The sequence below is a fragment of the Larkinella terrae genome, assembly GCF_009668025.1.
Classification (GTDB): Bacteria; Bacteroidota; Bacteroidia; order Cytophagales; family Spirosomataceae; genus Larkinella; species Larkinella terrae.
Window position 1 is genome coordinate 57672 of sequence record NZ_WJXZ01000012.1, and the last position, 230686, is coordinate 288357.

The 230686-nt window shown below is 51.6% G+C and carries 192 protein-coding genes and 1 tRNA gene (2 of these 193 only partly in view); 98 read left to right on the top strand and 95 right to left on the bottom strand.

The window, feature by feature from the left end:
* Positions 1-1779: the 5' portion of a S9 family peptidase gene (locus tag GJJ30_RS18695; RefSeq protein WP_154176709.1), read on the bottom strand. Its footprint begins 279 nt before the window's first position; 1779 of the gene's 2058 nt are visible here — the first part of the coding sequence; its start codon is at positions 1777-1779; the stop codon falls past the left edge of the window.
* A 263-nt stretch (positions 1780-2042) separates the two neighbouring features.
* Here GJJ30_RS18695 and GJJ30_RS18700 point away from each other — a divergent pair, with 263 nt between their 5' ends.
* The 6 genes from GJJ30_RS18700 (at position 2043) to GJJ30_RS18725 (ending at position 7479) form a co-directional block, all read left to right on the top strand.
* Positions 2043-2612 (top strand): YceI family protein, encoded by a 570-nt coding sequence (locus GJJ30_RS18700; protein ID WP_154176710.1) that lies wholly within the window; start codon positions 2043-2045, stop codon positions 2610-2612.
* A 100-nt stretch (positions 2613-2712) separates the two neighbouring features.
* Positions 2713-3837: a lactonase family protein gene (locus GJJ30_RS18705; RefSeq protein WP_205880584.1), complete on the top strand. Its 1125-nt coding sequence runs from the start codon at positions 2713-2715 to the stop codon at positions 3835-3837.
* Between the two features lie 53 nt (positions 3838-3890).
* A complete protein-coding gene (locus GJJ30_RS18710; RefSeq protein WP_170299229.1) occupies positions 3891-4910 on the top strand; it encodes a GRAS family protein in 1020 nt (339 codons plus the stop codon).
* Between the two features lie 4 nt (positions 4911-4914).
* Positions 4915-5442 (top strand): class I SAM-dependent methyltransferase, encoded by a 528-nt coding sequence (locus GJJ30_RS18715; protein ID WP_154176712.1) that lies wholly within the window; start codon positions 4915-4917, stop codon positions 5440-5442.
* Between the two features lie 181 nt (positions 5443-5623).
* Positions 5624-6052, top strand: a complete 429-nt coding sequence (locus tag GJJ30_RS18720) for a DoxX family protein (RefSeq protein ID WP_154176713.1) — start codon at positions 5624-5626, stop codon at positions 6050-6052.
* A gap of 107 nt (positions 6053-6159) precedes the next feature.
* Positions 6160-7479: an MFS transporter gene (locus GJJ30_RS18725; protein WP_154176714.1), complete on the top strand. Its 1320-nt coding sequence runs from the start codon at positions 6160-6162 to the stop codon at positions 7477-7479.
* Positions 7480-7496: 17 nt separating this feature from the next.
* Here the strand turns inward: GJJ30_RS18725 and GJJ30_RS18730 are convergent, their stop codons facing one another.
* Complete coding sequence (locus GJJ30_RS18730) at positions 7497-10100, bottom strand: AMP-binding protein (RefSeq protein WP_154176715.1); 2604 nt, start codon at positions 10098-10100, stop codon at positions 7497-7499.
* On the bottom strand, positions 10090-10860 hold the full coding sequence (locus GJJ30_RS18735; RefSeq protein WP_154176716.1) for a hypothetical protein: 771 nt from the start codon (positions 10858-10860) through the stop codon (positions 10090-10092). Before GJJ30_RS18735 ends, GJJ30_RS18730 begins: the two co-directional genes overlap by 11 nt.
* A gap of 422 nt (positions 10861-11282) precedes the next feature.
* Here GJJ30_RS18735 and GJJ30_RS18740 point away from each other — a divergent pair, with 422 nt between their 5' ends.
* The 4 genes from GJJ30_RS18740 to GJJ30_RS18755 all read left to right on the top strand — a co-directional run bounded on the left by GJJ30_RS18740 (position 11283) and on the right by GJJ30_RS18755 (position 15807).
* Complete coding sequence (locus GJJ30_RS18740) at positions 11283-11684, top strand: BlaI/MecI/CopY family transcriptional regulator (RefSeq protein ID WP_154176717.1); 402 nt, start codon at positions 11283-11285, stop codon at positions 11682-11684.
* Positions 11685-11724: 40 nt separating this feature from the next.
* Entirely contained in the window at positions 11725-13863 is a 2139-nt protein-coding gene (locus tag GJJ30_RS18745) for a M56 family metallopeptidase (RefSeq protein ID WP_154176718.1), read from the top strand.
* A gap of 163 nt (positions 13864-14026) precedes the next feature.
* On the top strand, positions 14027-14566 hold the full coding sequence (locus GJJ30_RS18750) for an RBBP9/YdeN family alpha/beta hydrolase (RefSeq protein ID WP_154176719.1): 540 nt from the start codon (positions 14027-14029) through the stop codon (positions 14564-14566).
* 59 nt (positions 14567-14625) lie between these two features.
* Complete coding sequence (locus GJJ30_RS18755; protein ID WP_229313238.1) at positions 14626-15807, top strand: glycoside hydrolase family 18 protein; 1182 nt, start codon at positions 14626-14628, stop codon at positions 15805-15807.
* A gap of 115 nt (positions 15808-15922) precedes the next feature.
* Here the strand turns inward: GJJ30_RS18755 and GJJ30_RS18760 are convergent, their stop codons facing one another.
* Positions 15923-16219 carry an antibiotic biosynthesis monooxygenase family protein gene (locus GJJ30_RS18760; protein ID WP_154176720.1) on the bottom strand — a complete coding sequence of 99 codons (297 nt, stop codon included), beginning with the start codon at positions 16217-16219 and terminating at the stop codon, positions 15923-15925.
* A 154-nt stretch (positions 16220-16373) separates the two neighbouring features.
* On the opposite strand from GJJ30_RS18760, the gene GJJ30_RS18765 reads away from it, so the two are divergent.
* On the top strand, positions 16374-17144 hold the full coding sequence (locus tag GJJ30_RS18765) for a glycerophosphodiester phosphodiesterase (protein ID WP_154176721.1): 771 nt from the start codon (positions 16374-16376) through the stop codon (positions 17142-17144).
* Positions 17145-17214: 70 nt separating this feature from the next.
* Here GJJ30_RS18765 and GJJ30_RS18770 read toward each other — a convergent pair whose 3' ends face one another.
* Positions 17215-18381 carry an MFS transporter gene (locus GJJ30_RS18770; protein WP_154176722.1) on the bottom strand — a complete coding sequence of 389 codons (1167 nt, stop codon included), beginning with the start codon at positions 18379-18381 and terminating at the stop codon, positions 17215-17217.
* Between the two features lie 363 nt (positions 18382-18744).
* On the opposite strand from GJJ30_RS18770, the gene GJJ30_RS18775 reads away from it, so the two are divergent.
* Both GJJ30_RS18775 and GJJ30_RS18780 read left to right on the top strand, forming a co-directional pair.
* A complete protein-coding gene (locus GJJ30_RS18775; protein WP_154176723.1) occupies positions 18745-19551 on the top strand; it encodes a helix-turn-helix domain-containing protein in 807 nt (268 codons plus the stop codon).
* A gap of 192 nt (positions 19552-19743) precedes the next feature.
* A complete protein-coding gene (locus GJJ30_RS18780; RefSeq protein ID WP_154176724.1) occupies positions 19744-20538 on the top strand; it encodes a phytanoyl-CoA dioxygenase family protein in 795 nt (264 codons plus the stop codon).
* On the opposite strand, the gene GJJ30_RS18785 is transcribed toward GJJ30_RS18780, so the two are convergent.
* Positions 20526-20732 carry a hypothetical protein gene (locus GJJ30_RS18785; RefSeq protein WP_154176725.1) on the bottom strand — a complete coding sequence of 69 codons (207 nt, stop codon included), beginning with the start codon at positions 20730-20732 and terminating at the stop codon, positions 20526-20528. The genes GJJ30_RS18780 and GJJ30_RS18785 overlap by 13 nt on opposite strands.
* A 174-nt stretch (positions 20733-20906) precedes the next feature.
* On the opposite strand from GJJ30_RS18785, the gene GJJ30_RS18790 reads away from it, so the two are divergent.
* The 7 genes from GJJ30_RS18790 (at position 20907) to GJJ30_RS18820 (ending at position 32444) form a co-directional block, all read left to right on the top strand.
* Complete coding sequence (locus GJJ30_RS18790) at positions 20907-21236, top strand: DUF6660 family protein (RefSeq protein WP_154176726.1); 330 nt, start codon at positions 20907-20909, stop codon at positions 21234-21236.
* A gap of 99 nt (positions 21237-21335) precedes the next feature.
* On the top strand, positions 21336-25745 hold the full coding sequence (locus GJJ30_RS18795) for a CusA/CzcA family heavy metal efflux RND transporter (RefSeq protein ID WP_154176727.1): 4410 nt from the start codon (positions 21336-21338) through the stop codon (positions 25743-25745).
* The gene (locus GJJ30_RS18800) at positions 25742-26980 is read left to right on the top strand and encodes an efflux RND transporter periplasmic adaptor subunit (protein WP_154176728.1); all 1239 of its coding nucleotides are present in this window, start codon (positions 25742-25744) and stop codon (positions 26978-26980) included. The genes GJJ30_RS18795 and GJJ30_RS18800 overlap by 4 nt, the downstream gene beginning before the upstream one ends.
* An 11-nt stretch (positions 26981-26991) precedes the next feature.
* Complete coding sequence (locus tag GJJ30_RS18805) at positions 26992-27612, top strand: hypothetical protein (RefSeq protein ID WP_154176729.1); 621 nt, start codon at positions 26992-26994, stop codon at positions 27610-27612.
* Positions 27613-27617: 5 nt separating this feature from the next.
* Complete coding sequence (locus GJJ30_RS18810) at positions 27618-29618, top strand: heavy metal translocating P-type ATPase (RefSeq protein ID WP_154176730.1); 2001 nt, start codon at positions 27618-27620, stop codon at positions 29616-29618.
* Positions 29619-29938: 320 nt separating this feature from the next.
* Positions 29939-30514 carry a YdeI/OmpD-associated family protein gene (locus tag GJJ30_RS18815; protein WP_154176731.1) on the top strand — a complete coding sequence of 192 codons (576 nt, stop codon included), beginning with the start codon at positions 29939-29941 and terminating at the stop codon, positions 30512-30514.
* A 124-nt stretch (positions 30515-30638) separates the two neighbouring features.
* Positions 30639-32444: a M61 family metallopeptidase gene (locus GJJ30_RS18820; RefSeq protein WP_170299230.1), complete on the top strand. Its 1806-nt coding sequence runs from the start codon at positions 30639-30641 to the stop codon at positions 32442-32444.
* Between the two features lie 232 nt (positions 32445-32676).
* Here GJJ30_RS18820 and GJJ30_RS18825 read toward each other — a convergent pair whose 3' ends face one another.
* Complete coding sequence (locus tag GJJ30_RS18825; protein WP_154176733.1) at positions 32677-33549, bottom strand: alpha/beta hydrolase; 873 nt, start codon at positions 33547-33549, stop codon at positions 32677-32679.
* 118 nt (positions 33550-33667) lie between these two features.
* Complete coding sequence (locus tag GJJ30_RS18830) at positions 33668-35710, bottom strand: OPT family oligopeptide transporter (RefSeq protein WP_154176734.1); 2043 nt, start codon at positions 35708-35710, stop codon at positions 33668-33670.
* A 199-nt stretch (positions 35711-35909) separates the two neighbouring features.
* On the opposite strand from GJJ30_RS18830, the gene GJJ30_RS18835 reads away from it, so the two are divergent.
* Together GJJ30_RS18835 and GJJ30_RS18840 are read left to right on the top strand one after the other, a co-directional pair.
* Positions 35910-35982 (top strand) — tRNA-Gly (locus GJJ30_RS18835).
* 304 nt (positions 35983-36286) lie between these two features.
* The gene (locus GJJ30_RS18840) at positions 36287-36505 is read left to right on the top strand and encodes a hypothetical protein (protein ID WP_154176735.1); all 219 of its coding nucleotides are present in this window, start codon (positions 36287-36289) and stop codon (positions 36503-36505) included.
* A 94-nt stretch (positions 36506-36599) separates the two neighbouring features.
* Here GJJ30_RS18840 and GJJ30_RS18845 read toward each other — a convergent pair whose 3' ends face one another.
* The 15 genes from GJJ30_RS18845 to GJJ30_RS18915 all read right to left on the bottom strand — a co-directional run bounded on the left by GJJ30_RS18845 (position 36600) and on the right by GJJ30_RS18915 (position 55072).
* Positions 36600-38456, bottom strand: a complete 1857-nt coding sequence (locus GJJ30_RS18845) for a DUF262 domain-containing protein (protein ID WP_154176736.1) — start codon at positions 38454-38456, stop codon at positions 36600-36602.
* A gap of 168 nt (positions 38457-38624) precedes the next feature.
* A complete protein-coding gene (locus GJJ30_RS18850; RefSeq protein ID WP_154176737.1) occupies positions 38625-38885 on the bottom strand; it encodes a hypothetical protein in 261 nt (86 codons plus the stop codon).
* A 267-nt stretch (positions 38886-39152) separates the two neighbouring features.
* Positions 39153-39656 carry a hypothetical protein gene (locus GJJ30_RS18855; RefSeq protein ID WP_154176738.1) on the bottom strand — a complete coding sequence of 168 codons (504 nt, stop codon included), beginning with the start codon at positions 39654-39656 and terminating at the stop codon, positions 39153-39155.
* A gap of 244 nt (positions 39657-39900) precedes the next feature.
* Positions 39901-40173, bottom strand: coding sequence for a hypothetical protein (locus GJJ30_RS18860; protein WP_154176739.1), 273 nt, complete (start codon positions 40171-40173; stop codon positions 39901-39903).
* Between the two features lie 2 nt (positions 40174-40175).
* Positions 40176-40460: a hypothetical protein gene (locus GJJ30_RS18865; protein ID WP_154176740.1), complete on the bottom strand. Its 285-nt coding sequence runs from the start codon at positions 40458-40460 to the stop codon at positions 40176-40178.
* A 452-nt stretch (positions 40461-40912) separates the two neighbouring features.
* Entirely contained in the window at positions 40913-43225 is a 2313-nt protein-coding gene (locus GJJ30_RS18870) for an N-6 DNA methylase (protein ID WP_154176741.1), read from the bottom strand.
* A gap of 259 nt (positions 43226-43484) precedes the next feature.
* Positions 43485-44399, bottom strand: a complete 915-nt coding sequence (locus tag GJJ30_RS18875; protein WP_154176742.1) for a BT4734/BF3469 family protein — start codon at positions 44397-44399, stop codon at positions 43485-43487.
* 103 nt (positions 44400-44502) lie between these two features.
* On the bottom strand, positions 44503-45723 hold the full coding sequence (locus GJJ30_RS18880) for an AAA family ATPase (protein ID WP_154176743.1): 1221 nt from the start codon (positions 45721-45723) through the stop codon (positions 44503-44505).
* Positions 45724-45787: 64 nt separating this feature from the next.
* Positions 45788-46219: a VRR-NUC domain-containing protein gene (locus tag GJJ30_RS18885; RefSeq protein ID WP_154176744.1), complete on the bottom strand. Its 432-nt coding sequence runs from the start codon at positions 46217-46219 to the stop codon at positions 45788-45790.
* Positions 46216-46512 (bottom strand): helix-turn-helix domain-containing protein, encoded by a 297-nt coding sequence (locus GJJ30_RS18890; RefSeq protein WP_154176745.1) that lies wholly within the window; start codon positions 46510-46512, stop codon positions 46216-46218. The genes GJJ30_RS18885 and GJJ30_RS18890 overlap by 4 nt, the downstream gene beginning before the upstream one ends.
* Before the next feature lie 81 nt (positions 46513-46593).
* Positions 46594-48714, bottom strand: coding sequence for a hypothetical protein (locus GJJ30_RS18895; RefSeq protein WP_154176746.1), 2121 nt, complete (start codon positions 48712-48714; stop codon positions 46594-46596).
* Positions 48715-48726: 12 nt separating this feature from the next.
* Positions 48727-50073: a site-specific integrase gene (locus tag GJJ30_RS18900; RefSeq protein ID WP_154176747.1), complete on the bottom strand. Its 1347-nt coding sequence runs from the start codon at positions 50071-50073 to the stop codon at positions 48727-48729.
* Between the two features lie 392 nt (positions 50074-50465).
* On the bottom strand, positions 50466-51794 hold the full coding sequence (locus tag GJJ30_RS18905) for a vanadium-dependent haloperoxidase (protein ID WP_154176748.1): 1329 nt from the start codon (positions 51792-51794) through the stop codon (positions 50466-50468).
* Between the two features lie 259 nt (positions 51795-52053).
* Positions 52054-54834, bottom strand: coding sequence for a T9SS type A sorting domain-containing protein (locus GJJ30_RS18910; RefSeq protein WP_154176749.1), 2781 nt, complete (start codon positions 54832-54834; stop codon positions 52054-52056).
* A 73-nt stretch (positions 54835-54907) separates the two neighbouring features.
* On the bottom strand, positions 54908-55072 hold the full coding sequence (locus GJJ30_RS18915; protein WP_154176750.1) for a hypothetical protein: 165 nt from the start codon (positions 55070-55072) through the stop codon (positions 54908-54910).
* A 327-nt stretch (positions 55073-55399) separates the two neighbouring features.
* On the opposite strand from GJJ30_RS18915, the gene map reads away from it, so the two are divergent.
* From map to nadD, 5 genes are all read left to right on the top strand, one after another.
* Complete coding sequence (gene map, locus GJJ30_RS18920) at positions 55400-56161, top strand: type I methionyl aminopeptidase (RefSeq protein ID WP_154176751.1); 762 nt, start codon at positions 55400-55402, stop codon at positions 56159-56161.
* A 556-nt stretch (positions 56162-56717) separates the two neighbouring features.
* A complete protein-coding gene (locus tag GJJ30_RS18925) occupies positions 56718-57332 on the top strand; it encodes a sigma-70 family RNA polymerase sigma factor (protein ID WP_038120200.1) in 615 nt (204 codons plus the stop codon).
* A gap of 84 nt (positions 57333-57416) precedes the next feature.
* A complete protein-coding gene (locus tag GJJ30_RS18930) occupies positions 57417-57716 on the top strand; it encodes a hypothetical protein (RefSeq protein WP_229313241.1) in 300 nt (99 codons plus the stop codon).
* 6 nt (positions 57717-57722) lie between these two features.
* A complete protein-coding gene (gmk, locus tag GJJ30_RS18935; protein WP_154176752.1) occupies positions 57723-58322 on the top strand; it encodes a guanylate kinase in 600 nt (199 codons plus the stop codon).
* A gap of 30 nt (positions 58323-58352) precedes the next feature.
* A complete protein-coding gene (nadD, locus tag GJJ30_RS18940; protein WP_154176753.1) occupies positions 58353-58925 on the top strand; it encodes a nicotinate (nicotinamide) nucleotide adenylyltransferase in 573 nt (190 codons plus the stop codon).
* A 65-nt stretch (positions 58926-58990) separates the two neighbouring features.
* Here nadD and GJJ30_RS18945 read toward each other — a convergent pair whose 3' ends face one another.
* From GJJ30_RS18945 to cysS, 5 genes are all read right to left on the bottom strand, one after another.
* Positions 58991-59554, bottom strand: coding sequence for a Crp/Fnr family transcriptional regulator (locus tag GJJ30_RS18945; RefSeq protein ID WP_154176754.1), 564 nt, complete (start codon positions 59552-59554; stop codon positions 58991-58993).
* 69 nt (positions 59555-59623) lie between these two features.
* Positions 59624-59965 carry a TfoX/Sxy family protein gene (locus tag GJJ30_RS18950; protein ID WP_154176755.1) on the bottom strand — a complete coding sequence of 114 codons (342 nt, stop codon included), beginning with the start codon at positions 59963-59965 and terminating at the stop codon, positions 59624-59626.
* Positions 59966-60111: 146 nt separating this feature from the next.
* The gene (locus GJJ30_RS18955) at positions 60112-60546 is read right to left on the bottom strand and encodes a hypothetical protein (protein WP_229313242.1); all 435 of its coding nucleotides are present in this window, start codon (positions 60544-60546) and stop codon (positions 60112-60114) included.
* Positions 60543-61541, bottom strand: coding sequence for a M28 family peptidase (locus tag GJJ30_RS18960; protein WP_154176756.1), 999 nt, complete (start codon positions 61539-61541; stop codon positions 60543-60545). Before GJJ30_RS18960 ends, GJJ30_RS18955 begins: the two co-directional genes overlap by 4 nt.
* Before the next feature lie 18 nt (positions 61542-61559).
* Complete coding sequence (gene cysS / locus GJJ30_RS18965) at positions 61560-63059, bottom strand: cysteine--tRNA ligase (protein WP_154176757.1); 1500 nt, start codon at positions 63057-63059, stop codon at positions 61560-61562.
* A 214-nt stretch (positions 63060-63273) separates the two neighbouring features.
* On the opposite strand from cysS, the gene GJJ30_RS18970 reads away from it, so the two are divergent.
* Positions 63274-64191, top strand: coding sequence for a PfkB family carbohydrate kinase (locus GJJ30_RS18970; protein WP_154176758.1), 918 nt, complete (start codon positions 63274-63276; stop codon positions 64189-64191).
* 80 nt (positions 64192-64271) lie between these two features.
* On the opposite strand, the gene GJJ30_RS18975 is transcribed toward GJJ30_RS18970, so the two are convergent.
* The 4 genes from GJJ30_RS18975 to GJJ30_RS18990 form a co-directional block, all read right to left on the bottom strand.
* On the bottom strand, positions 64272-65252 hold the full coding sequence (locus GJJ30_RS18975) for a DUF4886 domain-containing protein (protein WP_310588332.1): 981 nt from the start codon (positions 65250-65252) through the stop codon (positions 64272-64274).
* A gap of 97 nt (positions 65253-65349) precedes the next feature.
* Positions 65350-65712 (bottom strand): hypothetical protein, encoded by a 363-nt coding sequence (locus GJJ30_RS18980; RefSeq protein WP_154176759.1) that lies wholly within the window; start codon positions 65710-65712, stop codon positions 65350-65352.
* Positions 65699-66103 carry a Panacea domain-containing protein gene (locus tag GJJ30_RS18985; RefSeq protein WP_205880585.1) on the bottom strand — a complete coding sequence of 135 codons (405 nt, stop codon included), beginning with the start codon at positions 66101-66103 and terminating at the stop codon, positions 65699-65701. Before GJJ30_RS18985 ends, GJJ30_RS18980 begins: the two co-directional genes overlap by 14 nt.
* A 214-nt stretch (positions 66104-66317) precedes the next feature.
* A complete protein-coding gene (locus GJJ30_RS18990) occupies positions 66318-67550 on the bottom strand; it encodes a serine hydrolase domain-containing protein (protein ID WP_154176761.1) in 1233 nt (410 codons plus the stop codon).
* Positions 67551-67742: 192 nt separating this feature from the next.
* On the opposite strand from GJJ30_RS18990, the gene GJJ30_RS18995 reads away from it, so the two are divergent.
* Positions 67743-68555 (top strand): type III pantothenate kinase, encoded by an 813-nt coding sequence (locus GJJ30_RS18995; RefSeq protein WP_154176762.1) that lies wholly within the window; start codon positions 67743-67745, stop codon positions 68553-68555.
* A 97-nt stretch (positions 68556-68652) separates the two neighbouring features.
* Here GJJ30_RS18995 and GJJ30_RS19000 read toward each other — a convergent pair whose 3' ends face one another.
* Both GJJ30_RS19000 and GJJ30_RS19005 read right to left on the bottom strand, forming a co-directional pair.
* The gene (locus GJJ30_RS19000; RefSeq protein WP_154176763.1) at positions 68653-68826 is read right to left on the bottom strand and encodes a type II toxin-antitoxin system antitoxin; all 174 of its coding nucleotides are present in this window, start codon (positions 68824-68826) and stop codon (positions 68653-68655) included.
* Between the two features lie 84 nt (positions 68827-68910).
* Positions 68911-69762, bottom strand: a complete 852-nt coding sequence (locus tag GJJ30_RS19005; RefSeq protein WP_154176764.1) for an SPFH domain-containing protein — start codon at positions 69760-69762, stop codon at positions 68911-68913.
* Between the two features lie 192 nt (positions 69763-69954).
* Between GJJ30_RS19005 and lysS the strand changes: the two genes are divergently transcribed.
* Together lysS and GJJ30_RS19015 are read left to right on the top strand one after the other, a co-directional pair.
* Positions 69955-71685 (top strand): lysine--tRNA ligase, encoded by a 1731-nt coding sequence (gene lysS, locus GJJ30_RS19010; protein WP_154176765.1) that lies wholly within the window; start codon positions 69955-69957, stop codon positions 71683-71685.
* A gap of 12 nt (positions 71686-71697) precedes the next feature.
* Positions 71698-72159, top strand: a complete 462-nt coding sequence (locus GJJ30_RS19015) for a 3-oxoacyl-ACP synthase (protein WP_154176766.1) — start codon at positions 71698-71700, stop codon at positions 72157-72159.
* A gap of 129 nt (positions 72160-72288) precedes the next feature.
* Here the strand turns inward: GJJ30_RS19015 and GJJ30_RS19020 are convergent, their stop codons facing one another.
* On the bottom strand, positions 72289-72495 hold the full coding sequence (locus tag GJJ30_RS19020; protein WP_124875441.1) for a cold-shock protein: 207 nt from the start codon (positions 72493-72495) through the stop codon (positions 72289-72291).
* Positions 72496-72919: 424 nt separating this feature from the next.
* Here GJJ30_RS19020 and GJJ30_RS19025 point away from each other — a divergent pair, with 424 nt between their 5' ends.
* Positions 72920-73141 carry a PspC domain-containing protein gene (locus tag GJJ30_RS19025; RefSeq protein ID WP_154176767.1) on the top strand — a complete coding sequence of 74 codons (222 nt, stop codon included), beginning with the start codon at positions 72920-72922 and terminating at the stop codon, positions 73139-73141.
* Positions 73142-73143: 2 nt separating this feature from the next.
* On the opposite strand, the gene GJJ30_RS19030 is transcribed toward GJJ30_RS19025, so the two are convergent.
* The 3 genes from GJJ30_RS19030 to GJJ30_RS32595 all read right to left on the bottom strand — a co-directional run bounded on the left by GJJ30_RS19030 (position 73144) and on the right by GJJ30_RS32595 (position 76530).
* Positions 73144-74181, bottom strand: a complete 1038-nt coding sequence (locus tag GJJ30_RS19030; protein WP_154176768.1) for a glycosyltransferase family 2 protein — start codon at positions 74179-74181, stop codon at positions 73144-73146.
* 3 nt (positions 74182-74184) lie between these two features.
* A complete protein-coding gene (locus tag GJJ30_RS19035) occupies positions 74185-74520 on the bottom strand; it encodes a YbaB/EbfC family nucleoid-associated protein (RefSeq protein WP_154176769.1) in 336 nt (111 codons plus the stop codon).
* 126 nt (positions 74521-74646) lie between these two features.
* Positions 74647-76530 carry a T9SS type B sorting domain-containing protein gene (locus GJJ30_RS32595; RefSeq protein ID WP_154176770.1) on the bottom strand — a complete coding sequence of 628 codons (1884 nt, stop codon included), beginning with the start codon at positions 76528-76530 and terminating at the stop codon, positions 74647-74649.
* Between the two features lie 324 nt (positions 76531-76854).
* Here GJJ30_RS32595 and GJJ30_RS19045 point away from each other — a divergent pair, with 324 nt between their 5' ends.
* The 7 genes from GJJ30_RS19045 (at position 76855) to GJJ30_RS19075 (ending at position 83378) form a co-directional block, all read left to right on the top strand.
* Positions 76855-78102, top strand: a complete 1248-nt coding sequence (locus GJJ30_RS19045; protein ID WP_154177045.1) for a bifunctional 3,4-dihydroxy-2-butanone-4-phosphate synthase/GTP cyclohydrolase II — start codon at positions 76855-76857, stop codon at positions 78100-78102.
* A 152-nt stretch (positions 78103-78254) separates the two neighbouring features.
* Positions 78255-79109, top strand: coding sequence for a hypothetical protein (locus GJJ30_RS19050; RefSeq protein WP_154176771.1), 855 nt, complete (start codon positions 78255-78257; stop codon positions 79107-79109).
* A 173-nt stretch (positions 79110-79282) separates the two neighbouring features.
* The gene (locus GJJ30_RS19055) at positions 79283-79852 is read left to right on the top strand and encodes an RNA polymerase sigma factor (protein WP_154176772.1); all 570 of its coding nucleotides are present in this window, start codon (positions 79283-79285) and stop codon (positions 79850-79852) included.
* Positions 79824-81512, top strand: a complete 1689-nt coding sequence (locus GJJ30_RS19060) for a porin family protein (RefSeq protein WP_154176773.1) — start codon at positions 79824-79826, stop codon at positions 81510-81512. The genes GJJ30_RS19055 and GJJ30_RS19060 overlap by 29 nt, the downstream gene beginning before the upstream one ends.
* Before the next feature lie 78 nt (positions 81513-81590).
* Positions 81591-82061 (top strand): QcrA and Rieske domain-containing protein, encoded by a 471-nt coding sequence (locus GJJ30_RS19065; protein ID WP_154176774.1) that lies wholly within the window; start codon positions 81591-81593, stop codon positions 82059-82061.
* A 3-nt stretch (positions 82062-82064) separates the two neighbouring features.
* A complete protein-coding gene (locus GJJ30_RS19070) occupies positions 82065-82763 on the top strand; it encodes a hypothetical protein (protein ID WP_154176775.1) in 699 nt (232 codons plus the stop codon).
* Between the two features lie 27 nt (positions 82764-82790).
* Complete coding sequence (locus GJJ30_RS19075) at positions 82791-83378, top strand: YceI family protein (RefSeq protein ID WP_154176776.1); 588 nt, start codon at positions 82791-82793, stop codon at positions 83376-83378.
* A 95-nt stretch (positions 83379-83473) separates the two neighbouring features.
* Here the strand turns inward: GJJ30_RS19075 and GJJ30_RS19080 are convergent, their stop codons facing one another.
* The 3 genes from GJJ30_RS19080 to GJJ30_RS19090 all read right to left on the bottom strand — a co-directional run bounded on the left by GJJ30_RS19080 (position 83474) and on the right by GJJ30_RS19090 (position 85808).
* Positions 83474-84316 (bottom strand): NAD(P)H-binding protein, encoded by an 843-nt coding sequence (locus GJJ30_RS19080; RefSeq protein WP_154176777.1) that lies wholly within the window; start codon positions 84314-84316, stop codon positions 83474-83476.
* 71 nt (positions 84317-84387) lie between these two features.
* Positions 84388-85206, bottom strand: coding sequence for a helix-turn-helix domain-containing protein (locus GJJ30_RS19085; protein WP_154176778.1), 819 nt, complete (start codon positions 85204-85206; stop codon positions 84388-84390).
* Positions 85203-85808: a cytochrome c oxidase subunit 3 gene (locus GJJ30_RS19090; RefSeq protein WP_229313244.1), complete on the bottom strand. Its 606-nt coding sequence runs from the start codon at positions 85806-85808 to the stop codon at positions 85203-85205. The genes GJJ30_RS19085 and GJJ30_RS19090 overlap by 4 nt, the downstream gene beginning before the upstream one ends.
* Before the next feature lie 486 nt (positions 85809-86294).
* Here GJJ30_RS19090 and GJJ30_RS19095 point away from each other — a divergent pair, with 486 nt between their 5' ends.
* Positions 86295-92171, top strand: coding sequence for a putative Ig domain-containing protein (locus GJJ30_RS19095; RefSeq protein WP_170299231.1), 5877 nt, complete (start codon positions 86295-86297; stop codon positions 92169-92171).
* Between the two features lie 77 nt (positions 92172-92248).
* Here the strand turns inward: GJJ30_RS19095 and ispE are convergent, their stop codons facing one another.
* Positions 92249-93055: a 4-(cytidine 5'-diphospho)-2-C-methyl-D-erythritol kinase gene (gene ispE, locus GJJ30_RS19100; protein WP_154176780.1), complete on the bottom strand. Its 807-nt coding sequence runs from the start codon at positions 93053-93055 to the stop codon at positions 92249-92251.
* 317 nt (positions 93056-93372) lie between these two features.
* Here ispE and GJJ30_RS19105 point away from each other — a divergent pair, with 317 nt between their 5' ends.
* Positions 93373-100704: a putative Ig domain-containing protein gene (locus GJJ30_RS19105; RefSeq protein WP_154176781.1), complete on the top strand. Its 7332-nt coding sequence runs from the start codon at positions 93373-93375 to the stop codon at positions 100702-100704.
* 78 nt (positions 100705-100782) lie between these two features.
* Here the strand turns inward: GJJ30_RS19105 and GJJ30_RS19110 are convergent, their stop codons facing one another.
* Positions 100783-103251 carry an OmpA family protein gene (locus GJJ30_RS19110; RefSeq protein WP_154176782.1) on the bottom strand — a complete coding sequence of 823 codons (2469 nt, stop codon included), beginning with the start codon at positions 103249-103251 and terminating at the stop codon, positions 100783-100785.
* Positions 103252-103644: 393 nt separating this feature from the next.
* On the opposite strand from GJJ30_RS19110, the gene GJJ30_RS19115 reads away from it, so the two are divergent.
* A complete protein-coding gene (locus tag GJJ30_RS19115) occupies positions 103645-104709 on the top strand; it encodes an exo-alpha-sialidase (protein ID WP_229313248.1) in 1065 nt (354 codons plus the stop codon).
* Positions 104710-105386: 677 nt separating this feature from the next.
* Here GJJ30_RS19115 and GJJ30_RS19120 read toward each other — a convergent pair.
* Both GJJ30_RS19120 and GJJ30_RS19125 read right to left on the bottom strand, forming a co-directional pair.
* The gene (locus GJJ30_RS19120) at positions 105387-106091 is read right to left on the bottom strand and encodes a hypothetical protein (protein ID WP_154176783.1); all 705 of its coding nucleotides are present in this window, start codon (positions 106089-106091) and stop codon (positions 105387-105389) included.
* An 85-nt stretch (positions 106092-106176) separates the two neighbouring features.
* Complete coding sequence (locus tag GJJ30_RS19125; RefSeq protein ID WP_154176784.1) at positions 106177-108054, bottom strand: vWA domain-containing protein; 1878 nt, start codon at positions 108052-108054, stop codon at positions 106177-106179.
* A 111-nt stretch (positions 108055-108165) separates the two neighbouring features.
* On the opposite strand from GJJ30_RS19125, the gene GJJ30_RS19130 reads away from it, so the two are divergent.
* The 4 genes from GJJ30_RS19130 (at position 108166) to GJJ30_RS19145 (ending at position 112499) form a co-directional block, all read left to right on the top strand.
* On the top strand, positions 108166-108744 hold the full coding sequence (locus GJJ30_RS19130; protein ID WP_154176785.1) for an RNA polymerase sigma factor: 579 nt from the start codon (positions 108166-108168) through the stop codon (positions 108742-108744).
* Positions 108737-109978: an energy transducer TonB gene (locus GJJ30_RS19135; RefSeq protein ID WP_154176786.1), complete on the top strand. Its 1242-nt coding sequence runs from the start codon at positions 108737-108739 to the stop codon at positions 109976-109978. The genes GJJ30_RS19130 and GJJ30_RS19135 overlap by 8 nt, the downstream gene beginning before the upstream one ends.
* A 20-nt stretch (positions 109979-109998) precedes the next feature.
* A complete protein-coding gene (locus tag GJJ30_RS19140) occupies positions 109999-111594 on the top strand; it encodes a MutS-related protein (RefSeq protein ID WP_154176787.1) in 1596 nt (531 codons plus the stop codon).
* A 266-nt stretch (positions 111595-111860) separates the two neighbouring features.
* Positions 111861-112499 (top strand): porin family protein, encoded by a 639-nt coding sequence (locus tag GJJ30_RS19145; protein ID WP_229313249.1) that lies wholly within the window; start codon positions 111861-111863, stop codon positions 112497-112499.
* Positions 112500-112593: 94 nt separating this feature from the next.
* Here GJJ30_RS19145 and GJJ30_RS19150 read toward each other — a convergent pair whose 3' ends face one another.
* From GJJ30_RS19150 to GJJ30_RS19180, 7 genes are all read right to left on the bottom strand, one after another.
* Positions 112594-114090: a M28 family peptidase gene (locus tag GJJ30_RS19150; RefSeq protein ID WP_154176788.1), complete on the bottom strand. Its 1497-nt coding sequence runs from the start codon at positions 114088-114090 to the stop codon at positions 112594-112596.
* Positions 114091-114110: 20 nt separating this feature from the next.
* Complete coding sequence (locus tag GJJ30_RS19155; protein WP_154176789.1) at positions 114111-116273, bottom strand: 3-hydroxyacyl-CoA dehydrogenase NAD-binding domain-containing protein; 2163 nt, start codon at positions 116271-116273, stop codon at positions 114111-114113.
* 9 nt (positions 116274-116282) lie between these two features.
* Positions 116283-117491, bottom strand: coding sequence for an acetyl-CoA C-acetyltransferase (locus GJJ30_RS19160; RefSeq protein WP_154176790.1), 1209 nt, complete (start codon positions 117489-117491; stop codon positions 116283-116285).
* A 152-nt stretch (positions 117492-117643) separates the two neighbouring features.
* Positions 117644-119518: a polysaccharide biosynthesis protein gene (locus GJJ30_RS19165; protein WP_229313251.1), complete on the bottom strand. Its 1875-nt coding sequence runs from the start codon at positions 119516-119518 to the stop codon at positions 117644-117646.
* A gap of 200 nt (positions 119519-119718) precedes the next feature.
* Positions 119719-120630, bottom strand: coding sequence for a TIGR01777 family oxidoreductase (locus tag GJJ30_RS19170; protein WP_154176792.1), 912 nt, complete (start codon positions 120628-120630; stop codon positions 119719-119721).
* A gap of 58 nt (positions 120631-120688) precedes the next feature.
* The gene (locus GJJ30_RS19175) at positions 120689-122842 is read right to left on the bottom strand and encodes a protein-disulfide reductase DsbD family protein (RefSeq protein WP_154176793.1); all 2154 of its coding nucleotides are present in this window, start codon (positions 122840-122842) and stop codon (positions 120689-120691) included.
* 223 nt (positions 122843-123065) lie between these two features.
* Positions 123066-123902, bottom strand: coding sequence for a phytanoyl-CoA dioxygenase family protein (locus tag GJJ30_RS19180; protein WP_154176794.1), 837 nt, complete (start codon positions 123900-123902; stop codon positions 123066-123068).
* A gap of 198 nt (positions 123903-124100) precedes the next feature.
* On the opposite strand from GJJ30_RS19180, the gene GJJ30_RS19185 reads away from it, so the two are divergent.
* From GJJ30_RS19185 to tatC, 3 genes are all read left to right on the top strand, one after another.
* Positions 124101-124916: a helix-turn-helix domain-containing protein gene (locus tag GJJ30_RS19185; RefSeq protein WP_154176795.1), complete on the top strand. Its 816-nt coding sequence runs from the start codon at positions 124101-124103 to the stop codon at positions 124914-124916.
* A 151-nt stretch (positions 124917-125067) separates the two neighbouring features.
* Positions 125068-126360 carry a serine hydroxymethyltransferase gene (glyA, locus tag GJJ30_RS19190; RefSeq protein WP_154176796.1) on the top strand — a complete coding sequence of 431 codons (1293 nt, stop codon included), beginning with the start codon at positions 125068-125070 and terminating at the stop codon, positions 126358-126360.
* Positions 126361-126480: 120 nt separating this feature from the next.
* Positions 126481-127356, top strand: a complete 876-nt coding sequence (gene tatC / locus GJJ30_RS19195) for a twin-arginine translocase subunit TatC (RefSeq protein WP_154176797.1) — start codon at positions 126481-126483, stop codon at positions 127354-127356.
* A gap of 33 nt (positions 127357-127389) precedes the next feature.
* On the opposite strand, the gene GJJ30_RS19200 is transcribed toward tatC, so the two are convergent.
* Entirely contained in the window at positions 127390-127914 is a 525-nt protein-coding gene (locus GJJ30_RS19200; RefSeq protein ID WP_154176798.1) for a hypothetical protein, read from the bottom strand.
* Positions 127915-128706: 792 nt separating this feature from the next.
* On the opposite strand from GJJ30_RS19200, the gene GJJ30_RS19205 reads away from it, so the two are divergent.
* Complete coding sequence (locus GJJ30_RS19205; protein ID WP_154176799.1) at positions 128707-129819, top strand: hypothetical protein; 1113 nt, start codon at positions 128707-128709, stop codon at positions 129817-129819.
* Here GJJ30_RS19205 and GJJ30_RS19210 read toward each other — a convergent pair.
* Entirely contained in the window at positions 129812-130663 is an 852-nt protein-coding gene (locus GJJ30_RS19210; RefSeq protein WP_154176800.1) for a pirin family protein, read from the bottom strand. The two genes, GJJ30_RS19205 and GJJ30_RS19210, sit on opposite strands and share 8 nt — an antisense overlap.
* A 70-nt stretch (positions 130664-130733) precedes the next feature.
* Between GJJ30_RS19210 and GJJ30_RS19215 the strand changes: the two genes are divergently transcribed.
* Entirely contained in the window at positions 130734-132647 is a 1914-nt protein-coding gene (locus GJJ30_RS19215) for an LTA synthase family protein (RefSeq protein ID WP_154176801.1), read from the top strand.
* A gap of 83 nt (positions 132648-132730) precedes the next feature.
* On the opposite strand, the gene murI is transcribed toward GJJ30_RS19215, so the two are convergent.
* From murI to GJJ30_RS19240, 5 genes are read right to left on the bottom strand one after another with little or no spacing between them, the layout of a single operon-like run.
* Positions 132731-133567 (bottom strand): glutamate racemase, encoded by an 837-nt coding sequence (gene murI, locus GJJ30_RS19220; RefSeq protein WP_310588333.1) that lies wholly within the window; start codon positions 133565-133567, stop codon positions 132731-132733.
* Between the two features lies 1 nt (position 133568).
* A complete protein-coding gene (locus GJJ30_RS19225; protein ID WP_154176802.1) occupies positions 133569-133874 on the bottom strand; it encodes a DUF1330 domain-containing protein in 306 nt (101 codons plus the stop codon).
* 45 nt (positions 133875-133919) lie between these two features.
* Positions 133920-134966 (bottom strand): MlaD family protein, encoded by a 1047-nt coding sequence (locus GJJ30_RS19230; RefSeq protein ID WP_154176803.1) that lies wholly within the window; start codon positions 134964-134966, stop codon positions 133920-133922.
* Between the two features lie 51 nt (positions 134967-135017).
* The gene (locus tag GJJ30_RS19235) at positions 135018-135794 is read right to left on the bottom strand and encodes an ABC transporter ATP-binding protein (protein WP_154176804.1); all 777 of its coding nucleotides are present in this window, start codon (positions 135792-135794) and stop codon (positions 135018-135020) included.
* 3 nt (positions 135795-135797) lie between these two features.
* On the bottom strand, positions 135798-136613 hold the full coding sequence (locus GJJ30_RS19240; RefSeq protein ID WP_154176805.1) for an MlaE family ABC transporter permease: 816 nt from the start codon (positions 136611-136613) through the stop codon (positions 135798-135800).
* 202 nt (positions 136614-136815) lie between these two features.
* Between GJJ30_RS19240 and GJJ30_RS19245 the strand changes: the two genes are divergently transcribed.
* Entirely contained in the window at positions 136816-138165 is a 1350-nt protein-coding gene (locus tag GJJ30_RS19245) for a neutral/alkaline non-lysosomal ceramidase N-terminal domain-containing protein (RefSeq protein WP_154176806.1), read from the top strand.
* A gap of 1 nt (position 138166) precedes the next feature.
* Here GJJ30_RS19245 and GJJ30_RS19250 read toward each other — a convergent pair whose 3' ends face one another.
* The 3 genes from GJJ30_RS19250 to GJJ30_RS19260 form a co-directional block, all read right to left on the bottom strand.
* On the bottom strand, positions 138167-139300 hold the full coding sequence (locus tag GJJ30_RS19250; RefSeq protein ID WP_154176807.1) for an MBL fold metallo-hydrolase: 1134 nt from the start codon (positions 139298-139300) through the stop codon (positions 138167-138169).
* An 85-nt stretch (positions 139301-139385) separates the two neighbouring features.
* Positions 139386-139916 carry a DUF6265 family protein gene (locus GJJ30_RS19255; protein ID WP_229313253.1) on the bottom strand — a complete coding sequence of 177 codons (531 nt, stop codon included), beginning with the start codon at positions 139914-139916 and terminating at the stop codon, positions 139386-139388.
* 84 nt (positions 139917-140000) lie between these two features.
* Positions 140001-141023, bottom strand: coding sequence for a LacI family DNA-binding transcriptional regulator (locus tag GJJ30_RS19260; protein ID WP_154176808.1), 1023 nt, complete (start codon positions 141021-141023; stop codon positions 140001-140003).
* Between the two features lie 229 nt (positions 141024-141252).
* Here GJJ30_RS19260 and GJJ30_RS19265 point away from each other — a divergent pair, with 229 nt between their 5' ends.
* The 6 genes from GJJ30_RS19265 (at position 141253) to GJJ30_RS19290 (ending at position 151999) form a co-directional block, all read left to right on the top strand.
* A complete protein-coding gene (locus GJJ30_RS19265) occupies positions 141253-142629 on the top strand; it encodes a Gfo/Idh/MocA family protein (RefSeq protein WP_154176809.1) in 1377 nt (458 codons plus the stop codon).
* 148 nt (positions 142630-142777) lie between these two features.
* A complete protein-coding gene (locus tag GJJ30_RS19270; protein WP_154176810.1) occupies positions 142778-145705 on the top strand; it encodes a SusC/RagA family TonB-linked outer membrane protein in 2928 nt (975 codons plus the stop codon).
* Between the two features lie 12 nt (positions 145706-145717).
* Positions 145718-147169, top strand: a complete 1452-nt coding sequence (locus GJJ30_RS19275) for a RagB/SusD family nutrient uptake outer membrane protein (RefSeq protein WP_154176811.1) — start codon at positions 145718-145720, stop codon at positions 147167-147169.
* A gap of 10 nt (positions 147170-147179) precedes the next feature.
* A complete protein-coding gene (locus GJJ30_RS19280; RefSeq protein ID WP_154176812.1) occupies positions 147180-148475 on the top strand; it encodes a DUF3472 domain-containing protein in 1296 nt (431 codons plus the stop codon).
* A 13-nt stretch (positions 148476-148488) separates the two neighbouring features.
* Positions 148489-149586, top strand: coding sequence for a mevalonate kinase family protein (locus tag GJJ30_RS19285; RefSeq protein WP_154176813.1), 1098 nt, complete (start codon positions 148489-148491; stop codon positions 149584-149586).
* A gap of 100 nt (positions 149587-149686) precedes the next feature.
* Complete coding sequence (locus tag GJJ30_RS19290; RefSeq protein ID WP_154176814.1) at positions 149687-151999, top strand: glycosyl hydrolase family 95 catalytic domain-containing protein; 2313 nt, start codon at positions 149687-149689, stop codon at positions 151997-151999.
* Positions 152000-152090: 91 nt separating this feature from the next.
* Here the strand turns inward: GJJ30_RS19290 and GJJ30_RS19295 are convergent, their stop codons facing one another.
* A complete protein-coding gene (locus GJJ30_RS19295; RefSeq protein ID WP_154176815.1) occupies positions 152091-152399 on the bottom strand; it encodes a hypothetical protein in 309 nt (102 codons plus the stop codon).
* A gap of 117 nt (positions 152400-152516) precedes the next feature.
* Here GJJ30_RS19295 and GJJ30_RS19300 point away from each other — a divergent pair, with 117 nt between their 5' ends.
* Positions 152517-153548 carry an aldo/keto reductase gene (locus tag GJJ30_RS19300; protein ID WP_154176816.1) on the top strand — a complete coding sequence of 344 codons (1032 nt, stop codon included), beginning with the start codon at positions 152517-152519 and terminating at the stop codon, positions 153546-153548.
* A gap of 57 nt (positions 153549-153605) precedes the next feature.
* Here the strand turns inward: GJJ30_RS19300 and GJJ30_RS19305 are convergent, their stop codons facing one another.
* A complete protein-coding gene (locus GJJ30_RS19305) occupies positions 153606-153980 on the bottom strand; it encodes a hypothetical protein (RefSeq protein ID WP_154176817.1) in 375 nt (124 codons plus the stop codon).
* 295 nt (positions 153981-154275) lie between these two features.
* Here GJJ30_RS19305 and GJJ30_RS19310 point away from each other — a divergent pair, with 295 nt between their 5' ends.
* Entirely contained in the window at positions 154276-154899 is a 624-nt protein-coding gene (locus GJJ30_RS19310; RefSeq protein ID WP_154176818.1) for a hypothetical protein, read from the top strand.
* 210 nt (positions 154900-155109) lie between these two features.
* Here GJJ30_RS19310 and GJJ30_RS19315 read toward each other — a convergent pair whose 3' ends face one another.
* Positions 155110-155802, bottom strand: coding sequence for a porin family protein (locus GJJ30_RS19315; protein WP_154176819.1), 693 nt, complete (start codon positions 155800-155802; stop codon positions 155110-155112).
* A 237-nt stretch (positions 155803-156039) separates the two neighbouring features.
* Here GJJ30_RS19315 and GJJ30_RS19320 point away from each other — a divergent pair, with 237 nt between their 5' ends.
* A complete protein-coding gene (locus GJJ30_RS19320) occupies positions 156040-156849 on the top strand; it encodes a lysophospholipid acyltransferase family protein (RefSeq protein ID WP_154176820.1) in 810 nt (269 codons plus the stop codon).
* On the opposite strand, the gene GJJ30_RS19325 is transcribed toward GJJ30_RS19320, so the two are convergent.
* The 4 genes from GJJ30_RS19325 to GJJ30_RS19340 all read right to left on the bottom strand — a co-directional run bounded on the left by GJJ30_RS19325 (position 156850) and on the right by GJJ30_RS19340 (position 160698).
* Positions 156850-158265, bottom strand: a complete 1416-nt coding sequence (locus GJJ30_RS19325; protein WP_154176821.1) for an inorganic phosphate transporter — start codon at positions 158263-158265, stop codon at positions 156850-156852.
* Between the two features lie 193 nt (positions 158266-158458).
* Positions 158459-159514, bottom strand: coding sequence for a dual-specificity RNA methyltransferase RlmN (rlmN, locus tag GJJ30_RS19330; protein ID WP_154176822.1), 1056 nt, complete (start codon positions 159512-159514; stop codon positions 158459-158461).
* Positions 159511-160095 (bottom strand): CvpA family protein, encoded by a 585-nt coding sequence (locus GJJ30_RS19335; RefSeq protein WP_154176823.1) that lies wholly within the window; start codon positions 160093-160095, stop codon positions 159511-159513. Before GJJ30_RS19335 ends, rlmN begins: the two co-directional genes overlap by 4 nt.
* 147 nt (positions 160096-160242) lie before the next feature.
* Positions 160243-160698, bottom strand: a complete 456-nt coding sequence (locus GJJ30_RS19340) for a GatB/YqeY domain-containing protein (RefSeq protein ID WP_154176824.1) — start codon at positions 160696-160698, stop codon at positions 160243-160245.
* A gap of 129 nt (positions 160699-160827) precedes the next feature.
* Here GJJ30_RS19340 and GJJ30_RS19345 point away from each other — a divergent pair, with 129 nt between their 5' ends.
* A complete protein-coding gene (locus tag GJJ30_RS19345) occupies positions 160828-161541 on the top strand; it encodes a pyridoxine 5'-phosphate synthase (protein ID WP_154176825.1) in 714 nt (237 codons plus the stop codon).
* 88 nt (positions 161542-161629) lie between these two features.
* Positions 161630-162016 (top strand): RidA family protein, encoded by a 387-nt coding sequence (locus GJJ30_RS19350; RefSeq protein ID WP_154176826.1) that lies wholly within the window; start codon positions 161630-161632, stop codon positions 162014-162016.
* A gap of 100 nt (positions 162017-162116) precedes the next feature.
* Here the strand turns inward: GJJ30_RS19350 and GJJ30_RS19355 are convergent, their stop codons facing one another.
* Positions 162117-163559, bottom strand: a complete 1443-nt coding sequence (locus GJJ30_RS19355; RefSeq protein ID WP_154176827.1) for a Gfo/Idh/MocA family protein — start codon at positions 163557-163559, stop codon at positions 162117-162119.
* Positions 163560-163609: 50 nt separating this feature from the next.
* Positions 163610-163906, bottom strand: a complete 297-nt coding sequence (locus GJJ30_RS19360; protein ID WP_154176828.1) for an SCP2 sterol-binding domain-containing protein — start codon at positions 163904-163906, stop codon at positions 163610-163612.
* 436 nt (positions 163907-164342) lie between these two features.
* Here GJJ30_RS19360 and GJJ30_RS19365 point away from each other — a divergent pair, with 436 nt between their 5' ends.
* Positions 164343-164885 (top strand): RNA polymerase sigma-70 factor, encoded by a 543-nt coding sequence (locus GJJ30_RS19365; RefSeq protein WP_154176829.1) that lies wholly within the window; start codon positions 164343-164345, stop codon positions 164883-164885.
* A gap of 48 nt (positions 164886-164933) precedes the next feature.
* Entirely contained in the window at positions 164934-165713 is a 780-nt protein-coding gene (locus tag GJJ30_RS19370) for a FecR family protein (RefSeq protein WP_154176830.1), read from the top strand.
* Between the two features lie 70 nt (positions 165714-165783).
* On the opposite strand, the gene GJJ30_RS19375 is transcribed toward GJJ30_RS19370, so the two are convergent.
* The 6 genes from GJJ30_RS19375 to GJJ30_RS19400 all read right to left on the bottom strand — a co-directional run bounded on the left by GJJ30_RS19375 (position 165784) and on the right by GJJ30_RS19400 (position 172594).
* The gene (locus GJJ30_RS19375; RefSeq protein ID WP_154176831.1) at positions 165784-166209 is read right to left on the bottom strand and encodes a T9SS type A sorting domain-containing protein; all 426 of its coding nucleotides are present in this window, start codon (positions 166207-166209) and stop codon (positions 165784-165786) included.
* Positions 166210-166381: 172 nt separating this feature from the next.
* On the bottom strand, positions 166382-167617 hold the full coding sequence (locus GJJ30_RS19380; RefSeq protein WP_154176832.1) for an MFS transporter: 1236 nt from the start codon (positions 167615-167617) through the stop codon (positions 166382-166384).
* A gap of 147 nt (positions 167618-167764) precedes the next feature.
* The gene (locus tag GJJ30_RS19385; protein ID WP_154176833.1) at positions 167765-169030 is read right to left on the bottom strand and encodes an MFS transporter; all 1266 of its coding nucleotides are present in this window, start codon (positions 169028-169030) and stop codon (positions 167765-167767) included.
* Positions 169031-169132: 102 nt separating this feature from the next.
* Positions 169133-170026: a hypothetical protein gene (locus tag GJJ30_RS19390; protein ID WP_205880586.1), complete on the bottom strand. Its 894-nt coding sequence runs from the start codon at positions 170024-170026 to the stop codon at positions 169133-169135.
* Positions 170027-170055: 29 nt separating this feature from the next.
* Positions 170056-172011 (bottom strand): M1 family metallopeptidase, encoded by a 1956-nt coding sequence (locus GJJ30_RS19395; protein WP_154176835.1) that lies wholly within the window; start codon positions 172009-172011, stop codon positions 170056-170058.
* Between the two features lie 46 nt (positions 172012-172057).
* Positions 172058-172594: a DUF2911 domain-containing protein gene (locus GJJ30_RS19400; protein WP_154176836.1), complete on the bottom strand. Its 537-nt coding sequence runs from the start codon at positions 172592-172594 to the stop codon at positions 172058-172060.
* 170 nt (positions 172595-172764) lie between these two features.
* Between GJJ30_RS19400 and GJJ30_RS19405 the strand changes: the two genes are divergently transcribed.
* The 10 genes from GJJ30_RS19405 to GJJ30_RS19450 all read left to right on the top strand — a co-directional run bounded on the left by GJJ30_RS19405 (position 172765) and on the right by GJJ30_RS19450 (position 186296).
* Positions 172765-173949, top strand: coding sequence for a DUF4350 domain-containing protein (locus GJJ30_RS19405; RefSeq protein ID WP_154176837.1), 1185 nt, complete (start codon positions 172765-172767; stop codon positions 173947-173949).
* 15 nt (positions 173950-173964) lie between these two features.
* On the top strand, positions 173965-174939 hold the full coding sequence (locus GJJ30_RS19410; protein WP_154176838.1) for an AAA family ATPase: 975 nt from the start codon (positions 173965-173967) through the stop codon (positions 174937-174939).
* Positions 174936-176276, top strand: coding sequence for a DUF58 domain-containing protein (locus GJJ30_RS19415; protein WP_154176839.1), 1341 nt, complete (start codon positions 174936-174938; stop codon positions 176274-176276). The genes GJJ30_RS19410 and GJJ30_RS19415 overlap by 4 nt, the downstream gene beginning before the upstream one ends.
* A gap of 5 nt (positions 176277-176281) precedes the next feature.
* Positions 176282-177742, top strand: coding sequence for a M20 family peptidase (locus GJJ30_RS19420; RefSeq protein WP_154176840.1), 1461 nt, complete (start codon positions 176282-176284; stop codon positions 177740-177742).
* A 131-nt stretch (positions 177743-177873) separates the two neighbouring features.
* Positions 177874-180687: a T9SS type A sorting domain-containing protein gene (locus GJJ30_RS19425; protein WP_154176841.1), complete on the top strand. Its 2814-nt coding sequence runs from the start codon at positions 177874-177876 to the stop codon at positions 180685-180687.
* 260 nt (positions 180688-180947) lie between these two features.
* Positions 180948-181277 carry a DMT family transporter gene (locus GJJ30_RS19430; protein ID WP_154176842.1) on the top strand — a complete coding sequence of 110 codons (330 nt, stop codon included), beginning with the start codon at positions 180948-180950 and terminating at the stop codon, positions 181275-181277.
* Between the two features lie 143 nt (positions 181278-181420).
* A complete protein-coding gene (locus GJJ30_RS19435; RefSeq protein WP_154176843.1) occupies positions 181421-182158 on the top strand; it encodes a (Fe-S)-binding protein in 738 nt (245 codons plus the stop codon).
* Positions 182158-183552, top strand: a complete 1395-nt coding sequence (locus GJJ30_RS19440; RefSeq protein WP_154176844.1) for a lactate utilization protein B — start codon at positions 182158-182160, stop codon at positions 183550-183552. Before GJJ30_RS19435 ends, GJJ30_RS19440 begins: the two co-directional genes overlap by 1 nt.
* Positions 183553-183584: 32 nt before the next feature.
* Positions 183585-184169, top strand: coding sequence for a LutC/YkgG family protein (locus GJJ30_RS19445; RefSeq protein ID WP_154176845.1), 585 nt, complete (start codon positions 183585-183587; stop codon positions 184167-184169).
* A gap of 231 nt (positions 184170-184400) precedes the next feature.
* Positions 184401-186296 (top strand): aldolase/citrate lyase/malate synthase family protein, encoded by a 1896-nt coding sequence (locus GJJ30_RS19450; protein ID WP_154176846.1) that lies wholly within the window; start codon positions 184401-184403, stop codon positions 186294-186296.
* A gap of 228 nt (positions 186297-186524) precedes the next feature.
* Here the strand turns inward: GJJ30_RS19450 and GJJ30_RS19455 are convergent, their stop codons facing one another.
* On the bottom strand, positions 186525-186737 hold the full coding sequence (locus GJJ30_RS19455; protein ID WP_154176847.1) for a hypothetical protein: 213 nt from the start codon (positions 186735-186737) through the stop codon (positions 186525-186527).
* A 20-nt stretch (positions 186738-186757) separates the two neighbouring features.
* Here GJJ30_RS19455 and GJJ30_RS19460 point away from each other — a divergent pair, with 20 nt between their 5' ends.
* The 8 genes from GJJ30_RS19460 to GJJ30_RS19495 all read left to right on the top strand — a co-directional run bounded on the left by GJJ30_RS19460 (position 186758) and on the right by GJJ30_RS19495 (position 195390).
* Complete coding sequence (locus GJJ30_RS19460) at positions 186758-188614, top strand: serine/threonine-protein kinase (protein ID WP_154176848.1); 1857 nt, start codon at positions 186758-186760, stop codon at positions 188612-188614.
* A 137-nt stretch (positions 188615-188751) separates the two neighbouring features.
* Positions 188752-189447, top strand: coding sequence for an FHA domain-containing protein (locus tag GJJ30_RS19465; RefSeq protein WP_154176849.1), 696 nt, complete (start codon positions 188752-188754; stop codon positions 189445-189447).
* Between the two features lie 125 nt (positions 189448-189572).
* A complete protein-coding gene (locus tag GJJ30_RS19470; protein ID WP_154176850.1) occupies positions 189573-191039 on the top strand; it encodes a hypothetical protein in 1467 nt (488 codons plus the stop codon).
* Between the two features lie 47 nt (positions 191040-191086).
* Positions 191087-191785, top strand: coding sequence for an FHA domain-containing protein (locus tag GJJ30_RS32060; RefSeq protein WP_170299234.1), 699 nt, complete (start codon positions 191087-191089; stop codon positions 191783-191785).
* Between the two features lie 20 nt (positions 191786-191805).
* Positions 191806-193416: a protein phosphatase 2C domain-containing protein gene (locus GJJ30_RS32065; protein ID WP_170299235.1), complete on the top strand. Its 1611-nt coding sequence runs from the start codon at positions 191806-191808 to the stop codon at positions 193414-193416.
* Positions 193413-194165 carry a caspase family protein gene (locus GJJ30_RS19485; protein WP_154176851.1) on the top strand — a complete coding sequence of 251 codons (753 nt, stop codon included), beginning with the start codon at positions 193413-193415 and terminating at the stop codon, positions 194163-194165. Before GJJ30_RS32065 ends, GJJ30_RS19485 begins: the two co-directional genes overlap by 4 nt.
* A 135-nt stretch (positions 194166-194300) precedes the next feature.
* Positions 194301-194888, top strand: a complete 588-nt coding sequence (locus GJJ30_RS19490; RefSeq protein ID WP_154176852.1) for an RNA polymerase sigma factor — start codon at positions 194301-194303, stop codon at positions 194886-194888.
* A gap of 7 nt (positions 194889-194895) precedes the next feature.
* Entirely contained in the window at positions 194896-195390 is a 495-nt protein-coding gene (locus GJJ30_RS19495; RefSeq protein ID WP_154176853.1) for an anti-sigma factor family protein, read from the top strand.
* Positions 195391-195638: 248 nt separating this feature from the next.
* On the opposite strand, the gene GJJ30_RS19500 is transcribed toward GJJ30_RS19495, so the two are convergent.
* The 3 genes from GJJ30_RS19500 to GJJ30_RS19510 all read right to left on the bottom strand — a co-directional run bounded on the left by GJJ30_RS19500 (position 195639) and on the right by GJJ30_RS19510 (position 198725).
* Positions 195639-196019, bottom strand: coding sequence for a DoxX family protein (locus GJJ30_RS19500; RefSeq protein WP_154176854.1), 381 nt, complete (start codon positions 196017-196019; stop codon positions 195639-195641).
* A gap of 361 nt (positions 196020-196380) precedes the next feature.
* Positions 196381-196776 carry a DUF5684 domain-containing protein gene (locus GJJ30_RS19505; RefSeq protein WP_154176855.1) on the bottom strand — a complete coding sequence of 132 codons (396 nt, stop codon included), beginning with the start codon at positions 196774-196776 and terminating at the stop codon, positions 196381-196383.
* A 35-nt stretch (positions 196777-196811) separates the two neighbouring features.
* A complete protein-coding gene (locus GJJ30_RS19510) occupies positions 196812-198725 on the bottom strand; it encodes a serine/threonine-protein kinase (RefSeq protein WP_154176856.1) in 1914 nt (637 codons plus the stop codon).
* A 310-nt stretch (positions 198726-199035) separates the two neighbouring features.
* On the opposite strand from GJJ30_RS19510, the gene GJJ30_RS19515 reads away from it, so the two are divergent.
* Positions 199036-200058 (top strand): alkaline phosphatase D family protein, encoded by a 1023-nt coding sequence (locus tag GJJ30_RS19515; protein ID WP_154176857.1) that lies wholly within the window; start codon positions 199036-199038, stop codon positions 200056-200058.
* A 7-nt stretch (positions 200059-200065) separates the two neighbouring features.
* On the opposite strand, the gene GJJ30_RS19520 is transcribed toward GJJ30_RS19515, so the two are convergent.
* Together GJJ30_RS19520 and GJJ30_RS19525 are read right to left on the bottom strand one after the other, a co-directional pair.
* Positions 200066-200926 carry a DUF2306 domain-containing protein gene (locus GJJ30_RS19520; RefSeq protein WP_154176858.1) on the bottom strand — a complete coding sequence of 287 codons (861 nt, stop codon included), beginning with the start codon at positions 200924-200926 and terminating at the stop codon, positions 200066-200068.
* The gene (locus GJJ30_RS19525) at positions 200923-201303 is read right to left on the bottom strand and encodes a hypothetical protein (RefSeq protein WP_154176859.1); all 381 of its coding nucleotides are present in this window, start codon (positions 201301-201303) and stop codon (positions 200923-200925) included. The genes GJJ30_RS19520 and GJJ30_RS19525 overlap by 4 nt, the downstream gene beginning before the upstream one ends.
* Positions 201304-201349: 46 nt before the next feature.
* On the opposite strand from GJJ30_RS19525, the gene GJJ30_RS19530 reads away from it, so the two are divergent.
* Together GJJ30_RS19530 and GJJ30_RS19535 are read left to right on the top strand one after the other, a co-directional pair.
* The gene (locus GJJ30_RS19530; protein ID WP_154176860.1) at positions 201350-201550 is read left to right on the top strand and encodes a hypothetical protein; all 201 of its coding nucleotides are present in this window, start codon (positions 201350-201352) and stop codon (positions 201548-201550) included.
* A 124-nt stretch (positions 201551-201674) separates the two neighbouring features.
* Positions 201675-202838: a sensor histidine kinase gene (locus GJJ30_RS19535; protein WP_154176861.1), complete on the top strand. Its 1164-nt coding sequence runs from the start codon at positions 201675-201677 to the stop codon at positions 202836-202838.
* Positions 202839-202874: 36 nt separating this feature from the next.
* Here the strand turns inward: GJJ30_RS19535 and GJJ30_RS19540 are convergent, their stop codons facing one another.
* The 6 genes from GJJ30_RS19540 to GJJ30_RS19565 all read right to left on the bottom strand — a co-directional run bounded on the left by GJJ30_RS19540 (position 202875) and on the right by GJJ30_RS19565 (position 208303).
* Complete coding sequence (locus GJJ30_RS19540) at positions 202875-203411, bottom strand: GNAT family N-acetyltransferase (protein WP_154176862.1); 537 nt, start codon at positions 203409-203411, stop codon at positions 202875-202877.
* A gap of 17 nt (positions 203412-203428) precedes the next feature.
* Positions 203429-204178: a class I SAM-dependent methyltransferase gene (locus GJJ30_RS19545; RefSeq protein ID WP_154176863.1), complete on the bottom strand. Its 750-nt coding sequence runs from the start codon at positions 204176-204178 to the stop codon at positions 203429-203431.
* 16 nt (positions 204179-204194) lie between these two features.
* Positions 204195-204632 (bottom strand): SRPBCC domain-containing protein, encoded by a 438-nt coding sequence (locus GJJ30_RS19550; RefSeq protein WP_154176864.1) that lies wholly within the window; start codon positions 204630-204632, stop codon positions 204195-204197.
* Between the two features lie 98 nt (positions 204633-204730).
* A complete protein-coding gene (locus GJJ30_RS19555; RefSeq protein ID WP_154176865.1) occupies positions 204731-206359 on the bottom strand; it encodes an acyl-CoA carboxylase subunit beta in 1629 nt (542 codons plus the stop codon).
* 97 nt (positions 206360-206456) lie between these two features.
* Positions 206457-207443 carry an MlaD family protein gene (locus GJJ30_RS19560; RefSeq protein ID WP_154176866.1) on the bottom strand — a complete coding sequence of 329 codons (987 nt, stop codon included), beginning with the start codon at positions 207441-207443 and terminating at the stop codon, positions 206457-206459.
* A gap of 89 nt (positions 207444-207532) precedes the next feature.
* Positions 207533-208303: an N-acetylmuramoyl-L-alanine amidase family protein gene (locus GJJ30_RS19565; RefSeq protein WP_154177052.1), complete on the bottom strand. Its 771-nt coding sequence runs from the start codon at positions 208301-208303 to the stop codon at positions 207533-207535.
* Positions 208304-208649: 346 nt separating this feature from the next.
* On the opposite strand from GJJ30_RS19565, the gene GJJ30_RS19570 reads away from it, so the two are divergent.
* Positions 208650-211481 carry a putative LPS assembly protein LptD gene (locus GJJ30_RS19570; protein ID WP_310588335.1) on the top strand — a complete coding sequence of 944 codons (2832 nt, stop codon included), beginning with the start codon at positions 208650-208652 and terminating at the stop codon, positions 211479-211481.
* Between the two features lie 89 nt (positions 211482-211570).
* Here GJJ30_RS19570 and GJJ30_RS19575 read toward each other — a convergent pair whose 3' ends face one another.
* Positions 211571-212017, bottom strand: coding sequence for a DUF1573 domain-containing protein (locus GJJ30_RS19575; protein WP_154176867.1), 447 nt, complete (start codon positions 212015-212017; stop codon positions 211571-211573).
* A gap of 285 nt (positions 212018-212302) precedes the next feature.
* Here GJJ30_RS19575 and GJJ30_RS19580 point away from each other — a divergent pair, with 285 nt between their 5' ends.
* The 4 genes from GJJ30_RS19580 to nuoK all read left to right on the top strand — a co-directional run bounded on the left by GJJ30_RS19580 (position 212303) and on the right by nuoK (position 217133).
* Entirely contained in the window at positions 212303-214711 is a 2409-nt protein-coding gene (locus GJJ30_RS19580; protein WP_310588336.1) for an alpha-ketoacid dehydrogenase subunit alpha/beta, read from the top strand.
* Between the two features lie 96 nt (positions 214712-214807).
* Positions 214808-216271, top strand: a complete 1464-nt coding sequence (locus tag GJJ30_RS19585; RefSeq protein WP_154176868.1) for a 4Fe-4S binding protein — start codon at positions 214808-214810, stop codon at positions 216269-216271.
* 24 nt (positions 216272-216295) lie between these two features.
* A complete protein-coding gene (locus GJJ30_RS19590; protein ID WP_310588337.1) occupies positions 216296-216820 on the top strand; it encodes an NADH-quinone oxidoreductase subunit J family protein in 525 nt (174 codons plus the stop codon).
* A gap of 4 nt (positions 216821-216824) precedes the next feature.
* Positions 216825-217133: an NADH-quinone oxidoreductase subunit NuoK gene (gene nuoK, locus GJJ30_RS19595; protein ID WP_154176869.1), complete on the top strand. Its 309-nt coding sequence runs from the start codon at positions 216825-216827 to the stop codon at positions 217131-217133.
* Here nuoK and GJJ30_RS19600 read toward each other — a convergent pair.
* From GJJ30_RS19600 to GJJ30_RS19620, 5 genes are all read right to left on the bottom strand, one after another.
* Complete coding sequence (locus GJJ30_RS19600) at positions 217114-218511, bottom strand: MBL fold metallo-hydrolase (RefSeq protein ID WP_154176870.1); 1398 nt, start codon at positions 218509-218511, stop codon at positions 217114-217116. The genes nuoK and GJJ30_RS19600 overlap by 20 nt on opposite strands.
* A complete protein-coding gene (locus tag GJJ30_RS19605) occupies positions 218508-219341 on the bottom strand; it encodes a sulfite exporter TauE/SafE family protein (protein ID WP_310588338.1) in 834 nt (277 codons plus the stop codon). The genes GJJ30_RS19600 and GJJ30_RS19605 overlap by 4 nt, the downstream gene beginning before the upstream one ends.
* A gap of 151 nt (positions 219342-219492) precedes the next feature.
* Positions 219493-220908: an amino acid permease gene (locus GJJ30_RS19610; protein ID WP_310588339.1), complete on the bottom strand. Its 1416-nt coding sequence runs from the start codon at positions 220906-220908 to the stop codon at positions 219493-219495.
* A gap of 278 nt (positions 220909-221186) precedes the next feature.
* Positions 221187-224183, bottom strand: coding sequence for a protein translocase subunit SecDF (gene secDF / locus GJJ30_RS19615; protein WP_154176872.1), 2997 nt, complete (start codon positions 224181-224183; stop codon positions 221187-221189).
* A 147-nt stretch (positions 224184-224330) separates the two neighbouring features.
* Entirely contained in the window at positions 224331-224705 is a 375-nt protein-coding gene (locus tag GJJ30_RS19620; RefSeq protein ID WP_154176873.1) for a hypothetical protein, read from the bottom strand.
* A 124-nt stretch (positions 224706-224829) separates the two neighbouring features.
* Between GJJ30_RS19620 and nadC the strand changes: the two genes are divergently transcribed.
* The 7 genes from nadC to nadB all read left to right on the top strand — a co-directional run.
* A complete protein-coding gene (gene nadC, locus GJJ30_RS19625; RefSeq protein ID WP_154176874.1) occupies positions 224830-225663 on the top strand; it encodes a carboxylating nicotinate-nucleotide diphosphorylase in 834 nt (277 codons plus the stop codon).
* A gap of 94 nt (positions 225664-225757) precedes the next feature.
* Positions 225758-226681 (top strand): quinolinate synthase NadA, encoded by a 924-nt coding sequence (nadA, locus tag GJJ30_RS19630; RefSeq protein ID WP_498071983.1) that lies wholly within the window; start codon positions 225758-225760, stop codon positions 226679-226681.
* 12 nt (positions 226682-226693) lie between these two features.
* Positions 226694-226918 (top strand): DUF2281 domain-containing protein, encoded by a 225-nt coding sequence (locus GJJ30_RS19635; RefSeq protein WP_154176875.1) that lies wholly within the window; start codon positions 226694-226696, stop codon positions 226916-226918.
* Between the two features lie 41 nt (positions 226919-226959).
* Complete coding sequence (locus GJJ30_RS19640) at positions 226960-227157, top strand: DUF2281 domain-containing protein (protein ID WP_154176876.1); 198 nt, start codon at positions 226960-226962, stop codon at positions 227155-227157.
* A gap of 65 nt (positions 227158-227222) precedes the next feature.
* Positions 227223-228587, top strand: a complete 1365-nt coding sequence (locus GJJ30_RS19645) for an AAA family ATPase (RefSeq protein ID WP_154176877.1) — start codon at positions 227223-227225, stop codon at positions 228585-228587.
* Positions 228584-229339, top strand: a complete 756-nt coding sequence (locus tag GJJ30_RS19650; protein WP_154176878.1) for an HNH endonuclease family protein — start codon at positions 228584-228586, stop codon at positions 229337-229339. Before GJJ30_RS19645 ends, GJJ30_RS19650 begins: the two co-directional genes overlap by 4 nt.
* 7 nt (positions 229340-229346) lie before the next feature.
* Positions 229347-230686, top strand: the 5' portion of a protein-coding gene (nadB, locus tag GJJ30_RS19655) for an L-aspartate oxidase (RefSeq protein ID WP_154176879.1). It continues 250 nt past the right edge of the window; the window shows 1340 of its 1590 coding nt (coding positions 1-1340); the start codon lies at positions 229347-229349; the stop codon falls past the right edge of the window.

A 230686-nucleotide genomic window follows, 5' to 3' on the forward strand; every position in this document is an offset into this window, starting at 1 on the left:
GGCCGGGTTTTCGGCGGGCGTGTCCATGAACCGCTCGGTGTATTCACTGTCGTACAGCGACCAGTCCATGACGCCGAAGTTGGCAATTCCGTGCGTAAAGACGCCCGCTCCGCGCGTCAACGCCAAAGCCGTTACGTAACCGCCGTAACTTCCGCCCGTGATGGCTATTTTCTTCGGATCGGCCAGGCCCTTGTCAATCAGCCACTTCACGGCGGTACTGTAATCGTCGATTTCCCACTTTCCGAGATTCCGGTGCATGAAATTCTGACCGGTTTTGCCAAAATGGCCCGACGCCCGGTGGTCGATGGCAACTTGCAGCAACCCTTCCTGCGCATACCATTGCGAGGGGGCGGCATACGCCCAGCGGTCGTACACCGAACCGGCGTTGGGCCCGCCGTAAATACTGATCAAAACCGGGTAGCGCTTGTTGGGATCGAAATTCGTGGGGTATTTGATCGTTATCGGCAACTGAAAACCGTCGGCCGTCGGCACGCGCACCAATTCCGTTCTGGCAACGCTGAACTTATCAAAATCGGTGCCTTTCGCATCGCCCAGTTCCCGAATCAGCTTGCCGTTGTTGTCGAGCAGCGCCATTTTGGGCGGAGTTTGTAAATTGGAATAGGTCGTGATGAAATAGTTGCCGCCGGGCGAAAACTGCACCTGGTGACTGAACTCCCCGAACGTCAGCCGCTGCAGGCCTTTGCCGTCCAGTTTCACTTTATAGAGGTCCGTCCGGGCCGAATTTTCCTTGCGGGCGGTGAAATAAACCAGTCCGTTTTTGGCGTAAATGTGGGAAACTCCGGTAACCGTATACGCGCCACTGGTAACCGGATTTTTTAGCTTTCCGTCCATCGTATGCAGATACAGGTGCATCCAGCCGGATTCATCGCTCTGGCGGATAAACTGCCTGCCGTCAATCAGGAAATGAACCGTCGTCAGCCAGTCGACCCAGGTTTTCTGGCTTTCGCTGACCAGCTCGGTTTTGCGGCCCGTTGCCGGATCGACCGCAACCAGCTTCAACACATCCTGCCCCCGGTTTTTCCACTGCATCCAGAGCGATTTCGAGTCGGGTGTCCAGAAGGGCATTCCAAAATAGTGGTCGGCATTGGCGTCGTAGTCCGCCCAGACGGTTTTTCCGGTGGCCACTTCCACGATTCCCATTTTCACCAGTGGATTCGGATCACCCGGTTTTGGATACCGCTGGCTTTCCAGATACCCGTGTTGCCCGGTTGCTCCGGCAATCGGAAAAACCGGCACTTTTGCCTCATCGAACCGCATGAAAGCCAGATACTTACTATCGGGCGACCACCAGAACGCTTTGTGCTGTGTACTCCGGCCCAGCACTTCTTCCCAATACACCCAGGCGGCATAGCCGTTATACACCGTTTCGGAACCGTCGGTGGTGAGTTGTTTTTCCTTGCCGGTCGAGTCAGTCAGGTAGAGGTTTTTTCCGTCACGTGTGTAAGCAGCCCATTTTTGATTGGGTGAAAAAGTCAGGTTTTGAGAACCTTTTGCATTTGATGGCATACTGGGTGGAGACATGACTTTTTCCCCGTCTACCTTGTTTTCTTTTTCCTGACCGGTTTTCACGTCGACAATAACCGTTTTCCCGTTTTTCGTGAGCAGATAATGCGTATTGTCGGCCCAGCCTGCGGTCGGCAGGGTTTGCAGAACGGCCGTTTTTTCGTTTTTGAATAATTGAGCAGCGGTGAAGGGTTGTTTTTGGGCGTAAACAAGCCCGGTAAGCAGGCAAAAAAGCAGGCAAATCTTGACTGGCATGAATCAATGCGTCGTTTAGGTTGATGAATTGGGCCGGGATGATTCCGGCAAACAAAAATTACTTTTTTCTCCCAGATAACCAACAGCGAATTGGCTGGACCGAAAACCGGTTTATCGAATTTGCGTCCACCGGTGCGGTTTGTGCGGCACCGGTTTGGGCTCACCAACAAAGAAAATAATTATTTTACATGTAGATACAAGGATTTTTTAGTATTATTAGGCGCTCTAAAACCAAGCTATTTTTAATCAAATCCTGAAATTTTATGAAAAAAGTCACGCTGTTTACGGCATTTCTCTTTGCATCAGTAGCCACCTTTGCTCAAACCTGGAAACTGGATAAAGCCCACGCCAAAGTCGGTTTTACCGTTACGCACTTACTGGTTTCGGAAGTCGATGGTAATTTCAAGACATTCGACGCGACCCTTACCTCCTCAAAACCCGATTTTTCGGACGCCGTGGTTGAACTGACGGCCGACGTAAATAGCATCGACACCGACAACGAACGGCGCGATTCGGATTTGAAAAGCGACAAATTCTTCGATGCGGCCAAATTTCCAACCCTGACGTTTAAAAGCAAAACGTTCCAGAAAGTAGAAGGTAAAAAGTATAAAGTGACCGGCGATCTGACCATGCACGGCGTGACCAAACCCGTTACGCTCGACGTGACGCTCAACGGCCCGATTCAGCACCCGATGAGCAAAAAAGACGTGGCCGGTTTCAAAATTACCGGTGAGATCAAACGCTCTGATTTCGGCATCGGACCCAACATGACCACAGCGGTTGTCAGTGACGAAATTGCCCTCCGCGCCAACGCCGAATTTGGCAAGCAATAAGTCGTTCGCACGAATCCACTTTTACGCAAAGACAAAAAGGACAGGCCACCAACGGCTTGTCCTTTTTGTTAGCTTTGTGACCTGATTATTCCCCTGACTCATGAAAAAACTATTCGTAGTAACCGCACTCCTTTTAAGCTTTATGACCCGCGCGCAATCGCCCAAAGAAGTTCTTTACGTCGGAACGTACTCGACCCGGGGCAGCGAAGGGGTTTACGTCCTGGAATTCGACCGCGCCAACGGTTCGCTAAAACAACTCCAGACGGTTTCCAACGCCAAAAGTCCGTCGTTTCTGGCCATTCATCCCACCGGCAAGTACCTGTATTCGGTCAACGAAGCGGCTGCCAACTCGGGCGGGGTGAGTTCGTACGCCATCGAACCCAAAACCGGTAAGCTGACGATGCTGAACCAGCAGTCGTCGCACGGCCGCGGCCCCTGCCACATCGCCATCGACCAAACCGGTAAACTCGCGTTTGTCTCGAACTACGGCGGGGGAACGTTCACGGTTTTGCCAATCCAGAACGACGGCAAGCTGGGCCTCGCCACCGACACGCTGAAGTACGAAGGCAAAGGCGCCCACGCCCAACGGCAGGAAAAACCGCACATTCACTCGGCCACGGTTTCGCCCAACAACCGGTTTGTGTACGTCTGCGACCTCGGCACCGACAAGGTTTACATTTACGAGTTCGATCAGGCATCGGGCAAGGTAAAACCGGCCGCAACGCCCTACGCCAGCGTTTCGCCGGGTTCGGGACCGCGCCACATCACGATTCACCCCAACGGCAAATACCTCTATCTGGTGGAAGAACTGACCTCGTCGGTGGCTACCTTTGCGCTCAACAGCAAAACCGGTGCCCTGACGCTCCTTGAGGATAACGTGAAAACGCTGCCCGCCGATTTTAGCGGCAACAACACCAGCGCCGACATTCATACCGACCCGAAAGGCAAGTTTCTGTACCAATCGAATCGCGGGTACAATGCGCTGGCGATCCTGTCGATTGCCGCCGACGGAAAACCGACGCTCATCGGGCAGCAGCCGACGGAGGGGAAAACGCCCCGCAATTTCCTGATCGATCCCAAAGGGGAATACGCCTTTGCCGCCAATCAGGATACGGACAACATTGTGGTGTATAAAGTTGACGGCAAAACCGGTAAACTGACGCCGACGGGCCACCAGATCAAAGTGCCTGCGCCGGTTTGCCTGAAGTTATTTACGGTGAAATGACGAAAACGGAACTGAGCCAACTGCTTGATTCTCTGCATAATCAATTTGCTTCTTTGGCTCTATCCGGACTGGAGGAGCAGTTGCAGGCCCATCTTTTGGCAATTGAAACCCAACCGGAATTGTTGCTGGACGCGCTGTTTCTGAAAGCCATTCGCGATCACGTTCAGCCGCAGGCCAACTCGCACGAGCACCTGTATTTGCAGCGGTTTGAGATTCCGCAGATTGTGCTGTTCGATGTGCTGATCAACCGGATGCCGTTTGTGGTGATGAGCCACGCCATCACGAATCGGGCGATGGTAAACGCGTTGAAAACCGCCGAAAAAGCCGTGGTGATGGACGTCGGAATTGGGCGGGGAATTCAGATCGTGCGGCTGTTCGACGAGCTGATCAAAACCGAAAACCGCCTGCAAAAACTGACCATTGTTGGCGTCGAACCGTTTGCCGAAGCCGTTGCTTTTGCCGAAACGCAGATTCGGGACACCGCCGACAAAGCCCCGTTTGCCGTCGAATTCGTTCCGCTGATCTCCCTGGTCGAAGAGCTGGCGCCCGACGCGCTGGCCCGGACACTGCCCACGGAATACGACCGGTTTGTGATCAACAGCTCCCTCACGGTTCATCACCTGCCCACGGCTCCGCAGCGGCAGGCGCTTTTTCAGCAACTCTGGTCATTGCAACCCGATTTATTCCTGCTGACCGAACCGCACTCGGACCATCTGGAACCGGACTGGCGTCAACGGACACTGAATGCTTATAGCCATTACGGCGCAGCATTTGGCGTCATCGACGGTCTGGACATTGACCCCACGGCCAAAAACGGCTTGAAAATGTTTTTCGGGCGCGAAATCGACGACGTTGTCGGCAATCCCGACGATCATCGGTTCGAGAAACACCAGGAAGCCGGGCAGTGGATTCAGTATTTGCACGAAAGCGGTTTTCGACTGATTCCGGAATTCGACATTCCGGTCAATTTGCCCCCCTCGCCTATTCGTTTGCGAACGCAGCCGGGCGGTTTTCTGGCGATGGAACACGAGGGGATAAATGTGCTTTCGATTTTTCAGGCAACCAGCCGCTGACCCCATGCAACTCTCCGAAGCCATTCAATTGATTCGAAACGACCAGATTAGCGCGGCAACGCCCTCGGTTTGGGCAGATTTGGGTTGCGGGTCCGGTTTGTTCACGTTTGCGCTGGCTCATTATTTACCGGCGGGCAGCCGTATTTACGCCCTCGACCAAAACAATCCGCTGAAACCGGAAATCCGGCCCAATGGGGTCGAAGTGGTGCCACGGCAGAAGGATTTTGTTCGGGACGAGCTGGAGCTTCCGGCGCTGGACGGGATTCTGATGGCCAACGCCCTGCATTACGTCGCGGATAAACCCGGTTTTCTCCGTAAGCTCCAGACGTATCTGAAACCGAATGGCCGGTTTTTGATCGTCGAATACGATACCGACAAACCAGTTCCGACCTGGGTGCCGTATCCCATCAGCTTTGCTTCGCTAACCCGATTGGTTACGACAGCCGGTTACAGCACCATTGAAAAGCTGGGCGAACGACCTTCGCGCTACGGCACCGGAAACATGTACGCGGCCTTCATTACGCGCACCTGATCCTCTGCAAAAACCGGGTTGAAAGCATAAAACCAGCCCCTTCTTTCTTCTCTTGTCTCTTCTCTTTCTTCTAAAGAAATATTGTCGTAATTACCCCCTAACGTTGCCGTTTTCACACGCCATCAAAGTCAGAATGAGGTGGTAACTTTGTACTGTTCAACCAATTAAACAACAAAGAGCCATGAAAAAGACGAAAATTTTGTACTGGGTTTTTACGGGTCTGTTTGCGTTCATCATGCTGGGTTCGGCCATTCCGGACGTGCTGGTTATGGACATGGCTGTGGTTGGTTTTAAAGACATGGGGCTGCCCGCTTACCTCGTGCCGTTCGTCGGCTGGGCCAAAGTGTTGGGTGTCGTTGCCATTCTGGTTCCCGGTTTTGCGCGGCTCAAGGAATGGGCCTATGCCGGTTTGTTCATCGACCTGATTGGCGCGACCTACTGCATTGCCAGCTCCGGTATTCCCGTAGCCAACTGGGCGCCCATGCTGATTTTTGTGGGCATCGGAGCCGCTTCCTACGTGTTTTACCACAAAAAGGAAAAAACCGCTTTTTCCGAAAGCACAAAAACCGGTCAGCGAAACCAGAAACCGCTGCAAACGGTTCTTAGCTAAACTGCGTTTCCCAACTGAATTCGATTCCGTGCGGTGGTTGGAATCTGTGCCGACGTGCAGATTCCAACCACCTTTTCAGGCCATTACCCATTAGGAACAACAACTACATGAATAAACGTTTTTACGCCATTCTGGCCAATACGCTGGCCGCTTCCCTGACCAACAACTGCGTCTGGTTCGCGCTGACGTTCTGGTTATACCTCGAAACCAAGTCGGTGGTTGCCACGTCGGTCATGGCCGGAATCTACCTCGGCACGGTGGCCGTTTCCGGGTTTTTTCTGGGATCGCTGGTCGATCATAACCGCAAAAAAACCGCCATGATGGTGTCGAGTCTGGGCTCGCTGGCGGCCTATCTGCTCGCCCTGATCCTGTACAATGCCACTCCGACGACCGTTTTTTCGAATCCGTCGAGCCCGGCGCTCTGGGTGTTTATCCTGCTCGGACTGATGGGTGCCATCGCTGGTAACATCCGCACTATCGCACTTTCGACGCTGGTGACCATTCTGATCGACGAAGACGAGCGGGACAAAGCCAACGGTCTGGTCGGTACGGCCAACGGCGTATCGTTTCTGGTCGCTTCGCTCTTCAGCGGCTTGATCATCGGTTTTCTGGGAATCTCCTGGATGTTAATCATTGCGTTGATTTTGACTGGTTTAGCCATCTTTCATCTCTGGACCATTTCGATTCCTGAACCAAAAGCGATCGATACACATACCGAAACCAACCACCTCGACATTCGGGGTACGCTGAAATCCGTGCAGCAGATTCCCGGTTTGCTGGCGCTCATTTTCTTCAACACGTTCAACAACTTTCTGGGCGGAGTTTTCATGTCACTGATGGATGCCTACGGTTTATCACTGGTTTCGGTGCAGGTCTGGGGATTTCTGTGGGGATTCCTGAGTCTGGGTTTTATCGTGGGCGGCATCGTCGTTGCCCGGAAAGGGCTGGGACCTCAGCCGCTGCGAACGCTTTTTCTGGCCAACATCGTCATGTGGACGGTCTGCATTTTCTTCACCATTCAGGCATCCATCGTGCCACTGGCGGTGGGTATGTTCGTGTATTTATGCCTGATTCCGGTCGAGGAAGCGGCCGAGCAAACCATCATTCAGAAGCTGATTTCGCCCGAGCGGCAGGGCCGCGTGTTCGGTTTTGCCCAAAGCGTCGAGCAGGCGGCTTCGCCCATTACTGCTTTCATCATTGGCCCGATCGCGCAGTTGATCTTTATCCCGTTCATGACCACCGGCGCAGGTGTCCACCTGATCGGGTCGTGGTTTGGAACCGGCAGCGCCCGCGGGCTGGCGCTTTTGTTTACCGTTACCGGACTGGTTGGGCTGGTGATTACACTGCTGGCCATGCGGTCGAAATCGTACGGGATTCTCTCCGAGAAATACCAGACGCTGGCGAAAGCAGAAGCGGTGGTGGAATGAGGCAATTCACCACCTGGTTATAACCCACGTTTTATTCGGACCGGTTTCTGCTCATCGCCGGATTTCGCAGGATTCGAATATAACCGTTCGCAAAGGATCGTTCCGATGATGTGACTATTGGTCGAATTCAAAACCTGGCCGTGGTAAGCTTCCAGAAAGTGTTCTTCAAAACCGGCCGTGGTATACAATTGCCACCGAAAATCCGGTCGAATTTCATACTGAAAATCAACGGTTTGAGTCGCTCTAAAAAGCACGATCGGACAGGAAACCGGAACCGCTACAGTAATTTGTTGCGTATACCGATGCACCGCTGCCAAACAGGATTCCTGCCAACTAATTGATCTGCTGATCATTACGGGCTTTGCCGAGCGGTTTTTGAATCGTTTGCGATACCGAGCCACTATTCGCTGCCATCCGGCTTTCCAGTCAACTCGTTGTTTTGATCGCAGTTCTTCAACAACCTTTCGGCCGATCCGATATGCATCATTACGGAGTGATTCCCGAAACGTAATCCGGCGGTACAAGGGTGTATCCAGCAAAACCAATCGACTCAAAGCGGGCCGTCCCGACTGTTCCAGCGCCCGCGCGACCTGGTACGCAACCAAGCCGCCAAACGAAAAACCGATCAACACACTTTCGGCGGGTTGCGGAATGGCCTGCGCGATCTGTTCAATCAGTTCCGGAAACGCAATGAGGTTTCCTTCGGTGGTATAAGGCTCATAATGAACAAAATACAGATTGTATTGCAGGTTCAGGAGGTTCTCAATCCAGCGATACATCCGGCGTTCGCCCGGTAAAGGCGGGATAAAATAAACTGCTTTGCGGTTGCGTTCGGGTTTATTTAACGGAATACACTGCACCCGGTGCTGGCTGTACCCGGTGATGTAATACGCCAGTGCCTTGGGGGTCGTGTAGGAAAAAACCGCATGAACAGGCATGGTTTTGCCAAGGCGGTTTTCCAGCGCAGCCAGACAACTTTCGGCCGTCAGCGAATCCCCGCCGAGGTCCTGAAAAAAATCGTCGTAATCGGATAAAGTCGTCGTTAAACCCAGTTCCCGTTGCCAGATGGCTTTGATGAGCGCCACCAGATCCGTCGGATTTTCGGCTGAATCCGCCGAATTATCGGCAATTGGGTTTTCCGTCACCGGATGAGCAGCTAAACGCATGCGATCTACTTTCCCGGTTTTCGTCAGTGGCAGTGCATCGAGTAGTATATACCGATCCGGCAGCATGACCAGCGGCAAGCGTTGTGCCAGCGTCTGTTTCAGAACGGCTAATTCAAAATCCGGTTCGACACACAAAAAGGCGGTCAGAAAGCAACGCGCTGCCTGTGAAGTGTCGTAAATAACCGCAGCGTTTTTCACACCCGGCTCGTTTTTTAGTTCGTGTTCCAGTTGGATCAGGCTTACTTTCTGTCCGTTAATCTTGACGACAAAATCCGTTCGCCCGCACCAGAACAAATAACCGTCGGCGTCCAGAAAACCCAGATCTCCCGTTGCGTATTGCACCGTTCCGTCGGGCAATTGTTGGTAGGCCCGCAAGCTGGCATCCCGATTAGTCGGATACGCCGACGGGATAAATCGGGCCTGAACCGTAATTTCACCGACCTGATTCGGAGGTAAAATCTCGCCCGTTTCCGACCGGATCGAAACTGCCCGACCCGATACGGGTTTGCCCACCGAGAAAAGCTGCTCCGAAACCGGCGTATCAATCCGAACCTTATGTTCCGAAATCGTACGGGTTTCCGTTGTTGCATAAGCTACTTGTAATGTGGTATTTATGAAAAACCGCTCCTGAAAACCGGAAACATCCGCTGGCCGGACAGGTTCGGCCCCAATGGACAGAAACCGCAAGCCGGTAAGCTTTTTAAAATCCGCATCCGTTTTTAATAACATCCGAAAGGTACTGACCGACAAACTACTAAAGGTAATGTTTTGCCGTTCCCAGAAGGTTGGTAAACTCAGTACACCTTCCTTCCTCAGGTCATGGAAAACCAGGGTAGCGCCCGTCAGGAAAGCCGGGAAAAGGCAGGCCAGCGACGCACTGAATTCGAGCGAAAACAACAGATCGATTCGGTCGTCCGACGTAATTTCGTTGTCGGTTATCTGGCGGTAGGTGTCGGCTAAAACACTCTGGTGCGAATGAATCACCTGCTTGGGCTGGCCCGTACTGCCCGAAGTAGTAAAAAGACAGAAAGGGTTCTCCGGCAGGACAAGCGGGGGGGAAATCAGCGCGGAACCGTCGGTTTGAAACTGATCCGGAACAAGCGTTGGCAGGGTTGGACGATCTGGCAAAACCACTGGCAAGTCGTTGATCAGGGCCGGGCAAGACCGTGAATCCAGCAAAACCGTCAGGTCATCGGCGGACAAAATCCGAACAGAATGATAATAATTACCAGACAACAAAACTCCCAACAAAGCCGCGACGTGTTCAACGGGATCGTCCAGCAAAACCGGGATGCACTGCAGATGAAAGCCTTGTTCAATCAGCCCGTTTGCGTACTGATTGGCGCGATGGTGTAACGTTTCGTAGGAAATCCGCCGGTTTCCTTCACAAAGGGCAGTTTTGGCTGGGTAAAGCCGAACGACTTCCGTCCACCGGTGTTGGAATTCATCGCTCATACACGCGGTAACATTTGTAGGGCACTAAACCCACTTTCAGCATATTTCGGTAACTGGCTCCATTATCATACGCCCACGAAATAATGCTCCGCACGCCCGGCTGCCCATTCACCCAGTTAAGCCGCGTCAGCAAGGCCGTCGTGTGGTAACCCCGGTTGCGAAAAGCCGGCAGGATGGCTCCGCCCGCCAGAAAAAAATCCATTCCCGAACCGTATAAAACCGCAATACCCACCGGCTCGGTTCGGTTCTTGATTCGAAACAACGAGATTGCTTTACTGTCTAATAATTGCCTGAAATTGTTGGTCACTGGCTCCGCATTCTTCTGCTCCGATTCAAATCCGGCCAGATAATCGGCGGTAAATGCCGCAATGGTTTCCTGCGATACCGGCTCAAGCTGAAAGGTATCCTGAACCGGCTGCGGGCGGCTTTCAAGCGTTGGATCGCGAACCGCCATGATCCGCTCCCTCAATACATACCCATTATCCGCTAAAAACCGGTAGTGCGCTTCTTCCCCGATGGCTTCGTCGATGAGAACTTTGTGATGAGCTATTTGCTGACCGGCGTAGAACGCCTGTGCTTGTCCGACAATTTCCGGTAATTGGTCGGCATTGTGGCACACGCAATAATTAAAATAGCCGACGTCCGTAAAAGAAAGAAGGAGATTACTCGGAGACGATGCGATACTTATTTTTCCGGTATTGGCACCAAGAATAGCGTAGCGACGAAGCCGCTCGATGTCGTATTCAAAAAATAAATCCATGAACAACTCGCCGTGGGTTTGGGGAATACAATATTACCATATTTCGGATTGAGTATCGTTGTGGTTCACAGCCATTCGCCGGTATGGGGCCAACTTTTAAGAAGTGCCGGTTTTTTTTCGCGAAAAAAACCGAAAAATTTTGCTGCTATTTTTCAATCTCAAAACAATCTGCCCGATTCGGTCGTTATAGATGCATAAGTTCGCTCGAAGTAAGGATATAGACGGAAGCGTGAATTATCCTTACCCATCGGGTGAAACCAGAAGCCAGGTGACTTAGGTCGTCTGGCTTTCTTTTTTTAGCCTCCCTCCCACTGATTTTCAGTCCTCTCTTTCCTCCTCCTTGCCAGACAACCGAAAAAATGGAGATTCGAAAAAATTTAGCTAATAATTTGTTCGTACGAAACATTTCCTACCTTTGGATTATGAATGATCCAAAGAATAGAAACAGTTCGACGCCGGAGCCGACGAAAGCCGAGCTGGAAATCCTTCAGGTGCTCTGGCAACACGGTCCTTCGACCGTCCGGTTTGTCAACGAAGAGCTGAATCAGCAGAAGCGGGAAGTGAATTATTCCTCGACCCTGAAGCTCATGCAGATTATGTTCGAGAAAGGGCTGGTTCGGCGCGATGAAAGCCAGATGAAACATATCTACGAACCGGCAGTCGAAGAAAGTGAAACCAAAAGTCTCCTACTCGACCGGTTTGTCGATACGCTTTACAACGGTTCCGCCAGTAATCTCATGCTCCAGTTGCTTGGCAACAAAAAAACGTCGAAGGAAGAACTTGAAGCGATCAAGGAACTGATCAGGAAAATGGATACGCCTTAACAACATAGTATTAATCGAACACTTAAATCAGTAACGCATCATGTCCACTACGGATTCTATTCTGAACGCATTCTGCTGGATGCTGGTCCACTCGCTCTGGCAGGGAATTTTGGCCGCTGCGGTGGCCGGGCTCATTATCGTTTCAACGCCAAAAGCGGGCGTTCGTTTGCGGTACGGGTTGCTGGTTTTAGTCATTGCCCTGTTTGTGCTGGGCTGCGGTTTTACCTTTTTCCGGCAGTTCGACAGCCAGCCTTTGGGCGTTTCTTTCAACTCCCCAACGGCAATTAATTCTATAGTCACGACACCGAAAAACGGAGGGCTTACCGAATTACCGTATAAACCGGAAATGAGTTTTATACAAACCGGAGTAGAATTTCTGAATACCCACATCTTCTGGATTTTCCTCATCTGGGCGGGCTGTTTCGTTTTCAAAAGCACCCGATTCGTCGCTGGTTTGCGGCATTTGCACCGGCTGCGTCATCAGCAAATCCATCAACCTGCCGAACGCTGGCAAACGGAACTGGCGCGGCTGAGCAACTCGCTCGAAATCCGGTCGATTGTCCGGCTACTGGAATCGGAACGGGTGAACGTTCCCGTAACCATTGGGCATTTCAAGACGCTGATTCTGGTTCCGGTTGGTCTGTTGACAGCGCTCTCGCCGGAACAGGCAGAAACCGTTCTGCTGCATGAATTGGCCCATATCCGCCGAAAAGACTACTTCGTAAACTTGATGCAATGCCTGGTCGAAACTGTATTTTTCTTTAACCCGGCCCTGCTCTGGATTTCGGCGCTGATTCGGGAAGAGCGCGAAGCCTGTTGCGACGATCTGGTGATGAATCTGGCCGAAAACCGGAAGAGTTACCTGGAAGTGCTGGTTTTGTTTCAGGAAATTCAGCTGGATTCACTGCCTTTCGCGATGGGATTGACCAACCGGCGGACGCATTTGCTAAATCGGGTGAAACGGATGCTTTCGAAAGAAAACCAGCCGTTAACCAGCCTTGAAAAAGTTCTATTGGTTCTGGCCATTGCCGGGATGACGGCGTTTACGTTCGTGCCGAAACCGGATACAGAAAAAACGAAATCGCCCACTGTGCTCCGCAAACCGGTTCCTCACGACAAACCAGTTGTCCAGCATCCGAAACCCGCGCAGGCTGTGGTAACAAAACCCCGGTCGGTGGTTTCCAAAAAACCGGTTGCCAACGAGTTAAAACCCGTTACGACCCTGGCGAGCGACACGATCAGCTTTGAGGGAATCAGCTTCTCCAGGCTCCGGTTTGATCCTTCCGACGCTGAAAACGTCAGCCACGTGACCATTACGGCCACCGACGGGAACGGCAAAAAATACGCCATTACCAAGCAGGACGGAACCGTTACGGGTTTGGCCATTGATGACCAGCCGGTTGCCGCGAAGGAACTTCCCCGGTATACCGATTTATTCCGGCGGGTCGATCGATTCTTCGAAGAGCGGCTGGAAAAAAAGCGGAACATGATAGCTCAGGGATTGGCCAAGGGCCGGGCAGAATACGACCAAAGTCAGGCCGAAATGAAACGGGCGATGGCGGCTAAACAGGCCAACCGGGAAAAAGGAAAAGACGGGTTTGCAGGCAAGGAAAAACCGGTTTTTTCGGAGAAAAACGAGTTCAGTTTCCCGGAAAAGAAAACTGATTTGTTCGTCGGGAAAGATGAAAACCGATCCGCAGAGAAAAAAGCGGATTGGTTCTCGAAGAAGAACGCCAGTCAATTTCCCGAAAAAAATGACAATGCGTTTTGGAAAAAGCATTCAAACCAGTCCTCCGAAAAAAATACCGGTCAATTTTCGGAAAAAGACAACTTTCGGCAATTGGAACAAGGATCAAATGGGCCGAACCCGCCTGTTAGTTTGAAGCAGAAGCGGGAGTTTGATCAGGCCAGCATTCAGCCGGATGTCGATCGGGTGTACGGTGTCATGGCCGATCTGGTTCAGGAAGGCGTCACGGCTTCTACCACGGCGATAGAGTGGTTCGGCTTGAGTGATTCGGAGCTGATTGTCAACGGCAAAAAACAGTCTGCGGAGTTACACGAAAAGCTCCGGAAAAAGTACGGTGTTCGGCCCAACTCCGGATTATATTACGGCCCCGTTCAGATGTCCGGCTCAGGATTTTTCCTGGATCACCAGGACGTTTCCCGTTTATCCAAATAGAAAATCTCATCCTAATAACATCGTTCCTGTCAGTGGCAGGAACGATGTTATTAGGATAAATGGACGAAAAACCGGTCAGCTAATTGACTCAATTTCAACGGTTGATGGAACTAGTTGGCACCGATTGGACTTACTTTGTAAACCCATCGTCTACTCTCCTTCCATGAATTTCACCTCCAGAGTCCTGATCATTCCCGGTTTGGGAAACTCAGGCGAACAACATTGGCAAAGCAGTTGGGAGCGCCACTATCCTGACTTTAAGCGCGTTCATCAGCAAGATTGGGATGCTCCGGTTTGTGAAGACTGGATTCATCAAATTGATCGGGCGGTGATGGACGGAGCTCCTGCCGAGGTGCTGCTCGTTGGGCATAGTCTGGCCTGTTCGACCATTGCGTATTGGGCGCAGACTTTTAACCGCCCCATCAAAGGCGCTTTGCTGGTGGCGCCGAGCGACACGGAAGCCGAATCGTACCCGCCCGGAACGACCGGTTTTGCGCCCATTCCGCTCTCAAAACTCCCTTTTCCTTCCATTGTGGTCGCCAGTATCAACGATTTTTATGTGACGCTGGAACGCGCCACACTCTTTGCCCAAAGCTGGGGTAGTAAACTGGTCAATATTGGGGCTGCGGGACACATCAATGTCAACTCGGGACATACCGATTGGCCCGAAGGACTTCGGCTGCTCCAGGAATTGGAATCCTGACGGTGGGTTTTCGGAACGTTGGTGTTAATTTCGTCATTGCTGTGTATTTTACGCACTTTTTGGCAATCACATTTACCAACCTGATGATGAAAAAACCGCTTTTTAGTTTACTCCTTGTTTCCATTTTCTGTCAATTGGTATTCGTACCAAAAACGGTTTTGGGTCAATCCCAAGCCAAGAAAAAATACGTTCTGATCGGCTACGTCGGCGGGGGCGGCTGGAAGAAAAGCGACATTGAAGCCCAGAAACTGACGCACATCAACTATGCCTTTGCGGTTCCGGCCGAAAACGGCGAACTGGCCCCGATCCGGGCGAGGGATTCGGTCAATCTGGCAACGCTCAATTCGCTGAAGGCCGTCAATAAGGACCTCCAGATTCTGATTTCGATTGGCGGCTGGGGCGGTTGCCGGTATTTTTCCGACGCGTCGCTGACGGATGCCTCGCGCAGGAAATTTGCGACCAGTGCGGTTTCGCTGCTCAAAAAACACAAACTCGACGGCGTTGATATCGACTGGGAATATCCCGACCAAATTGGCGAAAACAACATCTTCCGGCCGGTCGACAAGCAGAATTTTACGCTGTTGCTCAAGGAGTTGCGGGAGCAGCTGGATGCGCAGGGTAAAAAAGATAAGCGCCCGGCCTCGCGGCATTATTTGCTGACGGCGGCCACCGGGGGCGACACGGCTTTCGTGAACCATACCGAACTGGGCAACGCGCAGAAATACCTCGATTACGTCAACATCATGACGTACGATCTTTATCACGGGAATGATAAAAAAACCGGTCACCACAGCCCGCTGTATCAGTCGGCATTAAGTGATCGGTCGCGCAACAGTTCCGACGATGCCGTGAACGGGCACCTTAAAGCCGGGGTTCCGGCCAGCAAAATTGTGCTCGGCTTGCCCTTTTACGGCCGGGGCTGGACCGCCGTCAATCCGGTGAATAACGGGTTGTTTCAGCCGTCGTCCGGCAAACACATGAGTCCGAATTACTACGATCTGGTGGCCAATTACATCAACAAAAACGGGTATACGCGGTACTGGGACGACAAGGCCAAAGCGCCGTATCTGTGGAATCCCGAAAGCCGTACCTTTATTTCGTACGCCGACAAAGAGTCGATGGTTCACAAAATCGACTACGTCAAATCGAAAGGACTAGCGGGTGCGATGTTCTGGGAATATACGCTTGACTTAAAGGAAGATAAGCTCCTGGATGTGCTGGTGAAAGAGCTGGCGAAATGAGTTTAGTTGTTTCGCAGAGTTAAGCGGAGAAAAAATGAGTTAAGCAGAGTTTTTATATAATTCCTCTGCGTAACTCTAATTTCCTCCGCTTAACTCTGCGAAACTATTGTTTTTCTTAAACCACCTGAACCCCCACTTCATAATAATCGATGGTCGGTGGTCCGGCAAAATATCCTCCCATTCCTTTCAACACACCTTGCAGAAAACCGTTGTTTTCGGCATTGATCCGGGCTTCTTCCGACACCCAGAGCGTTACCATCAGGCATTTATTCGTTTCGGCATTGGTTAAAAACCGGCTATTGATAAAACCGTCCTGTTCTTTGAGCGCCGGGCCCACCGAATCGTGGAAATAGGCGGTAGCTTCACTAATCGATTCCGGTTTCAGGGGCACCTGAATTACGCGTGCGTACATATAATAAAACGTTAAGGATTAAAGCGTTATCAAATGTAGTTTTTAATTTCATTGCCATTGTTATATTTCTGTGAAGAGCGCCCGATTTTTAGCGAATGCTCGCTTCATTGAGGACTTCTCTGTTAATTTTGCGCACTAAATCCGCTTAAACCGTATGAAAACCGTCTTTTTCAATACCGCATTCGTAGTCTTGTTATCCACCTGTTCCGTTGTTCAAAGTATGGGACAAACCAAAGTGATTGCTCACCGGGGCGCCTGGAAAAATAGCGGAGCACCCCAAAATTCGATTGCGTCGCTGCAGCAGGCTATTAAACTGGGCTGCTACGGGAGTGAATTCGACGTACACATGACCGCCGATTCGTCGCTGGTGGTTAACCATGATCACGACTTGCAGGGTGTTCATCTGGAAACCGCTCCGGCCGCCGACATCAAGGCACTGAAACTCGCCAACGGCGAATCGCTGCCGACGCTGGAAAGCTACCTGAAAGAAGGATTGAAGCAAAAGAAAACCCGGCTGATTCTGGAAATCAAGGCGTCGAAAGTCAGTAAGGAGCATTCGCTGGCGCTGGCAACCAAATGCGTGCAGACCGTGAAGGCCATGAAAGGCCGGAAGCTGGTCGACTACATCAGCTTCGATTACGACGTCTGCAAGAAGGTGAAAGAACTCGATCCTTCGGCCAACGTGGCGTATCTGATGGGCGACAAAGCCCCCGAACTGCTGGCGGCCGACGGTTTATACGGACTGGATTACAACCAGGCGATCATGAAGAAAAACGAAAACTGGATTCAGGAAGCCCACCAAAAGAAATTGACCGTCAACGTCTGGACGGTCAATGATCCGGAAATGATGAACTGGCTGCTGGAACGGAAAGCCGACTTCATCACCACCGACGAACCGGAAAAACTGCTGGAGAAAGTGAAGTAGACGATTGACCGCTGACCATTGACGATAGACCATTGTCCGGAACGAGTGGTCAATGGTCAGCCGTCAATGGTCAACTCTTCACTTTCTTCGCCATCAGGGCGACGCACAGGCCCATTCCGGCAATGATGACGAAGGAAATGCGGAGGCTGGTGGCTCCGGCGACAAAACCGATCAGCGGAGGACCGATCAGGAAACCCAGAAAACCGATGGTCGAGACCGCAGCGAGTGCTACGCCAGGCGACATCACCGTCGATTTTCCGGCCGCGCTATACACCAGCGGCACCACCGACGATACGCCAAAACCGACCAGGAAAAACCCGATAATGGCGGTTCCCATATATGGCAAGGCAACGGAAGTCAGCAAACCGGACGCAATCAGAATACCGCTCAGTTGCAGGGTGCGTTTCAATCCGTAACGGGTGACGAACCAGTCGGCAATAAACCGCCCCAGCGCCATCGTACTCATGAACGCCGTGTAACCCGCGCCGACCATCGCCTTATCGGCCAGCACAACTTTCTTGAAGTAAATACCGCTCCAGTCGAACATCGCACCTTCGCAAATCATCGCGCAGAAAGCGATAATCCCCAGAATCAACAACGCTTTATCGGGTTTGGCAAAAATGGGCTGGTCGGCGTTGGTGTTCGCATCTTCCGGCAAAATATACCGGGAAGCCACCGCCAGCGCGGCCAGGGCGAAGAAAAGAACAGCCGCAAAATGCTGATAGGGAACAATACCGGAGCCAATCATAAAAGCGCCGACCATCGCACCCGCAAAACCTGCCAGACTCCAGAGGCCGTGAAACGACGCCATCACCGGCCGGTTATACAGGGCCTCGACCCCAACGGCCTGCGTGTTGATGGCGATATTGGCCATGTTCCCAATCAGCCCAAATACGAACAGACAAGTCATCAGTTGCAGGGTACTTTGCGCAAACCCCAGGCTCAGCAGCGTCAGGGCGTAGAAACCGACGGCCAGTGTGGCCACTTTGCGGCTTCCGATTTTGGTAGTCAGCCAGCCCGCAACCGGCAGTGAAAGCATCAAACCGGCTGGCAGCGCGAGTAAAACACCCCCCAGCTCGGTATCCGACAGCCCCAGCGTCTGCTGAATACTCGGAATCCGCGACGCCCAACTGGCAAATGAGAGTCCCTGGAGGAAAAATAAAGCACCAACCGCGCCCCGACGGATGCTACGTGTCGAGAGCCGGGGTGATAAACGGTGTGAGATGGTAAAATTCATTCTGGAAAAAATTCAAAAATTCAGGTTGTATTCGATTTACTTTTTAATTTTTATCGGGCAAAAATAGTTTAATTTTCAGCACGAAAAGCACTTTCACTCAACCGTAAAATCAAAATCACCCGAATTTAGTTCTTGGATTTAGTCAATTCTGAAAGAGTTCGTATTGATTGTATGGAAAGTACAATAAACGCAAATCAAAACCGGTTGAGCCAGTCCTGAAATAGATGGAATAGCGAAATCCGCCGACTTGGTTTGGGTAGTTTTTCGTCGCCTGACTCGTCAACAGGAATCCCGCCGAATGCAACCTAACCGGTTTTTTACCGATCTTTAGTCTGGTCAACGCTAACTGCCCGACCGAAACCGATGACGGAGATATTTGATAACATTCGAAAACTGTACCGTTTCTACGTTCCCACCAACGAACTGGCGGAATTCATTGAGTTTTTTTCCGAATCGTCGGCCGCAGAAACGTACCGCCAGGTGGCGGATAACCGGTTTTCGGTGAAGATGTTTCCGAGCTGGACGCCCACGTGTTACATCAATCTGGGCGAACCGTATCAGCTTTCCATTGGTGCCAGGCAGTACCTGATTCAAAAAGATACGGACGTGCTTATTCTCCGCAACAGCATTGTGGAGCGGCACAACCTGCCCACCGATTACATCTTCACCATCAAGTTTTTTCCGGGCGGACTGGAAGCGGTTCTGGGGATCAATCAGGTCCGGTTTGTCGATCAGGCTGTTAATCTGGCAACGATTTTACCCATCGACATCCTTCAGCACGTCAAACAACTGGATACTTTCGAGGAACGCGTTGACCTGCTTCAGCGCTATTTTTTAAGCCGATTCCATCAATCGAAAAAAACCGACCACTACCGGCAGTTCGTCGCAACCACCATCGGCACATTCGATGCCAGCGGCATGGTGCTGAATACGGGACAACTCGCTGACCGACTGTTCGCAACGTCGAAAACCATCAATCGGTATTTTCACCGGATTATCGGTATTTCTCCCAAAAACTACCTGCTGACGGTAAGAACCCGCGCGGCCCTTTCCGGTTACGTAGCGGACAAAAACCGCTTCTCGCCTTACGACTTTGGTTATTACGACATGAGCCATTTCTACAAGGATGTCGTCCGGTTTACGGGTAAAAAATTACGCGAATCCCACTAATTCTATTCCACCCGGCCGTTTAGGCCGATGAACGAACGCCCAAACTACTTGCGGGCAATTCGGTTATCTGCTACATTTGTTCGTATGAGAATGGCTCCAATGCTTTAACAATCCCTCCCATTGTCGCTCCGACACATGGCCTTTTTGAAGGCCCAATTTCATATTGCCAATACTTTCCAAAGCCAGATTCTCATGCCAGACAGACTCTCTAAAAACCAGTTGGACGAGTTCATTCACAATGGATTGGTCCGCATCGATCAGGCCTTTTCGCCTGAAATCGCCCTAGCCGCCCGCCAAATTCTCTGGAACGACATGGACGTTGATCCCAACAACCCATCGACCTGGAAAAAACCGGTCATCCGGCTTGGCATGTATGCCCAGGAGCCGTTTGTTCAGGCGGCCAATACGGAAATTCTTCACCGGGCTTTCGACCAGCTGGTGGGTCCGGGCAGGTGGCTTCCCTGCCGAAGTATGGGCACTTTTCCCGTCCGTTTTCCGTCAACTGAAGATCCCGGCGACACCGGATGGCACGTCGATGCCGGTTTCCCCGGCACCGAACCGGCTAATTTTTTCGAATGGCGGGTCAACATTCGGTCAAAAGGCCGGGCGCTGCTGATGCTGTTCCTTTTTTCGGATGTTGGCGAAAAGGACGCTCCAACCCGGCTTCGGCTCGGATCGCACCGGGACGTGGCCCGTTTGTTAAAACCGGCGGGCGAACAGGGCCTGTCGTTTATGGAACTGGCCGGAAAACTGGCGGACTTACCGGCCCGAAACGAACTGACAGCAACCGGTAAAGCCGGTACGGTTTACCTCTGCCACCCTTTTCTGGCCCATGCCGCCCAGCCGCACCACGGTACCGAGCCCCGGTTTTTGGCGCAGCCTCCTTTACTCACCCGCGAGGGTTTACGCATCGAAGGTTCCGCTGAGGAAAACTATTTCCCGGTCGAAGAAGCGATTCGGATCGGATTGGAAAATCACATCTCCTGATCGTCTTCGTTCTCTTCGGTGATTTTTACAAACCGGTTTCCAACAAACAGCGTCGCCAGCGTCATAGCAACTGATAAACCCAGGTAGAGATTTCCTTCCGGGGAATGATGAAACTTAAGCTGGAAAGCCGCAATTGTCAAGGAAAGAGCGAAATATGAAAACAGGGTGAAAAGAATGATTAAAATCAGCTTCATCGTTACTTAGTGCTAGAATCTCTTTCAATAAGAGGTTCAATAAATTAATTTTTTGCACAAACATTAATAAATATACCTATTCTCTCCTGAAAATAAGTGTACTATTTTAACCAACTCGTATCAAAACCGTTTTTTGCCTCCCTGTTGCACGGTTTTTTCGAATAGCTTTGTGGCATGAAGTCGCTGGTTTGCTTATTGATGAGCGTTTATCTGCTGGTGTTGTCCGTTTGGCCCTGCGCCGACGGCTGCCGGTCGCTGCGCGTCGATAAGCAAGCCACGGCGACAATTGCCAGCGATGCACATCAGCACGACGGCGATTCGTCGGGCGCCGATTTGTGTTCGCCTTTCTGCGGCTGCGCCTGTTGCGGCACGGTGCTGGAAGCCAGCCCGGTTTTCCAGTTCGCCTTTGCGGCTTTTTCCTTTTCCTCTCCCCGTTACAAACGATTCGCGCCGGCCTTGCCGTCTGCGCCGGTTTCCTGCTGGCAGCCGCCCCAACTCGGCTAAGGCTGGATACGTGCGCCCAATTGGTTCTGTGCAACTGGGTTGCATTCTTCGCCCTACTTCGGCGGCTCAACTCCTTTTGTATTTTAACTCCGTATCGGCATGCTGGATTCCATCATCCGTTTTTCCATACACAACAAACTGATTATCGGGCTATTAACGATTGTATTGACGATTTGGGGCGGTTATTCGCTCAGCCGTCTGCCGATCGACGCCGTTCCGGATATTACCAATAATCAGGTTCAAATCATCACTCGCTCGCCCGCGCTGGCGGCTCCGGAAGTGGAGCGACTCATTACGTTTCCGATCGAGCAAACGATGGCGACCATTCCCGAAATCGGCGAAATCCGCTCGTTTTCGCGCTTTGGATTATCCGTTGTAACCCTTGTTTTTCAGGAATCGACCGACCTCTACTGGGCGCGTCAGCAAATTAGCGAACGGCTTTCGGCCGCCCGCAGCCAGATTCCGGCCGGAACCGGAGAGCCGGAAATGGCGCCGGTCACCACCGGTCTGGGCGAAATTTACCAGTACGTCATCTACGCCAAACCGGGTTATACCTCCAACTATTCGCCCGCCGAACTGCGTACGCTGCAGGATTGGGTGGTTCGGCGTCAATTATTGGGCACGCCCGGCGTGGCCGACGTCAGTAGTTTCGGCGGTTTGCTGAAGCAGTACGAAATTGCCATCGACCCCGACCGGCTGCGCTCCTATGGCCTCGGTATCAACGACTTATTCACGGCATTGTCGCGCAACAACCAGAATACCGGCGGGGCTTACATCGACAAAAAACCGAACGCTTATTTCATCCGTTCCGAAGGGCTGGTCGGCAACCTGGACGACATTGGCCGGATCGTGATCCGCCGGACGAAAGGCGGAGTGCCCGTCCTGATTCGCGATGTGGCGCAGGTCAACTACGGTTCGGCGAACCGCTACGGGGCTTTAACCCGCAACGGGCAGGGGGAAGCCGTGGGCGCGCTCGTGCTGATGCTCAAAGGCGAAAATGCCAACGAAGTGATCGGACGGGTCAAAAACCGCATGGAGCAGATCAAGAAAACGCTGCCCGAAGGCGTTGATATTCACGCCTTTCTGGACCGGAGCGAGCTGGTGGGCCGGGCCATCAACACCGTCACCCGCAACCTGATCGAAGGGGCTTTGATTGTCATTTTCGTGCTGATTCTGTTTCTGGGCAACTGGCGCGCCGGACTCATCGTGGCTTCGGTCATTCCGCTTTCGATGCTTTTTGCCGTCGGCATGATGCAGGTTTTCGGCGTCTCGGGCAACCTGATGAGCCTGGGTGCCATCGACTTCGGCCTGATTGTCGACGGGGCGGTTATTATCGTTGAAGCGACTTTGCACCACCTGGGCGTCAATCGGCAAGTCCGGCTGACGCAGGCGCAAATGGACGAGGAAATTTACCAGTCCGCCAGCCGGATTCGAACCTCGGCGGCCTTCGGTGAAATCATCATCCTGATCGTTTACTTGCCGATTCTGGCCTTGTCGGGCATTGAAGGCAAGATGTTTGGCCCGATGGCGCAGGTGGTGGGCTTTGCCATTGCCGGGGCGTTTATCCTTTCCATTACTTATGTACCGATGATGTCGGCGCTGGCGCTGAATAAACAGCAGTCGCCCAACCGCACGATTTCCGACCGGATGATGGACTTTTTTCTGCGGCTTTACAACCCGGTCATCCACGGTGTCATGCGGCATAAAACGCTGGTTCTGAGCGTAGCGGTTTTGCTGCTGGCAGGTGCGATCTGGCTTTTCACCACGCTGGGTGGCGAATTCATCCCGACCCTCGACGAAGGTGATTTTGCCGTTGAAACCCGCGTCGTCACCGGTTCGTCGCTGAGTCATACGGTGGACAAAACCACCCAGGCCGAGCGGCTTTTGATGAAACGGTTTCCGGAAGTGAAAGAGGTGGTCAGCAAAATTGGCGCGGGCGAAATTCCGACCGATCCCATGCCCATCGAAGCTGCGGATATCATGATTATTCTCAAACCGCGTTCCGAATGGACATCGGCGTCGAATATGGAAGAGCTGGCCGGGAAAATGGCGGAAGCACTGGAAGCCATTCCGGGCGTGTCGTTCGGTTTTCAGCAACCGATTCAAATGCGGTTTAACGAACTGATTTCGGGCGCGAAACAGGATGTGGCCGTCAAAATTTTCGGCGAAGATCTCGACGAACTGACCCGGCTCGCCAAACGCATCAGTGGTTTGGTTACCAGCGTAAAAGGAGCGACGGATTTATACGTCGAACAGGTGGAAGGCTTGCCGCAAATTGTCGTGAAACTGGATCGGGAAGCCCTCGCGCGCTACGGTTTGGCGGTGGACGACGTCAACCGGACCATCAGCACGGCCTTCGCCGGTGAAAGTGCCGGGCTGGTCTACGAAGGCGAACGGCGGTTCGATCTGGTGGTTCGGCTGGCGGGCGAAAACCGGCGGAGCATCAATGACGTTCAGGCGTTGACTATTTCCACTACCGACGGCCCGGCGATTCCGCTCTCCGAAGTTGCTAAAATTGAACTCATGCCCGGCCCTAACCAGATTCAGCGCGAAGACGCCAAACGCCGGTTGACGATCGGTTTTAACGTGCGCGGCCGCGATGTGGAAAGCGTCGTGACCGAGTTACAACAGAAAATCAACGGGCAGGTTAAATTCCCGACCGGTTATTACGTGACGTACGGTGGTCAGTTCGAGAACCTGATCGAAGCGCAAAACCGCTTGCAGGTGGCGGTTCCGGTGGCTTTAGGGCTGATTTTCCTGCTCTTATTCCTTACGTTTCATTCGATGCGACAGGCGTTGCTAATCTTTTCGGCGATTCCGCTGGCGGCCATCGGCGGGGTTTTGGCGCTCTGGTTTCGGGGAATGCCCTTCAGTATTTCGGCCGCCGTTGGTTTTATTGCGCTGTTTGGCGTAGCGGTTTTGAACGGAATCGTGTTGATCGCCGAATTCAATTACCAGCGAAAGGGCGGCATTTCAGATTTAAAAGAGGCTATTTTCCGGGGAACCCGCACCCGACTACGCCCCGTCCTGATGACGGCAACGGTCGCGTCGCTGGGTTTTTTACCGATGGCGTTGTCCAATACCGCCGGGGCCGAAGTGCAAAAACCGCTGGCGACGGTGGTAATCGGCGGCTTGATTACGGCCACGTTGCTGACCTTGCTTGTGTTACCGGTTTTGTATTTATTGATCGAACAACGTTTCGGAAAAAAGGACCCGGCACTGATGCCTGTCTCCAAAACCGTAGCCGCCGGTTGGTGGCCCGCCATCGGTTTGCTGGCTCTCGGATTAAGCCTTAGTCCGCCTGAAAGCAAGGCTCAGTTACCCATGCAACCGGTTCCACTTTCGCTCGATCAGGCACTGAAACAAACGTTCCAGAATAATCCGCAGGTGCGGGTTTCGGCGCTGAACCTGGATTATCAGCAGGCCCTGCGCGGCACGGCGAGCGATGTCGGCAAAACCGATATCGTGGTAACCGCCGGGCAGTACAACAGCCGTTACGTCGATCAGTCGTTCCAGATTGGGCAGCGGCTCCCCGCGACGGGATTGATCCGCAACCAGAAAGCACTGGCCGATGCCCGAATCAGCGGAGCCGAAGCCGAAAACCGGGTGACGCGTCAGGAACTGGCCCTGCAGGTAAAGGCCGCCTATTACCAGCTAACTTATCTGCAAACGCTTCACCGTGAGCTACTTCGACAGGATAGCCTTTTTACGGCGGTATCGCGGGCGGCTGGCATCCGCCGACGCACGGGCGAAGGCACGCTGCTGGAACAAACGGCCGCCGACGTTGAAGCGCGGCAACTCCGGATGCAACTGACCCAGAACCGGGCCGACCAGCAAATCCAATCCCGGCGACTTCAAACGCTGTTGGGAACCGATCAATTGCCCCGGATTGCGGATTCCGTGCTGATCGCCCGCGCCATGCGGCTGCCCGATTCGGTGGCTTTGAATCAAAATCCGGAACTGGCACTCCTGCGTCAGCAGATCGAAATTGCCCGGCGCGAGACCGACGTCGAGCGGTCGCGGCTCAAACCCGATTATTCGTTCAATGTCGTCAATCAGTCGTTGCGCGGCATCCAGACCATCAACGGAACCGACCGGTTTTATACCGGCATCGATCGGTTTACGTACGGACAAGTCGGCATCTCGATTCCGATTGTGGCCAAACCGCTCCGGGCGCGGGTCCGGGCGGCAGAATTGGGGCAGCAACGAACGGAAGCGCAACTAACTGCCCGTCGGCGCAGCCTGGAAGGTGTTTTCGCCGAACTGCTGCAAACGTACCGCAAAAACCGGGAGACGCTGACGTACTACGAAGAATCGGCCCTGCCGCAGGCAACGCTGATTCGTCAGCAGGCCGATAAAGCATACCGCGCTGGCGAAATCGGTTACATCGAGTTATTCCAGAATCTGCGGACGGCGAGCGGTATTCAAACCGGTTATCTGGCCGCGCTGAACGACCTGAATCAGACCATCATCAACCTCGAATACCTCCTGGGAAGCACTGAACCATGAAACAGATATTGAAAATAAATCCATTTATTGCCCTGCTGGTTGTGATCGGACTGGGATTTTCCGGTTGTAACCAGCAAAAAGACGCGGCCACGGAAGCGAAAACCGAGCCCGCTAAAAAGGATGCCGAACCCGCCGAAGCGCACGAAGAAGGCCTGGTTGAGTTAACCGACGAGCAGTTCAAAACCGCCGGAATCCGGCTGGGCGGGCTGGAACAGCGAACACTTAGCAACCTGATTCGCGTCAACGGTGTTATTGGTATACCGCCCCAGCAACAGGTCTCGGTTTCAACGCCTTACGGCGGCATCCTGACCTCGACACCGTTGTTGCCGGGGCAGGCCGTTAAACAGGGGCAGTTGCTCGCGATGCTCGAAAATCCGGAATTCATTCGCATTCAGCAGGAATACCTGGAAACCGTCAGTCAGCTCGAATTTCAGGAGCAGGAATACGAACGCCAGCGCGAACTCAGCCGCGAAAACGTCGGTTCGCTCAAAACGTTTCAACAGGCGACCTCGCAGGTAAAGTCGCTGCGGGCGCGGGCCGAAGGACTCCGGCAGCAACTGGCGCTTCTGGGTGTGTCGATGAGCGAGCTGGCGGCAGGCAAGATTACGCGAACCGTTGCCGTACGTTCCCCCATTACCGGAACCGTGACGGAAGTGAATGTGAACCGGGGGCGGTTTGTTAACGCCAACGATGTGTTATTTGAATTAATGAATACATCAGGTTTATACGCCGAATTAACCGTTTTTGAGGGTGATATTGCCCGCGTGCAGGTCGGACAGCGGGTCCGCTTGTCGATCATTGGCACCGATGGCAGCTCCGTAAACCGGGAACGGATCGGGCGGATTCGGTACATTAACCGCGAAACCGGGGCCGACCGGACGGTGCGCGTGTATGCCGCTCTGGAAAAACCGGATGCCGAATTACGGCCCGGAACCTTTCTGAAGGCCCTGATCGAAACCCGCAACGAACCGCAACCGGCTTTGCCCGAGGTGGCCGTGATCAAGTCGGGCACGAGTTCGCAGATTTTTGTGTATGAAGGAAAAGAGGAACACGAAGGAACGATCCACCACCAGTTTCGGCCCGTCGCGGTGCGAACCGGCGTCAGCGAAAATGGGTATCAGGCGGTAACATTGCCTTCAACGGTAAAAAATGACGCGCAGGTGGTGATTGCCGGTGCGTACGACCTGCATTCCGTGCTGAATAATTCGGAAGAAGAGGGCGGTCATGTTCATTAACGGAAACGAAAATGCTTTTTAACCTGCTAATTGGTAGTATTCTGCTGGGCGCCGTTCACGCGGCCATTCCGAATCACTGGCTTCCGGTGGCGCTCATCGGCCGCAGCGAAAACTGGTCGATGCGCGAAACGCTGGGCGTGGCGGCCCTGAGCGGTTTTTTCCACACGCTCAGTACAGTGATTCTGGGGGTGCTGATCGGCGCGATCGGCGTCGAATTATCGGAACAACTCGAGAGCCAGACCCGCTGGATTGCGTCGCTGATCCTGATCTTTATGGGGCTGGTTTATTTCGCCGTTCACAACCCGCACAGCGCCCACGAGCACGTTCCGAAAGGGCTGTCGGGCCGCTCGAAACGGGCGATCGTCGGCACGCTGGCACTGGCGATGCTGCTGTCGCCCTGCCTGGAAATCGAGACGTTTTTCTTCACGGCCGGAACGCTCGGCTGGCCCGCCGTGGCCACCCTTAGCGTTGCCTATACCGCAATAACGATTCTGTGCATGGTTGGATTAACCGCTTTATCGTTTCGCGGACTGGCGCGTCTGCAATGGCACTGGCTTGAACACCACGAAAAACAGATCACCGGCGGCATTCTGATTGCGCTCGGCATTCTCAACTTTTTCATTGAACTGTAAACGATATGGCAACCCATCACCATCACTCCCACGACGGGCACGACCATGATCATGACCACGATCACGGTGAGCTGGACCTGGAAGAAACCGATTCGACCGAGGCCGAAAACGGCGGTTCGGGCCGCAACGGCTCAGCATTCGAAGGGCTGCAGGAATACGGACCCGTTGCCATCAGTCTGGTGCTGCTGCTCGGCGGTATTTTGCTGGATCAGTACGCAACGACCTGGTTTCGTGACCCGTGGCGGTTTGTCTGGTATCTCGTCGCGTATTTCCCCGTTGGCTGGCCGGTTTTGCGCCGGGCGGTTCTGAACATGCTGAAAGGCCACGTTTTTACCGAATTTTTCCTGATGGGCGTCGCCACGATTGGCGCGTTTGCGATCCGGGAATACCCCGAAGGCGTCGCCGTGATGGTGTTTTATACCGTTGGGGAACTGTTTCAGGACGCGGCCGTTTTGCGGGCGCGTCGTTCCATTAAGGCATTGCTCGACGTGCGGCCCGATACGGTGACGGTTTTTCGGGAGGGAAAAGCCATTCCGACCAAAGCCGCTCAAGTGAAAGTCGGTGAGGTCATTCAGGTGAAACCGGGTGAAAAAGTGGGACTGGACGGCAAACTGCGGTCCGAAACGGGCTCATTCGAAACGGCGGCCCTGACCGGCGAAAGCGTTCCGCGGACGATCACGAAAGGCGAAGATGTGCTGGCGGGCATGATCAACCGGCAGACGCTGGTGGAAATGGAAGTAACCACGCCGTATCAGGATTCCAAGCTGTCGCGGATTCTGAAACTGGTGCAGGAAGCCACGGGGCGCAAGGCCCAGACGCAGGAATTCATTGCCCGGTTTGCCAAAATCTATACGCCCATCATCTGCGCGCTGGCGCTGGCGATTACGGTGGTTCCGGCTCTTTTTGTTGCGGATTATCAGTTTCGGGACTGGCTCTACCGAGGCCTGGTTTTTCTGGTTATTGGCTGTCCGTGTGCGCTGGTGATTTCGATTCCGCTGGGTTATTTTGGTGGTATCGGCGCGGGTTCCCGGCACGGTATTCTGTTCAAAGGTTCGGTTTTTCTGGACTTGATCACGCAGGTTAAAACCGTGGTGATGGACAAAACCGGTACGCTCACCAAAGGGGTTTTCAAAGTACAGGAAGCAAAACCGCAAGGCATTTCGCTGCAGGAACTGACGCAGTTGACGGCGGCTCTGGAAAGCAAATCCACGCACCCGGTCGCAACGGCGATTCTGGCGTATGCCGGTTCGAATGACAAACCGCTTTCGGTTGAAAACGTGGAAGAAATCCCCGGTCACGGGCTGAAAGGAGTCGTGAACGGACAAACCGTGCTGGCCGGAAATGCCCGACTTTTGCAGAAATTCGGAGTGTCGTTTGACGAAGCACTTGCCGCGATTCCGTTCACGGTGGTGCTGGTGGCTATCGATGGGCAATTTGCGGGGTATTTCACCATTGCCGACGAAGAAAAAGACGATGCCGCCGAAACCATCCAGCAACTGCACGCGCTCGGTCTGAAAACCGTCATGCTATCGGGCGATAAATCGGCGGTAGTGCAGGCGGTTTCCCAAAAATTAGGCGTCGAAGCCGTCGGCGATTTGCTGCCCGAAGACAAAGTGAGTCAGGTGGAACGCTTGAAACAGGAACTGGCTCCGACGCCAAAAGCAAAACTGGCCTTCGTCGGCGACGGCGTAAACGACGCCCCGGTGGTGGCGCTGGCCGACGTCGGCATGGCGATGGGCGGGCTGGGTTCCGACGCGACGATTGAAACTGCGGACGTGGTAATTCAAACCGACCAGCCGCTGAAGATCGTAACGGCCATCAAAATCGGGCGGGCGACGCGGCAGATCGTCTGGCAAAACATCACCCTTTCGCTGGTCGTGAAAGCCATTGTGCTGCTGCTCGGTGCGGGCGGCATTGCCACGATGTGGGAAGCGGTTTTTGCCGACGTGGGCGTAGCCCTGCTGGCGATTCTGAACGCCGTTCGGGTCCAGAATCTGAAATTCTAATATCTCCCCATCTTTTAAGTTGAATTTCCAGTCGCGTAGCGACTTAATGTTTGTAGAAAAAGCAATTGCGTTTGTTTTTGGGTCGCGTAGCGACCGAACTCTATTTGATCGCTACGCGACCGCCCGGCAAAGAAAGAATTCGCGTATCGGGTTTTGCTACAAACATTAAGTCGCTACGCGACTGGAATTTAAACTTAAAAGATGTATGTAAACTTTAGGTGAAGACACTAGCCATTTAGCTAGCTTGCAATAATTTCGTACTAATTTGAGTAGTTAAATCAAACGGACTGAACGGGGGCGCCCGCCAGTCTGTGGTACATATGGCAACATTTTTTGCAACACCGGAAGAGTTTCGGCGCTGGTTCGAGCAAAACCACGAGACGGAAAAGGAATTGATCGTCGGTTTTTACAAAGTGGGGTCGGGCAAACCGAGTATCACCTGGCCGCAGTCGGTTGATGAAGCTTTGTGTTTTGGCTGGATCGACGGCATTCGGAAATCCATCGACGACACCGCCTACCAGATCCGGTTTACGCCCCGCAAAAAGAGCAGCATCTGGAGCGCGGTCAACCTCAAGCGGATCGAAGAACTGATTGAGCAGAATCTCGTCAAACCCGCCGGTTTAGCTATCTATCGGGCGCGGGATTTGAAAAAAACCGGGCTGTATTCGCACGAACAGGAGAGCTGGGACCTCGACGCGGCCCAGGAAGCAGAGTTTAAAGCCAACGCCGATGCCTGGCAATTCTTCCTGAAACAGGCCCCTTCGTACCGCAAAGCCGCGGTGAAACTGGTCGTTAGCGCAAAGCAGGAGGCCACCCGGCGGAAACGCCTGACCGAATTGATTGAACATTCCGCCAACGGACGGAAAATCCCCGCGCTCCGGCGTAATGGTGAGTAATTTCTGCCTTTGAATTGAGCGGAAAGATGCTTAAAATGAACCAACAAACCGATTCTGACAACCGATCAGCCGGTTTCTTGCGGTATTCATGGAAACTTTTGCACTTCTCTTTTCTCCCAATTCTTTGGTCAGCCGTCAACGGCAGAAGCTGCGGTTGCTGGCGGTTTTTCTTTTCACAATTTCATCGGCGTTCGGGCAAAAACCGGGTGGGAAGCTGGCGTATACGGTTTCGATGGAAGACCCAGCCTCGCAGTTGTACCACGTTTCGTTCCGCTGCGAAGGCGGTCGGGGTGATACGCTGACAGTGAAAATGCCGGTCTGGACACCCGGTTACTACCAGTTGATGAATTACGCCAAATCAGTCGAGAATTTTCAGGCCACCGACGACACGGGAAAACCGCTGCAGTGGGAGAAAACCGCCAACAGCCGCTGGAAAATTCACCAGAAGCAGGGCCAGCCCATCCGGCTAATCTACGATGTGCGGGCCACCCGGAATTTTGTCGCGGGCAATTTTCTGGACGAAAACCACGGGTATATTTCTCCGGCGGGGGTGTTCATGCATCCCGAAGGCCAACTCAATCAGCCGGTTACGGTCACGCTAAAACCGCATTCCAGCTGGGGACACCTCATCGCGACGGGCCTGGATTCGGTGGCCGGAAAACCGCATACGTTTGTTGCGCCCAACTACGACATCCTGTACGACAGCCCCATTCTGCTGGGAAATCTGGAGCAGTTGCCGTCGTTCGAAGTCAAGGGAATTCCGCATTATTTTATCGGTTACAAGCTCGGTAATTTTGACCGCCAACAGTTCGTGGCCGATTTGAAAAAGATTGTCGAGGGGTCGGTCGCTGTCATTGGCGACATTCCGTACAAGCATTACACGTTTATCGCGATTGGGCCTGGCGGAGGTGGCATTGAGCATTTGAACTCCACATCGATCAGTTTCAGCGGGGAGCAACTGCATTCGCGGGCGGGCAAAAACCGGCTGTATAATTTTCTGGCGCACGAATATTTCCACCATTACAACGTCAAGCGGATTCGCCCGGTCGAGCTGGGTCCGTTCAATTACGACCAGCAAAACCGTACCCGCATGCTGTGGGTTTCGGAAGGTTTTACGGTCTATTATCCGTACCTTATTCTGAAAAAAGCCGGTTTAATGAGCGAGGAAGAGGTTTTCAGCGCATTGCAGCAAAACATTGCCAGTTACGAAAACAAACCCGGCCACCTGTTCCAGTCGGCGACGCAGGCCAGTTTCGCAACCTGGGAAGACGGCCCGTTTGGCCGGTCGGGCGACGAAGCTTACAAAACCATTTCATATTACAGCAAAGGACCGGTTTTGGGTGCGATGCTCGATTTTAAAATCCGGCACGAAACCCGGAACAAAAAATCGCTCGACGACGTGATGCGGGCCTTGTATCTGACGTATTACCAAAAACTGAAACGCGGTTTTTCGGAAAAAGAATTCTGGGCCGAATGCGAGAAAATCGCCGGAACCAAACTCCCGGAATTGATCGATTATGCCGCGACCACGAAGGAGATCGATTACCCAAAATATTTTGCTTACGCCGGTTTAGCGATCGATGCCGCGCTCAAAGAACTGCCCGGGGCCTTTCTCGGTATTTCGTTCGATATCCAGAACGACTCGCTGGTGGTGATGGAAGCCGAATGGAATTCGCCCGCCTGGAAAGCCGGTCTTCGCAAGGGGACGGTTTTGCTGGCCATCGACGGACAGAAGGCGACGGCTCAGGCACTGGGCGCGATGCGAAAAGACAAAAAACCGGGTGATTCCGTTAATTTGACCGTTTCACAGAATAATCAATCCAAAGACGTCACGGCGGTTTTGGGGAAACAGTCCGAACGGCGTTTTGACATCAAGCGGCTTCCGAAACCCAATCCGCTTCAGGCAGCGATCCTGCAAGCGTGGTTATAAAAGTATAAAGTACAAGCGCCCCAACGGCTATAAAACCGTATACCCCGAAGGGGTTAACCCTGGATAACCCGGATGCAATCCGGGGAGCGGGAGTAATCACAGATCACTACAACCCCAGCGGGGTTGACTCATTTTACCACGGTTCTACGCCCCGGCCCCAGGCCCCCGGATTGCATCCGGGGTTATCCATGGGCAACCCTTTCAGGGTTTCTCGGTCAACTCCCTGCTACTGCTATTCTTTCCAGAGCCACCGGAGGGATTCGGGGAGGATGGAGCCGCCGTGTTTGCCGTTGTGTCCGCCCGTTCCGCCGACGAATTTGTAGTCGTATTTGCTGAATTTCAGGGCGGCATCCATCTGAAGATTGCTCAGCCACCAGTTGCCGTGGGCGTTATCCAGGTCGTTGCTGCCGTCCTGCAAAAACACTTTGATGTCGCGTTTGGGCGCTTTCCGGATGAGCGACGGATAGACGTGGCCACCCTTGATGTTGGTAAAACTGCCAACGTGGCTCAGGACTTTCTGGAAATAGTCGGGGCGCTGCCAGGCCACCGTAAACGCGCAGATACCGCCCGACGAAATACCGCCGATAGCCCGCATTTTTGGCGAATCGGCCAGTTTGTACTTTTTACTGATTTCCGGAATCAGCTCTTCGATCAAAAACCGGGCATATTGATTGGTGAGCGTGTCGTACTCAAAACTCCGGTTGTCGCCCCGCCAGGGATCTTTGGCCAGTTCGGTGCCATGCTGTCCGGGATTGATGAACAACCCGATGGTCACCGGCATGGCTTTCTGGTGGATCAGGTTATCAAAAACCACCGGTACCCGAAAATCGCCATCTTCTTTTACATAGGCATGACCATCCTGAAAAACCATCAACGCAGCCGGATTATTGGGATTATACTGTGCCGGAACGTAGACGTAATACTCCCGAATGGTATTCGGAAAGACATTACTTTTCCAGATGTATTTGGTCACCTGGCCCTTGGGTATGCCCTCTTGCCGCTCCGAATCCGGGCCGTAGGTGACTGTTTCCTGCTGGGCAAAACCGGTCGTAAACACCAGCACGGTCAGGCACAGACCAGCTGCGAATGTTAATAAGCATTTCATAATCAGGAAGGTTTGGCTGTTAATGTCGAATGTAAAAGTAGGCTGACCCGGTACAAACACTTTTACATTTGGCGTTCATCACCGCGCGGGCGGCTCCGTTTACATTTTTCATTCTTTTTTATCCATTGCGTTTCATCGCAACCCGGTACAAAATGGTAGCCAGTGCCAAAAACGCCAGTGCGCCCAGCAACTGGTAGCCTTCGCTGCCCAAAGCGTGCTCCAGTGCCGGTTCCAGCGTCAGTTTGGACAGGAAATTAAAAACCGATTCATTGACGGACAGCAAGGCCACCAGCACCCCGGCCAGTGCCCCTCCGGCCACCAGACCCGTTGAAAATAAGCTCCCCCGACCCAGATCAGCGTCTTCTTCGACGATTCCCTTGCGCTTGAAATTCCAGTCGACCAGCGCTTTAACGCAACCACCGGCGAAGATCGGCAGCGTCGTTGAAAGCGGCAGGTACAGGCCCACGGCAAACGCCAGCGCGCTGACTCCGCAGATTTCGACGACAAACGACATAAACGCTCCCACCAGCACAAACTGCCAGTCGAGGTTGAACGACAGCAAGCCCTTGATGAGCGTGGCCATCAAGGTGCCCTGCGGGGCAGGAAACCGGTCGCTGCCGATAGCGTGGGTGATGCCCTGCGCCACCAGATCCGGCGTGGGTGTATCCAGAATTTTCACCGTGGCGCCCACCGCCAGCGAAGAAACAATGACGCCGATGAACAGGGCCAACTGCTGGTATTTGGGCGTTGCGCCAACGAGGTAACCGGTTTTCAAATCCTGTGATGTACCGCCCGCGTTGGCCGCTGCGATACAGATCATGCCGCCCACGACCAGCACGGCCGGTTCGTAGATTCTCCCCGTAAGTCCGGCGCCGATGAACACCAAAGCCGTTCCCATGATGGTCGCGATGGTCATTCCCGAAACCGGTGATGAACTCGAGCCAATCAGGCCCACAATCCGGCTGGCCACCGTCACGAAGAAAAAGCCGAACACAACTACGAGAATGGCCGTCAGGATTTTTGTCAGAATCGAATCGCCGGGAATTTGGGGTAAAATGACCATCAGAACCGCCAGGGCGATGCTGCCAAAAATCACGACCCGAACGGATAAATCCTGCTCCGTCCGCCGAACCTGCGCTCCTTCAGCGGCAACATCAACTTTTTTGAAGCTATCGCGGAAGGACGAAACGATGGTCGGAATGGTTTTGATGAGCGTCATAAAACCGCCTGCCGTAACGGCGCCCGCGCCAATTTGCCGGATATATGCCCGGTAAATGGCGGCTGCGGTATCGTTAAACCCGTGAGTTGCGGGGTTCCAGCCACCCGGTCCGCCCGCCGTTTGCAGGTTCGACAGGTAGCCGAGTTTAATCAGCTGAAGGGCAATCGTATCGCCCGGCACCAGCGTGGCCAGCAGCGGAATCAATGCCAGCCATGCCAGAATACCGCCCCCGACCAATACCGCCGAAATCCGAAAACCGATGATGTAGCCAACGCCCAGGTACTCCGGTGTAATTTCTCCGGACACCTGCGCCGACGGGAAATAGCGGTTTATTTGATTCGTTGCCCAGGTGGGAGCTTCGGCAATTACGTGCAACACTTTCTGGAAAATGGCGTAAAGCAAAGCTGTTCCCAGACCCAAATAAGCCATTTTAGCAAAATCGCCACCGCGTTCGCCCGCGATCAGCACCGAGCCGCAGGCCGTGCCTTCCGGGTAGGGCAACTTCCCGTGTTCCTCCACGATCAGCGCCCGACGCAGCGGAATCATCATGAGCGTGCCGAGTAATCCGCCCAGAATCGCCAGCGTCAGAATGGTCCAGTAATTGAAAAAATCTTCGCCCACGCCGTCGGTCAGGAACAAAAAACCGGGGAGGGTAAAAACCACGCCGGACGCGATGGACTCGCCCGCCGAGCCGGTGGTTTGGATGATGTTATTTTCGAGAATGGTCGTTTTCAAAAACCGCCGACCGAGGGAGATCGCCAGCACGGCAATCGGAATCGAGGCCGAAACCGACAATCCGGCTTTCAGGGACAAATAAACCGTGGCGGCACCAAACAGCACCCCGAAGAGGGCGCCGGTGATCACGGCTTTGAGCGTAAATTCGGCCGTCGACTGGTGATCAGGAATATAGGGTTTGAACTCGGGCGGAGATTTTGTTTCCATAGAAAGGCTCAGGATTTACGCGAAAGATCAACGGTTTTTGGCTCAATACAAAATACGCGTTGTCGGATGGGGCCTAATAAGCCAATTTACACGGATAATTTTATTTTTCCGTACAAATTGCTTCCAACGGCCGACCGGTTTCCCATTGATCCCGGGGCTTGATTTTCCCGTTCTTTCTTTAAACATTTGCAATCTATCCGCGGGAGTAGCTCAGTTGGTAGAGCGGCAGCTTCCCAAGCTGCAGCCCGTGGGTTCGAACCCCATTTCCCGCTCGTCTTTTACTATCTGTAAATGAAGCACTTAGTTGAAAGACTGGGTGCTTTTTTATTAAAAGATTTAATTTAGGTACAGCGTTAGGTACAACATTATACAGATGCATATATTTTTATTATAAAAAATTACTTCGATTACAAACTTTCATTATTTTTCATGCCAGATCCCGTATTAATGCTTTGCCTAACTATACTCCAAATATTATTAGGTAATATTTTTGTAAAAAATTTGCATAGTTTTGGATTTCACCAACACCTTTACATAAGATTTATTTTTTAATTTATTCGCTTTTGCTATTCAAATATGTCCATAATTTACAACAATAAAGGTAAGCAATTAGCGCCTTGCATTATCTCTAAAGCAATGTATGCTCTCAAACTGAAAGTTAAGAAGCCAAATAACAAAAAAAAATGTAGTAATGAATATTGGATTACTACTGTAGAAACGGTAGGGAAAGCTAATAATAATACTAGGGCAGAAATAGAAGAAGCAATCAAAGAATACGATTCATTGATTAAGTGATGCTGTAAACAAACGTTTATTTGGTTTTCTAATTATTTTATAATAAACAAATTCTTATGGCGATGTAATTTTCTGATCTACCAATGTTCTTTTCCTAATATTTGATATTATTACTCAATTTTTTACGAATTAATATTAATGTTTGAAGACTATTACCTTCATAATACTCTTTAAGTAATTGGAGCGAGCGTTGATGATTTTTCTTAATAGTATCTATATCCCATGATTTGTATTGGATAAAAATATTATTAGTATTCGCTCTACTTTCAATAGCACTTTGGTATCTTGTTTTTTTTGTATCATAACTTGAATTACTTAAAGATGAATTCTTTTTTCTATCTATAAGGACAATATTTCCTAGCCTATGTAGCCACTCTTTATATTCATTTTCATCCACACTCCAGTATTTAGGATCAATTTTTTGGGGCATTAAATGCTCAATGGAAGAAAATGATTTATTGTATGATAGTTGAGTATAAGGACTGCTAACAATCAAATCAAGTTTAAGTAGCACATATCTTGTTTTATTGCTTCTTGTTCCGTTAAAACTTCCCCACTTTTCTACATCTAACATATTGTAAAACAGATTGATATCTACTGCTGTAAAAGCTTTTGCATCTTGGTAACCATAATCGAAAATAGGTTCTTTTAAAAAAGAATCTGCAGCTTGATATTGATTTTGCACCTCTTTTTTAGCATCATCCATCTTCCTTAACATTGTAAAGATCCTGAATTGAGAATTCCGGGAACTAGTTAACCAAATAACAGAAAGTAAATTGTCAAGCTTCAGAATAAAGTCCGCAATCCGATACTCACCAAAACATTCTTTGTAATGCATTAGAGGAGCTATATATGAATTGCCAAATGTAGAAGTTAATATATAATTTAAATTTAAGAAAAATAAACCGTATTCATTTTCTTGGAGGCTCTCTTGAGTAACAGATTTAAAGTGCTCTACATATCTACCAACTAAATCAAATGTTTCTTTACCTTTCTTCAAATAATTTTTGTCATACATAAAATTAAATGCTTTATTTAAGCTTTGGTTATCATCGCTTGAATATTTCATTTTTATATAAACTATTGACCATAAAAAATCATCAAATGATTTATAAGGGCTTGCTATTCCATTCTCATATTTTTCCCAAAGTTTTGCATATTCTCTCCTTTGTCTATCATCATTAATTTCTCTTAGATTTTGGGCTCTTAGGATATCGCTTACTCGAAGTTGAATTCCCCTGCTATTCAACACAGTGAATAAATTATAAGCATCATCTAAGTTATCTGGAGTTGCTAAATATAAAGCCAATACCTTAGTAGACAGAAACGAATAGAAGTTATTAATATATTTCTGCCTTTCTTCGTTACTTTTTAGAGAGCTAAATTTATTCCTCCACCAGGAACGCATATATAAAACCGCTAAGGCCATGTTCCTAGATGATGTACCAGTATCTTTATCTTTAATTATTTTATTAATAGTAACTTCATCTGTTGTTCCATTATCTTCAATCACACATAATTCTAGAAAAGCTTTATCATTACGTATTTCAAACTCTATCCTATTTCTTTCTGGCGTTCCCTCAAAGGGGTCCGCTTTTTGCTTCATCCGTTCTCGAACTTTACTTTTCAAATCTGAATTTTCAGATAGGTCCCTTATAACTCCTTGCAAAATGTAGATACTAATGAATCGCTGTTGTCCATCTAAAATATCTTGACATGTATATTCGACTTCATTGCTTTTAATCTTTTTTGTATTCCAAATCATACAACCTAAGAAGTACTCCTTATCTTTAGATTGCTCCATTGTACTTGTAATATCTTCAAGCAATGCATTAATTTGTTCTTCTCCCCAGACATAAGGCCTTTGGTACTCAGGAATGTTGTAAAAACAGTCTGAAGCATAAATCTCCTTAATATATTTCTTTCCTGTATCTAGTCTGTAAGTTGCCATTTTTACAATAAAAGTGCATAATTACAATTTTTATTGTAAATTTCCCTTAAATGAAAGGATTTAAATATTAAGCAAAAAAAAATAATCAAAAACTGGCACTTAATGCGGTTTATATTTAAATGTATAAATAGAGTTTTTGATCTTAATCTTTGATTTTTTTGGAATTTACTACCGATGATTGCAAGGCAGCATTAACACTGAATTTCTTGCCTTCGCCATAATTTCAGCGTAGGCTAACTTCTTCTCGACTTTTGTTCCATTATTCAGGGTATAACTTGCATGAACCTGTTCATTGCTCCATTCATCCGGCATCCGGTCAACTATTACAATCCCGCTGATTCGTTGCTGATCTTGCTTCAACGCTTGCAAACCGTTAGTATCCCCTCGCAAAAGTTTACGCAATAGGGCGCGTTTATCGAGTCGTTGCATAGCTAGATATCTATGACAATACAGCGACAGCCGTAATAAATAGGGTCATTCACAAAATCTTTGTAGAGTATCGTTTTTACGTCTCCTCCGTGCCGGGGCCGGACCTCTACCAAATCCATTGGTTCCGGGCTTCTCCCATCCGTAATGACCATGAACCAGGCATCGAGCTTTTCTTCTTTGAGTTGTTTTAGAGCCTGTGGACTGGATTTCCCACTCATCAAGTTTGAAAGGAGTGTAATTTTTTCGGCTCTTTTCATATTGCTCTTTTTATTGGATAGCCCAATTATACCGGGAAAGGTTCGGTTCGAAGGAAAGAAGAATCAAGGGGTAAAAATCAAGGGATGCAGCACTTTGATTAAAGTAATGACGCAAATCCGCTACCTTACCGCCTTTCAGATAGCGGTTTGAATAGTTTCGGTAACGGATTTGTATTGAATCTAAGGGTACGGCTTCATACCGTTCATCTTCCATATCAATACTGCCTACGGCACTGAATGAATAATAAGGCTGTTTATTGGTGTCAACCTCATCAAATCGGCGTAGACATTCTTTCAAGGCAATATAGTCGTCTTTTTTACGATCCATAATGCTTTCGGTAGGCATAACCGGAAGGTCTAAAAGCAAAGGGGAACACTGGGGAATTTTGACAAATCCGTACACCTCAAGATAGGGCATTGCTTTTTTCCGTTGCTCGCGGTACATTTCCTGCAAAGCTTCGTTTCTCCCTTGCAAGAACCTTTCTAACGCCTTCAGTTTTTCAGCCCGTTTCATCGTTACTATTCTCGGTATTCTATTCGTCCATCCAGGTAACGGTCGTAGCTTTTGCTGGTCCCATCACTGTAGACAGAAATATGAAATGTTGCTTGGTTTGGATCGTAGAGTATGGGGTCTTTCTCATCATCTAAATTTAAGGTCAGAAAAATAGGCTCCTGGCTTTTTCGAAAGTCGGAAATCTGTTTCGGGGACATTGTACCTTGCAAGGCACTCGATAACAGCTTAATCTTCTCAGTTCGTGTTAGGAAAGACATTGTTGACGTTTGTGGGCATATGCTCTTAATTCCTCATCACTCATTGCTTCAAAATCAGGTAAAGGAGGGGGCATTATTCCCGTTTGCCGAAATACCTTTTGCCTGATTCGTTCATGTTCGGCCTTCAATTCTTCATCCGTCATTTTGGATGGGTCGCGCTCCCGGTTGTCATAAAGGGTATGTAATAGGAGTGTCTTGCCATTTATCAACTCATGCAGAATCTTCACTTTTTGCGAACGGCTAACCTGTGCAACTCTCATTTTTAATTCAATTTAGCCATTGCCTTATCTAGCAGGTCGTCAATCTGCTCATCAGTCAATGTAGACAGGTCAATTTTTTGTTCGCGTTGTTTGGGCAGAACATATTCTATGAATTTCAGGTATGCCATCACGCGGTCTTTGGGCTCTAACGACTCTAAGTCAGCTTGAATCGTATCAAACTGATTGTCGATCAAAGTAGCAATCTTGCTCTTTAAATCAGTGGATGTCCGGTTTGAGCTGCCAGGTTGCCTCCCTCCGGTTTTTTCGCGTCCTTTCTCAAATGGCATAGATATTCTATTTTTTGTCTACTTTAGAATAAGATGGTAAAAGATTATTCATTGAGACATAAAATCTTATGGATCTTTCGTTTAATCAATATACAAAAAAAACTAAAATCTATTCACTTAGGACATTCAATAAAAACTTAACTGATATAAATCAAGGAAAAAGCTTGATAGAGTAATCAATATTTCCAATAATAACAATTCCCCATCTAACATTCAATAATGTGAGACATCCGCTTTATGATGTCTCACATTATTGAATGTTATTTAGTATAACCTGTTTTATATTCTTTCAATTGAAAAAACTCTATCAAAAAACAATCCTAAAACACTTTAAAATGAGCTATACTAGTAATGCCTTTAATAATTATGCCTGCATTGTAATATTGATTTCACAAAGCTAGCTAGGCTTATTCGTAATGATTACGAATAAGATTCAAGACTTAAAGGCTAATCTATTCTTTTTTAAGTTTGCTTAAAATAAATAACTGCTCTCTAAAACTACTTATCCTATCTGCTATTATCATTCCTTCATCTGGAATACGCTTAGATGGACTTGAAATTTCAAGCCTTTCTAAGCGTGATTTAATCGACATACGAGCGTAAAAAAAACGCCACTTTTGTATATTTATTTGAGCCGCAAACCAAAGCATTTCATTTAAAGACATATTGAATTTAGGGACAAGTATTCTCACTGAACTGCCTCCATTTCCTCTTGCCATGAAACGCCAAGGCTGAATGTAAGCTTGCCCAAATGCAGTGACAGTTATCCCTCCATTAGCAAAGACTTGGGATTCTTCATCCTGAACAAGTCTTATTATACTATTTTGAGTATCACCACTAGAGATGTATGGACAGTTTCCTTCAGTATAATTCTTTTCTCCAGAGGACTTCCCATTATAAACTGAGAAAAAGTCACTAACGCGCCTAGTAGTAGATAAAGGAAAGTCAGGGAAATCTTTCCAAGCTTCTGCCGGATCTTCCAATACCTCGTCAGCTAATTCTGGAATGCTCGATATTGCCTGAAATAAAGACAATATCAAATTTTGTTCATGTAACTCAATTTCTCTTTCAGTAAGTTCAGGCTGGGGCAGCCATTGTTGTGGACTAAATTCTTGACCATTTAAAAGACTACTTCCTTTTATAGTAATCACCAATTCTGATGTGAATTGCTGCTTTCTTTTAAATGAATCAAAGCACCTTAATAACTCTGGGATCTGCGACCCTGCAGCTTCAACCCGCTTCCCTTTTAATTTATTGAATCCATCATTCCATATCCTACCCATGAAAACATTTTCATTTTCATCTTGAGGTATATGGGCTTTTGCAATCATTATTGATGAAGGAGCCGCTGTTGGATAAAATAAGTCTTCTGGAAGACTTATTACCCCAAGGAGAGTATGACTCCTAATGAATTTATTACGCCACATAGCGTTATCTTCATCTGCAAATATTCCGGCTGCAACTACAACCGCAAGTATGCCCTCTGGCTCAAGCGAATCCAAAGCAGCATCTATAAAATCTCGCTCTGGTTCTCCTTCTTGCGAGAAGGGAGGGTTTAAGAATGCCCGTGTAAATTGCCCTGCTACATTAGCCTTACTTTCTTCATCTAAACTATTAGCATTCTCTATATGACTTTTACCATCACCTCTAAAAAACATATTAAGTGTGGCCAAAGCCCAAACAGTGGGGTTTGTATCATAACCATACAATGACTGCTTTACTTTTTCAATAGCTTTAGGCCCCCTAGCAGTTGCCATCATTTTATCAAAAGCTGCTACTAAAAAACCTCCTGTCCCGCTTGCAATATCAATAACTCTATCCGTAATGCGTGCGTCTATTAAATCAACACAAAAACGTGTTATATGCCGTGGAGTAAAGACAATACCCAAGGCATTATTATCATATCCATACCTAAGGAAAGCTTCATAGAACATTCCTAAAAAATCTGTATCAGTTTGTAATACAGACCGAACATTCAAGCGTTTTAATATTGATATAATTCTTTGAATTTTAGGAGAAAGTCTTTCATAGTCATTGCCAGTCAAATGTAAAGCATCCTCTAACTTCTGCTTCTTATTGCCTAAATCTACGCTTTCAGTTATAGCATCATGGACTAGGTTATTTATAGACTCAAGCTCATTTCCAGTGGTAACATCTATCTCTCCTTGGTAAAGTGCAGTAACAATTGCTCCAATAACTTTGGGTCTCAATGGAGCCTCTATCTTAGCATGTCTTAATATAACAGATAGCTCAATAGCTGCATCAATAAATTCTGCGCTACTTGGAACAGTTACATTTGTAGTTGAATCATCTGCCTCTAGTGCTAACTCAACTTCTCTTCTTGATGGAATGGAAGTTAGTTGATAACCTCCAGATTTTAAGTAATCCCATCTAGAGTTCTTTTTGTACTTGACTATAATTAGAAAGCCGTTGTCTTCCTCTCCAGCTATCCCAACAGCGATTTTTATAGAATATTTACCAGTTGCATTTATCTGTTCTGCATACTCTATTGCCTCCTCAATAGCTTGGTTAGCTCTTCTAATTTCATTTTTGGCCTCAATAACGATCTTTGGCTCCCCACCCAAACATACCAAAAAGTCTGGGCGGTCTTGACCAAGTCCTATATCTGGAAAATGGCCTGTGATTTCTTGCTCTTCTAGAAAATCTCCTCCCTTTGATAAATGAGCAATGTTCCATCCTCTCCTACTGCTCAGTAATCTTGCAATATATCGTGTTCTGCTTTCTGCTCTTTTTCCTTTAGCCATTATTGGATTGTGTTTTACTGAAACAATTATTAAAAATTATCATTTTTGATTACACAGGGCCCCAGAATGGGGGCTTGCCTCTATTAGTTAAGGTGCAAGATAAGCCTTCACCTAAATCTTTAATATAAAAGTGCAAAAGGCCTGCGAAGTTACCCATGTTCTCTCGGGAAGGAATTCATCACAATTCACTCACGATACCTAAATGGACTGAACTATTTCCCAATTTTATTCAATAATGCAATAATTAAGGACAAAAGGGCTAAGTATAGTGAATAGGTCTTGCCAAACCAAAGCGAATTCCGTCACGAATGGTTTCTTGTGATTTACTAAAGTTCGGCCACTCACTCGCTACAATTTCCAACGCATATATAGCGTTTTGCTCATCGATCATACCCACTGCCACATAGCCGCCCGCAAGAATGGCGGCTTTCAATAGCGTTTCGTGCCGTTGGCCTTCAGTGGCATTTTGTGGGTTACGGACCAAACGGGCTAATAACTCATTTTGATCAATCGGTTTCATTGACCGATCCGGGAACGTTCGGAATGTCGTTTTTGAGACAGGGGTGTAAATCCCTTTCATCACCGTAGCGTTTTCATTTGTGTACGGATCGGCGTCGTAACTGACAAACCGTAAATCGGTCGGGTTGCCTCCTTTAGTAGCATCGAGTACAATTCCAAACCGCTCCCGGAACACCCTTTGCAAATACCGAAAGTGAGCAGCTAATTTTTCGGGGGTTTGGTCTTCCGGCAAACGCACCACAAACCAGAGTCCGCCCCGCACGGAGTAGGCACAAAGTAATACATAAGGTAATCGAGCCAGGTGTATTTTCAGTTCGGCCATATCAACACCGGGGTTATCTTTCCGGTCAATATCCCCCATCAGCATCGGCCATTGCTGTTTAATTTTTTGGGCAAATGTCGTATCACGTCGGCGGTGGTAAAGCAGGGCTACGGGTGTAATAGCGGGTAGCTGTTTCTTTGATTGTTCCTGCCTTGCAAGGTCGGTTTCTGAGCGTATGGCTTCAATAGTATGGCGGTAAAACCGGGTGCTGACAATCCGCCGTAAGGTTGTTTGCTGTGATGGTGTGTTGGCAAAGTGATTGCGCTGTTGATCGTACTCAAAAAAGCTAATCGGCACGTCCAAGAGATTGGGAAGTATCGAGTTCGGTTCCATACTGCTAACTGCTGAAATGGGTGCTAAATTGATTTTGGCAGGATAGAATAATACTGCCAACTGCTAAAGGCCATATAGGGGGTTTGGCAGTTGGCAGTATGGATTATGATAGCGGAGTCAGTTTGAAAAATTGATTCCGACTTTCTTTGTAATCGGTTAGACAGACGGCGCGGCCTTCATCATCAAACATGGGGGGCTGTTCGGTCATGATCGTTTTCAACCGGTCGCGGATGGTTGCGTTTTTGGCCTTAAATTCTGTTTCCAGGGTTGTCCAAACTTCGTTTTTGGGTAGTGGTCCTTCGGACAGTAAACTGATAAGCCGGTCGGCTATGTCCTCGGTATCGGCCTTGTGTTTGCGGTGGTTAATGTGAGCGGCTATCTGGCTGGCATCAGCCAGGATTAAACCCTTCTGTTCCTCACTGTATTGCAGGTAGAGGGGTTCGGGCCTCTTGCCTCTGCGTAACTTCAGATAACGCACCCGGATGAGATCCGTATCGTTGCCGCTGGCATCTTTCTCAAAGCCGATTTGTAGGGCGGTACTGGCTTTATTAGCCGCTTCTGTGCCGGTATGTCCCCTAGCTTTTTCAGTGCCAGGGTTCTGGTGAATAATCAGTAGAAACGTAGCGTCGTAATTATCGCAGAGGTTACCTAAAAAATCAAATAGCCTCATGGATTCTTTGGGGTCGTTAAAGTCGCCAACAGCATCGGTTACAACATCAATCAGGCAAAACAAATGCAGGGTAGTAGGCTCTCGAACGTGATGTATAAACGTTTCAATCGCTTTGAACCGCAATGACCGGTTTTCCCCTTTTATGGAAGTAAAGCGGAATTGTTGCGGTAGTTCGTCTAACCGATAGCCAGCCCGTTGCTTGATTCCCTGAATCGCAAAAGGCAGTTCCTCTTTTTGGTTGCGCTCAGTATCAATATAGCACACACAAAAGCGTTCCAGTGCAGCCCGTTGAAAGTCCAGAAATTGCGGGTCTTTTGTCTCATTCGTGGTTAACATCAAAGCCGCCAGCAATTCGGCCAATCGGGATTTGTGAGACCCAAAAGCCCCCTGAATGATATTGACCGTGCTACGCCCAATAATACCGATTTCATTCCGGCTAATCAAAGGTGTGCTGAATACAACGGGTTTGGTTGCAGCTACTCCCAAAGCATATTCTTTATCCAACAACCGTTGTAAAAGCAGGTCTTTTTCTTCAGGTTGTGACTGTTCTGGTTCCTCTGCGGTAAATGTATAATCAGCGGTTGCGGCCAACTCCTCATCAGTCATGTTGAAAATCGGCGGCTCTTTTGTATCTTTATTCTGTTCTGTAGTCATTTCAGAAAGAGATTGAACAGGGTCGATGCTGGCAGGTATCGACCCTGTTGGTTAGTGGAGGGACTCAAAAAGGCGAGGTTAGAAATTCGGCTTTGAACCAGTCGTAAAACCCCTGAAAGTTATCAGCCACATATACCCACGCTCCGGCTTGCTTAAGCTGAGTAATGGTCTGTTTTTGTACATCAGACAACCGGTCTTTTCCAACTTTGACTTCGACAAAAACAGCGTGGCCCTCGACTACCCCGAACACATCCGGTAATCCGGCCTTTTGTTGGGAACTGACAAACCTTTGCAGGTCGGTGCGGTAGGTTCCCGTACTGGCAAGGCGGGTGCTGAAATATCCAGATAAGTTGAGGTAGTCCACAATGCACCGCGTCAAGCCGTTGGCGTCGCGGTCATTGTATTTGCTAAGTGGTGTGTATTTAGCCGGAAAGCTGGGGTGTTTAGTAGCCTTACGCTGGTCGGCTAAGGCGTTAAGGTTTTGAAGGGCGGTCATATTTCCGGCCCTCCTCTCTCCTTTCGGTTTCCCTGCTCAACCCAGGCGATTAACTCAGTGCGGTTAAAATAAAGCCGGTTTCCGCGTTTCTTGTGAGGAATAGCCCTTTCCGAAACCAGTGTATAGATTCGGGCTTTACTTAGGCGGGTAATTTGTTCAGCTACCTCGATTCCACCGATTTGGTCGGTTATAACATTGTCAGTCGGTTGGTGGTATTTCAGTGCAATACTAACCGCTTCGACCAAAAGTGTTTTGAGTTGAGCCGGTGTGGTCAAAATCATTTCTTCTGCCATGTCCTAATGTTATTTGGTAAAACATGGCAGCAAGTTGGAAAGGTAAATATTGCCGTAATTGCCGTTAGCGCGTAGATGCAATTACGGCAATATCAGAGAAGCAAATTCTATCCTAAAGCGGTCATAAATGGCATTCTTCTCTCCAAATTGACGCCCTTCAGCTCCAAAGTTAAGATTTGGGAAGTAGGCATTAAGGAGCGGAACTAGTTGGCGACGATCTGAAACAATCCGAATCTTATTGCAGTATTCAAGCCTATCAATCCAGGCTACAAGGATTGACTTACTCCCTTTTCTGCCGATCCAATGTACTCCAGCCCCAATTACGGGTTGGCCGATCTTACGCAAGGCATCAACACATACCCCAATCTCTTGTTTGTCAAAGAATAAATCACTGAATGAGCTATACTGATTTGCAGCAATAGTTGATATAGTCTTATTTTCGGCACTTGAATTTATTGGATTGTGGTTATAATGTGGATTGTTAGTTATCCATCTACTAAAAGCATCCATTTCTGTTTTATATAATATTCCTCGATTTATAGCAAGGTCTGCCAATTTTATAACATGATCAAAAAATGGTTGTGCTGATTCTTTAGCTTTTAATTTATTGTAATACTTCTCAAATTGGAACGTAAGAAAAGGCACAATTTGGTTAGTATGGCATGAAGTAATAAAGGTAATAAAGGCTTCGTCTATATCTTTATCGGTCATCGGCACTTTCCTTCTCTCAGTGACATTACCAGCATCATCAGTAATTATTTCATCATTATTTACTTCTAAAGTATATTCTGATGAATTTGGGTGCCTAAATTTTGTGTGCCAAAGGAAAGGATGAAGATATGGGATTGGTTGGCCCTTATGGATATTAAATTGATGAACCAGTGATGTTATACCCCTTTGCATCTTTGCAGGATCATCAAAGCCAGGTACTACAATTTCAGCAACGACTTTTCCACCAATTTTCTCATTCTCTTCCTCTGTCTCATCTTTACTCGGTTTGCAGGAAGGAAAGACGTATTTTTTGAAATAATCCGGGTACTCACATGCCATATCTTCAAAACGGCTGATTATCCCGGCATAATAGCCGTATTGGTTTACGCTCTCATAATTTATTATTCGTGGAGTCCATTTCCTCCAGTAGTTCCAACCTCCTAGCCTTTTTTTAGAATGATAATACTGGAAATGTAAACCGTCTCCAAATTCTTTGGCTTCTGGACCAAATAGTATGCTTGGTGGCACCCGGTACCTACTGTCAAAATACTCGGCACCTTTCTTAAATCCTGTTACATAGCATTCTATGAACTGCGTTCCATTGACAGTCTCGATAGCTTGCGTTTCTGAATTCTTAACTTTTGCATTCTCTGATATTAAGAAAGCGGCCAACGGTCCAAGATAGACCCTTACATGGTTTCCAAAAGAGTTTATAGGAAAATACCCCTCTTCTTTAATCTGATCGGTTAGAAATTGACTGTCATAAGATTTAATAAATTCCTTGTCCAAACAATAACTAGTTTCTTCGTATGCTTTGGCTCGTAATGTTTGAACCCAGTTATGAGTTTGTTGCAACTTTCTTAAATATGTATAATATCTATAAGCTTGGTCTGCTTCAATGATTTTCATTAAACTCCCAAAGCTACTGAACCATTTATCCTGCTCCTTGGGGAACATGAGCACTATGCCACGTCTGCGTTCACGAAATGTCTTTATCTGCAGATTGAAATGAATGAACATTTCATCTAAAACTATACCAGGTTGCTCGTACTGGTTAATGACATTTTCTATTTCTTCTTTTAGAATTTCATCATGATCAATGGTGTTTGCAATCCGTTTGCAGAACTGTGCTTTCCGATGTGTATATGCTTTGTTAGCAGCTTCTGCCTTCTTTTCTGTAAACCAAGTCTTTTCTACATATTCATAAAAAAGCTGATTATTCAACTGCCATTCTTCAGGAGTCTGCGGCATAGTCGAAATAAATAAAGGCCAGTCAGTTAAGCCCGAAGGATGAAAAGGCAAAGAAGATACTGCGCAGTTCTTTACATCTTCATTTTCTATATTTTGGAAAAGGTATGTACATACGCCTGGGGCTGTATTCTCACAGGGGCCAGGATGAAAATTTTCAAGACAGAAAGTTATCCGATCTTCATAATTCTTTATCTGTTCAAACTCTATCTTAAGTTTTTCAACATTCGTCTGTTTTTCCATAGGAAGCTCATATTATAACAAAGCATCATAGGCCGAATCTACAATTTCTGATGCAAACGAATCCAAATAAATAGCGGTAACCGCTTCGGTCTTGTGTCCCATTGCCTGACTGATTACGGCGGTGTGTGTTCCTGAGTTTTTAAGGCTTGTTGCGAAAGAGTGACGAGCAACGTAGGTAGTAAGAGGTGTTTCAATACCTACAGAAGCGGCAATAGCTTTCAAATCGGCGTTTACCTGGCTTAGAATCTTATCAAGCCTATTTTTGGTTTGGGCAGGGGTTTTGTGAGTGGAGGCTTGAAGAATGTCAAAAACGTACTCTTTAGGTGCAGGTGTCGATAGGCGATAATGATTGAGAATTTCTAGTGCAGGGGCCACTAACCGAATGTTAAACTTACCGCCGGTTTTTTGTCTGATATACCGAAGCCTTGTACATCCTTTTTCATCACTATCGAAATTTGACCAACGGAGTTGGGCCAAATCAACAAAGTTGATTCCACCACAATAGAAGGAAAATAGAAATACGTGCTTTGCCCGGCGCAATCGCTCTATTTCTGCCGCGTTTTTGATAGTAGCCCATTTACCAGTATGGCGCGCCATTGGTTCAAAAGCTTCAATACGGCGTATTTCATCGCGCGAAATGGCTCGTTTCTCTGTGGATGTATCAAACTGACCAACACTAAACTTATATTTTTCAGCAACGTTTCGAGCAAATGGATAGTGTTCTGGTTTTGCTACCCCTTCTGCAATGGCTTTATTGATAACAGCTCTTAACGTTCGGAATAAAACGGAAATATAAGTATCACTATTCCCTCTGCTACGCTGCCACTGTTCGAAATCTTTGCACAACTTTACAGTTACCTGACTAAAGGGAACGTCTTCATTTTGAAGAAAAGTAGATAGCTGATTTCGGACGTTTCGGTAAACCCGCGCGTTCCCTAATTGCCTGGCCATAGTGAATGAAACGATCAGTTCATCCATGTACTTCAACAGTGACAAACTTCGCGCCTTTTTCCGTCCCTCAATAGCTTTGCTGGCAACAGTTCGGGTATTATGTTGTTCGTCCGATTCGGCTAGATCATTAGCGGCTTTAGTGTATTTGGTCTCCCATTCGACAAGCTTATCAATAAGTTTATCTCGATAACCATCTGGGAGATTTTTCCGAATGGCTTCTTTATAATTTGAATACTTCTCGTTCCAGTTTTTTGGATGCAGTGTTAAGCCAGTAGCGATGTAGGTACTTTTCCGGTCTTTGGTAATTCTCAGCCAAAACGGATGAGAACCGTCTTTAAGGGTTTTGGTAGTACGGTAAATTACCTTTACAGTTGCTTTACCTTCCTTGTGCGCTGTGGTTCGTGCCATATTGTTTATCTGCTGTTGTACTCGCTTTTTAGGTACAACATTAGGTACAACAAATATAATAAATAATGTTGTACCCACGATAAACGACTATAAGCAATATTTACATAAACTGCTGCATTACAGCATATTTAACAAATAATAACAACCAAAATTAATAAATATCATACAGCTTCCCAAGCTGCAGGTCGCGAGTTCGAGACTCGTCTCCCGCTCTTTTCGTACTCCCTGTAACTGAAGCACTTGACTGAAAAGCTGGGTGCTTTTTTAGGTTTAGATTAATTGGCTGTTGTAACCGGTTTCTAGCGTCCACTAATCAGTAATTTCTGAAGTTTCTTAAAGAGCGTTAATTGACGTTGTTGCCATTACTTTCAGATCCCTGACAAACAACGGTTTCACCGCTTAAAATGGAGTTTTTGCGCCACGTTTTGGGCGACTAGCTTGCCGTCCACTAAACTGGCGTTACAGCTAGGCCGATAATGAATGCCGCCGTATACTCTCGAATCAGCCGCTTCCTGAGCCGCCTGCTCGAAGGATTGGTAAGAGCGGACGCCGTAGCCCCGAAATGTGTAACATGAATCGGTAAAGGCGAAATTGGGACCAAACAATTGAGTGAGCGTTTGGGCAGCCGCTCCCGAGATTAAGGCATGGCCCGAGGGATACTCCGGGTGCGGAGGAGTAACGATCAGCGCGTTCCAGGTGGGTTGGTGAAGCACCGTGCGAATGTAAGTAATCGGACGCAGACCGTTGTACTTGTATTTCCCTTTAAAAATGCAGTACGTAGCCTCTCCGCAGGCCACACCCAACTGGGCAAAGTCCCGGGCGGCTACATCCAGTTTGGCTTTTCGGCTGGTCAGCAACTGGTGCAGAATCGCCATCCAGTGCCCACCCCCAAAGCTGGAACCGTCCGGATCATCGGCCCAAAATAAGGCAATCGCCTTTTGTTCAGGGGTTAAGTGCTGCGATATATCATACACTTCGCGGACTTGTTTGTAATAAGCGGATGCCGGATCTTCCGAATAGACAATGGGAGGAGCTTTATCCGTGCCGGCACCACTTCCGCTAATCATCGGGCGGCATTGCCCCCAGTTGCAAAGAGCCGCCGGAGCGAAGTTAGGTGGTGTGAGAACGTACTTACCCGCGCCCACGGGCAGCGTATAAGGAGTGTTGTTATCATAGCCGTCGGTTTTGGACCACTCCACCACCGCAGCCGCTATCTTTCGGCCAAACTCTGCGGATCGGCTTAACTCCTCTATGGGACGGGTCTTCTGATATAAGGCAAACCGGGCCGCTTCCAGTGAATCGATAGCGGTTTTATTGGCCGGGGATGTCATGGGGTAAAAGGCGCGGTTGAGGGTTGCCATAGCTGCATTTGCACATGTGGGCCAGTGGTAAGTGGCCCCCGGCGATACATCGGGCAAAGCCGGTAAACCGTTCAGTTGAGGGGCAATGGACTGATAACCTGCCATGCCCGGCACAAGGGCTTCATAAAGCGCCACGCCCGTATAAGCCAACCGCCGAATAGCAACCGGAGGAGCAGCCGGAGTGGTCTGCGTGATTCTTAGCTGGAGCGCCAACCAATCGGTAACCACATCAGCGGGGTACGTGGCGGCATCGGGACTGGGCACCCGGCGAGTTTTCGGGTAAGAGACGGCCAAAGGGCTACTGGCTAAGACGCCTAAAGCCACCAGAAAGACGCATGAAAGGCTACGTAGTGATTTCATTAAACGAGCAAATTAACGTTAAAAAAGACCAGAATGCTTTTAAACATGAATTGCAGGCATAAGTTAAGACCCTGACGATCATCTGTATAGACAACCGCCAGGACGCTTATCACTAAGTTTGGAAAAATTTATGGACGAGAGGCAATTTACTGTGTGACTAGTCAACCTTTTTAGGAAACGGCAATTTATCAGGGCCAAAACGGCAATTGCAATCCCGGCTTCACCCGACCCTCTCCCCGACCGATTTCCTGCGCCTTAATTAGCGTTTCAATACCTTCCGCGTGACACTCCGCATACCGCTGGTCGCCCGCAGCAGCAATACGCCCGCCGGTTGTTGTTGCACATCGAAAACCGGTCGTTCAATGGCTTTTGCCTGATCAATCTGCAACTGGTTTACCAATCGCCCGCTGGCGTCGGTCAGTTGAAGGCGTAAAGGTTGTCCTTCTGCTCCCCGAATTTCTACCTTCACCTGCTGAGCGACCGGGTTGCCCAAAACCGTTAGCTGAAGGCCCGAATCCGTTTCCGCCGACAACCGGGTCGGCGAGGGAGACGAACACGTCAGCGATTTTCCCGAATCCTTCAAATCGTAGGTGGAGCCCAGCACCCGGGCTCGAATGGACCGCGACACGCCATCTTTCAAAACCGCCGGTACATCAAAACTGTAGGCATGGGCGCCATTCCCCTTGTTGGCGTCTTTCAGGTCCTGCCGGTAAACGTTGGCGACCGTGCTGCCCCAAACCGTGTTGCCGGTGTAGAATTCAACGGAAACCGGCGTAGTCGGTTTGTTGCGATCCCAGACCCAACCTCGAATGGTGCCGCACTCGACTTTGTCCAGGTAACCGTCGAAACTCCCCGTTACGGCGCTCGTCGATTCTGGTAAAACCGTCAGGGGAAAACTAACACTATTCCGCTCAATGAAATCAGAGGCTTCGTAGGCCAGCACAAACGTTCCGGCCACTTTGGGCGTTCCGAAGATGATCCGATCGAAAGGATCGAATTCCAGACCGGCGGGCAAATTATACAAATCGTAAATTAGGTCTTCGCCTTCCGGGTCCGTAAAGGCCACCAGCGTTGCCGAGAACGGAACATTGACCTGCGCAGCCAGGGGCGCAATCAGGATGGTGGGCGTGGGCGGCACCGGCGGTGTATTCTGATTTTCAGAATCCCGGCCCGGCCGACAAACCAGGGCTTTCGGAGAACCCTTCAGAATGAAACCGCTATTCCGAACGCGGGCCGATAAACTGTGCAGCGCACCATCAATCAGACTTTGCGGAATCGAATAAACGAAGGCATGATTGCCATTTCCCTTCCCGGCGGTGAGCAGATCAGAGCGAAAATCCCCGGCCGTCAGGGTTCCGATCACGTTTGGTCCATCCAGAATCTCAACAGTTACCGGCGTATTGGGTTTGGTGCCGTCCCAGGCCCAGCCCCGGAACGTGGCACAATCGGCCCCGTAAACGTAGCCGTCGAACGTGCTCGCAGACGATGGTTTGACGATTTCCACAGCTGGGGTAATGGTCGCCGTGCAACTACCTCTGGTGCAGGTAATTGAATAAGTCCGGAACCCGATCACTGCCGTCGAAACGGGAATGAAAGGTCCCACGCCCTGCACGTTGTCCGGACTGGTCCAACTGATCTGTCCGGATTCACAGCCATTCACGGTAAGGATCACACCAGGGGTGTTTTGCAAAATGGAGGGCGCGTTCACGTTGGTCGTAAACGACAGGGATGGTGTTGTGCAGGGCGTCTCCCGCAAAGCGATCAACCAGTAATCAAAGTCACCTTTCGGTTCTTCCGTTTTATCCCCACTCACCCCGGAATTGGAATCGCCGAACAGGTAAAAATCGCCATTGGTACCCTGGAAAGCGCTAAATAGTCGATCCTCCCCGGCCCCGCCCAGGGTTTTATCCCATAACCAGGCGCCATCGGCTCCCAATTTCACCACCCAATAATCCCGGTCTCCCCGGCTATTTTCCGACTTGATCGCGTTGCGGTTCGAACGGGACAATCCTCCAACCAGAAAACCGCCATCCGACGTTTTGTTCAGGCTGAGTCCGTAATCATCCTCAGCACCCCCCAGGGTTTTATCCCAGACTTTATTCCCATTTGCATCGACCCGAACGACCCAATAGTCTACAAGACCCCAAGAATTCGCCGATTTTTCAAAACTTTGATTGGAACGCGAAATCCCGGCAATCACCATGCCACCATCCGGTGTAGCGACCCCCGAAACCGCGTTGTCTTCATTATCTCCGCCCAAGGTTTTATCCCAGATCTTGTTCCCATCCGCGTCTATTTTGACCAGCCAGTAATCACCAAAGTCAGGATAGGGCCCGCGCGCATTCTCGGTTTTGTCGCCACCGGCATTGGAATAGGACGCACCAAACAGCACAAATTTCCCGTCGGAAGTCGGAACAAGTCCCGAGACACTCTGAAAGGTCGGTCCACCGTAGCTTTTATCCCAGACTTTATTCCCTTCCAGATCGACCCGGACCACCCAATAGTCGCCTTCTCCCATCAAAGGGGCCGTCCGATCAGGATTTGGGGGCGATTGGGAGGTTCCGGCCAGCAGATAACCTTTATTTTCCGGCAGAACCGCTATCCCGTAGATATCATCCGGATAGATGCCCCCGAAAGTTTTGTCCCACTGTTTCGTGCCATTTGCGTCGATCTTAACGATCCAGAAATCGCCGTAACCCCGGTCATCCTCCGATTTATCATCGCCTTTATTTGAATCGGATGATCCTCCGAGCAAAAAACCGCCATCGGGTGACGCAACGATGGTATTTAAAATATCATAGCCGCTTCCTCCGTAGGTTTTATCCCAGAGTTTATTCCCGTTGGCATCGACTTTCACGACCCAGAAATCCTGCGCCCCCAACCCTTTTGATCCTTTATCGCCACTGATACCCGACGAGGAAGCTCCGCCCAGCAGAAAACCGCCCTCAACTGGCAGAATAATTCTTGCCTGGTCAAAATCGCTTCCACCGATGGTTTTATCGAAAACCTTGGTAACCTGCGCACTCAGGCAGGTACTCACAAGGAGGAATAATACCGGTAGCCACCGGCGATTAAAACGAGTACATAAAGGTTTTTTCATGATTGACTCGGATTTAGATGAATGAAACGGAGACTTTACTATTCACCCGCGCTATTGCTTCAGGATTTTCAAGCTCACGGTTTTGATTCCACTGCTGACCCGGAGGAAAAGGAGTCCGGCCGGTTGTTGCCCCACCGATAACGTTTGTTCGTTTTTGGCGTAGTAAATTTTTCTTCATGGAGTTGTACCCGACGTGGAGAATGTGGATTCCACAGTGCAAACTTAAAGAAGACCTTTCTGGTGGACTATCGCGATTTTCCCAAATACTATAACGATTTTCCCATCTGTTCAAAAAGCAGATTGTCAGCGTCCTAACACCCGTCCTTAAAAGATTGAATGGGAAAAAAGTGATCGATTTTGGGATAATCGTTATCGTATTTCAATCGGAAGGTAAGTAGGTTTACATTCGTCAGCGGTTTTTATCGACCCAGTTTTCCGGACTCATTTGGAACCCAGAGCGATTTTGATACATTAGCTAACAGAATGCAACCAGAACCACAAAGCTATGTCATTGAAATCGGAAGAGGACCTGTCGGGTATGCAGCAGATCAGCGAAATTGTTGGCTCAACCCTTAAGCGCATGCAACAATATGCCCAACCGGGGATGTCGACGCTTGAATTAGATCACTACGGCCGACAGCTGCTGGAACAGCACGGTGCCCGATCGGCACCGAAGCTTGCCTACGGTTTTCCGGGCTGGACCTGTATCAGCATCAATGAAGAAGTCTGCCACGGCATTCCCTCGGCGAAACGGATTCTTCGGGAAGGCGATTTAGTCAATATCGATGTATCCGCCGAACGGAACGGCTATTGGTCAGATAATGGTGGCTCTTTCGTCCTGGGGCGGGATATTCATCAGCATAGCGCTTTGGTCGAGGCCTCGAAGCAAATCCTGGCTAAGGCCATTAGCCGCATCCGGGGGGGTGTACAACTGGCCGAGATTGGGCGCCTGATTGAAACGGAAGCCCGGCGCAGCGGTTACCGGGTCATTAAGAACCTGGCCGGACACGGAATTGGCCGGGGCCTGCACGAAGAACCGCGCGAGATTCTTTGCTACTATGACCGGTCCAACAAAACACGTTTCCGAACGAACTCGGTGGTGGCGATTGAGACGTTTTTATCCACCAAAGCCACGTATGCGCAGGAAAAAGGAGATGGCTGGACCTTGATCGCCCGCGACAGCTTTGCCGTGCAGCATGAACAAACGATTGTCGTTACCGACAAACAACCGATCATTCTGACGGCTGCGAACCAATTATGGGATTAACGTCGCGATTAACGCGTTAATAGAAGGAGTGAACACGGGTGATTGAACGTAACCAAAGGGCTTGACTTCCCTTTTCCGGTTGGCTTGTTACAAAAACCGGTTTTAAATTTTGCTTGTCTCCGGTTTTTCGGGAGCTTATTTGGAGTAAACCGAAAATTTTTAAAAAATAATTTGGGGAAAATAAACTTTACTACGGCTTTTCTACTGAGCCTTGCTCTAGCTGAAAAACCGCTTCCGTCGGCGGCTCTCCGGGCCGTCCAACGATCGTCTTCACTCTCAATTTCCGGCCTTCCATCCACTATTACCAACCATCCATCACCCCCGGCTTGCGTCCTGCCAAATTGTCCTGTTCCTTGCAATATATAGGATCGAAACCGGCTAGGATTGATTTTTGCAGTACAATTAAAACATTGCCGTTGAAATTTTTATTATCCGTACAATATTCTTTTCAAAGTCCTAACTGCCTGATTTTATGAAACATCGCTATTCATACCACATCCGTATGTATTGAACCTGAGAAAAAAATGGATGCCATTTAATTTTCATTTGTAATTTTATGACGACGATGCCCGAAATTATGTCAGATACGCAACTCCAAGGGTATACAGACGAACAAAAGTACCAGGTCTTCAACAAGGAGTTCATGCCGCACATTGACTCCATGTACAACTTTGCCTTTCGCCTGACGATGGACGAAGATGACGCGAACGATCTGGTGCAGGATACCTATTTAAAAGCCTTCCGCTTTATCTCATCTTTCGAACAGGGAACTAACGCGAAAGCGTGGTTGTTCCGCATTCTGAAGAACAGCTTCATCAACGATTATCGCAAGAAAAGTAAAGAACCTGCGAAAGTCGATTACCAGGATGTAGAAACCACCTACAACTCCGATGAAGCAGCAGAAACCGAACACACCACGGATCTGAGGTTCGAAACAGTGCAGGATATGATTGGCGACGAGGTGGCTTCGGCCCTCAACTCGCTGCCGGTCGATTTCCGAACGGTTATTATTCTCTGTGACATCGAAGGATTCACGTATGAGGAAATGGCCAAGATTCTGGACATTCCAATCGGAACGGTTCGCTCACGGTTGCACCGCGCCCGGAATCTTCTGAAAGACAAGCTGAAAGAATACGCAGCTTCGATGGGGTACAACAAAAATGATGAATAACTGAAACTTTTTGGGATAGATACTTGGTTAATAGGTTAGTCTATATATTGTATAACAATTTCTGGAATAAATTAAATTTTTCCAATGTCAGGCACATTGCATTCATCGACTACGGTTGGTATGGAGGGTAGGCAAACGACTACCCCCAAGAAAGAAAGCTGCGATCAACAGGCTAAATGCCTGAAACGGATTCAGTCGATTCTGGACGGGGGAGCCACCGATGAAGAAAAACAGTATTTCAAGGATCATATTGAAGTTTGCCAGCCGTGCATCGATATGTATCACCTTGAAAAGTGTATCAAGGAAGCCCTTCAGGGCAAAGTTGAGAAAAAGTGCTGCCCCGAGAAGATTGCAGCCGCTATTCAGGCAGAAATTACTAAATAAGCGGTTTTGGAAGGCAAACTGATCATTTTTTCGGCTCCCTCCGGTTCAGGTAAAACCACCATTGTCAGGCACTTACTTGCCACTAATTCGAATCTGGGTTTTTCGATTTCCGCCTGTACCCGCGACCGCCGGGGCCGCGCTGAACAAAACGGCAAAGACTACTACTTTCTGACTCCCGAAGATTTTAAGGAAAAAATTGACAACGACGAATTCGTCGAGTGGGAAGAGGTGTATGTCGGTGCGTTCTACGGAACGCTGAAATCGGAGATCGAGCGCGTCTGGCGCAGCGGCAAACACGTGTTGTTCGATGTGGACGTGCAGGGCGGTTTGAAGCTTAAAAAATACTATGGCGACAAAGCGCTGGCGATTTTTGTAAAAGTGCCCGACGAAGAAACGCTCCGGGAACGCCTGCTGGGACGAGGTACCGAAACCGAGGACAGCCTGTCGAAACGGCTGTTTAAAGTCCACTTCGAAATGAGTTTTCAGGACCAGTTCGACGTCATTCTGGTCAACGATGAGCTGGAAAGCACACTAAAAAAGGCCCAGAAACTGACGGATGATTTCCTGCAAAACGACATCATTCCGAAAAAGGCAACCGTCGTATAACCGGGTGGTTAGCGTGAAACCATTCCGCTCATGAAAATTGGCTTGTTTTTTGGCTCCTTCAACCCGGTTCACATTGGGCACCTGATTATTGCCAATACGATGGCCACCACGACCGATCTGGAGCAGGTCTGGTTTGTGGTTTCTCCGCAAAATCCGTTCAAAAAAAACAAAAGCCTGCTGCACGAGTTCGATCGCATCGACCTGGTGGAGCGGGCTATTGCCGATAATTCGAAACTCAAAGCGACCGACATCGAGTTTTCGATGCCCCGCCCCAGTTACACGATCGATACGCTCACCCGGCTTCAGGAAAAGTACCCGCAGCACCAGTTTAAGCTCATCATCGGTGGTGACAATCTGGCCCAGTTTCCCAACTGGAAGAACTACGAAAAAATTCTGGAGTATTTCGGCCTGTACGTCTACCCCCGCCCCGACAGCGAACCCAGTCCACTGGAGCAACACCCCAACGTCCGGTTTGTGCAGGCCCCGTTGCTGGATATATCCGCGACGTTTATCCGCGATTGCCTCAAAAATAACCGCTCGATTCGCTACCTGGTGCCGGATGTGATCGGTGAAATTATTGAGCGAAAGAAGTTTTATCTGTAACCCCGCTGGCAGAAAAGTCTGATTTCGCCGGTTTGTACTCGGCGGTTTTTACTGACACGGGTCTGTCAGCGAATGGTGCTGCGGATTCGGCTGAGATGGCGCGGTGTGACGCCCAGGATCGACGCCAGGTATTGCAGCGGAATCTGCTGTAAAAGGTGGGGTTCGTTTTTGAGCATTTTCGCGTAGCGCTGCTCGGCGGTAAGGGCAATCAGATCGTGGCGGCTGGCGTCAATACCGCAAATCGAATGCTCCAGTAAATTGATGTAAAAATCCTTGAATTTTGGTATTTCGTTGACCAGCCTTTTGAGATTTGGCTTGCTGATCATGCTCATGCTTCCGTCCGTTAAAGCCCGGACATTCTCGAGCGCGGGCGCTTCGCTGACAAAACTTAATACCGACGCAAAAAATGTATTTTCGATGGAAATATAAGTCGTTATTTCTTCGCCATCTTTCAATACGTAATACTGAAACATTCCGCTTTCCACAAAACCGATGTGTCGGCTCGTTTTACCTTCCTCAACAACCCGATCGTTTTTCCTGAATACGTGAAGCTCGAATGCGCTCAGAATTTTGTCCAGATCGTCTCCCGAAAAACCCATTTTTTCAAAGTTTTTTTTCAGCTTTTCCATAAGACGGTTTTCGTAGTAAAGACGTATTTATAGGCAGGTTCTGTGGTTTAAATCGATCGTGTTTCGCGGTTATTTTTTCTTTTTAGACGCTTTAGCGTGTTTATTAAAATCCAGTGACAGGTTAATCCAATAGTCAAAATCCGCCTGGGTTCTCAGTCCCGTATCATCCACCAGAATGTAGCCAATCATCGGCCGATTCGTGAAATCCATCGTTCGGGCTCCGGTTTTTTCGACCAGCGTTTCGTGTTGAGCCGGATCGATCCGACACATGAGTTCGTCCTTGATGATTCCGACGCACATCTTGTCGTTATACATCACCACCAAACCGCCCATCATTTCTTTTTCTTCCACATTGGGCAGCTCGGCAAATCGTTCCCGAATCCGGTTTGCTAACTTTTCATTGTAGGCCATAATCGGAATAAAGTCATAAAACCGTTGATAAGTAAGTGCATAAACTTACTTGAAATGCCTGAATTTAAGACCGGTTTTTGCCTGATTAATTCGTCGGCTTTTGAGCTAAAACCGGTGATGCGGTTTCATTGAAGAAGAAGCAATAACTAAGGTCGCCCGCGCTGAAACGTAATTTCCGTTACCAAACCGATGGCGCTGATGCGCAACGCCACCGAGCGGCTGTCGGTTTTCACTTTGGGGTCCTGGCAGTGAGCGCCGGGTTCGAGGAAATAAATATAGAATTTCTGGTTGCGATCGTCCAGTTGTTCGCTGTCCGGCCGACCCAGTATTTTGGCCACTTCGTTCGCCGACTGACCTTTCAGTTCCTGTCGAACGATCTTAAAATCATCGATCTGTGCCGTCCTGATGCCCTGACAACCACCCCGGTCGCCCCGCCATTTGAGCAAATCCAGGTCGCCAATCCGATCCGGTGGAGGGGAGCAGCTTGAGGCAATGAATAATGAATAATGAACAATAAATAATGAAAGGAAAAACCGGCGGCTCAGTTTTGATCTACGCGCTGTTAATTGTTCATTGTTCATTGTTCATTATATATTGTTTGCAGCAACACCTGGCCGACGGCTTTGAGCGTGCTGCGGTCGATGTTGTCCATGTCGTCGTGGGCGGTGTGCCAGTCTTTGAAGAAACTGCCGGATTCGACTTTCAGGTGAATGATATCGACCATCGGGATTTTCCCGACCCGATTGACCGGCAAATGGTCGTCGGTAATGGCCGGACCCGACTGGCCCGTATCGACGAAATACTGGTTGTAGCCCATGCTACTGGCGGTTTCCCAAATCCGGTTGGTGACGGTTGGGGCATATTGCATCGAGTTGCCTTCCTTGAGAAACGTCGCTCCTTTCGCGCCGACCATGTCCAGCAAAACACCGTAATAGGCCGCATAACCCGGTTTGTGTTTGTTAGCCGCCCAGTATTGCGACCCCAGGCAAAAACCGCCGTATTCGTCTTTCGCCAGTTCGGAATTCCCCCAATCCTCGGCATCGAAGAAAATAAAATCAATGCCAACATCCGGTTTGGTTCCGGCTTTTTGAATCGTACGGGCCATTTCGAGCAAAATTCCAACGCCACTGGCACCGTCGTTAGCACCCAAAACCGGTTTGGTTTTCACCAGGCTATCCTGATCGGAAAACGGGCGCGAATCCCAGTGCGAAGCCAGCACAATACGCTTGGCCGCCTGCGGATTGATGCTGCCGATGATGTTGCGGGCGTTCAGTTTCAGGTTGTCGTAGGTGGTCGCCGTAAAGTTTTGCACCGTCACTTCGCAACCGAATGCCTTCAGCGACGCAATCAGGTAGTCGCCACAACGCCGGTGCGCATCCGTATTGGGTACCCGTGGGCCAAACGCGACCTGCTTTTCAACGTACGAATAAGCCGAATCGGCGTTAAAAGCCGGAGCCGTCACCGTTTTGACTTCGGTGGCCTGGCTTTCCTGCTGATCCTTTTTTTTGCTCTTACAGGCGCTGACGGTAATCACCGCAGCCAGCCAAAAGAGAACGATGGTCCTGTTTAGGCGCATATTCTACCGATAAGTTGACTATTCTTCGTAAGCCCAGTCGATCCGGTGCTTCATATCTTTGATCGCCAGCCCCTGCGCCTTGAAATAGGAACGGACCTGATCGACCTTATTGTACTGCTTCTGCTCTTTATATTCCCGATATAACGTCAGCATGCCGTCTAAAACCGCACTGCTCTCCGTTTTTTCTTCGATCAGCCCCAGAACGCTTTCCATAAACTGGACGAACGAGTCTTTCAACTGATTGAAAACATCCTCTCCCAATGCCGCCGGCTGAAGTTGGTTCAGATACAGCATATTGACGTATTTCAGTAACGCAAATAACTGGGCAATTCCAACGGCCGTGTTCAAATCGTCGTTCAGGGCGCCGTAGAAATCGTCGATGGCTTTCTGAATTTCCTGCTGTTTTTTTTCATCGACCGCAACGTCGTCCGCGGCTGTGTAGGTCAGCATCTTCGCAATCCGCAAACCGTTCGCCAGTCGTTTGTATCCTTTGTGGGCGGCTTTCAGTGCTTCGTTCGAAAAATCGAGCGTGCTCCGGTAATGCGACTGCAACATAAAAAACCGCACCGTCATCGGGCTGTACGGCTGTTCGAGCAGGTGGTGGGTGCCCGCAACCAGTTCCGAAGGCAGAAAGGAATTCCCCAGCGATTTCGACATTTTCTGGCCGTTTACCGTCAGCATGTTGGAGTGCATCCAGTAGCGCGCCGGTTCTTTGCCGTAAATGCTTTGCCCCTGCGCCACCTCGCATTCGTGGTGCGGAAATTTCAAATCCATTCCCCCGCCGTGGATATCAAATTGTTTACCCAAATACTTGGTACTCATGCAGGTACATTCCAGGTGCCAGCCCGGAAAACCGTTGCTCCAGGGCGATGGCCACCGCATGAGGTGATCGGGAGCGGCTTTTTTCCAGAGCGCAAAATCCAGCGGATTTCGTTTTTCGGATTGCCCGTCCAGATCGCGGGTTTCGTTCAGTAAATCTTCCAGAATGCGACCGGACAATTTGCCGTAATTGCCGCCTTCCTGGTTGTATTGCATGATGTCGAAATAAACCGACCCGTTCGATTCGTACGCCAGCCCCTTGTCGATCAACGCCCCAACGGCTTCAATCTGCTCCACCATGTGGCCGGTTGCGGTTGGTTCGATGCTGGGCGACAGCAGGTTAAACATCGCGGTTACGGAGTGAAAATCATTCGTATACCGCTGGACAATCTCCATCGGTTCGATTTTCTCCAGCTTCGCCATCCGCCCGATTTTATCCTCGCCGTCGTCGCCGTCGCCCACGAGGTGGCCCACATCCGTGATGTTGCGGACGTACCGAACTTTATAACCGATGTGCGTCAGATACCGGAACAGGGTGTCGAAGGTCAGAAAGGTGCGAACATTTCCTAAATGCACATAATTATAAACCGTTGGTCCACAAACGTATAAGCCTACATAAGGCGAAATCAGCGGTACAAACAGTTCTTTCCGGCGGGTAAGCGTATTGTATAATTTCAGCGGTTGTGTCGGTGTTGTCATCCTTCAATCGGTCGATCCGCTCCTGCGGTCATTTTCGAGCCACAAATCTACACAATGTTCGTCGGAAGTCAGCGCATTGTGACAAGTGGCAAATGCTGTACTTTTCCTATCTTCGCACCTTCATGTCAACACCGTACCAACGGATTATGTTGGTAAGTTTGTTCATTTTCCTTTAGTTTACCATTTCAATTTACACTGTATTTACCCCATCAGCATGAGTTTGTTAACAGTTGGTTCAGTGGCTTTCGACGCGCTGGAAACTCCTTTTGGTAAAACCGATAAAATCATCGGTGGAGCCGCCACGTACATTACGCTGTCAGCATCGTATTTTACGAATGAAAATAATCTGGTAGCCGTCGTCGGCGACGATTTTCCGCAGGAAATGATCGACATTCTCAAAGATCACGGCGTCGATACAACAGGGCTGGAAATCCGCCCCGGCGAAAAGACGTTTTTCTGGTCGGGCAAATACCACAACGACATGAATTCGCGGGACACGGTGGATGTTCAGCTGAATGTCATGGAGAATTTCAACCCGATTATCCCTGAACAATACAAAAACTGCGAGTTTCTGATGCTGGGCAATACCGCCCCCGCGATCCAGAAAATGGTCATCGAGCGGTTGCCAAACCGTCCGAAACTGATCATGCTCGATACGATGAATTTCTGGATGGACGTCGCCTGGGACGACCTGATGGAAGTGATCAAGCTGGTGGACGTCCTGACAGTCAACGACGAAGAAGCGCGTCAGTTATCCAAACAATATTCGCTCGTGAAAGCCGCAGCCGTCATTCAGTCGATGGGCCCCAAAACCGTTATTATCAAAAAAGGTGAACACGGCGCACTGCTTTTCAACGGCGACAGCATCTTTTTTGCCCCGGCCCTGCCGCTGGAGGAAGTGTTCGACCCCACCGGCGCGGGCGACACGTTTGCGGGCGGTTTTATCGGGTATCTGGCCAGCACCAACGATGTGTCGTTCAACAACATGAAGCGCGGCATCATTTACGGCTCGGCAATGGCCTCTTTCTGCGTCGAGAAATTCGGTGCCGAGCGGCTTTTCAACCTGACAACCGACGAAATCAACGAGCGCGTCGCGAAATTTGTGCAGCTGTCGGCCTTTGAAATCGCCTAAATTTCTGAACCGGGATTCCGCGGATTAAAGGATTAACCAGGATTGCTTCCGCTGTTTTTTAATCCGAAGGATAATTCCCTTTAATCCTTTAATCCGTGGAATCCCGGTTCAGACTGTTTTATCTTCTTCACGGTCGACCAGGCGGTTTTTCTCAGTTGAGCCGCAAAATCGGCGGGAACCGTTTCGGGCACAAATTTTAGATTGACCGGCGATTCCCCGAACAGAAAACCGTACCAGACCAGCGAGCCCAGGTAACATCCGGCGGGGCTGGCGTGGTGGGAATCGAACTCCAGTTTTGCGTTGTTCCAGCGGTAACCCATGTGCAGCGAGTGATCCTGATTGGGCAGATTGGGCGGTTGCGGTTTACTGAAATCAAAACCGGTATCCTTCCGATACCCCCATTTACGATCCGAACTCAGTTGCCAGAACGCGTCGCCGGTTGGAATAATCGGCGCACCAAGCTCACGGGCGATGGTGTGATAAGCCTCCCGCGATTTTTCCCACATTTCCTTTTCACTCTGAGCCAGTTTTCCGGTTGCAACCTGACCAAATCCGTCGGCGTCGGAGCGGTAGGCCCACGTCTGATGAAACACAATTTTGGCCGAAGGCTGCAACTTCCGGATGTAGTCGTACAGTTTCCTGGCGTAAGGCCGGTAGGTTTCGACATCGCCGGAAAGCATGGAATATTGCTGCAGCGTAACCACGTCCCAAACTCCTTCGGACAGGAGCATTTTCAGGGATTTTCCGTTGTACGCTTTCCCCTTCGGATCGTCCGGATTGGCCTCGGCGGCTTCCGCAAGTTCCCAGTGCCGTTGCAGCGAACAACCGCCCAATTCGGCCCGCCCGATGGTCAGCGGATGCCCGCCCTCTTCGCTCAATTCCCGCAGGTACCGGGCCGCGTTGCCGGAAAAACTATTCCCGATGATAAAAAGATGCAGCGGTTTTCCGTTCTTTTTTCCGTCGGCAGAAACCGGGGCTGCGGTTTGCGAAATCGCCAGGTTACCGGTAAAAAGCAACAGAAAAAAAACGAAGACAGCGGAGAATTTAGGAAATCGAAGCACGGGTTTTACAGTTTCAGGGAAGACAAGTCAACGCCAGACAAAGGCCGGAAAGCCGGTTTTATACTAACAGAAACGGAAAGACGCCAGACGCCGGTGCTTATTTTCCCGGGAACAAATACTTCGTTACAATCACGAAAAAAGCTGTTACATTAATCGTCGTGGAACCGATCAGGGCAATCGTAACTGCCTGAGGAATATCAAGTAAGTGCAGTCCTTCGGCAATGATAATGCCCAGGATCACGAACAGCCACATGACCACCATCCAGAAAATCCGCTGGGCAAATTTTTTCCGCTCCTGAATGTCCTGCGTCAGACCCAGCAACCGGGTCCGGCGTTCTTCCTGGTCGTACTGGTCGAATTCGTTCCGCGAAAGACCGCTGTTGCGCGGGTCGGTCGACGACGATTCGATCAGCTTCCGGAAGTTTTCTTTCGCCTTTTCGCTGCCTTCACTCTCCGACATCTCGTCTGATGATTTCGGTGAAATAGTCTTTAATCACTTCATTGTCGATGGGTTCCTGGTCGATGACGCCGTCGCCGTTGCGGCTAACGGATTGAAACCAGGGCGATCCTTCAATGTGCGTCCAGTTGGAGAGCTGAATGGCGTTGTAATCTTTGGCAATGTCCCAGGCAAAATTGATGGAATCCTCCGCCTGCGGGTCAAGCTCATCGTCCCAGTCGCTCTGGGGAAAGGGTGTAGTAATGGGATTATTGCCAAACCGCTTGAAGCGGGCATAGACATCGGGAATCACCGGACCATACGACCAGGCCATGACCTGTTCGGCAATCAGCGGTTTTTCGTGACGAGCCAGGTGCAACCCGTGCGCCATGTAGATGAGCTTCTGCAACTTCATTGGCGTCAACGGTCGCCCCTGGGCGATACCCTTGTTAATAAACTGTCTGGCAACTAGTAATGCCGGGTACATAGTTCGTATCTATTGTTTACTTAATCAGGTTGTCTGGCATTTAGTAACGGTCATTCCGTCTGCGAAACAAGCCTCATCTCCTGAAAATCAATAAGTAAAGATACAACGAACCGGTCGATTTTCCACCCTTTTCCGTCCTGAATCAGTGCGGTTCGGTGTGTTCCAGCTTCCATTCACCGGCTTGCTGCCGACCGGTTTTCATCTGCCGGGTCAGTGTATACGCCCGGGCCAGATAAGTAACAATATCGGTGCCGTCGTCGCTCGGGAAATAGCCCCGCGAATGGTGCAGCGCATTGACCATCAAAACCGCCATCACATTATTGGGAAACCGCATCCAGACCGTTCGTACGCCCTGGTACTGAGCCAGTTTCAGAAACCACCAGCCGTCGTGATACTGGATGGGTCCATCGGGCGTTGTGCCGGCAAACGTACCCAGGCGGTTATTGAATAAGGTGTCTTTCCAGGCCGTAGTCAGCACGCTTTGGTCGGTGGTCGACAAAACCGTGGCATACAGTTTTCCGGCTTCGGAGGTCGTCAGGTGCCAGCCATACGCGCCAACCACGTTGGCGAAACTGCCTGGATTCCAGCCCACTATGCCGGTGTATGGATACGAGTAGGAATAAGTCGGATCGCCCGGCGGCTGGTTGGCAACGACATTCCTGATGCCCACTTTCTCAAAAACATTTTTCTGGACATAGTCCATAAACCGCTGCTGCGTTTGCAGATCGTCGGTGTTGTCGTTACCGGTAAACTGGTAACTCAAAATGCCCGGAATCAATACCCGGAACAAACCAAAATTAGCGTTTTGGTAACAGTAGTTTCCCCGGTTGGCGGTTTTTACGCCCTGCTGAATGAGCTGTTTGAAACCCAGCCAGATATTTTCGGTAAAAGCCCCGTTGACACAATTGTTGCCCAAACCGATGATTCCGCTGCGGTGCGTCATCAGATCCCGGAACGTAATCCGGTCAATATTTTCGCCTTTTGCCCAGTCGGGAGGCAAATACGGCAAAATTTTATCCGTCGTTTTAATGCCTTTCTCGGCGGCCAGATGCAGAAATGCCATCGTCGCAATGGTTTTGCTCATACTGGCAATGTGGATTTTGGTGTCCAGCGTAAAAGCTTTCTCCCCTTCCGGCTCGCTGGCCCGCGACTTCAAACCGCCACTGCCCGACGCCCGCAGCTCGCCATTTTCCAGAATGACAAAACCGTATCCGACTTTTTTGGCTTTCAACGAGTCGTTGAGCGCTTTCCCGAAAAAGTCAAACCAGGTTTGCGGCTGAGCGGGCGCAACGACTTCATCGTTGCTTTTTCGACAATCCGCCAATGCAAGCCCCAGACACAGAATTAAGGCACTATTTCTAAATCGTTGAGTCATTCTGATTTTACCCGAATGAATGTCAATTGAAAAACCGGTCGTCAAAAGTACCCAGCCGCGGGAATCGCCCAACGAAAAGTAGCGATTTTATCCGGGAACGTCCGTCAACCCGTTACGTGATTTTGCCGGGTGACACATTTTCAAAACGGGGTTTCGTACTATCTTTGCACATTCTACTGATAATCATACCTTATGTTCCTCGCCGTCGACGCAGGCAATTCCGATACCGTTTTTGGATTATACGATCAGCAGCAATGGCGGCACGTCTGGCGGACGCGCTCGTTGCTCGAAGAACCGATGGCTTTTCACATTACGGACCGGTCGGTTGGTGATGCGGTTCCGGCCGAACAGGATCGGTACGAACGCTTGCTGCGGTTGTGGTTCCTGGAAGCCGGTATTCCGATCAGTGCAGTTCAAAAAATTGTGATCAGCAGTGTGGTGCCGGAACTGACGCCGACCCTGCGGGCCACACTCACCCGGCTTTTCAGCCAGGAGCCGGTCGTGGTCGGTCCACCCATTTACCATGCCCTGCCGTTGCAGATTCTGCGGCCTTACGCCATTGGTACCGATCTGGTTGCCAACGCGATGGCGGCTCATTTGCGCTATAAACAAAATTGCGTGGTGATCGATTTCGGAACAGCGCTGACCTTCACGACGGTTTCTGCCGGAGGTCAGATGCTCGGCGTTGCCATTGCACCGGGACTCAAAACCGCCGTGCGTTCGCTGTTTTCTACCACCGCCCAACTGCCCGAAGTGCCGCTGGTGATGCCCGATTCGGCCCTGGGAACGAGCACGGCCCACGCCATTCAGGCGGGTGTGGTTTTGGGGTACGAAGGACTGGTTCGATCGCTCATTGAACGCATTCGGACCGAATTGAAAGGAGATTGTATTGCCGTAGCGACGGGCGGTATGGCGACAGCGATTCCGACGCTGAGCGCTGACTTTGTGGAAATAATCCCGAATCTGACGCTGGAAGGAATTCGGGAAATCGGCCTGCGGGTTTAATGTACCGACGGACTGTTAGTCCGTGAGACTTTCAGTGGAAGTTACACCTAAACCGAGAAAGATCTCACGGACTAACAGTCCGTGGGTACATACGCTATTATTCTGTTTTTTCCTCTGGTGTCGCTCCCTTTTTCCGTTTTTTCAACGCTTCGTGGAGGATAAATTCAACCTGCCCGTTCACGCTGCGAAACTCTTCCTGCGCCCAGCGTTCGAGCTCCTTCAGCGTTTCGGGATTGATCCGTAACACAAATGCTTTTTTCTCCGCAGCCATATGCTGATAAACAATGAATAATGAACAATTAACAATGAAATACGGCCGTGGCGGACTTTCATTATTCATTGTTCATTTTTCATTCTAATTATAGAGTGTTCCCGCATTGACGACTGGGCTGACGGATTTTTCTCCGCACAGCACCACCAGTAAGTTGCTGACCATCGCAGCTTTGCGTTCTTCGTCCAGTGTAACCACGTCTTTTTCGGCAAGCCGGGCCAGCGCCATTTCCACCATTCCGACCGCGCCTTCCACGATCAGTTTCCGGGCCGACACCACCGCGCTGGCCTGCTGGCGTTGCAGCATAGCTCCGGCAATTTCGGGCGCATAGGCCAGGTGACTGATCCGGGCTTCGAGGATATCGACACCGGCGCGTTCCAGCCGTTCGTTCAGTTCCTGTTCCAGCAAAACGTTGATCTGACCGGTACTATCGCGCAGTGTTACCGTGGCATCTTCGTCTTCCATGTTATCGTAGGCGCAGGTGCTGGCCAGGTGCCGAACGGCAGCTTCGGACTGAATCTGGACAAACATATGGTAATCGTCGACTTCAAACAAGGCTTTCGCGCTGTCTGCCACCTGCCAGACCACCACGGCGGCAATTTCGATGGGGTTACCGGTTTTGTCGTTCACTTTGAGCGTCTGCCCATTCAGGTTTCGGGCGCGGAGACTAATTTTCCGTTTCCGGTACAGCGGATTCACCCAGCGGAGTCCGGTTTGTTTCATGGTTCCCGTATAATCGCCAAAAAACGTGGTAACAACCGCTTCCTTGGGGTTGATCACGGCCAGTCCGCTCATGATAATAATCGAAATCAGGAAGGAAATAATCCCGAGCGCAACGGCATCGGCAGCAATACCGTAGGCCGCAACGCCAAGCAGAATCAGGGCTATGAGCAGCAATACATAGCCGGAAAGCGAGGTAAGGTTCTTTTCATTCATGGCAATTGTGATATTATTTTGATATCACAATAGTAGCTAAAATTTTGAATTCCTGCCATTAAATTTCGGATGCACGGTGAATTTTCGGGGAAAAAGAGTTGATAATCTGGATAAAGTAATCCGTTCGAATCCGTTCGATCCGTTAAATCCGTGTTTCGATCCACTATATTTGCAACTCTTTTTAAAATCAAGATGATACTGAGCGAACAGGAGATCAACCGGCGCAACAAGCGCGAGGAACTCATGCGGATGGGCATCGATCCCTATCCCGCCGAATTATTCGAGGTCAACGTCACCGCGGCCGACATTCATAAAAATTACGAACGGAACAAAACCGACTATAAAAGTATTTCCATTGCCGGGCGGCTGATGGGCTTCCGGATTATGGGCTCGGCTTCGTTTGCGGAGTTGCAGGACGCCACCGGGCGGATTCAGCTCTATTTCCGGCGCGACGACCTGTGTCCCGGCGAAGACAAGACGCTCTACAATACGGTTTTCAAGAAATTACTGGACATCGGCGACATTATTGGCGTGAAAGGCTACGTGTTTACGACCCAAACCGGCGAAATCTCCATTCACGTTACGGAATTCAAATTGCTGACCAAATCGCTGCACCCGCTACCCGTGGTAAAGGAAGTGGTTGACGAACAGGGCAATAAACACGTTTACGACGCTTTCTCCGATCCGGAACAACGGTATCGCCAGCGCTACGTGGACATGATCGTGAACCCCGAAGTGCGCCATACGTTTGTTCAGCGGACCCGGCTGGTCAACTCGATCCGGACGTTTCTGGCCAATCACGGTTATCTGGAAGTAGAAACGCCGATTCTGCAACCCATTCACGGGGGCGCGGCTGCCCGGCCTTTCCGGACCCACCACAATACGCTCGACATGACGCTCTACCTGCGGATTGCCAACGAGCTGTATCTGAAGCGGTTGATCGTCGGCGGATACGACGGTGTGTTCGAGTTTGCCAAGGATTTCCGCAACGAGGGTATGAGCCGGTTTCATAATCCGGAGTTCACGCAGGTCGAGTTGTACGTGGCTTATAAAGACTACAACTGGATGATGGACCTCATCGAAGAAATGGTCGAGAAGATTGCGATGGATCTGCACGGAACGACCGAACTGCCGGTGGGCGACAAAATCATCAACTTCCAGCGGCCCTGGAAGCGGTTTACGATGTTCGAAGCGATTCAGGAATACACCGGCGTCGATGTGTCGGCGATGGGCGAGGACGAGCTGCGGGCCGTGGCCGAAAACCGGGGCATCAAAACCGACAGCACGATGGGCAAATCGAAGCTCATCGACGAGTTGTTCGGTGAAGCCGTCGAAGCCAACCTGATTCAGCCGACGTTTATTACCGATTATCCGGTCGAAATGTCGCCCCTGACCAAGAAACACCGGAGCAAACCGGGACTGGTGGAGCGCTTTGAGGCCATTTGCAACGGCAAGGAAATTGCCAATGCCTACTCGGAGCTGAACGATCCGCTCGACCAGCGTGCCCGGTTTGAGGAACAACTCGAACTGGCGAAACGGGGCGACGAAGAAGCGATGGCGATGGATGAAGATTTCCTGCGCGCCCTCGAATACGGCATGCCACCCACGGCGGGCGTTGGTTTGGGTATCGACCGGCTGGCGATGATCATGACCAATCAGCCGTCGATTCAGGATGTATTGTTTTTCCCGCAAATGCGGCCCGAAAAGAAATTGGAATTGTCAACCGACGCCGATTACGAGCAGTTGGGCATTCCGGCGGGTTGGATTCCGGCTTTACAGAAAATGGGTTTTCAGCACGTCAGCCAGTTGAACGGTGCCAACGCCAACAAGATTTTCAACGACCTGGGCGGCATGCGGAAAAAACTGAAACTGGACGTGACGATGCCGACGCTCGATCAGGTGAAAAGCTGGACGGGACAGTAACGAAAACCGCCCATGACCGATTACGACCCAATTAAGCAGACTCTTTTCGACCGGTGTCAACAGTACGTTGGGCAACGGATCGAAACGGCCAAAACCGCAATGGAAGCGGCCCAGTCGGCGGCCAACGAGGAATCGAAAAGCAGCGCGGGCGATAAATACGAAACCGGTCGGGCGATGGCTCAAATCGAGCGCGACCGCCACGCCCAGCAACTGGCCGAAGCGCTCAAACTCCAGCAGGAGCTCGGCCGGATCGATGTCACGAAAACGTATTCGATCGTTCAGGCGGGGAGCCTGGTGATGACGAGCCAGGGAAATTATTTCATCGCCATTAGCGCCGGGAAGATAACGGTCGACCAAACCGACTATTTTGCGGTTTCGGCCGCTTCGCCCATTGCGGTTCGCTTGCACCACGCGGCAGCCAACGACGAGGTGATTTTCAATGGAAAACCGGTCCGAATTGTCTCTGTAAGATAAAAGAGGTCAGACAAGAGAGTAAAGACTATTCTTGCGATTTTGTCTCTATTCTCTTGTCTAACTTCTCCCAAAACAACAAAAACCCCGGTCATGCGATCGGGGTTTTTATGTTTTTGAAGAAGTTGTTTCTCAATAGGCTCCTTCCAGTTTTTTCACCTTAACGGCATTAAGGCCTTTTTTCCCTTCGATTACTTCGAAAGAGACCCGGTCTGTTTCCCGAATAGTGGTACCATTCAGGCCAGTAATGTGCACGAAAATGTCACGGTTCGTATCATCTTCGACGATGAACCCGTAGCCTTTGCTCTCGTTGAAAAATTTGACAACACCTGTTTGCATAAAACTTAAAAAATTAAAAATAAAACATTACTGACTGGAGTATTCTTAACAAAAGTCTTCAAACAGGTTCCAGGTTAACACACGAAATGGGCGATACGGATGGAACAAACCGTCTATGCATTGACTTTGTTGAATAACAAAAATAAACTAACTTTTAATAAGACAACGCCTTAGTAAACACAAAGTAACAAAATTTGTTACGAATATGTAAACAATTCCATTCGATTTTTATTGTCTTATTTAGCGACTTTATGATACAAATTAAATTTACCTCTAAATATTAATCTAAACAAAACGTTTTAGGAATTGTTGATCAAAGTCGTTCGGTGTATATTTGGTAATCAAACAAATCCGTCGCTGCGGATTTTCATTCATATACCCGACGTTTTAGGACTGAACTCTGATTATCAGGTACGTTACTACGATGAATAAGCTCAGGTATTTCGTGGAAAGTCAGGCATTTGGTGTTTGCACGCGATTGGGCGAGAAAATGAACATTTCGGCCAGCAGCATTCGGCTGTATTTTATCTATACGTCGTGCCTCACGCTCGGATCGCCCGTTGTTCTTTATCTGATTATGGCCTTCTGGATGGAAATGCGGAAACACCTCCGGCGACACAACCACCCGACCGTCTGGGAATTATAACCTTAGTCCAGCCGGTTTTCAATTTTCGGAAGGCTTTTGAACGTTTTCCGACCTTTCACAAAGTACTGCCAAATAATACTGTGCGGATAAATTTCCCGGTGGGTGATGCGGTTATTTCGCAGGTCGGCCAGCGCATTCCGTTGCGTACGCAGGTAAGGCAGCCAGCTGTAAAATGTAAAATGAGCGTGCAAAATCGCCAGCGTATCCCGCCAGTGGCCGGACGCCAGAAACCGCAGGCCCGATAAACCGTCGAGAATCAGCCGGATCAGAATATTCAGAAATACGTGCCCTTCCGGTAAATTCTTGTAAAGCATCGCCAGACTGTTGCGGTAGTTCAGCAAAGTCTTCCGGGGATTGGATTTGTGGAGCGTGCCTCCACCGACGTGGTAAACCGTCGAATCCGGGCAATACCAGATCTGATAACCGGCATTTTTGGCCCGCCAGCACCAGTCAATTTCTTCCATATGGGCAAAAAACCGGGGATCAAAACCGTCTAACCGATGAAACACTTCCGATCGCACCAGCATACACGCGCCCGTAGCCCAGAATATTTGCCGGGCGTCGTCGTACTGATGAAGATCTTCTTCAGTGGTGTCGAATAACCGGCCCCGGCAAAACGGGTAGCCCAGGTAATCGATGTATCCCCCAGCCGCACCAGCGTATTCAAACAGCCGGGGATGTTTAAACGCGCGAAGTTTAGGCTGACAGGCCGCAACCCGGGGATTGGCTTCCATCAGTTGCAGCAGGGGCGACAACCAGTCCGGGCTCACTTCAACATCCGAATTAAGCAACAGGTAAAACCGGGCATCGATCTGTTTCAGAGCGGCATTGTAACCACCCGCGTAACCGAAATTGACCGGCAACTGAATGAGTCGTATCGCTGGAAATTTCTCCTGCAACAACGCAACCGAATCGTCGGTGGAATGATTATCGGCCACATAAACCGGGCAGCCTGCCGAATGGCGCAGGACGGAAGGTAAAAACTGCTCCAGAAATGCTTTTCCGTTGTAATTCAGAATTACGATGGCAATCGTATCCATGCATCAGCCCATCAGGTTTCCCAGATCGAAACCGGGAATATTTGGCAATAATCCTTCAGTTGCTTTCTGAAGATGAGCCTTGATTTTAGGTTCTACGTTTTCGAGCGCCTTATTGGTGGCCGCAACGACTAAATCCTGCAGCATTTCGCGATCGTCGGGCCGGATTAAATCCTGATCAATCTCCAGTTTGATGATTTGCTTGAGGCCATTAACGGTTACGCGAACCATACCGGCACCCGATTCTCCCGATTCAGTAATGGTATTCAGGTTGGACTGAGCTTCTTTCATACGAGACTGAAACTCTTTCACCTTACCAAACATATCCATCATATTGAACATACTGTGTTGAGTATAGAAGTGAGACAAAAGACAAAAAAAGTAATGATAACTCCATCAGATGGTTCAGGCAAAGGTAGCAAGAATAGCCGACCTGCCGCCTTTCGGCGAATGTCTTTACTCGATTGTCTACCGAATCAGTAACACCTTCCCGATCTTTTCTGTTCTTAAACCGTTTTGATCCTGCGCCACAACCCGGTACGCATAGCTGCCGATCGGGGCCGGTTGCCCATCGATTTTTCCATCCCATCCTTCCCGGTTTTCACCGCGGAATACCACTTCGCCCCACCGGTTGTAGATCGTCAGTTGGATGGAGTCAAAACTGGTGCTGCCTTTTACTTCCAGTACATTGTTATCCCGGTCACCGTTGGGTGTAAACGCATCGGGCACAAAAAGCCGGGGAGCCTGTAAAAGCGTGTAGAAGTTGGAATAACTGACGGCACCGGATTTGGAAACCGCCTTGACCCGGTAGCGATACCGCTTTGTATCCGCGTTATTCACCGGAGGCCGGTAGGAGGTCGTCGTGGCAGGAATGGGCGGAAACTCGTTAACCGTCCCGCTTTCGTCAATTTCTTCAACGATATAATGGTCAATGGCTTCGTCCGCAAAAGGAGAATCGCCCGTCCAGTCGATGGTAGCCGCCGAATTGGAGCTCAGGTAAATCGTGCAGACCATTTTCGAATGCTCCGACGACACCCCACAGGCGTTCTGGTAAACGATTTCGTAACAATACGATTGTTTCTGGGGATCCACGCTCCCATCCTGATGAATATTCCGGTCAATTTCTTCGGCGGTTTGCGCAAAAGAACCGCCCGGCTGATCCCGGCGAAAAACAATCATCTTGTAACTCGGATTCTGGGAAGTTGGAACCGGCGGCAGGCCCCGCAAATCCACCCGACTGTCGCCATTGACCGACACCTGCACCGTTGAAAAAGGCGGAGGGACCGCCGACGAGCGAACCGTAACACACATCCGGTCGGAGACGATTTCGGTGGAACCGGCGAGCGCCGTTACCTGATAGCAATAGTTTTCGTTGCAGTTAAGCCCTTCCTTATCCGTAATGGAATTGTTGCTAAGGCTGGTCAGGGTACGAAACGCAGCATCGTTTCTGGTAACAGTATATTTCTGGAAATTAGTCGGATTGCCCGGCGCCGTCCAGATCACTTCGTTCGACTGGTCCTTCGCCGTCACTTCCAGCCCGATGCTACACACTTCTGTCGATTCAAACTTTTGCCCGCAGGCATCCATCGAAACCGCCATAAAACAGCTCGGATGCGAGGTAATATTCGCAATGACCAACGGACCATTCCCGACGCGGGAGATGGTAGTCGGATTGAACGTACCGGATGCACTTTTCTGGTATAACGTTACCGTCTGTTTGGCTCCGGCCTGAATCTGCAACGTAACGGTCGTACCGCTTGCCGTTAGCCGCGTGATGATCGGTTTTACAAATTCGCTGCTCAGCATTGGCGTCACCTGCTGAAACGAGCCCCCTCCGCAGTTGATTCCCTGGTAATTCCCGCTGACTTTTATTTTGTAGTTGGCATTGTTCAGGTAAGTGTGGCTGATGCCGGCCAGGGCGGTTTTCGGTACGGTCTGGATCGCACTTCCGTCGTTCCAGTCCACCAGAAATTCGTCGTACTGGCTGGCAACCGCGTCGTTGACAATATCCAGAACCACTTTGAGATCAGCACAGCTGTAGGCCCGGAAATTGGGTGGTGTCGCGTCCAGAACCTCAACTTCCTGGCAGGCAACCGAGCCCGTCCCTCCGCTGCTGCCCAACTGGAGGATCCGGTATTTACCCGGTTTTTGAAACGTATAGGAAGTGGCCGCAACGCTGGCATTTGTAGCAATCGGGTCCCCTCCCTTGTATTCGTAAACGTACCGGAATAAATTATCCGGACTTGCAGTCGTATTTTTTACGGTTATCGTCAGTGGCGCACAGCCCTTTAGTGCCGACACACTGAAACCGCCTTTGGTGGCGGCCGAAGGAGGATTTACACACCAATCCACCGTAGTTGTTTGAGCAAACGTGTTAAAATTCAACACAAAACACAGCCCAATCAGGAAAATCCGGGCCCGCTGCCGGACTAACCACACTAAACCGGCTGACCAATTCCTGACTTCGCTCACGAGGGATAAAAGTTTTCGTAACTACAAGTATTGATTTTAGATAAAACGTCCAAAACACAAATTTAGCGTATCGAACGTATCTTTGCGGAACAATGTTCTAAAGGACGTGAGATAAAAGACAAAAGATGAAAGACTTTATTCACAAAGCACCGACCGGTTACTGGTCTTTTATCTCCTGTCTATTGTCTTTTTCTACCCATTATGATGAGCAATAATAATACCAATCCCGGTAGTCTGCTGGATCGCATTGAAGATGCCGTACAGGATATTCGCGACGGGAAAATAATCATCGTCGTTGATGACGAAGACCGGGAAAATGAGGGCGATATGATCTGCGCTGCGGAAAAAATTACGCCCGAAATGGTCAACTTCATGATCAAGGAAGGTCGCGGCCTGATGTGCGCTCCATTGACCGACGCGCGCTGCCAGGAACTGGGGCTGGAAATGATGGTGGGCAACAACACCTCCGTTCATACGACTCCCTTTACGGTTTCGGTCGATTTGCTGGGCAACGGTTGTACAACCGGAATCTCGGCCAGCGATCGGGCCAAAACCATCCGTGCGCTGGTCGATCCGGAAACCAAACCCGAAGATCTGGGTCGTCCGGGGCATATTTTTCCGCTGCGGGCCGTCGATGGTGGCGTCATCCGCCGGGCGGGCCACACCGAAGCCGCTATTGATTTCGCCAGATTGGCGGGATTGCAACCAGCGGGCGTTCTGATCGAAGTGCTGAACGAAGACGGAACGATGGCGCGGTTACCGCAACTGCGCGAAATGGCCGATAAATTCGGCATGAAACTAGTCAGCATTCAGGATCTGATCGGGTACCGGCTGCAGCAGGAAAGTCTGATCAAGCGCGAAATCGGGGTGAACATGCCCACCGGCTACGGTGACTTCGAGCTGATTGCCTACAAGCAGCTCAACACCGACGACACGCATCTGGCCCTGATCAAGGGCACCTGGGAAAAAAACGAACCGGTTTTGGTGCGGGTCCACTCGTCCTGCGTAACCGGCGATATTTTTGGTTCGTGCCGCTGCGACTGCGGAGAACAGCTCCACGCTTCCATGAAAATGGTGGAAGCCGAAGGCAAAGGCGTCGTACTTTATATGTTTCAGGAAGGCCGCGGCATCGGGCTGATGAACAAACTGAAGGCGTATAAATTGCAGGAAATGGGCCGTGATACCGTTGAAGCCAATCTGGAACTCGGGTTGCCTATGGATGCCCGCGACTACGGCGTTGGCGCGCAGATTCTGCGGGATCTGGGAATTACCAAACTCCGGTTGATCACCAATAACCCGAAAAAACGGGCGGGACTGATGGGCTACGGCCTGGAAATCGTCGAAACTGTTCCAATCGACATTCGCCCCAATCCGCATAACGAGGTTTACCTCCGCACCAAACGCGACAAAATGGGTCACGAACTCAGTCACGTGAGCGACCCAACCGTTTGACAATCAGGATTAATTCCCAAGCCCGTTCTGACCGACGGGCTTTTTTTTGCCCTTTTTTAGCAAACACGCAACCCTTTCGCTTCCCCTTTCGTACTGGCAACGAATCGATTCAACAGGTACGCATTTAATTCTAATCTTTTTATCTATTTACTATGAAACCAAGATGGATTGCGGCCCCTGTGGTCGCCCTGTTGATTATTGCCGGTTGTTTAACGTCTTGTGATAAAGATTCGGGAGATCCAGTCGTAACCCCTCCCGATCCTGCCGTTAACGTGAACAGCACCTCATTGGGAAATGTATTGACGGATGAAACCGGCCGGACACTGTATTTCTTTTCCAATGACTACGACAGCACCGGCGCATCGACCTGTACCGGCGGCTGTTTGACCAACTGGCCGGTTTTTTACCGGGCAACCCCCAAACTGGGCACCGGTTTGAACGCGTCTGATTTCGGTACGATTACCCGGGCCGACGGCGCGAAACAGACGACGTATAAAAGCTGGCCGCTGTATTATTTTAAAGATGATGCCGCTGCGGGCGACGTGAAAGGCGAAAACGTGGGTGGCATTTGGTTTGTGGCTAAACCAACGTATTCCATCATGATGGCCAGCGCACAGTTGGTTGGGCACAACGGGAAATCGTACACGTCCGATTACAAGGAAGGAACCGGCAAAACGGTTTATTTCACCGACGGCATGGGCCGCACGCTCTACGGTTTTAAAAACGATAAAAACATGAAAAATAACTATACGAAGGCCGATTTCAGCAACAACGCGGTCTGGCCTTTGTATGAAGAAACGCTGAAGGATGTGCCGTCGACGATCGACAAAACGCTGTTTGGCACGATTACGGTGGCCGGACACCAGCAGTTGACGTATAAAGGCTGGCCTTTGTATTATTTTCAGCAGGACAACGGCAAGCGCGGCCTGAACAAAGGCATCAGCTTTCCGCAACCCGGTGTGTGGCCGATTGTCAATAAAGACACGCCGGTCGCGCCCGCACCCTGATCGGTTAATTGTCTTCAGTGAGTCAGTTCTTAACTTTATTTGTATCTTGTTCTGTCCTGCCAACCTATGATTCATAAAAACAGAACTGCTCACTGAAGACAGTTAGCAAACTTTTACCCGGTTGACGCAACCCATCTCTGCCGAATACCGTATTGACGATTGAAACCCGACGTATGACAGTGCCCTCCCCAGATATCGCCGGACTATTACAGGAATGCCAGAACGGCAATCGCAGAAGCCAGGAGCAGCTTTACCGGCAGTTCTATGGATATGCGATGGGGATTAGTCTGCGCTATTCATACAACCGGGACGAAGCCGTGGAGATCGTGAACGACGGCTTTATGAAAGTTTTTACCCGGTCGAATCTATACCGGCCCGAAGTACCTTTCAAGATGTGGTTGCGTCGGATTATGATCAATACCGCCCTTGATTATTACCGCCAGAACCTGAAACACCGTTACCACGAGGACATCGACCAGGCCGTTCAGATACCGGACGTCGAAGCCAGTGCCCTCGATCAACTGAGCCATGAGGAATTGATGGAAGTCGTGCAATTGCTGACCCCCGCCTACCGAATGGTTTTTAACTTGTACGCAATCGATGGATTTACCCACGAAGAGATCGCCAGCCAGTTGGCTATTTCGGTCGGTACTTCGAAGTCCAATCTGGCGCGTGCCCGTGAACAATTGAAACAATTATTAAAACGTAGATGCCATGGCGAGTTTGCAAGAACTTCCCGATGACGAACTGGACAAGCTCTTCCGGTCGTCAGCCGAGGAGTTTGAACCGCCTTACAATCCTGAAGACTGGAATAGTCTGCGCCAGCGTCTCGACGACGATGACCGGTCGCGGTTTATCTACCGATTTGTCTATTGGGGTTTGCCGCTGTTGCTGCTGTTGCTAACGACGATCTCGCTGGTGGTAGAACCGGTGGTGGTGCGCTCGGCAGCCAAAAAACCGGCAACGCATCCGGAAATGGTATCCGCGGGCAAAACCGGGGCAACCCAGTCCGCTTCCGTTGAGGGCAATGGCCGGTCGGCAGCAGGTTCCGTTTCGGCAGAATCCGGTCGTTCCCGTAGGGCGTCGGAAAAAACCGCCCGGCCATCGGTGGCAACGAACGCCGAAGTCGGCTCAGCAGCGGGGAACAACAGCCGGGAAGCTGAAAAACCGGTTGACAATCGAACCGTTGTCAACTCGAAGTCCGAAACCGGCTCAGGCACCAGGCTTTCAAAACCAGTTGGTTCGCCGGATCTAGTGGTTGAAAACAACGCCATACCTACGAAAATAAGTGCCCGTTCATTGTCAAAAAACCGGGGTAGAAAACCGGTGCGTGGGGAAAATAACCGGTCGGGCGAAGCGGTTTCGACTCTTCCGGTAATCGAAAAAACCGGTTCGGTTCGGTCAGAAACCCGCAAAACGGTCTCCGGAATTTCAAAAACCGGAAAAATCGCTTACCAGGACGATCCGCTGGCGCAACCCCGTTTGTCGGGAAAAACCGGCGATGCCAGTCCGACCGGTTTATCGACTGACCGCCCGGCAAACCCGGTTTCCGGTTCAGAAACGCCAACGAGTTCGAACGCCGGTGCGGGCGAATCAACTGGCGATCAGACCAAAGAAGCACCGGTTTTGTCTTCGGAAACAAGACCCTTCGATTTATTGGGAAATCTGAATTTTATTTCGGCCCGGGCTCCCAAAAAACAACCATTGCCGAGGTTGTCGGAACTGGATCTGGAACCCATGTTGCCGCCGGTCGGGCCGAGAATTGTTCCGCCAACGATCCCCGTCATTGGGTATCCGGCGCTATCGATTCGGTTCATTATGGCACCAGACCTGAATTTTGTGGGAGACAGCCCCAAAGCAGCCACGGATTTCGAGATTGGCGTTGTCGGTGAATACCGGTTTGCCCGGCGGTTTACGATTCAGAGTGGTGTTTTGCGATCGGTCAAAAAATACAATGCGCCGGGAAAATCCTATGCCAAACCACCCCATTGGTACGGCCCGATGTACGAAAGTGTCGATGCAGTTTGTACGGTTCTGGATATTCCGGTCAATCTGCGGTTCGATGTCATGGTGAACCAACGGCGCCGTTGGTTCGTCAGTGCCGGTCTGTCATCCTACATCATGCAAAAAGAACGGTACGAATATAATTACCCGCCGGGCGTTATGCCGAATCCAGGAATGACACAATATTTCAGCTGGTCAGGCAAAACCGGTTTTCACGAATGGAGTCATTTGAATTTCTCGTTTGGATATGAACGCAATTTTAGTTCCGATGGCCCCCTGCGCCGGTTTTCCTGGCAGGTAGAACCCTTCCTCAAATACGCCCGGCGATCTACACTGGGCTACGGTAAAATCCGGTTAACGAGTGCCGGCGTATTTTTCTCGTTGCGCTACCGACTTTGATCAACACTTTTCGCAGGTCAAAAATCGTTAGACGTAAAATAGTGTATATACATTAATAATTAACCTATTCATTAGCTTATGGAGACCAACCAACAAGAACCGATCAAGAGAAGTGAATTCCTGCGGAGTTTGGGATTGAGCAGCGCGGCATTGATGGCTTTTTACTGCATGGGAACGCTTACTTCCTGTTCGAAAGGCGGCACCGACGAGCCAACCCCCACCCCCACCGGCAAAGTCGATTTCACCATTGATCTGAACGCCAGTGAATTTGCCGGTTTGAAAGACGCAACCAAAAAATATGCCTATAAAGATGATGTGCTGATCGCGATGGCGAAAAACGGATCGTACGTGGCTTTCTCGAAAATCTGTACGCACGAAGGCAACCTGGTGACCTACCGGATCGCAAGCGATAACCTGTATTGCCCAACCCACGGTTCCGAGTACGACCTGACGGGGAAAGTAACCGTGCCAGCCACCAACAATCAGGCTAGTCTGAAAAAATATAGTACAACCTTAACCGGTACGAATCTGCGCGTATTTGAAGCCTGACTTATGAAGCATCTCTTGATTGTTTGCCTGCTTACCATTCTCTATTGGCCACTTCAGGCGCAGGATTCGACCCGTGTAAAAGCCGTAGCCCCGGCCGATACCAGCATCAAAGCTTCATCCAACGCCAACGATCTGCTGGCCGAGTTGAGCGACAGTACGGCGGATGCTCAGGAGTTGTTACCGAAGAAAATGGTTTTTACACAACGGGCTTTCTGGGGGCCGAAGGGATTGCTTCGGCTCACCAACATCGCTCCGTTGTCGCCCCAGGGCCGCGAGAAGGAACTGAAAATCCGTCGGACGTTTCTCGTTACCCACCAGATACTGGGATTTGCAACCCTGGCGGGGTTTGTGGTTCAGGGGATTCTGGGCAGCAAGTTATATAACGCCAAAGGCCTGGATTACATCCGCATCAAGGAGCAGCACGAAACCTCGGCGACCATCATCAACTTTACGTACGGAGCCACGGCCTTGATGTCGCTGACGGCTCCGCCCGGTCTGCCTACTGCCCGACGGAAAGGCGGTTTCAGCTCGATCAAGTTGCACCGCGCGCTGGCCGTGCTTCACCTGACCGGCATGGTAGCTACGAATATTCTGGCTCACCAGGTGGGCAAACACCCCGATTTGAAGCCCTACCACCGGGCAGCCGCCTACACAACGTTTGGAGCGTATGCGGCCGCTATCATCGCCATAAAAATCAAGTAAGATTCAATCACTTCACACCCTTTTGCTATGACAGCCTTTTCATATCAACGGCTGACGGCTTGCCTATTGCTCGTCAGCGCCGGATTGGTGGCCTTTCACCACCCGGAATATACGCCCGCGCCCGCCAAACGGAAGCTGATGGCCGACCGGAGCAAATCAACGATTACGTACGCCATGACGCACCCCATGCACAGCTTCGAGGGCGTCAGCCGCGACGTTGCCTGCGTGATCGTCATCGACGATGCCAACAAAATCGAGAGTGTAGCCGCAGCGACCAAAGTATCGAGTTTCGACAGCGATAATTCCAACCGCGATTCGCACGCGCTGGAAAAAATGGAAGCGTTGAAATACCCCAAAGTGACGTTTACCAGCAACGACGTTCAGCAGGACGGCACCAACCTGACGGTAAAAGGCAATCTTACTTTTCACGGCGTCACCAAACCGGTTGTCATTCAGGGAACCCGTCAGGACGACAATGCGCAGGTAACGATCAAAGGCGATTTCGACATTAATTTATCCGATTATAAAGTCGAAAAACCGTCGCTGATGATGGTTCCGGTGGACGAGAAAGTGAAGTTGAAATTGCTGATGGTTTTCAAAAATACCGATTCATGAATACTCCTAAATCCCCTGAAGGAGACTTGGACACAGCCCAATCGGGTTGCAAAAGTCCCCTCCAGGGGATTTAGGGGTTAGCGAAAGTCATAAAGTCACTTACCCCAGACTCCCGTGGCCGCCGTTCGCCGGACATAGTCCGCGAAATCAGCCGGTTTTCGCCCCAGTGCCCGTTCGACACCATCGGCCACACTGGCATTCCGGCCGTCCAGTACTTCAATAAACAAGTACTTTAACAGCGCCACAAATTCGCCGGGAACCCCGTATGCTGCGAGTGTCGACGCATAATCCGCCATTGAGATAGCTTCATAGTGAATCGGTCGGCCGGTTTCGGCAGCGATTTCGTTGACCGCTTCTTCAAACGTGAGCAGGCGCGGACCGGTTAATTCGTACAACTGCCCGTTGTGCGTTTCTTCCGTCAAGGCGGCAGCGGCCACATCCGCAATGTCTTCCACGTCGATGAACGGTTCACCGATCGCGCCAACGGGCAGGGCCACATACCCCGCCAAAACCGGTTCCAGCAGGTAGCTTTCGCTGAAATTTTGACTGAACCAGCTCGCGCGCAGAATGGTCCAGTCGGTTCCGGAATCCATCACGACCCGTTCGCATTCCTCCGCTTCCGGTTCTCCCCGACCCGATAACAGCACCAGTTTCCGAACGCCGGTTTTCACCGCCGTTTCCACAAACGAACGGATGGTTTCGACCGCGCCGGGAACGGCCAGATCCGGCTGAAACGAGATATAAACCGCTTCGATGTCGGTTAATGCGGTTTTCCAGGTAGCGGTATCTTCCCAGTCGAACCGGGGCTCGCCCGACCGCGAACCAATCCGAACCGGCCAGCCACGCTCGCTCAGACGTTGTAAGACCCGGCTACCGGTTTTTCCATTTCCTCCCAAAACCAGCGTTTGCTTAGCCGGTTGTTCAATTGCCTCACTCATCGTTTTTTCCGTTGTTTTTTGGCAAAACTAGCGGAGTGAATACGGGCAAAATAGAACAAAACCGACAGGCGTTACCCGATCAGCTGGGGAAAGTTCTCGACCACTTCGATGGATCGTTTCTGAAACTGATTGGGCGAAAAACCGGCAAATTCTTTGAATGAGCGGATAAAGTGGGACTGATCGGCGTACAGATTGTCGAAGGCAATATCCGACAGCCGGTCGAAATCGTTCGACCGGAATTGGTTCAGCGAAGCCTGAAACCGGCAAATCTTTGCAAACATTTTCGGAGAAATGCCGACCCAGTGATTGAACTTGCGCTCGAAACTTCGCTCGGAAAGGTTAGCGGTTTTTTGCAGTTCTTTCAGGGAAACATTTCCTTTTGACTGGATCAGTTGACTCAGGGCGTACTGAATCAATCCGTCCGCCGTAGCTTCATTTTTTTTTATTTGGGAAACCAGAAACCTTGACAGAAGTTCAATCCGGCCCCCTGTCGACGGAATCGACGAGAGTTGCTCCAGCAGATGAAATCCCTGTTTTTCGGCCAGTTCGTTCAAATCCGTGCAGGTGTTGGTCAGCTCGCTGGCGTTGAATCCGAAAATCGACTTCAGGGCGTTGGGATAGAAACAGATTCCGATCGTATTTAACTGCCCGCTCAGGCACAGTTGAGCCTGGCTCGTGGTTTGGCCGTACACAAAAATACCGGGTAACTGCTTGCGGCTCTGGTCGTAAAACACCCCTTGTTCGGGTTGCTGAAAGAGCAGCCCCGGACACCCGTCGGCCAGGGGTCGGAAGGTTTTGGGGGAGCTATCCCGGCTACTACTTTCCAATACCCAGAAGTAACGGACGTGCTCGCGGAGGTAAGCCGGTGGGGGTATTTGTTCGTAGTTCATAGCCCGTGATGGTAAAGTAAAAACAGAAAAACGTACAGCCAGAGCACATCCACAAAATGCCAGTAAAGCGTAAACAGCTTTATTTTCAGCATATTGGGTGGATTAACGCTGTAAACAAAAGCCTCCACGTATGGAATTCGGCGCATCGCTTCGGCAAAGGCAATGGACAGGAAAACCAATCCAATCACAATGTGCAGCAGGTGCAGGCCGGACAAAATAAACAGAAAACTGCCGGACGGATTGGTTTGCAGGTAAACACCTTTCAGCATCAATTGCCGCCAGCCCAGCACCTGCAAAACGACAAAAAGGGTTCCTAAAAACAGCGTTGTGCCCAGATAAAGCCGGTATTGCGTAAACCGCTCGTGCCGAAAGGCGCTGTTGGCAATGTGTAACGTCAGGCTACTGGCGATAATAACCGCCGTGCTGGCCAGAAATACCGTTGGCAGCGACACGTTGCGCCAGTCAGCACCCACCTTCCGCACCATGTAGGTAACCAGCAGAACGGTAAAGATAAAAACGCTGCTCGCCATACACAGCCAGAGCATGAAACGCTTGGGCTCCCGGCGACGCGTAATGAAGTTGTTCTGGCGACGGGTTTCCATCGGACGGTGAAAGCAGCGGTTTTTGGTTTGTTTGCCAAACGCGAACCGGCTCAAAATGGTTTGCCCAATTCGCTTTCGACAAAGAAATAACGCTATCCGGACCACATAAAGTCCTTAAACTAGCATTAAAAATCAAGTTACTTTGCAGCGATTGAACTACTTACTGTTTCATGAAAACACATCAATTTATATAATAATAGTTCTATTTTCCGGCTAATTTTGGCTTAAAACATAATTATTACGGGTTCATTATGGACTACCGGTTACTAAGTTAGAGTAACTCTGGGTTTTGCGGCCCAATTTTTGTTACCTATCTTTCCAAAAATTAACAATCTTCCGATTATCTGTTGTTTGGCTGAGGTGCTCACTGGTGTTTCATTAACTACTCAACTATCTATGCTCAATTCCTTTACTTCACGAACGTGTGCTGCTTTGATTTTGTCCATTTTTCTGTCTCTGGCAGGATATGGGCAAGTGGGAATCAATATGGAAGACAGGGATTACATTAATTCGGCCAGCCCAGCGCCGAATCCCGCAGTAAATTTCAAGGCTGCTACCAGCATCATGTTCGACAAAGGCGGCAACTTGTACATTGCCTGCCGCTACGGGCAGATTTACCGCATCAAACGGGGGGAAACCAAAGCGACGCTTATCCTGGACATTGGGGAAGAAGTAGCCGGTTATGGTGACCACGGCGTCATGGGAATCACGCTGGACCGCGACCATTTGACCAACGGGCGGTTTTATATCTACTACATCGTAGATATGTATTATTACGACAACTTCGGCAAACCCGGTTATGATCCCAAAAAGTCGACCGACGATGTCGCAACGATTGGACGCCTTACCCGCTACACCGTTAATCCGGCGAACGAGTACAAGGCTGATCTGGCCAGCCGGAAAATCCTGATTGGCGAAACCCTCGAAACCGGTATTCCCATCGTTACGCCTTCGCACGGGGGCGGTGGACTCGCCACCGGGGAGGACGGAAGTATTTTGTTAGGTACGGGTGATGCCGCCAGCTTTATTGAACCCGACATTGGCTGTAACGGTACCATGACCTGGTTCAGACAGGCTATTGACCGGAAAATCCTGAAATCGCTGCCGAACGATCCGTACGGTGGCTGCAATGCCTATGATAAAAATAAAATTACGGAGAACATCGGTGCTTACAAGGCCCAGGTTCTGTTTTCGCACAATGGTAAAGTTCTCCGCGTAAATCCGGAAAATGGTGACGGATATCCTTCCAATCCATTCTACAACGCCGGCATCAGCGCCCGCGAACCGCAAAACCGTATCTATGCCCTGGGCTTCCGGCAGGCTTTCCGGCTGACGGTCCGGCCAAATACCGGTGACTCGAACCCCGCCAACGGAAACCCGGGGGTGTTGTACGTGGGTGATGTCGGTTTTTCGTATTGGGAAGAGCTTAATGTTGTAACGGCACCGGGACAAAATTTCGGCTGGCCGTACTACGAAGGAGTGGATAAAGGCCGGAATGAGTACTGGAAAACGGAAGTTTTCAAACCGGCGAATCCCGTTAAACCCCGCATTCAATACCGGGAAAATAAAAACACGCAGGTCATTCAGGGCGATGCAGTCGTTAGTTCCGACAAACGTCCGCTCGAAGGAAACTGTATTATCGGGGGCGCCTGGCACGAAGGGGGTGGTAACTATCCGAAAGAATTTCAGGATACGTACTACTTTGCTGATTACGGAACGGGCTGGATTGCGGGTGCCAAATTTGGTCACGACCAGAATCCCGAAGCGGGAAGTATTTTTAAAATGGCCACCAAAATGACCGTTACGGAGTATTCCGACCGGATTGTGGGCATGGCTTTTAATCCGTACGACCGCAATATGTACTACATTACGCTGGGCGAAAAATCGTTGGTTCGTCAGCTTGCCTTTACGACTAATCAACCGCCTGCCGCCGTCATTACGAAGGATAAATCATTCGGCAGCAGTCCGTTATCGATCAATTTTTCGGCTAAAGACTCCTATGATCCGGAAGGTGGAGCCCTCACCTATGAATGGAATTTCGGAGATGGAAGTTCGGTAAACCGGACGATGACTCCGCCCTTGAAAACCTTTACAAACGCGGGTACGAAAAGCTACAACGTTTCGCTAAAGGTTACGGATAGTCAGGGAAAAAGCAGCACGACGCAGACCGTGATTTCAATCAACAACACCCCGCCGGTTGTTGAATCGACCACGGTCGATAGCTACAGCCAGATTACGCTGCCGCAAACCATCAACCTGAACGCTACCGCATCGGACGCCCAGACTCCGGCGGAGCAGTTGACTTACAAGTGGACGGTTTATTTATACCACAACGATCACCGGCACGCCATCTCCATTATCAATGGTCGCTCGGGTACAGTCAACCTGTCGGAAGGAACCTGCGATGGAGAAGCGAGTTACTGGTATGGGATGGTTTTGGAAGTTACCGATGCCAGTGGCTTAACCACGACGTACACCAAATATATTTACCTGGCCTGTCCGGGTCAACAGCAAACGATCACCTTTAATCCGATTGGTGACAAAGCACCCAATACGCCACCGTTCCGGCCACCGGTTTCGGCTTCTTCGGGCTTACCGGTTACGTTATTTTCGGTCGATGGGCCCGCGGTTATTGAAAACGGCCAGATCAAATTCACTGGTGGAATAGGTCTGGTTACAATTCGGGCCACCCAGCACGGCAACGGTACGTACAAATATGCCCAGCCGGTCGAACGGTCGTTTATGGTCACTAACAACGCGCCATCGACACCGGATACGGAGGCTCCTTCAGCGCCGACCGGTTTAGCGGCTTCCAACATCACCCAGACGAGTCTGCAACTGAACTGGAATGCTTCGACCGATAATGTGGGCGTGGTCGGCTACGATGTTTACCGGGGTGGCACCAAAATTAATACCAACGTCGTCAACGGTACCAGTTTCGCAGTCACCGGTTTGACGGCCAACACGGCGTACGCATTCGTGGTGGTTGCCCGCGATGCCGCTTCGAATACCTCCGGCAATAGCAACACGGCCAACGTAACAACGCTGGACGCGCCCGCCAATCAGCCGCCGACTCCGCCTTCTGTATCGTCGCTGTCGGCATTTGTAAATACCAGTTTCACCTCAGCGGCACTGGCGGCTTTTACCGATCCGGAAAACACTCCGCTGACGTATCAACTGCTTGGTTTACCCGGCACGTTGTCGTTTAACGCGACAACCCGGGTCATTACGGGTACGCCAACGACCACCGGCACCTACAGCCTGACCTACTCGGCCACCGATCAGCCGGGCCTCAAAAGCAGTGTGACTTTTTCACTGATCGTCAACGAGGCAACAAATCCGGGCAATGTTCCACCGGCCGCTCCGACGGTTTCGCCTTTGTCGGCCGTTATCAACACGGCTTATACGTCGGCCCAGCTTCCGGCCTTCACCGATACTGATCCGCTGACGTATTCGCTGACGGGCTTGCCCAACGGGTTGTCGTTCAACGCGTCTAACCGCGTCATTTCCGGAACGCCGACGCAATCGGGCACCTTCACACTGGTCTATACGGCTAACGATGGAAAAGTCTCCGGGAATGTTAACATTACCCTGACGGTGACGACCGGCGCAGTCGCCCCGGCGGCAAACTATGACGGTTATCTCGTTTTGAGCTGCAACACGATTTCGGGCTGGGCCTGGGAACGCGATCGCGGCAATGCCGTAGTCACAGTCGAACTGTTTGAAGGGTCATCCATTGCCAACGGTACCCTCATCACTACCATTGCAGCGGATGTGTTTCAACAACACCTGAAGGATGCCGGGAAAGGAAACGGGATTCACTGGTTCGACTTCCCCGTTCCGGAAAGCCTCAAAGATGGCCAGAATCACACCATTTGGGGACGCGTCCAGGGATCAGCCTTTGTGCTGAAGTTCTCGACCGGCATGCCGACATTCATCAACTGCCCCGGCAGCGGAACGCCCAATGCGGCTCCGGTCGCTCCGGCGGTTTCGCCCCTGTCGGCCACTATCAATGCCGGTTTCCAGACGACTTCACTGCCGGTCTTTACCGACGCCGAAAACGATCCGCTGACGTACACGCTGACGGGCTTGCCCAACGGCATGTCGTTTAACGCCGGTACCCGTGAAATTTCCGGTACGCCCACAGTCAGTGGCACGTTTACGCTGACTTACTCAGCCACCGACAACAAGCATTCAGCGGTTTCGACCACGCTGGCCCTGACGGTGAACACGGTGAACACACCACCGGCCAATGAAGCTCCGGTCGCTCCGGCGGTTTCGCCCCTGTCGGCCACCATTAACGTCGCCTTTACCGCCAATGCCCTGCCGGTTTTCACCGACGCCGAAAACGATCCGTTGACGTACACGCTGACGGGTCTGCCCAACGGGCTGTCGTTCAATGCATCCAACCGGGTTATCAGTGGGACACCAACGCAGTCGGGCACGTTCACGCTGACGTATTCGGCGACGGACAACAAGCACTCAGCGGTTTCGACCACTTTTGCGCTGACCGTCCACGAAGCCAATAATCCGCCGAGCAATGTTCCACCGGCCGCCCCGACGGTTTCGCCTTTGTCGGCCGTTATCAACACGGCTTATACGTCGGCCCAACTTCCGGCCTTCACCGATACTGATCCGCTGACGTATTCGCTGACGGGCTTGCCCAACGGATTGTCGTTCAACGCATCCACCCGGGTTATTTCCGGAACGCCGACGCAATCAGGCACCTTCACGCTGGTTTACGCGGCCAATGATGGCAAGGTCACCGAAGATGTCAACATCACCCTGACGGTCACGACCGGCGCAGTTGCCCCGGCGGCTAACTTCGACGGCTATCTCGTCCTGAGCTGTGGTTCGATTTCGGGTTGGGCCTGGGAACGCGATCGCGGTAATGCCGTGGTTACCGTCGAGCTGTTTGAAGGCCCTTCGATTGCCAACGGCACCTTCATCACTGCCATTCCCGCCAACATCTTTCAGCAACACCTGAAGGATGCCGGGAAAGGAAACGGGATTCATGGATTTGATTTCCCCGTTCCGGACAATCTCAAAGACGGTCAGAATCACACCATCTGGGGACGCGTGCAGGGATCGGCCTTTGTGCTAAAATATTCAACCGGCGCGCCGACGTTCATCAACTGCCCCGGAAGTGGAACGCCAACGAATGCAGCCCCAGTTGCTCCGGCGGTTTCACCTTTATCGGCCACCATCAATGTTGGCTTCACGGCCAATGCCCTGCCGGTTTTCACCGATGCCGAGAATGATCCGCTGACCTACACCCTGACGGGCTTACCCAACGGGCTGTCGTTCAATGCTTCGAATCGGGTTATCAGTGGCACCCCGACGGCCAGCGGTACGTTTACGCTGACCTATTCGGCGACGGACAACAAGCACTCAGCGGTTTCGACGTCGGTTACGCTGACGGTGAACGCAGGAGGAGGAACACCACCCGCTAATGCGGCCCCGGTTGCTCCGGCGGTTTCGCCCCTGTCGGCCACTATTAACGTCGCATTTACCGCCAGTGCTCTGCCGGTTTTCACCGATGCCGAAAACGATCCGTTGACGTACACCTTAACGGGCTTGCCCAACGGACTGTCGTTCAATGCATCCAACCGCGTCATTTCGGGAACCCCGACGGCCAGTGGCACCTCGACGCTGACGTATTCGGCGACGGACAACAAGCATGCCGCGGTTTCGACCACCTTTACCCTGACCGTGAACACGGCCGGAGGAACCACCGACCCACCGCCAACCGGTGGCAGCGGACCTGGCAACTATGAAGGCTATCTGGACGTCGTTGAGTGTGGCAGCATTCAGGGTTGGATTTGGGATAAAAACCGGCCGAATACCCCCATCACTGTTGAATTTGTGGAGGGAAGTACCGTGGTCGGCACCATAGATGCCAATATTTTCCGTCAGGATCTGAAAAACGCCAACAAAGGCAACGGTATTCACGGCTACGCTTTCACGGTACCGGCTTCTCTGAAGGATGGAAAACCGCACTCAATCAGTGGCCGGGTGCCGGGTGGAAACTTCACCTTGAAGTGGTCGCCCAAGGTACTGACCTGTCCGGCGGGTAGTCGGCAGGGCGTTGGAGAGCGCGTAGAAATCAGCATGGACCTGTCGGTTAGCCCGAACCCCAGCCGGGGACGTGTGGAAATCAGCTACCGGGTGGAAGCCGACCAGTGGGCCGATTTGCAGATCGTGGACATGATGGGCCGGCCGGTTTGGCAGAAGCCCATGATCGGTACGGGCAAAGTCGAACGCGAGACGGTCGATCTGGCTCCGGCAGGCGCTAATTTGTACTTAATTCAGTTGCAAACCGCCAAACAGATTGTTACCAAACGATTGCTGATCAACCGCTAAAACTCGTTAAAACAGAAACCCGCCGGTTCGTTCGGCGGGTTTCTGTTTTATTGGACTTCCGGGATTCGAATCACTCCTTATAATGTCTTTTGCCAGACCTGGTAGTGCTGAAAATGATCGGGTAAATGTACCGCTTGCTCGAAAATACCGTAAATAGTTGACCCCGAACCACTCATACTGGCATAAACCGCCCCCCCTTGGTATAGTTCTTGTTTAATCCTATCGAGTAGAGGATATTTCCTGAACAGTGTATTTTCAAAGTCGTTCCGAATGGTTTTTTGCCAGTCTCCGACCGGAGCCTGCAATGCCGTACGGAGTGATACGGACGGTTTTTGCGGCTGAATGCCGGCGTAAGCTTCTGCCGTTGAAATAGCCAGATTGGGATACACCAGGACGAGGGTGTACCCACTCAGGGACAGGTCAATATCTTCAAAACGATCACCTTTTTCGAAGCAATACCGGGGTCGATTCTGGATAAAAAAAGCACAATCACTCCCTAACTGTCGTGCATACGTTTCTAACTGCTCAATTGACAATGCCAATGCAAATTGTTCATTTAACAAACGGAGTGTAAATGCCGCGTCCGCTGATCCTCCCCCCAGGCCTGCGCCGATCGGGATTTGTTTGTAGAGGTACATCTGGACGGGGGGCAGTTCAAAATCGCGTTTTAAAAGATCATAGGCCCTTAAACAGAGGTTGGTGGTTACATCCCCCGGAATATCGGTACCATCCACCTCGAACCCGGTTTTTGAATCCGGAATGACCTCCAGTAAATCACTAACCGGGATCGGGTAAAAACACGATTCAAGGTTGTGGAAGCCATCGGGCCGCTTTTCGGTGATCTGTAAACCGATGTTAATCTTGGCATTCGGAAAGACTATCATTTAATTCAGATTAGGACCTTTGGATAATTTTTTCAAAACATATGAAAACATCAAATGTTACCAATGCCTTTGAATAGTAGCACTTTAAGTATACCGTTTAGTAAAAAGAGGTTTAAGCTAGGTTGGAAACATTTGGATTTTTCCTATATTTCCAGCGAAGTTTCCTCCCACAATTCAAACTTTTAGGGAATAAATATAGGACACTTAGTCTGGTTAATTCCAGTTTTTTGCCCGAAATGGCTGTTTCCCATCTCTAATTAATTGCCCGGTTTGGGGTCGATCTGCGCAGAATGGTATTTTAAAGTAAACCTAATTTTATGACAAATTTCTGTACTAAACTTAAATTCTTAGCCCTACTCTTTTTCCTGCTAGCGTGCTTTGGTTCGAAGTCCTACAGTCAGTTTAAACCGAACTTTTCCGAAGAAGTATACGCTGGAGACCTCTCGGGAGCCGTTGGATTTACGTTTGATAAAAACGGCGCAATGTATGCCTGGACAATCGATGGCCGGGTTATCCGGGTTGATCCGCAGACGAAAGCAAAATCGCAGCTCCTCGATATTTCGGGTGAAGTAGGCCGCTACGACGACTTTGGGCTGTTGAGTATGGTTCTGGATAATAACTTCCTGACAAACGGCCGGTTTTATCTCTATTACGTTATCAAGTATGCCTCGGTCAAATGGCAGGGCACCTACGCCCGGGTGACCCGTTACGAGGCCAATAAAGACGATGGTTTTAAATCCATCAAAGCGAATAGCCGTCAGATTCTGATTGGTGCGCCAGACCCGAATAATCCAAGTAAAGGGGTTCCGGGAGACTGTATTCCGCTGACATCCAGCTCCCACGCCGGAGGTGGTTTGTCGATGGGTGCTGATAACTCGCTGCTCGTTCCGACCGGCGACGGAGCCGCCCCGGCTTTCGATCAGGGATCTTACTCCGAAACTTACTACAGCCAATCCATCCAGAATGGCTTTATGACGGCGGCCGAGAACATCGGTAGCTACCGCTCTCAGGTCGACTTTTCCCTAAACGGTAAAGTCCTCCGCATCAACCCGGAGAATGGCGACGGTTTGCCCGGCAACCCGGACTACAATCCCAGTGCGCCCCGCTCAATCAAAAGCCGGATTTATGCTTCCGGTCTTCGTCAACCGTTCCGGTCGGGAATCCGGCCCAATACCGGAAGTTCCGATATCAATGCCGGTAACCCGGGTGCGCTGTACATAGGCGACGTTGGGTTTACGGACTGGGAAGAGATCAACGTGATCCGGAAAGGCGCCAACTACGGCTGGCCGTTTCAGGAAGGGATGGTGAATTCCACTCGTCCATATTCCAAAACCGAATACAAACCCGCCGGGGTCACGTTTGCCCGGCCGGCCATCTCCTGGCGTTCAGGACCGGGGCAGGTAAACCGCAACGAAACACTGACGAATATTAATACCACTCCGGCCAATGTTTTGCCAGGTTATTGCGCGATCGGTGGGAACTGGCATCCCGGTGGAGGAAATTACCCGGCCGAATACCAGAATGCCTATTATTTTGCGGATTTCAACGGGGGCTGGATTTCCAGAATAGCGTTCGATAGTGACAACCAGCCGCAGCCCGAAACCCTGACGAAAGTGATGGATGGCGGTAGCTCCTACCAGTACATCACCTGCGTTGCTTTTAACCCCGTCGACAAAAACATGTATTACCTGCGCTACCCCGAACCGGGCGGAGAGCGGGTACGGCGCATGATTTACAACGGCGCATCGGGAGGTAGCCCCCCGGTTGCGGTTATTTTGTCCGACAAAACCAATGGTGCCAGTCCGTTAACCGTGAAATTTACCGGAAATACTTCCTACGACCCGGACGGAAAAGCCCTGACGTACGCCTGGGATTTTGGTGACAATACCTCAAGCACAGCCGCGAACCCGGAACATACGTTCACCACCAACGCCACTTCGACGGTTTATACGGTTAAACTGACGGTGACGGATCCGGACGGAAAAACCAACCAGACGACGAAAGCCATTACCGTCAGTAGTGCCAATAACAATGCGCCGGTGATTGTCAGCACCAGCGTCGATGGGCTGACCCAGATGAACCTGGACGACATCCGGAATATCAATCTGTCGGCGGTTATCAATGACGAAACGCCCGCCAATCAACTCAGTTACAAATGGACGGTTTCGCTCTTTCACAATGACCACCAGCACGACGACTTTATCACGACCAGCCAAACCGCAACGGCTTCACTGCCACCGATCGGCTGCGACGGAACGCTGACGTTCTGGTACGGGGTGAAGCTGGAAGTAACCGATGCCGGTGGTTTGAAGACGGAAACCATCCGGTACATTTATCCCGATTGCCCCGGTACGGCCCAGACCATTACGCTCAACGACATTGCCGACCGGGCGCCGAATTCGGCAGCGTTCACCCCCGAAGCATCGGCCTCATCGGGTAAACCCGTTATCTTTTATGTCATTGAAGGACCGGCGGTTATTGCCGAAGGAAAAGTTTTCCTGACCGGACGCCTGGGCAGAGTAACCATTCGGGCGGCTCAACACGGTGGCGACGGATTTAAACCCGCCCGTCCGGTTGAAAAGTCGTTCAATGTCGTTTCGGATGCGGCCGACAAGCAGCCCCCAACGGCGCCAACGGCTCTCGCCCTCAGCAACATCACGCAAAACTCGATCAAATTAACCTGGACAGCCTCCACGGATAATTCCAGCGTGGCCAGTTATGAGGTTTATCGGAACAATACCAAAATTGCCGATGTCAATTCCGGGACCACTTACACGGCAACGGGTTTGAGCGCGAATACGGAATATTACTTCTTTATTCGGGCCGTTGACCCAACCGGCAACGTTTCGGCCAACAGTAATACCGCAACGGCGACAACCACCGGCGCCCCGCCCGCGAACGTTCCCCCTACCGCTCCGACGGTTTCAGGACTGACGGCAACGGCGAATACGAGTTTTTCAACGACCTTACCGGTTTTCACCGACGCCGATGGCGATGCGCTGACGTACACCTTGACGGGACTTCCCGGTACGTTGCAGTTCAATGCCGGCACGCGCGTGATCAGCGGTACTCCAACGCAGGTTGCTTCCTATAACCTGACTTATTCGGCCAACGATGGGAAGAATCCGGCGGTCAGTATGACGGTTACGTTAAACGTAAGTGCGAATGCTCCGACCAACGTTCCGCCTGCAGCCCCAACGATTTCGACCCTGACGGCGACGGCGAATACCAGTTTTTCAACGACCTTGCCGGTCTTTACCGACGCCGATGGCGATGCCCTGACGTACACCTTAACGGGACTTCCGGGTACGCTGCAGTTCAATGCCGGGACACGCGTGATCAGCGGGACACCGACGCAGGCGACTTCTTACAACCTGACCTATTCGGCCACCGACAACAAGAGTCCGGCGGTAAATCTCACCATCACCTTAACGGTGAATGCCGGCTCGGGCGTGGTGACGGGTAGTTTCGAAGGATACCTGGATCAGGTCAATTGCAACACGATCTCAGGCTGGGTTTTCAATTATGACAGCCCGAATGCACCGTATACCGTTGAATTCCTGGCGGCCCCCGGAGCAACCTCCCCCATCGAATCAGCAACCCCGATCGGTACGGTGGTGGCTAACGTTTTCCGGAACGATTTGCTGGTTGCGGGCAAAGGAAATGGCGTACACGGTTATGTATTTAACGTGCCAAATTCCATCAAAACCGGTCAAACGTACACCATTTGGGCCCGGGTTTTGAACTCGAACTATGTGCTCATCCGGGTTCCGTCAGATCAGTTTAAAACGCTGAACTGTCCGGGCACAGCCAATACTCCGCCAAGCGCTCCCGCAGCTCCTTCGTTGACGGCGACGGTCAATGCCGCGTATAGCGTTACGCTGCCTGCATTCACCGATACTGATCCGTTGACCTACACGCTGACGGGTTTACCCAATGGGCTGTCGTTTAATGCATCGACCCGGGTGATCAGCGGAACGCCAACGGCCACCGGTACTTCAACGCTGGTTTACTCGGCCAACGATGGAACCACGAAAACCGATCTGAACATTACCTTGACCGTTGGATCGGCCGCCAATCCAGCGCCCATCCCGCCCTCAGTATCACCCCTGGCGGCAACGGTTAGTGTAGCCTATAATGTAACGCTGCCTGTATTTACCGATGCCAACCCGTTAATATACACGCTGACGGGCTTGCCCAATGGCTTATCGTTCAATGCCTCGACCCGGGTCATTAGCGGAACGCCAACGCAATCAGGTACATTTACGCTGGTTTACTCGGCGAATGATGGGACGAGCAAAACCGATCTGAATGTCACTCTGACAGTGGCCCCCAGCGGAGCCAATCCCGCACCGGTGGCGCCAACGGCACCCGGTTTAACGGCAACGGTTAATGTCGCGTACAACGTTACGCTGCCCGCATTTACCGACAATGATCCGCTGACTTACACGCTGACGGGGCTGCCCAATGGCCTGTCGTTTAATGCCTCAACGCGCGTCATCAGTGGAACCCCAACTCAGGTGGGAACCTCAACACTGGTTTATTCGGCCAACGATGGGACCACGAAAACCGATCTGAACATCACCCTGTCGGTGGTGACAGGCGGCACGACGGCACCGGCCTCCAATTACGACGGCTATCTGGTCATTAATTGTACCACAATATCGGGCTGGGCCTGGGAGCGTGAGCAGGGCAACGCGGTGGTTACGGTGGAGTTGTTTGAAGGGCCTTCCATTGCCAATGGTACCCTCATTACCACCATTGCCGCCAACGTTTATAAACAACACCTGAAGGATGCCGGGAAAGGAAACGGGATTCACTGGTTCGACTTCCCCGTTCCGGAAAGCCTCAAGGATGGCCAGAATCACACCATCTGGGGACGCGTGCAGGGATCAGCCTTTATCCTGAAATTTACGGACGGCGCGCCCACATTCATCAACTGCCCCGGAAGCGGAACGCCCAATGCGGCTCCGGTTGCTCCGGCGGTTTCGCCCCTGTCGGCCACCATCAACGCCGGTTTCACTACCACTTCGCTGCCGGTCTTTACCGACGCCGAAAACGATCCGCTGACCTACACGCTGACGGGCCTGCCCGGCGGCATGTCGTTCAATGCGTCAACGCGCGAAATTTCGGGAACCCCGACGGCCAGTGGCACATTTACACTGACGTATTCAGCCACCGACAACAAGCATACGCCGGTTTCGACTACGCTGACATTGACGGTAAACACGGTGAACACACCACCGGCCAACGAAGCTCCGGTCGCTCCGGCGGTTTCGCCCCTGTCGGCCACCATCAACGTCGGTTTTCAGACGACTTCCCTGCTGGCGTTCACCGATGCCGAGAACGATCCTTTGACGTACACCTTGACGGGATTGCCCAGCGGCATGTCGTTTAACACCGCTACCCGCGAAATTTCGGGTACGCCCACGGTTAGTGGTAGTTTCACGCTGACCTATTCGGCCACGGACAACAAGCATTCGCCGGTTTCTGTGACGCTGGTCATGACGGTAAGCGGCTCGAGCGAGCCACCAGCCAATGCAGCTCCGGTCGCTCCGGCGGTTTCGCCCCTCTCGGCTACTATCAACGTTGGTTTCCAGACGGCTTCTTTGCCGGTCTTTACCGATGCGGAGAACGATCCGTTGACCTACACGCTGACGGGATTGCCCAATGGGATGTCGTTTAACGCCGGTACCCGTGAAATTTCCGGTATGCCCACCGCTAGTGGGACGTTTACGCTGACGTATTCGGCGACGGATAATAAACATTCACCGGTTTCCACGACACTGACACTGACGGTAAGCGGCTCGAGTGAACCACCGGTCAATACGCCACCCGTAAAACCAACGGCACCCGCTCTGACAGCTACGGTTAATGTAGCCTATAACGTAACGCTGCCCGCATTTACCGACACCGACCCGCTGACTTATACACTGACGGGATTACCGAATGGTCTGTCGTTTAATGCCTCTACCCGCGTCATCAGCGGAACACCGACTCAGCAAGGTACTTCGACGCTGACTTATTCAGCTTCCGATGGACCGAACAAAACCGATCTGAACATCACCCTGACGGTGGTCGCGGGCGGCACGACGGCACCAGCCGCTAACTTTGACGGCTACCTGGTCATTAACTGTACCACGCTATCGGGCTGGGCCTGGGAACGCGACAAGGGCAACTCGGTGGTTACGGTGGAACTGTTTGAAGGACCTTCCATTGCCAACGGAACCTTCATCACCGCCATTGCCGCCAACGTATATCAGCAACACCTGAAGGATGCCGGAAAAGGAAACGGAATTCACTGGTTCGACTTCCCCGTTCCGGAAAGCCTTAAGGATGGTCAGAACCACACCATCTGGGGGCGCGTTCAAGGCTCTGAATTTGTCCTGAAATTTACGGCAGATGCGGCCCGGTTCATCAATTGTACCGGAACCGGAACTCCGCCACCAACGAATGCGGCTCCGGTTGCTCCGGCAGTATCGCCCCTGTCGGCCACCATCAACGTCGGTTTCCAGACTACTTCACTGCCGGTCTTTACCGATGCTGAAAACGATCCGCTGACCTACACGCTGACGGGCCTGCCCAGCGGCATGTCGTTCAATGCGTCAACGCGCGAAATTTCGGGAACCCCGACAGCCAGTGGCGCATTTACACTGACCTATTCGGCGACGGACAACAAGCATACACCGGTTTCGACTTCCGTTACGCTGACGGTGAACACGGGAGGAGGAACACCACCGCCAACGAATGCGGCTCCGGTCGCTCCGGCGGTTTCGCCCCTGTCGGCAACGGTTAACGTCGCTTTTACCGCCAATGCTTTGCCGGTTTTCACCGATGCCGAGAACGATCCGTTGACCTACACGCTGACGGGCCTGCCCAACGGACTGTCGTTCAATGCGGGCACCCGGGTCATCAGCGGAACGCCAACGGCTACCGGTACTTCGACGCTGACCTATTCAGCAACGGACAACAAGCACTCACCGGTTTCAACCACCTTTACGCTGACCGTGAACACGGCCGGAACGTCGAACCCGACAACGGGTAGCAGCGGACCGGGCAATTACGAAGGCTATCTGGATGTGGTTGATTGTAACAATATTCAGGGCTGGATCTGGAATCGGGATAAACCCAACACGGTTGTTGCGCTGGAATTCCTGGACGGAAACACGGTTATTGGCAGCACCGATGCGGGTAATTTCCGCCAGGATTTGAAGGATGCGAACAAAGGAAATGGTGTACACGGCTACGCCTTCGCGGTTCCGGCTTCTCTCAAGGATGGTCAGCCTCACTCAATCAGCGGTCGGGTCCCGAACAGCACTTACATCCTGAAGTGGTCACCTAAAACACTCACCTGCCCCAACGGCGGTCGCGAGGGCGTTGCCAGTGCGGAACTGACGACGGATCTGTCGGTTAGTCCGAACCCGAGCAGTGGCCGGGTGGTGGTCAGCTTCCGGTTACCCGTTCAAAAAACCGCTAAATTGCAGGTGGTGGATGTGCTGGGCCGGGTGATGTGGCAACAGGATGTAGTCGGGACGGGTCAAACCCAACAAGAGAATGTCGATCTGAGCCAAAACGGAACCGGCCTTCACTTCGTACAGTTGAAAACCGCCGATCAGCAATTCATCAAACGGTTGTTGATCAATCGATAAAAGGTAGACTAACAAAACAGAAAAACCGCAGACGCCAAATCTGCGGTTTTTTTATGTATTCAGGATCGGTTTTCAGCCCTATTTAATGGACAACACCTTGAATTCGGTTCGCCGGTTGCGCTGATGTTCGGCTTCCGTACAATCGACGTCGTTGGCACAACCATTTAACAATAACGACTCGCCATAGCCCGCGGCCACCATCCGTTTGCGGCTGATCCCTTTGGAAGCCAGGTAACTCACGACCGAATTGGCCCGCTGCGCCGATAAATACCGGTTGTAAACCGCATCGCCCCGGCTGTCGGTGTGCGACCGAATCTCGACGGTCAACGAGGGGTATTTCTGCATCGTTGCCACCAGTTTATCCAGTTCGTGGGACGCATCCGACCGAATCGTCCATTTGTCCAGGTCGTAATAGATGTTGTCCAGTTGAACAATATCGCCAACCCGCAGCATGTTCAAATCGGCCGAAAGCACCTTTGTCGTTGACTTATGGCCTATTTTTTTAATTCGGCTCGTATTCGTTCCGTACCGTTCTTTCGAGGCACTGAGGGTATAATCACAGCCTTCGGTCAGCTCAAATTCGTACCGGCCGTCGGCACCGGTAATCAGTTGCCGAATGGCGCCGTCGCAGTCATTTTTCAAATTAATGGTTACTCCTTCAATCGGTTTCCGGTCTTTTTCGCTCCTGATCATTCCGCGAACCCGCGCCTTCTGTGAATCGACAATATCCCAGCCATCGTTGGCTAAAGCGGGCACGTATTGCACCGTATCCACAATTTTAGGCGGTTTATTAAGCGAAATTTCCAGCCGCGAAGGCGAATCGTCGGTCAAGGCATTGGTCGAAAAACCAACGGTATTGGTTACATAACCGTCTTTCGAAGCCCGGAAAATAAAGTCATTGTTGGATTCCAGGCACAGCTGCACCAGGCCATCTTTCCGGGTGAGAACGGTGCGGTTTTTCTTCTCTTCGCCCCGGGCCTTGATGTCAATCGATACGCTATCGACCGGCAGTTTCGTCAGCTCGTCGTAAAACCGCAACGTCAGATTCCGGCATCCATACAGCGAACTTTCCCGGACAAACCGGAAAATATCATCGTTTCCTTTCTGCCGGTTGGTACTAAAATAACCGCCTTTCCGGTTGCCGTCGGTAATCAACCCAAAATCATCCTGATCGGAATTGATCGGCGCATCGAGGTGTTCGACCGGTCCGGCCGATTGCCCGTTGACGAGTGGCGCGTAGTAAATATCCAGTCCGCCCAGCCCTTTCCGCCCATCGGACGCAAAATACAGATTGCCCCTTTCATCAATAAACGGAAACAGATCGTTGCCTTTCGTATTGATCTCCTTGCCCAGATTGACCGGTTTGCTCCATTTTCCGTTTTCATTGCGGGACACGTACAGATCCGTTCCGCCGACTCCGCCGGGCATATCGGAGGCAAAAAACAACAACTGATCGTCTTTGCTCAGCGCCGGATGACCAACTGAATAATCGTTGCTGTTGAACGGCAGTTCTTCAATATTGACCCAGGTCCCGTTTTGCTGAATGGCCTTGTAGAGTTTCAGGTTGGTAACGCCCTCCGTACTTTGGCGCACCCGCCGACCATCGTAATTGTTCCGCGTAAAAACCACTGTATAGCCATCGCTGAAAAAGGTAACCGGGCCTTCGTGGTAGCGGCTGTTGAGCGCGCGGCTAAACGGCTGAACGCCCTTCGAAAACCGCAATCCGTCCGAAATAGTAATCCCGCCTGCGTAACCCCCGATGGTACGGGAATCGTTGGCCGACGCCCGACTGTGCTGGGCGCTGGCCGCCCGCCGGTCTTTGCGGCTTCGGGACTGCACCGGTTTGGTTACCGTACCATCCGCCTTGATCAACTGACTGGTTTTCAGTTGTTGGCGATCCGGTACGTAAAACAGATCGAGGTAACTGCCCCCTCCCCCTTTGCCACTGGTTTCGAGTGTCGTACTTTTCTTGCCCGATACAAAAACCAGCCCGTCGCGGTAATACATCGGACTGAATTCGGCGTTCGATGTATTGAGCGAGAGCACTTCCAGCCGATAGCGGGTTGCGGTTTTCTTGCCGATCATTCCGGTTGCCGGGTCCAGAAACGGGCTTGATGCGGCTTCGGCGGTTTTGTCTTTCAGCTTGTTGTATTTCTCGTACATCAACTGCGACTCGCTGTATCTTCCGTTTCCAACCAGTGTCTGGGCGTAATGCAGGTAGCTTTCGATGTGAGGGCCGGTCAGTTCGGTCGTTGACGTCAAATCGCGGTACGTCAGTTCGGCTTTTTTCAGGTCACCGGTCAGTTGATACGAATGAGCCAGGTTTTCCTGAGCTGTAATTCGCTGATCAGCCGTCAGTTTTCCGGCCGGTTCGGTCAGCAATTGGGTATAAATCTCGATCGCCCGGCCGTACGCTTTCAGGGTATACTGGCGGTTTGCTTCCTGCAGAAGCGTATCGGATTGTGCCCAGCAGATGCCCGCAACCCAGAAAATAAGTGCGCAGGTAACCAACTGTCGATGCCAACGTTTCAAAATACAAGTGCCCATAATATAGATGTCCGGGGAAGGATGCGCCACCAGACCGGGTTCAGACGTTAATTCCGTGAAAATAAATCCGGTTACAAACTGTCATCAGCAACAGTGTGTACCTTTCAGATGCGGTCACTTTTAATCAAGAGACGATGTTTTGTTCTTAGATGCCCTAAACATTGTTACCTGATTTTGTACAAAATTTAATTTGTTTGATGAAGCAACTATAAATGCGCAATGTATATTTTTTCTGTGAATACTCTTCTGTCAAAATCGGTGACAAATCTACCGATACACAAATCATGCCAGCCAAATTGAGTCAGAATAAGGACAATAGACTTTAAATTGTTCAATTTAACACTGCACGCACATTTATCCTTACATTCGTTATACACTTTGATAACCTTTGCGATGGTCATTTTCATCAGACGCTGGCTATTTTTCCTCACGCTCCACGGTGGCATCGTTTGTGCGAACGGGCAACCGACAGGCTCCGTCCAGAAACTAGCAACGGGTCATTTACCCGTCGTCGCTGCGGAAGCGAACGGGAAACTACACCTGGTTTTTGGGCAGGACTCAACCATTTATTATACCACCACGACCGGTAAGGCAGCCTCTTTCGGCCAGCCGGTAGCGATAGCGGTTTTGCCAAACCTGGTAGCGGGTGCCAAACGAGGGCCGCAGGTAGCAGTCACCGAAAACTTTGTAGTCGTCACGGCGGTCAATAAGGCCGGGGATTTGTTTGCGTATTCGCTGGATCGGAAGAAAGGACGGTGGTCGCCCGCCGTGCGCATCAACGACGTGCCGCAAATCGCCAAAGAGGGGTTTCAGGGTGTAACCGGTGCGTCGAAAGGCATTTTTCACGCGGCCTGGCTGGATCTTCGCGCTGACAAAAAGAATAAAATTGTCGGCGCAACTTCCCGGGATGGCGGACGCACCTGGTCGGCGAATCAGGTGATCTACCGCTCGCCCGACGGCACGGTTTGCGAATGCTGCCGGGTTTCCATCGTCGCCGACCATAACGACGTCTATGTTCAGTTCCGCAACTGGCTCGACGGTTCCCGAAATTTGTACCTGGCTCACTCGGTCGACGGCGGAAAAACGTATCAATCCGCCCAGAAACTCGGCACCGGAACCTGGAAGTTAAACGCCTGCCCGATGGACGGCGGTGCCGTTGTGATTTCAAAAACCGGTCAGCCCCTCACGGCCTGGCGACGCGAAAACACCCTCTACACCTGCGTACCGGGCGAGCCGGAGCAGGCTGTCTCGGCGGGCCGGAATGTCACACTGGCTCCTGGCCCGAATGGCCCACTGCTAGCCTGGGACGAAGGCGGCACGGTCTGGGTTAAATCCGGAAGCCAATCGCCGGTTTCAATTGGCAAGGGTCAGATGCCCAGCATTGCCGTGGCCGGAAAAACCGCCTGGTGCGTCTGGGAGCTGGACGGGCAGGTCATGGCGGAGCGGGTTACGCTGTAGACCAATCTGCTGAGTAGCCTTTGTTGATTAGAAAAACTTTTAGAAGCGGTTTGATTTCTTTTCAAGTTCTGGAGGAACGTCATCTTTGTAGAGAGCGATTTACCTCATTACCTCAGACGTTCGAGTTCCGTAGGAACAGTATCTTTATTATAAAGCTGCTGACGAATAAGATGCCGCCCCTATGGAACTCTGCTCTTTTGCACCGCACCCTTACTTAACTACAAAGATTTCGTCCCGATTGGACGTAACTGTCTCTTAAAACCTATATACAAGTGAAAGGAAATCAGGGTTTGCACTTGCAATAATACATCCCAATAAAATAAGCCATTTCGCCCGCCAACAGAATAAAAAAGCAGATCGCCATTACCAATATAGCAATCGTCTTCATATCGAACTCTTCAGTAGTTAAGTTGCGTTTGATTCGATCGTATATAGCCATAATAATAGACTCTTATGATTTAACTCCTCAGCCTTACAGCATCGGTAATCGGAGCAGATGAGGAAATACAATGTTTATAAACCATTTAGACGCTTTCCGTCATAAAAAGTAACACTACTTTCTGAATCGAACTAAGCAAAATTCGGCTTCAAAAAAGATTCAGAGTGAAATAAATTCTCAATACAAAAAAGCCGCCGTGCTCCTCAGAGCACGGCGGCTTTTTCATTAAAAAACTGGCTCACTGCAAGGTCGCTACGGCTTTGATCCGGTTGTAATACAAGGTCGTCAGACCTTCAAAACCGGAGTCCGTGCCGACAATTAGCCACAGTTCGCCCGCATCATTGGTTTTCACCGAAATCGGCTGCGGATTGCTGCGCTGGATGAGTTTATACTGCGTCACATCATCACCGGCGCCGATATTACCCAACACCGGCACGGCCGCACTTCCTTCCATCTGATTGCCTTTGTCGATGTTAAACCGGTAATCGTCGCCTTCCTTTACCTTCTTCGGTTCGATGGCCGAAACCCCGGCTTTCAGATACACACTACCGCCCGGCGAACCGCCAATTCCGATGCTGTTAGTCCCGTATTGGGAGGCCAGCTCAACCTCAAACTGAACCTGATAAGTCTGGTTCGGCAATAAACCCGTTACTTTCTTTTTTAAAAACATGAACAGGTCATCGCTCCGGTTGTGGCCCGAAATCATAAACGATTTTTTGGACGAATCCAAGGGAGCCGGTAACGCTTTCAGACCCGACTGGAATTCGATAATGTTTTCCTGAGCCACTGAATAATCGGTTACCTCGGCGCTCCAGCCATCGGTATTGGCCTTAAAATCGGAATTCGTCAATGCTACTGGTCCTTCAGGCGCTACTCCATCATGTTGACAGGCTGCGCTAATGACTACTAACAGAGCCGCAACCGCCCATTTTACTTGCTTCATGGTTGTATTTTTTCGTTAAACTAATCGGAGCATCATAGCCACCGATTAAATGACCCCCGCCATTGAAGCACCGTTGGAAAACCGCTTATTTTTCGTCCGACTTTTTCGCCACCGCCGAGCCATTTGACAGGGAATCAGCCAGTTTTACCAGCCGGATAAATTCACCCCGATAGCCTTCCGGATCACGGCCCAGCGCCTGCTTCGCCAGCGTTATTACCTGTTTGTAGTTCGCATTGCCTTTGAATTCCGAGTCGCGGAGCAACAGGCCGAATTCGGCGACCGAAGCCGAAAACCGTAAATCGGCGGAAGTGTTGTCCCATTTTTGGGTCTGATAATTCACCACGTGCTTCATCAACTGACTGGTTTCGCTATCCGGTTTTTTGTAGCAGATTTTCAGTGTCAATAATTCTGTTTCGTTGCCGGTTGGAATAGCCTGCCGCTGGTATTTCAGCGAGTCGACTTTCTTCAGATAAGCGCTTTCCGAGCCTGCCGGAATGATTTCGTACAAAGCTGTAACCGTGTGCCCTGACCCCATTTCACCAGCATCTTTCTTGTCGTCGTGAAAATCTTCGTTGTTCAGCATCCGGTTTTCGTAGCCAATCAGCCGGTATCCTTTCACCCGCGCCGGGTTAAATTCCAGTTGCAGTTTCACGTCTTTCGCGACCGTAAACAGCGTTCCGCCGAATTCTTTCCCGAACACTTTCTGGGCTTCCTGCAAATTGTCAATGTAGGCGTAATTGCCGTTTCCTTTGTCCGATAATGTCTCAAGTTTGTTGTCTTTATAATTGCCCATTCCGAAACCGAGCACGCTCAGGAAAACGCCCGATTTGCGTTTTTCCTCCACCAGCCGCTGCATGTCGCCGTCGCTCGAGGCTCCCACGTTGAAATCGCCGTCGGTGGCCAGAATGACGCGGTTGTTGCCGTCTTTGCGGAAGTTTTCCTGCGCTACTTTGTACGCCAGCAAAATGCCTTCGCCCCCCGCCGTGGAACCACCGGCCGACAACTGACTGATCGCGTCCTTGATTTTTTGCGGTTCGTTGCCCGGCGTCGAAGGCAACACCAGACCGGCCGCACCCGCGTACACCACAATCGCTACGTGGTCCTGCGGGCGGAGTTGATCCACCAGCAAACCCAGGGCGGTTTTCACGAGCGGTAATTTATTATCGGCTTCCATCGAGCCCGAGACGTCGATCAGAAAAACCAGGTTCGACGCGGGCAGGTTGCCGGTCGGAATGCTTTTGGCCTGTAAACCAATGCGAAGCAATTGCAGACCCGGATTCCAGGGCGATTCCGACAACTCGGTTTTCACGGCAACGGGATCATTTCCGGTTGGCTGCGGATCGTCATATTCAAAGTAATTCACCATTTCCTCGATCCGAACGGCATCTTGCGGGGGTAAATTCCCATTATTCAAAAACCGTCGGATGTTGCCGTAAGCCGCCCGGTCGACATCGACCGAAAAGGTCGTAACCGGTTGTTGTTGCGCATTCTTGAAACCGTTTTCCTCGACTTTGGTATAATCTTCGGTATTCGGCCGGGGCATAGAAATTCGTTGGAAAGTAGGCATCGCTACGGCTCTCCGGCCCGGATACATCGCCCCGACTGTGCCCGACATACTCTGCTTCGACGGCATTCCGTAGCCGACCACAATGGTTTCTTCCAAAGCCCGGGTATCGGCCTTTAGTTTGACATCGACCACGGTTTGGGTCGTCACTTTTACTTCGGCGCTCAGAAAACCGATCGAATTGAAAAGGAGCGTTTGTGGTCCGTCGGGAATCGCAAGGGTGTAGCGCCCGTCGGCGTTCGTGGTGGTGTTGGCCAACGCACCTTTAAATCCAACGTAAACACCCGGCAGCGGCTGGTTGGAACTGGCGTCGGTAACGCGGCCCGTGATGGTGCGATTGGTCCGAATCGTCGATACGAATAAGAGTCCAAGAATCAGAATTGAAAAAATTGTGCGCATGGCTGTATGGAATTGAGGAGTCTTTTTTCTCCTATTGATGCAGCCGTGTTTCGAATTCCATACGGCACCGAAACTTTTTTTTGTAAGTTGCGGGGAAGCCGTTTCAACCGTATGTTTTTTAAGCGATTCCGAAAACCCAAACCCGTTACCGACGCCGAATATATCTCGGAGTATAAAGCTACGGGTGATCTGGAATGGCTCAGTGCGTTGTATGAGCGGTACATGGATCTGGTGTATGCGGTTTGTTTCAAGTACTTGCGCGACGAAGAAGAAAGCAAAGACGCAGTGATGCAGCTGTTCGAACAACTGATTACGGATCTGCGGAAATACGAAATTCAGCATTTTAAAAGCTGGCTCCACTCCACCGCCCGCAATTATTGCCTGATGCAGTTGCGGCAGCGAAAAACCGTCGCGGGCGAATGGAATGACGAGGCCGAGGTGATTGAAATGCCGCTGACGGTCTGGCCGGAAACCGACGGGCTGGATCTGGAAACGAAGCTGAATCAGCTAGACGATTGCCTGAAAAACTTATCGGAGGAACAACGCACCAGTATTTCGCTGTTTTACCTGAACCAGAAAACCTACGCCGACATTGCCGAACTGACGGGCTACGATCTGAAAAACGTCAAAAGTCATCTGCAAAACGGCCGACGCAATTTGAAAATCTGCATGGACAAAAACCGTGAATGACCCGAATCGACATAACGACCACCTGACCACCGAGGACCTGCGCAGGTACAGCGACAAGGCGCTTTCCGCTGCCGAACAGCACCGGGTGGAACGACTGCTGCTGGAAAATCCGCTCTACGCCGAAGCGTTGGAAGGTCTGGAAGCCAGTGGGCAGAAAACCGGCGAGCTGAACCGGGTTTCGGAAGAACTGCGCGAGCGGTTGCAAAACCGGGTTGCCGACAAAAAAGTGAAGCGTTTGCCCATCTGGATTCCGGCGGCCGCGGCTTCGGTCGTGCTGGTATTGAGTATTGGCTGGTACATAAGCCTGCAAAAAAAGTCGGAGCCGGAGGGCATGACTAGTGCGCCCGCACCCCGGATTTCGGCGCAGAAAGATGCGGTTTTGCCCGAAAAACCAGCTGATGATCAGGCCGTTGAAGAAGGATTCCCAACTCCGTCGGCGAAACCTCAACCTCCGCTGCTGGCCCGAAAGACCGAGCCCGTTCCGCCCAACGAAATAACCGCTCCGGCCAATGACAGTCTGATTCTACCCAAAGATAATCTGCTGGCGGATTCACCGGCTCCGGCGGCATCCCGTCCGCAGTCTTTTGCCGCTCCGGGAAGTGCGGTGCGGATAACCGAGCGTGCCGATGTGCCCGTAAGCGGGCAGGTTTTTGATGAAGAAAAACACCCCCTGCCGGGTGTTTTGGTACGAGCCAAAAATAGTAACCAGCAAGCCGTTACCGATCCATCGGGTCGTTTTCAATTGAGTCAGGTTCGAAAAACCGATACGCTGCAACTCGTTTCCATCGGGTATGTCCAACAGGAAATTCTGGCCGGTCATTCACATACCGATTCGATTCAGCTCAAACCCGATACGCAGGCATTATCCGAAGTTATTGTCATGGGGTATGGTGCTCAGGCGAAGAAATCCGCACCGGGCAGTCGGGCAAGAATGGCACCGGCAAAAACCGCATCCACGGAAACTCCCTCCGCCCCAGCTAACTTTAAAACCTACCTGAACGAAAACCGGCGGATGCCCGCTGAAGCGAAAGAGAAAGGGATTTCCGGCACCGTCCGCGTCCGGTTTCTGGTGGCGCCCGATGGCTCGGTCAGTCAGTTTTCCATTGTCAAATCGCTGGGTTACGGCTGCGACGAAGAAGCCATTCGGTTGATTCGCGAGGGCCCGCGCTGGAAACCGATCAGCCGAAATGGCCAGCCCGTTGCGCAGTTTGTCGAACAGGATATTGTGTTTTAAAGCGAGTAAAATCAGAACGAATGTTTCAATCCAACGATAAAGTAAAGGCCGTACTGAAAGCCAGTTATGGCAAACCCAAATCAGAGTCTTTCGATTTTTCCAGGATTGAGCAATTCTTCGCAAACCGCGCCCCTGAAAGCACCGATCACGTTATTTCCGACAAAACCTACCAGGATCTGGATTTTGACGAAGTGTTCATGTTTGCCGACCGGACGATTTCCCGCGTAGGTCAACACTATTTATATGCCCGGCTGCGAACCATTGATTTTAGAGAAGCCAAAACCCGGTTTCTGGAAAAAATAACCACGGCCTTTTCGGACGATGCCAGCCTTCGGGAGGAGGTCGGTGTTTCCCTTTCCAGTCTTTCGCACCAGAACGCCTATTATATCCCTTCCCTCTTTTTAAAACCGCATCAGGAACCGCCCCACTGGTTTTGGGTCATGAAGCTCCTGCCCGTTCTTAGTCTGTTTATTCTCATCCTGCTCCCCTTTTATCCACCCGTTTTTTTGGGGCTACTAGGGGTTTTGATGATCAATTACAGCATTCACTACTGGAATAAGAATAACCTGTTTCAATACATTGCCTCTTTTCCCCAACTGCTTCGATTGAACCAGGTTGCGAAAGAACTGCTCAAACACGAACCGCTCAAACCGGAAACCGACGATCTGAATCGGTCCGTCGCTGTTCTCGACGAAGTGGCCTCCTCGATGTCTTTTTTCAAGCTGGAATCCAGGCTACAAAGTGAAGTGGGCATGGTGCTGGAAGTGATCACGGAGCTTCTGAAGGCTTTATTTCTCATCGAACCTTTGGTGCTTTTTCACGTCCTGAAGCAGTTAAATTCCAAACGGGCGGATATTGACCGGGTTTTTCAGTACGTTGGCCTGATCGACACGGCCATGTCAATTAGCTCCCTGCGGGCGGGTTTAGCCACTTATTGTCAGCCCCAATTCAGTAAAGGTCAAAAGAAACTGATCATGCGCGATGTTTACCATCCGCTCATTCCCAATCCAGTTACCAACTCACTAACGCTGGTCGATAAATCGGTTCTATTGACCGGTTCGAATATGTCGGGAAAAACCACATTTATCCGCACCATCGGGATCAACGTCATCCTTGCCCAGACCCTGAATACCTGTCTGGCAACCGAGTTCACAATGCCCCTTCTGCGCGTTTTTTCAACGATTCGGGTGACGGATGATTTATTGAACGAGAAAAGTTATTATCTGGAAGAAGTTCAGTTGATTAAAGGCATGATTGACGAATCCCGGTCCGAAATTCAAACCCTTTTTTTACTGGATGAACTCTTCAAAGGGACCAATACCGTGGAGCGGATCGCGGCCGGAAAGGCCGTACTTGCTTACCTGAACAAAGGCCCGCACCTGGTTTTTGTCTCGACGCATGACGTGGAACTGACCGGCTACTTAAAAGACACATACGATTTATATCATTTCACCGAAATCGTGGAAGACGACAAAATTGTGTTCGATTACAAACTCAAGCAAGGTGATCTGAAAACCAGAAATGCCATTCGCATCCTCGAATTAAACGGCTATCCACCGGATGTGATTCGGGAGGCCAGCGAATTATCCGAACAAATAAGCCGGGCGAAAAGCTGAAAAACCAGTGCGTTCCGTCTGGAATAGTCGTTCCTATTTTTATCTGTGAGGGCAAAAAAATTGTATTTTAAAAACCCAAACACCTGTCAGGTCTTAAAGACCTGACAGGTGTTTTTCCAATTTGACTGTTTTATAAGGCTTCGCGGTTTTGGTGAAACCGTTATATTTGCGCCTTTTAACGCATTAAAAAACATTTAACGACAATCGCAGTTGTAGTAAATGCTAATCAACCCCACTATACGCAAATGACTCAACTAAATTGCACAATGAAAAGAGGACTAGTTTTTGGAATGATTTTTCTGTTTGCCAGTGCATCCACCCTGCTGGCCCAACAACGCTGGAGTGCCGGACCCCGGATCGGCGTCAATGTTTCGAGTCTTTACGGCAAGAGCAGCTATTATGGCCCAAAAGTCGGTTTAATTGCCGGTGGCTTTGTCAGTTACAGTTCAATCAATCATTTCGGTATTTCAGCGGACGTTCTGTATTCGCAGCGCGGAGGTAAATACGATAATCCCAGCGATCGCAGCAGCCACACGCAATTTCTCAATTACCTGGAAATTCCCGTTGTGGCCCGTTATTACCTGAATTTGAGCGGCAATTTCCGGCCTAATTTTTTCGTTGGCCCTTCTTTGGGCATTCTGATGGCTGCCAAACGGACTCACTCCATCAACCAGGGGCAGTCGTATCCTGATTCCGATACGAAAGACGAATTTGAACCGCTGGATTTGGGCGGAACCGCCGGTTTTCAGGCCAATTTCAAAGTTAAAGACCGCCAGCGTTTCCTGATCGACGCCCGTTACACCCTCGGTCTTACGAACGTCAGAACGAATTCATCGCCCTGGCTCGGTAATTCAACATTCAGCTTCACGCTCGGCTACAGCTTCGGCGTAGGCCGGAATTATTAATCAACATACCGACGGACTTTAGTCCGTGAGATTTAGCTCCTATTAGAAGTTAATTCTATTTCGAGGATCTCACGGACTGAAGTCCGTCGGTACGTTAATTTCCGTATAAGGCTTTCGCGGCTGCTTCGTATTTGTCACCGGCGATCCACTGCGGCCGCGTCGGTTTATTGGCAATCAGCCGGGCGGTATACGAAAACGCCTGACAGAATCGGAGCAAATATCCGTAATCAATCGTATCCGGGTTGTCAGCCGCCTGGTGATAATACTTGAATAAATCGGCGTCAAACTTCCTGAAACCCGCCGAATACGTAGGCGCCGGAATTCCTTTGATCGCAAAATTGACGTTGTCGGAGCGATCGAACAGGTTTTGTTCGGGAGCCGGTTCTGCAAAAACGCCCAGCCCAAAGGCTTTGCTACCGGTTTCGATTTCGGTTTTTGCCCCCGTTCGCTCCAATCCCATGACCGAAACGATGGTCGTATCGCTGTACCCCGCGCCATCGCTGTTCAGGTTAAAAACCGTCTGTTTCAGCGGCACCAGCGGATGTTCGGCATAATACCGGCTGCCCAGCAAACCGAGTTCTTCCCCCGTTAACGCCAGAATCAGCACCGACCGCTTCGGACGCTGGGCTTGTAATGCTTTGGCCGACGCCAACAACGCAACGGTTCCGAAGGCGTTGTCGCGCGCGCCGTTGAAGATGCTGTCACCCGACGTATACGCCTGACCGCCCTGTTTGCCAACACCCACATGATCGAAATGCGCCGACAATAAAACGTACTCATTTTTTAGTTTCGGATCGGTTCCTTCCACCACAGCCGCCACATTGACCGCGTCGATCACCCGCTGGGGCCGTCCCGACGTCTGGATCGAAATCGTCTGGCTGGCATCTTTCAATTTCGCCAACTGGTTTTTCCCGTTATCGACCCAAAGGTGTAAAAGCGTCGGCAATTCGGTAGAAGACGCCAGCGACAGTTGTTCGCCCTGAAAGGCGCGGGTCACCACGGGCCACGGATACGTACCGCTCGTATAGAGTTCGATCAAACCAACTGCACCTTTTTCGGCGGCCAGTTTTCGTTTCTGCTCCGAAGCGGCCAGCAGTCCCCGATTGGTTGTGGCCTCCGGCGAACCGACCTGCGCTACAACAATTTTGCCCCGCACATCACGTCCGTTGTAGCCATCGGCGGCTTCGGTCAGGCCGTATCCCACATAAACCGTCTCGGCTTTCAGGTTCGTTTCCTTCCCTCCGACAACGACAAAATCCTTCCCGAACTGTAGCGAATCAGTCCCAATTCCGACTCGGGCGTAGGCCACCGGTTTCGTTTGCACGAACGGTATTTTCTGGTAGTAATCCGTTTGCCCGGCTACCGGTTTCAGACCCAGCGCCCGGAATTGCTCGGCAATATACCGGGCAGCCACCAAATTGCCGGGTTCACCCGTCCGCCGTCCCTGGAGTTCGTCGGCCGCCAGAAACCGCATTTGCGCTTCAACTTCCGCCCGCGTGAGTTTGGCTTCAGGAACTTTGGGAACGGGTTGCGCACTGGCAACTGCCGACAGGAAAAAACCGCTTAACAAAAAGCCGAATGGTTTTAACATGGTTGTGAAGTGTAAGATTTTCAGTTAGTTGGTTCAAAATGACTCAGGCCCCGTTCGGCCATTTCGCGCAGCCGTGGTGTTGGCCGGAAACGTTCGCCATAGGCGTCGGCCAGCCGGTCGGCTTCCTGCACGAAGTTCGTAATTCCTACATAATCGACAAATGACAAAGCCCCACCCGTGTAGGCCGGAAAACCCCAGGCCAGGATGGAACCGATGTCGGCATCCAGCTGGGTTTGGATAACGCCCTCTTCAAAACAGCGAACGGTTTCGAGCACTTGCCGGTATAAAAGCCGTTTTTTAATTTCTTCCACCGAAGGCTGGTTTTCGGCCAGCGGGAAGAGTTCGCCCAAACCGGGCCAGAGGAATTTCTTTCCGTCCGCCGGATATTCATAAAAACCGGCTTTTGATTTTTTGCCCAACCGGCCCAGTTCAACAAATTTTCCGCCGATCTGAAACGCCGTATCGTCTTCATTCAAGACGCCGTCTTTGATGCTTTGGCCCGAAATCTTGTGGATCAGTTCCAGCGACACTTCGTCGGTAACGGCCAGCGGCCCAACTGGCATCCCGGCCGCTCGCCCAGCGTTTTCGATCAGCACCGGATTCACACCTTCTTTCAACAACTCCATGCTTTCGGCCGTGTACATTGTAAATACCCGCGAGGTGTAAAAACCGCGCGAATCGTTGACGACAATCGGCGTTTTGCGAATTTTTTTGACGAAGTCGAGCGCCAAAGCCAGCGCGTAGTCCGACGTTTGTTTGCCCCGAATCACTTCGACCAACTGCATTTTATCGACCGGGGAAAAGAAGTGCAAGCCGATGAAATTCGCCGGTTTTGCCGCTGCCTGCGCCAGTCCGCTGATTGGCAACGTCGAGGTATTGGACGCAAAAACGCCCTGTTCCGCCAGCATCGGTTCAGCTTCCTGCGTTACCTGCGCTTTCAGTTCCCGGTTTTCAAAAACCGCTTCGATGATCAGGTCGCAGCCCCGCAGGTCTTCGGCATCGGCGGTGGTTTTGATCAGACTCAGCGCGGCTTCGGCCTTTTCCGGTGTTCCCTTTCCGCGCTCAATGGCTTTTTTGAAAACCGTCCGGGAATAGTCTTTCCCTTTTTCAGCCGCTTCGACCGATACGTCTTTCAAAAATACCTCAATTCCGGCGATGGCGGCTGCGTACGCAATGCCCGAGCCCATCATCCCCGCGCCCAGAATACCGACTTTTTTGACGTCCGTCGCCGGAATATCTTTCGGGCGGCTGATCCCTTTATTGGCTTCGTTCAAACCCAGAAACATCGTCTGGATCAAGCCTTTGGCCACCTTCGACGTGGCCACTTTCACAAAATACCGCGCTTCGATCACCAGCGCCCGATCCATACTGACCTGCAACCCTTCGTAAACGCAGGACAGAATTGCCAGCGGAGCCGGGTAATTTCCGTGCGTTTTTTCCATGACCATCGCCGTTCCGGCACCAAAAACCCGCGCTCCCGTGGGGCTTTGCACCCCGCCACCCGGCACCTTGAAATTTTCTTTTCCGACAATTTTGCCCGTTTTCCGGTCGCGCTCGTCCCAGGGCCGCAACGGTTCGGGATTGGCCTCAATCCAGGCAAATGCTTTTTCCAGCAGTTCTTCCCGCGAAACCGCCAGTTCGTCGACCAGCCCCAGCGCCAGGGCTTCTTTCGGGCTGACGCGTTTTCCTTCCAGTAATAACGGCAGAGCGGCTTCCATGCCGAGCATGCGCGGCAACCGCTGGGTTCCGCCCCCGCCGGGTAGCAAACCGAGCGATACTTCGGGCAAACCGATGATCGCTTTCGGATTGTCGAGCGCGATGCGGTGGTGGCAGGCCAGACAGGCTTCGTAACCCCCGCCCAAAGCCGTGCCATTGATGGCGGCCACTGTCGGTTTGCCTGTGGTTTCGATGGCCCGGAAAATGCGGTTCAGCTCGGCCGAAATTTTCAGCATTTCGGCCGGATCTTTATCGTTGTTGCGGAGGATCATTTTCAAATCCGCCCCGGCAATAAACTCGTTTTTCTCCGATGTAACGATGATTCCTTTGACGTCCGCATCGTCGTAAGCCCGTTGCAGCGCAGCCTCAAACGCCGGAATGGAATCGTCGTTGAGGACGTTCATCGGGCTGCTGGTCATGTTCCAGCTCAGAATGGCGACGTTGCGGTTTTTAGTGTAGTTAATCATGTGAATGACTTAGTTAATACGTTCAAAAACCGTGGCAACGCCCATTCCTCCGCCCACGCAGAGCGTTGCCAGACCCACCTGTTTGTCGGTGCGTTCCAGTTCGTCCAGCAATGTGGCCGAAATCATGGCGCCCGTTGCGCCCAGCGGATGGCCCAGCGCAATCGCTCCACCGTTGACATTCAGCCGGTTGTGATCAATACTCAGTTGATTCATGTAAAATAGCGGAACGGCGGCAAAGGCTTCGTTTACTTCGAACAGATCAATATCGCTGAGTTGCATACCGGCTTTTTTCAGCACCTTTTGCGTGGCCGGAACAACGCCGGTAAGCATAATGGTTGGTTCGGTACCGACAACGGCAAAGGCTTTAATGAGGGCGCGGGGTTTCAAACCGGTTTTTTCACCAAATTCTTTCGAACCGATCAACAAGCCAGCGGCTCCATCGACAATCTGGGAGGAATTTCCGGCGTGGTGAATGTGGTTAATTTGTGCCAGATCGGCGTATTTCAGCAGCGCCAGGGCATCGAAACCCATTTTTCCGATGGCTTCGAAAGCGGGTTTCAATTTCGATAAACTTTCGGCAGTAGTGTCCGGTCGAACACCTTCGTCGCGGTCAAGCAATGTGACGCCAAGTTCGTCTTTGATGGGAATGAGCGTTCGGGCAAAGCGGTTTTCCTGCTGCGAAACCGTCGCCCGTCGGTAGGATTCGGCAGCAAAGGCGTCGGCATCGGCCCGACTAAAACCGTATTTGGTGGCAATTAAATCGGCCGAAATTCCCTGCGGCACAATGTTATGACGGGCCACAATCTGCGGATTCATGAACAAAGCGCCCCCGTCTGAACCAATGGGGATGCGCGACATCGACTCCACCCCACCGGCCACCACGGCCTCGAACTGCCCCGAAAGGATGTAAGCGGCCGCCATATTGATGGCTTCGAGTCCGGACGAGCAGAAGCGGTTGAGCTGCACCCCGGCGACGGTTTCGGCGTAACCGGCTTCCAGCACGGCGGTGCGGGCAATGTCGGCGCCCTGTTCGCCAATGGGCGTCACACAGCCCATCAATACGTCGTCGAGAAGTGCCGTATCGAGTTGATTCCGGTTTTTAAGTTCACGCAAAACGCTGGTCAGCAGTTGAATCGGCTGCACATCGTGAAGGGAGCCATCGCTTTTGCCCCGGCCACGTGGCGTTCGGACGGCGTCGTAAATGAAAGCCTGCGTCATAAGGGTTCGTTTATTTTACCAACAACGGTATGCGAACATACGGTCATAGAAAAACAAACTTACCGGTATGGCAAATAGGCCGCAAGTGATTGCATCAAAATTGACCGGCGGAGCGGGTTATTTCTTTCTTACCCGAAGAATTTCAGCCGTACCTACAGCTCAGCGACGGCGGTTTTTTGAGTATCCAGGGAAGAAAAAGCCGAGTTTTTACTGATGTATTCCGGTATGACCAGTTTAATAATGCGCACTAATTTATTCGCATCACCTTCGGCCAACCGGTAGCGCAGTTCTTCAAAAACGGCTTTTATTTCATTTAATTCGGGCGTATTGACGCGGGCAATCATAATCTGGGGATGATATGTCGGCAGAGTCTGTTCGTTATCATTCAATAATTCTTCAAATAGCTTTTCGCCCGGACGCAAACCGGTATAAACCATCTGGATTTCCTTGCCGACGGTATACCCGGAAAGGTGAATCATTTTTCGGGCCAGCTCGGCAATACGAACGGGTTCGCCCATATCAAAAACGAATACTTCTCCGCCTTTACCCATCGTCCCCGCTTCCAGCACCAGCTGGCAGGCTTCGGGAATGGTCATGAAATAGCGAATAATGTCCGGATGCGTTACCGTTACCGGCCCACCGGCCTGAATCTGTTGCCGGAAAACCGTCACAACGGAACCATTGGAACCCAAAACGTTGCCAAACCGCGTCGCCATAAACCGGGTTTTCCGCAATTTAGTATCCGGATGGTTCAGGCTTTGCACGTACATTTCGGCCAGCCGTTTGGTAGCTCCCATCACGTTGGTCGGATTAACGGCTTTGTCGGTCGAAATCATCACAAATTTCCGGACGCCAAATTGAACGGACAGATCGGCCACAATCTGGGTACCCAGCACATTGACCCGGACGGCTTCGTAAGGGTGCTGTTCCATCAACGGAACGTGTTTATAGGCAGCTGCATGAAAGACAAAATCCGGTTTAACTGCCCGAAAAATATGGTGCATCCGGGTTTCATCGGCCACATCACCAATTTTCAGCAGCAGATTTGTGTAGGCAAGAGCGGTTTTATATTCACGGCGCAGATTAAATTCAAGATCGAACAAGGCCGATTCAGCCTGATCCAGCAACACAATCGTGCGCGGTCGGTGGTGCAACAATTGCCGAACAAGTTCACTCCCAATCGAACCGGCAGCGCCCGTCACCAGCACGGTTTGATTACGCAACTGTTCGCCGGTTTCCTGATTAACGAGACGAATGGGATCGCGTTCCAGCAGATCTTCAATCCGGATGTCGCGAATCTGCGAAGACTTCAATTCGCCGTCAATCCACTGCCCAATGGTCGGAATGGTTTTGATACTGACGTGATGCGGCAGAAAAAACTCCGTTATTTCATTTTTCTCATGCTGGTCGGCGGTGTCCATCGCTAAAATCACCTGCGGCAGAACAGCCTGATTTCGGATGTAACGCTCGTACGCTTCCTGTCTCGAAATAACCTTTATGCCCTGAATGACTTTCTGAATTTTATAGGGATTGTCGTCAATAAATGCCAAAATGATATACCGTTGTGCGGAGTCCTGAACCAATGCCTTGCGCGTTAACAGGCCCGTTTTTCCGGCGCCATAAATCAACACCGGCTGACGAATTCCGCCATTTCCGGCCATGAGTGTCCAATAGAAAGCTTTGGCCATAAACCGGCTAACTGATAAAAAAACCAGGCAGCAGAAATAATCAATCAGGAGAATGGAGAGCGGAATATAAAAATAAACCCGCCCCGACAACTGCCAGAGAATCAGCGAACCCAGCGCCGTTAGTATCACGCTTGTCGTAACCGCGTAAACCAATAAAGTTACATCTTCTAAACTCGTGTGCCGGATAATGCCCTGATACGAGCGGAATAGCAGAAAAAACAGCAGTCGAAAACCAACGGTAACACTCAAACAATACAAAAAGTCGGCGCGGTTAATGCCGTTGGTTTCAAAGTTGAATCGCAGAATATAAGCAACTGAGAATGATACGATGCAGATCATTACGTCGATACTCAAGACCAGGTAACTGGACACAAAACGAGTTGCACTCGTTCTCAATAATTGATTAATCATCAGTTCACAAGTTGGTAGGCACGCTATGATTTTCTATCGAAATAATTACCGGTAATTCCATTAGCCATATTTGTTTGTAAAAACAATAATATGAGTAAAATTACGTAAATACTCCGCGACAAAAACAATTACTTTAATAAATTTTTCAACGCTGCTTCCAGTTCCGGAAATGTATATTGAAAAGTCGTTTCTGCACGTATTCGTTTGTTTACCACATAGTTACCTCCTAAAACAACAACAGCCATTTCTCCAAATAACAAGCGAATGGCGAAGCCGGGCACACGGGGTAAAAAATGCGGTTTATCCAGCAGTTCTATTATAAGACGAGTGAATGTCTGATTAGTCACAGGTTTGTCCGCAACTGCGTTATAAATTCCCTGCCAGTTCTCATCAGTAGCCGCCTGAATGTACATCCGGCACAGATCATCGATGTGAATCCAGGACATGTATTGCTGCCCCGAGCCCAGCGGAGCACCCACCCCCAGCCGGATCGGCTGCACAAGTTTGGGCAGCGCACCGCCTTCCATCGTCAACACGATACCGGTGCGGAGTTTGCCTGTCCGAATGCCCAACCCGGCGATTTCATCCACGGAACGCTCCCACGCCCGAACCACCTGCGCCAGAAAATCGCTGCCGCCTTCGCTGGTTTCCGTCAGCGGGCGGTCGCCGGTGTCACCGCCGTAGAAACCGGTCGCGGAAGACGATACAAACGATTGAACATGGTGTTTGCCGGAACGCAGGGCGCTGGCCAGCAGCAGTGTCGATTGGGTACGGCTATCGATGATTTCCTGTTTGCGGGCATCCGTCCAGCGCTCGTCGGCAATGGCGGTTCCGGCCAGGTGAATGATGTGGTCGGCCGTTAGAATGGCCTGCGGATCAATGTGGCCTTTCCCGACATCCCATTGATACACCGTAACGTTGGGAATCTCTTTTTTAGAACGGCTAAGGAGCGAAACGCGAAATCCCTGCTCAAGCAGCAATTGGGTGAGTCGGCGGCCGATGGTGCCGGTGCCGCCGGTAATCAGAATTGTTTTTGCCATGACGGTTGAAGGTGGTCATGGAGTAACCAGCCGTTTCAGAAAATTGTTACCCGGTTTTTTATTTCAAAGCGGTCTGATTGGACACCGGCAAATCGGCGGTTGCATTGGCCGACAGGGCGTACATTTTCTTGCCTTCATCCAGAAAACCGGCAAACTTATTTACGTCCAGATCGTAGTTTTTGGGCTGAACCAGCAACTTTCCGGTAGGATCGACCAGGCAATAATGCGGCTGGGCGTTGTTGTTGTAGCGGACAATCTGCAAATCGGCGTTCTGCGCGCCGATCGTCTTTTTCTGCCTCTTGTCGTAGGTTGAGGTATACCAGTCGGCTTCCGGCAGCTCGGTTTTGTCATCGACGTAGAGCGCCAGGATCACGTAATCGTTTTTCAACCGGCGTAAAACCGGCTCTTCGGACCAAACCCGCGCTTCCATTTCCCGGCAATTCACACAGCCGTGGCCGGTGAAATCAATAAAAACCGGTTTATTCACTTTGGCCGCGTACGCCAATGCCTGTTTGTAATCAAAAAAGCCCTGAAGCCGGTGGGGCAACCGGAACAATTCGCTGTATTTTGGCTTTTCTCCCAATGTATTTTCCTTCTCCGTCGACGAAACACTAACACCCTGAAAACCAAAATCCTGCGTGGTTTCGGGCGGCAAATAACCGGCCAAAGCTTTCAAAGGTGCGCCCCATAAACCGGGGATCATGTAGACAACAAAAGCGAACGTGACAATGGCCAGCAGCAAGCGGGGAATGCTGACGGTTTTCGTTTCACTATCGTGCGGCAATCGTACTTTCCCGAGCAGGTAAAAACCGATCAACGCGAAAATAACGATCCAGAACGCCAGATAAACCTCACGGTCGAGCAGATTCCAGTGATACACCTGGTCGGCAATACTCAGAAATTTCAGCGCCAGCGCCAGTTCCAGAAAACCGAGCACCACTTTCACCGAATTCAGCCAGCCGCCCGATTTGGGCAGGCTTTTGAGCCATTGTGGAAAAGCCGCAAACAGCGTAAACGGAATGGCAAAAGCCGCCGAAAAGGCCGCCATGCCAACAATTGGTTTCAAGACTTCGCCCCCCGCCGATGCAACCAGCAAGCTCCCGACAATGGGCCCGGTGCAGGAAAATGACACCAGCACCAGCGTAAACGCCATGAACAGAATTCCGGCCACACCGCCTTTTTCGGCTTTGGCGTCCATCGAATTCACCAGCGAAGTGGGCAATACAATTTCAAACAAACCGAGAAACGACAAGCCAAAAACGAAGAAAATAGCGAAAAACAGGACGTTGGGCAGCCAGTGGGTACTGACAAAATTGGCGAAAGCCGGGCCGTTAATCCGCGAAACCACTGTTCCGACCAGCACATAAATACCGATGATCGACAAGCCGTACAAAACCGCTTTCCACAATCCGTTATCCTGCTTGGTGAAGTAGCTCACCGTCATCGGAATGATCGGGAAAACGCAGGGCGTCAGCAGGGCGAGCAGGCCCGACAGAAATGCCGCCACCATGAATCCGAGCAAGGATTCGGGCTTTTGGGGCTGATTCGTTTCGAGTTGTGGGATAGCGACTGGTGCCGCTGATGAGACGGTTTCCGAGTCGGTTTTTACGGTATTGACCGACGGCGCAACAGCCACTTTGGTAGTCGTATCTTTGGGAGTAGAAACCGCAGCGGGCTCGCCCGTGGCAACGGCTTCCGACGTGGGAGCAATCGTCGCCGGAGCATCCGCAACGCCGGTGGTTTTGATGGCAACTTTAAATTCCTGCTCCGTGGGGGGCAGGCAAGTCGTTCCCGAGCAGGTCTGGTATTCAATGGAGCCTTCGATCACCGGATTAGGTTTCAGGACCTTAACCTTCTGAACCAGTGCCGCTTTGTTTTCAAAAAACCGCACTTTGCCATTCCAGACTTCTTCAAATTCTTCTTTCGGTGCCAGGGAAATAAACGCGCCAACTTTTTCGAAACTGCCGTTTTCCTTCAATTTCAGCGTAGTAGGAATCGGGCCCAGATCCGGGTCCAGATCCGAAGAATAGACGTGCCAGCTTTTGTCGATCGTAGCATTCATTCGAATTTCCACCACATCACCGACCTTCGCTGCGGTTTTTGATGCCGTAAACGTCCAATGCGTCGGGTCCGGCTGAATTTGCGCGGAAGCCGTGGTCAGCGCTACGAGAAAAACCGTCAGAAAAGAGAAAAAACGACCAACTTGTTTCATATCAATGGCTTACTGATTTGCCCAATCCTACAACACGAATTCTGCAAAAATATCTCCATTCCTTCCACAAATCACGCAAGAACCAAAAAAAACACCCTGCCGGAGTTCCAGCGGGGTGTTCTGCACAACCAACCTATATTTAATTTACTTAATTAGACAAGAGTGTTGAGACAAGAGAATAAAGACAAAATTTTTCTGGTCTTTATTCTCTTGTCTCAACTCTTTACTCTCTGACAAACAAAAGCGGATTCAACGCGCTTTCGGGTTTGGTACCAATCGGATAACTTTCCAGCCAGGTTGTCCAGTCGGCTTCCTGATAGGAGTTTAAGGGTTTAGTAATCGTCTGATTCTGATCCATGTAAATCATCGTCATCACTTTGCGCGGTGTGTCGGAGGTGTTCGGTCCGGCGCGGTGGAACGTCCATCCGGCGTGGTAGCTCACTTCACCCAGCTCGAAAGGTGTGTCGTTGATGTTAAAATTAAGTTTGGATAATTCGTCGGCTAATAACCGCTCGCTTTCGTCGCTGATTTCGATATTCCGGCCAATTTCAACGCCCTGGCTCTGTTCAGCAAACGCCAGCGGCCCCATTTCCATCGGCGTGTCCTGCAGCGGAATCCAGACGGTAACGGTCTTGGGAGACGACAAAGGCCAGTAAAACTGGTCGGCATGCCAGGGTGTAAAACCGCCCGACGGTTCTTTGTAAAGGGCTTGGTCGTGGTACAAACGGACGCCATCGACACCCATCAGATCGGCCGCAATTTTGGCCAGCCGACGCGAAAAAACGAACTCTCTGGCGGTTTCGTCTTCCCGCCAGAGGTTCATAATCTGGAGAAAAGCCCGCTCATACGTCGTTCGGTCCTCCATCGATTTTGTCAACGTATTGAGTTTCAGAACCAGTCCGGTAATGACGTCGCCGTAGTACTGAAGTACTTCGGGGCTCAGCACGTTTTTCAATTTGACGTAACCGTTCTTCCGATAAAAGGCAATCGCTTCCGGGCTGACGGTATACTCCTCATCCAACTGTTGCAGCAAAGAAGGGTTATCGACGGTTACCTGCATAATAATCAACGGGTTTAGGAATAATCAATATCACAAAATTGGTTCAATATTATCTTGTAAAAATTTAATTATTGTCCCAATAAGTGTATAATTTTGACTTTTTGTTCCCCATATTGCTCTTCGAGAGTAAAAATACTGCATGTTGTGAAAGCATTGTTTGAAAAAATTGAACTTGGAGATCACAATTCTCTAAGAGTGATGCACATTGAGTTACCGTTTTTCGATGCTCCCTGGCATTTTCATCCCGAGTACGAATTGACGTATATCGTCAGCAGTCACGGCAAACGGTTTGTCGGCGACCACGTCGAACCCTTCGACGCCGGGGATCTGGTGTTATTAGGCCCCGGATTGCCCCACTTCTGGCGCAACGACGATGAGTACTACCAACCAGACTCGAAGCAGAAAGCCGAGGCCATTGTCGTGCAGTTTGCGCAGTCTCTAGGCGACACCTTTTTACCTCAATTGCCTGAAACACAACCTTTGACAGCATTACTGAACCGCGCCCGCTACGGTTTGCATTTCGGGTGCGACAAAGTGGCCGGGGTAAAAACCGCCCTGGAAGGCCTGCTGCACTGCGACGGTCTGGAACGGCTGCTGCGGTTGCTCTACCTGCTTCAGCAACTGGCCGACGACCCGAATGCGGTCATGCTGGCGAGCGATAATTACGAGCTGAAAGCCAGCGAAGCCGAAACCGAGCGGATGAAGCGGGTGCTGGATTTTATGCTGGCGCATTTCCGGGAAGAAATCCGGGTCGACGACATGGCGTCGGTAGCCGGAATGGCACCGGCAGCTTTTTGCCGGTATTTCCGGAAACGAACCCGCAAATCATTTATCGAATACCTGAACGAGCTGAGAATCAGTCACGCCCGCAAATTGCTGGTGCAGTCGGACCTCAGCATCAGCCAGGTAGGGCTGGAATGCGGTTTTAATAATATCTCGCATTTTCACCGCCAATTTAAACTGCACAACGGCACGACACCGCTGAAATACCAGTCGCTGCAACATAATAAGTAGAAGACAACCAGAATGCTGTTTTTCTCCGTACTTTTGTTGTATCTATGGACCGCACGGGCGGCCCCGTTTAGTCCGGAAGATTCGTCAGTATCATTATTAAAAAATAAATACGGACTTTAGTCCGTAGGTACGTACAAGCTAATCGCTAATTATGTCGACTACAGCCACCTCTATTACCCGTGACACACAGGTATTTGAGCTAATCGCCAAAGAACAACACCGCCAGGAATCTGGTCTGGAACTGATCGCTTCCGAAAACTTCGTTTCCAAACAGGTACTGGAAGCGGCCGGAACCGTATTGACGAACAAATACGCCGAAGGCCTGCCTGGCAAACGGTATTACGGCGGCTGCGAAATCGTTGACGAAATCGAACAGATTGCCATCGACCGCGTGAAAGAATTGTTCGGCGCTTCGTGGGCCAACGTGCAGCCGCATTCGGGTGCGCAAGCCAACACGGCGGTTTTTGTGGCCTGTCTGAAACCGGGTGATACGATTCTGGGTTTTGATCTGTCGCACGGCGGTCACCTGACGCACGGTTCGGCGGTGAATATTTCCGGAAAATATTTTCGGCCGACTTTTTACGGTGTCGAACAGGAAACCGGGGTGATCAATTACGATAAAGTAGAAGAAACCGCCCAGCGCGAACGGCCAAAACTGTTGATCTGTGGCGCTTCGGCCTACAGCCGCGACTGGGATTACGCCCGGCTGCGCGCCATTGCGGACTCGGTAGGTGCCCTGCTGCTGGCCGACATTTCGCACCCGGCGGGTCTGATTGCCAAAGGGTTGCTGAACGATCCGATGGATCATTGCCACATTGTGACCACGACGACGCACAAAACGCTGCGCGGTCCCCGGGGTGGTATGATCATGCTGCGGAATGATTTTGAAAACCCATTTGGCATCAAAACGCCAAAAGGTGAACTGCGGCTGATGTCGTCGCTGCTGGATTCGGGTGTGTTCCCGGGTACGCAGGGCGGTCCGCTGGAACATATTATTGCGGCCAAAGCCGTTGCATTTGGCGAGGCTTTGTCGGACGATTTCGGGGATTACGCCAACCAGATTCAGCGCAACGCCCAGGCGATGGCGGCCGCTTTCGTATCGAAAGGCTACCAGATCATTTCCGGCGGAACCGATAACCACCTGATGCTGATCGACTTGCGCTCAAAAGGTCTTTCGGGTAAACTGGCCGAAAACACGCTGATCAAAGCCGATATTACGATCAACAAAAACATGGTTCCGTTCGACGACAAATCGCCGATGGTAACCTCCGGGATGCGGGTTGGTACGGCGGCCGTCACCACGCGCGGCATGAAAGAATCCGATATGGAACAAATTGTCGTATATATCGACGAAGTTCTGATGAATCACGATAACGAAGCTAAACTTCAGGCAGTGAAAGAAGAGATCAACTCCTGGATGAAAGCGTTTCCACTTTATAGTTAATTGCGATTGAGTGATTGAGTGAATGACGGGGCCGCCCGTGCGGTGAATAGTTTCGCAGGAAGCAAAGAACTGGCGGCCCCGTCAATCACTCAACCACTCAATCACTCATTAAAAATTTAAATGAAGCCCATAGACCAGGAATTTGATAGCGAGAACGAGGTGGAGGAAGGTGAAATGACCTTTCTTGAGCATTTAGAGGAGCTTCGGTGGCACATTGTCCGGGCCATTGGCTCGATTGCCATATTTGCGATACTCGCCTTTATTTTTATCCGGGAAATTTACGATTCCGTTATTCTGGCGCCTTCCAAAACGGATTTCTGGACCTATCGCATGATGTGCGAGCTGTCGAAAAAAACCGGTTTTGCGGATTTGTGCATCGAAAAACTGAATTTTACCCTGCAAAGCCGCGAGATGGCCGGGCAATTTACCACGGCCCTGACGTCATCGCTGATGGTCGGTTTACTGTTTGCGTTTCCTTATGCCTTCTGGGAGCTCTGGCGGTTCATTATGCCGGGTCTGAAAATCTCCGAGCGCCGGGCCGCACGGGGGGCGGTTTTTTACGTCACCACGCTTTTCATGCTGGGTGTGCTTTTCGGGTATTACATCGTTTCTCCGCTGGCCATCAACTTCCTGGCAAACTACCAGCTTGATCCGAGCATTGTGAACGAATTCGATATTACGTCGTATATCTCCACGCTGGCTACGCTGACGCTCGGTTGTGCCCTGACGTTTCAGATGCCGATTGTGGCGTTTGTGCTTTCAAAAGTGGGCATTCTGACGCCCAAATTCATGCGCGAATACCGCCGTCATGCGCTGGTCGTCATTCTGGTGGTAGCAGCCGTGATCACTCCTTCGCCGGATGTGTACAGCCAGATTCTGGTGGCTATTCCGCTGGTTTTGCTCTATGAAGTCAGTATCTGGGTTTCCGGCTACGTTCAGCGGCAGCGGCTGAAAGAGGAACAGGCGTTGATGAAAACCGACGGTTACGAAGACTAATAAACGGGGGCATTCAGTTGCCCCTTTTTTATTTTAAAACTTGCCGGTAATCCCCATTCGGAGGATGGCAATGCCCCAGCCTAGTTCGGCAAAACCGCCGATATGCTTGCTGAAATGGTAAAAACCACCGATATGCACCCCCGGAAAAAAACCGCGGGCGTGGAGCTTTGCATACGGATTCTGGTCGAGCCGTTCCCGGCGGATGATCGTTCGCGTTCCCACCGATAGACCCGCATACGGATCTAATTTCGTCGTTCCGACGCCCAGCGCACTCGCCAGGTGGTAGGAACCCCGGATACCATAATTGACAAACTGGGCTTTCCAGCGGTGATCGCCGGACTTGGTGCCAAACAGAGCGTAATCGAAATAACCGCCCGCGCTGATTTTATCGGTAAAACCCAGTTCAAAAGACGCTCCGTTGCACAATCCGCCGACGGCGTAGGTTTGCACACCGAGCCCCATATTGAGCATCACGTTAATTTTCCGGTCGATCTGCGCAAAGCCGGAGGTGGCTGTCGTGAGGAGGCATAAGACCGAATAGAGTATTTTTTTCTTCACAACTTCTTGGTCGTTACTCGCTTATTGTTGTTTACTGTTCGAAAGAGAGGCCATTGGGTCCATCCGTCGCGACGATACAAAAGTGGTAACCAATTCAGGAGAATCCAATCGTTAAAATACTCAATTGGGAAAACCATAAACTGAAGCGTGTAAAAAGGTACTTAAGTGGTAACTACCCATTCCCTTCAGGCGGCACTCCTACAACGGAAAAACCGGAATTAAATTTTGTAGACGGTAAAGAAAAGGATCTTGAAATAGTTGACGGGGTCGATAAAAACCGTGTATTTGCCGTAGCATTATTTAAAATTCCCGATTCATACGGTTTTAATGGCAAATTTCAGGTGATGTCCATTCCGTCCTTCATCGTTATTGACCGGGCCGGAAAAATAGCGGCCTACATTGATGGACCGGAATATGACGAATTAAAAGACGTCTTACAAAAAATCAGTAAAAGAGAATAACGTTGAGTAAATCAGCGGCAACGCTTGCAACTTCCTGAAAAACAAAACCCCGGAAAGCACCGGGGCATGTAATTCTAACCTTTTTATCTATTACTTGAAAGTACGCAAGATGTCGAAAAAGTGTTGCAGTTGGTTATTTTACGGGGAATACTTTATTTTTTGCGCACATGCTTCCCTTCCAGTGCCTTCTACAGCCTCAAGTCTGCCGGAATAGAAAGGAGAACCCGGTTTTTATGGCATCCCGTCAACCGGAGTCAGAAAAGCGCTTCTTCCTTTTCGGGAAGACAAAAGTCCATTCTTTACTATCCGTTTCGATAGTATATTTGGCCCGATGAAAAAATATGCTTTGCTCAGCCTGCTGGCGCTGTTTTTATTGACCGAATGTAAAACCGGTCGGAACGCAACCGGAAAAACCGCTTCGGTTCTGACGGCTTCGGTTGAAACCGAAAACCTGCTTTCCTGCTGCGATTTCGGCACGAAAATGCCCGACGGCAACCCGGTCTGGTGCGAAGCCTCGTCGGTTTTGTTCGATAACGGTACGGTTTTCGTCGCCAACGACAAGGACATGCCCGCCGGATTGAGCCCGGTGTTTACGAAGCCCTGGAAAACCCTGGCCGATACCACCGTCCGGCCCACGCCCCTGCTCGCGGAAACCTTTCGGACCACCCGCAAATACGAAGATTTTGCCACCAACGGCGATTATGTTTTCCTGACCACGGCGTTCGACCGCGTCAAACCGGGTTCGACGGACTGGGATAGTTACAACACGATTTTGTACTGGAAAAAGGGCCAGGAAGCCAATCCGCAGGTGCTGGCTCCGCAACCCGACGCGAAAAATTCCGTGGCACTCCGCGAACAACTCAGCAAAGTCTTATCGCAAAACCGCCCGGCCTATCCCAACGGAATGCCGTATTTCAAGGTGGAAGGGCTGGCCGTGATGGATTCGCTGCTGCTGCTCGGAATTCGGGAAGAAGGCGAAAAATACGACAGGTTCGACTACAGGGTTCGGATTGTAACCGTGCCGTTTTTCGTGGAAAAAACCGCCAACGGTGAGCGCCTGGCGTTGCGCAACAACTGGCGGGTGGTGGCTGATTTCGACCCTTCGACGGTCCCCGATCTTCCCAAACCGCTGGCCTTGTCGAGCATTGAATACGACCGAAACCGCAAGCTGTTCTGGCTCCTGACCTCCATCGAAATCAATGGCCAACTCGACGCCTACCTCTGGACGGCCACGCCAGACGCCGTTCTGAACAACCGCCCGTTTACCGTCGTCCGCGACGCGGCTGGCCAGCCGGTTCATTTCAATCACAAAGCCGAAGATCTGACGTTCGTCGACGCCAATCATTTGCTGGTCATTCACGACGACGACCGCACCGCTACGAAAGTGGGCACGAAAACCCGCCAGCCCAATCAGGCGGCTTATACGGTTTTGAAAATCAACTGAGGTGGCCCATCCGCCCGCTTTGATAGTCGGAAATGGCCTGCCGGATTTCCTGTTGGGTGTTCATCACAAACGGCCCGTACGACACCACCGGTTCGTTAATCGGTACGGCCGAGCCCAGCAGAATCCGGGAATCGTCGGTGGCGCGAACGTCGATTTCATCGCCGTCATTTTCAAAAATCACCAGCGACCGGCCGCTGATTTCCTGACCGTTGACGACAATTGCGCCATTTAACAGATAAAACAGAATCGTGCGCGGAGCCTCGATCCGGCGCGTAAACGAACCACCCGCCGACAGCGAAACATTCGCCAGCTCCACATCGTAAACCGGCTGAACCGGCCCGACAACGTCGTTCCAGACGCCGGACGTAACGGCCACCGTTCCTTTTCCGTCCGCCAGTGCCACCTCCGGAATCGCGTTTTTCTGCAAACCGACGTAATGCGGTTTTACCATCTTCAACCGGGCTGGCAGGTTGGTCCAGAGCTGGATGAGCTCGACCATGCCGCCCTGCTCCTGAAATGCCTCCGACGAACTTTCCGAATGCACCAGCCCACTGCCGGTGGTCATCCATTGAATGCCTCCGCCTTCGATGGTGCTGGCAAAACCGCTGCTATCGCGGTGCTGCACGTCGCCCTGGTAAATAAACGTCACGGTTTCGAAGCCCCGGTGCGGGTGTGGCCCAAAAGGTAAACCGCTGTTGTGGGCCGAAAACCGGGTTGGGCCGTGGTGGTGCAGCAGCAAAAAAGGATCGAGTTGGTCGACGCCATTGGCGGGCAACGGCTGGTACATCGTCAGCGGCCCCAATTGCTGGCCCTGCGGCTTGATAACAGTCTGAATCGTTCGCATACTGTAAAAGTAGTTAGTATCCATCTACTTTTGCTACCTTTACTGATTATTGCGACACCTCTATAAATTCATGAAAAAATGCTATAGCCTGTGGCTTCAACGGCTCGGGCTGCTGTGGCTTGCCTATACGGTTTGCCGGTTCGTTTTCTGGTATTTTAACCGTGATGCCTTTCAACAGGCTTCGTTTCAGGAAATTGGCCGGTCGTTTCTGCTTGGCATCCGCTTCGATTGGTCGATCATTGCCCTCAGCAACATTTTCTTCACGCTCCTTTCGCTCCTGCCGCTCCGCTGGGTGGCCACAACGGTCTGGCAACGCATGCTGAAAACGGTGTATCTGGCGGTCAACCTGCCGCTGTTGCTGTTGAATCTGATCGATGCCGAATATTACCCGTTTACGGGCCGCCGGACGATCATCAGCCTCCTGGAACTGGGGGGCGACATCACCGATCAACTACCTTCGCTGGTTATTCATTTCTGGTATTTACTGCTCATTTTTGCGGGAATAACGTACGGTCTGGTCCGGTTTTACCCCAACCAGAAACCGCTCGAACCGTCGAATCGCGTGGCGACGTGGCCGGGCTGGGTCGGGCTGGCGTCCGCGCTGGGCTTGAGCATTATCCTCTTTCGGGGCGGTTTTCAGGAAAAACCGTTGCGCGCCAATCAGGCTTTCCGCCAGAACGACGCGGGTTTAGGCAATCTTACGCTGAATTCGTCCTTTACTTTTTTGACTTCCATCGACGCAGTCGGTACCAAACGGCTCGCGTTTTTTGCCGATCAGAAAACCGCCTGGTCGCTCATCTGTCATCCGTCGCCAGCCCCGCTTCAATTGCCCGCTCAGCCTCCGCAGAACGTCGTTGTGATTATTCTCGAAAGTTTTGCGAAAGAGTATATGGGCTACGGCAATCCGTACCGCGGCTACACGCCTTTTCTGGATTCGCTGGCACGGCAAAGCGTTTTTTTTACCAACGGTTTTGCCAACGGCCGGGAGTCGATCATGGCGGTTCCGGCCATTACAGCGTCCATTCCGCAGCTCATGGACGAGCCTTTTATTACCTCGACCTACCAATCGAACCGGTTTTCGGGGCTCGGTACGCTGCTGCATCGGCACGGGTATCAAACCCACTTTTTCCACGCGGCCCGCAACGGCTCGATGGGCTTCGAAGGTTTTTCACAACAGGCTGGCTTTCAAAACTATTACGGCCTGAACGAATACCCGGATTCACTCCGGGAACGGGATTTTGACGGCAACTGGGGCATTTTCGACGAGCCTTATTTACAATATGTTTCCCAACAACTGAGCCAGTCGAAACAGCCGTTCGGCGCGGTGCTTTTTACGCTCAGTTCGCATATGCCCTACACATTTCCGGCTCAACACAAAAACCGCTTTCCGAAGGGCAAATTGGAAGTTCACGAAAGTATTGGGTATGCGGATTATGCGCTGCGGGAATTTTTCAAAACCGCCCAACAACAGCCGTGGTTCCGGCAAACCTTGTTTGTCATCACCGCCGATCATACGCAGGAAACCACCGAAACGAGTTATGCCAATCCGCTGGGGGCCTATCGCGTACCCATCATGCTTTTCCACGCTGATCCTCAGGTTGTTCAGGCGCTTAAGCAGCAAACGGACACCGACCGGATTTGTCAGCATACGGACCTGATGCCTTCGGTTCTGCATTACCTCAATCTAAATGAAAAACCGGTGTTGCCGTTTGGGCAATCGGTTTTTGATACCGAACCCGGCGAAGCCGTTCAGTATGCGGCCGGGCGGTTTCGGCTGGTCGAAAAAGATATTTACCTGGAAATGCCGCTCGATGGCACCGGCGTTCTTTACGATTCCCGAACCTATCAGCCGATCCGGGATGAAGCCCGTCGGCAGCAACTCCAGCAGCGCCTGCAAGCCACGCTGCAAGCCTACCGGAATGGCCTGATCGACAACCGGTTTCTGGACCCGAATGCCGGTGAAAAACCGCTCGCGTTCCGGTGATCGTTCCTTTGGAACGTAATTTTTGTAACAAGCGGAAAATGAGTAGAGTAGTTATTTGCTAAGGCGGTTTTGATACTCATCCCTTACAACGCCAACCGCTCCGCCCGCACCGGATCGCCCCAGAATAAACCGGCTTTCTGCTCAAATTCTTCCGCCGAATCAGTCGTGTAAAATTTCAAGCTCTGGCCTTTGCTACACTGAGCGTCGATTTCAGGATGGCGATGGAGGTAATCCTCCAGACTGTTGGCGACAATCTCGCCCTGCCCCAGAATGGTGCGATTGCCGGGGAGGAATTGCCGGATTTTGGGCAGCAGCAGCGGATAATGCGTGCAGGCCAGCAAAACCGTATCGATCTCCGGCGACTGATTCAGCAGCCGGTCGAGGTGTTTTTGGACGAAATAATCCGCCCCGGGGTCCGTGTGTTCGCCATTTTCGACCAGCGGCACCCACATCGGACACGCTTCCTGGTATACGTTCAGGTTCGGGAAAAACTTTTCGATTTCGACCACGTACGATTCCGAGGTCACGGTTCCGCGCGTGGCCAGAATCCCGATATGACCGGTTTTGGAGTAATTTCCAATCACTTCCGTCGTGGGCCGGATGACGCCTAAAACCCGGCGATCGGGCGCAATGCGGTGCAAATCGAGTTGCTGAATATTGCGTAAGGCCTTGGCAGAAGCCGTGTTACAGGCCAGCACGACCAACCGGCAACCCATCGCGAACAGGTGCTGAACGCACTCCAGGGTGTAATGATAAACCGTGTCGAACGAACGCGTTCCGTAGGGCGTGCGGGCGTTGTCGCCCAGATAGACGTAATCATACTGCGGCAATTGCCGGACAATCGATTTCAAAACCGTCAGACCGCCATAACCGGAATCGAAGACGCCAATGGGCTGGTAACTATTCTTCCCGCTGTTCACGTCAGGATAGCTGTTCGCCCTTGATCAACAATACCTTAGCGATGGACTGGTTTTTCAGGGGCATATGCTGTAGCCGCTCCGGATCGTCGCGATACGCTTCAAAATCCGCCATCGTCGGAAAAGTAACCAGATGGACTTCGTACGGATACCCCATAGCCGTGGCCACTACCGCCGGTTTGAGCGGGCGAACCCGGTACAGTAATTCGCCCCGATGGCGTTGCAAAAGGGGCAAAACGCGATCTTCAAACGAGTGAAAAACCGCTTCCTGCCCTTCATTTACAAATAAAATCTGCGTGAAATACAACATGGTACGTCCGTCAAAATCCGGGCGCAAAGATAGGGATTGATCCCGTTACTTCTGCACGCTGGTGTCGGTGGTAGCCGTTGCCGTGGTGGCCGCTTCTTTTTGTTTGGCCTGCTCTTTGGCCCGGCGACGGAAAAAACCGCGCAGCAGGAAGTTGTGCTGCAGGGCTTCCAGGTTTTCGTCGAGCTTGTAGCTGCTGCTTTCCACGTTCCGGATCGTATTTTTCAGGTTTTTGTTCACGGCCTGGTCGTTGAGCAGAATGCCAATGGCGTTATCGCTGCTGTTGAGCTTGTCGCTCGCCTTTTTAATGTTTTCGGTGGCATCAACCGCCGTGCTCGATACCTGCCGCAACCGCGCCGATGACACGCGCAAGTCGTGGAAAATAACCGTGTCGGACACCAGGTCGTTTGCCAGCGTTCCTTTGGTGTTCAGTTTGCCCGCATACTGATTCAATGAACTCGAAATTTGAGTCAGCGATTTCGTTGCCTGAGCCGCCCCGCTCGAAGCCGCCTGCAAATTGGCAACGGTATTTTTGAAGCGATCGGCCAGCGTCGAATCCCGCAAAACCGCCCCCGCAACGCCTTTTCCTTTCAATACTTCGTCCAGAATATTTTTGGCGTCGGTGGTCACCCGGAGCAGGTTGTTGTTATTTTTCTGCAAAGTCGCCATGATTTCGTCGGTATTTAAAGCCGCTTTGGCGTGCAGAATATCGCCGTCTTCCACGGTGGCAGCCTGCACACTTCCCCCAACGATTTCCACGATTTTATTACCGATTAACCCGTCGGTGCTCAGGGCCGCCAGAGCATCCTTGCGGATATACTGCTGCACCGACTCTTCGATGTTCATGGTGACTTCGACCTGCGAGTTGCCGTAGAACTGGATCTTGCGAACAGTCCCGATTTTCACGCCGGAAAACCAGACATTTGCTCCGGCCTGTAATCCGCCTACATTATCGAAAATGGCGTTTACCCGGATGCTTTTCACAAACCGTTTCTGTTGTCCGCCCAGCACCATGATTCCGGTAACCAGAATGACAATGCCAATAAAGACAAAAATACCGACGGTTATGGCTCGTTTATTTTCAGCAGCTTTCATTTAATGGCTATTTTGAGGTATGGATTTCTGATCTATTGGTTAGCTAAATCCTTAATTTACAAAGTTGTACTCATAGAACTGTTTTGCGCGCTCATCGTTCGAATCTTCGAAAACTTCGTCGAATGTGCCCTGCCGTTCAAACCGCCCGTCGAGCAACATTGCAATGCGGTCGCCGACGGTTTTGGCGCAGGTCAAATCGTGGGTAATGATGATCGAAGACGTATTATGGCGCTCCTGAACTTCGTTGATCAGGTGGTTGATTTCATTGGACGTGATCGGGTCCAGCCCGGCCGTTGGCTCATCGTAGAGCATAATTTCCGGTTTCAGAATCAGCGTTCGGGCAATTCCGATCCGCTTTCGCTGCCCGCCCGACAGCTCCGACGGCATCTGGTTGATGGTCTGGCTGAGTCCTACGTCGGCCAGGGCTTCCTCAACGGCTTTGTCGATGTCGGCGCGACTCAGGTTCCGGACGTTGCGAATCAGCGGAAACTCCAGATTCTCGCGAACGGTCATGCTGTCGTACAGGGCGCTGTTCTGAAACGAAAAGCCCAGTTTCAGCCGCAGAGCGTCCAGTTCCCGCTTATTCAGTTGACGAACGTCTTCGCCCAGCACCGTAACCGAACCCTGATCCGGCTCCAGCAAACCGGCAATAATCTTAATCAGAACGGACTTTCCCGTTCCCGAACGGCCTAAAACCACCAGGTTTTCACCCTGATACAGATCCAGATCGACGCCCCGCAATACGTGCAGATCGCCAAACGATATTTTCAGGTCGCGGATGGTGATAACGGCTTCTTTCGGGCCTTTGACCGGTTTTTTCGGATTCATACGTTAGGCAGCGCGAATGGCATTTATGACTTGGAGGAAGAGAAGTTCTTCGATAAAAACCAGAAACATGGAGGTCACCACGGACGCATTGGCCGCCTTGCCGACCCCTTCGGTTCCTTTCGACGAATTATAGCCTTTATAACAGCCGACAATGCCAATCGTAAACCCGAAAATAATCGATTTAATGACGGTTGAATTAATATCCAGAAAGGTGATCGAGCTGAAAAACGTCTCGATGAAGGACATGAAGCTGGTTTTTTCGTTCTGAGCTACGTTCACGTAAGAACCCAGGACGCCCAGAAAAACGAAGAACATGGCAAGCGTCGGAATCATGAACGTGGTGGCAATGACGCGCGACACCACCAGAAATTTGAACGGGTTGGTGCCCGAAACTTCCATGGCCTCGATCTGCTCCGTGACGCGCATGGAACCCAGCTCCGCGCCGATGTTGGAACCCACCCGGCCCGACGCAATCAGGGCCGTAACGAGTGGGGCCAGCGCCCGAACCAGCGCAATGGAAATCAGCGACGGCAACCAGGACGTGGCCCCGAACGTCGCCAGCGACGGCCGCGACTGGTTGGTGAAAACGATGCCCGTGATAAAACCGGTCAGCGAAATCAGCGGCAGGGAGCGCACCCCCACTTCGTAACATTGCCGGACGATTTCCTTCCATTCGTAGGGCGGCATAAAAACTTCTTTGAAAAACTGCGCGACAAACGACGCAACGTCGCTGAGGGCCAGAAAAATGCGGTCGAGCCGCCGGGAAATGACCGGTTTTTCGGTCGTTTCAGTAGATGAAGAAGTCGAGCTGGCTTGCATTATAAAAATGAATGGTATCAGGCAAAATGGGCATACGTTTTTTAATTTACCATTTACAGTTTCAATCGTACTAAACTCATAATCAGAACGATACCTTAAATCCGCAAACCATATACGCTAAACCGTAAACGATAAACTAATACTATTAACTTGATTTGACGATACAAGGTTAGATTTTGTTAGTTTTGGTCAACGAAAAATCATGAAATTCCTCCGTATCGCCTTCAAAATAGTGCTGGGACTGATCGCAGCCATTCTCCTTTTTCTGGCCGTTAGCCTGGCTCCGGTCGATGATCAGCCGTACCGAAAAACCGACTATTACCACTACACGCGGCAGCAACTGCTCGACCTGGCTCCTCCGCCCAATCCAACGGCCGGGTTGCGGGCGGGTTGGGCCAAAGTCAATCTGACGCCCTCGTTCACGACGCCCACCGGCGGTTATGGCGCCCGAAAAGGCAAACACTGGACCACCGTCAGCGACTCCATTTACGTTCGAACTTTTGTTTTGAACAATGGTAACACCAAAGTGGCTGTTATTGCGCTCGATTTGCTGATTACGCCCCCCACGGTAACAGAACAACTCAAAAAAAGATTACCGGAAATCGGTTTTCGGTGGGAGAATGTGTTCACGGGCGCTATTCACAGCCACAACACGCTGGGCGGCTGGGCTCCGGGGCTGGTTGGCGAACTGTTTGCGGGCGATTTTGATCAGCGGGTTGTCGATCACATTACCGATGCGGTTTTGAAATCCATCGTACTGGCCGAGAAGCAGTTGGCACCGGTGGAAGTTGGTTTTTCCGAAATCGACGCGCCCGATCTGGTTTATAACCGCATGAACGATGAAGGGAAAGTCGACGGTGAAATCCGGCTTCTGAAGCTCAAAAAAAATACCGGCGAATCGGCGCTGCTCTGCACGTTTGGGGGACACGCGACGATTTTCCGGGCCGCTGATTACCAGTATTTAAGTCGGGATTATCCGGGCGCACTGGTCGATCGGCTGGAAAAACAATCGGGCGGTTTTGTGGCTTTCATGGCCGGATCGGTCGGTAGCACCGGCTCGAAAACCAAACCCGGTAAAGATGAGTTTGCGACCATCCGAACGTATGCCGATACGCTGACGGCGCGGATTTCGCCCACCTTGCCCAAACTGAAAACCAAACCGGACAGTACGCTCGAACTGCTGACGTTGCCGCTGCAACTTCGCGAACCGCAGGCCCGCGTCACCGACGACTGGCGGGTGCGCGGCTGGTTCTTTCATACCGTTTACGGCGATTATCCTTCCGACCTGAAGGCGTTGCGCATTGGCCGGACGGTTTTGCTCGGAACGCCCTGCGATTTTTCGGGAGAACTGGTCGCCGAACTCCGGCAGCAGGCCGACCGGAAAGGGTTGAATCTCATGGTAACGAGTTTTAACGGCGGGTACGTCGGTTACATTACGCCCGACAAATACTACCACAAGGAAGCGTACGAAACGCTGACGATGAACTGGTTCGGGCCGGAAAACGGCGCGTATTTTGTGGAAATGATGAAAGGGTTGCTGGACCGGATGTAGGTTACGGCATGGTTTCCCACCAGTGCGCAGTCGGAATGTCCGATCCCAAAACCGTTACTTCGCCAATCCGGGGCGTGGCAATTTTGGTCCCCAGCGCCGCCGATTTTTTCATAAGCCGCTGGATTGGGTCGCGCCAGGTGTGCAGCGCCAGATTGAATTTTCCCCAGTGAATCGGAATCAGCAGATCGGCTTTCACATCCAGTTGAGCCTGAGCGGTTTGTTCGGGCATCATGTGAATATCGATCCAGTCTTCGTTGTAAGCGCCACACTCCAGCAGCGCAATATCGAACGGGCCGTATTTCTCGCCGACCATTTTCAGGCCGGGATAATAACCGGTATCTCCGCCGTAGTACACCCGCTTCTGCGTTCCCAGCAACGCCCACGAACACCACAGCGTGCCGTTTCGATTGGTCAATCCGCGACCGGAGAAATGCCGGGCGGGGGCGCAAACCAGCGTCAGATCGTCGAATTTCGCGGATTCGTGCCAGTCGAGTTCCGTAATCTGACTCGGCGCAATGCCCCACTTTTCCAGGTGAGCGCCAACGCCCAGCGGCACAAAAAACCGGTCGACTTTTCCTTTTAATCGCGTGAACGTTCCGTAATCCAGGTGATCATAATGGTCGTGCGACAGCACGACGGCGTCGACGTGCGGCAACTCATCCACGTCCATGTAGTGATCGAACGGAAACCGCTTGGGGCCCGAGAACGACGCAAAGGACGCCCGTTCGCTGAAAACCGGGTCGGTCAGCAGGGTTTTCCCCTGAATCCGGATCAGCAGCGTCGAATGCCCAAACCAACCGATGGCAACCTGCTCCGGTCCGCCGTTGCCCTCAAACAGTTTGACATCGAAGGGTACAGTTTTGATGGTATCAGTCGGCTCGGCGCCCGGCACGCCGGTGAGCATTTTCCAGGTGGCCGACACCATTTTACCCGCCGACATATTGAGGCTCGTCGGCACCAGGTTCTGGAAGGTTCCGTCTTTAAAATTGGGTGAATTCTGAATGCGTTTCAGCCGCTCGCCGGTCGGTGTTTCGCCGAATTGCGGAGACAGGTTCACAAACGCAACAGCGGCAATGACAAGGAGTACGATCAGCGAAACGATTACGAGGGCCATTCTTTTCAGGAATTTTTTCATTCGTGCAAACGGGGTGGGTTGTCGCCCGATAAACGGGCTTCCCGTCTGCAACACGCCGGGCCCTTTGTGTAGTTCCACCAATGACTTACTTCACCCGGTCAAACACGAACAGATCAGCGAAAACCCATTTACCGTCTTTCTGATTGCCGCGCTGAATGACCAGCTGGTTGTCCGACCGTTTTTCGTAAATAATTCGGATGGAACCGTCCGATTTTTCAAACAGTGCCTGGTTCTTTTTGGCTTCAATGAACGAATACCGGTCCGAGACGTCTTTTTCTTCCGACCCGATCAGGCCCGGTTTGAAATGTTTCACCAATACAATGGGGCCTTTTTCGGTTTGTTCAAAGATGAGCAGTTCGTACATCGTCACTTTACCGTCCTTCATCATGCGCATAAAACCGGCCAGGTTGTCGCCCTGCGGAGCGGCCCAGGCGGCATCGATCGGACCGCCGTTAAAGGTTCCTTTCCAGCGGCCTTCCATAAAACTAACATCGGTGAGCGAGCCTTTGGATTGGGCGTGACCCGCCAGGTTTACCAATAAATAGAGAGCAATAAGAATGGAAAAAGGAGCGGAATCGCGCAGCTTTCCGAAACGGAGAGTCTTAAATCGGTTCATGGGGAATAGGTTTATGGATCGGCAAGATACTAAAATCCCGCTGACGAGCGGCAACGATTCGTCGTTTTGAAAAAGCCGGGAGATTTACGAAATGGCATCCTGCTGTCGTACAATTAATTCCGGTTCGAGGATCACTTTTTGCAAATCCGTCGGCGCAATAACCCCGTTGATCACATTAAGCAGAATTTCAGCTGCCATAAATCCGATTTGGTAGGGATGCTGTTCAACGGAAGCCAATGGGGGATGTTCCAGATACATATTCAGCGGCAGGTTGGCAAAACTGACAAAGGAAATATCCTGATTGACAACCAGCCCGTAACTGCGGCAAACCTGCATGGCATCCAGTGCCACGTAATCATTGAACGTCAGCACGGCGTCCGGCCGGGTTGCCGATGACAAAAGCTGATTCATTTTCAGGGCGGTTTCCTGCGTGGTGAGGTCGCTGCGCTTGATCAGGGCATTTTCAACGGGTAAACCTTCTTCCACCAAGGCCGTGATGTAACCCCGATACCGTTCCTCGCTGGCGATCAGCGCGTGCGGGCCGTTCAGCAGTGCGATGCGCCGGTGACCGCGCCGGGCCAGCCATTTGGTAGCTTCGTACGCGCCTTTTTCCATGTTACACTCCACCTGATGCGCGGCAATATGGGGTGGAATGCGGTCGAAAAGCACCAGCGGAATCTGGCGATCCAATAGTTCCTGAATGTGGTGAATCTGCTGCGTTTCTTTGGCAACCGACAACAACACCCCATCGACCCGATTGGAAGCCAAAACCGTCAGAATCTGCTTTTCCCGATCAAACCGGTCGTGTGATTGATACAGCGCCACCGTAACCTGGTGCTCGAACGCCAGTTCTTCCACGCCATTGATGACCTCCGAAAAAAAGTTCTCCCGGATTTCCGGCAACACCATGCCGATCACGCCCGTTCGGCCCCGCTGGAGATTGCGGGCTGTCGTACTGGGCAGGTATTTCAACTGATTGGCCAGTGCATGAACGGCCTCGCGGGTATGGGAACTGATGCGCGGATGGTTTTGTAAAGCCCTGGATACCGTAGATGGCGATACATTTAACTGACGGGCAATCTCTTTAATTGTAACAACATCTTTCATGTTGATTCGCAGTCTGCCTTACAATTTACTCTTTTTATCCATTATCCCGAAATTTTCTTCGGTTTTGCACAAACGTTTGCACACCTCAGAACAAACGTTTGCGCAAATCAAAACCGTCAGAATCAGGTTTATCGGTTCCCGATTTTGGTTGATCAATTGTTACCTTTTCTTCAATTTTCGTCATCAACTAACTCAAATTCCTTCACAAAAGGCAACCCCATCTTAAGCCATGCCAACCTCTTCACGCCGAAATTTCCTGCGTACCGCTGCCCTCAGCACGGCGACCGCCCCATTTATTCCTTCGTTATTCGAATCGGCTGTAGCTGCTTCAAAACCGTCGGCTTTGTCGCAGGTTCGGCTGGCTTTTATTGGTGTCGGCTCGCGGGGGCGCAGTCACGTTCGCCAGGCGCTCCTGCGCGATGATGTGGTCATTACGGCCATTTGTGATCCAGACCCGGAAGCCATCAGCCGGACCAACGCCATGATCGAAAAAAGTGGTAAAAAAACGCCGGTCGCTTACACCAAAGGCGGGGAAGATTTTGTGAATATGCTCAAACGCGACGACATCGACGGCGTCGTGATCGCGACGCCCTGGGAGTGGCACGTTCCGATGGCGGTTGCTACGATGAAAGCGGGGAAATATGCCGGGGTGGAAGTTTCGGCGACCGTAACGCTGAAAGAATCCTGGGATCTGGTGAACACGTTCGAGAAAACCGGGTCGCACTGCATGATTCTGGAAAACGTCTGCTACCGGCGCGACGTGCTGGCGGTTTTGAACATGATCCGGCAGGGCATGTTTGGCGAAATGCTGTACGCGCACTGCGGGTATCAGCACGATTTGCGGAATATCAAGTTCAACGACGGCAAATCCATCGGTGGCGTTGGAGCCGAATTTGGTGCCAAAGGCTATTCCGAGGCCAAGTGGCGGACACAACATTCCGTCGATCGGAACGGCGATTTGTATCCGACCCACGGCCTCGGTCCCGTGGCCCACTGGCTGAACATCAACCGGGGAAACCGCTTCACGCACCTGACGTCGATGGCAACGCAGTCGCGCGGACTGCATAAATACGTGGTCGACAAAGGCGGAAAAGATCACCCCAATGCCAAGGTAAACTTCAAACTGGGCGACGTCGTCACGACAATGGTGCAGTGTGCCAACGGTGAAAACATCGTCATCATGCACGATACGAACTCGCCCCGGCCGTACTCACTCGGTTTTCGGGCGCAGGGAACGCAGGGTATCTGGATGGACGACGGCAAAACGATTTACCTGGAAGGAACAAGCCCGAAACCGCACCAGTGGGAACCGTTCAATTCGTATCAGGAAAAATACGACCATCCGCTTTGGAAACAACACGGCCCAACCGCTCAGAGTGGTGGCCACGGCGGTATTGATTTCTTCGTGATGCGGGCTTTCATCGAATCCATCAAAGCCCAAACCGCGCCACCGATCGACGTCTACGATGCAGCCGCCTGGAGCGCCATCAGCCCACTGTCGGAACAGTCTATTGCGCAGGGCAGCAAACCGATTGAAATCCCGGATTTCACGCGGGGCAAATGGAAGACAAACCGCCCCATTTTCGGCCTGAACGAGATTTATTAATTCGATTTACTCAACAACCCGACCGGGTAGTCCCTACCGTCTCAGAACCGTCTGGTTCTGAGACGGCCACCCTTTCTTTGCCTTCACTTAATCCCCTAAGCCCTTTCCTTCTGCTTCTTAATCTCCACTTTATCAATAACCTAAAAACATGAAACAGCTTTCCGTGAGTTTACTTTTCTGGCTGTCGGTAACCGTTTGTGGTTATGCCCAGTCAAGCCTTCGCGGTACGGTTCGCGACGATGCCGGACAACCGCTGCCGGGTGCTACCATCATTGTCCGTGGAACGACACAAGGCACCACCACCGACGACAAAGGCGCTTTCTCCGTTCGTGCAACACCAGCCGATGTGCTGGAAATCAGCTCAATTGGGTATCAGGGAACGACCGTCACGGTCGGGAACCAGACCTCGGTCGAAATTTCGCTCAAGAAAGCCGACACCATGCTGGATGAGGTCGTCGTGATGGGCTATACCACGACCAATCAGCGTAATCTGGCCGGTTCGGCGCAGGTCGTAACGGCCAAAGAACTGAAAGACGTAACGGCCAACAACGTCGGGCAGATGTTGCAGGGCAAGGCCGCCGGGGTGTTTGTCGGCAACAGTTCCGGTGATCCGCGTACGCCCCCCAAAGTGTTGATCCGGGGTGTTGGTACGCTGACCGCCAGTTCCAATCCGCTCTATGTGGTCGATGGCGTCATTGGCGGTATTCCGAACCCCAGCGACATCGAATCCATGACGGTTTTGAAAGATGCTTCCGCAACTGCGCTGTACGGCGCGCGGGCGTCCAACGGCGTTATTGTGATCACGACCCGCCGGGGTGCTTCCGGAAAAACCCGCATGACGGCCCGTTTGAATCAGGGCGTTGGCACCTTGAGTCTGGGGAATTTTCGATTGCTGGACGGTCCGCAACTGTATGATTTACAGAAGAAAGTATTCCAGCGCGACCGGCCAACGGGCGTTTTGAATGACTATTTGCCCACACCCGAAGCGAATGCCAATACCAACTGGTTCGATCAGGCGTTTCGGACGGCCACCAATACGCTGGCCGAACTGAGTGCATCGGGGGGGAGCGACAAAACCAAGTTTTTCCTGAGCGGAAACTACTACAAGGAACAGGGTATTTTGCAGGGAACCGGCCTCGACCGGTTTGGCGGACGGCTGAATTTCAGCCATAACATCAGCGACAAATTTCGGGTGAGCCTGAATACCGCCGGGCTGTATACACGCGGGTACGACAACAGCAACGGCGGGCTTTATGCGGCTTACACCTACCTGCCTTACGACGATCCGTACTACAACGGACAACCGTATAATCCGGTAACGGGGGCTAAAAAATGGTATGGCCGCGATAACGCCAACTTCATTTACAACCGCCAGTTTAATACGTTCAAGGAAAACACCATGTCAGCGGATGTGCTTTTTAAAGCCGAATACGATCTGTTGCCCTGGCTGACCCTGACGACGACCAACCGCGGACAGACCACTTATTACGGTAGCCAGAGCAGTCAGGATATGCGCGGCCCCAGTGCGCTGGATGTGCAGGGGCGGCTTTCCCGAACCAATACGCGCGAGTATACCTTGCTGACTTCGAACCTGTTGCGGTTTAAACATAGTTTCAAGGGCGGGCATACGCTGGACGGTTTGGCCGGTTACGAATTCCAGAATTATTACTACGAATCCCTGGCGGCCACCGGAAAAGGCATTTTCTCCGGCCTGAGCATTCTGGACGCGACTTCGCAGCCCGAAACCATCGGTGGAACCAAAACCGACAATGCGTTCTCGTCGTATCTGTTTCAGGCCAATTACGGCTATCAGGACAAATACCTCGTTACGACCTCGTTCCGCCGGGACGGTTCGTCCAAGTTTGGCCGGGATAGCAAATACGGAAATTTTTACGCGGTTGGCCTGACCTGGAATGCCTCGAATGAAGCCTTTCTGCGCAGCAATCCGTTGCTGACAAACCTCAAATTCCGGCTGAGTTACGGAACCACCGGGAATGCCGATGGGATCAATGATTATGCCGCGCAGGGCTTGTATAACCTGACGGGCCAGTACGCCGGTATTCCGTCGGCGTATCCAACCCGGATCGAAAACCCGAACCTGTCGTGGGAGGTGTCGAACAACGCCAACTTTGGGATCGATGCCAGTTTATGGAACCGGCTTTCAATCACGGTAGATCTTTATAACCGACTGACCAACAACCTGTTGTTTAATCGTCCCTTGCAGGCAACCAGCGGTTATTCATTCATTACCGAAAACGTAGGTGCGGTTCGAAACAAAGGGCTGGAAGTGGTTTTGTCGGCGGATATTTTGCAGAAAACCGCCCTGAAATGGCGCATGGACATTAACGCCGGAATAAACCGGAACCAGGTAACCCAGCTCTACGGCGACCGGACGCTGATTGCCAACGGCCAGCGTCCGTATGCCCTCGATCAACCGCTCAACAGTTGGTACCTGCGCCGGTGGATGGGCGTCGATCCGCAAACCGGTGGACCGCTTTGGGAAAAAGTCGGCACCGACGGCAGCAGCACCACCACGACCAATTACAACGACGCAACGATTCAGTTCATCGGCAACAACGCCAACCCCAAGTTGTTCGGCGGTTTTCGTCAGGTGTTGAGCTGGAAAGGGCTGGAACTGAACGCGTTCTTTACGTACAGCACCGGGGCCATTTTGTATAACGGCGACCGGAACCTGTTCGACAACGACGGCGCTTACGACCGCTACAACCTCATGGCCTTGCAGGATGGCTGGAGCCGCTGGGAACAACCCGGCGACATTGCCACGCATCCGAAGTACGTGATCGGCGGGAACAACAACGCCCAGCGTCCGTCGTCCCGGTTTCTGGAGAACGGCAATTACCTCCGGCTGCGCAACATCAGTTTGACGTATGATTTGCCAGCGGCTTTGGTCAGCAGAGCCAAACTGGATGGGGTCCGGCTGTCGATTTCGGCGGATAACGTGTTCACAATCACGAAGTTTTCGGGTATTGATCCCGACGTAACCGAGACAGGTGAAGTGGGTACAAAATACCCGTTCAGCCGGAAATTGGTTTTTGGTCTCCAGTTTAACTTTTAATCATCAACACCCATGAAATTCACTCTTTCGCGTTTTTTGTTACTGGGTTGTGTGGTGGTAACCACCTCCTGCGAAATTGATACAACACCGTATAACGGTTTATCCGAATCAGCCATCCTGCAAGGCGCACAGGGCCTGCGGGCGGCAACCGACGGGAATTATACGTTCCTGAAAGAATCCGACTATACCCGTAACCTGTTCATTATGAACGAATATCCGGGAGACAACCTGACACTCAGCGGAACAACCACGGATGCGCTTTTCCTGACGTACACCTACCGGCACACCTCCGATCAGGCCAATGCGCTCCAGATTTACCGGAAAGCCTACCAGATTATCGTCGGTGCCAATAAAGTGATTGGGGCCGTTCAGGAAGGAACCTCGAAAGAAATGGATCAGATTCTGGGCGAGAATATTTTCCTGCGTGCCAGTGTCCATTTCGATCTGGTCCGACTTTTCGGACGGCCTTACAACCAGAGCCCGGAAACGAATCTCGGCGTAATCATCAAAACCGATACGAAGGCTGACGACAATGCCAGCCGCGCTACCGTCAAAGAAGTGTACGCGTTTGTGGTGAGTGAGTTACAGAAAGCCGCCAAACTGATGACGGTTTCGCGAACCAGCAGTTATGCCACGGCTGCGGCTGCCAACGCGCTGCTTTCGCGGGTGTATCTGTACATGAACGACAATGCCAATGCCATTAAATACGCCGACCTGGTGATTACCGAAAACCGGTTTACGCTGGCAACACCCACACAGGTTCCGGACTTTTACACGGTGGAAAATGAGCAGAACAAAGAAGTCATTCTGGCGATCAAACATACGCTGAAAGACGACCGCGCCTGGAGTTCGCTGGGTTCGATGCTGTACACGTCGCCGGGCGGGGTGGGCTGGGGTGAAGTGTATGCCTCGCAGGATTACCAGGATCTGGTGAACAAATTTCCGAATGACAAACGGCGGTCTTTTCTGGTGCGGAAGCTCACCGCGCAGGGCGCGCAGGAAAAGCGGAACGGCATCGATAAGGTGTACGTCACGAAGTTTTCCAATCAGGGCAGTATCGCGACGCTTAGCTCACCGATTCTGCTGCGGCTTTCGGAAGTGTACCTGAACCGGGCCGAAGCCTACGCCAAAACCGGTGCGCCGGACAAAGCTATCGCGGATGTGAACCTGATTCGCCAGCGGGCAGGCCTGACCGGAACCGAGTTGTATTCGACCGCCGATCTGAAAGGCTTGCCAACGGTTTTGGATGTGGTTTTGCAGGAACGTCGGCTGGAACTGGCGTTTGAAGGCCACCGGGCGTACGATTTGTACCGCAACGGCCGGAGTCTGGTCCGGAATTATCCCGGTTTTCACAACACCACGGACGGCAAGCAAACCGTTCCGGCCGACGACAAACAAGTGGTTCATCTGATTCCGGAAGCCGAAATTGTCTTAAATTCCAACCTGAAACAGAACCCTCTGTAGTGATTTACTGATGAATCTCCTGACCCCGATCCTTTTTTTAGTAAGCTGGTTGATTACCCCGCCAACCGGTTCGCACGACGCAAACCGGTTGGCGGTTCCCCTCGGCGGCAACGCCTGGGTGTCGAATTCGCCCGATCGCTCGACCAAAATTACCAACGACGGCCTGACTGGCTGGTCTGCTTCGGAAAGTGTAGTTTCTACTTATGTGCGCTTCGATCGCGCCGGAACCCTGAAGCTCTCAGCCACACTCAGCGTTCCCGAAGGCGAAAGCAAAATACGCGTCAGTTTGCCAGGGAAATCAGCCGAATTTTCGGCCAGTGGCAGCGCGGAAAAGGAATATTTTCTGGGCGAGTGGACGATTCAAAAACCGGGTTATGTCAAAATTGATATACAGGGTTTGACTAAATCCGGTACAACTTTTGGACAACTTCGGGAACTGGGCATTAGCGGGGATGTGATTGACGAAAAAACCGCATTTGTCCGCAATAATCAGGGCAATTATTTTCACTGGGGTCGGCGCGGGCCGTCGGTTCACCTGAAATATACGACTCCGGACAATACCGATTCCGAGTGGTTTTACAACGAAATCACCGTTCCCGAAGGCAATGACGTGCTGGGTTCCTACTTCATGGCCACCGGTTTTGCCGAAGGGTATTTTGGGATGCAGGTCAATTCGCCGACCGAGCGCCGGATTCTGTTTTCGGTCTGGAGTCCGTTCAAAACTGACAATCCGAAAGAGATTCCGGACGATCAGAAAATTTTGCTGGAGAAAAAAGGCGAGGGTGTAACGACCAACGATTTCGGCAACGAAGGTTCGGGAGGGCAAAGCTACCTCCGCTACAACTGGAAAGCGGGCCGCACCTACCGGTTTTTGCTCCGGGGCCGACCAACGGAGAACGGTTACACCACTTACACAGCGTATTTTTCGGATTCCGAAGACAAAGACTGGCAGTTGATCGCGAGTTTCAAGCGGCCCAAAACCACGACCTACTTAAAATCTTTTCACTCTTTTCTGGAGAATTTCATGCCCAACACGGGTAATACAACCCGGCAGGTAACCTTTGGGAATCAATGGGTTCGGAGTAAGGAAGGAAACTGGCAGGAAATTGTCAATGCCAAATTTACCGGCGACGCCACCGCCCGGGCGGGATTTCGGCAGGATTACGCGGGCGGTTTAAACGCCAACGAAAAGCAGTTCTTCCTGAAAAACTGCGGTTTTTTTGACGACAATGTTCTGCTCAATACCGACTTTACCCGAAAACCGCTCAAAAAAGCACCTTCGATTGATTTTTCCCGATTACCGTAATTCGTGATTGATTATGTCTTTCTCACTTTCTATATCCACGCCCGGTCGTATCTGTTTGTTTGGAGAACACCAGGATTACCTCGGTTTACCCGTGATTGCCGCGGCCATTTCCAGGCGAATTCAGATTACCGCCGAGCCCACCACCCAACCAGAGGTTCGACTGTTTTTGCCCGACATCGACGCCGAAGAGCGGTTTTCACTGGCGACGCTGCCGCTGACCTACGAACGCGACCGGGATTATTTCCGCAGTGCGGTCAATATCCTTTTACGCGAAGGCTTCCGGTTTTCGGTGGGTATTCAGGGCGAAGTTCGTGGAAATATTCCCATCAATTCCGGTACCTCCAGCTCGTCCGCCCTGTTGATTACCTGGTTAGCCATTCTGAGCCAACTGGCCGATAACCCCCAACAACTGTCGGCCCGGCGGCTGGCCGAACTCGCGTATATGGCGGAAATTCTGGAATTTGGCGAACCCGGCGGCATGATGGATCATTATGCAACGGCGGTCGGCGGGATCATTTATCTCGAATCGAAACCGGCCATTCACCTCGAGTCGTTTCAGTGCCGGTTGGGCTCGTTTGTGCTGGGTGATTCGTGCCAGCCGAAAGATACTATTGGGGTGTTGCGGCACGTCAAATTCGGTATGCTGGGCGCGATGGAGAAAATCAGGCAGTACGATCCCGGTTTTTCCCTTGATTCGTGTCCGCAGGAAAAAGCGGACGACTACCGCCATTTGCTGACGTCGGACGAAACCGCGCTGCTGAAAGGCAACCTGTCCGACCGCGATGTGCTGCGGGAAGCGCTGACCATGTTCAAAAGTGGCGTCATCGATCACCAGCGGCTGGGTACGTTGCTAACGATTCACCAGACCAGCCTGCGGGAAGCCAAGCGCGTTTCGACGCCCAGGATCGATCGCATGATTGAGGAAGCCATTAAAGCGGGGGCTTACGGCGGAAAAATCAATGGTTCCGGCGGTGGCGGCTGCATGTTTGCCTATGCCCCCGAAAATCCGGAAGTCGTGGCCGAAGTCATCGAGCGTGCGGGCGGAAAAGCCTACATCATCCGGGTGGATCAGGGGGTTTCAGTTCGCCCGGCCCACGAATACAGTTTATAAACCATTGAAAAACTTGAATTTATTGCGGGGAAGTTGCCGAAAATTCCCAATTTGAGGGCGCTGAATACTATCTCCAAACTCTACGGGTTTTCAATTTCTTATGACCATCAAACTTGTCGGCAGAAGTTTTCTTTGCCGGTTGCTGACCGGAATCGGTTGCGGTTTTCTGCTGGGAACTTCCCTGGCCATCGCCCAACCGCTTCAGCCCGGCCCGCACGACCTCCGGTTTGCGCAACTTCCAACCCGCTGGGACGAAGCCCTGCCGCTGGGAAATGGTGTTTTGGGCGCGCTCATCTGGCAGAAAAATCAGCGGTTGCGGTTTTCGCTGGATCGTGCCGATCTGTGGGATCTGCGCCCAATGAAGGGACTAGACCGGCCCGAATTCAGCTACCAGTGGGTGCAGGATCAGGTCCGGAAAAAAGAATACAAAATCGTTCAGGAGTATTTCGATAAACCGTACGACACGGAGCCGGGCCCGACCAAAATTCCAGGCGCGGCTCTGGAGTTCAATACGGCGGCTTTGGGTCCGGTAACCTCGGCCCGCCTGATCATTCAGAATGCCGTTGCGGAAGTAAAATGGCAGAATGGAGCGGTTTTGCGTTCATTTGTCCACGCGACCGAACCGGTTGGCTGGTTCCGTTTCGAACAGATTCCGGCTGATTTTTCCTTCGAACTCCTGCCGCCCGCGTACGGGAAAGCCATTGAGGAAAAAGCCGAAAACGCCGTTGTCGATGGCGACGATCTGGTGCGGCTTGGCTATGCACAGGGAAACGTCGTTCGACAGAAAAACAAAATCACGTATCATCAAACCGGCTGGGGCGGTTTTTCCTACGACGTGACCATTCAGTGGACGCAGAAAGGAACAACGCTGGAAGGAACCTGGACGATCGCTTCGCACTTTCCCGAAAAGAAAAAAAACGCTGTTTCGGCCAAAACCGGTCCCCAAACCTATGCCGCCGATCTGGCTGCGCACCGCAGCTGGTGGCAGCGGTTTTGGGCTAAATCGGCCGTTCAGGTGCCCGATTCGTTGCTGCAAAAACAGTGGTATCTCGAAACCTATAAATTTGGCGCTACCGCCCGCGCCGACGCTCCCCCGATTTCGCTGCAGGCCGTCTGGACCGCCGACAACGGCCGCATTCCGCCCTGGAAGGGTGATTATCACCACGATTTAAACACGCAATTGAGTTACTGGCCGAGCTACAGTGGGAATCACCTGACGGAAAGCATCGGTTACCTCAATCACCTGGAAGAAAATTTGCCGGTTTACCGCGCTTACACGAAGCGGTATTTCGGAACGGATGGTCTTGCGGTGCCCGGCGTAACGACGCTGACGGGCAAGGAAATGGGCGGCTGGATTCAGTATTCGCTCTCGCCCACGGTTTCGTCCTGGCTCGCGCACCATTATTATTTGCAGTGGAAATATAGTCAGGATGCGGTTTTTCTGCGTCAGAAAGCTTATCCGTGGCTGAAAGGCGTGGCCCGGCATCTGGAGCAGCTCACGGTGCTGGATGAAAGCGGCAAACGCAAATTACCCATTAGTTCCAGCCCGGAAATCAAGAACAACAGCCTGGAAGCCTGGTTTCCGACCAACACCAATTACGATCTTTCGCTGATGAAGTTCGTCTTCAAAGCCGCCACGGAAATGGCAACGGTTTTGGGCAATCAGTCCGACGCCCAACACTGGCAAACAATTCAGAATCAGTTCAGTGATTTTGCGATGAGTGACCAGAAAGAACTGATGTTTGCCGCCAGTTTGCCCTATAACGAGTCGCACCGGCACTTTTCACACCTCATGGCGATCCATCCGCTGGGGCTGATTCGGTGGGAAGACGGGGAAAACGCGCAGCAGATTATTAAAAATTCGCTGGCGCTGCTCGACCGCGTCGGGCCGGACTGGTGGTGCGGTTATTCCTACGCCTGGCTGGGCAGTTTGAAAGCGCGGGCCAAAGACGGATCGGGAGCCGCCGAAGCCCTGCAGACCTTTGCTTCCGCGTTTTGTTCCGTCAATTCCTTCCATTTGAACGGCGATCAGACCAAATCGGGGAAATCGAAGTTTACGTACCGGCCATTTACGCTGGAAGGCAATTTTGCGTTTGCCGCCGGTTTGCAGGAAATGTTGCTGCAAAGTTATGCCGGTTTTATCGAGGTGTTTCCGGCCATTCCTGCAAGCTGGAAAAACGTCGGTTTCACGGACTTACGAACCGAAGGGGCTTTTCTGGTCAGTGCCAGACGGGCCGCCGGAAAACCGGATGGCGTCACGGTCAAATCGGAGAAAGGCGGGACGGCCCGATTAAAATTACCGTTTAAAAATTACGTCGTCAAAGCGTCGCAACGGGCGTCGGTCGAAAAAAGCGAAACCGGTTTTGTCACAATTAAGCTGCAACCGGGTGGTTCGGTAACATTCGGTAATTAAGCCGCTTTTGCCCCTAAATCCCCTAAAGGGACTTGGGCGCTCAAGTATCCTGATTTAAAAGTCCCCTTTAGGGGATTTAGGGGCAAACTAATCAGTTGTCTTTTCGCCGGGTGGTGTCTTTCTTTTCCAGCGAAACCCCTACCCCGAAGGCATTCGGATCGCTCGGCGGCCGAACCCGGACTTTGCGTTTGCCCCGGTTTTCGCGCGCATTGATCACCGTGCCGGGCGTCGATACCGGGTCTACGGCGGGCGTCGTCAGGGGTGCGCTGTTCGAGGGTGCCACAATGGGCGAAATGGTTGTCGGCAACTGTTGCGGTTTTTGCCGTACGGTATCGCTCTGTCCATAACCAACAACGGCCGAAAAGCAGCAGGCAAGAAGTATTAAAACCGGGCGTTTCATAAAAAGATCATTTGCTCAATGAAACGAATTGTGCCCGGTTTTGTTAGAATCAACGGTATTGCGCTTCCGAAAACCGCATAAAGCGTGAACCGACAAACCCAAAAATCATCACACAACATGAAGTACAACCTATTGGGAAACACCGGATTATTGGTTTCCGAACTCTGCCTGGGCACCATGACGTTTGGAGGCAGCGGAGGAGGTATGTGGGGCGCGATTGGTCAACTGGATCAGGAACCGGTCGATCAACTTCTCAAACGCTCGGTCGATGCGGGCATCAATTTTATCGATACGGCCAATGTCTACGCCGAAGGGAAATCGGAACAACTGACGGGGCAGGCCATCCGGAACCTCGGGCTGAAACGCGACGATCTGGTGCTGGCCACCAAAGTGCGGGGAAAAATGGGCGAAGGCCCGAACCAGATCGGGTTGAGCCGCAAACACATTCTGCAACAGGCCGAAGAAAGCCTGCGCCGACTGAATACCGACTACATCGACCTCTACCAGATTCACGGTTTTGATTTTCTGACGCCCCTGGAAGAAACGCTCCGGGCGCTCGACGATCTGGTCAAAAGCGGCAAAGTTCGCTACATCGGCTGCAGCAACCTCGCAGCCTGGCACCTGATGAAAGCCCTGTCATATTCCGATCACAAGGATCTGGCCCGGTTCGTGTCGCTGCAGGCGTATTATACCATTGCCGGGCGAGATCTGGAGCGCGAAGTGGTGCCGCTGTTGCTCGACCAGAAAGTAGGTTTGATGGTGTGGAGTCCGCTGGCGGGCGGTTTTCTGAGCGGCAAATACGGTCGGAATAAACAGCCGGACGATGCGCGTCGGGTGAACTTTGATTTCCCGCCGGTCAACAAGGAAAAAGCGTACGACATCATCGATGTCATGGAGTCGATAGCCGCCGAAAAAGGCGTTTCGGTCGCGCAGATCGCCCTGGCCTGGCTGCTGCACCAACCCGCCGTTACGACGGTGATCATCGGTGCCAAAAAACCGGAACAGCTCGACGACAACCTCAAAGCCGTCGACGTGGTGCTGAGTGCCGACGACCTGAAAAAGCTGGATGAAATCAGCCAGCTGACGCCCGAATATCCGGGCTGGATGGTAAACCGTCAGGCAGCCGATCGAAAAAAATACGTGCAATAACGCAAAAAAGGCCAGGTCGATCCTGGCCTTTTTCAATTTCGGAAAACCGGAATTTCCTTATTTCATCACAACCAGCCGCGTGGGGGTTTCAACCGGGACCGAGCCCAGATTCACTTCTTTGCGGATGCTGCCTTCATTCGATTTTACTTCCAGTTCATACTTTCCATCCGGCAACTCTGCCACGTTCAGTTTAACGGCATACTTCTGTTCTTTTTTACCCACGTATTGCTGAAACATCACCCGGTTGCTGGCGTCGCGCAACAGAATCTGTACGGGCTCCAGCGTTGATTTTTCGACCGCAACCCGGATCTGGCTGTTGACGGTTACGTAGGCGCTGGCGTCGAACGAAAGGGTTTTGGGGGCGTTGCCATTGTCGACGGGAGTGGTGCTCAAAATGGCGGTGCAGATCAGGTTACTCAGTAAGTTCATCATGATATTTGTTGTTTAGTATGTGTTGTTATGTCTTAGAGTTGTTGTTTACATGTTCGATTATCTAATATGCCAACGCCGTGCCAACGAAATTTAAATTTCGCAACTAATTGATAATCAGCGAACGAATAAAATGTGCCAACCTTTTAAGTGTACGCAGCCGGACAGTTACTGTTCAGTTGCGGACAAAACCGTACACATTCTGAAAAACTAACCTCCTTTTAATGGTATTGATGTTTGTAAAAACATTAACTTTCTGCCTGCTTACAAATTACCTTGAAAACCATAGGAATACACCATGAAAAAAATCCTTCTCTGCCTGACTGTCTCGCTAGTAACCGCCGGTTTTTCCGCTCATGCAGTTGCCGCATTTCCTTCCTCTGCTCCCACTGCAATTGTTCTGATTGATGCTGATTCAACGGCCGCCCTGCTCGACAAAGCCGTGACGGCCAACGCCAAAGGTGCCAAAGCCGAAACCGTTCAGGCGCTGCAGGCCGGAACCGCAGCCCTCGAAACCGAAGCGAAAAGTACTACGGGCAGTTTCAAAGACAAATTGCTGGCGCAGGTGGCCAATCTGAAAAAATTGCTGCCGTTGGCACAGAGCGGTTTATTGAAAGGCGATGTTTTGCAAAAAGCCGTCAGTCTGGCGAAAACCGCCCTCGGTGCCGGTCAAATCGAAAAACTGATGGGGGGCGGCAATCTGGTCTCGAAAGTGGCCAGTTTGACCAGCAATCTGAATCTGGTGAAAACCGGTCTGTCCGTATTGGGTGGCAGCAATGCCAGCACCGGCAACTCGCTCGTCACAACGGCGCTGGGCGGCCTTTCGAAACTGAGTAAAGGGGGCGTAGTGGCCAAAGCTGCCGAACCCGCCGTGAAAGGCCAACTCGATAGTGTCCTGGGCTTTGTCAAAGGCATTTTATAAAACCGCCATTCGCCCAAAACCATCAAAAAAGCCCGGTGCAGACGCCCCGGGCTTTTCCAGTTCAACTCTAACCCTTAAACACACACAAACTGACTTTGATTGAATTAATATCGAACACTGAATAGCGAATAAAGAATAACGAAGTGGCCTCGCAGATTACACTATTTCGTTTTCGCTATTCAGTGTTCGATATTCGTTATTAATTTCTCTTCACTGGCCAATCGTAAACGCATATCCAATCGAGGCACTCAGCCCGCGGTTGCGGATGGGGAGTTGGATGAACGGCAGATCATACTGACGCGAAAAACCGTGTTCGTAGCGCGATTCAACAAAGAACTTCCCGGGGCCTACTTCGGCGCTCAGACCGAGCCCGCCAATGGCGCTGAAATCCCAGCGGTTGTAACCGATCGTGTTCATATTCATGTCAACATCAATCGGTTGGCTCCGGAAAATACCGCTGGTTCGGGTCCGAATGCGACCGTTTATGGCGTAACCGGCCGCGGCCCCCGCCAGCATATAGACCTGAACCGGGCCCTCGTTCAGATTGATTTTGGCCAGAACCGGCAGTTCCAGGTAGCGCGTCTGATAGGCTACCCGCGCACCCAAAGGCAAATCCCAGTTGCCAATCGGCAGATTAAATCCTTCGTCAATCACGAATCCTTTCTGAACATACGAAACTTCGGTGCGGATACTGACGCGGTTGCCGACCGGTGCTTCCAGGAAAATCGCCCCCGTCGGGCCGGGCGACAGACGGAATTTCGGCGAGAAACTGTCTAAAAATTCGGGTTTGGAAACCGCTCCCCAATTGGCTCCCGCCCGGAAACCGACCTGCACCTGAGCCGAAGCGGTTTGAAGAATGAAAAAGGTTAGTGCGGCTATGCCTGCCAGTGTAAATCGTTTCATGATCGGTAAAATATAGGTTGGTTGTCCGATGGCAAACCGCTAGTTTACGTTCTGATTTCTGCGTTGTCGGCTGGTTGTGCAATCTGGCTCTTGGACAGGCGTCGGCAACAATGGATTAATACGGCAGTTTATTTTATTCGCATTTATTTCCAATTTCGTATGCGTATAGTACTTTTTACCGAAAACATTGTATTGCTTTTGTAGCTTTATAGATTGGTATCGCCCGACTTACTTCGTATGATGTACAAGAAGCCAACCCGGTATAGCTTTCTGCCAAGACCGCTCGATAGGCTGGATTTTATCGGTATTTTCGAACGGGACCCATTCGGTAATTCGCTGTTTATCAAGCGGATTCTGATGGCTATTGTCGGCTGGGTTACCTATTTCCGGTATACGCTCTACAATAAATTAAAGATTGAAGGAACGGAATACCTGGAGAACCTGCCCGTCAACAATGTGATTTTCCTTTCTAACCACCAGACTTACTTTGCCGATGTCATTGCCTTTTACCACATTTTCTGCAGTGTGAAATGGGGCTTCCGAAACTCGATCGTTCTGCCGGTTTACCTGCTCTGGCCCCGCGCCCGGAGTTATTACGTAGCGGCCAGCGAAACGATGAATGGCGGTTTTGTCCCCCGCGTTTTCGCCCTGGGTGGGGCAATTCAGGTAGAACGTTCCTGGCGGGCGAAGGGGCAGGACGTCAAACGGGAAGTGGATAATACAGCCAACGACCGGATCGCGATGGCGCTCGAACACGGCTGGGTGATCAGTTTTCCGCAGGGGACCACCAGTCCTTACGCGCCAATCCGGAAAGGCACGGCGCATATTCTGAAAAACAACAATCCGATTGTAATCCCGGTGGTGATCAACGGTTTTCGACGAGCCTTTGACAAAAAAGGGCTGCGGTTTAAAAAGCGGAACACGGAATTGAGCGTGCGCTTCAAACCGCCACTGGAATACAGCGTCGATGAATCGGTGGAGTCGCTGGTCGATAAAGTGCGCGAAGCCATCGAGCAGGACGTCCCGAAAGAAATGACGTGGCTTTAACTAGTCAAAAATCCAGCGGAAGAGCAGATACAGCGTAAAGGACAGGATAATCGAAACCGGCAAGGTCATCACCCAGGCGAGGGCAATGTTCCGAACCGTGCCGCCCTGCAGGTTTTTGATCCCTTTGCTGGCCACCATACTTCCGGCAATCCCCGACGACAGCATGTGGGTTGTACTGACCGGGGCTTTGTAGAGCGTGGCCAGGGCAATCGTCGTAGCGGCCACCAACTCCGCCGAAGCTCCCTGGGCGTAGGTCAAATGCTGTTTCCCGATTTTTTCGCCAATCGTCACCACAATCCGCTTCCAGCCGACCATCGTTCCTAAACCGAGCGAGAGGGCAATCATCAGAATCACCCAAAGGGGCGCGTAATCCGTAAACCGGCGTAGCCCGGCTTTTTCGTTCAGGTTGGTCGTCAGCGTCGTGATATCCGTCGCGCTCAGATCCACATCTTCGCTTTCGATCAGTTTCTTCACATTGTTGTTAATCAACAGCAAATCCCGGCGAATCTGTAACCGCTCGTCGGCTTTGAATTTACCATCGACAAGCGGAAGCGAGATAACCTGCTGCAAATCAGCAATCTCGGTTTTTGTACTAACCAACCGACCCCGATCGGTATCGGACAAACCGGTCGTGTCGATTTTGTTGACGATCTGCGAAATCTGTACCAGATTTCCCCGCATCGTCGTCGGGTCGATGTTGTTATTGAGTGCAAAATAAGCCGGAGTAATTCCGATCAGAATCAGCATGATCAGGCCGACGCCTTTCTGCCCGTCGTTCGAGCCGTGGAAAAAACTAACGCCCGTACAGGTCAATATCAGAATGGAGCGAATCCAGGTCGGCGGTGGCGCATTTTTCTTGGGTTCCTTGAAAAGGTCTTTGTTACCCACCAGTTTCCGCAGCAAATACATCAGAATAATGGCGAGGCTAAAACCGATCAGCGGAGAAAGCAGCAGCGCTTTCCCGATTTTTTCGGCTTCCTCCCAGTTCACCCCGCCCCGCTCGCCAGCCGCGCCCATCGTCGAAAAAGCCAGGCCAACGCCCAGAATCGAACCAATGAGGGTGTGGGAGCTGGAGCTGGGCAGACCGAAATACCAGGTACCCAAATTCCAGATAATGGCACTGAACAGCAATGCCAGCACCATCGCAATGCTGTGGTAGACGTTCTGATCGACGAGCAATTCGACGGGGAGCAGGTTGACAATCCCCATGGCGACACCAATTCCGCCCATTAATACGCCCACAAAGTTGCAGATGCCCGACCAGACGACGGCGATGTTGGGCTTCAGGGAGTTGGTGTAAATAACCGTTGCGACGGCGTTGGCTGTATCGTGAAAACCGTTGACAAATTCAAATGCGCAGGCAGCGAAGAGACAAAGAGCGAGGAGGATAAAAATATCCGTTTCTAATCCGAACATGCAGATACAAGTCTGTAGTACTGAGTCTTATTGAAAAGCTCAATCAAAATATGCCTCAAAAGTACGGGAAACTTTCGAGGGCAATGTTAACTAAATGTTAAGCAATAACCGCTACGGTTTGTAAAATTGTCTGTGTTTGTACTTAATTCTGAATGATTTGGAGCCTGCTTAGTTCACAAAACCAGATGCAACGTTATTGCTTCCCGGCCAGTTGTCCGCAGGCTGCATCGATGTCTTTGCCCCGGCTCCGACGAATATTGACGATGACGCCCCGGTCTTCCAGAAAACCGGCAAAGTGATCAAGCTTATCGGCATCCGTATTGGTAAAATCCGCTTCGGAAATCGGGTTGTATTCGATGATGTTGACTTTTGCGGGTACTTTTTTGGTAAACTGCCACAATTCCTTGGCGTCCTGCAAGGTATCGTTAAAATTGTTGAACACGATGTATTCAAACGTCACCCGCGTACCGGTTTTTTTGTAGAAATAATTCAGAGCCTCGGCCAGCGCGGGCAGCGAATTGCTTTCGTTGATGGGCATAATCTGGTTCCGCTTGTCGTCGTTGGCGGCATGCAACGACAACGCCAGGTTGAATTTTACCTGATCGTCACCCAGTTTTTTGATCATTTTAGCTATTCCGGCGGTCGAAACCGTAATCCGTTTGGCGGCCATGCCCAACCCGTTCGGCGAGGTAATCCGCTCGACGGACTCCAGCATGTTCGCGTAGTTGAGCAGCGGTTCGCCCATGCCCATATACACGATGTTGGTCAAACCGGTTCCGTAGGCTTCTTTGGCCTGCTGATCGATGGCCACCACCTGATCCACCATTTCGCTGGCTTCCAGGTTGCGTTTGCGATCCATGTAGCCCGTTGCGCAGAACTTGCAGGTCAGCGAGCAGCCCACCTGCGACGAAATACAGGCCGTCATGCGGTTATCCTCATCCTTCCGCAAGGCCGGAATCAAGACGCCCTCGACCAGATTGCCGTCATACAGCCGGAAGGAGGATTTGATCGTTCCGTCGTCGCTTTGTTGTTGTTTGGAAACCGCCAGCGTGCGCACCTCAAAATGTTCGGCCAGCAATTGCCGCGTTTTCAGCGACAGGTTGGTCATCTCGTCAAACGTTCGCACTGAGCGTTTCCAGAGCCATTCCTGAATTTGTTTCGACCGAAAACCCTGTTCACCGTGGCCGGTCAGCCAGGTTTTGAGTTGGTCTTCGTTGAGTTTTCGTATATCCTGCTTCGTCGTAATCATCCTTCTTTTTCTTCTTCCGCCCCGGCATCTTCCGTGTCGGCATCGCCGAAATTCCGCGAGAATTCTTCCTTTTGTTTGCGAATCCAGTTCGTACCGATGGGAATCCAGCCCGAGGTTACGTCCATCACTTTCGGCGCAACCGGTTTGATCACCGGATACAGGTACGTTTCCTGGGTGTGTTTCACGGGCATCCGTACGCCCATCCAGGTTAACAACCAGAGCATTACACTAATTCCGAAAACCCAGGTAAAAATTCCGACGGCGGCCCCGGCCAGGCTGTCGAAGGTACCCAAAAGCGTGTATCTGAGCGATTGGCGCAACGAAATGCCGATGCGATTGATCAGAAAAACCGTCGGAAAAAAGATGATGGAAAAACCCAGCCACGGCAACAGCCGCCGGGCTACTTCCATGCTGATGTACGGCGCCAGCAAATCGATGCCAAATCCCAAAAACTTAAATCCCACGATCATGGCCACGATGAACGCCACAATGGCGACAATTTCCACCAGCAACCCCTTGCGGTAGCCGTTGAAAGCACCATACAGCAGCGTAATCAGGATGACAATGTCGAGAATTTTCAAATTATTAAATGGTTCTGGTGGCTAAAATGGTTTGATGGTTAAATGGTTGAAAATGGTTTGATGGTTAAAAATGGTTAGGCGGTTTTTAAACCATTTAACCATTTTTAGCCATCAGAGCCATTCAACCATCAAAACCATTCAAATCATCTAAGCAGTTAGCAAATTCTTTACCAAAGCTGAAATGGCTTTTCCTTCGGCCTGTCCGGCCAGTTCTTTCGTCGCAACGCCCATCACTTTGCCCAGATCCTGGGGTCCTTTGGCGCCAACCTTTTCAATAATAGCCTGCACGCGGGTTTTCAGCTCGTCTTCCGAAAGTTGTTTCGGCAGGTAATGTTCAATGATGGCAATTTCGGCCAGCTCGGCCTGCAAAAGGTCTTCGCGGCCCTGCGTACGGTAAATTTCCGCCGAATCCCGGCGCTGTTTGACGGCTTTGGTCAGCAGTTTCAGCTCGTCTTCGGGCTTGATGTCGCCCCCGGCCGATCCGTCTTTGGTTTCTTCCAGCAAAATCAGCGATTTAATCGCCCGCAAAGCCCGCAACCGATCCTGTTCCCGGGCTTTCATGGCCTCCTTGATATCGGTATCGATTTGTTGTTTCAGCGCCATTATGTTAGCTAAGAATTAAGAGTGATGAGTTAAGAGTTGCTTAACCCGGAACCAATAAAAGTTTGGCAAAGTTACAAAAACGACTTGTTACAACTCATCACTCTTAACTCTTAATTCATAACTCAGCAAATGACTCGTTTGAGTGTTAATATCAATAAAATTGCCACGTTGCGAAACTCGCGGGGTGGGAATAATCCGGATGTTGTCAAGGTGGCTCTCGACTGCGAGCGGTTCGGCGCACAGGGCATTACGGTTCATCCACGCCCCGACGAGCGGCACATCCGCTACAACGACGTGCTGCATCTCAAAAAAGTCGTAACAACCGAGTTCAACATCGAGGGCAATCCCGACGAGCGGTTTATCGAACTGGTGACGCGCGTCCGGCCCGAGCAGGTGACGCTCGTTCCCGATGCCGTCGATGCCATTACCTCGAACGCGGGCTGGGATACCGTCAAACACCGGGTTCACCTGACGAATCTGGTGAATCATTTTCGGGCGCTGAGTATTCGCGTCTCCATTTTCGTCGATGCCGACGAAGCGATGGTGCGGGGCGCGAAAGCAACCGGTACTGACCGGATCGAACTCTACACCGAACCGTATGCCGCCCATTACGCCGAAAACCGGGAAGCCGCCATTGCGCCCTTTGTGCAAGCTGCTAACGTGGCCAACGAACTGGGACTGGGGCTTAACGCCGGTCACGATTTAAGTCTGGAAAATCTGCGGTATTTTCACCAGAACATCCCCGGTTTGCTGGAAGTGTCGATCGGCCACGCGCTGATCAGCGATGCCTTGTACCTGGGCCTGGAAAACACCATTCAGCTGTACCTAAAAGAATTGGAATAAACTAGAGTAAAGAAGTGAGACAAGAGAAGTGAGACAGAAGTCTTATTCCCTGTCTCACCTCTCTTGTCTTACCTCTCTTGTCCATTTCATGATTCAACTCATCGAAACGCCCAACGCTCCGCTGGCAGCCGGGCACTATGCGCAGGCTACGGTCTGGAACGACCTGATTTTTGTATCCGGCCAATTGCCGATTCATCCCGTAACCAAAGAAAAACTGACCGGGCCGATCGACGAGCAAACCCGGCAGGTGCTGGAAAACGTCAAAGCGATTCTGGAAGCCGCGGGCAGTGACCTCTCCCACGTACTGAAAACGACGGTTTACATTGCCGACATCGCGCTCTGGGATCAGGTCAACGCCATTTACGCCGTTTTTTTCGGTGATCACAAACCCGCCCGCGCCGTAGTGCCTACCAATAAGCTGCACTACGGCTTTTTGATCGAAATCGAAGCGATTGCGGTGCGGAAATCACCCTGACAGCGGTTGAAAACCCTGTCAGCGGTGGTAGTGTCATCTATTCCAATTTCACCGCTGACAGGGTTTTCAACCGTATCGACGGCCCGGCGCTGTCAGGGTGTTACAACGAATAATTCCCGCGATACTGCCGTTTCACGAACTGGTTGGCGTAATCGAAGTTGGTGATTTTCATAGTTGCGCCGTCCCAGAACAGCTTTTTACGACCGGGGAAATTAAAACCGCCCCCGGTTTTCGCTTCCCGCGCCAGATAGCTGCGCGTTGCCAGATTGCCCATTAGAACGGTTTCGGTCAGCGGCCCCGATTCTTCAAACGACGAACTGGTGTAAGCGCCGTAGCCCTGTTTGCAGGCCTTGACCCATTGCTGCTGATGCCCCTCGGTTTTGCCTTCGACGAACGGTTTTTCCGCATCAGGCAACTTCTTATCCCCAAATTTTTCTTCCGGAAACAGACGCGGATTATTGCCAAACAGTTCGGCCACCAGAATGCCTTTGCTGCCGATAAACATCATTCCGCCGTCGATGTTTGAAAACACCTTTTCGTAAGGAAGTCCTTCGGGAAGCTCCGGACGAATACCGCCGTCGTACCACGAAAACTTAATTTCTTTCACCCTCCTGTCGTCCGACGGAAACGTCAGGTGAATCGCCGACGAAGGCGGGCAAACGTCGTCGTAGAAAGCTTCCTTGAAAAAGTCGGCGTAAACCGATCCCACGCTGCACTCGACCGAAGTGGGGTATTTCAGTTTCAATGCCCGGAATGGCACATCCATGAAGTGGCAGCCCATGTCGCCCAGCGCGCCGGTTCCGAAGTCCCAATAGCCCCGCCAGCGGGTCGGCATATAGGCTTCGTGGTAGTTGCGAAGCGGAGCGGTTCCGAGCCACAAATCCCAATCCACTTCCGACGGTACCGGCTGCGATTCGCCTTTGTCTTTCGGCGAGCGAACGCCCTGCGGCCAAACCGGGCGGTTTGTCCAGCAATTAACTGTGTGAACGTGTCCAATAACGCCTTTCTGAATCCAGGTTTCGATTTTCCGGGTATCGTCACCGCTGCTTCCCTGATTGCCCATCTGGGTAACAACCTTGTATTTTCGGGCAGCTTCGGTCAGCATCCGGGCTTCGTAAATGTCGTGCGTCAGCGGTTTTTCGCAGTAAACGTGCTTGCCGAGTTGCATGGCCGCCATGGCAATGGGTGCGTGCATGTGATCGGGCGTCGAAACAATAACCGCATCGAAGTTCTTCGCTTCCTTATCAAATAGCTGGCGGTAATCCTTGAAATACGGCGCGTTGGGAAACTGGGCGCGAAACTTCTTCGCCTGCCGGTCATCAACATCGCACAGCGCGACAAAATTGTCCGACCCTTTGTTATAAGCCAGCCGAATATTCACATCCGCCTTTCCACCGCAGCCCACGGCGGCCATATTCAGTTTATCGCTGGGTGCAAAAAAACCGGGGCCGCCCAGCACATGACGCGGCACAATCGTAAAACCGGCGGCCGCCAGGGCGCTGCCCTGCAAGAATTTCCGACGGGAAAGAGCGGTGAATTTCATGATGCATTCAGGAATTTAAGGGTTAGGAAAGATTGGGAACGACCCGAAAACTAGCTCAGTTTCTGCCCGATTTTCATGGCAAGCGCCATATCTCCCTGGACTTTCAGTTTACCAAACATAAAAGCCGTCATCGGGTTCAGTTCGCCGGTTCCTAATTTCTGTAAATCGCTCAGGGAGACTTTAATGGTACAATCAGCTTCCGCATCCTCGTTGGAAACAACGGCCGGGGTTTGTCGGCCATCGATATAAATACTGCCCTGATCCGTAGCCAGTTTAACGGTTGCGTCAAACCCGCTGTCGGTGCCGATCCGTCGGCGAATCTGTTCCGTGAAATCCTGTAAATTCATACTCTGTGGTTTGTTGTAGACCCAAAATAGGACAATTACCGCTAAAACTAGGCGGTTTTTTCGTTAAAAGTATACAGAATCCCGAAAAAATTAGTAAGTTCAAACCCGTTAATTAGCGCCTGAACTAATCTGAATTTTTCTGTACTGATGGAACGGTCTTCCACCGCTTTGGTTTACTTAACGGTAAACCAAATTCCTGCATTTCTGACAATTCTGTGTATATTTACCTTCTCATTCTATTCCATCAGCATAGAAGATAAGCGCCCAACGTCTTCACCGACTGTCGTTACCAGTTTAGTTTGCCGGGAGGTTCTTACAAATACGCAGGAGCAGATCCAGAACCGGAGTATTCGAAATTTGCCGACTGAGTCAGGTCCTCACTGTGTCTGATAACTAACGCATAACGATCCGGTTACTGTCAAAAAACGTGTAAAGAATGCAGGCTGAACAAACACTTCTCCGACAACTACGGAACGCCGACCCGACTGCTTTTCGCCGGGTTTACGACCGGTATGTTCAACGGATTTATTATTTTACAGTAAGCTTTCTTAAATCGCCGGAAGCCGCCCAGCAAATCGTACGCGATGTGTTTACCACTCTTTGGGAGCGCCGGAGCACGCTTGACGAAGATATTCCCCTGAATGGCTATTTATTTACGATGACCTATGGATTGGTGCTGTCGGCTTTTCGCGAGCGGCACAGCCAGTGTCAGCCGCAGGAAATTCTGCAACGCTTAACCACGCAATCGGGCACCGACACCGAGGAACAGGTGCTGTATCAGGAACTGGAACTGCTGTATCAACAGGCGGTTGCCCAACTTCCCCCGCGCCGTCGCGAAATCTACCTGCTCAGCCGCCACGAGGGCTATACTTCCCAGCAGATTGCGGATCGCATGAACCTGTCAACCCGAACCATCGAAGAGCACCTGGCCCAATCCTACGATACCTTAGGCACTTATTTTCAACGACATACGTATTAATTGAGCGAATGAGCGGTTTCCGTCCAATCACTCAATCACTCAATTAGAATGGAGGAATTGCTGGTTAAATACGTCCGGAACGAGTGCAGCCCCGAAGAAGAACAGTGGGTGATTGGCTGGTTGCAGAATCCGGACAATGAATCACGGCTGCGCGGACTGATGCGGAAGCAGTGGAGTAATCCATCGGTTTCCGGGGTCGAGTCGCCCGATTGGCAGCAAATGTGGTTAGGAATCACCCGGCAATCCAAAGATTTACCCGCCGAGCCCGAACCTCCGCTGTACCGTACGGTATGGCGGCAGATCGCCCGAATTGCCGTCTGGATCGGTTGCATCATCATTTTTGGGCTCAGCATCCGGTTTCTGCGCGAAGCCCAACTACCCGCCAATGTCATTTACCAATCCGGAGCCGACCAGTATATGCGGGTGGAATTGACCGACCGTTCGGCGGTTATCCTGAATAAAAATTCAAAATTAATCGTTTCCTCCGACTGGTCGGGGCCAAATCGTCGCATCTGGCTGGAAGGCGAAGCCGTCGTGTTGGTTGCCGAACAACCCATCGGTTTTCGGTTGTCCATTCATACCGCCGACCACGTGGTCACAGAAGCCCAGAAAGCCCGGATTTACGTCAAAAATCAAAATAAAAAGATTCGGGTCGTTGTCGAACAAGGACAGGCCAACTTCATCATCTATTACGCGGGGATGCTGGGCGAAATGAAAAAATACGCGCTGCAACCGGGCGGAATGGCGGAATACACCGAAAAATCGACCCAACTCATCCGGCGACAGGTTAACCCGCAGGCCTACACCTCCTGGGCAAGAAATGAGTGAAGGAATGAATAGGTTACGGTTTCGCTGGTAACCCCTTATTCACTCCTCCCTGCTCTCATTCCTTTATTTTTTACATTCCCGTTGGCGGTTCGGCAACCGGAACCACGGTCAGCAGCCGCTGCGTTGTCCGTTGTTGAATACCCGCCGTTTTTAACTGGAATGATTTTTCGACGGTTTCTTTCCCGTTCGTGATCTGAAAGGTATACGAGCCATCGGTCATTTCGCTCATATCGAACCGCTGACGGTATTTATCCAGGTGCCGGGGCATGCTTCCCGCATAGACGATGTGGTTGTCTTTATCGCGCAGCCGAACGACGATTTTGCTTTTTGGATCGTTGTTCTGGATGTTCACCCATACTTTCAGGGGATTTGCCGATGGATAGGTAGCGACCTGGAAGGGTTTGTTTTCAGGCGCCGATTGTGCAAAAGAAGTCGTTCCAATCAAGAGAAGGGCACCCAGAAGCAGGGCACTTGCGGTGCGGGCAATCGTTTTCATGGTGTTTAACAGGTTTGTTGTTTACTGTTCAGATTCACCAGAAAGAGGTAAGAGCCCCACCGCCGAAACGGCGAATTGGGAGAAAAGGCAGAAAAAAAGGATAAACGGGACTATGATTACAGTGATGGTTATGATAGCCTATGATTATCATAACCATCACTGTAATCATAGTTCAGGGTTCCGTGTAATTGAGGTCCTTCCCGTACGTCTCGTCCAATGTGAGTAACGACCAGAAACTGATGACAAAGCAAATAGCGCCGACAAGGGCTGCCGCCTGGATGACGCCGAAAGATACCTTGAGCGCCTGGAAAAGCGGAATGGTTAACAGGGTTGTGGCCCGAACGTTGTTGGCGATGGACGTGGTGGCGGTGGCCCGCAGGTTGGTGCCGAAATGTTCAGCCGAAACCGTCAGGAACAGGGCAATATAGCCAATGGAAAAACCGAGGCCGACGCAAACCGCGTAGAAAACCGGGATTGAGGAAATACCGGCAAACAAATAAACCGCTACAAAGACCAGATTCATCGCCATCAGCGCCCCGATGGCCTGCCGCCGGGAATGAAACCACTGGCTGAGCGGGCCGCTGACCAGATCGCCGACCGCCATACCAATATACGTAAACATCACCACCCGGCCCGGCGCAATGGGTTCGGCAATGCCCAGCGCCTTGCCAAATTCGTTGCTGAACGTGGCCAGAATGCCAATGACAAAATACGTCGGAACGGCCAGGCCCATGCAGCGGAGATAGGTCAAAAAACGTTTTCTGTTGGAAAACAGCGACCAGAAGTTGCCGCGCTGCACGGTTTGTTCCTTGATTTTCAGAAACATACCCGATTCAAAAACCGATACACGCAACAGCAGTAGCAGCAATCCCAAACCGCCACCGATGAAATAGGTAGTCCGCCAGTCAAACAGCACTACCGTAAAATAAGCGACAACGGCCCCAAACAGGCCCACACCGGCAATCAGCGAGGTTCCGTAACCACGGAGTTCTTTCGGCAAAATTTCGGAAACGAGCGTGATGCCCGCGCCCAGCTCGCCCGCCAGCCCCAGGCCAGCCACGAAACGCAAAACCGCATAGATGTTAGCGTCCTGCACAAAACCGCAGGCAATGTTAGCTACGGAATACGTAATAATAGAGCCGAATAATACCGAAAGCCGCCCGCGTTTATCGCCCAGAATGCCCCACAAAATACCGCCAATGAGCAGACCAGCCTGTTGCCAGTTCAAAACCGTACCACCAACCACCGACACCTGTTTTTCGTCCAGACCCAGATCCTTCAGGCTGGGAACGCGTACGATGTTGAACAACAGCAAATCGTAGACATCCACGAAATAGCCCAAAGCGGCCACAATAACCGGCAAGGTGAACAGCGGACGATACGATACGGAAGGAGAAGCAGAAGTCATACGAGAAGAAATGGCGTTCTTGAAATGGCAGGTAAATTCTAGTAAAGAATGATAAATGTAGAATATTGAATGTAAAAGTAGCTAGGCGCTTCTGAAACCCTCTTACATTCAGCATTTTACATTTATCATTTAAAATTCCCTACCTCCTCACTCCTCCAGGTAATTCAGGTCTTTGCCGTGCGTTTCGGGAATGGTCAGAATGGAGTAAAAGCCAATGGCGAAGCAGAGTAGCCCGACGGCAACTCCGGCATTGATAACCGCCAGCGAAGGTTTGAAATAAGCGTAGAGGCTCGTCATCAGAATAACCGTTCCGCGCACCATGTTGGGCACAGTCGTGGCGGCAGTGGCCCGCAGGTTCGTTCCAAACTGTTCGGCACCGATGGTAACAAACATGGCCCAGTAACCAATGCCAAAGCCCATTGCCAGAAAATACATGTATAGACTCGTGACGGTTTTTGGCGTCACATAGACGTAGATCAGGCTGACAAGCAGCGTAAAACCCATCAACAGAGCGACGGCTTTTTTACGAGATTCCAAGCCTTGACTGATCAAACCACTCGCTAAGTCACCGATGGCAAGGCCGATGTAACACCACATGATGGTCAGACCCGGTTTGACGGGTTCGGCAATGCCGAATGCTTTTCCGAACTCGTTGCTGAACGTCGCCAGAATGCCGATGACGAACCAGGTAGGCAGACCGATTCCGATGCATTTCATGTAGCGCGAAAACCGCTCCCAATTGGTAAAAAAGGCGAAGAAATTTCCTTTCTGAACGTGTTTCTGCTCTGACACTTCCGTAAACATTCCGGATTCGATGACCCCAATCCGGAGCAGCAACAGGCCAATTCCCATCGCTCCGCCGATCAGAAAAGCGTTCTGCCAGTTGAATAATTCGACGGTGAAATAGGCCACAACCGCCCCAAACAGGCCGATTCCGGCCACGAGCGAAGTGCCGATGGCCCGCAGTTGTTTCGGCAATACTTCGGAAACGAGTGTGATGCCCGCGCCCAGTTCGCCCGCCAGCCCGACACCGGCAACAAACCGCATGGCTGCGTAATAATCGACCGGATTCATGAAGGTGACGCGATCAATAAAACCGCAGGCAATGTTGGCAATGGAATAGGTGATGATGGAACCGAAGAGCACCGAAAGTCGCCCGCGTTTGTCGCCCAAAACGCCCCACAAAATACCGCCAATGAGCAAACCGCCCATTTGCCAGTTCAGAATAGTGGCGCCAACGTTGGAAATTTGCTCGTCGTTCAGCCCCAGATCTTTCAGGCTGGGAACGCGAACAATACCAAACAGGAGCAGATCGTAGATGTCGACAAAGTAGCCCAAAGCGGCCACAATGACGGGCAAGCCAAATAAAGATTTATACGAAAGTTTCGGCGGGGGAGGAATAGTTGACTGCATTCGTTTGGTAAAAGGATGTTAGGAAAAAATATTACATGGCAAGTTACCGATTTAGCCACATTTGACCAAGTTAATCCGCAAAGGTAGTCAGGACAAGGGCATTTAAATCGGTTGATAAGAAGTTGATTGCGTTTCGTGACGAATAAAAACCGTCAGGGCGGTGGTCAGTGTCCAGACTTTCAGAAACACCCTTGAAAAAATGAGCAATTGCTGAAAAACAAACAAGACCGCAATGCCCGCCCAACCGCTCGTTACGATCAACGATTCAATCAGGAAGTAGATAGCAAAACAAACCGCTCCTATACTCAGTAACAGCAGATATAATCCGAAAATAAGTCGGAAATGGGCGAACACGAACCGCATGGCCTGCGTGAACGCCAAAAACGCCCGTTTTTCGTCCCGGCGAAACAGCAGCACTTTGGCGTAATCGCCCGCGCAAAGCAGCAGCAAAACCAAAAAACCAAAGACCAGAAGGCAGCCCAGCAGGAGATAAATGACCGATTCTTCGTTCGATATTTCGCTCAAACTATAACCGGCTAACGCACCAATGAACAGCCCGATAAAGGCAATGACCAGAATCGCGCTCAACACGCACAGAAACAACCGGAAAAACCGGCCGAAGAAGTGAACACAGGCGGGAAAAAACCGGCTCAGTTGAAACGGTTGCCGGATGGGTCCGGAGGGAGAAACCTCCAGCAGAATACCGCCCGAAAAAAACACGCTGACAACCAGGTAGAAACCGCCCAGCCAGCGCCCAACCGCCAGCAGCGAATCGATCGCCGGGCCGCTGGTGTGTCTGAAATCGGTGTAAACCGTGTAGTCGAAATGATTCAGTAATTTCAGGTATTCCAGCGAAGAACCCGCTTCGCCCCGGAGCGTCGCATAAGCGGGTAACAACACCAGCAAACCCAGCCCGGCATTCATCCAATAAAGCCACCAAACCATCCGCCAAGACCGAATAACCAGGCGAAAGGTGCTAAAAATCAGCATAATCATTCAAACATCCATCGTTCATCTTTCCAATATCAAACCAGCCACGTCAGCCATTGCATCCAGTTTTGCACCCAGAACATCAGCTTAGCCGCATACTTAGCCGCCGGACTGCGGGGCGGGTGAACCGCAAAGCTGTTGTTGTTCAGGTTGATATCGATGTATATTTTTTGTTGCGGATCAATCCGGGCCCATTCGGCGCGGGTCTGCTGCGTGACGGTAAAGGTGTGGGAGCGAGCCTTGCCATCCCAGTGCAGAAGCTGTTCGTTTCCATCCCCGAAATGCACCAGCACCTCGACCGGCAGTTGGGCGTCGCCCTTGCGGTAAACCGTCACCGCCGACTGATAGCCACTCCCCTGCCGGACGCTGGTAACCGAATGTAGTTCATAATCACAAACCTGGCTACCGTACAAAACCTGATCGAAAAACCAGTTCATGTTCGAGCCAAACCGGTTGCCGTGTCGTTTGGTAACCACCTCATTGACAATGGCAATGAAATTTTTGGCGTTGGGATGTTTGAATTTCCAGCGTTCAAAATACGTCCGCATGATTTCGTCCATCACCGACCGACCCACCAAGCCGTCGAGCGTCCGCATCCAGGTGGCCGGTTTGAAATAAACCAGTTCGCCGTAGTAGTCATCAGGTAATTGCCAGACGTTGTTGAAAGAGGGCGCAATCGCCGGAAAATCGAGGTGAACATAGAAATTACGGGACAATTCGAGGTTGCCGACCCGGTAGCCAAGCAGTTCCACGATCGACGATTTCGGGCCGTAGGTTTCGTCCATGATCCGGCCTTCGTAATACTGGTTGAACCCCTCATCCATCCAGGCTTCTTCAAACTCATTGGTCGCCAGCAACTGCATAAAGTACTGATGGCCAAACTCGTGAATCGTTACCTGCTCCGGCAACCGAAGGGTCGGGGGCATTCCCCAGCTCGTTCCGGCGGTGATGAACGTCGGGTATTCCATGCCCGCTGCGCCCATCGCCCAAACGGGCGGATCGACGATGGTCAGCGTTGTAAACGGATACCGGCCCAGGTGTTTGTCAAAGTAAGCCAAAGCGGTTTTGGCGGCTTCGATGTGTCGTTTGGCCTGACTCGCGTGTTCGGGCTGCATCAGTGCGCGGATGGCAACGTGTCGCCAGCGATCGTCGAAAATCTCGAAATCCGGGGACGCCGTACAGGCAAAATCAACCACATCTTCGGCGTGCCAGCGGAGTGTTTTGGTACCGTTCGGATTCTGTCGCTCACTTTTCAGCAAACCGGTTGCCCCGATGCGGAAATTTTTGGGCGTCGTGATGGCCACATCATAAACCCCATAATCCGCGTAAAACTCCGAATGGGCGTGAAACTGATGGCAATTCCATTGACCGCTGGTGGCATACCGGGTTCCGGCCGGTTCGTAGACCCCAATTTTGGGAAACCATTGCGCCACCAGAAAAAAGTCGCGGCTGTAGCCCGTACGGGCAAAAATCTGGGGAAGTTTGGCTTGAAAGGTAATGTCGAGCGTAATGCTCTGACCGGGTGCCAGGGGCTGGCTGAGCGGTACGCGAATGACGGTTCGGTCGTCGGAATTGGCATCGTCGGGCTGAAAAAACCGGTATTTGCCCGTCAGATTCTCCGCTGCGCCCGATGGTCCGGCGCGGGTTTTCAGCGACAGAATATCAATCTGCCCGTACGATTCCGGATTATCCCGATCGATAAAGTCGCCCCGCAACTGCCCGCCCGACTCGCGCATGAATGTCGACTGATCGTTTCGAAAGGCGTTCAGGTACAAATGAAACTGTAACTCCCGAATGACGTCGTTCGAGGAATTTTTCCAAACCAGCGTCTCCTTCCCCTCCAGCCGCTTCGTTTCCGTATTCAACTGAACCTCAATCTGATAATTCGCAATTCGCGGACTGAACGGCACCGACTGCGCCGACGCAATCCGGACGAAAAGAATCAGGAGCAGAGGGCAAAGGGCAGGGGGCAGAGGGTGTGGGGTCACCATTTTACCCTCTGCCCCTTGCCCCATGCCCCACACCCTCTGCAAACCCCTACTCATTTTCCCGCAGCCGAATGGGCACCACGGCTTCGGTTTGGTCCCAGGCCAGAACCATGTCGCTGCCGCCCGATTGCGGGGCAAAGCTGATGTAGAACTGCTCGGCAACGGCATTGCGTTTGCGGGCGATGACCGGAACCCGCAACACATCCTTCGTCTGGTCGTAATTGGTGCCCCACTGACCGGTTTCCTTATTGAAAATGACGATCCAATTACCCGGCGACGGAATCGTCCAGAGCGAATACTTGCCTTCGTCCAGCGGTTGTCCGGCCACGGTGACGTTCTGATCGAAGGAAATGACCGTGGCTTCGTTCGCGCCGGTCCGCCAGACTTCGCCGTAAGGCACCAAATCACCAAAAATCTTGCGGCCTTTTTTATACGGCTGACAATATTCAACTTTCACCTGAACCCCGTTCTGGTCGATTTGAGCAGTAGCCTCCGGGCTGGCTGATTTAGTGTAGGTACGAAATCCGAAAAAACCGATGAGCAGTACAACTGCGAGAATGCCGATGATCCACAGGACTTTTTTCATAAAACGGACGTTTTGTAAGGAAAGCGGGAAAGATATAAAAATTTGTTTGGTTGCGGGTTTCCAACTTATTATAACTTGCAACTCCGGCAGCGAGTCCTTGAACGATAGCAAACCGTACGGATGCCAGCGCAACCCGGTGGATCATCCGGCAAAAAATAAACCAATACCGTTTGAAACCGAATAAATACCTGCTTTTCCTGCTTACAACCGTCGTGGCCTACGGGCTGTTTGAATATTACCGCCCCAAACCTATCAACTGGAATCCGACCTACATCAATAAGGACAAGATTCCGTTCGGGACGAAGGTAGTGTTCGATCTGTTGCCGGATGTCATGAACCAAAAACCGGTGAAGAGTCTGCGGCTACCGGTTTATAACCACCTGTCGGATAGCACCTTGCCCACCCGCAGCAATTACATTTTTGTTTGCCACACCCTGAATCTCACGACCGCTGATCGCCAGAAACTCCTGGCGTACGTTCAGCGCGGCAATACGGTTTTTGTTTCAGCCTACGAATTTCCGGATACCCTGACCGCGCTGTTGGGTTTCCGCGCCGATCTGAAAGCGCCCTCCTTGCGCGACACGGCTTTGGGCGTCAACTTCACCAATCCGGCGCTGAAAGCCCCGGCCGATTACCATTTCCGGCACGATGACGGGCGAAATTTCCTGATCACGAAGAAGGCCAATGCCACCACGGTTTTGGGCCGAAACGCCCGGAATGAACCGATTTTCCTGAAAATTCACTACGGAAAAGGCGATTTTTACATCCATAATCTGCCGCTGGCCTTCACGAATTTTTACGTTCTCGACTCATCGACAACGGATTATGCTTACAAAGCCCTGTCGTATCTGCCTCCGCAGCCAACCTACTGGGACGAATACCAGAAACAGGGCCGTTTCGACGAAGATGAGCAGTCGCTCCTGCGTTACGTCCTGACGCAGCCGCCCCTGGCCTGGGCCTATTACCTCAGCGTTGCGGGTCTGTTGCTGTACCTGATTTTTGCGGGCAAGCGAACGCAGCGGATTATTCCGGTGATCGAGCCGCTCAAAAACACGTCGCTGGCGTTTGTGCAGAACGTCGGTCGGCTGTATTTTCAGCGGGCCGATCACGGGAACCTGGCCCAGAAGAAAATTCAGTATTTTCTGGCGTACGTCCGCGAGCAGTTTGGGCTGAACACGGCGGTTCCCGACGAAGAATTCAAGCAGGCGCTGGCCCGAAAAAGTGGCGTCCCGGAGCAGGATATTCACGATTTATTTCGCCAAATTGCTTTTTCGCAGCAACAGGTCATGGCCGAATACGACCTGCTGCGCCTGAATGAGCTGATTGAAAATTTTTATACCACTGCGAAAGCGTAATCCCGATTGCACACCATGTCCCCCTACGAAAACCGCCTGGATTTAACCGAATTAAAAGCTACCGTTGATGCCATCCGGGCCGAAATCGGGAAGGTCATTGTCGGACAGCAGCAAACCATCGATCTGCTCCTGACGGCCTTGCTGGCCGATGGCCACGTGCTGATCGAGGGCGTGCCGGGTGTGGCCAAAACGCTGATTGCCAAACTGCTGGCCAAAACCATCTCGGTCGATTTCAGCCGGATTCAGTTTACGCCCGACCTCATGCCGTCCGACGTGTTGGGAACGTCCATTTTTAATCCGAAAACCACCGAATTTGAATACCGCCGGGGACCGATTTTCTCCAACATCGTGCTCATCGACGAAATCAACCGCGCTCCGGCCAAAACGCAGGCAGCTTTGTTCGAGGTGATGGAAGAGCGGCAGGCCACCAACGACGGCATTACGTACCTGCTGGCGGACCCGTTTCTGGTGCTGGCAACGCAAAATCCCGTCGAGCAGGAAGGAACGTACCGGCTGCCCGAAGCCCAGCTCGACCGGTTTTTGTTCAAGGTGGTGGTGGGTTATCCCAACATGATCGAGGAAATCAACATCCTGAAAGGACACCACGAACGCCGGAATTTGTCAGACGCCATCGAGGCCATTCAACCCACGCTGACGGCGGAACAATTGCAGGCACTGCGGGCGCAGGTTCACCGCGTGCACATCGAAGAAAAACTGCTTGAATACATCGCCCAGTTGGTACAGAACACGCGCACCAACAAATCGCTGTTTCTGGGCGCATCGCCCCGGGCGTCGGTGGCACTCCTGAACAGTTCCAAAGCCCTTGCCACGCTCCGGGGCCGCGATTTTGTGACGCCCGAAGACGTGCAGGAACTGGCCGCACCGGTTTTACGCCACCGCGTGTTGCTCACGCCCGAACGTGAAATGGAAGGCGGCACGGCCGATGAAGTCATCGGTCAGGTGGTGCAGAAGATCGAAGTGCCGCGATGAAAACCGTCCGCGCGCTCTACGTCTCCACCCGCGTCTGGCTGCTGCTGATCGCGTTCGTTTTGCTGTTCGTGCTGGCGTACGTGTTCCCGGTTTTATTCCCGATTGTGAAACTGACGCTGGCGGTTTTTGTGGCGCTGTGCGTGCTGGATGCAGTTTTTCTGTTCCGAAACCGGTCCGAACGGGCGGCTTTTTTTGCCCGGCGCGAAGTGCCCGACCGCCTGTCGAACGGCGACGAAAATCCGGTGACGATTTACCTGGAAAACCGCTACCCATTCCAGACGCAGGTAGAGGTGATCGATGAAATACCGTTCCAGTTTCAGAAACGCGACGTGCTGTTTTCGGCCACGCTGAAGCCCAACGAAACCAAAACGCTGCGCTACGAACTGCGGCCCACCAAGCGCGGGGAATACAGTTTCGGAGCAGTCAACGTTTACGCGATGACGTCGTTGGGATTGCTGAAACGGCGGTATCAGTTTTCGCAGAACAAGATGGTGGCGGTTTTTCCGTCGTTTTTGCAGATGCGGCAGTACGAATTGCTGGCCATTTCCAACCGGCTGACCGAACTTGGTATCAAAAAAGTCCGCCGTATCGGGCACAGCATGGAGTTTGAGCAGGTGCGGGCCTACAACCGGGGCGACGACGTCCGGACGATCAACTGGAAAGCCACTGCCCGGCGTAGTGACCTGATGGTGAACGCGTTCCGCGACGAACGCTCGCAGGCCATTTACTGCATTATCGACAAAGGTCGCGTCATGAAATCGCCGTTTGAAGGCCTGAGTTTGCTCGATTACGCCGTCAATGCGTCGCTGGTGCTGAGTAACATTGCGCTGCTGAAACAGGACCGGGCCGGTATTCTGACGTTCTCCGACCAGATCGGGCAAATGGTGGCCGCCGAGCGTCGGCCGGGGCATATCCAGAAAATTCTGGAAGTGTTATACCGCCAGAAAACCCGGTTTTTGGAGTCGGATTATGAAGCCTTGTACACGAACGTTCGCAAGCAGATTCGCCAGCGGAGTTTGCTGCTACTTTTCACGAACTTCGAAACGGTCAACGGCCTCCATCGCCAGCTTTCCTACTTGCGTCGGCTGGCCAAAGAGCATTTGCTGATTGTGGTTTTCTTTGAAAATACGGAGTTAAAAAGTTTACTGAACAATCCGGCAACCACAACGGAAGAAATCTACCAGAAAACCATTGCCGAGAAGTTTTATTACGAGAAGAAACAGATTGTCAAGGAATTAAAACAATACGGCATTCAGACGATCCTGACCGCTCCGCAGAATCTGACGGCCGACACCGTGAACAAATACCTCGAATTGAAAGCCCGGGGAATGATTTAAAGCCCATGAAACGACTCCGCTGGTTACTGATTGGCCTGGTGATACTGGTTGCGGTTCTGTTGGTGAACATGCTCCGGTTTTCGTCGAAACAACTGACCGATGTTGCCCCACCGGCGGCTGTTTCGGTCGGCGATTCGGCCGTTCACCGGCTGGTCAAAGCCCTGCAACTGCGGACGGTTTCTTATTCCGATTATTCGCTGACGGACACGACGCAGTTCGAGCAGTTTCTGAAGCTGCTGGAGCAATCGTTTCCCCGGATTCATCGCCAGCTCAAACGCGAGACGTTTAACCAGTACGGGCTTTTGTACGAATGGAAAGGCCGCAATCCGGCGCTGAAACCGGTTTTATTGACAGGCCATTACGACGTCGTTCCCGTCATTCAGGGCACGCAGAAAATGTGGAAACGGCCGCCGTTTGGCGGTTTATCCGAAGGCGGTTTTCTATATGGCCGGGGCACGCTCGACGATAAGAGCAGCGTACTGGCCCAACTCGAAGCCGTTGAATGGCTGCTCGGAACCGGTTTCCAGCCCGAACGAACGATTATGCTGGCTTATGGGCAGGACGAAGAAGTGACCGGTTTTCGGGGGGCGCAGACCATCGCAGCCGCCCTCGAACGGCGAAAAATCGCTCTTGAATACGTGCTCGACGAAGGCGGCATCATTAAAACCGACGGGATTCCGGGCCTGACCAAACCGGTCGCGCTCATTGGCATTGGCGAAAAAGGGTACGCCAGCATCGAGTTGACAACCGTCAGCAAGGGCGGGCATTCGTCGATGCCGCCGAAACAAACCAGCATCGGGCTGGTAGCCGACGCCGTGAGCAAACTGGAGAAACATCCGTTTCCGGCACGGCTGGATGCCGGGCTGGATCAGATGTTTACGTTTATCGGTCCCGAAATGCCGTTCGGCCAGCGGATCGTGTTTGCGAATCAATGGTTGTTTGCGCCGATTATCCGCCGGATTATGGCGCAGTCGAATTCCGGGAACGCCACGCTGCGGACGACGACCGCGCCCACGATTTTTCAGGCTGGCGTGAAAGACAATGTGTTGCCGATCGAAGCCACGGCCACGATCAACTTCCGGATTTTGCCGGGCGAAACCGTTGAGTCGGTCGTTGAACACGTCAGGGAAGTCATTGACGATGAGCGCATTCAGGTTAACGTTCTGAAAAAATTCATTAGCCAGCCCTCGCCCATGTCCGATCCGGCGGCTCTCGGGTTCGAGCGGATTCACCAAACCATCAAAGGCGTTTTTCCGGAAACCATTGTCACGCCCTATTTAACGCTGGGCGGTACCGATTCGCGGTTTTACGCCCGCGTTTGCCCGCAGATTTACCGGTTTTCGCCCACGCCCATGAACGACGAAGACACGCAGCGGATTCACGGCACCAACGAACGCATCAGCCAGAAAGACTACCAGAACATGATCCGGTTTTATGCCACACTGATCAAAAACAGCCAGCATTGACGGACAGGATTCGGTTGGCGGTTTCTTAGTATACGGTCCATCTATTTAGGGAAGCCTGAATAGAAATAGAGGGTTATTCGTACCTTTATCGACGAATCCAACCCTTCACTAAAACCCGGAATCCTGTCTCTATGGCAACGCTACCATCGAACCGGCGCAGGATGTCTTACGCAGCAAAGAGCGCTCTTCTTTGTATTGCTATCCTACTGAATTCCAGCACTTTTCTACTTGGACAATCGTATTCGACCCGGCTTGACACGAACGGTTTTTACCACATTCAGAAAACCGCCAGAACCGCGTCTACGGCCGCCCGCAAAGCGCAGTATGCCGTTATGTCATTTACTGCGGACCCCAAACGCCCGGCCGATTTGGTTCGACTGACGATCACGATGGATCAAAGCATCAAGCTGGACAACGGCCTGTGGTTTACGTTATCTTACAAAACATCAACCGACCTTCGCGCCCCGAGTAATGAAATTTACATTGCCAACAAAATGGTCGATCGGATTTCCCGGCGAATGGAAATTCCGATTGGCGGATTACAAGACAATACAACCTATTATTTCACCCTGATTTTTTGGAATGGCTGCGGTGGAGAGCAGGCCGCTCAGGCGCAGTACAAAACCGGAATTACGCCTAAAAATCCGAAAAAGGTGCTGCTGGTGCTGGATAAACAGTACGAAAATGATCCGCAGATGGAGCAGGCATTGGCGGTTTACAAAGCCGATGCAAACCGCGCCGACCCGAATCTGGTTTTCGAATCGTATTACCTGTCGGCCGAACCTGCGGAGAAAGGGAAACTCTACGAGGCCATCAAGGCCCGGTATAACGCTGCCGACGCGCCCCTTCATTACCTGTTTTTTATTGGGAGAAATGCCAATGTGTACGTTCGATCCGACGTTATGGACCCCAAAACCAATCAGGTCCTTCCGGGTAGGCAGACCCAATCTTTCTGTGTCAGTGTTTATGCCAAAATCAATTTGCAGGATTTCCCTTTCGATGCGGGCCAGAATACCTTCGTCAATCGCCGGTACGACTGCCAGCTTTACGAAGCCAATTCCCTACCGAACGATCTGAGCAGCGGAATTTACCAGTCTTCCGGTATTGATGTTTCATACGGCTCCCTTGTTCCGACCCGGACGGAGGAAGAAAAAGACTACATTTTGCGATATTTTGAAAAATTGCACCGGTACAAAACCGGTCAGATTACCTTTGACAAACGGGTGTTGCTGGCCGATACGCAGCTAAACGACGGCACGTATCCCAAAAAAATTGAGCAGTTGATTGGCCGCTGGAAAAACAACGACACCATCAATGTGCCCCAGAAATTCGGCGGAAATTACCACGGCCCGGACCCGATCTGGCAGGCGGATTACCTGCGCAAACTGGGTTCCAATTCCTACGAAATCGCGTATTATACGGGGCACGGATCGCCCGGTCTGCATTATTTCGGAATTACGCCCGATGAAATTACCAATCTTCCCCAGCTCAAAACCCTGCTTTTTGACTTCGCTTCCTGTTCGGTCGGTGACGTCAACGCCCGGGATTATCTGGCGGGCGTTTACCTCAACAAAGGCAACACGCTGTTTATCAGCGCCTATTCGACACCGATCGGGCTTTTTTCCTACAACAACGAGTCGCCCCTGCTGGCGAAATTTCAGGAAACGCAACCTTTTCATTTCTTCGCCAATGGCAGCTACAGCAGCGATTCCTATCGGTATGGCGCTAGCACCAATCTGGTTCAGTATTATTTAGGCGACCCGCTCCTGTCGCTCACGACGGCCTGCGTGCCGGAACCGCTGGTCATTTCGTCGGTCGGATCGCTGTCGCTCTGCCCCGGCGATACCACGACGCTCAGCGTTTCCGGGGGTTTCACCGACATCCGCTGGTTTCGGAACGGAACGGAAATCAGTCAGGCTAACAAGACCACGCTCAAGGTTGGGCAGGGCGGTTTGTATACCGCCAAAGCCAGACAATGCGGGCAGGAAATTACGAGCGATCAGGGCGTTACGGTAACCGACAAGCCGGGGCCGGTTCTTCCGGTTTTGACGGTGGAAACCTTGCCGGACCGGTTTCGGCTGCGCGTCACCCCGGCGGGGGCGTTCACCGGCGGTTTCAACTGGTTTATCAACGGTGCCCGCTGGCAGGAAACCACGCAGGACACGGTAAAAGCGACTTTGCTGGGTGCCAGTTATACGGTAAAAGTGTTTCAGAACGAATGTTCGGCGACCTCAAAACCGGTTACGATCCGGATCGACCAGCCGGTTTTGACGATCACCGGAACCAATCCGGCCTGTTCGGGCGACAGCATTGTGGTGAAAGCGCCCGAAAATTTCAGTTCGTATGCCTGGCTGACAAAGGGCGGTGCGACGGTGGTTACGACCAGCAACACGCGGGTTTATAAACAAAATGCCGAAGTGGCCGTCACCCCCAGCCGGGGAAATCTGGAAGGGCCTACGTCGGCGTATATTGCGCTGACGTTCAAGCCCAAACCGCCGAAGCCGACCATTACGCTGGAAAGCGCCGGATTCCGTTCCAGTAGCGCGGTCAACAATCAGTGGTACCTGAACGGCAATCCGCTGCCGGATTCGACGCGGCAGTTGCTGCGCAATCCGGGGGCCGGAACCTACCGCGTCCGCGTGACGGAACAGGGCTGCTTCAGCGATTCGGACCCGATGATCATCACCGCCGTGGAACCCGCTTTGGGTGAATTGAAGGTCTTTCCCAATCCTTCCAACGGCACCTTCTGGGTCGAGTGGCCAGACTCCTTCCGCTCCGGCAATCTGGACGTGGTGGACAATCTGGGCCGGAAGGTTTACAGCCGCTCCTACTCGACCAAACCGGCGGGACCGGTGCCCGTTCGACTGAAAACCGCCCCCGGTCTGTACCTGCTGCAGCTTTCCACCGACGGGCAAACGAAAACCGTCAAGTTGCTGGTAGAATGAGGTACCTTAAATTATATACACCTCTTTTCTGGTCGCGTAGCGACTCAATGTTGATAGCATAAATCCCAGAGCATATCCTTTTGGTCGCGTAGCGATCGAACAAAAGGCGCGTTGTTCGATCGCTACGCGACCAAAGGCAGTGGAACTGGTTTGGTTTATTTTCTACAAACATTCGGTCGCTATGCGACCAGAAAATAGGTGTATGTACTTTAGATGACTTAACAGGCTACACATCGAATTTAGAACTGCTTCACCAAAACATGAAATACCTGTTTATCGCCATCGCGATTGTTGCGGAAGTCATTGCCACCTCCGCCCTGAACGCTTCCCAGCAATTCAGCAAATGGCTGCCCAGCGTCATTACGGTGGTGGGTTATTTAACCTCTTTCTACTTTCTGAGTCTGGCGCTGCGCACCATGCCCATTGGCGTAGCGTACGCCATCTGGTCGGGGGTGGGCATTGTGTTAACCGCGCTGGCGGGCATTTTTCTGTTCAAACAGATTCCCGACGTTCCGGCGCTCATCGGCATGGCGCTGATCATCGCCGGGGTGCTGGTGATGAACCTGCTTTCCAAGTCGAGTGTCCACTAAGCGGTAGTTCTGGCGTACCAAACGCCGTACCACAGGCTGAAACGAACCCGATAAGTGCGGCAATTGGATTTAACCACTATTTTTTAGTAAATCTATCGTTCTGACTGCTTTAGGAAAGTAAAGCGTCTAAGAAACCCTGCCTTATGACCGTCGGACTTTTCATCCCGTGTTACGTAAATCAGTTTTACCCGCAGGCCGCCATCGCCACCCTGCAATTGCTGCAAAAACTGGGGCTCCATGTGGTGTATCCGCCCCGGCAAACCTGCTGCGGACAGCCCATGGCGAACTCCGGTTTTGAGCACCTGACGCAGGAATGCAACGATCTTTTTCTGGAAAACTTTGCCAGTTTTGATTACATCGTCGCGCCCTCGGCCAGTTGCGTGCTGCACGTCAAGCAACACCTGCACTCGACGAACGATCCGGCGCTGGCGGAGCGGGTTCGGTCGAAGGTTTACGAACTGGTGGAATTTCTGACCGATGTCCTGAAAATAGATCATCTGAAGGCCCGGTTTCCGCACAAAGTCGGGATTCACCAGAGTTGCCACGGATTGCGGGGGCTGTATCTGGCGCAAATGAGCGAACTCAACGCCCGGCCGTTTTCCAAACCGGTTCAGTTGCTCAACATGGTGGACGGCCTGGAACTAATCGATCTGGACCGCCCCGACGAATGCTGCGGTTTTGGCGGCACGTTTTGCGTGGCCGAAGAAGCGGTTTCGGTCAAAATGGGCCGGGATCGGGTTACTGACCACGTGAAAAACGGGGCCGAATACATTACCTCCGTCGATCTTTCCTGCCTGATGCACCTCGAAGGCATTCTGCACCGGAACAAGAGCGCCGTAAAGGCCGTACACATTGCAGAAATTCTAAATTCGACCTTGTGATGGAAACCAAAACGAAAGACCATGCCGCGCTGGCGGAAGCGTTTATCAGGGACGAGGAACACGTCAACTGGCACGATGGCGCCCTCTGGTGGATTCGGCAAAAGCGGGACATTGCGTCGAAACAAATCCCGGAATGGGAAGCTTTGCGCGAAACCGCTTCCCGAATCAAAAGCAATGTGTTGTCCAATCTGCACGATTACCTTTTGCAGTTTGAAGCCAATCTGATCAAAAACGGCATCACCGTTCACTGGGCGTCTGACGCGGAGGAGCACAACCGCATTGTGTATTCGATCCTGAAAGCGCGGGAGATCAACCAGATGATCAAGAGCAAATCGATGCTCACCGAAGAATGCCACCTGAACGAATACCTGGCCGAACGCGGCATCGACGTCATCAACTCCGACCTGGGCGAATACATCCAGCAGCTTGATAATGAGCCGCCCAGCCACATTGTATTGCCCTGTATCCACAAGCGGAAGGAGGAAATCGGCGAGATTTTCCACGAACACCTCGGCACCGAAAAAGGCGTTTCGGACCCGACTACGCTGACCCGGTTTGCCCGGCGGCACCTCCGCAATGCCTTCATCACCCGTCGTGCGGCCCTCACGGGCGTGAATTTTGCCGTCGCCGAAACCGGTGAATACGTGGTTTGTACCAACGAAGGCAATGCCGACATGGGCGCGCATTTGTCAGACGTGCAGATTGCGTCAATGGGCCTTGAAAAGATCATTCCGCAGAAGAAACACCTCGGTATTTTTTTACGGCTGCTGGCCCGCAGCGCCACCGGCCAGCCCATCACGATTTACTCCAGCCATTTCAAAAAACCGCGTGCAGGGCAGGAAATGCACCTGATTCTGGTCGATCTCGGACGAACCCGCCAACTGGGTCGGCCCGAATTCCGGGAATCGTTGAAATGCATCAAATGCGGGGCCTGCATGAATACCTGCCCGGTTTACCGGAAAAGTGGCGGTTTGAGTTACCACAACACCATTTCCGGGCCGATCGGCGCCATTCTGGCCCCGAATCTGGACATGAAGAGGCACGCGGACCTGCCGTTTGCGTCAACGCTCTGCGGTTCCTGCTCCAACGTCTGTCCGGTGAAAATCAACATTCACGATCAGTTGTACCAATGGCGGCAGGTGATCGTGAAAGAAGGCTTTGCCGCCAACACCAAAGTACTGGGCATGAAAGCAATGGCTTGGACGTTATCGTCGCCGAACTCGTATACGCGCATGGGCCGGGCGGGGCGGTGGGTGCTGAACAACATCCCGTTTGCCATCAACAACAAGCTCAATCCCTGGTACAAACAGCGCGAAATGCCGGACGGACCAAAGGAGTCATTTGGGGAATGGTACGCCAAAAACCAGAAAGAAAACGGTTCCGATAAAAAATAAAAAACCGCTAATTACTGTAACTGAAAACCGGCATGAGCACCCGAGAAAGTATTCTGGCTGCAGTTTTGAAAAACCAGCCACCCGCCAGCCCATTGCCCGACATTTCGGCGTTTCAGGGTACCGATCAGGATATCGTTGCCAGATACCGGGCGGTTTTTACCGGCATCGGCGGAAGCGTTTTTGAAGTGGAAAATTTTGCGGAAATCAACGACCGGATTCGGGAGAATTTTGACGCGACGAAACGCATCCTAACCACCCTGCCCGGCCTGGCCGGTTATTTTGAGCAACTGTCTACGACGGCTGATCCGCGCACGTTCGACGATGTGGAACTGGCCGTGATCGAAGCGCAGCTGGCGGTGGCAGAAAACGGGGCGGTTTGGCTCCCGGAACAACGCATGGGGCAGCGGATTATCCCATATATCTGCCAGCATCTGGCCGTGGTGGTCCCGGTCGCAACCATCGTTCCAACGCTCCACGAAGCCTACGCGCAGATTGGCGAGGGCGACTACGGTTTCGGCGCATTCATCGGTGGCCCCTCCAAAACCGCCGACATCGAACAGGCCCTCGTCATGGGCGCCCACGGACCCATTACCATGACGGTTTTTATTTTAAAATGATGAGTCTAAAATAAGATTACACCTATCATCGCCCCCCACCCCCAAAAGGGGGCTTAAGTACACCGATGCAAGCCCCCTTTAGGGGGTGGGGGGCAGAAAGGAAAAATCTAAATTTTAGACATCTCTCAATGTTAAATGTACAATGAGGAATGCAAAAGTAGTCGCCAAATCAGCCTTTTACGGTCTACATTGATCATTTATCATTTCTATTCTATAGCTAACCTCCTGAATATGAGCATTATCATTCGTGACAACCTGAAAGAAACGTACCGGGATGTGTATACCGCCGAAGCGCTTTCGGCGCTTTCGGCGCTGGCTCACTTCAACAAGCGGATTAAAGCGGTGATGGCAACCCGGCTGAAACGACGGACGGATCGCCGGCAGCAGCACCAGCGGATTACGTTTCTCGATCCGGAAAGTGTCATTCCCGGAACCAGCATCAGGGTTCAGGATGCGCGCGACGGCAAGTTTGAGGGCTCACCGATTCCGGCGGATCTGCAACGGCAGTGGATTCAGGGAACGGGACCGGCGGCCAAACCCAACGCACCGGTCGAAAACAGCATTCGGAACGTGGCCTACGCCCTGCTGTCGGGCGCCGACGGCTGGATGTTCGATGGCGAAGACGCGCTCGGTCAGATCACAACCATGTCGCTCGATAACCAGCGCAATTTGAAACTCGCCATTCACAAAGACCCGGTTTTTCTGAAAGCCGCCGAACAGGTTGCGGCCGAAATGAACCGCTGGGCGGTTTCGTTTCTTGGCCGGGAAATCATTACGGATTGGGGAAACCAGTTGAATTTCACCACCAAAATCTTCCGGGCGCGCGGGCTGCACCTCGACGACCGGCACATCCGGGATGCGGAAGGAACGGCCCTGGCCGCGTCGATTGTCGACGCGACGCTTTACGTGGTCAATAATTATCAGGCACTGCAACAGGCCGGGTCGTCCGTCGTCCTGTACCTGCCCAAAATCCAAACCGCCGAAGAAGCCGCCGTCTGGAACGAGCTGCTCACGGCGCTGGAAAACCACCTGGGGCTCGAAACCGGCACCATCAAAGTCTACGTGCTCGTTGAACAGCTCGAAGCGACGCACCAGTTGATGGAAATCCGGGCGGTTTTGGGCAAGCATTTCGTGGGCTACAACACCGGTCGCTGGGACTACATCAACAGCGTTTCGGACGCGATGGCGTGGGATAAAACCTTCATCAACCCGAACATCGAAGCCATTACGATGACGTACGGCTACATGCGGAACTACGAAGACCGGGTTCGCCGGGCGGTCAACACCCCGGATCTTCACGGTAATTTTGCGTTGTGGCAGGGCGGAATGGAACCGAACATTCCGGTGGGTTCGGAAGCAGGCGTTTCGGCCAGCATGCAGAAGGCGGTGGCGGGTGCCGGTCGCGAGCAACGCGAAGGCGCCAGCGGCAAGTGGGTGGCGCACTGGAAAATGGTGCACATTGTCCGACCGGTTTGGGCGGAAATCGGGGCCGCTAACCAGTTGGGCCGGGCGTTTCCGCGACTGACGTACACGCAGGCCGATGCCGACGGACTAATTCTGATTGAACCGGCTCCGACCGACATTCGGGGCGCGCGCAACCTGCTGAGTGTGGCCCTCCAATACGGCAATGCGTTCGGGCAGGGCATGCAGGCAGCCGCTTTGAAACCGGCGGATTTCTTCGGAAACGACGATATTCTGTACTTGATGGAAGACATGGCGACCGGCGAAATTCGGCTGAGTATTCTCTGGGAATGGCTGCACAAGGGCGCAACGCTGACCGAAGATGACCCGGAAACCGGCACCAAAGCCGGAGCGGTTTTTTCGGAAGAACTGTACAGGAAACTGCTGGACGAAGAATACGAAAAGCTGTTGAAAGCCGCCAGTAAGGATGTTTACGAAAACTCGAAAACCACGACGCTGCCCATTGCCCTGGAAATCGCGAATGTGTATATTCTGAGCGAAGTAAAACCGCCCTGGTTTATCGACCTGCTGAACATCAACCTCAACAACCTGGATTTAGCCGTGGCGAAAAACCGCATCGGATTGTATATGAACACGCTCAAAACCGAAGGAAAGCGGATTACCGAAAACCTGGATTTTGCCCCGACGAATCCCGTTGCCAGCTAATTCACGACAATTAGCTGGAAATAAGCCATTTCCAGAAAACTACGCAGACTACATTTCCGTCAGGTGACGTTACGGCTGTCAATGGTCAGTAGCGTCACCTTTTTCTCCGATTGACAAGTCCTTTTAGTAGGCCACCAGCTTCCCTTTCGCCCGCATTTCCGCAAAATAAAATCGTTAGCAGTAACTATTGAATAGTTACGAATTAGCCGGGAAATTGAGCCGCTTAATTCATTCCATTTTTACGGCCCGGCCGCGCGTTGTTGCAAGCCCGAATTCTTTGCCTTGAAAGGAAATTCCCTGGGCTTTTCTTTCTGTATCTAGTTGATAATCAGGAATTAGGAAAAAGAATTTTGAGCAATTTTTCAAAATCCGCTGACATTCGCCCGGAAAGATTGATGAACTCAATGACAACGAATTAGCCTGCTCTTTCGCAGCCTTCATAACCTTTACGTCGGAGTTTTATGCAAACGCAACTTCTTACCTACACATTAAGCCAGAAATTAGGGGAAGGCGGAATGGCCACCGTCTGGTACGCCGAGAACGCGCTCGGAAAACGCTTCGCGATCAAAGTGCTGAAGCCGGGGATGGAACTCAAGGAAAAGCTGGCCGAGCGGTTCCGGCTGGAGGCCAAAATGATGGTAAGTCTGGAACATCCGCACATCCGTCAGGTGATTGATTATCACGAGGATGCGGGTACGATGGCGATCATTATGGAGTATCTGGAGGGCGAAGACCTGGGGCGGTATCTGATCGAACGCGGGCCGGTTTCCGAAGCGCAGGCCCTCAAATGGTTCAACGACATTCTGGATGCGGTGGCGTATGTCCACCAGAAAAACTACATCCACCGCGACATTAAGCCCTCCAACCTCTTCCTGACCCGCAACGGCCAAATCAAGGTGATGGATTTCGGGATTGCCAAGATCGTCAACGCCAATCTGGAACTGACCGAAACGCATACCAACATCGGTTCGCCCCAGTACATGAGCCCGGAGCAGATTACCACGCCCCGATCCATCGATTACCGCACCGATATTTACTCGCTGGGCGTCACCCTCTACGCACTTTTAACGGGCAAAAAACCGTATGACGATTCGTACGGATCGGCGTATACCGTTCAGGCCGAGATTGTTAAAAAACCGCTGCCGTTCATTCCGGGCGTTTCGCAGCGCGTCAACGCGGCCATTCAGAAAGCCACCAGCAAGAATCCCGGCGAGCGGTTTCAGAGTTGTGCGGCTTTTAAAGAAGCACTGGCCGAACCGCTACCGGTTTTTCCGGGAAATGATGACGACAAAACGCTGATCCGGAACCCGAACCGGGTGAACCTGCCCGACGATGTCCGGCCCCGGGAAGTGGTGAAACCGGAGGAGGTGAAAAACGAAATTCCTGACCCGAAAAAACCGGACGATGGTCCGAAGAAACAGACCGAAAAGAAATCCCACACGCTCCGGAATGTGCTCATCGGTTTTGTGGCGCTGCTGGTGCTGGGCGGGGGGTTGTTCGCAGCCTGGACGTATTTTGTGAAAGGCGACATCACGAAAGGTGTTGAACTGGCCAACAAGGGCGAATACACCGAAGCGTTTTTTCTGCTTTATAAACACCGGAATTCGCCTTTCATGACGCCCGAAGCGATTCACCACCTGGGGTACATGTACAACACCGGTACGGGAACGCAGCGGGATTACAGCGAAGCCCTGCGCTGGTACTGGAAAGCCGCCGATCAGGGTTACCTCCTGAGTCTGAGTAACATCGGGGCGATGTATCAGTTCGGCATGGGCGTGGCCGTCGACCTGCCGAAAGCCCGGGAGTATTACGAAAAAGCCGCAGCGGGCGGTATTGCCAAAGCCAAATACAATCTGGGCGAGTTATATTTTAACGGCACCGGCGTAAACCGAAACTATTACGAAGCGATCCGTTATTACCGGGAAGGTGCCGAAGGCGGTGACGCCGGGGCTCAGTTTAAGCTGGGGCTGTCGTACCAGTACGCCTACGGCGTCAGCAAGGATTATTCGCAGGCCGAATACTGGTTCCGGAAAGCCGCCAGCCAGAATTACGCGGATGCGCAGAACTCGCTCGGGGTGCTTTATTACGGTGGTTACATCGGCGGCAACGGCGTCGATTATGCAACCGCCCGTTTCTGGTACCAGAAAGCCGCTGAGCAGAACAACGTCTATTCGCTGTATAACCTGGGTTATCTGCACGATTATGGACAGGGCGTCACCCAGAACTGGACGATTGCCGTTGACTATTACAAAAAAGCCGCCCGGCTGGGTTACGCCGATGCCCAGAAGCGATTAAACCAGTTCTCGATACGCTGGTAAAAAATAGTTTAAGGTTTGTGGTTTTACGTTTATAGTTTAAGTGACAACGTATTGATAAACAGGGTAATCAATGCAACTATAAACCGCAAACCATAAACACTAAACGGTTAAACCTCAAACCCTAAACTTGCCAAACCATGACGCCCGATGCTTCCCGGCCGACCGCCTTGCGCGTGATCCGGATCGGAAAAAATAAAGACAATGACGTGGTGCTCGAAAAACCGGGCATCAGTCGCTACCACGCCCGGCTGACGCTGTACACCGACTTTCTGGGTTTGCTCGAAGACCTCGACTCCACCTACGGAACCGAGGTTGACGGGCGTCGGATTGTGCAGAAAATGATTACGCCGAGCAGCGACGTGGTGCTGGGAACCATCGCCAAACTGGACGTCAGAACGCTTTTCGAGAAAGTCCGGCCCCCGGCGTCAATTCCTCCTCCCATTCCCAAACCGCTGCCGAACCAACCGCCCGGCCCGATTCCGCAACCAACCCCCGTGGCACCTGCCGGTAATTTTGCCGAAGAGCTATCCCGCCTGAGCTGGCACTATGAACAGTATATGACGGCGAAACAGGAAATTCTGACCGGTGATCCGAAGAAAAAAGCCTGGATTCGGGTCGCCATTGGCTGGGTTCCGTACGCTGGTTTTCCGCTGGCGGCTTTGATCGATGCGTACGTCTTCAATACCACCGAACGGGTTCAGGTGCTGGACGAAGCGTTCCGGCGCGATTACAAATGCCCGAACCCCGCCTGTCAGCAGTTTCTGGGCTACGTTCCCTACAGCGAACTGGTGCGGCAACGGCAATGTCGGTATTGCAAATGCCTGTGGGTTTGATCCCCGAAAAAAAATTGAAAAAATTTTTCACTGGGGCACTGACATCCCGCAAGCGGCCCGGATAAAGAAGTAGAAAGCGCAACAAAGCGACTCAAAATCAGCTCACATACTAAATCATTCCGACAATGAACCCGACTTCCGAATCCTTCGATCAGCCCACGCAAACCGGAAACGATCAGGCTACGCCAGTAGCCAAAACCGGTGGTAAAAAACTGACCGGCAAACAAAAAGCCGCCCTTTTCGCCGGTCTGGGCGGAGCAGCCGCCATCGCCGGTGGCAGCGCCTTCGCCTGGGGCATGAGCGAAGAAGATGGCAAAGCCAACAACACGCATCCGGAAACCAAACCGGCTACGGAAACGCCTTCCAAAGTGGAAGAACCCAAACCGTCGACCGAAACGCCTTCCGATAGCACGCACGTCAGCACCAATCCCCGCCCGGAAGTAACTCCAAATGCGACTCCCTCCTCCCAAACCACTCCTTCAGAAAACGAAACTTCTAACTCGCACGAACCCATGGTTGCTACCCACGTTACCGACGACATGTCTTTCGAAGACGCTTTCAAAACCGCCCGTGCGGAAGTGGGCCCTGGCGGTTATTTTGAATGGAACGATCACCTGTACAACACCTACTACAAAGAAGAGTGGGAAGCGATGACCGAAAAGCAACGGGAAGAGTATGCCGCTTCGCTTCAGGACGAAACCGGCTCGACCCCAATCCATACGGTGAGCAACGAAGCCAGCCAGCCCGATATCAAAGTTGGCGAATACAACGGCCATACCGTTGCGCTGGGCGATGTGGATCACGACGGCGACTCGGAAGTGATCGTCATTGACGGAACCTCGGGGGCTATCGACCGCGACAACGATGGCATCATGGAAACCCGCGTTGAATTTGATCCGGAAACCCACAAAGTCACGGCCCAGACTCCGCTGGCGACGACTTTCGAAGCGCCGAAAATGAGCGCACTGGAGTCGAACGAGACCCGACTGGTTTCGAACGAAACCGCTTCCGAAAACAAACCGGATGTTGTTACAACTGAATACCAGGGACATACAATCGTCGCCGGAGATACGGATCACGACGGCGATGCCGAAGTGGTGATCGTCGACGGAACTTCCGGAGCGGTGGATACCGACAACGACGGTATTCTGGAAACCCGGGTTGAACTAGATCCCAACTCGCACGAATTGATTGCCTCCGCGCCAATGACTGATGTCTACCGGTCCCCCGCTCTAAGCGACTTCGGCACCTCCCAAAATCAGTCGACGCCTTCATCAAGCGACACGACCCCGGAAGTGGAAGTTGTAACCGTCAGTCAGGATGGCCACGACGTCAAACTGGGCGATTCCAACCAAGATGGGTATGTGGACATTGTGATGCTGGAGGACGGAAAAACCGTCATCGATGTGGACGGCGACCACCAGTTCGACACCGTTGCGCAGGTTAACATGGAAACCGGCGAAGTTTTAACGGCGGCTCCCCTGGAGCACCCATTCGAAGCGCCGACGATGGATAGTTTTTCGTCCGATGAAAACCGGATGGCCAGCAACGATTACGACAACAACGCCGACGTCAGCGACTGGGTTGCCTGAGCGCTTTTGCCCCACTGATTCCGTAAATTGCTTTTTGTCAGACTATTATGAACGTTCAGGAACTCACTCTCACTTGCGGAAATCCGGCCTGCCGCGCCGGTCTCACCGTCCGGGTCAAAGTCCCCACGCAGGCCAAAGAAGTAAAATGTCCGAAATGTGGTTACTTAAATCCTTTACCCGCGAGTTTGTCGGCGCCCCAAAAACCGGTCCCGGCGGCTTCGGATGAGGAAACGGCGATCAAGGAGAATGACACCGAGAAAACGTGGATCCAGGGCCTGGGAGATGCCAAACCGGCGCTGCCGGAAGTGCTCGGCTGGCTGATCGTTCATGATGAAAAAACGGCCTCACAGACGTTCAATCTGAAAAAAGGGCTCAACACGGTGGGGCGGATTTCTCAGAAATCGCCTTCCGATCTGATGATTCAGACGGAAGACCGGTACATGAGCCGCCCGCACTGCACGATTGAAGTGAAAATCAACAAAATGGGGCAGGTCGATTATGTGCTTCAGGACGGTGCCCGCCAACCCGACGGCACCCGCAAAAAAAGCCAGAACGGAACTTACCTCAACGGCCAGGAACCGGCGCTGCATCCTTCGGAACAAATCTACCTGAAAGACGGCGACACCGTTCAGATCGGCGAAACCAAAGTGGTGCTGAAAACCTACCAGATGTCCGAATCCCTCCAGAAAGCGCACCGCCAGGTGGAGGGCAGCGACTACACCCGCACCATTTTATCCTTCAACTAGTACCAACCGGCCCACTTCCCATGAAACTAACCATTCACCAGCCTTTGGGGTATTCCTTCCAGGGGGGACGCAGCAATAACGAAGATACCATTTTTCCGCTGGCCGACGACGCTACGCAGCAGCAGCCCTGGTTTATGGTGTGCGACGGTGTGGGCGGAGCCGCCCGGGGTGAAATTGCCAGCCACATCGCCGTCGAGGGTTTCAACGACTATTTCATCCGGCATCCCGAACCGGTGGCGACGCCGGTTTATCTACAAGCTGCGCTGGATTACGTGCAGGCTCAGTTTGACGATTACCTGGCGCGGCACCCGGAAGGCAACGGAATGGCGACTACCCTAACCCTACTATATCTGCACGAAGCCGGAGCCAGCGTAGCCCACATCGGCGACAGCCGGGTTTATCATCTCCGCAACGGCAAGGTGATCTGGCGCACGGAAGACCATTCGCTGGTGAATCAACTGCTGAAAGCCGGGGTTATTTCGCGCGAAGAAGCCCGCGAACATCCCCAGCGCAACGTCATCGAACGGGCTATTCAGGGCAGTACCAAACCGGTTAAAATCGACGTGCAGGTGCTCAACGACGTTCGACCCGGCGACTATTTTTTCCTCTGCACCGACGGTGTGCTGGAACGCGTCAGCGACGAATTGCTGGAAAATGTTTTGGGAACCACGACTTCCAATGAAGAGAAAAAACAAATGCTGGTCGATTGCTGTACCGGGAAAACCAAAGATAATTTTTCGGCGTACCTGGTTCAGATCGAAACCGTTAGCGGTGACGTTGCCGACGAATACCGGTTTTCTGCTCCGGTTTATGCGCTCCCGGAAACGGTGGCCGACGAAACCGTGGCCGTGGTAGCGGTTGATTCCGTTCGGACGGCTCCGGCGGAAGACCAAATCCATCCGCGCGTCAGCCCGGAACCCAGGTCGACGGCCGTTCCGCCCCGCAAATTTGACGAACCGGCTTCGACGGATAGGCCTTCCCCTGATACCGATTCGCTTTCCCGGCTATTGACCGTCGCCCTGCTAGCCGCCGTCCTGACGCTGGGTGGGGTGATGACTTACAAATGGGCAAAATCCGATAAAACCGGTCAGGGACAGGGCGCAGGAACGGCCCAACGGCAAACGAAACCGAAACCCGAAATCGACGTTCTGCCCCCAAATACGACGCCGGATTCCGATTCCCGAAAACGGGCCGACGAAGTAAGCCAGGCCGTTATCAGTGCCGGAAAAGCACCGGTTTTAATTGCCGGAAAGCTGTATAAAAAGCCAACCGAAGACGGCTGGATGCTGGTGGATGAAAAAGGCGAGAAAAAACGTAAAACCAAGGTGTACGACGAAATCGGGAAAGCCAGCGACAATTTCGTTCCCGTCCGGAAAGATACAAAATGGGGCTATATCGATCTGGAAGGCCGGGTAATGATCTGGTGTCAATTTGACAAAGCCGGAGATTTTGCCGCAGGCCGGGCGCTGGTCTCCAAAGGCGGTCAGGAATATTACATCGACAAAACCGGGCAGGTTGCCCAACCCGCTGAATCAGCGCCCGGCCAGGAAACGGCTGTTTCAAAAGCCGACCCGGTAGCGGTTTTCATTCATCCCAGCGAAGAGTTCCTTTTCAATCACATACGATCATGAAATGCTTTTTAGTAAGTATCCTGACGCTGGTAACCGTCGCCAGCGGATTCGCTCAGCAAACCTACGCGGTTGTCATGGGTGTCGCTGATTACGTGGGCACGGTCAACGACCTGCGGTACGCCGACGACGATGCCTGGCTGGTCACCCGGTTTTTGCGCAGCCCAAAAGGCGGCAGTGTTCCGGCCGGTAACATCGTTACACTGGTGAATGGCCAGGCCAGCCACGCCAACATCATCCGGGCGCTCCAGCTTTTTCAGCGCGCCCAACGCAACGACCGGGTCATTGTTTTCTTTTCCGGCCACGGCGCCGACGGCACGTTTTTCACAGCCGACGGGATGGAATTGCTGCATTCCGAAGTAAAAACCGCCTTCCGGCGGTCGGCGGCCAAAACCAAGGTTGTCTGGGCGGATGCCTGCCACTCGGGAAGCATCCGGCGAAAAGCCAGCGCCCGCACGGTTTCCCAGCAGACTTACAAGCAACTGAATGATCCGTCGCTCAACGTCGTGGTGATGGCGTCGTCGCGATCCAGTCAAAATTCGGGTGAATACGACAAGCTGCGGCAGGGCGCTTTTACCTATTACCTGGTGAAAGGCGCAGAAGGTGCCGCCGATACGGACCGGAACCGGATCGTTACCATCAGCGAACATTTCAGATACGTCAACACCTGGGTTCGGCAGATGACGAATAACCAGCAGATTCCGATCATCTACGGCAAATTTTCCGACACAACCCCCGTCACGATTTTATAATTGTAACCCCTAAATCCCCTGAAGGGGACTTGGACACAGAATTTTCCAGATGCAAAAAGTCCCCTTCAGGGGATTTAGGGGTAAATCAGAAGGAAGTCTTACGTATATTGAGAAGATTTTAGTTATTCAGCGATTATGATTCTGCCTCCGAATCCGTGCAGTGCCTTTGCAACCGATGAATTACTTTTTGCCGGTTTGAAAAACAGCGACGACCGGGCCTACGCCTGTCTCTACGCGCAGACGTTTCGTTCCTTTGCCCACTATGTTCAAACGCATCAGGGCTCGATGGAACACGCGCAGGACGCTTTTCAGCAGGGCATGGCGGAGTTCTACGTCGCCGTCAAATCCGGACGCTACCAGTTGTCGCCTTCGGCCCGTCTGAAGAGCGTCCTTTTTGAATTTTGTAAACGCAAGTGGATCAATGAATTGCAGAGTGCCCGTTACCGCCATACGCAGCCCCTGGAGGTTTACGTCGACCGGAGTGAGGACGATCCGGCGGATGCGCTGATGGCTTTTTCCGAAAACGTCAGCAAGGTCAATCAGTTGCTCCGGCGGATGGGCGAGAATTGCCAGCGGGTGATCGACCTGTTTTACATTCAGGGAAAACCGCTCGTCGAAATTGCCCGGATTATGAATTACACGCCCCAAACCGCCCGCACCAAGCGGTACGAGTGTACCGAACAATTGAAGAAACTGTTTTGGGGAACGGGCCAATTAAACTAGCAAGCTCATGGCTTTAACTGAATCCGAATACGACCGAATCGAAGCCTACCTGGAAGGCACACTCTCCCCCGACGAACAACGGCAATTGGAAGCCGAACTGGCCGCCGACCCCGACCTGCAACAGGCCGTCGACGAACACCGGGTGATCTGGGAAGGCCTGCAAGTGCCGGTGGCGGTGGAATATTTCCAGGAAATGCACGGCCAGCTCGAAGAGCAGGGATTGCTCGAATTCGATGAGCTTTGGGTGGAAGCCATTGACGCTGAACAGCATACTTCACCCGATCATTCCGCCCATCCGCACTCCGATCACGACGAACCGGAAGTTTTTGTAACGTCCGACCCGAAAACCGGTCCCGACGATACGACCTCGCACATCGAAGTAGCGGTTCACGATGAACCGGAAACTCCGCACTCCCACCCGGATCACCAACCCGACGATTGGGACACCCCGCTCGATTCGGACAGCCCCGACCCGCATTACAACGACCCGGAAGAGTATTAGAGGTTGTCTAAATTTTGAAGTTTCCCTTATTTCGCTTTGCCCCAACCCCTAAAGGAGCTTCAGCAAGCCGGTCAAAGTCCCCTTTAGGGAGTTGGGGGCAGATTTAACTAGTCAAAATCAGATTTTTATACAGTTTCTTAAAAGAAATGATGAATGTCGAATGTAAAAGTAAAACCGGAATCGGAGCAGTCACTTTTACATTTAACATTCATCATCGCTCTAGCGACCCGGTTTACATGTATCATTCTTTACTTCACGCTTGTCCCCGCCAGGCGGTTTGGAAGAAAGATCGATTTGTCGCGCAGAAAGGCTGCAATCCAGACCAGCACCAGCACCATACCGGCATTGACCAGCGGTTTATCGTGTGACAGGTCGGTTCCCATCGCCCCGGCGAAATAGCACGACAGCAGGATAAAGCCCAGCTTCATGGTTTTAGGATAAATGAAGAGCGCGGCAAACGTAATCTCCATAATTCCCAAAACCGGGATATACGGCCCAACGCCCGCTTTGGTCAGGCCCTCCACCACTTCGTTTCCGCCCATCAATTTCATGATGCCGCTCAATATCGTCATGCCGCTGGCGATAACCGTAAAAATGATGGTGATAATCTGTTTCGCTTTCGTATTCATGATTGTAATTAGGTTATGTGCAAACCACCTCCGGTTATTCACCGGAAGTACTGCGTTCTGGTTGCGGTAAAATTACAATCAGTCACTATGCAAAAGATAGCACTATCCCAAAGGATACCGGTATCCTTTGGGATAGTGTCTTAGCTGTTTGAGGGATTCGCTAAAACCGGTTTAGGGTTTAAAGTCTAATTGTTTAATTCAACGCAGGCTTAATTCTTGATTTATACGACGGAGCATTAACCGATAAAATCCCATAGGGATGCAATCTTTGTAGGAAAAACCTGTGCCCGATATCTTTGAATTAACTACTTGACTACAGGATAATTATTTTTTTGCAAGGCTATCTATTAAAACAAATCTATCAAACCGCAGGCTGGGCCGGGCGCTGAAAGGTGGCTTCGCCCCAGGCCAGTTGCGGGTAGAAGATGAAAGGCAAAAACAATAGTCCGACCGTGAAGCCCTCGGTTTTGCCAAACCGCTTTCCGAGTAAATTCAATACCCAGACCAGGATGATGAGGTTGACGTACGGGATCAGCAGCAGCAACACCCACCACCAGGGCTTATCGACAATGCGCAAGAGTGTCAGCGTGTTGTAAATCGGCACAAGGGCAGCCCAACCGGGTTCGCCGGCTTTCTCGAACGTTTTCCAGAGGGCGGTAGTAATAACTCCGGCGACTAGCAGAGAACCGGCGCCGATCATCAGAACTCCGGCCTGAGCGACGGTGTTGGCGGTACTTAACAGAATGACAGCATTCATGATTTTGTATCGTTTTAGGATTGACTACTAAATGATTAGCTCATGCGGAACGAGCGAACAATGTGCAGCAGATCGGATTCGTAGTCCGGCTGTCTGGATTTTAACGTCCAGGCAAAAACCTGGTAATACCTGTCCGACGATTTATAAAAACCGTTGATGCAGTACAGCGGAATGGTTTTTCCATCTTTCACATAATCGACATCGCGGATGATATACTGCATCCCTTCGTCCGTCTGGCCCACGTCGGATTGGCTGCGGGTCCGGAAAGTTTCGCTGTTGATCGTCGTATATTCCCGGTACTGATCCAGGTTGTAGATTTTATTGGCCTCGACATCCGCCACCCGCTCGGTAAAAACCACCAGATACAGCTCCTGACCGGGATTCGAATACTGAACTTCCGCGCCGTCGCGCAGGTTGGTGACCGTCTGCATGGAGCGCGGTACTTCGACCGTAAAATCCTGACCTCTCACTAGTTGCGTACTGACAAAACCGCCAAAAACCGGTTTTTCGGGACTCGAACCCGATTCGTTTTGGTTCGGTTCAGCATTGTAGCTTCCATAGTCGGAGTCGCTGTAAGAGGAAAATACACCATTCGAAACCATACTCAGCAGCAGCAATCCGAACAGAATCAGGCCAATGCCGACAGCCGCCACAATGTATGCCTGCCGCAACGCAACGGGCGAAGGCTGCACCGGCGGTTTGGGGAAATAGGCATCTTTCAGGAACGGAGCCGGGCCGGGCAGCGGCACGGGCGGAGGAGGAACTGGCACCGGACGCGGTTCCTGACGCGGTTGTCCGGGTACGACCAGTTGGTAGGTGTCGCCGTTGACCTCGATCCGCGACGCCTGTCCCTGCTTCCGAACCAGCGCCTTTTTGTCTTCAATGTCGGTAATCGAATCAAATTCAACCGGAACGACCAGGTCCCCGGCGGTGTTGACCAGCCCCCAGCGGGGACCAATCCGGACGGCGGCATACCCTTCGCTGAACGACCGCTGCTCGTCGTAGGCGTTGACCGGAACCGGTGGCAAAATAACCGGCAGTTCGATCGGTTCCGGTTCCGAAGGCGACAAAATCCGAAGTAGCGTATCGGCTTTCTGAACCCGCTGGTCGATGTCGTGCACCAGGCACTGACGAATCATCGTCTGGTACGGTTCCGGAATCTGATCGAACTGCGCCGGAATCTCAACCTGATTGATTCGCTGGATAATCTGCATGCGCTCGGTTTCAGAACCCGCGCCGGTGTCGGCCAGGAACGGTTTTTTCCCGGTCATCAGCTCGTACAAAATCACCCCGAACGACCACAGATCGACGTTAAAATTCATCCGGCCATTCTTCAACTGCTCCGGCGCCATGTAATACACCGAACCCGCGATGGTCGAATTCATGAAGGCCATCGACATCTCCCGGTTTTCGTCGTTCCGAATGATTTTACTCAGGCCGAAATCCGTAATCAACGGTACGTACTTTCCGTACGGCGTCCGGGCAATCAGAATATTCTGCGGTTTCAGGTCGCGGTGCGCCATCTGGTGCCGGTGTAAATGCGCCAGACCGCTCAGAATTCCGGTAATGATATCGTCCTTTTCGGGTTGCGTCAGCGTCTTGTTCAGCAGCAGTTCGGCCAGATTTCCCTCTTTGTAGTATTTCAGCACGGCAATATCGATCGGGCCATAAACGGTCGTAAACCGCTCGCAGACTTCGTAGCGGGCAATGTTGGCGTGCCGGGGAATTTGATTGGCGAGTTCGACCTCCCGTTTGAGCGACAGATCGCGCTGCTCGGTCCGGACGTTCGAAACCTTGATGGCCACCCACTGATTCTCGATGGTGTCCCAGCCTTTAAAAACCGACCCAAAACCGCCTTCGCCAAGGCGTCCGAAATCTTCGTCGTTTTCCGGCGAACTGAACTTGCCGGGCTCATAGTGGTAGCGTTTGCGGAATTCTTCGTAAGTCATGGGAAAAGGTGTTTTTAAGAAATCTACGGCGCGAACAAGCGGTGGTTTTCCGCCCGCTTATTTCTTTATCCGGGTACCTGCTAAAGAGTCAGTGGTAAATTGAAAAAAAAGTAACGAGGGGAGAATATACGGCGAAACCGCTTTATTTTAAAGTTTCATTAAACATTTTATAATCAATAAGTTAACCTGATTTTTTCTGTACACTCAAGACATTGCGAACGGTTAACCGGTTGCCTGTTTATTCGAGTAAGAGGGTTCCGGGTAGGGCTAAATCTCCTTACTTTTGCGTGCTTGTTGATGCGTTCAATTCATGAAAAAAATCTTTATACTCAGTCTGATCAGTTGCGCGATTCTGGCGGGATGCCGTACGCCGAAAACCGACAAAACCGCTTCGTCCAGCCAAAAACCGGTCACCACCCTTGCCTTCGGTTCGTGCAGCGACCAGAAACGGCCCCAACCGCTCTGGGACGATATCGTGGCCCAAAAACCGCAGGTCTGGATCTGGCTCGGCGATAACATCTACGGCGATTCGGAGGTGATGGACACGCTCAAAGCCAAATACGACAAGCAGAAAGCCAATCCGGTTTACGCCCAATTACGGCAATCGACCCAGATCATCGGCGTTTGGGATGACCACGATTACGGCGTCAACGACGGCGGAAAAGAATACCCGCGCCGGAAGGAAAGCCAGCAGTTGATGCTCGATTTCCTGGATGTGCCGAACAACAGCCCGTTGCGGCAACAGGAAGGTGCTTATTCGTCACATGTTTACGGGCCGAAAGGGCAGCGCGTGAAGGTCATTCTGCTCGATGGGCGGTATTTTCGGGACCCACTGAAGAAAGTCAACAAAACCAATACGCCCGATCCTTCGGGCGATATTCTGGGCGAACCGCAATGGCAATGGCTTGAAAATCAACTCACCAATTCCGATGCCGATGTGCACATCATCGGTTGCGGCATTCAGTTTCTGGCGAATGAACACGTTTACGAGAAATGGGGCAATTTCCCGACTGCGCGCCAGCGGTTTTTCGATTTGCTGAGCAAAACCAAGCCAAAGGGCGCGATGCTGATCAGTGGCGACCGGCACATTGCGGAAGTCTCCAAAATCAACCTTCCGGGCCTGGGCTACGATTTGTACGACATCACCAGCAGCGGCCTGACGCATACGTCCAGCCCCCGCGAAGAACCCAACGCGCTTCGGGTTGGCAAGGTGGTTTTCGACCTGAATTACAGCCTGATCACCATCAACTGGGACAAAAAACCGCTGACGGCCACGGTGCAGATCAACGGCGACAACGGAGCTACGTACCTGACGCAGGAAATTGGATTTTGATGGCGTATCAGCCGCCTGTCAGCCAGCCCAGAATGGCTGGTCCCCAGTAGTATAAGGTAAAATAATAGGTCCCAAGCAGCAGAAAACCGGTCGCCAGCAGCAGCACGGCAGACGCCCCGAGCCGGAGGGCGGGCGAGGCTTTGTAGGAACGCGCGCGGCTAAAAGCGTCGGCAACCAGCAGATTAGGGAGGTAGAAGAAAAACGCCATGACGTGATCGAACGGGCCACTGAACGAACGCGAGTGGCCCGCGCCGTCGGCCAGCAGAAACCAGAAACCGTAGTCCATACGGTATAACCACGACCCGATCGCCAGCGCATACAGGCGTAACGCCCAGATTCGGTGCCGGTCGGTATCCCGCCGGACGGCGTACCGGTACGTCTGAATGGCCGAAACAAACATCAGGACGCCGTAGAGCCCAAAACCGATGTTCATCACCGTTCCGCCGATGGTTCCTTTGAGGGCAATGAATACCAATCCGCCGACGGCCGCCAGCAGACAGGACAGCACATACAAACGCCCAAGCCAGCGGTGCAGCGCCGGAAACCGAACCCGAACCGCATCGATCAACTGAATACTGCCCAGCACCAGAATAATGCCGCCCATCGCAAAGTGCAGGCCGATACCGGTAGTTGCCGCCGTGGTTTGCGGTTCGTATAAACGGGGCAATACGTTGTTCCAGCGCTGCATGTTGCCTTCATAGAGCGCGGCCGCATAAAACGCCAGAATGTATAAACCGAACAGGGCCGCACTCGTCCAGACCGTTGCCACGAGCAGCACGGAGGTCCACCGCAAAGCCTTTTTACTGAATGGCATCAGTGGCTGATGCGACACCGACCCGGAAATCGTATCGGGTAAACCGTTCGTCATGGATTCGGACTGTTATCAATCTGCAGGTGATCGTGCCCCTTGCTTCGGCGGAAATGCAGGAATGCCGCAATCAGGTAGGCCACACTGGCCAGGGCATAGACGTAAGGCAAACCGGTTTTGCCGTCGTGAAAATACAATCCGCTGACAATTCCCAGCACGACGGCTTCGGCCAGAAAAACCAGTGCGTCGAAGCTTTTGACATACTGCGCCAGCCGGTGGTGGTAGATGCTCATCAAAACCATGATGATCCCGATTATTCCCAGCAGAATACCGGTTGTCAGGTGTCCGTGTTCGGCTTTATCATAGGCTTTGAGAAGAACAATAACACCCGCAAAGGCGTGGGCCAGTTGTTTGATTTTTTCCCGGGAAAGAGCCATCGAATTGATTTTTAACAAATATAGAATTTTCTTAGATTGGGCAAGCATGTACACTGAAACTCAGAAATTTCGCCAACCCTTGATCTGGGCGCTGCTGGTCGGCTGCCTGACGCTGTATCGCTGGCAAGCCGTTGGCGTCGGGATCATGACGGGCGTGCTGATATTGTTCTGGTTTTTACTCATCGGAACCCAACAGCCCGAACAGGTTCGGAAACTGGCGGAAAAAGACTACACACCAAACCGTTAGCGGTTTTTCACCCGCCGAGTCCATTTAGCAGAAAAATCCGGCCTGCTCTCGCTTCTGTTTTTCAGGGCGACGACCGGTTTTCGTCTGTCCATTTATATTCTAATTGCCTTAACCCACTTGTGACATGAACGACGTATTCGATTTTTTCCGGCGGATGGCCGACACCAGCGACTGGCCTCCCCGCTGGAATTGTGGCCGCTGGACCGATTTTCACGGCTGGCTCTACCTCCTTTCCGATCTCACCATCTGGCTCGCCTATATGGTCATTCCGCTCATCCTGATCCGGTTTATTTTTATCAAAAAAGGAGTGCCTTTGGCGGGCGTTTTCTGGCTTTTCGGGGCTTTTATCCTGTTCTGCGGCCTCACGCACCTCCTCGATGCCGCCATGTTCTGGATTCCGGCCTACCGCATCAATGCCCTGATCCGCTTCCTGACGGCGGTGGTGTCGGTGGCTACGGTGGTGGCCCTGATCAAGTATTTTAACGAGGCCGTTGGGCTGCGAACGTCGAAAGAATTTGACCACGAATTGGCCTACCGGCAACTGGCCATGCAGGAACTGACCCGCTCGAACCAGGAGCTGCAGCAGTTTGCCTACATCGCATCGCACGACCTGCAATCGCCCCTGAAAACCATTGCCGGTTACCTGTCGCTGCTCGAAACCAAACACGGCGATCAACTGGATGCCGACGCCCGGCGACTCATTAGCGTTTCGACGGGTGCCGCCGAACGCATGCGCACCCTGATCAACGATGTGCTCGATTTTTCGCGCATTGGCAATGAAATAACCTTTACGCAGGTGAACCTGTCGCAATTGATCGACGAAATTCTGGAAGAACAGCAATCCGAAATGAAGAGCACCGGAGCGACGCTGGACAGTGAGCCGTTGCCAACCATTACCGGCCACCGAACCGACCTGAAACAGCTCTTTCAGAATCTGATTTCCAATGCGCTTAAATACCGCCAGCCCAACGTTGCGCCCTTCATCCGGATTCAGGTCACGGAAGAGCCGCATCAATACCGGTTTTCAATCAGCGACAACGGCATTGGGATCGACAACCAGTATTTCGACCGGATTTTCCAGATTTTTCAGCGGCTTCACGGACGCAACAAGTATTCCGGCAACGGCATCGGTCTGGCAACCTGCAAGAAAGTGGTTGATATTTATGGCGGTCAAATCTGGCTCGAAAGCACTGTAGGCAGCGGAACTACGGTTTATTTTACGATTCCGAAGGTGATCAAAACCCTTTATCAATACGCCCAGACCGATTCGCTGCATTCACTCAATTGAAAAATTAGGACGTAATGATCGGATTTGATTTACTTTCTATACCTGAGGCAAAAGTTCAAAACACAATTTTTCCGGGTCATCACTTTCGATTGGGTAAAATCCGTTTTTAGTCAGAACACCAATAGAAGCCTGATTGTCAGGCAATGTATGGGCTATTATTCGCGTCACTCCGGGCTGTTTCCAGGCATGATTAACCAGCGTGTCCACAATTTCGGTAGCAAACCCCCGGCTTCGCCAGTGCTCCGAAACAGAATACCCGATTTCCAGTGAACCTTCCGCATCGGGCGGACCAAAATAACCGCCCCCAGCCACCAGCGTAGCGGGCGTGTCAGCAGTAGGCAAAGCCACCACATACCAGCCATACCAACCTATCGCGTCGGGGCCACCGGTTTCCTGTTGGTCCAGAAAAAACCGCATTGCGTCCTGATCGTATTCACCCGGTGGCCAATCCGCCGGAATATCGACATTCAGGATTTGACCAAGTTGTTGGCGGTCAGACAATTCCACCCTTAATAATGAAGGAGAACTAGCGATAAAAAGAAGGCGGGGTGAATAGAGGAACGCTGAACTCATAGTCAAATCGGGTTATTTTACTCAGCTGTAGCAACCACCCGCAGCCGTTTGTAGTCGGCATACCAGCGGCCATTCCGAAATAGGGTCGGTTGCAAGGCGGTTTGGGTATCTTCCAGAATCGACGCCTGGTCAGCCGGATCAACGCCCGGGAAAAAATTGCTACCAAACTGTTCAATCCAGTCTATGATACCTCTTTCGGGATCGTTCAAAACCGTATCCCGGTCGTAGTGCTGGGCGAGCGTTACCCGAAAACCGTGTTTTTCCAGCACCGAGGTGTATTCACCAACGGACGGAAAATACCACCAGGAAACCGGTAGCGGATACCCGCGTTTCTGAAGCTGGCGGGCCACTTCGTCCGTGATTTGCTTCACGTTGCCTTTGCCGCCAAACTCGGCCACAAACCGCCCGCCAGGCTTTAAGTGCTTCCTGATCTGGCGGATAGCGGCTTCAAAATCGGTAATCCAATGTAAAACCGCATTCGAGAAAACGGCATCGAAACGTTCGGACAACTCAAAATCCGTGGCATCGCCCAGCCGAAAGTCAAGCGCCGGAAATTGCTGGCGGGCTTTGGCAATCATCGGCTCCGACGCGTCGAGCCCCAGCACCACAGCGCCCCGGTCGGCAATCTGCTGCGTCAGTTCGCCGGAACCGCAGCCCAGATCCAGAATGTGTTCGCCCGGTTGGGGTGCCAGCAAGTCAATCAAACCCGCGCCGTACTGGAAGACGAAAGCGTGTTTTTCGGTATATAAATCCGCGTTCCAATCCATTTTATTTCAGACGGTTTTAGCCGCCGTTTTCGACCAATTCCTTCAATCCTTCGAGAATTTTGTCCCAGCCTTTCTCCGATCGTTCAAACCGCTCCTCAGCCCCCTCGCCCGAACCGACGTCGTCGGAAATGGAGAGAACGGTTTCGCCGTTTTCGTACGTCAGCTTGTCGGTCACGGTCGAAAAATCCGTATCCTCATCTGCCGCATCACCGTTGGTCAGGGTGTATTTTAACAACTTATTCGGCTCGATTTCCACGATCTGGCCCTTCATTTCGATCGATTTGACCAGGAAAAGTTTGCCCGTAAACGTGATTGTGCTGCCCACTTCCCAGTCCGAGTAAACTGCACAGTTAAAAAAGTATTTTTTGGTTTTTTCCGGGTTGGTCAACGCATCCCAAACCGCTGCGGGTTCCGCTTTGATGCGGATTTGCCTCCGGACGACAAATTCTTCCATGATCGTGCCTGTTACCGCTGCCGACGTCGTTGTCTTTGGCGTAAACGTATAATCGTCAGCTCGCCGGATTGTTCGACGAATGCTGAAACCGGAAGAAATCAGGTCTGAATAACGCCCACATTAAACGCCTTCGTGATCGGCGCGTGGTTAGCGGCTTCGATGCCCATCGAGATCCAGGTGCGGGTTTCGAGCGGATCTATCACCGCGTCGACCCAGAGCCGGGAAGCGGCAAAATAGGGCGAAAGCTGTTCGTTGTACTGATTCGTAATTTTCTGGAGCAATTCCTGTTCCTTCTCCGGCGTAATGGTTTCGCCTTTGGCTTTTAACGACGCCACCTGAATCTGCAGCAGCGTTTTGGCCGCCGACGCCCCGCTCATCACCGCCATCTGGGCCGTGGGCCAGGCCACGATCAGTCTTGGATCATAAGCTTTGCCGCACATGGCGTAGTTGCCCGCGCCGTAGGAATTGCCCACCACCACCGTAAATTTCGGCACCACCGAGTTCGCCATCGCGTTCACCATTTTCGCGCCGTCTTTGATAATCCCGCCCTGCTCCGACCGACTTCCGACCATAAAACCCGTGACGTCCTGCAAAAACACCAGCGGTATTTTCTTCTGGTTGCAATTCATGATAAACCGCGCGGCTTTGTCGGCCGAGTCGGAATAAATCACCCCGCCCATCTGCATTTCGCCCGGCCCGGCGGTGCCGCCCGCACCCGTCCGGCCTTTGGCCTTCACCACTTTCCGCTGATTGGCCACAATCCCGACGGCCCAGCCATCGATACGCGCGTAACCGCACAGAATCGTCTGGCCGTAGAGTTCCTTGTATTCGTCAAACTCGGAGTTGTCGACCAGTCGGGCAATGATTTCGCGCATGTCGTACGGTTTGACGCGATCGACCGGCAGCAGATCGTAAATTTCCTGCGGATTTTTGGCGGGCAAAACCGGTGCGGTACTGCGGTTAAAACCGGCTTTTTCCGGCTCGCCCAATTTATCAAACATGCTGCGAATGGCGTCCAGACAGCTTTTTTCGTCGGGGTATTTGTTGTCGGTCACGCCCGAAATTTCGCTGTGGGTGCTGGCGCCACCGAGTGTTTCAGCATCGACATCTTCGCCAATCGACGCCTTCACCAAGTACGGACCCGCCAGAAAAATTGAGCCGGTGCCTTCCACAATCAGGGCCTCGTCCGACATGATCGGCAGGTAGGCCCCCCCCGCGACGCAACTGCCCATAATGGCCGCAATTTGAACAATTCCCATCGCCGACATTTGCGCGTTATTGCGGAAAATCCGCCCGAAATGCTCTTTGTCGGCAAAAACTTCGTCCTGAAGTGGTAAGTACACGCCCGCGCTGTCGACCAGGTAAATAATCGGCAGGCGGTTTTCCATCGCGATTTCCTGCGCCCGAAGGTTCTTTTTGGCCGTAATCGGAAACCAGGCCCCGGCTTTCACCGTCGCGTCGTTGGCCACAATAATGCACTGCCGACCCGACACGTAACCCATTCCAACCACGACGCCCCCCGACGGGCAGCCGCCGTGTTCGGCGTACATGCCTTCGCCCACAAACAAACCGATTTCGATAAATGACGAGTTGTCATCGATCAGGTAATGAATGCGTTCGCGCGCGGTGAGTTTGCCTTTGCGGTGCTGGTCTTCAATTTTCTTCGATCCACCGCCCAGCTGCGTTCGTTCCGTTCTACGGCTTAATTCATCGAGAAGTGGTGTCATGGGTTTGTCTGTTTACGGAGAGTATTCGGTTTACGGTTTTCAGTCCCGGCTGAGAAGCGCACCGTAAACTGAAAACCGTAAACCGAATACCGTAAATTTATTTAGCCGAATCCGAAAGGGGAACCACAATTGTTGCACTTTGCGGGGAGTTTGCGGCCGGTTTTTCTTTTTTGCCGAACAGCGAAAAATGAACGTAGCGTTTCGGGTGTTCGCGGAAATCGGTCAGCAGTTTGTCCAGGCTGGCCGTGGCGCTGTTCACATTTTTGTACAGGGCTTCGTCGCCTTTCAGCTTGCCCAGCGTGCCTTTGCCGCTGTTGACATCGGCCAGCATTTGTTGCAGCGTACTAATGGATCGGTTGACCGTCGCTAGCGTCTGACTCAGTTTCAGCGCGTTGAGCGAATCGGCAAAGGTCCCGGCTTTGGTCAGCAGCGGTTTGATCTCCTTCTCGGTTTCAGCCAGCGAGGCCGACAGATTGCCCAGGTTCGTCATCAGTCGCTTGATGCCTTCGCGGTTTTCGCCAATTGTCTGATTCAGGGCCCCGGTTGTTGCCTGCGCACCTTCCAGCGTTTTGTTCAGAATCAGGCCTGTCCGGTCAAACTGTTTGACAATCCGGTTCAGATTAGTGGTCAATGAATCGACGTTGTTCAAAACCGGCAGGGCCTTGTCTTTGAGCAGGGCCGTAATACCACCCTCTTTGCCGCTGAGCAGCGTGTCGCCCACCCCGAGCGGTTTGCCCGACTGATTGATTTGCAGAATAATGACTTTACCGCCCAGCACCCCGGCATCGGCCAGAATCGCTTTGGAGCCCTGCCCCACCTCGATTCGTTTATCGACGTCGAGCGTCACCAGCAGTTGATTGCCTTGTTGTTGTAAAATGTCGATCCGGTCGACGCGCCCCACGCTTAAGCCGTTGAGTTGCACCGGATTTGAGGCCGTCAGTCCGTCAACGTTATCATAAACGACGACGTATTTATTGGATCGGGAAAAAATATCGGAACCTTTGAGGTAATTAAATCCGAAATAGAGCATCGCCAGTGCAACTACTGCCAGAATGCCGACCTTTGCTTCTTTTGAAATTTTCATGCGGAGTGTGAATGGATGAATGGCCATATGGTTTTTAGCCATTTATCCATTCAACAATAAAAACCGTTGCGAAGTTAGCAACAACTTACTTACTCTGCTGCATCTACTTCGTCTTTATAGGCTTTAAAAGCCCGAAAAATGGCCTGTGCCATTTCGTCCTGCCCCTCTTCGGAAGCTAGATAACGTTCTTCATCCGGATTGGTGATGTAACCGGTTTCAATCAGAACGCTGGGCATGGTTGTCCGCCAAAGTACAATAAAACCGGCCTGTTTGACGCCCCGGCTGGGCCGGTCGGCGTTTTTCTTGAAACTCCATTCCACTTTTTGCGCAAAGTCAACACTGCTGTTCATGAACGCGTGCTGGTAATTGGCCAGCATGATGTGGGCCAGCGGAGAATCCGGATCGAAACCCTGGTAATTTTCCTTATAGTTACTTTCCTTTAGAATAACCGCATTTTCGCGTTTCGCAACGTCCAGATTGCCATTGGTTTTGTGTAATCCCATGGTATAGGTTTCCGTTCCGCTCACGCGGCTGGACGAGGGGCTGGCGTTGACGTGAATCGAAATAAACAGGTCGGCTTTGTTGCGGTTGGCGATGGCCGAACGTTCGTTCAGCTCGATAAAAACATCCGTTGACCGCGTAAAAATCACCTTCACGCCCGGCAATTCAGCTTTGATTAGTCGGCCCAGTTCCAGCGCAATTTTCAACACAATCCGCGATTCCCGGTTTCGTTTGGTCATCGTGCCGGGGTCTTTGCCGCCGTGACCGGGATCGAGAACGACGGTTCGCAGCCGACCGGGCCGGACTTCCGCCGGTTGTTGTTCCTGTTTTGGATTATCCTGCGGTATAACCGGCGTCATCGCGGGCAGCGCCAAAAGACCTAGAACGGGAATCAGGAAAGTGAAAGCACTCAACAGCGATCGGACGGGCGTTTTGGCAACGGCTCGCTTTACTTTAATAATTTTTAACAGGTTTAACCGTTTCAAGGCAGTATTGGAATGAAGTTAGCGACTAACTTTGTAAACCGGAGCAGAACCGGAACCATCCGGCCCGTTGACCGAGGGGTTGACAGCGTAAGCCAGCGCTGTATTTCAAGCAAATATAATTTTTTTGATAAAACTGAAAAACATATACTTTATTATACGGAATCTGGTTTGTTACCTGATCGTTGTCTTTCCGCTGCTCCTACACGCACAGCAAAAACCGGTGCGTCGTACGGTCCCGGCTTTTACACCGCGCTCCGCAACGCCGACTTCCGCGACCGTTACCGGCAATTCGGTACGGGTAGACACCACGCGCCGGGACTCGCTCCAGGTAAACCGCCGGGATTCGGTCGATACCGGCAGTAATTTACAAACAACCGTCAACTATTCCGCCAAAGATTCCACGCTCTTCGATGCGACGGGCCAGATTGTTGAACTTTTCGGCGATGCAAAAGTCGACTACGGCGATATTCACCTGACGGCGGCCTACATTAAACTAAACTGGACGACCAACGAAGTGTTTGCGCGCGGCCGTTACGATTCAACGGCCCGGAAAATGGTCGGCTTACCGGTTTTTCAGGACGCCAGCGGGCGGTACGACACGCAGGAAATCCGGTTTAATTTTAAAACCAAAAAAGGCTTCATCAAGGGCGTCATTACGGCGCAGGGCGAAGGCAATGTACGCGGAAAAACCGTCAAGAAAGACGCTGAAGACAATCTGTACATCCGAAACGCCATTTACACGACCTGTAACCTGACCACTCCGCACTTTCACATCAATGCGAGCAAGATCAAGGTAGTTCATAATAAACAGCTCATTTCGGGACCTTTCAATCTGGTTATCAATGACATACCAACGCCTTTGGCGTTGCCGTTCGGGTTTTTCCCGATTCCCAAGAAAAGCGAAATCGGCACATCGGGGCTGATCTTCCCGCAATACGGCGAGGAACCCAACGGGCGCGGTTTTTACCTCCGCGACGGCGGTTATTATTTCGCCATCAACCAGTACATCAGCATGAGTTTGCGGGGCCAGATTTACTCCAACGGAAGCTGGGGGCTGGGCCTGTCGTCGGAATATCTGAAACGGTACCGCTACGGGGGTAACTTTGCCCTTTCCTACGCCAAAAACCAGCCTACGACGCTCTTCGATCGGAAAGCCCAACCGCGTAATGATTTCAGCATCATCTGGTCGCACTCGCCCCGGCCGCGCGGAAATTCGCAGTTTTCGGCTAACGTGAACGTCAGCAGTAACAGTTATAACCAGTTAAATACGGCCCTGACATCGAGTCGCTACGTTTCCAACGCGGCCAACTCCGGCGTGAACTACAGTCGCAAATTCGGGCAGTATGTTCAGACCTCGGCCAACCTGAATGTCAGCCAGAACTTCGGGAAACTGAATCCGACCACCGGAATTCGGGAGAGTGGCCAAACCAATATTTCGTCCGGTTTTAACCTGGGCGTGGCCCAGATTGCCCCTTTCGCGCTGAAAGGCGGCACCGGCAGATGGTACGAAAGTTTCCGTTTAGGGCTCGATTTCAACGCGCAGGCAACCCTGAACAATACCAAACGGACGGTCGATATTACAAATCTGGGCTTTCCGGTGGTAACCAATATCGCTATTCGGGGGGATACCGCCCAACGGATCCGGGATAGTCTGGCTACCATTGCCAATCAGGAGGTCTATATCAACTCCAACCTCTTTCCATTTACGGTGGCCAACCTGCCTACTATTCTAAACAATGCCCAGATTAGCAGCCGGTATTCCCTGCCGATTTCGCTGCCCAACTTTAAGCTCGCCAAATACCTCAACTTTACGCCGGGGATTTCGCTGAGTGGCGATGTTTATACGAAAAGTCTGCAATACACCTATTTACAGGATCGAAAAGCCGTGAAGGTCGATACAATCCCCGGTATTTCGGCAACGTACTTTCTTTCCTTCAGCGCATCGATGAACACGCGGGCATACGGTACGTTTTTCATAAAAGCGGGAAGGCTGGAAGCCATCCGGCACACCATTGCACCTTCTATTTCAGTTAGTTACACCCCGGATTTGTCCAGTAACTTTACAACTACCTTAAACCAGTACCGCGACCCGTACGACACCACGAAGGTCCTGCGGGTTTCCAGATACCGGGGTCTGGGCGGAACCGCCGGAGCCACCAGCTTTACGGGCCGGTCGGCTTCGATCAGCTACAGCATCGTCAATCAGATTGAAATGAAGGTCCGTTCGCGGAGTGATTCGGCCAAGAGTGAGTTCGAGAAGATTTCGCTGTTCGACAACATCAGTCTGTCGGGATCGTACAACCCGTACGCGCCCCAGTTCAAATTTTCGACGCTGAATTTGAGCGCCAACACCCAGATTCTGAAGAAAGTCAGCTTTAACTTTTCGTCGACGTTCGATCCTTACGCGTATTCCAAGAATGTGAAGACTCCAACCGGAGTTTATTACGTCCCGGATCAGTCCGAGTTCTTCCAGCGGGGGCCTTATGTCAATTCTTACCACATCAATAAGGTTGATACACTGGCGTTTAAGTTAGGTCAAGGCCTGGCTCATTTGCAGAATATGAACTTTTACCTGAGCACCCAGTTTGCGCCCAAGGATGCTAAAAAGCCGAAAGCGGCGCCCAAAGAAGGGACCACGCCCGTGGAAGCGGCCGAATTGCGGCACATCAACCGAAACCCGGAAGACTACGTCGATTTTAACATTCCCTGGAGCGTGAACCTCAGCTACACCTTCAGTCTGACGAAGCTGACGCCCATCGAAAGCCAGATTATTCAGACGCTGCAGCTGACGGGCGATTTGAGTCTGACACCTAAATGGAAGGTTTCGCTGCAAACCGGTTTTGACTTTTCGGCCAAAGCGCCTTCGCTCACCACGATTACGCTGCACCGCGATCTGCACTGCTGGGACATGAATTTCAGCTACACGCCTTTTTCGGGAAACCGGTATCGCTCCAATTTCTATTCATTCGATCTGCGCGTGAAATCAACCATTCTGCAGGATTTGAAACTCAGCCGCCGTCGCGGAAATTCGGTGGGATACGGTGGTTATTAAGAACCGGCAGCGTTGGCCCGTCCAATAAAAAAAGGCATCCAGAGCTCTGGATGCCTTTTTTTATTGGGATTGAAATAACTTTTGGCTTCTTATTTCGTGCCTTTTTTCTTGTTCTTGTCAGCCGCCGGTGTTGCCGGTGAAGCAGCTGCGGTCGATTGTGCATCTTTTGCGATCACTTCGCCCGTCAGGTTCAGGGGGATGGATGCGCGTTCGGCGTTGCTCACAACGGTTACGTTCTTGTTGAATGAACCCATGGCAGCCGCGTTATAAGTAGCTTTCACAAAACCTTTCTGGCCCGGCAAAACGGCGCTCTTGGTCCAGTCTGGCGTTGTGCAACCACAAGAGGGTTGAGCGTTCGAGATAACGACAGGGTCAGTACCGGTGTTCGTAAACTCAAACGTGTACGTAACCGGCGTTCCCTGCGGAACTTTACCGAAGTCATGCGACTCTTTGGTGAATTTAATAACGCCTTTCTGAGCGAAAGCAATGGTCGTAATTGCCAAAAAAACCACGACAAGTGAAAAAGCCTTTTTCATTTCTTTTTTAAAATTTAGTTACAATAAACAGGTAGACTACGTTACAATCCTATGTACTACAAAAGGTTTGCCAGTGAAATATTGGCATGTGTTCGCTTAACAAAGAAAGTCAAAAAATCGTTTTTTTGAAAGCTGCCAAACTTTATATTATTTTTACTCCGATCGCCGGAGTTACTTTGTTTGTTCAATGATCGTTCAGCTGAGGTATCCCCTTGAAAACCACTGATAAACCATTGACGGGCAATTAATCGAGCAGACTAGAACCTCTAAAACTGTGGCCGTTCTGTGATTGCAAACGAACAATTGAATATAACCGATACGCTAACGCAGGAAAAAATCCTGCAAGATTATCGACTGGCTTGTGAAAGCCGCCACGCCAGCCTGCTGGGTCGGCGTGAGGTGATGGGGGGACGAGCCAAGTTCGGCATCTTCGGCGACGGCAAGGAAATTGCCCAGCTTGCAGCCGCTCATGCCTTCCAGGCCGGCGATTTTCGGTCGGGCTATTACCGCGATCAGACGTTTGTAGTAGCCCTCGGTGAACTTCGCTGGACCGAATTCTTTGCCCAGCTTTACGCCCACACGGATGTTGAAGCCGATCCCAATTCCGCGGGTCGTCAAATGAACGGTCACTATGCCACCCGCTGGCTCGACGACAACGGTTTGTGGCGCAATCAAACCGAACTTTATAACTCCGTTGGTGATATTGCCCCGACGGCAGGCCAGATTCCAAGATCAATTGGGCTGGCCTACGCATCGCGGCTGTATCGTGAAAATCCCCATCTAAATCTTTTGACGACATTCTCCCGAAATGGTAACGAAATTATTTTCGGAACTATCGGCGATGCGTCAACGACACAGGGAATGTTCTTCGAGACCATGAATGCCGCCGGAGTTTTGCAGGTTCCGCTGCTGATGTCGGTCTGGGATGACGGCTACGGAATTTCCGTTCCGGTGGAATACCAGACCACGAAAGCCAGCATCTCGAAAGCTCTCGCCGGTTTTCAACGAACGGATACCGAAAAAGGCATTGAAATCCTGACGGTAAAGGGCTGGGATTACCCGGCGCTGGTTGAAACCTACCAGAAAGCCGCCCGCATCTGCCGCGAAGAGCACGTACCGGTACTGGTTCACGTACAGGAAGTTACGCAACCACAGGGACATTCAACCTCCGGTTCGCACGAGCGCTACAAAACCCCCGAACGGCTGGAATGGGAGCGTCAATACGATTGTAACCGGCACTTCCGCCACTGGATTCTGGAGAACGGTTTTGCCAGCGAAGATGAACTGGATACCATTGAACGGGAAGCCGCCCGCGTCACCAAAGCCGCTCGTCAGGAAGCCTGGAATGCCTATCTGGCTTCGTTAAAAGACGATTTCGATGAGGCCATGCACCTGTTGCAACTGGCCGCCGAAACCGCTAAAAACGGCGAACCGATTGCCCAGCTTCGGGCGCAATTGCGAACGACTCACGTACCCATCCGCCGGGACGCCGTCGCGGCCGTCAAACGGGCATTGCGGTTTTTACGGACCGAAAATACGGAAGCCAAACAGGGCCTGCTGGCGTGGCTGAACCGCACAACCATCGAAAACGAAGAACGGTATAGTTCTCATTTATACAGTCAATCGCCGGATTCTCCCCTGAAAGTGACGCCCGTTGCCGCCCGCTATTCCGACGACAGTCCGCTGATCGACGGGTACCAGCTCATGCAGCGGTATTTCGACAGTCTTTTTAACCGCGATCCGCGCGTGGTGGCGCTGGGCGAAGATGTCGGACTCATTGGGGATGTGAATCAGGGCTTTGCCGGTTTGCAGGAAAAATACGGCGAGCTGCGCATCACCGACACCGGTATTCGCGAAACCACCATCATCGGGCAGGGCATTGGCATGGCCATGCGCGGGCTGAAACCGATCGTCGAGATCCAGTATTTCGATTATGTTTTTTACACGCTGGCGACCCTGACGGATGACCTGGCGACACTGCATTACCGCACCAAAGGCGGGCAGAAGGCGCCGGTCATCATTCGAACGCGCGGGCACCGGCTGGAAGGCATCTGGCACTCCGGTTCGCCCATGAGCGCGATGGTCAACAGCCTGCGCGGATTGCACGTTCTGGTTCCGCGCAACATGACCCAGGCCGCCGGTTTTTACAATACGCTCATCAAGGGCGACGACCCGGCGCTGGTAGTCGAATGCCTGAATGGGTATCGGCTCAAAGAGCGGTTACCGGAAAATCTGGACGAATTTTGTGTGCCGCTGGGCGTGCCGGAACTCCTGCGCGAAGGAACCGACATCACCATTGTGACCTACGGCTCGATGTGCCGGATCGTGCTGGAAGCCGCCGAACAGCTTCGCCAGTTTGATATTCACGCGGAAGTTATTGATGTACAGACGCTATTGCCGTTCGACCTTTCACATTCCATTGTTGAATCCATCAAAAAAACCAGCCGGGTTCTGTTTGCCGACGAAGATCTTCCGGGTGGCGGTTCGGCCTATATGATGCAGGAAGTGGTTGAAAAACAAAACGCTTACCGCTACCTCGATTCCGCACCGCGCACGCTGTCGGCCAAAGCGCACCGCCCGGCCTACGGTTCCGACGGTGACTATTTCTCCAAGCCCAGCACGGAAGATGTTTTCGATATCGTATACGAATTAATGAACGAAGCCGATCCGATGCGTTTTCCGAAATTATATTGAGAGGAAAAAGCCGCGACGGCGGACCGTTTAGACAAGAGATAGGAGACTTCTATTCAATCTCGTGTCTCTTGTCTAACTTCTCTAATCTGCACCAAAATGAGTCAGTACTTTAAAGATATACAGGAAGGCATCCAGACGACGCTGACGGGTTTAAAGCTGACGTTCAGGCACTTGCTGGCAGCCCGCCAAAGCCGGAAACCGATCAATGTTCAGCAGCCGGATTATTTCGGGCAGGAGGGCGGAATCGTGACTCTTCAATACCCGTTCGAAACGATTCCGGTGCCGGACAATGGGCGCTACCGGCTGCACAATGAAATGGACGATTGCATCGTCTGTGATAAATGCGTTAAAGTTTGTCCGGTCGACTGCATCACCATCGACGCCATCAAAGCAACGGAAGAAGTCGGCAAGGCCTCGGATGGTTCGCCCATTCGGTTGTATGCCGGCAAATTCGACATCGACATGGCAAAGTGCTGTTATTGTGGCCTTTGCACCACGGTTTGCCCGACGGAATGCCTGACGATGACGAAAACCTACGACTTCAGCGAGTTTGAATTAGGCAATATGACGTATCATTACGCCAATCTGACGCCCGAACAGGCCGACGAAAAGCGTAGTTTGTATGAACAGTTTGTCCGGGAAAAAGAAGAAGCCAAGGCCCGGCAAGCCGCAGCGAAAACCGCTCCAACGGTTGCACCAACGCCGGAAGCTCCGAAAAAACCAGTCTTCCGACCCGGTTTAAAACCGATACCCAAACCGGCGGAATCGGAGGCTACGTCAGGGGCACCACAACCCGCGTCCGAACCGGTTGAAACCGCTCCGGCTGCAGAAGTTCCGGCACCCAAACCACGCCCGGTTTTCCGACCGACGCTGAAAACACCCGCCAGTCAGCCGCCCAGCGAAGAGCAAAAACCGCTGACCGAACAGAATTCAGCAGGATCAGCGGCCGAACATCCGCTCACGGACGTGACGCCCGACGAAGCAGAACGCATTGCGATGGAAGGGTTGGAAAAACCGGCTACTCCGACGCCCGCGCCCCGCCCCGCTTTCCGCCCGACCTTAAAACCAAAAACCGCTCCGCCAGCGGAAGAACCGAAAGCGGAGGAAACTGCGGCTGAAAGGCCCAAACCGGTTTTCCGCCCGACCTTAAAGCCCAAAACCGCTCCGGAAGCGGAAGCAGAAAAACCCGCTGCATCAGAAACAGAGCAGAAGGAACAAAAACCGGTAGCGGCAAAACCCGTTTTCCGACCAACCTTAAAACCCAAAACCGCTCCGCCAGTTGAAAATGCAAAACCGGCGGAAGTCGCGGAGGAAAAACCGGCAGAAGAAGTAAAACCCGTTGCGGCAAAACCGGCTTTCCGGCCCACCATGCGGCCCAAAAACGCTCCAATTCCGGCCGCTGAAGAACCCAAACCGCTGGAACCCATTGGCGAAGTTCCCACTATTCCGGAACCATCCGAACCATCGGTGGACGAGCCAAAACCGGCGGAATCCGCTAAACCGCGACCGCCTTTCCGGCCCACGATGAAACCGAACCTCCCCCCAAAAGACGAATCATAATCATCAAGAAAATCAGTTAAATCAGTGGTCCAGATCGTTTTTTATTTATTCATTCTGTTTACCCTCGGCTCAGCGCTGGCGGTTTTGCTGACCAAAAATGTGCTGTATGCGGCTTTTTTCCTGCTGCTGACGCTACTGGGGGTTGCAGGTTTGTTTGTGCTGGCGGGAGCTGATTTTCTGGCGGTTTCGCAGATTATGATTTACATGGGCGGGGTGCTGGTGCTGGTTATTTTCGGGGTGATGTTGACGCACAAAGCCGATGCGCCCCAAACCGATTATACGCAGCCCAACACCATCCTGATCAAACACCGCAGCTGGCTGTGGGCGCTGGTGATCGCGGGCGGCATTTTCAGCGTCTTGTATACGGCCCTGGTGCGGGGGAATTTTGTGCTGCTGGGCCAGCGGGAAGTCTCCTATCGCTCAACGGTCGATACAATTGGACGGCTGCTCATGACGGAGTATTTAATCCCGTTTGAAATCGCCGGGGTGTTACTGCTGGTCGCACTCATTGGCGCAACAACTATCGCGGCTTCGTCACGAACCAACTAATGCTATGGAAATCAATTCCGGTTTATTTCTGCTCGTCGGAGCCGCGTTGTTCAGCATCGGGCTGGCCATTGTGATCCTGAAACGGCACGCCATCATGGTATTGATGGGCATCGAACTGATGCTGAACGCGGTCAATCTGAACCTGATTACGTTCAGCCAAAATGACCCCGTTCGGCTGCAGGGGCAGTTATTCAGCCTGTTTGTTATGATTGTAGCAGCCGCCGAAGCCGCCATTGCCCTGGCGATTATTCTGCAGGTTTACCGCCATTTCAAAACCGTTCAGCTGGATGATCTCAATGAGCTGAAGAAATAGCACCGACGGACCGGTGAGCAGGCGTATTTTTAATCGCTCCCATGCCGCCTTCCACGTTGATCAGGTTATCAAACCCTCTGGCTTTCAGAATCGAAGCCGCCACCATCGAGCGGTATCCGCCTGCGCAATGAATAAAAACCGGGCGGTTTTTGTCGATGGCCGCCATGTGGTCATTCAACGAGTCCAAAGGCACATTATTCGCACCTTCAACGTGCTCGACGGCAAACTCGTCGGATCTGCGCACATCCACAACTGTACCCTGCGTGTACTGGTCGGCGAACTCTTCCGCCGAAACTGACGCAATGGTATCCACTTCTTTTCCCACTCTCGTCCACGAGGCAAAACCGCCTTTCAGGTAACCGATGCTGTGATCATAGCCCACGCGGGCCAGCCGCAGAACGGTTTCTTCTTCCAGCCCGACGGGTGTCACCAGCGCGATGGGTTGTTTTAAATCCGAAATCAGCGCGCCAACCCAGGGTGCAAACTGTCCGTGCAATCCAATATTGATCGAATTCGGGATGAAACCTTCCGCAAACTCCTTCGCGTCGCGCACATCCAGCACCAGCGCACCGGTTTCGTTGACGGCATCTTCAAACTCATCCGGCGACAACGCATGTGCTCCGCGTTCCATCACGTCGTCGATGGCATCGTAGCCCTCCTTGTTCAGCCGGGCGTTTTCCGCAAAATAAGCCGGTGCTTTGGTCAGTCCGTCGAGAACCGCTTTGACAAAATCTTCCTTCGACTGCACCCGGAGTGCGTAATTAAACCGCTTCTGATTCCCGAGCGTGTCGGTGGTTTCCTTGCTCATGTTTTTCCCGCAGGCCGACCCGGCCCCGTGCGCCGGATACACAATCACGTCATCTTCCAGCGGCATAATCTGAGTGTGCAGGCTATCGTATAGCATTCCGGCCAGATCCTGCTCGGTCAGGTTGCCTTTGATCGCCAGATCCGGACGGCCCACGTCGCCGATAAACAAAGTATCGCCTGTGAAAATGGCGTGGTTTTTCCCGGTTTCGTCAATCAGCAGATACGTCGTCGATTCCGGCGTGTGGCCGGGCGTATGCAGGGCTTTGATGGTTATTTTTCCCAGTGTAAATACCTCACCGTTTCGGGCGTGATGCGCTTCAAAACGGGTTTGGGCGTTCGGGCCATACACGATGGTGGCACCGGTTTTTTTGGCCAGATCAATGTGTCCGGAGACAAAATCGGCGTGGAAATGGGTTTCAAAAACGTATTTGATGCGAGCTCCGTTGCGTTCGGCTTTTTTCAGGTAGGGAGCGGTTTCTCGCAGGGGATCGATCACGGCCGCTTCGCCCTCACTTTCAATGTAATACGCTCCCTGCGCCAGACATCCGGTATACAATTGTTCAATAATCATAAGTTACCAAGTTCTTTCACGAGAATAAAAACCGCCACTGCCAGCACCAAACCGCCAAAACTTCGCTTTAGGAGAATAGGTGGGATGAACCGGGAGAGGTAAACTCCCAGAACGATTCCACCCATTGAGAAAGCCGTAAATTTGAGCAAAAGCGGCCAATTCAAGTCGTTTCGGTGCAAATCGCCCAGAAAACCGACGATGGAATTGACGGAAATAATCAATATGGATGTGGCAACGGCCCGTTGCATGGGCAAACCGGCCAGCAAAACCAGCATCGGCACAATCAGAAACCCGCCCCCGGCACCAATGGTTCCCGTCAGCACGCCAACGCCCAGCCCGTCCAGCGCCAGCAAAACCAGGCGGGGGGAACCCGCATCGTTCTCTTCCCGGTTGCGCTGCCGAAGCATGGCCAGTGCGGCCATGATCATCACAAAGACGAAAAAAAACAGGATCGATTCGTTCTTGGGAAATGAAAAGGAATGATATCGAAACAGCGGATCGGGCATGGCAGGTACTAAAAACCGCCGGGTGATGAATACCGAGAGAAACGAAGGTATGGCAAAAGCCGCCGTTACGGTAAAGTCAATCTTCTTTTTGAAAGCATACTCCACCGAACCCACCAGCGAGGTTGCTCCGACCACAAACAACGAATACGTAGTAGCCATAATTGGCTGAATATGAAAAAGATAAACAAAAATAGGCACCGTCAAAATCGAGCCTCCACCTCCTGTCAATCCAATCACCAGTCCGGCAAAAATGGCCGCCGTATACCCCGCTAGCTCCGCAATGCTCATGTCCCGGTTGGGATTTTTTGCAAAACTACGGATCATAAACGAAAAACTCCTAATCTCGGTAGAGTATTAGGAGTTTTTCGTTTTTCAGTTATATGGTATTCGGTGCTATTCTCTGCCAGGACTAATGCGTTCAATTAATGGCGAATAACGAACGCGTCATCCGTAAACTGAAAACCGGTTACCGCAATCAGGAACGCAGCTTGCTATGGTAACGACCGTAGGCGAAGTAAACCAGCAGACCGATGCCCATCCAGACGATCAGGCGCGTCCAGTTTTCCCAACCCAGGCTCAGAATCATCGAAAGACAAACGATAGCTCCCAGTGGGCATACGATCATGTACAGGGGTGTTTTGAACGGCCGGGGCAGATTTGGATCGGTTTTGCGCAAAATCATAATCCCGATGCAAACCAGAACGAAGGCAAAGAGGGTTCCGATGCTGGTCATGTCACCCACAACGCTGTCCGGAATGAAAGCCGCAAACAGGGATACAAACACAAAAAATACCCACTGTGAACGGTAAGGCGTTTTGTATTTGGGGTGCAGTTTGGAGAAAACCGCCGGTACCAGCCCATCTTTGCTCATGGTGTAGAACACGCGGGTTTGTCCCAAAAGCATGACGAGAATCACGGACGAAAAACCGGCCAGAATGGCCACCGTCACCATCGATGCCAGCCATTCGTAACCCGGCATGTAATGCGTGATGGCGTACACCACCGACGCTTCTCCCCCCTGAGCGATGAAATCTTTGTAGGGAGCAATACCGGTCAGTACGTGCGAGAACAGGATGTAGAGCGCCGTACAGATGGCCAGCGAAACCAGAATACCAACGGGCATATCTTTCTGCGGATTCTTGGCTTCCTGCGCGGCCGTTGAAACCGCATCGAAACCAATAAAAGCAAAAAATACAATACCGGCGCCCCGCAGAACCCCCAGCCAGCCGTGGTTGAGCGGATCGGCGTAGTTGTGTACCTGCCCGGTGCTGAGCGTAGCGGTTCCGGCATCGGCCGGAATCAGGTAGGGAACGTGGTTAGCCGGGTTGATGTATTTCCAGGCGCAGCCGATGATCAGCAACACGATACTTACTTTGACGATCACAATGACGTTATTGAAGGTAGCCGACTCCTGGGTGCCACGAATCAACAACAAACTCAGCATCAGGAGAATAAAAACCGCAGGCAGGTTAATAATTCCGTGGACACCCGCTTCTCCGGCATACATCCCCAAGCCATCACTCACCTGAAAGGGCGAGTGACACCATTGATAGGGTATATGAAACTTGAAAAAGTCGTAGAAAAGGGCATTCAGATACTGCGACCAGCCAATCGAAACCGTAGCCGCCCCCAGCGCGTATTCCAGCACCAGATCCCAGCCGATAATCCAGGCAATAAACTCGCCCATCGTGGTGTAGCTGTAGGTATAGGCGCTACCGGCAATCGGGATCATTGAAGCAAATTCGGCGTAACACAACCCGGCGAGCGCGCAGGCAAAGGCAGCAATGGCAAATGAAATCGTTACACCCGGCCCGGCGTGGCCGCCCGCTGCGGCTGCAGTCCGGACGAATAAACCGGCCCCGATGATCGCACCAATTCCTAAGGCGATCAAATTTGTTGAACTTAAAGTTCGCTTCAACGTGCCCTCCTGACCACTTCCGGGCTCATCCGAGGTCTCTGCGATGAGCTTCGAGATCGATTTCTTGGCCCAAAGTTGGCTTTTGGAATGCGTTGTTGTTTTGGTAGCCTCCATAAATAACCGAATAAAATTTTACGGATTAAATGTTTTGCAAAATAACGCTTTTGTCGTCTTAGACAATGAATGAAACCGAAAATTAAAAAAGGGATAAAGACAACGCCGGTCTTTATCCCTTTTTCCAAATTGAAACCTTACGCTTTGGCGCGGGCGGTTTTTCCGGTTGCCGGCAATTCCGGCGTTGCGGGGGTGTCGAGTTGATCGCGGCTCAGCGCATCGACCACAATCGGCGTCGCCACAAACAGCGAAGAATACGTTCCCACGATAACCCCGATCAGCATCGCGAACGAGAAACCGCGGATGGTTTCACCACCGAAGAAGAACAACACGATCAGTACCAGCATGGTGGAAAGACCGGTTACGGCGGTCCGGCTCAGCGTGCTGTTCAACGCATTGTTGATGATAACCGGAATACTTTCTTTCCGGCCTTTCGTATCGTTCAGGTATTCGCGAACGCGGTCAAAGACAACGACGGTATCGTTCATCGAATAACCCATAATCGTCAGCAAGGCCCCGATAAACGCCTGATCGACATCGAGCGAGAAGGGCAACCAGCCGTTCCCGATCGAGAAAATGGCCAGAATGATCAGGACGTCGTGGAACAGGGCAACTACTGCACCATAGCCAAAAGCCAGTTTCTTAAACCGGATCAGGATGTAACAGAACACCACCGCCACGGCCAGCAAGATCGACCAGAGGGCCGAGTAAATCAGGTCATTGGCGATGGCCGGACCTACTTTCTGCGAACTTTCGATGGAGCCTTTATTTCCCTGAATTTTAGCCAGACCGCTCAGCAGTTTCGCTTCAGTTTCCTTATCCGATTCCGGAGTCGTTGCATCGGCCAGGTAGCTGGTCGTAACCCGAACCTGATTGGCCCCGCCAACGCCCGTACCACCGTACGTTTTCACTTCGAGTGAACCCGGCAACTGGTTTTCCAATGCATTCCGAACGTCGTCGGTGCTCACGCTTTTCTCGAAACGAACCACGTAGGAACGTCCGCCTTTGAAATCGACGCCCAACCCAAATCCTTTGATAATCACCGAAATAATACCCAATGCGATGATGGTTGAGGAAATCGTGTAGTACAGTTTACGACGTGAAACGAAATCGAAGGCCGAATCTTTGAAGAGGTTTTTCGACCAGCTCGTACCGAACGGCAGCGTTTTGCCATTTTTTACGTACTGCTCCAGAATGATCCGGGTGATGAAAATAGCGGCAAACAACGACGTCAGAATACCGATTACGAGCGTGGTGGCAAAGCCCAGAATCAGACCGGTTCCGAAAATAAACAGAATCACCCCGGTTAACAGCGTCGTTACGTTCGAGTCGATGATCGACGAATACGCATTCGTAAAACCGTCGGCAATGGCTTGTTTAAACGGTTTTCCCAGCGCCATTTCTTCCTTGATCCGCTCGAAAATCAGTACGTTGGCATCGACCGCCATACCAATCGTCAATACGATACCGGCAATACCCGGCATGGTCAGAACCGCGCCCAGCGAAGCCATGATGCCCAGCAGGAAGAAAAGGTTCACAAACAGGGCCAGGTCAGCAATAAAACCGGCGCTGCCGTAGTAGGCAATCACGAAAATCAGTACGATGATCAAACCAACCACCGACGAAAGCACCCCGGCCGAAACCGCTTCGGAACCCAGCGTTGCACCCACAACTGCTTCCTCCACAATGTTGGTCGGCGCAGGTAACTTCCCGGCTTTCAGGATGTTGGCCATATCCTTGGTTTCTTCCACCGTGAAGTTTCCCGAGATGCTGGAGCTCCCGTTCGGGATCTCGTTCTGAACCGTTGGCGCCGTATACACCAGGTTATCGAGGATGATGGCAACCGGCCGGTTGATATTGGCCGCCGTCAGCGCGCGCCATTTGCGGGCACCTTCGGCATTCATGCGCATGGTTACTTCCGGACGGCCCCGGTCGTCGTAGTCGTTGGTCGCGTCCACAATCACGTCACCTTCCAGAGGAGCTTTACCCGCCGGTTTGCGAATGAAATACAGCGGCAGGATTTCCTTGTTGTCGTTGGTCACGATCGGTTTCCGATCCCACATCAAAGCGGCATCCACCGGGAACAGCGCTTTCACGTTGGCGCGGCTCAAAATATCGTTCGCCCGGGCGGTATCTTTTAGGTAAACACCCAGCTGGTTCTGCGAAATGGGCACGAACAAGCTCGTCAGAGCGGCATTTTGGGCCGCTGATGCCGACGTATCTTTCTTGGCGGTGTCGCCTTTCGCAGCCTGGTTTTTCTGGGCCAGCTGAGCCGCCAGCGAGTTGTCTTTTTTCGTGGTATCGGTCGTGGCAGTCGCCGTTGTTCCGGCACCTTTCAGCGCAGCCTGCTTCCGTTCGGCTTCCATCTGCACAAGGTAAGCGCCCAGTTGATCGAGACCTCCGGCCACATCGTTCAGGGTATACACTTCCGCAAATTCCAGTTTAGCCGCCCCCGACAGCAGTCGGCGAACCCGCTCCGGATTGTCGACGCCCGGTAATTCGATCAGAATCCGTCCCGAGCCCGGCAACCGCTGAATGTTCGGGTTGGCAACCCCGAATTTATCGACCCGCGCCTGAATGATCTGGAACGCCCGGCTGATGGAACCGTCAACTTCGTCGTTGATCAGTTTCCGAACTTCGGCATCCGACGACTGGAAGTTGATTTTTCCGCGGTTGGCGCTATTGGCAAAAATCGTCGCGAGTTTCGTGTTGGGCGCTACTTCCTTGTAAGCACTGATGAAATTATCCACAAATTTCGACTGGCCCGCTTTCTGCGATTCCAGCGCTTTTTTCAGCGCCTGCTCGAATTTCGGGTCGCGGGTTCCCCCGGCCAGACCGCGCAGGATTTCGGAAGGCGATACTTCCAGAACCACATGCATACCGCCCTGTAAGTCAAGGCCCAGGCCCAATTCGCGGGTGGTTACTTCCTCCAGGGTATTACCCAGGTAAACCGGTTCTTTCCAGAGGGAATCGATGTAGTGCTGTTTTTTGGAGAAATCGATACCCTTGGACGTAGTAGCGTAGTTGGTCGCGTCATTTTTAATACTGTTCGACACGAACGTAAACGACAGATAGTAAATGCACAAAAGTGCAATTACACCCGTCAGAATGAGTATTCCGACTCGGTTTTGCATTGAAAATTAAGAAAGAGAGATAAGATATGAGATTAAAGAATAAAGAGAAATGGGAGAGTTGGAAAATCATCAGACACCGAAAAACCGCATTCTATACGGCTATAGTTCTATTGTCTCTTGTCTATACTCTCACTTCTGAAAAGAACATCAGGGTGCATTAATGGCAATGTGATGCCCGAAAACGTAGCAGAAAAACGAAAAATAAAAGTAGGGAATTTCAAAATGCCGGGGAATTACCGTTTGTTTCAGGAAAAAAAACAGAACGGGCGGAGGCAGCAAATAAACCGTTTGCGTAAACCCAAACGTCAGCGCAGGCGTCACAACCGCATCAAACGACGTCGCCTGGACAATGACCTCCTGGGCATTGCCGGTCGATTTTTCGTTTTTCGGCTTTTGAACAGTTTGCTTTACCGGAAGTTGTTCAACAGGCAGCCACGAAGGCCCGCCCGATGCAACCAGTAACAGCAGCCCGGTCAGAAAGAGGCTCGTTAAACGGATAAAGTCGTTTCGCTGTTGCTTCATAGATGGTTTATATCGGTTCGCCGAAGCGGGGAACAAATTTCGTGATAGTTCGGGAAGAAAGCAAATCGGTTTTTTTCGGGTATTTTTTAAAGAAGTCCACTAACTTTCGCCGAAATAGGTAAACATGACTTTACACGAGTTTATTCAATTGGCGCTGGCCGAAGACGTTGGCGACGGCGATCACACTTCCTTATCGACCATTCCGGCCGATGCGCAGAAACGCGCCCGGCTGCTGGTGAAGCAGGATGGTATTCTGGCCGGTGTTGAGGTAGCCCAGGCGGTTTTTCACGAAGTGGACCCGGACTTGCAGGTGCATATCAACATTGAGGATGGCCAGCCCATTCATTACGGCGATATTGTGCTGACGGTTGACGGCCGGGCGCAGTCGATTCTGAAAGCGGAGCGGCTCGTTCTGAATTGCATGCAGCGCATGAGCGGGATTGCCACCCACACCCGAACGATGGTGAATCTGCTGGAAGGCACCAAAACCAAATTGCTGGATACGCGGAAGACAACGCCGAATTTCCGGATTTGTGAAAAAATGGCGGTTAAAATTGGCGGTGCTTTCAATCACCGCATCGGTTTATACGACATGATTCTGATCAAAGATAACCACATCGACTACGCGGGCGGCATTACAGCCGCCGTCACCAAAGCCGTCCAGTACCTGGAAACCACGGGCCGGTCGCTGCCGGTTGAGGTGGAAGTCCGGAACCAGTCGGAAGTAGAAGAAGTGCTGCGCATCGGGCACGTAAGCCGGATGTTGCTGGATAATTTTGAACCGGCGGTGTTAAAAAAGATGGTGGAGCTAATCGACGGGCGAATCATCACGGAAGCCTCGGGCGGTATTGACGAAAATAACCTGCGCGCCTATGCCGAAACCGGCGTCGATTACATCTCGTCCGGCGCCCTGACCCACCAGGTCAGAAGCCTCGACATGAGCTTAAAAGCATATTAACCTCACTATGGCAACGATCCCACTTACATTAGATGAAGAAATCCGGCAGATCGGCTACATCAGCCGCTCGACGCCGAAAGATAAACAGGTTTTGATGGACGAAATCCGGCGGATGAAAAAGGAGAAAAACGCCGTGATTCTCGCCCACTATTACGTCGATGGTGACATTCAGGATCTCGCCGATTACATTGGTGACAGCCTCGGTTTGTCGCAGCAGGCAGCCGCCACCGACGCCGAGATGATTGTGTTCTGCGGGGTGCATTTCATGGGCGAAACCGCCAAGATTCTGTCGCCCGACAAGAAAGTCGTTATTCCGGACATGAACGCCGGTTGCTCACTGGCGGATTCGGCCCCGGCGGATGAATTTGCGGCATTCAAGGCGAAATACCCGGATCACATCGTGATCAGTTACATCAACTGTTCGGCCGAAATCAAGGCGTTATCGGATATTATCTGCACGTCGTCGAACGCCGTGAAGATTGTCGAAAGCCTGCCGAAAGACCAGAAGATTATCTTTGCGCCGGACGCCAACCTCGGGCGGTTTGTGGCCAAGAAAACCGGTCGGGAGCTGGTGTTGTGGGATGGCGCCTGCATCGTTCACATCGATATTTCGCAGGAAAAACTGGCAGCTTTGCGGCAGAAATACCCTGAAGCGAAATTCATCGCCCACCCCGAATGCCAGGAACACATTCTGAGTCAGGCCGATTTTGTGGGTTCGACAACGGCGCTGTTGAAATACGTAAAGGAGCAACCCGACGAGGTGTTTATTGTCGGCACGGAAGCCGGGATTCTGCACAAGATGAAGCAGTCGGTTCCGAACAAGAAAATCATTCCGGCCCCGGCCAGCGAAAACAACACCTGCGCCTGTTCGGAATGCCCATACATGAAAATGAACACGCTCGAAAAGCTGTACAATACGTTGTATTACGAAAAACCGGAGATTTTTGTCCCGGAAGACATTCGTGTCAAAGCCGAGGCATCGGTTTTGCGGATGCTGGAGATGAGTAAGGGATTGTAAAATAATCTGCTAATGAAAGACTTACTGGAGAAATACACGCAGTTAAGTGACGATCATCAGAAAGAGGTGATTGATTTCATTAATTTTCTCCTGAATAAGCAGGAAAAGCCCAATTCGTTTGATGTACAGGCATACCGTCAGGAAATACAATCCGTATCGGTTTGGTCGGATCATGACCTGGCTCCTATTTTGGAGTCTAAAGCTCAAATTGACAACTGGAAACCGAACGAATGGTAATTGACACCAGCCGTGATTAAGGGTTTATAAACAGTAAAATTATGGAATTGACCGTCCAAGTTAGCTTTGAGGAACTGCTTCAAGCCATTAAAAAGCTATCGCCAGAAGAGAAGAAGGCCTTGCAAGTCGCATTAGCTACGGAACCGGCCAAAAAACGAAAATTTGGTACCATGAAAGGTCTTATTACCTATATGGCAGATGATTTTGACGCGCCATTAGACGATTTTAAGGCTATATAGAGTAAGCTCATTTTATTCCTAATGCATAAAACTTCTTTAATTATTTCCCAGCATTATAAATAATTATGTTTTCAAATAGAAACAAAACGGCTATATATTTCCGAGGTCTTTATATAAAAGACATCAAAGGATTTATTGGGGATTTTGAAATCTATTTTAGAAGTAAAACTGGATCTCCTGTTCAATGGACTGTTTTACTAGGTAACAATAATACAGGAAAAACCACAATTCTTAAGCTATTAGCCTCCATATCCTACCCTAATATTTTATCTGGTTACACAGATAAATATCGACAAAAGTACAGAATGCCTTTTTATGAAATAAGTAACACTGATAAAAGGAAAAAGGATAGGATAGAATCTCAAAGTGTCTTTAAATGGCTAAACATTGATGAAAAAGAAATAATGATAGGACCTAATCTATTTTTTCCTTTTTTTGATTTTTCTTTTTTCGTAAGGCGAGTTAAAAATTCTAATAATATAATAGATTTAGATAGCCTTAATAGGCAAAATTTCACTATAGAGTCTGAGTACACTTTCAATTTACTAAAAGAATATTCTGAGAGCTTGATTATATTTGCTTATGGTATACATAGAAAAATATCAGAAACAAATATATCAGACGATAAACTGACCCCGTCTACGTCTAATTTATTTGAAGATACTGATTTACTAAATTTCGAGGAATGGTTTCTTCAAACTGATTACGCTACAAGATTAGGTAGTGAGGAAACTAAGAAAAAGGCAGAAGTGCAGTTAAAAAAAATAAAAGAAATTATTATTGAAAGTAAAATTCTGCCAGATTTAAAAGACATTAGAGCAAGTTCTACAGAAAATTTAAAATCATTTGTTGAAATTAAATCAGGCCGATCTTGGGTAAAGATTAAAGAATTAGGTTATGGTTACCAAGCTACAATAGCTTGGCTTACTGATTTATGCAAACGAATGTTTGAATGTCATTCAAATTTAAATAATCCTTTACATGGCCCGGCAATTGTTCTAGTTGATGAAATAGATTTACATTTACACCCAGAATGGCAAAGAAAAATTATTAAATACTTAAGTATTTTATTTCCCAATATACAATTTATAGTTACTGCACACAGTCCTTTGATCGTTCAATCTGCAGAAAATATAAATTTAGTAATGCTTGAGAGAGACGACGTGGCAGGAAGTATAAACATCCGTCAACAGTTTGGCTCATTTCAGGGCTGGACAGTTGAGGAGATTTTGCGCGAATTGATGGATTTGGGTGATAAAACCCGTTCTGATCGCTTTCTTGAGTTATTAAAAGTATTTGAAAATGGCTTAGATGAAGGAAGTTATGAAAAAGCTAAAATAGCTTATGATGAACTTGATAAAATTCTGCACCCGGCCAGCAGCCAGCGTAAACTTCTCAGCATTCAACTTTCTACATTAGTTCCGGCATGATTAAACTCCGCTCCGTCCCCATTCCGCCGGAATTGACAGAAGAACGAAAAAAAACTTTAACCGACGAGTACAAAGTTACTGAAAAAGCCGTCTGGCAGAAGGATTTCATCTGCGACCCACTTCTTGAAATGACGCACGGAAAATGTTGTTTTTCTGAATGTAAGTTGAACGAAGAAGGCAAATATGATGAAGTAGAGCATTTTCATCCGAAAAGCTTATACCCTGATGAAGTTGTTAGTTGGGACAACCTTTTACCAATTAATAAAGCGTGCAATATTGCTAAAGGTGACCACGACACTAAGGCTGAACCAATTATAAATCCTCGTTTCGATGACCCTAAAATACATCTTTATTTTAAAGGTTATCGGTTTTATCCCAAAACCGAATTAGGCAAAAAGACAATAGATGTCGTTGGATTAAATGACTGGACGATGTGGGTAACTCCCAGGTTTGAAATTGGTAAGCATATTATTGAACTACTTGAGAGTATTCTGGATCAAACACGGACCTTTTTTTCCATTGGACCTCAAACAGTTCTACGCAGAAACCGCTTACTATCTAGATTAAGAGGTTTAATGATTGAAGGAACTGAGAAATATGCATACAGTGCAACAGTTGCGACGGTATTACTGAATGAAGAATGCTACCAAGAGATCAAGTCTCTTTTTGAGGCTAACGGCTTATGGAGCGATGAACTTCAGAATCTAGAAGATCAAATTTCTTTGTGTGCTTTAGATATTACGAATAAATAGTTTTTCCATGCCCCAACACTTCGATTTCCTCGTCATTGGTTCCGGAATTGCCGGACTGAGTTACGCTACTAAACTGGCGATTCATTTTGAAGAAACCGGTCGGCCCGTCCGAATTGCCGTGATCACGAAAGTCCGCGCCGATGAGACCAACACCAAATACGCGCAGGGCGGGATTGCCGCCGTCTGGGCCGAGGAAGATTCGTTCGAGAAACACATCGAGGACACCATGATTGCGGGTGATTTCCTGAGCAAACGCGAGGTGGTCGAGATTGTGGTGCGGGAAGCGCCGGAGCGGATTCGCGAACTGATCGACTACGGCACCCGGTTTGACAAGGAATCCGACGGCGACTACGACCTCGCCCGCGAAGGCGGCCACTCCGACCACCGGATTCTGCATTTCAAGGACATTACCGGCGCCGAAATCGAACGGGCCTTGCTCGAAAAAGCCCAGTCGCTGCCTGCCATTCAGATTTTTACGCACTACTACGCCGTCGATCTGATCACGCGGCACCACCTTGGCGAAACCGTCCACCGTTATGACACCGACAACCGCTGTTTCGGGGCTTACGTGCTGGATACGCAAACCGGGCGGGTCGAGATGTTTCTGGCAAAAACCACCCTGCTGGCCACCGGCGGCATCGGCAACGTCTACCAAAGCACGACCAATCCGACCATTGCGACCGGCGACGGCATTGCGATGGCCTACCGCGCCAAGTCGATCTGCAAGGACATGGAATTCATCCAGTTCCATCCGACGGCTCTGTATGAACCGGGCAAAAAACCGAGTTTCCTGATTTCAGAAGCCGTACGCGGTTTTGGCGGTATTCTGAAAAATATGAAGGGCGAGACCTTCATGGAGCAGTACGACGAACGCCTGTCGCTGGCTCCGCGCGACATCGTGGCCCGCGCCATCGACTCCGAAATGAAGAAATCCGGTGATCCGCACGTCTACCTGGACGTGACGCACTGCGATTACGAGAAATTTGTCGAGCATTTCCCCAACATTACGGCCTACTGCCTGGATAATCTGGGGATTGATATCCGGAAAGATTTTATTCCCGTCGTTCCGGCGCAGCATTATCTCTGCGGAGGCATCAAGGTTAACGAATACGGGCAAACGAATATCAACTTCCTGTATGCCGCCGGTGAATGTTCCTGCACCGGTTTGCACGGCGCCAACCGACTGGCTTCCAACTCGTTACTTGAAGCAGTGGTTTTCGGACACCGGGCGTATCTGAAAACCGTTGAGCATTTTGAAGAAGCCGCCATTCCCGAAAACCTGCCGGAATGGAACGACGCCGGAACGACACACCCCGAAGAGCTCGTCCTGGTGACGGAAATGCAGCG

What these genes read in the sequence shown, in the direction of transcription:
- GJJ30_RS18700 (WP_154176710.1), top strand. Translation starts at nt 2,043, where the DNA reads ATGAAAAAAGTCACGCTGTTTACGGCATTTCTCTTTGCATCAGTAGCC.
- GJJ30_RS18705 (WP_205880584.1), top strand. Translation starts at nt 2,713, where the DNA reads ATGAAAAAACTATTCGTAGTAACCGCACTCCTTTTAAGCTTTATGACC.
- GJJ30_RS18715 (WP_154176712.1), top strand. Translation starts at nt 4,915, where the DNA reads ATGCAACTCTCCGAAGCCATTCAATTGATTCGAAACGACCAGATTAGC.
- GJJ30_RS18720 (WP_154176713.1), top strand. Translation starts at nt 5,624, where the DNA reads ATGAAAAAGACGAAAATTTTGTACTGGGTTTTTACGGGTCTGTTTGCG.
- GJJ30_RS18725 (WP_154176714.1), top strand. Translation starts at nt 6,160, where the DNA reads ATGAATAAACGTTTTTACGCCATTCTGGCCAATACGCTGGCCGCTTCC.
- GJJ30_RS18730 (WP_154176715.1), bottom strand. Translation starts at nt 10,100, where the DNA reads ATGAGCGATGAATTCCAACACCGGTGGACGGAAGTCGTTCGGCTTTAC.
- GJJ30_RS18735 (WP_154176716.1), bottom strand. Translation starts at nt 10,860, where the DNA reads ATGGATTTATTTTTTGAATACGACATCGAGCGGCTTCGTCGCTACGCT.
- GJJ30_RS18740 (WP_154176717.1), top strand. Translation starts at nt 11,283, where the DNA reads ATGAATGATCCAAAGAATAGAAACAGTTCGACGCCGGAGCCGACGAAA.
- GJJ30_RS18745 (WP_154176718.1), top strand. Translation starts at nt 11,725, where the DNA reads ATGTCCACTACGGATTCTATTCTGAACGCATTCTGCTGGATGCTGGTC.
- GJJ30_RS18750 (WP_154176719.1), top strand. Translation starts at nt 14,027, where the DNA reads ATGAATTTCACCTCCAGAGTCCTGATCATTCCCGGTTTGGGAAACTCA.
- GJJ30_RS18760 (WP_154176720.1), bottom strand. Translation starts at nt 16,219, where the DNA reads ATGTACGCACGCGTAATTCAGGTGCCCCTGAAACCGGAATCGATTAGT.
- GJJ30_RS18765 (WP_154176721.1), top strand. Translation starts at nt 16,374, where the DNA reads ATGAAAACCGTCTTTTTCAATACCGCATTCGTAGTCTTGTTATCCACC.
- GJJ30_RS18770 (WP_154176722.1), bottom strand. Translation starts at nt 18,381, where the DNA reads ATGAATTTTACCATCTCACACCGTTTATCACCCCGGCTCTCGACACGT.
- GJJ30_RS18775 (WP_154176723.1), top strand. Translation starts at nt 18,745, where the DNA reads ATGACGGAGATATTTGATAACATTCGAAAACTGTACCGTTTCTACGTT.
- GJJ30_RS18780 (WP_154176724.1), top strand. Translation starts at nt 19,744, where the DNA reads ATGCCAGACAGACTCTCTAAAAACCAGTTGGACGAGTTCATTCACAAT.
- GJJ30_RS18785 (WP_154176725.1), bottom strand. Translation starts at nt 20,732, where the DNA reads ATGAAGCTGATTTTAATCATTCTTTTCACCCTGTTTTCATATTTCGCT.
- GJJ30_RS18790 (WP_154176726.1), top strand. Translation starts at nt 20,907, where the DNA reads ATGAAGTCGCTGGTTTGCTTATTGATGAGCGTTTATCTGCTGGTGTTG.
- GJJ30_RS18795 (WP_154176727.1), top strand. Translation starts at nt 21,336, where the DNA reads ATGCTGGATTCCATCATCCGTTTTTCCATACACAACAAACTGATTATC.
- GJJ30_RS18800 (WP_154176728.1), top strand. Translation starts at nt 25,742, where the DNA reads ATGAAACAGATATTGAAAATAAATCCATTTATTGCCCTGCTGGTTGTG.
- GJJ30_RS18805 (WP_154176729.1), top strand. Translation starts at nt 26,992, where the DNA reads ATGCTTTTTAACCTGCTAATTGGTAGTATTCTGCTGGGCGCCGTTCAC.
- GJJ30_RS18810 (WP_154176730.1), top strand. Translation starts at nt 27,618, where the DNA reads ATGGCAACCCATCACCATCACTCCCACGACGGGCACGACCATGATCAT.
- GJJ30_RS18815 (WP_154176731.1), top strand. Translation starts at nt 29,939, where the DNA reads ATGGCAACATTTTTTGCAACACCGGAAGAGTTTCGGCGCTGGTTCGAG.
- GJJ30_RS18825 (WP_154176733.1), bottom strand. Translation starts at nt 33,549, where the DNA reads ATGAAATGCTTATTAACATTCGCAGCTGGTCTGTGCCTGACCGTGCTG.
- GJJ30_RS18830 (WP_154176734.1), bottom strand. Translation starts at nt 35,710, where the DNA reads ATGGAAACAAAATCTCCGCCCGAGTTCAAACCCTATATTCCTGATCAC.
- GJJ30_RS18840 (WP_154176735.1), top strand. Translation starts at nt 36,287, where the DNA reads ATGTCCATAATTTACAACAATAAAGGTAAGCAATTAGCGCCTTGCATT.
- GJJ30_RS18845 (WP_154176736.1), bottom strand. Translation starts at nt 38,456, where the DNA reads ATGGCAACTTACAGACTAGATACAGGAAAGAAATATATTAAGGAGATT.
- GJJ30_RS18850 (WP_154176737.1), bottom strand. Translation starts at nt 38,885, where the DNA reads ATGCAACGACTCGATAAACGCGCCCTATTGCGTAAACTTTTGCGAGGG.
- GJJ30_RS18855 (WP_154176738.1), bottom strand. Translation starts at nt 39,656, where the DNA reads ATGAAACGGGCTGAAAAACTGAAGGCGTTAGAAAGGTTCTTGCAAGGG.
- GJJ30_RS18860 (WP_154176739.1), bottom strand. Translation starts at nt 40,173, where the DNA reads ATGAGAGTTGCACAGGTTAGCCGTTCGCAAAAAGTGAAGATTCTGCAT.
- GJJ30_RS18865 (WP_154176740.1), bottom strand. Translation starts at nt 40,460, where the DNA reads ATGCCATTTGAGAAAGGACGCGAAAAAACCGGAGGGAGGCAACCTGGC.
- GJJ30_RS18870 (WP_154176741.1), bottom strand. Translation starts at nt 43,225, where the DNA reads ATGGCTAAAGGAAAAAGAGCAGAAAGCAGAACACGATATATTGCAAGA.
- GJJ30_RS18875 (WP_154176742.1), bottom strand. Translation starts at nt 44,399, where the DNA reads ATGGAACCGAACTCGATACTTCCCAATCTCTTGGACGTGCCGATTAGC.
- GJJ30_RS18880 (WP_154176743.1), bottom strand. Translation starts at nt 45,723, where the DNA reads ATGACTACAGAACAGAATAAAGATACAAAAGAGCCGCCGATTTTCAAC.
- GJJ30_RS18885 (WP_154176744.1), bottom strand. Translation starts at nt 46,219, where the DNA reads ATGACCGCCCTTCAAAACCTTAACGCCTTAGCCGACCAGCGTAAGGCT.
- GJJ30_RS18890 (WP_154176745.1), bottom strand. Translation starts at nt 46,512, where the DNA reads ATGGCAGAAGAAATGATTTTGACCACACCGGCTCAACTCAAAACACTT.
- GJJ30_RS18895 (WP_154176746.1), bottom strand. Translation starts at nt 48,714, where the DNA reads ATGGAAAAACAGACGAATGTTGAAAAACTTAAGATAGAGTTTGAACAG.
- GJJ30_RS18900 (WP_154176747.1), bottom strand. Translation starts at nt 50,073, where the DNA reads ATGGCACGAACCACAGCGCACAAGGAAGGTAAAGCAACTGTAAAGGTA.
- GJJ30_RS18905 (WP_154176748.1), bottom strand. Translation starts at nt 51,794, where the DNA reads ATGAAATCACTACGTAGCCTTTCATGCGTCTTTCTGGTGGCTTTAGGC.
- GJJ30_RS18915 (WP_154176750.1), bottom strand. Translation starts at nt 55,072, where the DNA reads ATGAAGAAAAATTTACTACGCCAAAAACGAACAAACGTTATCGGTGGG.
- map (WP_154176751.1), top strand. Translation starts at nt 55,400, where the DNA reads ATGTCATTGAAATCGGAAGAGGACCTGTCGGGTATGCAGCAGATCAGC.
- GJJ30_RS18925 (WP_038120200.1), top strand. Translation starts at nt 56,718, where the DNA reads ATGACGACGATGCCCGAAATTATGTCAGATACGCAACTCCAAGGGTAT.
- GJJ30_RS18930 (WP_229313241.1), top strand. Translation starts at nt 57,417, where the DNA reads ATGTCAGGCACATTGCATTCATCGACTACGGTTGGTATGGAGGGTAGG.
- nadD (WP_154176753.1), top strand. Translation starts at nt 58,353, where the DNA reads ATGAAAATTGGCTTGTTTTTTGGCTCCTTCAACCCGGTTCACATTGGG.
- GJJ30_RS18945 (WP_154176754.1), bottom strand. Translation starts at nt 59,554, where the DNA reads ATGGAAAAGCTGAAAAAAAACTTTGAAAAAATGGGTTTTTCGGGAGAC.
- GJJ30_RS18950 (WP_154176755.1), bottom strand. Translation starts at nt 59,965, where the DNA reads ATGGCCTACAATGAAAAGTTAGCAAACCGGATTCGGGAACGATTTGCC.
- GJJ30_RS18955 (WP_229313242.1), bottom strand. Translation starts at nt 60,546, where the DNA reads ATGAACAATGAACAATTAACAGCGCGTAGATCAAAACTGAGCCGCCGG.
- GJJ30_RS18960 (WP_154176756.1), bottom strand. Translation starts at nt 61,541, where the DNA reads ATGCGCCTAAACAGGACCATCGTTCTCTTTTGGCTGGCTGCGGTGATT.
- cysS (WP_154176757.1), bottom strand. Translation starts at nt 63,059, where the DNA reads ATGACAACACCGACACAACCGCTGAAATTATACAATACGCTTACCCGC.
- GJJ30_RS18970 (WP_154176758.1), top strand. Translation starts at nt 63,274, where the DNA reads ATGAGTTTGTTAACAGTTGGTTCAGTGGCTTTCGACGCGCTGGAAACT.
- GJJ30_RS18980 (WP_154176759.1), bottom strand. Translation starts at nt 65,712, where the DNA reads ATGTCGGAGAGTGAAGGCAGCGAAAAGGCGAAAGAAAACTTCCGGAAG.
- GJJ30_RS18985 (WP_205880585.1), bottom strand. Translation starts at nt 66,103, where the DNA reads ATGAAGTTGCAGAAGCTCATCTACATGGCGCACGGGTTGCACCTGGCT.
- GJJ30_RS18990 (WP_154176761.1), bottom strand. Translation starts at nt 67,550, where the DNA reads ATGACTCAACGATTTAGAAATAGTGCCTTAATTCTGTGTCTGGGGCTT.
- GJJ30_RS18995 (WP_154176762.1), top strand. Translation starts at nt 67,743, where the DNA reads ATGTTCCTCGCCGTCGACGCAGGCAATTCCGATACCGTTTTTGGATTA.
- GJJ30_RS19000 (WP_154176763.1), bottom strand. Translation starts at nt 68,826, where the DNA reads ATGGCTGCGGAGAAAAAAGCATTTGTGTTACGGATCAATCCCGAAACG.
- GJJ30_RS19005 (WP_154176764.1), bottom strand. Translation starts at nt 69,762, where the DNA reads ATGAATGAAAAGAACCTTACCTCGCTTTCCGGCTATGTATTGCTGCTC.
- lysS (WP_154176765.1), top strand. Translation starts at nt 69,955, where the DNA reads ATGATACTGAGCGAACAGGAGATCAACCGGCGCAACAAGCGCGAGGAA.
- GJJ30_RS19015 (WP_154176766.1), top strand. Translation starts at nt 71,698, where the DNA reads ATGACCGATTACGACCCAATTAAGCAGACTCTTTTCGACCGGTGTCAA.
- GJJ30_RS19020 (WP_124875441.1), bottom strand. Translation starts at nt 72,495, where the DNA reads ATGCAAACAGGTGTTGTCAAATTTTTCAACGAGAGCAAAGGCTACGGG.
- GJJ30_RS19025 (WP_154176767.1), top strand. Translation starts at nt 72,920, where the DNA reads ATGAATAAGCTCAGGTATTTCGTGGAAAGTCAGGCATTTGGTGTTTGC.
- GJJ30_RS19030 (WP_154176768.1), bottom strand. Translation starts at nt 74,181, where the DNA reads ATGGATACGATTGCCATCGTAATTCTGAATTACAACGGAAAAGCATTT.
- GJJ30_RS19035 (WP_154176769.1), bottom strand. Translation starts at nt 74,520, where the DNA reads ATGTTCAATATGATGGATATGTTTGGTAAGGTGAAAGAGTTTCAGTCT.
- GJJ30_RS19045 (WP_154177045.1), top strand. Translation starts at nt 76,855, where the DNA reads ATGAGCAATAATAATACCAATCCCGGTAGTCTGCTGGATCGCATTGAA.
- GJJ30_RS19050 (WP_154176771.1), top strand. Translation starts at nt 78,255, where the DNA reads ATGAAACCAAGATGGATTGCGGCCCCTGTGGTCGCCCTGTTGATTATT.
- GJJ30_RS19055 (WP_154176772.1), top strand. Translation starts at nt 79,283, where the DNA reads ATGACAGTGCCCTCCCCAGATATCGCCGGACTATTACAGGAATGCCAG.
- GJJ30_RS19060 (WP_154176773.1), top strand. Translation starts at nt 79,824, where the DNA reads ATGGCGAGTTTGCAAGAACTTCCCGATGACGAACTGGACAAGCTCTTC.
- GJJ30_RS19065 (WP_154176774.1), top strand. Translation starts at nt 81,591, where the DNA reads ATGGAGACCAACCAACAAGAACCGATCAAGAGAAGTGAATTCCTGCGG.
- GJJ30_RS19070 (WP_154176775.1), top strand. Translation starts at nt 82,065, where the DNA reads ATGAAGCATCTCTTGATTGTTTGCCTGCTTACCATTCTCTATTGGCCA.
- GJJ30_RS19075 (WP_154176776.1), top strand. Translation starts at nt 82,791, where the DNA reads ATGACAGCCTTTTCATATCAACGGCTGACGGCTTGCCTATTGCTCGTC.
- GJJ30_RS19080 (WP_154176777.1), bottom strand. Translation starts at nt 84,316, where the DNA reads ATGAGTGAGGCAATTGAACAACCGGCTAAGCAAACGCTGGTTTTGGGA.
- GJJ30_RS19085 (WP_154176778.1), bottom strand. Translation starts at nt 85,206, where the DNA reads ATGAACTACGAACAAATACCCCCACCGGCTTACCTCCGCGAGCACGTC.
- GJJ30_RS19090 (WP_229313244.1), bottom strand. Translation starts at nt 85,808, where the DNA reads ATGGAAACCCGTCGCCAGAACAACTTCATTACGCGTCGCCGGGAGCCC.
- GJJ30_RS19095 (WP_170299231.1), top strand. Translation starts at nt 86,295, where the DNA reads ATGGAAGACAGGGATTACATTAATTCGGCCAGCCCAGCGCCGAATCCC.
- ispE (WP_154176780.1), bottom strand. Translation starts at nt 93,055, where the DNA reads ATGATAGTCTTTCCGAATGCCAAGATTAACATCGGTTTACAGATCACC.
- GJJ30_RS19105 (WP_154176781.1), top strand. Translation starts at nt 93,373, where the DNA reads ATGACAAATTTCTGTACTAAACTTAAATTCTTAGCCCTACTCTTTTTC.
- GJJ30_RS19110 (WP_154176782.1), bottom strand. Translation starts at nt 103,251, where the DNA reads ATGGGCACTTGTATTTTGAAACGTTGGCATCGACAGTTGGTTACCTGC.
- GJJ30_RS19115 (WP_229313248.1), top strand. Translation starts at nt 103,645, where the DNA reads ATGGTCATTTTCATCAGACGCTGGCTATTTTTCCTCACGCTCCACGGT.
- GJJ30_RS19120 (WP_154176783.1), bottom strand. Translation starts at nt 106,091, where the DNA reads ATGAAGCAAGTAAAATGGGCGGTTGCGGCTCTGTTAGTAGTCATTAGC.
- GJJ30_RS19125 (WP_154176784.1), bottom strand. Translation starts at nt 108,054, where the DNA reads ATGCGCACAATTTTTTCAATTCTGATTCTTGGACTCTTATTCGTATCG.
- GJJ30_RS19130 (WP_154176785.1), top strand. Translation starts at nt 108,166, where the DNA reads ATGTTTTTTAAGCGATTCCGAAAACCCAAACCCGTTACCGACGCCGAA.
- GJJ30_RS19140 (WP_154176787.1), top strand. Translation starts at nt 109,999, where the DNA reads ATGTTTCAATCCAACGATAAAGTAAAGGCCGTACTGAAAGCCAGTTAT.
- GJJ30_RS19145 (WP_229313249.1), top strand. Translation starts at nt 111,861, where the DNA reads ATGAAAAGAGGACTAGTTTTTGGAATGATTTTTCTGTTTGCCAGTGCA.
- GJJ30_RS19150 (WP_154176788.1), bottom strand. Translation starts at nt 114,090, where the DNA reads ATGTTAAAACCATTCGGCTTTTTGTTAAGCGGTTTTTTCCTGTCGGCA.
- GJJ30_RS19155 (WP_154176789.1), bottom strand. Translation starts at nt 116,273, where the DNA reads ATGATTAACTACACTAAAAACCGCAACGTCGCCATTCTGAGCTGGAAC.
- GJJ30_RS19160 (WP_154176790.1), bottom strand. Translation starts at nt 117,491, where the DNA reads ATGACGCAGGCTTTCATTTACGACGCCGTCCGAACGCCACGTGGCCGG.
- GJJ30_RS19165 (WP_229313251.1), bottom strand. Translation starts at nt 119,518, where the DNA reads ATGATCTGCATCGTATCATTCTCAGTTGCTTATATTCTGCGATTCAAC.
- GJJ30_RS19170 (WP_154176792.1), bottom strand. Translation starts at nt 120,630, where the DNA reads ATGGCAAAAACAATTCTGATTACCGGCGGCACCGGCACCATCGGCCGC.
- GJJ30_RS19175 (WP_154176793.1), bottom strand. Translation starts at nt 122,842, where the DNA reads ATGAAACAAGTTGGTCGTTTTTTCTCTTTTCTGACGGTTTTTCTCGTA.
- GJJ30_RS19180 (WP_154176794.1), bottom strand. Translation starts at nt 123,902, where the DNA reads ATGCAGGTAACCGTCGATAACCCTTCTTTGCTGCAACAGTTGGATGAG.
- GJJ30_RS19185 (WP_154176795.1), top strand. Translation starts at nt 124,101, where the DNA reads ATGCACATTGAGTTACCGTTTTTCGATGCTCCCTGGCATTTTCATCCC.
- glyA (WP_154176796.1), top strand. Translation starts at nt 125,068, where the DNA reads ATGTCGACTACAGCCACCTCTATTACCCGTGACACACAGGTATTTGAG.
- tatC (WP_154176797.1), top strand. Translation starts at nt 126,481, where the DNA reads ATGAAGCCCATAGACCAGGAATTTGATAGCGAGAACGAGGTGGAGGAA.
- GJJ30_RS19205 (WP_154176799.1), top strand. Translation starts at nt 128,707, where the DNA reads ATGAAAAAATATGCTTTGCTCAGCCTGCTGGCGCTGTTTTTATTGACC.
- GJJ30_RS19210 (WP_154176800.1), bottom strand. Translation starts at nt 130,663, where the DNA reads ATGCGAACGATTCAGACTGTTATCAAGCCGCAGGGCCAGCAATTGGGG.
- GJJ30_RS19215 (WP_154176801.1), top strand. Translation starts at nt 130,734, where the DNA reads ATGAAAAAATGCTATAGCCTGTGGCTTCAACGGCTCGGGCTGCTGTGG.
- GJJ30_RS19225 (WP_154176802.1), bottom strand. Translation starts at nt 133,874, where the DNA reads ATGTTGTATTTCACGCAGATTTTATTTGTAAATGAAGGGCAGGAAGCG.
- GJJ30_RS19230 (WP_154176803.1), bottom strand. Translation starts at nt 134,966, where the DNA reads ATGAAAGCTGCTGAAAATAAACGAGCCATAACCGTCGGTATTTTTGTC.
- GJJ30_RS19235 (WP_154176804.1), bottom strand. Translation starts at nt 135,794, where the DNA reads ATGAATCCGAAAAAACCGGTCAAAGGCCCGAAAGAAGCCGTTATCACC.
- GJJ30_RS19240 (WP_154176805.1), bottom strand. Translation starts at nt 136,613, where the DNA reads ATGCAAGCCAGCTCGACTTCTTCATCTACTGAAACGACCGAAAAACCG.
- GJJ30_RS19245 (WP_154176806.1), top strand. Translation starts at nt 136,816, where the DNA reads ATGAAATTCCTCCGTATCGCCTTCAAAATAGTGCTGGGACTGATCGCA.
- GJJ30_RS19250 (WP_154176807.1), bottom strand. Translation starts at nt 139,300, where the DNA reads ATGAAAAAATTCCTGAAAAGAATGGCCCTCGTAATCGTTTCGCTGATC.
- GJJ30_RS19255 (WP_229313253.1), bottom strand. Translation starts at nt 139,916, where the DNA reads ATGAACCGATTTAAGACTCTCCGTTTCGGAAAGCTGCGCGATTCCGCT.
- GJJ30_RS19260 (WP_154176808.1), bottom strand. Translation starts at nt 141,023, where the DNA reads ATGAAAGATGTTGTTACAATTAAAGAGATTGCCCGTCAGTTAAATGTA.
- GJJ30_RS19265 (WP_154176809.1), top strand. Translation starts at nt 141,253, where the DNA reads ATGCCAACCTCTTCACGCCGAAATTTCCTGCGTACCGCTGCCCTCAGC.
- GJJ30_RS19270 (WP_154176810.1), top strand. Translation starts at nt 142,778, where the DNA reads ATGAAACAGCTTTCCGTGAGTTTACTTTTCTGGCTGTCGGTAACCGTT.
- GJJ30_RS19275 (WP_154176811.1), top strand. Translation starts at nt 145,718, where the DNA reads ATGAAATTCACTCTTTCGCGTTTTTTGTTACTGGGTTGTGTGGTGGTA.
- GJJ30_RS19280 (WP_154176812.1), top strand. Translation starts at nt 147,180, where the DNA reads ATGAATCTCCTGACCCCGATCCTTTTTTTAGTAAGCTGGTTGATTACC.
- GJJ30_RS19285 (WP_154176813.1), top strand. Translation starts at nt 148,489, where the DNA reads ATGTCTTTCTCACTTTCTATATCCACGCCCGGTCGTATCTGTTTGTTT.
- GJJ30_RS19290 (WP_154176814.1), top strand. Translation starts at nt 149,687, where the DNA reads ATGACCATCAAACTTGTCGGCAGAAGTTTTCTTTGCCGGTTGCTGACC.
- GJJ30_RS19295 (WP_154176815.1), bottom strand. Translation starts at nt 152,399, where the DNA reads ATGAAACGCCCGGTTTTAATACTTCTTGCCTGCTGCTTTTCGGCCGTT.
- GJJ30_RS19300 (WP_154176816.1), top strand. Translation starts at nt 152,517, where the DNA reads ATGAAGTACAACCTATTGGGAAACACCGGATTATTGGTTTCCGAACTC.
- GJJ30_RS19305 (WP_154176817.1), bottom strand. Translation starts at nt 153,980, where the DNA reads ATGATGAACTTACTGAGTAACCTGATCTGCACCGCCATTTTGAGCACC.
- GJJ30_RS19310 (WP_154176818.1), top strand. Translation starts at nt 154,276, where the DNA reads ATGAAAAAAATCCTTCTCTGCCTGACTGTCTCGCTAGTAACCGCCGGT.
- GJJ30_RS19315 (WP_154176819.1), bottom strand. Translation starts at nt 155,802, where the DNA reads ATGAAACGATTTACACTGGCAGGCATAGCCGCACTAACCTTTTTCATT.
- GJJ30_RS19320 (WP_154176820.1), top strand. Translation starts at nt 156,040, where the DNA reads ATGATGTACAAGAAGCCAACCCGGTATAGCTTTCTGCCAAGACCGCTC.
- GJJ30_RS19325 (WP_154176821.1), bottom strand. Translation starts at nt 158,265, where the DNA reads ATGTTCGGATTAGAAACGGATATTTTTATCCTCCTCGCTCTTTGTCTC.
- rlmN (WP_154176822.1), bottom strand. Translation starts at nt 159,514, where the DNA reads ATGATTACGACGAAGCAGGATATACGAAAACTCAACGAAGACCAACTC.
- GJJ30_RS19340 (WP_154176824.1), bottom strand. Translation starts at nt 160,698, where the DNA reads ATGGCGCTGAAACAACAAATCGATACCGATATCAAGGAGGCCATGAAA.
- GJJ30_RS19345 (WP_154176825.1), top strand. Translation starts at nt 160,828, where the DNA reads ATGACTCGTTTGAGTGTTAATATCAATAAAATTGCCACGTTGCGAAAC.
- GJJ30_RS19350 (WP_154176826.1), top strand. Translation starts at nt 161,630, where the DNA reads ATGATTCAACTCATCGAAACGCCCAACGCTCCGCTGGCAGCCGGGCAC.
- GJJ30_RS19355 (WP_154176827.1), bottom strand. Translation starts at nt 163,559, where the DNA reads ATGAAATTCACCGCTCTTTCCCGTCGGAAATTCTTGCAGGGCAGCGCC.
- GJJ30_RS19360 (WP_154176828.1), bottom strand. Translation starts at nt 163,906, where the DNA reads ATGAATTTACAGGATTTCACGGAACAGATTCGCCGACGGATCGGCACC.
- GJJ30_RS19365 (WP_154176829.1), top strand. Translation starts at nt 164,343, where the DNA reads ATGCAGGCTGAACAAACACTTCTCCGACAACTACGGAACGCCGACCCG.
- GJJ30_RS19370 (WP_154176830.1), top strand. Translation starts at nt 164,934, where the DNA reads ATGGAGGAATTGCTGGTTAAATACGTCCGGAACGAGTGCAGCCCCGAA.
- GJJ30_RS19375 (WP_154176831.1), bottom strand. Translation starts at nt 166,209, where the DNA reads ATGAAAACGATTGCCCGCACCGCAAGTGCCCTGCTTCTGGGTGCCCTT.
- GJJ30_RS19380 (WP_154176832.1), bottom strand. Translation starts at nt 167,617, where the DNA reads ATGACTTCTGCTTCTCCTTCCGTATCGTATCGTCCGCTGTTCACCTTG.
- GJJ30_RS19385 (WP_154176833.1), bottom strand. Translation starts at nt 169,030, where the DNA reads ATGCAGTCAACTATTCCTCCCCCGCCGAAACTTTCGTATAAATCTTTA.
- GJJ30_RS19390 (WP_205880586.1), bottom strand. Translation starts at nt 170,026, where the DNA reads ATGATTATGCTGATTTTTAGCACCTTTCGCCTGGTTATTCGGTCTTGG.
- GJJ30_RS19395 (WP_154176835.1), bottom strand. Translation starts at nt 172,011, where the DNA reads ATGGTGACCCCACACCCTCTGCCCCCTGCCCTTTGCCCTCTGCTCCTG.
- GJJ30_RS19400 (WP_154176836.1), bottom strand. Translation starts at nt 172,594, where the DNA reads ATGAAAAAAGTCCTGTGGATCATCGGCATTCTCGCAGTTGTACTGCTC.
- GJJ30_RS19410 (WP_154176838.1), top strand. Translation starts at nt 173,965, where the DNA reads ATGTCCCCCTACGAAAACCGCCTGGATTTAACCGAATTAAAAGCTACC.
- GJJ30_RS19415 (WP_154176839.1), top strand. Translation starts at nt 174,936, where the DNA reads ATGAAAACCGTCCGCGCGCTCTACGTCTCCACCCGCGTCTGGCTGCTG.
- GJJ30_RS19420 (WP_154176840.1), top strand. Translation starts at nt 176,282, where the DNA reads ATGAAACGACTCCGCTGGTTACTGATTGGCCTGGTGATACTGGTTGCG.
- GJJ30_RS19425 (WP_154176841.1), top strand. Translation starts at nt 177,874, where the DNA reads ATGGCAACGCTACCATCGAACCGGCGCAGGATGTCTTACGCAGCAAAG.
- GJJ30_RS19430 (WP_154176842.1), top strand. Translation starts at nt 180,948, where the DNA reads ATGAAATACCTGTTTATCGCCATCGCGATTGTTGCGGAAGTCATTGCC.
- GJJ30_RS19435 (WP_154176843.1), top strand. Translation starts at nt 181,421, where the DNA reads ATGACCGTCGGACTTTTCATCCCGTGTTACGTAAATCAGTTTTACCCG.
- GJJ30_RS19440 (WP_154176844.1), top strand. Translation starts at nt 182,158, where the DNA reads ATGGAAACCAAAACGAAAGACCATGCCGCGCTGGCGGAAGCGTTTATC.
- GJJ30_RS19445 (WP_154176845.1), top strand. Translation starts at nt 183,585, where the DNA reads ATGAGCACCCGAGAAAGTATTCTGGCTGCAGTTTTGAAAAACCAGCCA.
- GJJ30_RS19450 (WP_154176846.1), top strand. Translation starts at nt 184,401, where the DNA reads ATGAGCATTATCATTCGTGACAACCTGAAAGAAACGTACCGGGATGTG.
- GJJ30_RS19455 (WP_154176847.1), bottom strand. Translation starts at nt 186,737, where the DNA reads ATGAAGGCTGCGAAAGAGCAGGCTAATTCGTTGTCATTGAGTTCATCA.
- GJJ30_RS19460 (WP_154176848.1), top strand. Translation starts at nt 186,758, where the DNA reads ATGCAAACGCAACTTCTTACCTACACATTAAGCCAGAAATTAGGGGAA.
- GJJ30_RS19465 (WP_154176849.1), top strand. Translation starts at nt 188,752, where the DNA reads ATGACGCCCGATGCTTCCCGGCCGACCGCCTTGCGCGTGATCCGGATC.
- GJJ30_RS19470 (WP_154176850.1), top strand. Translation starts at nt 189,573, where the DNA reads ATGAACCCGACTTCCGAATCCTTCGATCAGCCCACGCAAACCGGAAAC.
- GJJ30_RS32060 (WP_170299234.1), top strand. Translation starts at nt 191,087, where the DNA reads ATGAACGTTCAGGAACTCACTCTCACTTGCGGAAATCCGGCCTGCCGC.
- GJJ30_RS32065 (WP_170299235.1), top strand. Translation starts at nt 191,806, where the DNA reads ATGAAACTAACCATTCACCAGCCTTTGGGGTATTCCTTCCAGGGGGGA.
- GJJ30_RS19485 (WP_154176851.1), top strand. Translation starts at nt 193,413, where the DNA reads ATGAAATGCTTTTTAGTAAGTATCCTGACGCTGGTAACCGTCGCCAGC.
- GJJ30_RS19490 (WP_154176852.1), top strand. Translation starts at nt 194,301, where the DNA reads ATGATTCTGCCTCCGAATCCGTGCAGTGCCTTTGCAACCGATGAATTA.
- GJJ30_RS19495 (WP_154176853.1), top strand. Translation starts at nt 194,896, where the DNA reads ATGGCTTTAACTGAATCCGAATACGACCGAATCGAAGCCTACCTGGAA.
- GJJ30_RS19500 (WP_154176854.1), bottom strand. Translation starts at nt 196,019, where the DNA reads ATGAATACGAAAGCGAAACAGATTATCACCATCATTTTTACGGTTATC.
- GJJ30_RS19505 (WP_154176855.1), bottom strand. Translation starts at nt 196,776, where the DNA reads ATGAATGCTGTCATTCTGTTAAGTACCGCCAACACCGTCGCTCAGGCC.
- GJJ30_RS19510 (WP_154176856.1), bottom strand. Translation starts at nt 198,725, where the DNA reads ATGACTTACGAAGAATTCCGCAAACGCTACCACTATGAGCCCGGCAAG.
- GJJ30_RS19515 (WP_154176857.1), top strand. Translation starts at nt 199,036, where the DNA reads ATGAAAAAAATCTTTATACTCAGTCTGATCAGTTGCGCGATTCTGGCG.
- GJJ30_RS19520 (WP_154176858.1), bottom strand. Translation starts at nt 200,926, where the DNA reads ATGACGAACGGTTTACCCGATACGATTTCCGGGTCGGTGTCGCATCAG.
- GJJ30_RS19525 (WP_154176859.1), bottom strand. Translation starts at nt 201,303, where the DNA reads ATGGCTCTTTCCCGGGAAAAAATCAAACAACTGGCCCACGCCTTTGCG.
- GJJ30_RS19530 (WP_154176860.1), top strand. Translation starts at nt 201,350, where the DNA reads ATGTACACTGAAACTCAGAAATTTCGCCAACCCTTGATCTGGGCGCTG.
- GJJ30_RS19535 (WP_154176861.1), top strand. Translation starts at nt 201,675, where the DNA reads ATGAACGACGTATTCGATTTTTTCCGGCGGATGGCCGACACCAGCGAC.
- GJJ30_RS19540 (WP_154176862.1), bottom strand. Translation starts at nt 203,411, where the DNA reads ATGAGTTCAGCGTTCCTCTATTCACCCCGCCTTCTTTTTATCGCTAGT.
- GJJ30_RS19545 (WP_154176863.1), bottom strand. Translation starts at nt 204,178, where the DNA reads ATGGATTGGAACGCGGATTTATATACCGAAAAACACGCTTTCGTCTTC.
- GJJ30_RS19550 (WP_154176864.1), bottom strand. Translation starts at nt 204,632, where the DNA reads ATGGAAGAATTTGTCGTCCGGAGGCAAATCCGCATCAAAGCGGAACCC.
- GJJ30_RS19555 (WP_154176865.1), bottom strand. Translation starts at nt 206,359, where the DNA reads ATGACACCACTTCTCGATGAATTAAGCCGTAGAACGGAACGAACGCAG.
- GJJ30_RS19560 (WP_154176866.1), bottom strand. Translation starts at nt 207,443, where the DNA reads ATGAAAATTTCAAAAGAAGCAAAGGTCGGCATTCTGGCAGTAGTTGCA.
- GJJ30_RS19565 (WP_154177052.1), bottom strand. Translation starts at nt 208,303, where the DNA reads ATGACGCCGGTTATACCGCAGGATAATCCAAAACAGGAACAACAACCG.
- GJJ30_RS19575 (WP_154176867.1), bottom strand. Translation starts at nt 212,017, where the DNA reads ATGAAAAAGGCTTTTTCACTTGTCGTGGTTTTTTTGGCAATTACGACC.
- GJJ30_RS19585 (WP_154176868.1), top strand. Translation starts at nt 214,808, where the DNA reads ATGAGTCAGTACTTTAAAGATATACAGGAAGGCATCCAGACGACGCTG.
- nuoK (WP_154176869.1), top strand. Translation starts at nt 216,825, where the DNA reads ATGGAAATCAATTCCGGTTTATTTCTGCTCGTCGGAGCCGCGTTGTTC.
- GJJ30_RS19600 (WP_154176870.1), bottom strand. Translation starts at nt 218,511, where the DNA reads ATGATTATTGAACAATTGTATACCGGATGTCTGGCGCAGGGAGCGTAT.
- GJJ30_RS19605 (WP_310588338.1), bottom strand. Translation starts at nt 219,341, where the DNA reads ATGATCCGTAGTTTTGCAAAAAATCCCAACCGGGACATGAGCATTGCG.
- secDF (WP_154176872.1), bottom strand. Translation starts at nt 224,183, where the DNA reads ATGCAAAACCGAGTCGGAATACTCATTCTGACGGGTGTAATTGCACTT.
- GJJ30_RS19620 (WP_154176873.1), bottom strand. Translation starts at nt 224,705, where the DNA reads ATGAAGCAACAGCGAAACGACTTTATCCGTTTAACGAGCCTCTTTCTG.
- nadC (WP_154176874.1), top strand. Translation starts at nt 224,830, where the DNA reads ATGACTTTACACGAGTTTATTCAATTGGCGCTGGCCGAAGACGTTGGC.
- nadA (WP_498071983.1), top strand. Translation starts at nt 225,758, where the DNA reads ATGGACGAAATCCGGCGGATGAAAAAGGAGAAAAACGCCGTGATTCTC.
- GJJ30_RS19635 (WP_154176875.1), top strand. Translation starts at nt 226,694, where the DNA reads ATGAAAGACTTACTGGAGAAATACACGCAGTTAAGTGACGATCATCAG.
- GJJ30_RS19640 (WP_154176876.1), top strand. Translation starts at nt 226,960, where the DNA reads ATGGAATTGACCGTCCAAGTTAGCTTTGAGGAACTGCTTCAAGCCATT.
- GJJ30_RS19645 (WP_154176877.1), top strand. Translation starts at nt 227,223, where the DNA reads ATGTTTTCAAATAGAAACAAAACGGCTATATATTTCCGAGGTCTTTAT.
- GJJ30_RS19650 (WP_154176878.1), top strand. Translation starts at nt 228,584, where the DNA reads ATGATTAAACTCCGCTCCGTCCCCATTCCGCCGGAATTGACAGAAGAA.